We start from the raw sequence: 229,393 nt of genomic DNA on the forward strand, positions 1-229,393 counted from the left end.
AGGAGTTACACCATGAAACGTCTTATTCTCTCGGCCATGGCCGTTTCGATGCTGGCGGCATCGACCCTGCAGGGCTTTGCCGCGCCGGTCGCGGCGATCACCGTGCCGCAGTCGAATGTCACCACGGTTCAGTGGCAGGAGCCGATTCGCAAGGATCGCCGTTATGAAGAGCGGCGGCATGGCGACCGGCGCTATGACAGACGCTACGATCGTCGCACCGTCGAAAAGCGGGTGATTGTTCGCAAGGAAGTGGTGCGCGAGCCGCGCTGGAAGTCGGGCCAGCGCTATCGGGAATGGAAACGCTACCAGGGCATCCGCGACTATCATCGCTATGGCCTGCGTCGCCCGGGCGCCGGCCAGCAGTGGATCCGTGTCGGTGACGAATATCTGCTCGTTGGCATCGCGACCGGTCTGATCGCCGGCGTGCTTGCCGCGCGCTAAGCGGAGAGCTCTTCTCAAACAAAAGGCGGCCAACAGGGGCCGCCTTTTTTATTTGCCGATACCATCTGTGAAAACCGGGCATTGCCAGCGATAGCGATAGCCAGTTCGGGTGGCCGTGCTTATATGATCGCCATGCGCTTTCCCCCAACCTTCCTCGATGAGATACGCGACCGCGTGCCGATCTCCTCGCTGATCGGGCTGCGCGTGCCGTGGGACAGGAAGAAGACGAACGCATCGCGCGGCGACTATTGGGGGTGCTGCCCGTTCCACGGTGAAAAGACCCCGTCCTTTCATTGCGAGGACAAGAAGGGGCGCTATCACTGTTTCGGCTGCGGCGTTTCGGGCGATCATTTCCGCTTTCTGACCGAACTCGACGGCATGAGCTTTCCCGAAGCGGTCGAGCGCGTTGCCGACATGGCCGGCGTGCCGATGCCGGCGCGCGACGAACAGGCTGAGCAGCGTGAAAAACAGCGGGCCAGCCTGACCGATGTCATGGAAATGGCGACTGCCTTCTTCCAGGAGCGACTGCATGGCTCCGAAGGGGCCAAGGCACGTGCCTACTTGCGCGACCGAGGCCTGACGCCCGCGACGCAGCAGTCATTTCGGCTGGGTTTCGCGCCGGACAGCCGCAACGCACTGAAAGAATTCCTGGCCTCGAAAGGTGTCGAGAAGGCGCAGATCGAGGCCTGTGGGCTGGTGGTGTTCGGCGATGACATTCCGGTTTCCTATGATCGGTTCCGCGACCGCATCATGTTTCCGATCCCGGATTCGCGTGGCCGCATCATCGCCTTCGGCGGACGCGCCATGTCGGCAGATGTTTCGGCGAAATACCTCAATTCTCCCGAGACCGAGCTCTTTCACAAGGGTAACGTGCTCTACAATTTTGCGCGTGCCCGCAAGGACGTGGCGCGCGGCGGCACGGTGATTGCCGTCGAAGGCTATATGGATGTGATCGCGTTGGCGCAGGCCGGTTTCGAGAACGCGGTGGCGCCGCTCGGCACGGCGCTCACCGAAAACCAGATGGAATTGCTGTGGCGCATGTCGGGCGAGCCCATCCTGTGTTTCGACGGCGACGGCGCCGGCCTCAAAGCCGCGTGGCGGGCCGCCGACCTGATCCTGCCGTCAATCCAGTCCGGGCGCACCGCACGCTTTGCGCTTCTGCCCGAAGGCAAGGACCCCGACGACCTGGTCAAGGCTGATGGACCGGACGCCTTCCGTGCCGTGCTTACCGAAGCACGGCCGCTGGCGGACCTGATCTGGATGCGTGAGACTGGGGGCAAAGTCTTCGAGACGCCGGAGCGCCGCGCTGAACTCGAAAAGACGCTGCGCGAGATCACCAGCCGCATCCGCGATGAAAGTGTCCGCTATCACTATCAACAGGAGATGCGCGAGCGCGTGCAGAGTTTCTTTGCACCGCAACGTAGCACGCGCCCGTCACGTCCGGGCGAACGAGGGCAAGGTGGCCGGCAGGGCGGGCAGTGGTCACGCGGGGCGGCCGCTGCCGGGCGTAGTGCGATCACCGAGAGCCTTGGCCGCTCGGCGCTGGTGAAGCGTGCTGGCGAGGTGATGTCGGTGCGCGAGGCGACCGTGGTGGTGGCGCTCGTCAACCATCCGGCGCTGATCGACGAGAATTTCGAACATGTGGAGTTCCTCGATCTCGCCAACAGTGACCTGCGCCGGCTGCACGCCGCATTGCTCGATGCGCTGGCGCACGACCAGGCCAGCGACCGCGACACCATCATCGAGGTGATTGACCGAACCGGTTGCCGGGAAGTGTGGGAGCGCGCGGTGGCGCTGATCCGACGCACGCGGCAGTGGCCGGCGCTGGAAAGCGCGGCGATTGACGATGCGCGCGACGCCTTCAACCAGGTGCTGCACTTGCACCGCAGCCAACGCACATTACATAGGGAGCTGAAGCAGGCCGAAGCGGCGCTCGCCAGCGATCCCACCGAAGAGAATTATCGGCATCTGGTCGAGATCCAGGCGCAGTTCCGCGACGTGCAGGCAACAGAGGCATTGATCGAAGGGTTTGGCATATCTTCCGGCCGGGCGGGCAGGGCATAGCCAACCAATCAGGCGCGCCTAATTGATTCGCTTTTTTAAGGCGAATCATGCGAGAGGCGCTTGACCTTCTGGCAGAATGACGGAATCAGGACGATTCGAAACGTTAACCCATGCCCAGCATCGGCGCTAAATGACGATGTATGCACTGGACGGGAAGGGAAGCCCGCCACAGATATCAGGGTTAATCTGGAGTTAAGTGAGAAGCAGGTACTGGCTTGGCAGACGCGTTTGTGAACGAGCGCAACTGATTTGTCAGCAGCGAAGCGGCCCTTTGGATGGCCGCCTGGAGAAGACTTAGAATGGCGACTAAGGAAAAGGAAGAGGTCGAAACCGAACGCGAGGGCACGACTGACGGCCCGTTGCTCGACCTTTCCGACGATGCTGTCAAGAAGATGATCAAGGCCGCGAAGAAGCGCGGCTATGTCACGCTGGACGAGCTGAATGCTGTGCTGCCGTCTGAAGAGACGGACCCGGACCGTATCGAAGACATCAATGCGATGCTCAACGATATGGGCATCAACGTCGTCGAGGACGACGAACAGAGCGACGATGCCGAGGGCGAAAGCGCCGATTCTTCGGAAGACGACGCCAACGAGCTCGCCGAACAGACCGGCACGGCGGTGGCCACCGTCGCCAAGAAGGAGCCGACCGACCGCACTGACGACCCCGTGCGCATGTATCTGCGCGAGATGGGTTCGGTGGAGTTGCTGTCGCGCGAAGGCGAAATCGCCATTGCCAAGCGCATCGAGGCTGGCCGCGAGACCATGATTGCGGGTCTGTGCGAAAGCCCGCTGACCTTCCAGGCCATCATCATCTGGCGCGACGAGCTCAACGAAGCCAAGATCCTGCTGCGCGAGATCATCGACCTCGAAGCCACCTATGCCGGTCCTGAAGGCAAGCAGGCGCCGGTCGTCGAGCGTGTCGATGAAGACGCCAAGCCGAAGGAAGAGCCGAAGGCGGGTCGCCGTCGTGGCGACGACGAGGACGATATCACCAATGTCGGCGGCGATACCCGCGGCCTTGAGGAAGACGAAGAGGACGAGGACGAGGCGAGCCTGTCGCTGGCGGCGATGGAAGCCGAGCTTCGCCCGCAGGTGATGGAGACGCTGGACGTCATCGCCGACACCTACAAGAAGCTGCGCAAGCTCCAGGACCAGCAGGTCGAGAATCGTCTCGCCGCGGCCGGCACGCTTTCGCCAAGCCAGGACCGGCGCCTGAAGGAGCTGAAGGACGAGCTGATCACGGCAGTGAAGTCGCTGTCACTCAACCAGGCCCGTATCGAGGCACTGGTCGAGCAGCTCTACGACATCAACAAGCGCCTGGTGCAGAACGAGGGCAAGCTTCTTCGCCTCGCCGAAAGCTATGGTGTGCGCCGCGAGGAATTCCTCAGGGAATATCAGGGTTCCGAGCTCGATCCGAACTGGATCGGGAACATCGCCAACCTGACGACGCGCGGTTGGAAAGAGTTCACCAAGAACGAGCAGAACGCGATCCAGGACCTGCGTTCCGAGATCCAGAACCTCGCCACCGAGACGGCGATCTCGATCCTGGAATTCCGCAAGATCGTGAACCAGGTGCAGAAGGGCGAGCGCGAAGCGGCAATCGCCAAGAAGGAGATGGTGGAAGCGAATCTTCGCCTCGTCATCTCGATCGCGAAAAAGTACACCAACCGCGGCCTGCAGTTCCTCGACCTCATCCAGGAAGGCAATATCGGCCTGATGAAGGCGGTCGATAAGTTCGAATACCGCCGTGGCTATAAGTTCTCGACCTATGCCACCTGGTGGATCAGGCAGGCGATCACTCGTTCGATCGCCGACCAGGCTCGCACCATCCGTATTCCGGTGCACATGATCGAGACGATCAACAAGATCGTGCGGACCTCGCGCCAGATGCTGCACGAGATCGGCCGCGAACCGACCCCGGAAGAACTGGCCGAGAAGCTCGCCATGCCGCTGGAAAAGGTGCGCAAGGTGCTGAAGATCGCCAAGGAGCCGATTTCGCTCGAGACGCCGGTGGGCGACGAAGAGGATTCGCATCTTGGCGACTTCATCGAGGACAAGGGCGCGATCCTGCCGATCGACGCGGCGATCCAGGCGAACCTGCGCGAGACCACCACGCGGGTGCTTGCTTCGCTCACGCCGCGCGAAGAGCGCGTGCTGCGCATGCGCTTCGGCATCGGCATGAACACCGACCACACGCTGGAAGAAGTCGGCCAGCAGTTCTCGGTGACACGCGAACGTATCCGCCAGATCGAGGCGAAGGCGCTGCGCAAGCTCAAGCATCCGAGCCGCAGCCGCAAGCTGAGAAGCTTCCTCGACAGCTAAGACAACCAAGCCCGGGCATGTCCCGGGCTTTTTCTTTGGAGGCCCCTTGATGCGCAATGTTTTGATGGCAGTTGCCTGCCTTGCGTCCTTGCCGCTTATGGCAATCGAGGATGCGCAAGCCGCCAAGAAGATCGGCATGGCCAATCCGGCTTCGGTTCATTGCGTGAAGATTGGCGGCAAATCCAAGATCCGCACGGATGCCAGCGGCAACCAGACCGGTTATTGCCACTTGCCCAATGGCCGCGTCTGCGAGGAATGGGCGCTGTTTCGTGACAAGAAATGCGTAAGGCCCAAAGATTGACGGTGGCCATCGCAGGCTGATCTGCTCAATCGCCAGGGCCGTCATCCAAGGTCAGATTGTGGTCTGCCCATTGTTGTTCCGGAATCTCCGCGCCGAGCAAGAATTCGAATGCGACGACAGTCTTGAGGTCCGGCGCGACCTCGCAGTTGAATGCGAGCCCGTACCAGTGTTTCTTGCTGCGTATCGCCGCGCCTTTTGCCTCAAGTAGCTGACCTGTCACCTTCGTATCCTTCATTGCGTATGGAACGACCAAGTCGGGCTGGAAACCGGATCGCTGCCGACGCAATTGCGCCAAAGCCTCTATGTTGCAGAGCTGGATGACACGCTCCTGTGGCGCCAGCTGAGGCAAGGCCTTGCGTGCACCACGGCTGCGCGGGTCGGCGAGAACCTGTGCGGAATAGAGTTTTTCGGCCTTGATCAACGGCGGCTGGGTCGTTGTGGGGCGCGGTGCCTGGACGAGCGGCTGCACAGTAGGAGTGCTCGGCAGGGCTTTCGGCGTTGCGGTCGGTTCACTTTGCTGCACAGGTTGAGGTGCCTGCGGCGGTGGCACGAAGTCGACCTTGATGCTTTCGATCGGCGGTAGTCGCAAGGCTTGTGGGATGGGAAGTAGCATCAGGCCGACCAGCAATAACAAATGCAACAGGCAGGATGCCCCGATGCCAAGGGGCAGATCCTTATTGTTGGCCTGCAGCGCAGAAACTGCCGAAGTGGGAGTCAAACCGGCGCCCTTGGCAACTGCAGTTGGCTCGATCGTGACAATTGGAGGGCGCAAGGGTGGGTTTCGTCAAAACGCGAGGACAACGATACCCAACCCAAGGCAACAGTGCGGCAGTTTGGCGATGAATGGAAGGGACGCGTTTGCGGGCGTGAGGCTGTTGATCGGATGCAATCCGATCGGACAAACTGATTCAACAATCTCGGGAATAGATTCGGAAAACCCGGCCAAGTCATTGGCTGGGTTGTTTTTTAGGTTGGTTATTTCGCGCTGGCCGGGAAGGCCGGCAGCTTGGCGATGTCGTCGGCGTCATGCTGGACGACCAGGGTTGCACCGAGCGTGCGGGCCATCGATCGCAGCCGCGCCATCGAGGCAAGACTGTCGGCCCGGTTGGTGTTGAAGGGTGGAACACCATCTGTTTCGAACTGTTTCTCGAAATGGACGACGTCGCCGCTAAGCAGTACGGGCCCTTTCTCGGCGAGCCGGACCAATAATGCGTGGCTGCCGGGCGTATGGCCGGGCGCTGACAGCATGACGACAGTACCGTCGCCGAAGATGTCCATGTCACCCTCGATCGTGTCCACCGCCGCGCCACCGCTGAGCCAGGGGGCGAGCAGGGAGGGTTCGGCGCCGAAGGGTGCCGGATTCGACTTCAGTGCTTCCAGGTCGGCCTTGCCGATCATCAGGCGTGCCTTCGGGAAGTCGGCAGCCTGGCCGACATGGTCGAAATGATAGTGGCTGATGCCGATCCGACCGATGGCTTCAGGTTTGACGGCGATCTCCTTGAGTTGATCCGAAACCGTGCGGTCGAGCGTCGGCGTCAGCACCTGGTCGGAAGCCAGTGGTTTACCGAGCAGGGCGGTGGGAAGGCCGGTGTCCCACAGCATGTAGTTGTTGCCATGACGGACGACGTAGCAACTGTCGGTCAGTGTCTTCTTTTCGCCCGCATAGGCGAAGGTGTCGGAAAAGACGCTGAGATCGTTGACCGCGATGCGGCCGCAATCGAGGCGCCACAATTCAACCTGTGGCGCGGCATTTGCAGTGCCTGCGGTGGCGGCGATTGCCGCTGCGAACATGAAATTTCTGAGCATCGTCGTTCGATCCTGTGTTGACGGTGGATCGAGATTTACAGTTCGGTGTGGTATGGGTGGTGCCGGAGGCGCTTGAATCTTGTGCCCGAAACGCTCATCCGTATTGCATAGGCTATTGCCGGTGGTTAGGCTTTACGCATGAACGACACCAAATCGTCCCGGCTTGCCGAGCGCCTGTTGCTGGCTTTGCGACCGCTCGCACTCGATCCGGCTCGATCGCAAAAACAACCCGGCATGCATCCACATGGGCGGCAACTGTTCAGCTATTGCTGCTTTACGGCCGAGCGACTCGCCCGGATCAGCAACGAAAAGCCGCTTATCGGCATCGTGCTCAGCGGTTCCAAGGAAATCTGGCTGGGCGATGCCGGCCAGCGTTTCGAAGCGGGTGACGTGTTCGTCTTTCCGCATGGCCGGGCCTTCGATGTGGTCAATGTGCCGGCCGAGACGAGCGGCATCTATGAATCGCTGATCGTCGAAATGGATCATGTGCCGGAATCCGTGCGTCGCCTTGGTCGGCCACCGCGAGCCCCTGCTTTGGGGCTGGATCTGCGCGTGCCGCTGACGGAAGACCTGGTTGCTGCGCTTTCCCACGCCGCGCCGGTACTTGCCGCATCGGGCCATGCGGCGATGCTGGCCGAGCACAGGCTGGCCGAAGTGCTGCTGCTGCTCCGTAACGTGCCGGCCGCGGCCTGGCTTTTCGAAGTCTCCCTGCCGGAACGTGTTGCCTTGCTCGTCGCTTCGGCACCCGCGCGGCGCTGGACGGCCGAATTGCTTGGCCAGGCGCTCGGCATGGGTGCCTCGACATTGCGGCGACAGCTTGCGGGCGAAGGTACCTCGCTTCGGGCGGTGCTTTCCGCCACACGCATGCAGCTTGCCCATGATGTCCTTGCCAGGGGCGAGGGCAATGTCACCGCTGCCGTCAGTGCGGCCGGCTATGCTTCGCGCTCGCATTTCGGTCGCCAGTTCCGCGGTCTTTATGGCGCGTCGCCAAGTGTGGTACGTCAGCAAGGTTCAACCGAACAGTCCAGGTGAAGAGACGCCATGTCGCCCGAATTCCTGCTCACAACCTTGATCATCGTCGCCTCGCCGGGCACCGGCGTCGTCTATACGCTTGCCGCCGGGCTCTCGCGCGGTGGCCGGGCCAGCGTACTGGCGGCCTTCGCCTGTACCCTCGGTATCGTGCCGCATCTGGTGGCCGCGCTGACCGGACTGGCGGCGCTGCTGCATGCCAGCGCCATCGCCTTCGAGATCGTGAAATATGCCGGCGTCGCCTACCTGCTCTACATGGCCTGGCAGAGCCTGCGCGAGCATGGTGCGCTGAAGGTCGAGGCGAAACCCGATGCTCGCAGTGTCCGCCAGGTCCTGGTCGACGGCGTGCTCATCAACCTGCTCAATCCGAAGCTGTCCATCTTCTTCGTCGCCTTCTTGCCGCAGTTCATTGCGCCGAACGAACCCAATGTGCTGGCGCGCATGCTGGAGCTGTCGGGCGTGTTCATGGCGGCAACCTTCATCATCTTCGCGATCTATGGCCTGTGCGCTGCTTCGGTGCGCGACCGGATCATCGGCAGCGCGCGCGTGATGACGTGGCTGAGACGCAGCTTCGCCGCTGCCTTTGTGGCCCTTGGCGCAAAGCTGGCCTTGACCACACAGCAATAGAGGCACCGGGACACTGGCCGGCACGCAAAAACAGCTCACCATCGCGACCAGCGGTCCCGGGGTCTATGAGTTCACGGATCAGGCAGCGCGCTTCGTGGACGAGGCCGGGATCGAGACCGGCCTGCTGACGGCTTTCGTGCGGCATACGTCCTGCTCGCTCATCGTCCAGGAAAACGCGGACCCGGATGTGAGGCGCGACCTGGAAGCCTTCTTCCGCAGGTTGGTGCCGCCGGCGGATGATCCGTCGATGGACTATCTCGTTCATCGCTTGGAAGGCGCAGACGACATGCCCGCTCACATCAAGAGCGCGCTGACGATGGTCTCGATCTCGATCCCCGTCATCGGTGGCCGTCTCGGGCTCGGCACATGGCAGGGCATCTACCTCTTCGAACACCGCAACCTCCCGCACCGGCGGGAAGTGCTGCTTCATCTGGCCTGAAAAAGGGAGGTGGTTAGATCAGGATGGCGTTTGGTTGAATCGCCATCCTGATCTAACTCATTGTTGGAGCATGATCTCTTCCGAAACCGGTTCCCACTTTTTGCTTCGCTGACCTTTGGTTCGGGATCATGCTCTAGGCACCTCCATTCAACGTACCGGCTCGCAGAGCACGCCGACGATGCGGCGCACGATCGGCAGGACAATGAGCAAGGTAGGGAAGGCGACCAGCCAGGACAGGCCCCAGGCGACCATCCAGATGCCTGGCATGGATGGCTGGAGGCCGAGGCTCTTCAGCGTCGAGATCAACGAGACGATGAAGGTCATCAGCAGCGAAAGAACAAGCGGGCTGATGACGGCAGCATAACGCGCGGGCAGTTTCCTGCGCGAGGCAATATCGGTTGTCATGAGAGTTTTCCGAAAAAGGTCCGGTTCATGGCAGGGCATCCTTGCGCCTTTTGGGCAGCCCGGCCGAACCGGGGTTGGATGCGTTGCTTGACGTCAGACGCTTACGGAGAGGCGATCGCCTTCACGGCCCATATAGCGGGGGCATGCCTGTGAATCAATACCTCCTTCAATCCACGTGAGATGCATCGTAAGATATATCTTGACTCATCAATCACTCGATCTTAATTAAGATATATCGTAAGACATAACGCATGGAGTTTTAAATGCACAGACATCATTCATTCGGGGAGCGCGCCGAGCGCGCGTTCTGGCACATGGCCGGTCGTTTCGGCGGCGGCCGCGGCGGTCCTGGTCCCTTTGGCCATGGCCGGCGTGGCCATGGCGGCCCGGCCGAGATGCTGAGAGCCGGCCGCATGTTCGGCGACGGCGACCTCAAGCTGATCGTGCTCTCGCTGCTGTCGGACGCACCGCGTCACGGTTACGACATCATCAAGGCACTGGAGGAGCGCTCCTCAGGCATCTACAGCCCGAGCCCCGGCGTGGTCTACCCGACGCTGACTTTCCTGGAAGAGGCTGGTTATGCCGTCTCGTCTACCGAAGGCGCCAAGAAGGTGTTTTCCATCACCGAAGCCGGCGCGGCGCATCTGGAGGAAAACCGCGACATGGTCGAGCGTGCGCTCGAACACCTTGAGCGGGTCAGCGCCAAGATGGCCAAGGCGCGCGAATGGTTCGGCTGGGACGACGATCGTGACCGGCGACATGACCGCGACGAGCGCCGCAATCCGGAACTCAGGCTGCTGCGCCGCCGTCTGCGCGCCGCTCTTGCCGAGATCATCGAAGCACCGGCGGACAAGCAGGCCGAGGCCGCCAGCATCCTGAAGGATACGGCCGAGGCGCTGGAAGCGCTGGTCAAGCGCTAGCGCATCGGCCCGAAAATCGGCATCGATTTTCGGAAAGCACGATGCGTAGACTAAAATGTTAGAGCGTCCTTTGCGCGTCCTATTGGACGCGCGGCGCTCTACGCCGCCAACAGCATTTTCAAAGCGACGGGCAAGCACGGCGGTAACCTCGCCGTGCTTGCCCGTCGCCGTCAGGACCGCTACTGAACGGTGGAACCCGCGCTGGCTGCTTTCCGTTCTGCCGCGCTGTTGAACCGGTGGAGGTCGCCCATGTCTTTTTTGAAACGTCTTTTCGGCGGTGGTGGCAGCAGCGAGCCGGAAGCTCCGGGCAAGGCCGTCAAGGAAATCGAGCACAAGGGCTTCACCATTGCCGCAACGCCCTACAAGGCGGACGGGCAGTACCAGACCTGCGGCGTCATCTCCAAGGAGATCGATGGCGTGGTGAAGGAGCACCGTTTCATTCGCGCCGACCGCTTTGCCGGGCTTGATGATGCCGTCGATATCACGCTGAAAAAGGGCGTTCAGCTCATAGATGAGCAAGGTGAGCGTATTTTCGGCTAATCCCGCCGCCCTGGCTTGGGCCAAAACACAACAGCCGCCGTGGCGACACGGCGGCTGTTGCTTTTGGTCGACCCTGTTAGGCCGCGACAGCAGGGAGAGCTGATCCAGCCACCGATGCGGCAACCGTGTCGACCTGTTTTCCGGCCTTGGCGAGCGCGGCATTCAGCGCATCCTCACCCATGCCGACGCCCTCGACGCGGATGACTTCCACATCGGTCATGCCGTTGAAGGCCAGAACGCTCTTCAGATAGGGCACGGCGAAGTCCATGACCGCGGCAGGGCCTTCGGAATAGATGCCACCGGAGGCCAGGACGATGTAGACCTTCTTGCCGGTGACCAGGCCCTGCGGGCCGTTCGCGCTATAGGAGAAGGTCTTGCCAGAGCGCGAGATGTGATCGACCCACGACTTCAGCGTCGAGGAAATCGAGAAGTTGATGAAGCCGGTGGCAAGCACGATGTGGTCGGCTGCGAACAACTCGTCGACGGCGACATCGGAGACACCCACCAGATCGGTCTGGCGTGGCGTGCGGGCTTCAGCAGGCGTGTAGATGCCGGTGGCATAGTCCGGCTCGATATGCGGCAGCGGGTTCGCGACGAGGTCGCGCTTGGTCAGTGTAGATTCGGGCAGGGCGGCCTGCAGCTTGTCGGCCAGCTCGGTGGCGACACGGGTGGAATGCGATGCCTCGCCGCGTGGGCTCGAGGTCACGAGAAGGATATTGGACATTTCAGCTCTCCGTTGGGTGGTGGCGGACAACCGCCTGATTTCGGAGATAGAAATAGTCCTCGACATCGATCTAAAAAATTGGGAAAATATCTATGGAATATATCCATAGATTGGATGGATCATGCAGGCGAATCCAACCCTCGACCAGTTGCAGGTGTTCCTGGCGGTAGCTGAGACCGGCAGTTTCTCCGGTGCGGCTCGGCATCTCAACCGTGCGCAATCGGTAATCAGCTACACGATCGCCAATCTGGAAGCACAGCTCGAACTCAAGCTCTTCACCCGCGAAGGCACGCGCGAGCCGACGCTCACCGTCGAAGGCAAGGCGATGCTGGCCGATGCACGTCGCATGGTCGGCGTTTTGCAGGATATCCGCGCCCGTGCCGACGGGCTAAAGCGCGGACTGGAGGCGGAGCTGACGATCGCGGTCGACGTGACGACACCGTCGCCGGCGCTGGTCAGGGTGCTCGCCGGCTTCGAAGCGGAATTCCCGTCCGTGGCGTTGAAGCTCAATGTGGGTGCGATCGGCGTAACCTGGGACCAGCTGTTGCGCCGTCAGTGTGATCTCAGCATTGGCGGCATACCGCAGGCGATCAGCGACGAACTGGTCTCCGTGCGGGTCGGAGACACGTCGATGACGCCAGTGGCGGCGCCCGCTCATCCGCTTGCGACCTACAAGGGCAGGGTGCCGCTGTCGGAAGTGCGCCAGCACATCCAGCTCGTCGTCTCGGACGTTTCCAAGATGACGGAGGGCAAGGACTTCGGTGTCTTCGCCTATCGCACCTGGCGCATGACCGACGTGTCGACCAAGCGCGATCTGATCCTGTCGGGTCTCGGATGGGGCGGCTTGCCGACCTGGATGATCCTGGAAGATGTCGGTGCCGGGCGTCTGAAGATTCTCGACCTCGAACCCTATCCGGAACGTGCTTATGACCTGCACGCTTTCTACAGGGTGGACTCTCCGCCGGGACCAGCCGGCAACTGGCTGATCGAACAATTCAAGCAGGAGTTGCCGAAGGTCTGTTCGACGCTGCAGCACATGAGCGAGCGCGAGAAACGCTCAAGAGAGGCTCAGGGTCGGCGTAGTAGTCCGTCGATGACCGCGGCCAGTACAGCCCGATAGTCGCCAGCGGGAGCGCCGGCATCGACCGCGAGCGCAGCACGGTCGAACGCCGCTCCCAACAGGGACGTCAGCGCCTCCAGAGGCAATTTGGGCAAATCGCCGGCCCGCATCGCCGCCGCGAGCCCTTCGCGCAAGGTGCGGTTGCCGTGCCGGCCGTCGATATCGTCCATTTCCGCACGGCCAAGCACCGCTGGCCCATCGAGCAGCAGGAGCCGCGTGCGGCCAGGCAGGCGCATGGCCGCGACATAGGCCTCGCCGCCGGCCAGCAGTGCGTCCCGCGCCGAAAGCGTGCGGGGAGCTGCCTGTTCGATCGCGTTCGCGACCGCTGCCGCCTCAGCCTCAACCACGGCCCGGAACAGGGCCTGCTTGTCGGTGAAGTGGTGGTAGAGCGCGCCGCGCGTGACGCCGGCCGCAGCCACGATCTCCGGCGTACCCGTTTCCGCATAGGATTTTTCGGTGAAAAGCCGGCGTGCCGCTGCGATCAGATCGCCGCGCGTGGCCTCGGTGCGATCCCGATTGGATCGACGTGAGTTCACCTCTTGCATACATGCAGCCTGTATGTTAATTCAACTTACATGCAGACTGTATGTTTATTTCGAGAGGAAGGAAAGCCATGAAAACCACCAGCTATTACCCCGTGCTGATGACCGGCGACGTTGCCGGCACCACGGCCTTCTATGTCGAGCATTTCCGTTTCAAGCCGCTGTTCGAAAGCGACTGGTACGTGCATCTGCAATCCTCCGAGGACAAGCGCGTCAATCTCGGCATCGTGCAGGGCGATCACGAGACCATCCCGGTGGAAGGAAGAGGCCGCGCTTCCGGCCTGCTTATCAATTTCGAAGTGAAGGATGTTGACGCCGTGCACGAGCGGGCGGTGGCGGCCGGATTGCCGATATTGCGGTCGCTGCGTGACGAGGCCTTCGGCCAGCGCCATTTCATCACCCGCGATCCCAATGGTGTGCTGATCGACGTGATCAAGCCGATCCCTCCGAGCGAGGAATTCCTGGCGCAGTTCGCGCCGGAGGCGGTCGCCAAGTAGCCGGGTCTTGGGTGAAGTCACCTGACAGGAATTGTCGGCAGCGAACCGCTGTCGGGTTGGCTCGAGATGGCGCCGGTATCATAGGCGACCTATGCTGGCGCATGAAACGGGCCCTTTCCATGCGTGACATCTGTCTCATCCGAGCTCCCTTCAATCTCGGCCTGCGTCCGCTGAGACCCGGCCATGAACCCGGCACCTGGCGGGCGCCGCAAGCGTTGACGGAGGCTGGGCTGGTCGAAGCGCTGGCGCCGGCGCAGGTCGTCGATATGGAACGGCCCGCGTATAGCATCGAGCCGCAGCCTGATACGAAGCTACGCAACGGTCCGGCGATGCGGAGTTTCAACCTGCAACTGGCTGATATTGTTGCGGATACGATTCGACGAGGGGCGTTTCCGCTCATTGTCGGAGGCGATTGCACGATCCTACTTGGCGCCTTGGCCGGTATGCGGCGCTCGGGACCGTTGTCCCTGGTACATGTCGACGGCCACAGCGACTTTCGCCATCCAGGCAATGACGACGACAAGCTGCCGTTGAGTTCGGCTGCGGGCATGGATCTGGCGGCCGCGACAGGGCGCGGCGAGGCGCTGCTCACGGAATGGCCGGGCGTGGAAGGTCCCTTGCTTCGCGACGATCACGTGATCCAGATCGGCGAGCGCGAGAACCGTGATCCCGACTACGCCTGGCGCGATATCGAGGCGACGGATATCACGCTGGTCGACGTTTTCGCCGCGCGCGAGCTTGGCGCGGCAGGTGTGATTGCCAAGGCCGAGCCAGTGCTGGCGCGCGGCAGTCGCCACTGGCTGCATTTCGATGTCGACGCGCTCGACCAGACGGTGATGCCAGCAGTCGATTCTCCGGGCAGTCCGGGCATCGCTCCGGATGAACTCGTCGCTATCCTGGGCGACCTGGTGGCCAGGCCGGGATGCGTCGGCATGAACATGACGATCTTCGATCCCGACCTGGACCCAACTGGCGAATTGGCGGTGTGGCTGGTGAATTTCCTGCGCAGAGTGTTTGCGGCCCAATAGGCTCGTCGAAGACGCGGTGGCGCTAGCAATTGCCCGGCGCGACGTAACCCATGGCGAGAATGTTGTCGTCTCCCCAGCGCTTCAGCGCCAGGATGATCGGCTCCAGTGACCGCCCACGCTCGGTCAGCGAATATTCAACCCTGGGCGGAACCTCCGCGTAGACCTTGCGGTCGATGAGGCCGCTCGCCTCCAGCTCGCGCAGCTGGTTGGTCAGCATGCGCTGGGTGACGTGCATCTTGCGGCGCAATTCGTTGAAGCGAAGTGTGCCCTGCTGGATGAGATGGTACAGGATCACGCCTTTCCACTTGCCGCCGATGAGTTCCAATGTGCCTTCCACGGGACAGGCTGGCGAACTGCGCAGATCTTGATGACGGATGCGGCCCATGGGATTCCTCAATGGTACCTTTTTCGACACTATATACACTAAAAGTGCATTCTTGCGATAAACGCACATAGAGCACATCTGGCATGTACGCAAAAAAGGAGACATGCCATGCGTGCCATCGGGTATCTGGAACCGCAGCCGATATCGGCGCCTTCATCCCTCGTCGACATCGAGCTGCCGCGCCCAAAGGCTCTTGGCCGGGACATATTGGTCGAGGTCAAGGCCGTTTCAGTCAATCCGGTCGACACCAAGGTCCGCGCCGGCGCGAAGCCGGCCGATGGTCAGCACAGGGTGCTTGGCTGGGATGCCGCTGGCATCGTCGTTGAAACCGGTCCGGACGTGAGCCTGTTCAAGCCCGGCGACGCGGTCTATTACGCCGGAGCGATCAACCGGCCCGGCTCGAATGCCGAATTCCATCTGGTGGACGAGCGGATCGCGGCGCTGAAGCCACATTCCCTGGATTTCGCGGCGGCTGCCGCTTTGCCGCTGACGACAATCACTGCTTATGAGGCGCTGTTCGATCGACTTGAGGTGACCCGGCCGGTTGCTGGTGCAGCCAACGCCATCGTCATCGTCGGGGCCGCTGGTGGTGTCGGTTCGATCGCCATCCAGCTTCTGCGTGCCCTGACCGATCTGACAGTCCTCGCCACCGCCTCGCGGCCTGAAACGGTCGAATGGGTCAAAGCGCGGGGTGCGCACCATGTGATTGACCATCGCAAGTCCATGTCGGATCAGGTGGCCGCGCTTGGCATCGGTACGCCTGCCTTCGTGTTTTCACTGACCCACAGCGGTGCCCACGCGGACGAGATCGCCAAGCTGATCGCGCCTCAGGGCAGGGTGGCCTTGATCGACGACCCGAAATCCTTCGACGTCATGCTGTTCAAATCGAAGGCGTTGTCCCTGCACTGGGAAATGATGTTCGCGCGGCCCGTGCACCAGACCGCGGACATGATCCGCCAGCACGAGCTTCTGACCGAAGTGGCTGGGCTGGTCGATGCCGGCAAGGTCAAGTCCACCATGACCGACACCTATGGAACGATCTCGGCAGCGAATTTGAAGCGCGCGCACGCCCAGATCGAATCCGGCACCACGCTGGGCAAGATCGTACTCGCCGGCTGGTAGCGTCATCCAGCCCTCGCCACCGGCGTCACCGCGACGTGGCTGACGCCGGTGCGGCGCAGGATGGTGCAGACCGTTTCACGGCCGATGCGTTCGGCGTCGAGCATCCTGACCAGATCGTCGACGCCGGTCACCGGCCGTCCATCGATGGCGACGACGATGTCGCCTTCCTTCAATCCAGCCTTTGCCGCAGGGCCGCCGGGCTCAACGCTGCGCAGCCGCACCGCCGTGCTGCTGGTGACCTGGGAAAGCAGTGCTGCACGGCGCGGCAGGTTCGTCGTATCTGCGGAAATACCGATGAAGGCGCGTCGCACACGGCCGAAGCGGATGATCTCGGCGATGACGAAATTGGCGGTGTTGGAAGCGACCGCGAAAGCGATGCCCTGCGCACCGGGGATCATGGCAGTGTTGACGCCGATGACTTCGCCGGCAGACGAGACCAGCGGGCCGCCGGAGTTGCCGGGATTGAGCGCGGCGTCGGTCTGGATGACATCATCGATCAGCCGACCCGTAGTGGCGCACATGGAGCGACCGAGCGCGGAGACGACACCGGTGGTCACCGTCCATTCGAAACCCAGCGGATTGCCGATGGCGATCGCGATCTGCCCGCGCCTGAGCCGTTTGGAATCGCCCAAAGGGGCCACGTTGGCGAAGGAACCGCCAGCACGCACCAGCGCGATGTCGGTGTCTGGGTCGGAACCGAGCACGCGCCCCTCATCGACAGTGCCGTCGGGCATGGCGACGCGCACGGCGCGGGCGTCGCCGACGACGTGGAAATTGGTGATAATCAACCCATCTGGCGAAATGACGAAACCCGAACCATGCCCGCCGCGCCCGCCGATCCGCTCGATGCGGCAGACAGCGGGACCGATACGGTCGACGGCATCAGCGACCGTGGAAGAATAGGCATCGAGCAGAGTGTCGTCCTGGGCAACTGGATCGAGAGCAGGCAGTGCCATGGCAGGCTTCCCATGTGAAAATGCGGATCGATGCCTATATGTGCGGAGCACGAGGTTTCACCGCGACCTGACCAGATGGCCAGCAGCCGGTTTTCCTAGCCGTCAGGCGAGTACCATTGCCGGCCCGAGACGGCGATATCTGGGAAACCAACAATCCCGGAGGTCATCATGAGCGACTTCAATCTTGGCGCCTTTTCGGACGCCGTCGCCGATATCGCGGAAGGCGCGGCGTCTGCTGCCGCCAGTCTCAATGTGCATCACGGCCGTACCGCCTCTGCCTTTCATTGGGGGGCAGGCTACTTCGTCGCTGCCGAGGAGGTCCTCGATGTCGACGATGAACTCGAATTGACGCTCGGCTCCGGCGAAGGCGTGAAGGCGACGCTCGCCGGCCGCGATCCCTCAACCGGCGTTGCACTGTTGAAGACCGAGCAACCCAGCCTGCCGGTTTTGGCGAAGGCCGCTGCCGTGCGACCCGGCAATGTCGCGATTGCCATCGGCAACAGCGGGGGCGCGGCACTTGCCGTGCTCGGAACGGTCGGTGAAGTTGGGCCGGCCTGGCGCTCGATGCGTGGCGGCACCATCGACCGGCGTATCAATCTCGCTGTCGGCGCCGGCGGGCGCTTCGAAGGCGGGCCGGTGCTGGATGCCGGAGGCGGACTGATCGGCATGCTTCTGTTCGGGCCACGCCGCCGTGCTCTGGTCATTCCGTTCGAGACCATCGAGCGTACGGTGGCCGTGCTGAAGGAGAAGGGCCATGTCGTGCGTGGTTATCTGGGCGCAGCCTTGCACCCTGCGCGCGATGGCGACACGACCGGTGCCATGGTGATGGGACTGGACGACAATGGTCCGGCCAAGGCCGCCGGACTGCATGTCGGCGACATCATCGTGGCTTGGAATGGCGAGCCGGTGGAAGGGCCGCGTGGCTTGATGAGAAGGCTGGGGCCTGACAGCGCCGGCACTTCGGTCAAGCTTGGCATCCTGCGCGGCGGCGACCGCAGCGAGGTTGTCGTGACGATCGGCGAAAAGCCGCTGAACTGAGAGGATCGATGGCAGGCAGGCGACTGACAGTGCTGATCGCGCTCGGCGATGCCGGGCGGGCCGAACGGCTGTCGGCATCGCTGGCCGCCAGCGAGGAGTTTGCGCCGGTGCCGGCAGGCAGCGTTTCTGGCGTCGACGTGGCTATAGTCGACAACGCCGCCCTTCAGCTGGCGGTGCCGCTGGTGCTCCTGTCGTCTCGCCCCGTTGCCGCCGTCAATGGCAGCGCGGGGCGTGTCTTTGCCGTTTTGCCACCGAATGCCGAGGACGGGCTGATCGCTGCCGCAGCGCGGCTGGCGGCGGCCGGATATCATGCGGTCCGCGACGAAGAAGCTTTGGAATCGGTCGATTTCGCAGCGGAAGCGGACGATCACCTGAGTGGCGACCATGAGGTTGCCGCGCGGCCGTCGCTGTCGCCGCGCGAAGCGGAGGTGTTGGCCTTGTTGGCCGAAGGCGCGCCCAACAAGGTGATCGCCCGTCGGCTCGACATTTCCGTGCATACCGCCAAATTCCATGTCGCGGCGATCCTGACAAAGCTCGGCGCCGCCAACCGCACGGACGCGATTGCGATCGCCATGCGACAGGGCTTGGTGCTGGTCTAGTCAGGCCTCCCCTGCGTCATCACCGATCGGGATTTTCGTGCCTTGCATCCCTGTTCAGACCGGGCAAGGATCGACCGTTGCTGCAGGGAGGTCGATGGCATGTCGCTCAAGGGAAAGACGCTGTTCATTTCAGGCGGATCGCGCGGCATTGGGCTGGCGATTGCGTTGCGGGCCGCGCGCGATGGCGCCAATGTCACCATTGCGGCCAAGACGGATACGCCGCACCCCAAGCTGCCTGGCACCATTCACACAGCTGTCGAAGAGATCGAAAAGGTCGGCGGCAAGGGGCTTCCGGTGCTGTGCGACATTCGCGAAGAGCCACAGGTCGCTGAAGCCGTCGCCAAAACGGTCGAGCGTTTCGGCGGCATCGATATCTGTGTGAACAATGCCAGTGCCATCCAGCTTACCGGCACGCTGGAAACCGACATGAAACGCTACGATCTGATGCACCAGATCAACACGCGCGGCACCTTCCTCGTTTCCAAAATGTGCATTCCGCACCTTAAGTTAGCGTCAAACCCTCATATTTTGAATCTGGCGCCGCCGCTTGACATGAAAGCCAAGTGGTTCAAGGGCCATGTCGCCTACACGATGGCGAAGTTCGGCATGTCGATGTGCACGCTGGGCATGAGCGCCGAATTCGCCTCGGCAGGTATCGCGGTCAATTCGCTGTGGCCGTTGACGGCGATCGACACGGCAGCAATACGCAATCTTCTCGGTGGCGAGACGGTGGCGGCGATGAGCCGTTCGCCAGAGATCATGGCGGACGCAGCGCATGCCATCCTGACGCGCCCATCGCGCGAGGCGACCGGAAATTTCTACATCGACGAGGAAGTGCTGCGTGCCGAGGGGATCACTGATTTCTCGAAATACGCGCCCGGCGCAAAGGGTGCCCTGGCCGGCGACTTCTTCGTGCCGGACGAAGTGTTCGCTCGCACCGAAACCAAGGTGACCGGGCTGTTCTAGGGCTGATCGGAGAGCGCTGCGATCAGTCGGGCGAAGCGCTCTTGTCGTCTTTTCCGTGGCCCATCAGCCTGTCGATATAGGCCAGCATCAGCGCGGACAGCACGAAGGTGAGGTGGATGATGGTCAGCCACATCAACTGCTCGGTCGAATAGGACGAGGAGTTGAGGAACACCTGCAGCAGATGGATCGACGAGATCGCCACGATGGTCGAGGCGACCTTGACCTTCAGCGAACCGACATCGATCGTGCCCAGCCAGTGCACCTTGCCGTCATGCTCGTCGAAGCGGCTGACGAAGTTTTCGTAGCCCGAGATAATGACCATCACCACCAGCGAGGCGACGAGCGCTGCATCGATGAGGCCGAGGATCTTCAGGATCGTGTCGGTGTCGCCCAGCACCATCACCTTGGTGATGAACTCATAGAGTTTCTTGGCAAACGAGAGCGCATAGATGGCGAGCGCCAGGCCGAGCCCGAGGTAGAAGACCACCAGAAGCCAGCGTGAGGCCAGGATGATGGATTCAATGGCGAGTTCGAGGCGTTTCATAAAATGCGTCCGTGCTTTCAATCGGCGTCGTTTTGAGTGAGCGGCGCGGTCTTGGCAAGACGCGAAATGCTCCAACAAAAGACCCGGTCGGTGGAGTAAGCCGGCCGGGTCTCTTTGACGTCCCGTTCAGGACGGGACGGGGCAGGGAACCCCACTAACATTTGGGACTCCCAATGTGGCGAATCAATGCCCTAGGAGCAGAACCGCCTATTTTGCGTTAGCCATCGGCGCCACCAGTGGGGTGATGCGGCGGATGGCGACGCGCCGGTTCTCGCGCTCCGGCTTGTCGCTCTTCACCTTGAGATAGCGTTCGCCGTAGCCCTGCGTGCTCAGGTTTTCCGGCGGGACGTCGAAGACGCTGCTCAATGCGTTGGCCACCGCCTCGGCGCGGCGGTCGGACAGCGCCAGATTGGCGACATCCGACCCGACGGCGTCGGTGTGACCTTCGATCAGGAAGGTCTCGGCCGGGTTCTTGGCGAGTAGCTTCTGCATGGCTTCCGCGACACCTTGCAACTTTTGCACCTCGCTTTCGGGGATCGTGGCCGAGCCGAACTCGAAGTTCAGCGTGTCGAGATCGATGCGGCGGGCGATATCACGCACGCGCGCCGAGCGCTTGACCTCGTCGATCGAATAGAGACGCTTGACCTTCTCCACCGGTGGCCGCTCTAGGAAGAGATAATAGTCGTCAGGGCTGCGGACATACTCCGATTCCAGGATGTATTCCTCGCGCGGAATGTCGACATAGATCGGCGGCAGCTCGTCGCCCGGATCGCGCCATTCGTTCATGTCTTCATAGTAGCGCTCGTCGACATAGCTCAGCACATATTCTTGCCCGTCCGGCGTGATGCGAGACCGCCTGACGATATCGCCATTGCGATTGCGGATGGTGATGATCTGGTTGCCGTTGTCACGCACGATGGTCTCGCGCGTGCGGCCACGCGGCAGGTCCTCGTAATAGACATCCTGCGCGTCGCGGGTGATGCGCGGACGCTCGTTGCTTTCGACGATCACCTGGTTGTTGAACTGGATGATCGTACGATCGCCGAAGTTCTTGACGATGTCGGCGCCTTCGGGACGTGGACGCCGGCGCACGTCGAAATCGGGCGCACGTTCGAGCCGCGTGCCTTTTTCTTCCGTCACCGGAGCGATTTTCTCCGGTTGGATTGTCACCTGCGCTGCCCTGTCGTCGGCGGGTGGTGGCGCCTTTTCGGCCGGTTGCTGAGCTGGTTGGGCAGGCTGTGCCGCCGGCTGTTCGGCCGGTGCCTGGCCAGGCTGTTGCGGCTGGGCGGTGGTGCCTTCCTGGCCCTTGACCGGACGCTGAGTATCCTTCTGGCTATCGAAGATCGGCGCGGCATTGGGGTTGGCCGGCGCTTCGGTCTGCTGGCCGGCCGGCTTCTGTTCTCCGGCTGCCGGCGTCTGCTCGCCTTCGGTCGGTGCAGGCTGCTGCCCGCCCTGCGCCGGCTCGGTCGGTTCACCGGTTTTCGGCTGTTCGCCGGGCTGCGCCTCATCGGCGGGCTTGGTGGTCGTCTCGCCCTGTCCAGCCGGTTTCTGTTCTCCGGTCGCCGGTTTCTCTCCACTCTGCGCGGGTTCCGCTGGCTTCGACTGCTCGGAGGCAGGCTTCTCATCTGGTTTTGCCTGGGCTGGTTCTTCCGCCGGTTTGGCCGCAGGTTCTTCCTTGGCGGGTTTCTTCCCAGCCGGCTTCTGCTCGGGCTCGGCGGATTTCTGTTCCGGTTCGGCGGGTTTGGCCTCCGGTGCCTTTTCGGCAGGCGCCGACTGCTCGGCTGCAGGTTCAGTCTGCTCCTGCTTGCGCTTCTTGCGCGGCTGCTCCGGCTCGGCAGCCGGCGCTTCCTGTTGGGCAGGTGCGGCCTCGGTGGGTGCCGGCTGCTCCTCGCTCTGCTTACGCTTCTTGCGCGGCTGTTCGGGCTCGGCGGCCGGCGCTTCCTGTTGGGCAGGCGCAGCTTCGGCGGGTGCCGGCTGCTCTTCGCTCTGCTTGCGCTTCTTGCGCGGCTGCTCCGGCTCGGCGGCCGGAGCCTCCTGTTGAGCAGGAGCGGCTTCGGCGGGTGCGGATTGTTCTGCCGGTGCGGGTTCCGCCTGCTCCTCGCTCTGCTTGCGTTTCTTGCGCGGCAATTCAGGCTCGGCAGATGGCTCTGCGGCCTCCGGTTCCTGCTGCGCCTGTATCGTGGTTGGTTCGGGTGCAGGGGCCTGCTCGACTGCTGGCGCGGGTTCTGGCGCCGCCACGGGCTCAGGCGCGGCAACTGGTTCGGGTTGCGGCTCCGGCGCAGCCTGTTCCACCGGCGGCTGGCTGCTTTCGGCTGAGCCGTCACCTTCTGCTTGCGCCAGAACAAGGGGGGATGCGGCGCGTGCCGCTGGGTCGTCCTGGAGCGGCAGGGCGGCGAGTGGTGTCGAGGCCATCAGCAGGCCGAGCGCGGTTCCGGTCAGAATCCGTTGTTGGCGTTTCATGTCGAATCTCCTTTGCGGGGACGCTGCTGGGGCCCGTTTGCGCGGCCGGTTCGGCCGGCAAGAGCCACAGCGGTGAGAATAGGGGTATCGAACGGGCGTTTTGATGGCGCAGGCCAAGCGCGCTTGACGTTGCCGCCGCGGCGCGCCACATGCGCCGGATGGAAAGCGAACCGTTCTGGAAGACCAAGACTCTGGAGGAGATGTCTCCGGCCGAGTGGGAATCGCTGTGCGACGGCTGCGGCAAATGCTGCCTGTCGAAGCTCGAGGACGAGGATACCGGCGAAATCTATTGGACGAGTGTCGCCTGTCGCCTGTTCGACGCCGGCACCTGCCGCTGCCACGACTATGCCAACCGTTTGGCCAAGGTGCCCGACTGTGTCGGTCTCACGCCGCAGAATGTGCGCACCATCAGCTGGCTGCCATCGACTTGCGCCTACCGGCTCGTTGCCGAGGGGCACGATCTCTACTGGTGGCATCGGCTGGTTTCCGGCAGTGCCGAGACGGTGCATGAAGCCGGCATTTCGATGCGGGGGCGCGTACGCGCCAGCGAGACCGATCTCGCCGAACCGGAAGACTATTTCGATTACGTGCTCGATGAGGAGCCCTGAAGTCGGGTCTGTCGACGAATAAGCATGCACGCGGCAATGCCGCCGTTCATTTTCCATACCCGACTATGGCCACCGGTGAAATGAACCTCGCATGAACAGGCGGTTCCCGTTCGGTTCAGCCAAGCCTCGTTATGGTCACATCATCGCTTCGGCGAACAGGGTTCAAGCAGACAACGCTTCCATAAGGAGAAGACCATGTTGACCAAGATCAAGGCTGCCGCACTTTCGGCTTTCGTCGCTTTTGGCGCTCTGGCCGCCGTCCCGGCGACCGCGCAGGCCGAGGGCATCTATCTGAACTTCGGCAATGGCGAGCCGCGCTTCGGCGTCTACGCCGGCGACCGCGATCACCGCGACTGGCGCCGTGACCGCTGGGAGCGTCGCGGCTGCTCGCCGGAACGAGCGTTGAACAAGGCTGAGCGCATGGGGATCTGGCGCGCCCGCATCGTCGATGTGAATCGTCGCGTGATCAAGGTCGTCGGCCGTGAGGACGGTGAGCGCACGATGGTCGTGTTCGGCCGCGAGCGTGGCTGCCCGGTCTATCGCTAAGCGCAATTCCAGGAAAAGTGCGTAGCGGTTTCCCGTCCGGAATTGCGTAAAAACAAAGGCTCTAAGCGCAGCCGCTATTTAAACGGATGCAAAAAAAACCCGGAGGATCGCTCCTCCGGGGTTTTTCTTGTCTGCTTCGGTTGCCCGGTGGGCGCCAGATTATTCTGGCGTCCTGCGTGCGATCACTTCAGTTCGAAGGTGACGTTGACCACGACCTTGTAGGCATTTTCACCGGCCTGCATCGGCACGGACGCGCCGGCGGCGTCAAAAGCCTTGGCATTCATCGGCATGGGCGGCGGGGCATAGTTCTGGTCGGTGATTTCCACAACCTTGCCGACGCTGACGCCTGCCGCTTCGGCAAGCGTCTTGGCCTTGGCGAGGGCATCGGCCACTGCCTTCTTGCGTGCCTCGGTGATGGCGGTGGCCGGGTTCTCATTGGTGAATGAGATGCCGCCGCCCTGGTTCACGCCAAGCGACACGGCCTTGTCGAGAATCTCGCCTGTTTTGGCAATGTCGCGCACACGCACCGACAGCGTATTGGTGACCTGGTAGGCGATCAGTTTCGGCTCCTCACCGCCGTCGGTCTTGTTGGGGTAGTTGTAGCGCGGGTTGATCTGGATGCTCGCCGTTTGCAGATCGCGCTCGGCGATACCGGCCGCTTTCATGGCGGCGATGACGGCAGCCATGGCATCGTTGTTGGCGTTGAGCGCCTCGCGTGCGGTCTTGGCCTCACGCATGACGCTGAGCGACAGAAGGGCGAGATCAGGCGCCACGGTTGCCTCGCCTTCGCCCGACACGATGATGCGCGGCGGCTGCGGGGTCTCGGCCGCGCCGGCGACTGCTGGCATTGCGACGGCGGCGGCAAGGGCTAGGGGTAAAAAGGCTCTGGTCATCGAAAAACTCCGTTGTTCGCCAGTGGCGATGGCCCGATTAAGCATCGAATATGGATTGATTTGGGCGATCTTGGCGAGAGAGCTCGTAAAGCCTTGTGCGTGGACTGGAAAAACACTATCCAGCCCGCGTGGGGCCTGTAGCTCAATGGTTAGAGCCGGCGGCTCATAACCGCTTGGTTGGGGGTTCGAGTCCCTCCGGGCCCACCATCATCATTGTCTATCAATGGTTTATAGGGCAGTTCGCCACCTGTATCGTCGGTTCGGATGGGCATGGCAACGTCATTGGACCGCCCGCCTGATCAGCTCGATTTCAAAGCCGTGCTATTCACCGGCCCCGAGACCCCGGCGGTGATTTCGCAGGTGTTTGAGAAAGGTGCTGAGCACCTTCGAGCGGTTACTGCGATCCCACACGGCCGAGATTGGAAGTTTCTCAGGCAGGTCGCTGAGCGGGCGAACCGCGACCCCGTGCCGTGCCATGTTTCCTATACAGCTGGAATAGATGGCCACGCCCGCACCCACGATCACAAGCCCGAAAATTCCATCGCTGTTTGTCGCTTCCAAAGCGATGTCGGGAAAGAAGCCTCTCGCGCGGCATTTGGCGAAAACCTGCTGTCGGAACACAACCCAACTATCACCTGTCCCGAATACAAACTTCTCGTCTTTGAGCTCCGTCAGCGTCAGTGTCTCGTTTTTCGCGAGCGGATGGTCCGACGCCAGAACCACGACGTATTCGTTCTCGTCGAAAACCAGGCTGTTGGTGGACTGGTGGTCGAATTCTCCGTACATGAAACCGATATCGATCGAGTTTTGAAGAATGGCGACGTGCTGGCGAACGGTTGGCATGAATATGAGATCCAGATGAATATCCGGATGCGCGAGGTTGAAATCCCGCAGGAACTCGGGCAGCTTTCCGTTGATTGCAAAATCTGTGTAGGCGACGCGCAGTTCGCCTTGCAAACCTCGCGCTGCCTTGCGCGTCTTTGCGATAGCCAGGTCGATCTGACCGGCAATGCCGGAAATTTCCGTCAGAAACACTTTCCCTGCCTCTGTTAGTTCAACCCGTCGCGTCGTGCGGGTGAGCAAGGGTGCACCTATCTCGGACTCGAGCTGCTGAACGGTTTTTGAGAGTGCCGGCTGCGCGATGCGCAGCGTGTTGGCAGCTCGCCCAAAATGGAGCTCGTTTCCAAGAACGAGGAAGGCACGCAAGTGTCGCAAATCGAGGGCCATGAGTCCTCCATTGATATCCCAAGATTATCAATAAAGCTCTCATCGATATTTTACAAATAACTCTGCCACTACGATCCTTGTGACGAGGAAAGGAACTGATCGACGGGATTCCGACGGTTCGGATCGTCGGCGTATCGCGTCGTGCTGTTTGAAATTCCTTTGTCACCCATGCGGTGCAGGGGAGATCGAACGGAACGGTGGCACTCACGTACAAGCCGGAAAAAGCCGAAAAGGCACACCGGTGGTCGGCAAGCAGGTGCAGCACCAGCTTCCGGCAGAGGGCCAAAGTTCCATTTCAGACCCAATGTCAGATTCGGGAGGATATCGGCATGACAGCGCAGGCAGACCCGCAGACTTCAACCAAAACGCTGCGAAAGGTAATCAGCGCGGCGGCTATAGGCAATTTCGTGGAATGGTTCGATTTCGCGGTTTATGGCTTTCTCGCAACGATCATCGCGAACCAGTTCTTTCCAAGCTCAAGCGTCAGTCTGGGACTTCTCAAGACGTTCGGTGTCTTCGCCGTGGCGTTCGCGATGCGGCCCCTGGGCGGCATCTTCTTCGGAATTCTCGGCGACAAGGTCGGACGCAAAAGCATCCTGTCGCTGACGATCCTCATGATGGCGGGTGCCACAACCCTGATCGGCTTGCTGCCGACGCATGGCAGCATCGGCGTGATGGCGCCGGTTCTTTTGACCCTCTTGCGTTGCCTCCAGGGCTTCTCGGCCGGCGGGGAATATGCCGGCTCGGTGGCATATGTCATGGAACATTCGCCAAATCATCGCAGGGGTTGGTATGGAAGCTTCGTTCCGGTCTCGACATTTACCGCCTTCGCCTCGGCCGCTCTTCTGGTCTTCGCAATGGAAAACAGTCTTTCCAGCGAGGCGATGGCGTCCTGGGGATGGCGGGTTCCATTCATCGTCGCGGCACCGCTCGGCATCATCGGCCTGTTCTTGCGGTGGCGGATGTCTGAGACGCCCGCGTTCAAGGCCATGGCGGCCGAGGAGAATCTGCATGCACATTCTCCCTTGAGGGAGACATTGCAAAGCCAAGCCGGCACGATCCTGCGTCTTGGAGCCTTCATTTCGCTCACGGCGTTGTCTTTCTACACCTTCACCACCTATTTCGCGACGTATCTCCAGGTGGTGGGAAATCTCACCAGACCTCAAGCGCTCCTGGTATCGACGGTGGCCCTGTTCTTCGCCGCCGCCGCATGCCCGGTCGCCGGTCGGATCTCGGACAGCATCGGGCGGCGGAAGTCGATCGGGCTGATTTGCGGTTGGGTCATCCTGACGGTTTTGCCCGCCTTCGGGCTGGCAAGCTCGGGCTCCGTACTCTACGCCGTCGCCGGCGTGCTGTTGCTCGCAATAGGGGCGCTGTCTTGTGGCGTGGTAACGGCAACCTTGATGTCGGAATCGTTTCCGACCCGCACGCGCTACACCGCCTCGGCTTTCACCTACAACGTATCCTACACAGTCTTCGGAGGCACGGCGCCTTTGATGGCGACGTGGTTGATCGAACGCACCGGAAACAATCTTTCTCCGGCATTCTATCTGATTGCGATCGCAGTACTCGCGATGGCTGGCGGCTTGGCACTGCGCGAAACGTCGCGAGTCTCCCTATTCGGCGAGATGCCTGAAACGGCTGGCGCAAGCCTGATTCAGGCTTCGAAGAAGGGCGTGGCGGTATAGTTCGGCCCCTCTACGAGATGTGCACCAGGCAACAGCGCTGCCCGCAAAAGCCGGCCCTGTGTGCACCGATACATCCAGACGATTCAATAAGGTGAAGCATGCTGCCATCGGTAGATATCGACGTGGACGAAGCGACCGGGATCTGGGAGACCGATGGTCTGCCCATGCTCTACATCCCCCGTCACTTCATGGTGAATGTTCACAAGGAAGTCGAAAGCGCTCTCGGCTTGTCCAGGTATCGCGACGTTCTGTACCAGGCAGGCGCCAAATCAGCCTATTACTGGTGCCGGAAACAGGCTGAAACCTACGACATATCCGGCTTTCCCGTTTTTGAGCACTACCTCGAACGCCTGACCGCGAGAGGCTGGGGACAGTTCAAACTGGAGCGCGTCGCTGAAGATCTCGGGAGTGCCGAAATTACCCTCAAAAACTCGATCTATGCGCTGGAGAGCCCTTCCGGCGCTGACCACGCGACCTGCTACATGTTCGAAGGCTTTTTCGCCGGGGGACTTCAGTACTTATTCGACGGACAAGGTCGCAAACCGTTCGAGGTCGAGTGTCGGGAGGTCCAGTGCGAAGCGATGGGCTTCGACTGCTGCCGGTTTGAAATAACAAGAGTTCAAGGCGCCAATACTTGAACTTTCCGCCGGCGAAAAACCGATCCAATCTGAAAGTGAGAATAGCATGAACAAGTCTGCAAGACAGGTTTACGACGATTCCGTGGTCATTGACGGCCTTATCATCTCCAACTGGAACGGAGACATCTTCAGGGAGATGCGCCAAGCTGGCCTTACGGCAGCAAACTGTACCTGCAGTGTCTGGGAGGGATTCGAGGCGACAGTCCAAAATATAGCGAAATGGAACGGGTGGTTTCGCCAATATGCGGACGAAATCGTCAAGGCACGCTCCACCGAAGATATCGTTCAAGCGAAAAAGGCGGGCAAGACGGCCATCATCCTCGGGATGCAGAACACCACAGCCTTCGAAGACCAGATAGGTTATGTCGAGATACTGAAAAGTCTGGGCGTCGGTATCGCCCAGATGACCTACAACACGCAGAACTGGGTCGGAAGCGGGTGTTATGAAGGCCGGGATAGCGGCCTCTCGGATTTCGGCCGTGAGGTGGTGGCCGAAATGAACCGAGTGGGCATGTTGTGCGACCTCAGCCATGTCGGCCCCAAGACGTCGAGAGACGTTATCGATTCATCGAGCAAGCCGGTTGCCTATTCCCATTGCCTTCCAGCCGGACTGAAGGCCCATCCCCGCAACAAAAGCGACGAGGAGCTTCGTTACATCGTCGAAAAGGGTGGATTCGTCGGCGTCACGATGTTCCCGCCCTTCCTCCCGAAGGGCGCCCAATCCGATATCGGAGACTACGTCGGCGCGATCGACTATGTGATCAATCTTGTAGGGGAAGATTCCGTCGGCATCGGCACGGATTTCACGCAAGGCTACGGCGAAGAATTCTTCGACTGGATCACGCACGACAAGGGGTTTGGACGCAAATTGACCGATTTCGGCGAGGTCAAGAACCCCGACGGGATACGGCGGATCAGCGATTTCCCGAATCTGGCGGATGCCATGTCGCGTGCTGGGTGGACAAATTCGAAAATCGAGAAGGTCATCGGCGCTAACTGGCTCGGCCTTCTCGACCGGGTATGGTCCAGCTGAAATCCAACACGTGGCCGTTTTGATTTGAGGCATGCTCGCGTGGTCAATTGGCCACGCGCCTCGGGTGAGCCGATGCGGGAATGTTCTAGATAGACAGAAACCGCTCGGCCAGTCGGGCCCACATCGCGGCACCGGTGGTTAGGCTGTCGTCATTGAAGTCGTATCTGGAGCTGTGCAGGATCGCCGAGTCGACGCCGTTGCCGAGGCGCAGGAAGCAGCCGGGTTTGTGCTCCAGGAAATAAGCGAAGTCTTCGCTGCCTGGTATCATCGGGCAGATGCCGACCTTGTCCTCACCCACCAGTTCCTCGGCAACCGTGCTCGCGAAGGCGGTTTCCTGTTCCGAGTTGATGACCACCGGGTAGCCACGCTCATAGTCAATGGAAACACTGGCGCCATGCGCCTCGGCGACCGAGGACGCGATGCTGCGGACACGTTGCTCGAGCGTATCACGCACCTCCGGCGAAAAGGAGCGGATGCTGACGGTGATTTCCGCGCTTTCGGGAATCACGTTCGATGCCGTTCCGCCGTGAATGGTCCCGACCGTCACGACGGCTGTCTCAGTAGGATTGACATTGCGCGACACGATCGTCTGCAGCGTCATGACTATATTGGCCGCAACCACAATCGGGTCCACAGTCAGGTGTGGACGGGAAGCGTGGCCGCCGCGCCCGGCGATGGTGAGCGTGGCCGTGTCGGCTGCAGCCATCAATGGCCCCGATCGCATGAGGAAGGTTCCTGCCGGTGCGCCCGGATGATTGTGGAGGCCAAAGATCGCATCGCAAGGGAAACGTTCGAAAAGGCCGTCCGCGATCATGGCTTGGGCGCCGCTGCCCTTGCCTGCCTCTTCGGCCGGCTGAAAGATCAGGTTGATCGTCCCGTTGAAGTGGCGTGTGCGCGCAAGATATTCGGCTGCGCCGAGCAACATGGTGGTGTGGCCATCATGGCCGCAGGCATGCATCTTTCCGTCTGCCGTGCTGGCATAGCCCAAGCCGGTGGCTTCCTGGATCGGCAAGGCATCCATGTCCGCACGTATCGCGATGCTGCGACCGCCGTTGCCTTGCTTCAGGCGCCCCACGACGCCAAGACCGCCGACATTGCGGGTCACCTCGTAGCCCCAGCTTTCGAGCTGCTCGGCGACATAGGAAGCCGTTTCATGCTCTTCGAAGGACAGTTCCGGATGGGCATGGAGATGTCTGCGGGTCTCGATGAGTTCGCGGGCGCGTTCCTCGAGATCCGAGATGCGGACGAACTGATTTGAAGCTGAAGGCATGGAATGTTTTCCTTGGTCGTGCGCGGCGGTCAGATGAAGCGGCTGAGGAAACTTCTGGTCCGCGGATGTTTGGGATTGGCCAGAACCTCGCCGGGAGGTCCCTGTTCGACGACAACGCCGTCATCCATGAAGACGACGCGGTCGGCGGCCTCCTTGGCAAAACCGATCTCGTGCGTGACCACGATCATGGTGAGCCCTTCCTTGGCCAGGTCGCGCATCGTGGCCAGCACTTCACCAACGAGTTCGGGGTCGAGTGCAGAGGTGGGTTCGTCGAAGAGCATCAGGCGCGGGCGGATCGCCAGTGCACGCGCGATCGCTACGCGCTGCTGCTGTCCGCCCGACAATTGCCGGGGATAGGCGCCGAATTTCTCGGAAAGGCCGACGCGCGTGAGAAGCTCGCGGGCATAGCGAGTGGCCTCGTCACGACTTTGCTTGTGCACTCCGATAGGCGCCTCGATCACATTCTCCAACGCCGTCATGTGCGGATAGAGATTGAACTGCTGGAACACCATGCCGATCCTGCTGCGCTGGGTGGCAATTTCGCGGTTGGTGAGCTTGTTGAGCCGGCCATTCTTGAGGCGGAAGCCGATCTGCTCTCCATCCACCTCGACAAAACCCTGATCGATTGTCTCGAGATGATTGATGCAGCGCAGAAAGGTCGACTTGCCCGAGCCGGACGGCCCGAGGATGACCACGACCTCGCCGGCAGCCACGTCCAGGTCGATACCCTTCAGGACTTCAAGCGGACCGAACGCTTTGTGGACGCCGCGAGCGCGAACGAGAACGGTTTCAGGCGCGCTCATCGACGGCTCCTGCGGGCATGGAACTTTCCTTCTTCTTGTCGGGGGTAAGGCCACGGTCGCCGCGGCTGTAATAACGTTCGATGGCACTTTGCCCGATGTTCAGGATCGACGTGATGAGCAGGTACCACAGGACCGCAACAAGCAGCAGCGGGATGATTTCGAACGTGCGGTTGTAGATCGACTGGACGGAATAGAGCAGGTCTGCCATGGCGATCACGCTGACCAGGGAGGTCGCCTTGATCATGCTGATCAGCTGGTTGCCGGTTGGAGGGACGATCGACTTCATCGCCTGTGGGATGATGATGCGCCGCAGCGCACGTGCCTTGGTCATGCCGAAGGCTTGCGCGGTCTCGGCCTGGCCCTTGTCTACCGAAAGCAGGCCGCCGCGGATGATCTCCGCCATATAGGCTGCCTCGTTGAGGGCGAGGCCGACAATGGCGGCGGTCAGCGGCGTTATCAGGTCGTTGGTGTTCCAGCTCGCGATGCCTATCGATATCCGAGGGAACAACGTCGACATGTTGTACCAGAAGATGAGCTGCACCAGCAGCGGCGTTCCGCGGAAGAACCAGATGAACAATCCCGCCAGCGAAGACGCCAGCCTGTCTTGCGACATGCGGGCAATGGCCAGGATCAGCCCAAGCACGACGCCGATGATCATGGCGACAACCGTCAGGCCCAACGTCACCGACAGACCCTGCATGACAGTCGGGTCGAAGAAATACTGTGCGACGACCGGCCAGCCGAAGTTCGGATTGATCGCAACGATATAGGCGAAACCCAGTCCGACGGCCAAGGTGACGGCCCATAGGGCAACGCGGGCGAGGGGGAAGGGCACATGCGCGAGTTTGACGTCGCGCAGCGCATCATCCGACGGGTTGAAACCGGACATAGCCTCTACTGTCCCTGATTGATGCCGGGTGTGCCGATCATGTTGTTCTCAAGACCCCACTTCTTCATGATCTGGGCATAGGTGCCGTTCTTGATCAGGATCGTGAAGGAATCGAGCAGCACTCCGCCCAGAGGCGAGTCCTTTTTGACGACGGCGCCTTGGTAGATGTCCTTGAAGCCGTTCGCCTGACCGACGGCCGCAAGTTCGAGCTGGCCGTTGGCCTGCTGCACGAAATAGGTAAGCGGAGCCTGCGAGGAGAAGAACGCGTCCGAGCGTTTCGACCTCACGGCGAGGATAGAGCTCGGCTGGTCGGTGAAGGATTGGACCTCGACGGCAGAATGTCCGCCGTCGGTGCATTTCTTCGACTGTTCCTTGATGACCTTTTCCGCGGAGCCGCCAGCCATCACCGCGATGCGCTTGCCGCAAGTCGCATCGAGTGAGGTGATGCCAGACGGATTGCCTTTCTCGACGGCGAAGACGACATATTCGCGCGCCCAGTCGACAAAGTCGTTGGCCTTCTGCCGGTCGGGATAGTCACCGACCGGACCCATGGCGAACTGATACCGGCCGGAATTGATGCCGCTGAGCAGAGCGGGAAGGCCTGCAACCGAAGCGTGGTCGATGCTGATGCCGAGCAATTCGCCGATCGCGGTCGAAATGTCCTTGGTCGCTCCGGTGAGTTCGGTACCAGTCACGATTTCATAGGGAGGGAACGAACCGTTGTTGACGGCGATCATCTTGCCCGCGTCGCGAATTTCCTGGGGCAGACGTGCTCGCAACGCTTCGTCCTGAGACTGTTTCTGGATGTCCTGGGACCAGGCGGCGTTCGCAGCGAGGATCACTGTCAGGGCGGCGAGAGCAAAGGCAGGTTTCTTCATGGCATTTCCTCCGTCATTTTGTCCGGTTGCTTCGGGCTTGGTCGCCTAAAACTTGTCTTCGAAGGGAAAAAGGGTCTGGGGTGTCAGGTCAGATTCCAGGATGCCCTGCTCGGACAGTTCTGTGATGAAGTCCTTGATCATCTGGTGGTTGGCTTCCAGTCCGCTGTCGTTCCAGCTGGGCGGCAGGGTGCGTGCCGAGCGCAGCAGCTCCTCGAACATCCAGGGCGTCGTTTCGGCATATTTGCGCCGCTTGGACGTCCAAAGCCGCTGGCTCTCGTCGACAAGGCGCGCCAGTTCGCGGGGAAGCCACGGATGCCTTTGGGCAAGCTGCTGCTTGACCGCGACGATGTGCATGCCCGGTACATACCCAACGGTGTCGAAGTAAGCCTTTTCCGCCGCGGCGAAATCCGGCAGCAACTGGCGAAACCCCGCCCCGTCGTCAAAATAGCCGTCGGGCATGAAGGGGGTGAAAACGGCATCGAGCTGTCCTTCGGCGAGCAGTTCCATCATCGGGCGTTCATCGGGGGTTGCCTCGATACGTCCCGGCCGGCCAAAACCATCCAGACGATCCACGACGGGATGGGAAGACGTCAGGCGCCCGGCGAACCAGTAGGCGTCTTCCACCCCGACCCCTTCGCGCCGAAGTGCCGCACGTGTCCACGTGTTGCCGGAATCGCGCCAACCGGTAACGCCAATGCGCTTGCCGGCGAGATCCGACAGTTTGGCCATGGGGCTGGCTTCGGTGGTGATGATGCACCGATGGCGAAAGCCGCGCATGATGAAACAGGGGACGCCGATAGTGGTCTCTACGCCTTTGGCCATCGCGGATGTGTAGCGACTGAAGGACACTTCCGCCGCATCGTAGATCTCACTCGCTGCAAGGTCGGGTATCAGCGTTCCGACGCGCTCGACCTGGACCTCGAGGCGCTCGGAGGTCACGTCACCCAGGATAAGCGGGGTCAGATAGTCCCAATCCCTGGTGGCGAACTTGACCGGAACGCGCATGAATTTCCTCTTACTGCTAAAATTGACGACAGCTCCGTAAATGTTTAAGTCCGTTTCATCAAATGTTATTATGGCATTAAACATTTAAAGTTGCGGCGATGGCTGATCAATACGATGCTCAATGGTTCGCGGATCGGCTTGGCGATCGAACGTCTCGCGGCATAGCGCTTGAAACCGGAGCGATGATCCGCTCGGGGCTCCTTCCTGTTGGAACGAAGTTGCCGTCGGTGCGCGATCTTGCCTTTCGGCTCGGCATCAGTCCGGCAACGATTTCCATCGCCTGGGCCGATCTCAGGCGCCACAAGATCATCGGCGGGCGAGGCCGGAATGGCGCGTGGGTGATGGGAGATCGTTTTGCTCCTCGCCCAACTCGCCTTGTCAGCACCGGCAACTACGGGCCGGATGTCCTTAATCTCGGCATCGCCTCGCCGGATATCGAATTGCTGCCTCCGCTCGAACAGGCACTGCTGCATGGTGCGAAGGCCAGCCAGTTGAACAGCTATCAGCGGGAACGCATCCTGCCGGAACTCGAGCAGGTCGTCCGGCCGAGCTGGCCATATGATCCGGGTGCCTTCCTCGTCACCAACGGCGGATACAATGCCGTCTACACACTGCTGCATGCGCTGGTGCCGCCTGGTGCACCGGTTGCCATCGAAGATCCGACTGCCTTGCGCTTGCTCGACATTCTCGAGGATCTCAATGTTCCAATCATTCCGGTCCGATGCGATGCCCAGGGACCAATCCCTGAGGCCCTGGCGGAAGCGCTGAAAGCGAAGCCCGTGGCGTTTCTATTCCAGCCAAGGGTCCATTCGGTCACCGGCAGTTCCGTCACCCGGAACCGCCTTGAAGCGCTTGGCGATGTGCTCAAGGGCTCGGATGCGCTGATCATCGAAGACGACGGGGTCGGCGACGTGTCGGAGACCTCCCGGCAATCGCTGGGAAGGCGCTTTCCGGATCGCGTTATTCATGTCCTGTCCTATTCCAAGACGCTTGGGCCGGATCTCAGGCTGGCTGTTCTGTCGAGTTCGGCGAGTATCGTGGAACAGATCCAATCCTATCGCAGCTTCAGCGCAGGCTGGACCAGCCGCATCCTGCAGGCTGCGGCGTCCTGGCTGCTCCAGGATGCGGAAACCGAAAACATTGTTCGCCATGCCCGGGCCACGTACCAGGCGCGCCGGCATGCCCTGGCATCTGCCCTGCTCGCATTGGGAATTGAAGTCAACGAAGGGGAAGGACTTAGCGTCTTTGTACCGGTGGAATCGGAAAGCTTCGCGCTGGTGACGCTTGCCTCGCGTGGCATCGCCGTAAGTGCCGGTTCCAGATTTTCACTGAAATCGCTCAACGCCGTCCGCATTGCCACAAGCGTGCTTCCCCTGGCGGAAGTCGATCGTGTGGCTCACGCAATTTCGGCGGCTGCGGCCAAACCCAGATAGCGCGCCGGTTCGGGTTACGTGGAGCCGATCCGAAATGCGAGCCGCCGCTACGGATTCGGTGAGAGCCATTCGTGGGCATAGTGCTGAACTCATGGACATCCGTTTGATCGCATGTGCGCGCACATAGGACGTCTTCGCGTCTCTCTAACGTCGTGGCGTTCAGCTTCCATCTGTAGCGGAGGTTACCAGCCACAACTCGGGTTTACCTTTGGTTGGCGGGAACGACCCTAAGGGATCACGATTCGCGCCGAGAATTTTGCAATTGCGTGGGATTTGAACCTGTGGCCCCTGTGGTCCAGCCGAAACTCCGTGCAGGTTGACAACATTCGAATTGTTGAAACATGCTGACCGTTTTTGAGAGGGACCATACCATGACTGTTTCGATCAGCCGTCGTGCTTTTGCCGTCGGTGCGGCTGCTGCAGGATTTGCGGTGGCGGGCCTTTTGCCGGCACGGGCGCAGCAAGCCTTTTTCCGTATCGGCACCGGTGGCACTTCAGGCACCTACTACCCTGTGGGCGGACTGATCGCCAATTCGATCTCGGCGACAGGACCGGCGGGGGTCGAAGGCCTGGTCGCTACCGCCACATCCTCCAACGGTTCGGTGGCCAACATCAGCGCCATCCAATCGGGAGCATCCGAATCCGGGTTCACGCAATCCGACGTCGCCTACTGGGCCCATTCGGGCACAGGGCTTTATGAGGGCAAGCCAAAGGTTGAGGATCTACGGCTGATCGCGACGCTGTATCCCGAGACTATCCACCTGGTGGCGCGCGCGGATGCCGGCATCAAAACGGTTGCGGATCTCAAGGGCAAGCGCGTTTCTCTCGATGAACCGGGTTCCGGCACCATCGTCGATGCTCGTCTGGTGCTCGCAGCCTACGGGCTGACGGAAAAGGACGTAAAGCCTGAATACCTTAAGCCCGGCCCGGCCGGCGAGCGGCTGCAGGATGGCGCGCTCGACGCCTATTTCTTCGTCGGTGGCTATCCGACCGGCGCCATTGTCGAACTCGCCAGCACCAACAACATAACGCTGGTGCCGATCTCCGGGGCGGAAGCCGACAAGCTTCTGGCAGAACAGAAGTTCTTCTCTACCGACACCGTGCCGGCCAACACCTACAAGAACGTCGGCGAAACCAAGACTATATCCGTTGCCGCCCAATGGGTGACCAGCGCCAAGCAGCCCGATGACCTTGTCTACAAGATCGTCAAGTCTCTCTACAGCGATGAAACCCAGAAGGCGCTGCAGGCCGGCCATGCAAAGGGCAAGCTCATCACGCTCCAGAACGCGGTTACCAGCGCCGGCATCCCGTTCCATCCGGGAGCGGAGAAATTCTACAAGGAAGTCGGAGCCCTGAAATAACAGGTCTCTGGACCGGCTGACGACAATGGCGGGAGGTTAGCCTTCCGCCTCTTTTGTCTGGAAATTCAGAATATGGAACCGGATATGAGCGACCACGACGGCGACAGGATCAAACTTTCCGGCATGGAGTTCGATGAGGAGAAGGCGCGCGAGCTGGAGGAGAAATTCGATTCCGAGATCCGCTTCCGACCCCTGACTTCCGTCGCCGGCTGGTTCGTCGGCTTCCTTCTGGTGGCGCTATCGCTATTTCACTACTACACCGCCGGCTTCGGCTTGCTGCAGGAGATGCTGCATCGGGGCATCCACCTGTCGATGGTCCTGGGGCTGGTCTTCCTCGTCTTTCCTCTGGTGAAGAAGGGTTATGACCAACCCGCGCAATCCAGCCTGCTGAGGCCACTCGGCATACCGCTTTTCGACTGGCTTCTGGCGATCGCCGCCGTGATCGCGGTCATGCATGTACCGCTGATCCCCCTCGACGACCTCGCTTTCCGCGTCGGCAATCCGACGACGCTTGACGTGGTGCTCGGCCTAATCCTTATCCTGCTGTTGCTGGAGGCGACGCGGCGATCCGTTGGCATTCCGCTGCCCATCATCGCGATCGTCTTCATGGCCTATGCGCTGTTCGGACCGTACATGCCGAGCATCCTGGTGCATCCGGGTGCGTCCGTCTCCCAGCTCGTCGACCACCTTTATCTGACGACGCAGGGCGTCTATGGCATCGCGCTCGGTGTTGTTGCCACCTACGTTTTCCACTTCGTGCTGTTTGGTGTCTTCGCCACCCGCATCGGCCTCGGTCAGCTCTTCCTCGACTGCGCGGCATGGGTTGCCGGCCGCTACGCCGGCGGCCCCGCCAAGGTGTCGATCTTCGGCTCCGCTCTGTTCGGCATGATTTCCGGATCGTCGGTGGCCAACACCGTCACCGTCGGCTCGCTGACCATTCCGGCCATGATCCGTCTTGGCTACAAGAAGCATTTCGCAGCGGCGGTGGAAGCGGCTTCCTCCACCGGCGGGCAGGTCACGCCACCGATCATGGGTGCCGCAGCCTTCCTCATGATCGAATTTCTCGAACTGCCCTACACCACCATCATCCTTGCGGCGATCGTGCCGGCCTTCATGCACTTCTTCGGTGTGTTCATGCAGGTGCATTTCGAGGCCAAGCGCACCGGCTTGCGAGGGCTGCGGCCGGACGAGATGCCCGACGTCGTCGAGGCGCTGAAGCGCGACTGGCCGACGATCATCCCGCTTGTCGTCCTGATCGGGGTCCTGCTTTCGGGCTATACGCCCTATCTCGCGGCTTTCTGGGGCATCACCATGTGCATCGCCGTCGGCTTGCTCAATCCGCGTCGACGCATGTCCATCGCCGATATCGTGGTGTGTCTGCGCGATGGCGCCAAATACGCACTGGCGGTCGGCGCTGCAGCAGCCACCGTCGGCATCGTCGTCGGCATTGTCACTCTGACAGGCGTAGGCTTCAAGCTGTCCTACATCGTCACCGCGACCGCAGGCTACCTGTCACTTCTATTCGGGAGCTTCATTCCCGAGATGATCTTCTCGGCGCAAGGCCTGACCTTGTTGTTCACCTTGATCATGACGGGTGTCGTTTGCATCCTTATGGGCTGCGGTATTCCGACCACGGCGAATTACATCATCATGGTGACCATAGCCGCTCCGGCGCTGGTCATGCTCGGCGTCGAGCCGATCGTCGCCCATTTCTTTGTATTCTATTACGGGCTGCTGGCCGATATCACCCCGCCAGTGGCACTTGCCGCCTACGCGGCTGCAGGCATGGCGGGGTCGGATCCTTTCAAGACCGGCAACACCGCCTTCCGGCTGGGGCTTGGTAAAGCACTGGTGCCTTTCGTGTTCGTCTTTTCGCCGTCCTTGCTTCTGGTGACAAAAGACTTCACCTGGCCGAATTTCTTCCTGGCCTTTTTCGGCTGCATACTGGGTATCACCTGCTTGGGAGCCGCCCTCTCACGCTACCTTTTGGTGCGCACGAAGCCGTGGGAGAATGTGCTGCTGGTGCTTGCCGCGCTTCTTCTGGTGGCGCCCGAACTTTATTCGTCGCTGCTCGGCCTCGCTCTGGTCGCTCCCGTCGTGCTCCGGCACTGGAGCGCATACCGAACCGGGGAGGCGCAGCCCGCCTGACCGCTTTATCGAAAAAAGACATTTGCGAAGCCCTGGGCTGGATGGTCGGCACCTGCCACCGGCATCACGGAAAGCCGTTGCGCGGAATGGAGATCTTTTTTGTTTCAGCGCAAGCCAGTCCATTCACGATCGGTAAACCATCGGAACCGATCTTGCTCGACATGGCTGAACTGATTCCCTTCCCACTCCATTCGCGCGCGGCACTGGTCCGGTCGATCACTGATGATCTGGAAGACGTCCACGGTCCAGCCGCCAACGTGTTCTGGCAGCAACGCATGGCCGGCATCGTCGCCACGCTACGCTCGGATGGTGTCGCCGAAGATGCGATCCGAAGGGAAATCTTCGCGCTTCAGCTCGCTGTTCAGTCCGAGTTGCAGAGACGCGCTTATTCCACGGCCGCGATGTAGTGGCCGAGACGCGCCATCTCGCTGCCGTGTCTCGATCCGGCGAGGCTTAGGCTCAGCCGGCTTTCTTACCGTTCCAGGCAGATAGCCACGCCCTGGCCGCCACCAATGCACAGCGATGCCAGACCTTTGCGGGCTCCACGCCTGGTCATCTCGTGGAGCAGCGTAACGACGATCCTGCAGCCGGAGCCGGCCAGCGGATGGCCGAGTGCGATCGCGCCGCCGCTCATATTGATGACGCTCTCGTTCCAGCCCATCTCGCGATTGACTGCGATGGCTTGCGCGGCGAAGGCTTCATTGATCTCCATCACATCGAGATCGGATGAACGCCAGCCGGCTTTCTCAAGCGCAAGTCGCGAGGCGGCGACCGGGCCCAGACCCATATCCATCGGCTCGACACCGGCCGCAGCGTAGGAAGCGACGCGGGCGAGGGACTTCAGCCCGAGTTCGTTCATCCGAGCTTCCGACATCACCAACACGGCGGCAGAACCGTCATTGAGGCCCGATGAATTGCCGGCCGTGATCGTGCCTTCCGGATCGAAAACAGGCTTCAGTCGGGCCAGTCCCTCGATTGTGGTGGCGGGGTTGGGATGCTCGTCGCGGTCCACGACGACTTCGCCCTGCCTTGTCTTGATCGAGACAGGGATGATCTCGTCGTCGAATCTTCGATGCCGGATGGCTGCGTCCGCTTTCTCCTGCGAGCGCAAGGCGAAACGGTCCTGTTCCTCGCGCGTGATCTGATAGCGCCGCGCCAGCGATTCGACCGTCACACCCATGTGGACCTGATGGAAGGCGTCCCATAGCCCGTCCGTGATCATCGAATCCTTGACTGTCTGGTCCCCCATGTGGACGCCGCCGCGCATGCCTGAAATGAAATGCGGCGCCGACGTCATCGAGTCCTGCCCACCGGCCACAACGCACTCGGCATCGCCGCAACGAATGGCCTGGGCGGCGAGATGGATCGACTTCTGGCCGGCGCCGCAGACCTTGTTCACGGTCATGGCTGGCACGCTGACCGGCAGGCCCGCTCTGAGCGCAGCCTGTCGAGCCGGGTTCTGCCCGGCGCCGCCGATCAGCACCTGACCCATGATCACCTCGCTGACGGCACCGGGATCGAGTCGGATTTCGGCAAGCATCCCTTGCAGCAATTGTCCGCCGAGCTCGGCTGCCGACAACCCTGAGAAGGCGCCATTGAGCTTGCCGATCGGGGTGCGTTTGGCCGCGACGATATAGGTTCCGTCTCTCATAACTCCTCCCCAAAACAGGCATCGCATCCTGATCCGTTGATGCTTGACATTCTGGTTATAACCAATAATCTAGATGCAATCAGCAGGCAAGATGGCGGCGTCAGTCGGCCTGCGCTCCGGGAGGAAAAATCATGTCGTCTGTGCTTTGGGCGCCGGCTTCGGCCGCGTTCGAAACGTCGAATCTTGCGCGCTTCGCGCGCCTGAACGGTTTCGATCCACATGACTACGACACGCTGCATCGCTGGTCGGTGGCAGACCCCGGTTCATTCTGGCGCGGCGTGTGGGATTTCACGGAAGTCGTCGGCGATCCCGGCCGGCGTTCCTTTGAACGCAGCGACACAGCGCCGATGACGGGCAGCTCCTTCTTTCCCGACGCGTCTGTGAACCTTGCTGAAAACCTGTTGCGAGGCGCTGCGGATTCGACCGCGGTCGTGGAAACCGACGAGAGCGATCATTTCCGCACCATCGCGCGTTCCGAGCTGTGCCGGCTTGTCGCCAGGACCGCCTCGGGCCTGCGCGCGGCTGGCATCGGCAAGGGAGACTGTGTCGGCGGCATCCTTCCCAATCGGGTCGAAGCGCTGGTGGCATTGCTCGCCACGCTCTCGATCGGAGCGATCTGGTCGTCCTGCTCACCGGATTTCGGGGCTTCTGCGATCGTCGATCGGCTGGGGCAGATCGGCGCGAAGGTGCTTTTCGTGGCACCCCGCTATCGGTATGCCGGCAAGGAACATGACATCGCCGAAAGGCTGATCGAGATCGCCGCCGCAATGCCGACGGTTCGCGCTCTCGTGCTGACCGGGGCGGGGCATCTAACTCCGAAAAACGGGGTGGAAACCGTCAATTTCGAGGATTTCGGCAGCGAGGCTGCCCTGTCCTTCGAGCGTGTGCCGTTCAACCATCCCGCCTACGTGCTCTACACCTCGGGTACCACAGGAGTGCCAAAGGCCATCGTCCATAGCGGTGGCGGCGTGCTGCTTCAGCACCTGAAGGAACACGTGCTGCACGGCGACGCGCGGCCGGGTGACGTCATGAGCTGGTACACCAACACGGCATGGATGATGTACCACTGGCTGATCTCTGGGCTCGCCTGTGGCGCAGCGGTGCTGCTCTACGACGGCGCCCCCATCCTCAAGACTGCCGGCGGACTTGATCCAAGTCCGCTGTGGAAGATGGCCGAGAAAGCCGGTGTCACCCATTTCGGCACCAGCCCGAAATACCTGTCGACGCTTGCGGGCGAAAACTATTCACCGGCGCGACGGCACGATCTCCCCTCGTTGCGATGGCTGCTTTCGGCAGGCGCGCCGGTGTCGCCCAACCAGTTCGACTGGGTCTACGACCATGTGAAGAGCGATATGATCTTTGCCTCCATCTCGGGTGGTACCGAAATCATAGGCTGCTTCATGCTTGGTTCGCCGATCCACGCCGTACGGCGGGGCGAACTCACCGCCAAGGGCCTCGGTCTCGCCGTTGGCGTGATGGACGAACGCAATGCTCCCCTGATCGGCAGACAGGGCGATCTGGTCTGCACGGAGCCGTTCCCCTCGATGCCGCTGACGTTCTGGGGAGAAGGGGGCAGGGAACGCTATCACGCCACCTATTTCGCAGCCCGTCCTGAAATCTGGACGCATGGCGACGTGGCCGAGATGACGGTGCATGGGTCGGCCGTCATTCACGGTCGTTCAGACACCACCCTGAAACCCGGCGGGGTGCGTATCGGCATCGCGGAGATTTACGCCGCCTGCGAGACCTTCGCCGAGATCGAGGACTGCCTGGTTTTCGGTGTGTCGGTCGAGGGCGACGAGGAGATCGTGCTCTGCGTGAAGCTGGGCGATGGCGTCACCCTGACGCCCGAACTTGCGGTACAGCTTCGCCGTCGTATCCGCGAGGACGCTTCGCCACGCCACGTGCCACATCGCATCCACGCCGTCCAGGCCATTCCCTATACCTTGAACGGAAAAAGGGTAGAGGGGGCGGCGCGCCTGACGGTCGAGGGCAAGCCTGTCAAGAACATGGCTTCGCTTGCCGATCCCGCCTGCCTGGATGAGTACCGCTCGCTCGACCGGAGCAGGGCAGCATGAGACGCAGCAACGGTGTGATCGCCGGGATCGGAGAACTGAAGCCGCAACGTCTCACCAACGGTGTGACGACACTCGAAATGATCGCCGAGGTCTCGCGCCTTGCGGTACTCGACGCGGGATTGGAGCCCGGCCAGATCGACGGGCTGCTGGTTGGACCGCAAGTGGGCGAGACGCCCCAGCATGTTCCGGCAACCATCGCTGAATATCTCGGCCTGATGCCGACCATGGCCAATGTGGTCGATCTCGGCGGGGCTTCCGGCGCTGGCATGGTCTGGCGCGCGGCGGCGGCCATTCAGGCGGGCATGTGCGAAGCCGTGCTGTGCGTGCTTGCCAACAATCGCGAGGCAGTCCCACCCCGATCCCCCAACCGCAATCCGATCCGCGAATTCGATGTGCCGTTCGGAGCCTCGGGCGCCAATATCTCCTATGCGCTGCTGATGCAGGCGCATATGGCCCGCTATAGATCGAGGGCGGAGGACTTCGCGGCGATCGCCGCAGCAGCCAGAGCAAACGCGCAGCTCAACCCCGACGCCATATTCCATGGCAAGCCCGCAGATGTCGAAGAGGTGCTGGCCTCGCCGATAATTGCTTCCCCCTTGCACCTGCTTGAAATCGTCATGCCGGTCGCCGGCGGCGAGGCGGTTGTCGTGGTATCGGCCGAACGTGTCCGCTCGCTTTCAAAACCTCCGGTGCATCTGCTCGGCGCTGGCGAGAAGGTGACGCACCGGGCGGTGAGCCAGGCGCCGTGCCTCACCTCCGGCCCGCTGAAGAGCGCCATGACGCGGGCCTTCGCGCAATCTGGAACGACAGCCGGCGAGATGGACCTGCTGTCGCTTTATGACTGCTATACGATCATGGTCGCCACCACGATCGAGGACGCCGGCCTTTGCGCGTCGGGTCAATTCGGCTCCTGGCTGCGCGATCACGATCTTTCTCATCAAGGCGACAAGCCGCTGAACACCCATGGCGGCCAGTTGGGCTTCGGCCAGCCCGACCTTGCCGGCGGCATGACGCATGTCGTCGAGGCCGTCCGGCAATTGCGTGGCGAGGCCGGCGCCCGTCAAATCAAGGATGCGGGGCTGGCCCTGGTGACGGGCAACGGCGCGACGATGAGCGAGGCGACAGCCCTGGTGCTGGGAGCATCGTGATGGATCTGGACACGCTGAACATCGCAGGCCCGACGATCACCACGCTGACGGCGCCGTTCTGGGATGCGGCTTCCAGGGGACGGCTGTGTATCCAGCACTGCGAGGAGTGCGGCAAGGCGGTCTTTTATCCGCGCCCGATATGCCCGCATTGCTGGAGCCGACGTCTTGTCTGGCGCGATGCGTCCGGCAAGGGTCGATTGAAATCATTCTCACTCGTCTACAAGCCCGGCCATGCCGGATGGGTTCCTGCGGCCCCTTACCTTGTCGGCCTGGTCGAGCTCGCCGAAGGGCCGACGATGCTGAGCTTCATTCTGACCGGTGCTCGCGCACCCGAAGTGGGTGACCCGTTGTTGCTTGCGCCAACGCAAATCGGCGGGCGCGTGCTGCCGGCCTTCAAGATCGATCCGAACCAGAGGAGAAACACAAGATGAGCACCGAAACCAAGGATGGTTGGGCGGGTGTCGTGAAAGGCCGTCCGGCAGTTGGCGCATTAGCAGAGCGCAAACGCCGCACGCGCATGGGCGACATCGAGGCCTTCACCGAGATGACCGGCGATCGCAATCCCCTGCACTACGATCGCGAACTGGCCGAGAGCTCGGTGTTCGGCAAACTCATCGTTCAGGGCGGCGTCACTTCCGGCATCCTGAATGCCCTCGTTGCCGAAGACTTACCGGGGCCTGGAACGGTGTTCCTGGAAGTGGCCTGGAAATTCGTGAAAGCGGTCGGCGTTGATGAAGAGATCACCGGCCGCGTCGAGATCAAGGAGGTGCGCCCCGACAAGCCGATCTGCAAGATCGAGACCAGCGTGCGCAATGAGAAGGGCGAGCTGTGCCTGACCGGCACCGCCACCGTCTTCACCGTTCCGCTGCAACGCCCTTGACATCGGGGGCACAAAGCGAGGCCGCGAACGCCGGGAACCGCTGGCGCGTTCTGACGCTGCTCTGCCTGGCGGTCGTGCTCTCGCTCACGACATGGTTTTCGGCGACGGCGATATTGCCCGAGCTGAAGCAGGAGCTTGCCTTGAGCGCGGGCGCCGAAGCCTGGCTGACCAACGGGGTTCAGATCGGCTTCGTGATCGGAGCGCTGACGGCAAGCCTGGTCAATCTGCCCGATCTGGTGCGACTGAACCGCCTGATGGCAGTTGCTGCGGCTGCAGCGGCAGCGGCCAATGCGATATTGCTGCTCGATCCTGGCCCGACCGGTGTCGTCATCGCGCGCGTCGTCACCGGATTTGCACTTGCCGGGGTCTATCCGCCCGCGTTGAAGCTGGTTGCCACCTGGTTCACGCGCGACAGGGGATTGGCTCTCGGCGCGGTCATAGGTGCGCTGACCATCGGTTCTGCATTTCCGCACCTTTTCCGCGCGGTGCTGACTGCCCTCGACTGGCGTCCGGTGGTCATGATGGCGAGCGTGACGACAGCTGTCGGCGCGCTGCTTTTCCTGCTGTTTGCGAAAGAGGGCCCATATCCTTTCGGCAAGGCGGTGTTCGAGCCTTCGCGGATCGGAGAGGTTTTTCGCGACCGCTCTCTGCTGCTCGCCAATCTCGGTTACCTTGGGCATATGTGGGAACTCTATGCCATGTGGGCGTGGCTGCTCGCCTACACGCGCGCCGCCCTCGATGCGCAAGCCGCGGATGCGGCAACGCTTGCGTCCTTGCTGACGTTCATCGCGATCGCTTGCGGCATTTTTGGATGTCTGTTGGGGGGCTATCTGTCGGATCGCATCGGTCGTACGGCCACGACCGCCGGCATGATGGTCGTTTCGGGCGGCTGTGCCTTGATGATCGGCTTCGTGTTCGCTGGACCTTTGTGGCTTTTCATGCTGCTGGCGGTCATCTGGGGGATCTCGGTGATCGGCGATTCAGCGCAGTTCTCCGCCGCGGTCACCGAGCTCAGCGACAGCCGCTTCGTTGGCACGGCTCTTTCCGTTCAGCTTGGTCTGGGTTTTGCACTCACGGTCGTGGCGATCTGGATCGTTCCGCATTTCGTGGAGTGGATCGGTGGCTGGCGCTGGGCCTTCCTGCTGCTTGTGCCGGGACCCGTCCTGGGTGCCGTTGCCATGCTCGGGTTGCGGAAGTTGCCGGAGAGCGTGAAAATGGCAGGTGGCCTACGTTAGAGCGTTTCCGTTTTTCACGGAAATGTGGAAACGCTCTAACCCTTTGTTTTTACGCAATTCCGGACGGAAAACCGCAGCGCACTTTTCCTGGAATTGCTCTAGAATGGTCCGCCGCGAGTCGCGGCGTCACTTGCTGCCCGAGAAGATTGACGATCGATGGAACAAATGACCAGAACGCGTGGACGGCCCCGTTACGATCAGGAGGACGCCGCAGCCGCGGAAGCCTTCCGTTCCATAGGCTCGAAGGTTCATCTCGATCGAGACGAGGCCGCTCCGCTCTGGGTGCAACTGCGCAACCAGGTCGAAGAGGCGATCAACACCGGCGTGCTCGCCGCCAATTCGCGCATTCCCTCGGAACAGGCGCTTTGCGACTTCTTCGGCGTATCGCGCCCTGTCGTGCGTGCGGCAATCGGGTCCCTGTCCAGCGAGGGGCGTATCATCAAGATGCCGCGCAAGGGCATGTTCGTCGCCGCAGCCCGGGACCATGTCGACTTCATGACCGCCAACCTCGGCGTGTTCGACGATCTGACGGCGAAAGGCCACAAGGTCTCCACCCGCACGATGGAAATCTACCGCTGTCCGCCGAACGAAAAGGAATCGAGCGTCTTTGGCATTCCGGCGAGTGGCAGCGTCGTGCGGATAAGCCGCATCTACATGACGGACGGCGCGCCCATCACCATGACGCGCATCAGCCTGCCGGGCCACAAGGTGCCGGGCCTGGAGGATGTCCTTGGCGAGAACCAGTCGGTTTTCGGAACGATCCGCGAATTGTTCGGGCTGACCGTGAAACGTGCCGACCGCTGGTTGCGCGCGGCATTGCCGACCAAGGAGGAAGCCGAGCAGATGGGCGTGGCGGTGAACACTCCGCTGATTGCCATTGAATCGGTAGCCTATGACGCCGAGGGCGCTGCGCTCGAATACTACGAAGCCTTCTACAACTCCTCCGTCGCCAGGATACACATGGCGGTCGAGCAGCCATCTTCGACGGTGAACGGATTGGATCGAACCTGATCCTTGCTGAATATTTTTCTTTTCTGGTTATAACCAGATTGACGGGGCGTTGAAGCTCATATAACGTCGCCATTGTGGGTCGGGAGGAGCCGGCCCGGAGGATTTTCAGGATCGATGTGTTTGCGGCGTCGCCTTCCGGCGGCGATGGCAGGTGTTTGCCTGCGTGCTGCTTCGATCTGCTGGAGGAGTTTGCATGGACTATCGATCGCAGTTTGACCTGGCGGGCGAGGTGGCTGTCGTCACTGGCGGCGCAAGCGGCATCGGGTTCGAGGCCGCCATGGCGCTTGGCACCTGTGGTGCCCAGGTCGTTCTGCTCGACCTGAATTCTGACGCCCTCGATGTCGCGGTCGAAAAACTGAAATCCGCTGGCGTCGGCCACGTCGATCGCCGCCAGCTCGACGTTACCGACGCCAAGGCTGTCGAAGCGATGGCCGGCGAGCTTGCCGAACGCTTCGGGCACATCGACATCCTGGTCAACAGCGCCGGCATAGCCCGCCTTAACACGGCACTCGACACGCCCGACGAAGAATGGCGCCTGGTGATGGATGTCAATGTCAACGGTGTCTATTGGGCCTCGCGCGCTTTCGGCCGGATCATGGTCGCTCAGGGCAAGGGCTCGATCGTCAATCTCGGCTCCATGTCGGGCCTGATCGTCAACCGCCCGCAGACCGCTCCGTCCTACATGGTCAGCAAGGGTGCCGTGCACATGATGACCAAGGCCTTGGCGGTCGAATGGGCGAAGTCGGGCGTGCGGGTGAATGCGCTGGCTCCCGGCTATGTGGGCACGGATATGACGCTGAAGATGCGCGAGCGGCCAGAGCTCTTCAATGTCTGGCTGGACATGACGCCGATGGGCCGCCTCGGCGAACCGCAGGAGATCGCCTCAGCCGTTCTGTTCCTCGCGTCACCGGCATCCAGCTATGTGACGGGTGCGATCCTTTCGATCGACGGCGGCTACACGGCCTGGTGACGGGCAACAAAAATTGGAAGATCACATGACCGCTACGGAAACCGAGCAGCGCCAGGCCATCATCGACGCCTGCCTCAAGATGAATGCGCTCGGCATAAATCAGGGCACGTCGGGCAATGTCAGCCTGCGCCACGAAGACGGCATGTTGATTTCGCCGACCAGCACGCCCTACGAACAGCTTGCGCCGGAGGATATCGTTTTCATGGCCTGGGACGGGGTGGTCGACGGCCGGCTGCAGCCGTCGAGCGAATGGCGTTTCCACCTCGATATCTTCAAGGCCCGTCCTGAAGTGAACGCGGTCGTCCATGCGCATCCCAACTACTGCACGACGATCGCGATCATGGGAAAGAAGATCCCCGCGATCCACTACATGATCGCGGTGGCAGGCGGCAGCGACATACGCTGTGCCCCTTACGCGACCTTCGGTACCGCCGAGCTTTCGGCCAATGCCGTGCAGGCGCTGCAGGACCGCAAGGCCTGCCTGCTTGAACATCATGGCATGATCGCCACCGGCGCCAGCCTGGACAAGGCGATGTGGCTGGCGGTCGAAGTCGAAGCGTTGGCGCGGCAATACCACGGCTGCCTTCAGATCGGCGAGCCGCCGCTGCTTTCCGAGGAGGAGATCGAGAACGTCATCAAACGCATGGCCACCTATGGCCATCGCGACAAGGCTGACGCCGCGTAAGCGGCTGACAGAATGCCGGCGAATTCGCCGGCAAACCCTTCAGAGAAAATTCTGAAGCGAACAACAAGGGAGGTAATCAGGAATGAGCAAGTCGACAAAGGGAAACGTCAAAGCGCTCGCGCTGGGATTGGCGCTCGCGTGCAGTCTGACCAGCGTGTCGGGCGCGGTGGCGGAGGAACTGTCACTCAAGGGCAAGCGGATCGGCGTTTCGGCGATCGGCACCGATCACTACTGGGATCTGATGGCGTTTCGTGGCATTCAGGATCGCGTCAAGGAACTGGGCGGCGAAGTCATCGCACTCGACGCCGGCCGCAAGGACCAGCAGCAGATCGCCCAACTCCAGACCCTGATCGCCCAGAAGCCTGATGCGATCATCGAGCAGCTCGGCAACCTCGAGGTGCTGAACCCCTGGCTGCAGAAGATCCGCGATGCCGGCATTCCGCTTTTCACGGTCGATACGGCCACGCCGCACGCCATCAACAACACCACCTCCAACAACTATAACATCGGTGCCGAGATCGCGTTGCAGATGGTCGCCGACATGGGGGGCAAGGGCAACGTCCTGGTGTTCAATGGCTTCTACAGCGTGCCGGTGTGCAAGATCCGCTACGACCAGCTCAAATACGTGCTGGCGTCCTTCCCTGAAGTGAAGATCGTCGAGCCCGAACTGCGCGACGTCATTCCGAACACGGTCCAGAGCGCCTATTCCAACATCACCGACATGCTGACCAAGTCCCCTGAAAAGGGCTCGATCGGAGCGGTGTGGGCGTGCTGGGACGTGCCGCAGATCGGCGCGACACAGGCCGTCGAGGCAGCCGGACGCACAGAGGTCAAGACCTACGGCATCGATGGCAGCCCGGAGGTCATCAAGATGGTGATGGATCCGAAGTCGGCAGCCGGCGCGGTGGCCGCCCAGCAGCCCTATGAAATCGGCCAGACTTCCGTCGACAATGTCGCCAAGCACTTGGCCGGTCAGAAGGTTCCGCCCTTCACATTCGTCCCGGCTGTGCTGATCAACAAGGAAAACGCTGCCGAGACGGGCAAGCCTTTCCTCGCGGCTGCTGAAAAGGCAGGCGTGAAGTAAGCTATCAACAAGAGCCATGCCGCTCGTGCGGCATGGCTTTCTCAAGACCGGGATGACGGCCATGCAACCAGCAAAGCAAGAAATTGCTGTGTCCATGACAGGCGTATCGAAGCAGTTCGGCGCGGTACGCGCGCTGGAAGACGCGAACCTCGAGATCACGCGCGGTTCGATACTCGGCCTGGTTGGACAGAACGGCGCGGGAAAGTCGACCATTATCAAGGTGCTCGCCGGCATCGTGAAGCCGGACAGCGGAACTATTGTGATCAACGGCCAGACGGTGGGCACGTTGACACCGGCCTCGGTGGAAAAGCTCGGTGTGCACTTCATCCACCAGGATCGCCTGCTCGTGCCAACGGCCACGGTTGGTGAAGCCGTCTTTCTTGGAAACGAGCTGGGTGTCGGCCCCTTCGTCAGCCGCAGGGCGATGGAGCGCAGGGCAGCGGATCTGTTGAAACGCTTCTTCGACATGGAGCTGCCGGCAGGCACTCTCGTCAAGGATTTGACCACCGCGCAGCAGAAGGTCGTGCAGATCACGCGTGCGCTCGCCCAGAAGGCATCCGTGCTGGTGTTGGACGAGCCGACCGCCGCTTTGGTCAAGCGCGAGGTCGACAGCCTCTTTGCCGTGCTGCGCCGCCTCCGCGACGATGGCATCGCGGTCGTCTTCATCTCGCACTACATGCAGGAGATCGAACAGCTCTGCGACCGCGTGACCGTCATGCGCAACGGTACCGACGTCAGCACGGTCGATCCGCGCGAAACCTCGATCGATAAGATCATCTCCATGATGATCGCCCGCGATGTCGGCGAGATGTTTCCGAAGCGCTCGGTCTCGATCGGCGCTCCCGTTCTCGAAGTCTCGAAGCTGCGGCTCGGCGGCAGTTTCGAGGACATCAGCTTCGATGTGCGCTCAGGCGAGATCGTCGGTCTTACCGGTCTGTTGGGCTCCGGCGCCAAGGAGCTCGTCCAGTGCCTGTTCGGTCTGGAGAAAGCGGATGGCGGTTCCATCATGGTCGAAGGCCGCCAGCTCTCCTTGTCCTCGCCGGTGCATGCGGTGCGTGACGGTATCGCCATGCTGCCGGAAGATCGGCGCGCGCACGGTGTCGCGCTTGGCCTGACGGTGCGCGAGAACATTTCTCTGGCCAGTCTCGACCGCTATTCCCGAGGCGGGTTCGTCAGCCGCGACACCGAAAATCAGGCTGTCGACGGTCTTATCAAGGAGCTCTCAATCAAGACGCCGACCCGCGATGCGCTGGTGCGGGAGCTTTCCGGCGGCAATCAGCAGAAGGTGGCGATCGCCAAATGGCTGAGCTGCCAATCGCGCGTCTATGTCCTGGACGAGCCGACGGTGGCTGTCGATGTCGGCGCGAAGGTGGAAATCTACAACCTGCTCAACCGGCTGGCGGGCGAGGGGGCCGCAGTCCTGATGCTGTCGTCGGATCTTCTCGAGCTGGTCGGCATCTGCGACCGCGTTCTGGTGGTCTATCGCGGTGAGCTTGCCGGCACCTTCTCCGGCCCGGACATGAACAGCGACATGCTTCTGGCAGCGTCGTCCGGCGCTCGTTCCATTGCCGCAGGAGTTGCAGCATGAGTGCGACAACCCTTCATACCGAAATCGGCGCGTCCGATGAAAAGCAGGCGGCTGCGAGGAATGCGAGCCGTCGCCTGGGCACTATCGTCGTGCGCCTCGGGGCCATAGCCGCGTTCGCAGCGATCATGCTGTATTTCGTTGTCTTCGCTCCAGGCTTTACTTCGACATTCAACCTCATCAACGTCGTCGAGCAGTCGGCGATCCTCGGCGTGCTGGCTTACGGCATGACCATGGTCATCATCGGCGGCGGCTCGGACGTGACCGAAGGTGGCATCGATCTTTCGATCGCGGCCAATATGGGATTGTGCGCGGCCGTCTATGCGACGCTCCTTTCAATGGGCTACGGGGATTTCGCGGCTGTTCTTGCCGCAATCGCGGTCGGTATGGCGATCGGCGCTCTGAATGCGCTTGCCGTGGTCGGCCTCGGCATCTTGCCGCTGCTTGCCACGCTTGCGGTTCTGAACGTGGCGGCCGGGATGGAACTCACGCTCACGCAGAACACGGTCGTGGGTGCCACGTCGCCGCTGCTGGCATTCCTGGTTTCGGGCAGCTTCCTCGGCATCTCGGCCCTGGCGTGGGCCCTGGCCCTCGTTTCCACGATCATGATCGCTTTCGTTCACTTCACATCATTCGGCTTGCGTCTCTTCGCCGTCGGTGGGCACCCTGAAGCCGCGCGCGCTGCCGGCATCAATGTTCCGTTCTACATCTCCTTCACCTATGTGCTGAGCGGGTTCTGCGCGGCGGTGGCGAGCATACTCACGGTGTCCCGGCTCTCGGCCAGCACGCCCGGCTCGGGCGAACTTCTGCTGTCGGTGCTGGCGGCAGCCCTGCTTGGTACTGTCTTTTCCCGTCGCTTCGTGCCGACGATCGGCGGCACGCTGCTCAGCGTCCTGTTCATCGGCCTCCTGGCCAACGGCTTCCAGTTGCTCAACGTGTCGAGCTACTGGGTCAACGGCGTGCAGGGTGCGCTGATCCTGCTGGTCGTTGCCGTCACATCCTTTGCCCGCGGATCGGAGGCTTCCCGATGAGCGTTTCCACAAGCGACAATGCCAGGCAGACCCTTCGCGCCTTTCTGGCCAAATACAGCATATTGCTTGCCTTCGGTGCGATCGTGATCTTCTTCGCGACCGCCAGCCCGACTTTTCTGACACCGACGAACCTCTTCAACGTCCTGGTCAACAACGTCGTCATGCTGGCCATCGTGGCGCTGGGGCTGACCATCGTCATCTCCTCGGGCGGCATCGACCTGTCGGTCGGCGTCTCGATCGACATGGCCAGCATGATCTTCGTCATGCTGCTGGCCGCCGGCTACTCCGGTTTCGTCGGTGTCGGCGGCGGATTGGCCGCAGCCCTTGTCGTTGGCGTCTTCAACGCCATCTTGATCACACGGCTCAAGATCAGCCCGTTCCTGGCCACGCTAGGCGTCCTGTTCATCGGGCAAAGCACGCAGCAACTTGCCACCAGCGGAGGCCAGCCGATCTACCTCACCAGCGGCTACGCCGGCGACCAGTTCAACGCGATCGCCCGCACGGCATTGTTCGGTGTTCCCTCACCGGTCATCGTGCTGATCCTGTGCGCCATTGCCGTTTTCCTGCTGCTGCATCGCTCCGTGTTCGGCCGTTACGTTCAGGCCATGGGTGCGCAGCCGGGCGTCGCCTGGTATTCGGGCATCCGGGTGCCGCGCGAACTTTCGCTTGTCTATATTGGCTGCGCCCTTCTTGCAGGCGTCACCGGCATCCTGCTTTCAGCCACCGTCAAGTCCTACGTGCCGCTGTCCGGCAATGCGTTCCTGCTGGATGCGATCGGTGCCACCTTCATCGGCACGACACTGAGCCGCGAGCGCAAGCCTTCCGTGGCCGGCACCCTGCTTGGCGTCCTCCTGCTGGCGGTCGTGAAGAACGGGCTGCTGCTGATCGGCTGGAATTTCTACTGGCAGCAGGTCGGCATCGGGCTGCTGGTCTTCCTGGTCCTTGCCGCGAGCTTCGGACTGCGCCGCGCCTCACACTGATGATTCACTGAATTCGAGAGGGTTCTCGACCATGCCAAAATTCGACGTCAGCTCCATCGGGTTCTACGTGCTCGACATTCTGGGCCGGCCGGTATCGCGCATTCCCGAAGGCGGCCGTGCCGACTACATCGAGGAGATCCGCATGACGGTTGCCGGCACCGCCGGCGCCACCGGCATGGATTGCGCCATCCTCGGCCTCAAGACGCAAGCTGTGACCACCGTAGGCACCGACGACATGGGCGACTGGTTTGTCGCCAAGCTGAAGAAGTACGGACTGGACTGCGGCCTGGTGCGTCGCGACGGTAGTGTTCAGACCTCTTCGACCATCCTGCCCGTACGGCCGAATGGCGAGCGGCCGGCGCTGCATGTGCCTGGAACGGCCGCCGTGTTTAGCGTGGCCGAGGAGGACATCGAGGCAGCACTCGATGCGACCGTTGTCCACGTTGGAGGCACGGGACTGCTGAAAAGCTTCGACGGCGAGCCGACCGTGCGCCTGCTCAAGCGCGCCAAGGAACTTGGGCGGATCACCACCTTCGACCTCATCCAGGCCACACCCGAGACCGTGAAGCTGGTCGAGCCATGCCTGCCCTACATCGACTATTTCGTGCCGAGTATCGATGAGGCCGGCGAGATGGCCCATGACACCGATCCGGCGCGTGTCGCAGCCTTCTTCAAGGCGAAGGGCGTGAAGAACTGCATCCTGACGCTCGGCGCGGGCGGCGTTTATGTTTCTCCCGAACACGGCGAGGCTTTCCATCTGCCTGCATTCGACGTCGAGGTCTTCGACACGACCGGCTGCGGCGATTCTTTCACCGCCGGCATCATTGTCGGCATCATCAAGGGCTGGGACATCAAGCAATCGGCGCGCTTTGCCACAGCCGTCGCGGCCAAGGTCGCCATGGGGCTGGGCTCCGACGGCAAACTCGTTTCGTTCGACGACACGATCGCGGCGATGAATTCGCTGCCGGTCAAGACTTCAAAGGTGGAAGCAGCATGACCATTCTCGCGCAGGCAAAGGGAAAGACGGCGCTCGTTACGGGAGCAAGCCGCGGCATCGGCAGGGCGTTGGCCAAAGGGCTTGCCGATGCAGGATTCGACGTCGCAATCACGGACCTGTCGTCGCAGGCCGCCGAGCTTGACGTCACCAAGGCAGAGGTCGAGGCGGCAGGACGCAAGGCCTATCTCTATACGATGGACGTGAGCAAGAAGGCGGAGATCGAGGAGACGGTCGCATCGCTGCTGAAGGATGCGGGCGGCATCGACGTGCTGATCAACAACGCCGGCATTCTTAAACCCAGCCTGCTCCAGGATCTCGACGAAGCCAGCTGGGACGCGCATTTCGACATCAACGCCAAGGGTGTGCTGATGATGTGCCAGGCCGTGCTGCCGCATATGCGTGCCAAACGCTCCGGGCGGGTCATCAATATCGCCTCTATTGCCGGGCGCCAGGGTGTGCCGACGCAAGGCCACTATGCCGCGACCAAGGCAACCGTGATCACGCTCACGCGCGTTTTGGCGCAAGAGGTCGGCATGGACGGGGTCACCGTCAACGCGATCTGCCCCGGCATCATCCTGACGGAAATGGGCAAGAATAATCTGGGCAGCGAAGCCGCCATCCGGCACTGGGAAGAGGTTGCTGCCCTCAAGCGGCTCGGTGCGCCGGAGGACATAATCGGTCCTGTCCTGTTCTTTGCCTCCGACCTCTCTGCCTTCGTCACCGGTCAGGCGCTCAACGTCGACGGCGGTATCTACTACCACTGAGCGACGGCCGCAGGCCGATCCTCCACACTCCCAGCCTGACAAGCCGGAATCTCGCAGGTTCCGGAAGGAGAATGCATGGCTCGCGAAATGGAATTCTACATCGACGGAAACTGGGTGGCGCCGAGCCGGCCAAAGACTTTTGACGTCATCAATCCGGCGACCGAGTCCATTGTGGCTACGATCGCCATGGGCGCGGCGCAGGACGTGGATCGGGCTGTCGAGGCGGCAAAGCGCGCCTTTCCATCTTATTCACGCACCTCAAGGGAAGAGCGCCTCGGTTATCTTTCCCGTCTGCTTGAGCTGTATGACGAAGGCAGCGACGAGATCGCGGCGCTCATGTCCTTGGAGATGGGGGTCGCGAGCAGCTTTTCGCGCGGTGCGCAGATCGCGTTGGGCAGAGCCCATCTCGCCACTGCGATCGATGTGCTGAAGCGCTTCGTTTTCACCGAGCAACGCGGTGAAACACTGCTGACGCGCGAGCCCATCGGCGTTTGCGGTCTGATCACGCCGTGGAATTGGCCGATGAACCAGCTTGTGGTGAAGGTCGCGCCGGCACTGGCTGCCGGTTGCACCATGGTGGTCAAGCCGAGTGAATATTCGCCACTCTCCTCGCTGCGCTTTGCCGAGATGGTGCATGCAGCGGGCGTTCCAGCGGGAGTCTTCAATCTCGTCAACGGCGACGGCGTCGAGGTGGGGGACGCGATCTCGCGCCATCCCGATGTCGACATGGTGTCCATCACCGGCTCGACCCGCGCCGGCGTTGCCGTTGCGAAGTCGGCGGCCGATACGATCAAGCGTGTCCACCAGGAGCTCGGCGGCAAGTCGGCCAACATCATCTTCGATGACGAGAATTTCGATCGCAACGTGGCCCTTGGCGTGAAGGCCAGCTATCTGAACTGCGGTCAATCATGCAGTGCGCCAACGCGCATGCTGGTGCCGCACGAACTGATGGAACGGGCGGCAAGGATTGCGGCCGAGACCGCGAATGCTGTCTCGGTGGGTTCTCCTGATGCCGAGCAGACCGAACTCGGTCCGGTCGTGAATGCCGCGCAGTACCAACACATACAAAGGCTGATAGAGACAGGCGTTGCCGAGGGTGCGGCACTGACGGCCGGCGGGCCGGGCCGGCCAGAGGGGCTGGAGAGGGGCTATTTCGTGCGGCCGACCGTCTTTTCCCACGTTTCGCCGGGGATGACGGTCGCCCGGGAGGAGATATTCGGGCCGGTGCTATCGATCATCGGTTATGGAGACGAGGACGAGGCGGTGCGCATCGCCAACGATTCCGTCTACGGTCTGGCCGCCTATGTCCAATCGAGCGACCTGGTTCAGGCGAGGCGTGTCGCTGCACAGCTTCGTGTGGGCAACGTCTACATCAACCAGGCTCCCTGGGACCCGGCGGCTCCCTTCGGCGGCTTCAAGCAGTCGGGTAACGGTCGCGAGCATGGCGAGTTTGGCCTTGGCGATTTCCTGGAGCTGAAGGCCATGGCTGGATATGGTGTCGAGGCAGCGGCCTGAATTTGGAGTATGGACTGGTCAGCCAGTAGGGATTTCACTGATTTTCCGCCCGGTGGTTCGCCACGAGGGGTCCACCAGCAGCGGCTAGGCCCTCGACGCCCGTGGCAAGGGTCGCTTGAAGTTAATTCGACTCTCGGATATGAAGGAAAACTTCATTTCTGGAGTTTAAATGAAAATTTCCGCCAAAAACGTCTCCTACGATCCTGCTTCCCAGGCTGACGAGAAGACAGTTTGCCATTTGCTGTCCATGGCTTTCGGCTTCAGCAATGAGCGTGCGCGAGAATATGTCAGCCATGCCGGGGTGCAATCGTTCCGTATGGTTCGAGACTCCGCGGGCTCAGCGCTGGCCTGCGCAGCGCTTTTGAACACATCGCACGCATTCGGCGGCGTGGACATTCCTGCTGCGAACATTGCTCATGTCGCCATTGCTCCCGAAGCAAGGGGCCAGGGCTTTGCTCGCCCGCTCGTGGATGCGCTCTGCGAGGATGCCCGCTCGCAAGGCGCGCTTATGGTGTCGCTGTTCGCATCAGCTCGCCCCGTCTATCGAAAGTCCGGATTTGAGCTTGCGGGGAGTGAGATCCTCTATGAGGCAGACACCGCCGCCATGCCAGCCAGGACTTCCGTCGACTTCTTTCCAATTGCGCTTACCGACGATCGGATCGTGAGGGCCTACAACGACAAGAAGAACAATGAGGCTGGATTGTTGGATCGAGCCGCAGTGCATTGGAAGGAGTTGACGCGGACACCGGCCGATGCGCTCGCGGCGTATGGGGTAGGGGATATGCGTGACGGTCCTCTCCTGGCATACGTGCTTGTCGACGCGTCAGATTCCGAAACCCTCCATGTCCGGGACTGGTATGCGTCGAACGGGGTCATGGCAGAGGCGCTGCTGTGCTTCATTGGCCGTTTCAGATCGGTCTACCCCAAGGCGCGCTGGCACGGCGGCCCACAAGATGACCTCGTCGCCGCCATGCCGGACAAGGGGTGGCGGCTTGTGCACCAGGAGGAGTGGCTGGCCAGAATCCTGGAACCGCAAAAAGCCCTGGAGCACCGGGGCTATCTGCTGCGCGATGCGTCGCTTGGAATACGGATCGAAGATCCAGACGGAGAGAACCTCGAAATCGGCCTCTCGCTTTCCGCCGGGAAGACGACGGCAAGCAATCAGATGTCGGCGGGAATGCCGTCGATAGTGGTCGAACGGTCATTCTTTGCGAGCCTTTTCACAGGATTCAGCTCTGCCACGCAGCTGGCGCGCCGTGGACGTCTATCTGGTTCTCCCGAAGCCGTGTCATTGTGCGATCTCGTCTTCAGCGGTCCCCAACCTTGGGTCGCGGAGCACTTCTGAGAGCGGGATCGGGACCACGATGAAACACGCATTGATTGCCAGTTTGCGCACGGCGATTGGCGGTATGACGCCTGCACTGGCCAAGGTGGCCGAAACGGTCATCGCACAACCGCAGACTACCCTTTACCAGAGCATCACCGAGCTTGCGGAGGTTTCCGGTTCATCGGAGGCGAGTGTGATGCGCTTCTGTCGGGACCAAGGCTTCACGGGGTTTCAGGATTTCAAGCTTGCACTTGCCAAAGAGCTTGCTGGAGACCAACGGGAGAAGGAAGGGCTGGAGCCCACCGACGACATCCAGCGCCTGGTGGAAACGGCCGTTGTCGCGTTGCGCGAAACGGAACAGCTGATCGTGCGCGATGATGTGACCAAGGCAGCCCAGAGACTGCTGGCCGCGCGCGTGATCGATTGTTTTGGTGTCGCGGCTTCGGCCGTCACGGCTCAGTATCTGGCCTACAAGATGTCTCGTGTCGGCATGCTCTCCAGAGCATTGGCCGACGCGCATCTTGCCACCATGGCTGCAGGCACGGCCACTGGCAGTTCAGCCCATGTGATCATCTCGAGCTCCGGTTCAACCGTTGATGCGGTTGGGGTTGCCAGGCTTGCGCGCTCACGCGGTGCATTCGTGCTCGGCATCAGCAACCGTTCCAAGAGCCCGCTGGCCGCAGAATGTGATCTTACCTTGATCGCCTCCTGGCCGGAAACGCCGCTCACAGGCGGCGCATTCCCTTCCAAGATCAGCCAGTTGTTGATCGTCGATGCGCTGCTGGCTGAAATCGTGCGCCAGGATCCCGACAGGCTGACCATGATTCAGCGTACTGCGGAGAGCGTGAGTGATCGATCGTTCTGAGGCCGTCCTGGCGATCGACATTGGCGGTACCAAGATCGCTTTTGGTGAGGTTGTCGGCGACCGGATAGACAATCGTCGACAGGTTCCGACTCCACGCTCCGGTGGAGGCGATGCTCTTGTCGACGCGATTGTCACCGAACTTGCGGGCTTCAAATGCGACGCAATTGCGCTCGCTACCACAGGCATCGTCTCCGACGGCAAGATAACTGCTCTCAATCCGATCACCTTGCCGATCGAGGATAACTATCCGCTCGCAGCTCGCCTGGAGGCGGCCACCGGTCTTGTCCCGCTGGTCGTCAACGATGCACAGGCCGCTGCCTGGGGGGAATACAGCTACGGTGCCGGTCGAGGATGCCGGAACTTCATGTTCATCACCGTGTCCACAGGCGTAGGCGGCGGCGTGGTGCTGGAAGGTCACTTGCAAGTCGGTGCCAACGGCCTTGCCGGGCACATCGGACACACGCGCGTGTTCAGCGGTCGATCTGCATGTGGTTGCGGCCGCAAAGGGTGTCTCGAGACGATAGCGTCCGGTACTGCGATTGCGCTGAACTACAGCAACAAGGTTGGACGAAAGGCTACCGCTCCGGAAGTGTTTGATGCGGCAACGGCAGGCGATGCCGCCGCACAGGCGGTCCTTGAGGATGCCGCGGCAGCGCTTGCTGAAGCTTTTGCGAACACGGTTGCGACGGTTGATCTGGACCTTGTCGCAATTGGCGGCGGAGTGGGGCTCGCAGGAGGATTTGCGGATCGCGTCCGCAGGCATGTCGAGGCGTTTCCCGCTGCCTTCAGGCGGCCAATCGTAACCGCGCAGGCTGGTGCGGATGCGGGCATGATAGGAGTCGCCGACTTATTTATGAAAAAAAACTCCACCATATTTGATTGATTGACAAATAACTTCATCATGCGCTACGCATTGACCATCAGGAAAGCGGTGGCGATGTGGAGTGGAGATTGCCTGATCTTCTGCAAGAGCTGAATGGGACGCTGGTAGTCTCTTGTCAGGCCGATCCCGGTTCGCCTCTGGCCGAACCGGCGCATCTGTCGGCAATAGCTGCGTCGGTCGTGGCAGGTGGAGCAAGCGCCATCCGCACCGAGGGGATTGCGAACATCCGCGCCATCAAGGCTCGGGTTCAAGTTCCGGTTATTGGCCTGGTCAAGGCGCAGCGCACCAACACCGAAGTCTACATCACCCCTTCGCTCGACGATGTTCATCAGATCGCTGACGCGGGGGCAGATATCATTGCGTTTGACGCAACCGACCGGCCCCGCCCGGCCAATGTCGCCGATCTGGTCCGTGCGGTTCACGAGCAGGGCCGGCTCGCCATGGCCGATATCAGCACCGTCGATGAAGCCAGGTTCGCACTGGCCTCCGGCGCTGACGTCGTGAGCACCACCATGGCAGGCTACACGAGCTATTCCCGCGGTGACGCAGGTCCCGACTTCGACCTCATGCGCGCGCTTCAGCAGGCGGGACTCCCCTTTGCGGCAGAGGGACGCGTGTGGACCATCGAGGAAGCGCTGAGGTGTTTTGATCTTGGCGCAAGCTTCATTGTGGTCGGCAGCGCAATCACGCGCCCAACCATGATCACGCAACGTTTCACACAGGGCATCGCCGCACGAGCCGGCGCCGCCCCAGGTCAGAGAAAGGCTTTGTCATGACGCGGCGTGTCGCAATCATCGGTGCTGGGTTCATGGGATCCATGCATGCGTCCATCTTTTCCAGTGCGCCCAACTGCGAACTGGCGGCGATTGTCGATCCAAACCTTGAGCTCGCGAAAGGCGTTGCAGCCCGTTGTGGCGGCGTTGCGATTTACGCAAGCCATGACGAGCTGCTGTCGAAGGAGCGGCTCGACCTCGTGAGCATTTGCACTCCGGACAACCTGCACAAAGCACCTGCCGAGGCCGTGGCGAGTAAGGGGGTAAATCTTTTCATCGAGAAGCCGATCGCTTCGAGCGTCGAGGATGCCAAGGCCATCATCGCGGCCGTCCGCAAATCCGGCGTGAAGCTGGGCGTTGGCTATCTGCTGCGGTTCGATCCGCGTTACGCCCGCGCCAAGGAATTGACCGCAGAGGGCAAGATCGGGGCGCCGATCCATCTCTATGCCCGCCGCAACAGCGCCCGGACAGAAGGGCCGAAGCGATATGCAGGCAAGCTTCCCCTGGCCTTGCACGTGACCGTTCACGACGTTGATCTCGTACTTTGGATGCTTTCGGGCCAAGTACCGGTATCGGTCTATGCCCAGCAGACAGACAGGTTGCTCGGTTCGATCGGAACCCAGGATTCCATCGCGGCCATCGTACGTTTCTCCGATGGGACGGTCGTCAATTTTGAAAGTGCCTGGTCCCTGCCTTCCGGCGCACGGCACATGATCGACGCGCGATTGGAGATGATCGGCACGGAAGGCTCTTTCGAAGTCCAGTGCGGCGATAGCGGCCTCTACTTCGCCGATAACGCGCGTTCCCACGAAATCGACACTCAGCATTGGCCAACGATGGCTGGGCGCGTTGGCGGCGACCTGCGTCAGCAGCTTCTCGCTGTCCTTGAATGGTTGGATGGAGCCGACCGTCCAATCGCATCCGGCGAGGATGCGCTTCGTTCCCTGGAGCTCACGCTCGCGATGATCCAATCCGCAGAGACGGGCGAGGTCGTGCGCCTGGGCTGAATACCCACAACGCAGATAACAATGGGAGGACTAACATGCTGAACAGACGGATTTTCATGACGGCAAGCGCTGCCGCCACAATCTTTGCGTGCCTTTCCGCTCCGGTACTTGCGCAGGACAAACCTTTCGACGGCGTGCAGCTTTCAGTGCTCATGGAGGGGCATCCGACGACGGATGCCATCCAGAAACTGCTTCCGGAATTCAAGACGGTCACCGGTATCGACGTCGCGCTTGAAGTGGTGCCGGAACAGGACATCACGGCCAAGATGCTGCTCGAGCTGTCCTCGAAGTCCGGCCGCTATGATGTCGTCCAAAACAACATCATCTACGTGCCGGGCTTCGTGAAGAATGGCTACATCGTGCCGCTGGACGAGCACTTGACCAAATATCCGCAGTTCTTCGACAAGGCGGATTTCGTGCCCGGCTACTTCAACACCAATGTCGTGGACGGCAAGGTCTACGGTCTGCCGGTCTACGGCGAGAGCACGTTCCTGATGTACCGCAAGGACCTGTTCGAACAGTACGGTCTGGCTGAACCGAAGACGTTCGACGATATCGAGAAAGCTGCGAAAACCATTTCGGAAAAGACGAACAAGGAAATCGCCGGCATCACCATGCGTGGCCGTCAGGGCATCGAAGGGGTCTATGTCTGGGCGGCTTATCTGTGGGGCATGGGCGGCTCGTTCCTGGATGAAAACGGCAAGTCGAACCTGGCGACCCCGGAAGGGACCAAGGCCCTGGATGATTTCGCTCGGGTCCTGAAGAGCTACGGTCCTGTCGGCGTTGCGAACTTCGGCTGGGAGGAAAACAGGCTGCTGTTCCAGCAAGGCAAGGCAGCGATGACCTTGGATGCCACCGTCAACGGCGCGTACAATGAGGACCCGGCGGCTTCGAGCGTTGTCGGAAAGGTGGGCTATGTGCCCGTCCCGGTACAGACGCAATCGCCGAAGGGTGGCTCGTCGTCCCTGGCTGTCCACAGTCTCTACGTGACTGCGGATTCCCAGAATGCGGAAGCGGCTGCACTCTTTGCGGCGTGGGCGACCGCGAAGGAACAGCAGCTCAAGTCGATGGCCAGCGACCCCAACTCAGGCGTGACTTCGCTGACCGCGCTGAATGGCGAGAGTTTCAGCAAGCGCTACGGGGCCTTCAAGGAGGCGATGATTACCGCCATCAACCAGGGTAACCCTCAGTATCTGCCGACGATCGAGCAAGCCAACGAAGTCATCAACAACACCGGGATAGCCGTTTCGAAAGTGATCGCAGGCACGGCGACCGCCGCCGATGCCCTCAAGGAAGCCGATCAGGCAAACAATGCCGCGATCGGGCGCTAAGGCGGACGATCGTGCCCTGCCGCGCCTATCTCCCTGGGCGCGGCAGGGGTTCTGATTTCGGATTGGGTATGATGGCAAAACGAACCGACCCATCGCGATTCTTCTATCAACCGATCGTAGCCGTCCTGAGCCTCACTTCGCTGGTGCTTACCGTCTACGTCGTTTGGTTGTCGCTGAGAGATCTCTCGCTCATGCGTGCGGGGCGCGACACATTTGTCGGCATCGACAACTATATCCGTTTCTTCAACGATCCTCGCGGCCTCTGGGCGCTATGGCGGACGGTGCTTTTCACTGTCCTTGCAACGTCGATCGAAGTGGTGCTGGGGCTGGCGATCGTCATTTTCCTGGACCGGAATTTTGCGCTCAAGCGTCTCGTTCGAACGCTGCTGCTCGTGCCTATCATCATGACCCCGGTGGTTGTCGGTCTGACGTGGCGGTTCATATTCGACCCCGCTTCGGGCATGGCCAACTATCTTCTTTCCCGCCTCGGGTTCGATGCCATGGACTGGTTGGGCAGTCCGCAGGTTGCACTTTATTCCGTGCTCATCGCCGACATCTGGCAGTGGACACCCTTCGTGATCCTGTTGTCGATGGCGGCACTCGATTCAGCACCTTCCGATCCGCTCGATGCAGCACGGGTCGACGGGGCGCGCGAGTGGCAGGTCACCTGGTATGTGCTGTTGCCGATGCTGCGGCGGGCGATCGCCATCGTTGCGTTGATCAGGGCAATCGACAGCATCAAGGCTTTCGATCTTTTCTACATCATGACGAGAGGAGGGCCGGCGCTCTCCACGGAGACGCTGAACTTCTACGGCTATGTGGTCGCCTTCACCAATTTCGAGATTTCGTACTCGCTCACCGTCGCGCTTATCCTGACGATATTCACCAACGTCGCACTGCTTGCGATGTACGGCGTTCTCTTTCCGAGGAAAGGAGAACCCAGATGATCAAACGGTTCTTCTTCTATGTTGGACTTGTCGTCCTGCTCGCCGCGGTTCTCTTCCCGCTCTATTGGGTTGTCGTGACATCGTTCAAACTGCCGCGCGATGCCTTCGCCATTCCGCCGGTTTGGCTGTTTGAGCCGACGCTCGACAACTTCCGCAAAGTCCTCTCCAATCAGACGTTTGTCAGGGCGTTCACCAACAGTTTCGTGGTGTCGATCTCATCGAGCGCAATCGCCGTTGCGATCGGTGCGCTGGCCGCCTACGGCATAACACAGCAGGATGCCGAGAAACGGCGCGGGCAGGAAAAGTTCATCCTCAGCCTCCGCATCGCGCCGGCTCTCGTCTTTGTAATTCCGGTCTACTATTTCGCGGTGCGTCTTGGCGCGTTGAATCAGCACTGGCTGCTCATTGCCGTATACGCCTTCATCAATGTTCCTTTCGCGATCTCCCTGCTGATCACCTTCTTCGACGACATCCCGCGAGAATTGCGCGATGCGGCGCGTGTCGACGGAGCAAGGGAGTTCGCCATTTTCTGGCGCATCTATCTGCCGGCGGCACGAGGCGGCGTGGTGGCCACGTTGATCCTCTGCGTCCTGTTTACCTGGAACGAGTTCTTTGTCGCCCTGACGCTGTCCGGCCGCAGCACGCAGACGCTGCCTGTCAGCATTACCTCGTTCCTGACCTTCCAAGGCATCCAGTGGGGGGCGCTGACTGCGGCCGCCACCCTGATCATGCTGCCGATGCTGGTCTTGGGAATCCTGGTTCAGGGACAAATCGTGCGCGGCATGACACTCGGTAGCGTGAAGGGCTGATAGGAGAAAACATGGCGCAGCTCTCAATCCGCGATGTCCGCAAGTCCTATGGCTCCGTGGCTGTCCTCAACGACATCTCCATCGAAGTGGAAGAGGGGGCTTTCGTCGTCCTGCTCGGGCCTTCCGGTTGCGGCAAGTCCACGCTGCTGCATGCGATAGCCGGACTTCATGAGATCGGAAGCGGTTCGATCGTCATCGGTGGCAGAGATGTCACCGACCTTCCGGCGCGCGAGCGTGATGTCGCAATGGTCTTCCAGTCCTATGCGCTGTATCCGACCATGTCCGTGCGCGAAAACATCGGCTTCCCCTTGAAGATGCGCGGGCTAGACAAGAAAGCGATATCGGAAAGTGTCGACCGTGTTGCTGCAATCCTGCAGATAGAGCCACTCCTGGAGCGGCGGCCGCGGGAACTCTCCGGCGGTCAGCGTCAGCGTGTTGCAATCGGGCGGGCGTTGGTGCGCGATCCCAAATTGTTCCTCTTCGACGAACCGCTTTCCAATCTCGATGCCGCACTTCGCGGCGATCTCCGTGCGGAGATCAAGCGACTGCACCAGCGTATCAAACGGACCATGGTCTATGTCACGCACGATCAGATCGAGGCGATGACGCTCGCCACCAAGATCGTCATTCTCAATCGCGGCGTGGTGCAGCAGATTGGTACGCCTCAGGAAATCTACTTCAATCCAGCCAATCTGTTCGTCGCCCGTTTCATCGGTTCACCACCTATCACTCTGCTCGAAGGTAAGGCAGTCAATCGAAACGGGGAACTGCGTTTCAAGCTTTCCAACTCGGATGTCGAACTTTCCATGCCTCAATCCTTGGGCTCGATTGGACGGAACGACCAGACGGAAACGATCCTGGGGCTGCGTCCCGAGAACATTCAGATCGTGCGGGAGGGGAATGCATCCCTTTCGGCAACCGTCGATCTGGTTGAGCCGACTGGGCCCGAGGACATAGTGACCCTGAATGTACAAGGGGCTCCATCGGTGATCAGGACGGCCGCCGGCATGACGGCCCAGGGCAGCAGTGTTGGCCTGGAGCTGGATCTCGGCAAGGCGCTGCTGTTTGAATTCGGTTCCGGCACAAGATTAAGCTGACGATCCACGCCGTATTGTCCGCGCGACGATTGGTCCCGCGGTAGAAGCTGTTCGAATCCGCCCACGATGTGTCGTGGCGGGCTCCGCAAATGCTCGCCCGTCACACGGCAAGACGTGCGCTTTGGGCTTCAGTTCGCTGAAACGGCGAGCTGGAACTGACGATGCGCAGGCTTTGCGCTGCCGATATTTCGATTTTTGACTGACGATTAGCCGAAACGGCACAAAATAACTTGACATGTTTCCGTTTCGGAAATGAAACTTCCGTCATAAAGCCGACATGGAACATGGAATGACCCAGCGTTATCCCGTCGACGATCTCGACCGTGAGATCATCAAATATCTGACGGAGGACGGTCGACTCTCCGCAGCTGAAATCGCGGGACGCATCGGCGGCACGTCGGAGCGCACGGTCCGAAACCGCATCGCGGCATTGCTGCAGGCCAAGATGATCGTGATCGGCGCCATTCCCGACCCCGTGGCGCTAGGCCGTGATGTCCAGGTCGAACTGATCATAGAAGTCGAACCAGGCCGGTTGGATGAAGTGGCCATCCTGCTCGCCGAGTATGATGAGATTGGTTACCTCGCCGCGACGAGTGGTTCGTCAAATCTCAGCGCTTCGCTTTTCGTTACGGACCACACCGCGCTTCTGGAGTTCATCGATCAGGAACTGGGCAAGCTGCCTGGCGTCAAGCGTGTCGAGAGCTCGGTCGTCCTGCGACTCTACAAGGTCTTCGGTACAAGAACGACCCCGCTCAGCCGCGGGTCGGGTGTTCGTGGCAAGAAGAAGGGATAGCCATGCTGCGCATTGGGGTGGACGTCGGCGGGACAAACACGGATGCAGCGCTGCTGCGCGGCTCCGACGTTCTGGCAACGGTGAAGTCCTCGACCACGGCAGATGTGACCTCGGGGGTCGCAACGGCTATCCGTGCGGTGCTGACTGAGGCAGGCGTGGAGGCAACCGCAGTCAATGCAGTGATGATCGGCACCACGCATTTCCTCAATGCTGTTGTTGAAGGACGCCATCTGGAAAAGGCCGGCGTGCTCAGGCTCTGCGGCGCGGCGACACGCTCGCTTCCGCCCATGATCGACTGGCCAGATACACTGCGTCCGATCGTCGAAGGCGGGGCGGCGATGGTGGGTGGCGGTGTGAATTATGACGGGTCCGAACTCGCCCCGCTCGACGTGAAGGCAATTCGTGCGGCCTGCCGCGATTGGCGAGCCAAACGCGTCCCCGCTATCGCTATTTGCTCGGTGTTCGCGCTGGTCGACCCACGTATGGAAAACGAGGCAGCCGAAATCGTCGCCGAAGAATTGCCCGGCGCCGCAATCAGCCTTTCGCATCGGATTGGCCGTACGGGTCTGCTGTCCCGTGAGAACGCGACGATCCTCAATGCGAGCTTGAACAAGCTCGGCCGCGAAACCGTGGGCGCTTTCCGTTCGGCCTTTGCCGCGCTGGGCCTCAATTGCCCGCTCTATCTCACCCAGAACGACGGAACCCTGATGGCGGCGGAGTTCGCCGAACGCTACCCGGTCTTCACCATCGCTTCCGGCCCGACCAACTCGATGCGAGGGGCGGCTTTCCTTACTGGACTGAGCGACGGCGCGGTGATCGATGTCGGCGGCACGACGACCGATATCGGAATGCTGGTGGCAGGGTTCCCGCGCACCCGCAGCGAAGGTGCGATGATCGGGGGCGTGCCCACCAATTTTCGAGTGCCTGATGTCTATTCCTTCGGTCTCGGCGGAGGAAGCATCGTCCGTCCCGGCCAGCAACCGACGGTCGGTCCGGATTCGGTGGGCTTCCGCCTCCCGCAAAAAGCGCTCTGCTTTGGCGGCGACACGCTGACCGCCACGGATATCGCCGTGGCGGCGGGTCTGGTCGACCTTGGCGATCGCAGCCGCCTCAGCCACGTTACCCCCGATTTCGCCCGCCAGATGCTGGCGCAGATGAAGGCGAGTATCGAGACGGTGCTCGATCGCATGAAACCCAGCGCCGACCCCATTCCCGCTATTCTGGTCGGCGGCGGCTCGGTGTTGGTCGAAGGGCTTCTCGAGGGCACATCGGTTTCGCTGAAACCGGATCATTTCGGCTCGGCCAACGCCATTGGCGCAGCGATCGCGCAGGTCTCGGGCGAAGTTGACAGTGTGGTCTCCCTCGAAGGCACCAGCCGCGAGATCGCCCTTGAGGCTGTCGTGAGCGAGGCGCGGACGCGCGCCGTCGAGGCGGGAGCCGACGCCGATACCGTGACATTGGCTGAGATCGAAGAGACGCCGCTGGCCTATCTACCCGGCAACGCCATTCGCGTCGCCGCGAAAGTGATCGGGGAATTGCGGGCATGAAATACTGGACGCTCACCGAAGCCGATATCGATCGCATCGCCATCGGCTGCGGCATTCTGGGCACGGGTGGAGGCGGGAGCACGTATCACGGTTCACTGCGAGCCAAGGCGTTGCTGCGTGAGGGAAAACGCATCCGCATGGTCCGGCCCGCAGACATGGCTCCGGATGCCCAGATTCTCGGGCTTGGCGGTATCGGCGCCCCGACCGTGGGTGTCGAGAAAATCGCCGAAGGCGGTGAAGGCGTGCGGCTGCTGCATGCGCTCGAGCGACATCTCGGACGCAAGGTCGATGCGCTGCTGGGCGACGAAGTCGGTGGCGGCAACGGCATCGCGCCCATGCTGACAGCCGCGATGGTCGATCTGCCCGTGGTCGATGCCGACGGCATGGGGCGGGCGTTCCCGGAAGTGCAGATGACGACGTTCTTCATCCATGGCCAGGCTGTCCAACCAGCGGGCCTTGCGGATGCGGATGGCAATGTACTGATCGTGACCGAAGCAACCACGCCGAAGATGCTGGAAAAGCTGCTGCGCGCAGGCACCATTGCCATGGGGTGCACGGCTCTGATGACGACGGCGCCGATGTCTGGCGATTTCGTGCGTCGCTTTGGCGTGCCTCACACCACCAGCCAGGCCTGGAGCCTGGGCGATGCCGTTCTCGCAGCGCGGGCGGCCAAGGCAGATCCACTCGAAGCCATTTTGAAGCAATCCGGGGGCGTACGGCTGATGCGTGGCAAGGTCACCGATATCAGCCGTCGTGTGATGGCGGGTTTCACCCGGGGCAAGCTGACCGTGGCCGGACTCGATGCCGATACCGGACGCAGCCTTACCGTGGAGATCCAGAACGAATATCTGATCGCGCGCGAAGGTGAGAAGATCATCACGATGGTGCCGGACCTGATCTGCATCGTCGATTCCGAAACCGGGCGCGCGATCGGCACCGAGGAATTGCGTTACGGCCTGCGCATCGATGTTTTGTCGATGCCGGCGCCCGTGCTGTTGCGCAGCGAGATCGCGCTGGAGTCCGTCGGTCCGCGCGCCTTTGGCTATGATTTCGACTTCGTGCCGATGGGCGTGTCGGCCGATGCACCTGCGGTGCCGCACTACAAAGAAGACGCTTGATCGTCCGTGTCAGCCGCCAATCAACGGGAGGAATGAATGAACCGTCGCCACCTTCTCAAGACCGCAGCGCTTGTCGCGCTTGCCACTGCCGCCAGCTCGCACTGGAACCTGAGCATGGCACAAGGCAAGGGCAGCATTTTCACATTGGCCTATCCGACCAGTTTCCCGGATCTCGACCCGGCAACCTCCTTTTCGAACGATGGAGCGGTGCTGGCCAACGTCTATGAGGGGTTGACGCGCTATATCCCGGCGATCGAGGGCGCCGAGGCCAAGATCGAACCTTTGCTGGCGACATCCTGGGACGTCAGCGAAGACGGCAAGACCTGGACCTTCCACTTGCGTGAGGGGGTGAAATTCCACGATGGCAGCCCGCTCACCTCGGAAGCGGTCAAGGGTTCGATCGAACGCACAAAGAAGATAGGTGGTGGCGCGTCCTTCATCTGGGGATCGGTCACCTCGATCCAGACCCCCGATCCGCGGACGGTGGTTTTCATGCTTTCCGATACGCAGCCGCTGGACCTGATCGCGTCTGCCGGTTTCGCGGCCTGGATCTACGCTCCTTCCTCGCACGACAAGGACAATGCCTGGTTCAACAAGGGTAATGATGCGGGCACGGGACCGTTCCGGATTTCCCGCTATGAGCCGGGTCAAAGAGCAGTGCTCGATCGGGCCGAAGGCTATTGGGGCAAAGTCCCTGAAGGTGCCTTCCAGACGATCTCCTTTGAGATCATCGAGGATACGACATTGGCCCAGAACATGATCGAAAGCGGTCAGGCGGACTGGACCGAGACCATTCCTTTTGAAAATCTCAAGGCGATGCAGGCGAACCCCGATCTGCGGGTTGTGGTCAATCCTTCCTTCGAAACGCTGTTTGGCCTCTATAACGTCAAGCGCGCGCCGCTCGACCGCGCCAAGGTTCGCCAGGCCCTGTCTCTGGCGTTTCCGTATGACGACGTCATTTCCGCTGGGACCATGGGGCTCGGCACACGCGCCAAAGGCGTCGTCCCCGCTGGTATCTGGGGCCACGATCCGGATGCGCCTATCCCGCAGACCGATCTGAAGGCTGCCGCCGCGCTTCTGGCGGAAGAGGGGGTCCAGCCAGGGCTGGAATTGGTCATGACCTATTCCACCAGCCAGAACCTCTCGGCGGTTGCCGGAGAACTCTGGAAAGCAAACCTGGAAACGCTAGGCATCACGCTGACGCTGCAGCCAATGGCATGGGAAGCGCAGTGGCAGCTTGGCAAGTCGAACCCCGCCGCGGCGCAGGATATCTTCGTGATGTTCTGGTGGCCGACATTCGTCACGCCCTATGACTATCTCTTCAATCTGTTCCACAGCGAAGAGAAGCCGAACTTCAATCTGGGCTATTATTCCAATCCGGAATTCGACGCGAAGATCGACGAGGCGGCAAAACTGTCGGGTACCGACCGTCCACGCGCCGAGAAGCTGTTCATCGAGGCACAGCGCAAGGTGATCGAGGATGCTGCTGCGGTGTTCATGCTGGATCGTCCCAACGTCCACATCATCCGCTCGGACATCAAGGGCTATGTGGACAATCCTGCCTACGGACACGTGACCTTCGTCAACGAAATGAGCCGGTAGGGCTGCCTGCGGTCGGATGGAGCTCGTACGGTACATCCTGCGTCGCACAATTCTCTCCACCTTTGTCGTGGTGGGAGTGACCTTTCTCGTCTTCATCGTGGCACAGGTGGTTCCCTCGGACCCGGCTGCGCTTTATGCTGGGCCGCGTCCGACAGCCGAACAGATCGAAAAGGCGCGTCAGGAACTCAACCTCGACGCGCCACTCGCCGAGCGCTTTGTCACTTTTGCCAAAGCAATGGCCGCCGGGGATTTCGGTGTTTCCTATAAGTCGCGTCGCCTGATCGCCGATGATTTGAGGACTTATCTGCCGGCCACGCTGGAACTGGCGATCTTCTCGACAGGACTTGCATTGCTGATCGGCATTCCACTCGGCGTTCTTGCGGCAGCGCGGCAAGGCAATTGGCCAGACAGGCTGAGCAGCCTGGGCTCCATTGCTGCGGTGGCGATGCCGACGTTTTTCCTTGCCATGATCCTCCAGCTCATCTTCGCCCAATGGCTCGGCATGCTGCCGTTGTCCGGACGGCTTTCGCGCGAGATCTCGATTGCGGCGCCATTGCCGATGATCACCGGTTTCAATCTGATCGATGCCGTGCTGGCCGGGCGGATCGAGGTCGTCGGAGATGCCTTGAAACACCTGATCCTACCGGCGCTCACGCTGGCATCCTATCCCGCTGGCGTGGCAATGCGGCTGACGCGCTCGGCAATGATCGAAATCCTGGAACGCCGTCATGTCACCGCCGCACGGGCCCTTGGCCTTTCCGAACCGCGCATCCTGTTCGGCCATGCCCTGCCCAACGCCATGGGACCGGCGCTGACGGTGATCGGCCTGTCCTTCGCCTACGCGCTCACCGGCGCGGTTCTGGTCGAGATCATTTTTGCGTGGCCGGGCCTCGGTCGATATGTTTCCGAAGCGATCCTTGCGAAGGACTTCCCCGTCATCGCCGCCGTCACGATGGTGGTGACGATCTGCTATGTCGTGATGAACCTGCTCATCGACGTTGCCCAGGCATTGGTCGATCCGAGGGTCGCACTGTCATGACCCGGCTTGTGCACCGTCTCGGCTGGCCAGGCACGATAGCCCTTGGGGTTGTGCTCGTTTTCGTCCTTCTGGCAGTGCTTGCGCCCTGGATAGCGCCATATCCGGGGCAGGGCGCCGGAGCGCCGAATGTGGCGGCGAAGCTCCTGCCGCCCTCGGCGGACTATTGGCTGGGAACCGATCATCTGGGGCGCGACGTCCTCAGTCGTGTCATCTATGGTGCGCGGGTGTCGATGACGAACGGCATCCTGATCGTGCTGTTTGCGTTGCTCATCGGATTGCCGATCGGTTTGGCGGCCGGCTATTTCGGCGGTTGGATCGATGAAGCCTTGATGCGCGGCACCGATGTCTTTCTCGCCTTTCCGGCATTGCTGCTTGCGGTGCTGATGGCGGCCGCTCTCGGACCGGGATTTCTCAACAGCATCATTGCGGTCGCAGTCACCTGGTGGCCCTGGTACGCCAGACTTGCCCGTGCTGAAGTTCTCGTGCTGCGTGGACAGCCTTATGTCGAGGCGGCACGGCTCGCGGGTGTTTCGCATCCACGCATCATCATCCGGCACATCCTGCCTGCCACGGGGCGGCCTCTGACCGTACAGGCGGCGCTGGATGTGGGACCCGCACTGCTGACGGCCGCGGCTTTGTCTTTCCTTGGGCTTGGCATACTGCCTCCCACAGCCGATTGGGGGCAGATGGTCGACGCGGGCCGGAAGTTTTTTCCTGCGCGCTGGTGGTATTCGGCGATGCCCGGTCTGACGATCTTCATCGTCGCTCTCGCCTTCAGTGTTCTCGGCGATGCCCTGCGTGACCGCAAGGGAGGGGCGAACCGTGCCTCTGCTTGAAGTCCGCAATCTCTCCGTGACCATCCCGACGCCGGAAGGCGATGTTCACGCCGTGCGCGCCATAAATCTCGAGATCGAAAAGGGCGAAATTCACGGCGTGATCGGGGAATCCGGTTGCGGCAAAACCATGACTGGAATGACCTTGCTTGGGCTTGCTCCGAAGGGGGCCCGGATCGTTGCTGACAGTCTGCATTTTGACGGTGAGGATCTGAGCAAGAATGCAGGGCGTTTGCGCGGCCGCAGGATCGGCCTGATCTCGCAAGATCCAGCCGCTGCTCTCAATCCGGTGCTCAGCATCGCGCGGCAGATGGACGATGTGCTGCGGGCGCATCGCAATATGTCGCGCCAGGAGCGTTGGGCCGAAGCGAGCAGCCTGCTGGCCGCGACCGGTTTGCCGGATCCTCAAAGGGTGCTGAAAAGCTATCCTCATCAGCTTTCCGGCGGAATGCAGCAGCGTGTGGTTATCGCCCAGGCATTGGCGACTGGCGCGGATTTTCTGATCGCCGACGAGCCGACGACTGCATTGGACGTCTCGGTTGGGGCTCAGGTTTTGGCGCTGCTGCGGAAACTGGTGTCGGATCGTGGTCTCACCGTTTTGATGATTACGCACGACATGGATGTGATCGCCGAAGCATGCGACCGCGTCACTGTCCTCTATGCCGGACTTTCCGTGGAGACGGGTCCCGTTGGCGAAGTCCTGCAGCAACCCGGTCATCCATACACTCAAGCATTGCTGGCCGCCTTGCCCGATGCTGCGCCACACGGGGCGCGGCTCGCCGCAATCGAAGGCTCCATTCCGCCACCGCGTTCCGGCATTGAAGGTTGTGCCTTCGCGCCCCGTTGCCCGAAAGCCATGCCCGTCTGTGCCATGCAGGTGCCGCCAAAGCGGTTGGCGGAAGCGCATCGATGGCTATGCCATCTGCCGGCGAGTGCGCCATGAGTTCCGCCGCGATCCTCGAGGTGCGCGACCTGGTCATCCGCTATCGGGCGCGTGGTCTCTTCGCCTCTCGCTCACGGCCAGCAGTCAACGGCGCCAGCTTCACGCTGGCTGAACGCGAAACCCTTGGCATTGTCGGGGAAAGCGGTTCAGGAAAAACCAGCCTGCTGCGAGCGATCCTGAGGTTGATACCTGTCGAAAGTGGTTCGGTTCGACTGGAAGGCGAAGATTGGCTTGCGCTGAAGGGCGATACGCTGCGTCGGACGCGGCAGCGCATCGGGGTTGTGGCCCAGAATCCCTATCTGTCGCTCAGCCCGCGACTGACCATTGCCGAAATACTTGCCGAACCCCTGCTCGCACACGGCGAGAAGGCGGGGCCTGCCATGAACAGAAAGATCGCGGGCTTGCTGTCGGATTGCGGTTTGCCGGCCGATTTCATGGGGCGCCGCGCGCGGGAGCTTTCCGGAGGCCAGGCACAGCGTGTCGCGATCGCGCGCGCTCTGGCATTGGAGCCGAAGCTCATGATCCTCGACGAGCCGACCTCGGCGCTGGATGTTTCCGTGCAGGCGCAGATACTGAACCTGTTGGCGGATCTGAAAGAAAGCCGGGGTCTGTCGATGCTCTTCGTGACCCACAATCTGAAGGTCGTTGCGCATCTGTCCGACAGCCTTCTGGTCATGCGGCGCGGCGATATCGTTGAGTTCGGTGCAACGGAGCAGGTCGTCCGCGAGCCCAGGCATGACTATACGAGTGAGCTGCTTTCCTTTGGCCTCATCGGTGCTCGGGAATAGACGACCGCCAAGCTGGGAATACTCCGCTTGCGGAGGTGCTTTCGCAATGCTCGGCCGTCAGTTCGGCTACATGCCACGCTCCGGCACATAGAGGCAAAGCGAACGTCGCGAGCCGGTTTCGCCGCCCGGCTTGCACTCGTGAAAGAACTCGTCGCGGGACCGTCTGATCCGGCGATCGCTGTAAGGGATGAGTTCTCCCGTCGACAGCAGATACCCTTCCTTGGTCTCTTTCACATCGGAGGAAGGGGCCTGATAGCAATCAATCCCTGAACAGCACTCGATATCGTAACTCCAGCCAGAGGGCGCGTTGTGCGCGCTCGCCGGGGTGCCCAGAGACGCTGAGCCGATCAGCGCCAGGAGTGCGCAGCCGACAGCTATACTGTGCCCGCGGTATGACAAATTGTCCGCGGTTGCGAAACGACGCCCTTCTCGGGCCGGGTGTATTCTGCTCATCGCTGACCAGTCTGGCAGCCTCGCTGCCTGTCATCTGCGATCCCCACCACACACCATCGCAATAAAGGATATCCAATAACCCCGAATGGCCGAGCTAAGTTCCACCAACTTGGGTGGGTATCCAGCCACGCTCGGCAAAAGGAACCCTCTCCGCCAGATGGCAGGCGGAAAAACGCAATCTGTGCGGGGTACTAGGTTCGACGAGGCCAGGTTTTCGGTTGTTTACCCGGTCGCGGCAAGACCGTCAGGTTCATTCGCGCCAAAGACATTGGTCAAATAGCTGGCGGTCTTTCGATAATGCGCTTCCAACAGCGCCGTTGCCGTCTCCGCGTCGCGATCAAGCGTCGCTTGAGCAAGGGCGCCATGCTCTGCCTGCACGTCCCGTCCGGAAGGCTGCGTTGCAGCCAGCAGCGTCGGAATTCGATAGCGCTCCGTCGCTGCATAAAGACGCTCGAAGAACTCCAGCGTCCAAGGCGAATTGCAGGCGGCCAGCAAGGCGCGATGGAAAGCATAGTGCCGTGCCTCGAGCGTCCAGATATCGGCGTCCGGACCAGTTCGGCCGACCTGCAGGTTGAGGGCGTAAAGGGCAGATACGATCCCTGCCGCCCAATTGTCGTCGCCGAGCTCAATTGAAGCGCGAAGCGCGTCGCATTCGATCTTGATGCGCACGTTCACCGCATCGTGCAGCTCATCGAGCGACAGCGGTGCCACGCGGAAGCCGCGTAGGGATTCCGCTGTCACCAAGCGCTCCGCGTGCAGGCGGTTCAGTGCTTCCCGAAGGGGTGAAAACCCCATGTCGTAGCGCTCGCTGAGATCGGAGAGGCGCAGCGGCCGCCCTGGGGCCAGTTCGCCGCGAATGATATCGTGACGCAGGGCGTCGTAAGCTTTCTCGGCAAGGGTCATGACAAGATTCCTTTGTCTGGGACACTAGCCCAGGGCTCTGTTTGTCGGCAATTCCAAATATTTTCGAAAATAATTATTGCTTTCGAAAAAGTGATGACCCATGCTGGTAGTCAACCGGATTGCGAACAGGAGGGTTCGATGATGAAATCGCGCGAGAACCATCGGGAGGATGTCGCCGGGCGGGCAAATGTCGAGGATACGCCTGAGCTGCTGGCGTACTACGAGGACCTCGAGCGTTTCAAAGCCGGCGCGCTTTGGACCGTCGCAAACAAGATCGAGCCGTGGGAGCCGAAGTCGCAATCAGTGCCGGTCGTCTGGCGTTACCGGGATCTGCGCGAGCATGTCCTGCGTTCGGTGCAACTGGTGACGCCGGAAAAGGCGGGCCGTCGGGTAATCTATCTGAACAATCCCGGCCGAACCGAATTTGCGGCGGCCGTCGGGTGGCTCTATGCGGGGCTGCAGGTGATGAACCCGGGCGAAGTCGCCAGCGCGCATCGCCATTCGGCTTCCGCGATCCGTTTCATCATGGAAGGTTCCGGCGCCTATACGGTTGTCGATGGTCACAAGATGACACTGGGCGCGAACGATTTCGTGCTGACCCCTAACGGCACCTGGCACGAACATGGCGTCGAGGCTTCCGGTTCACCCTGCATCTGGCAGGACGGGCTGGACATCCCATTCGTCAATGCGATGGAAGCGAATTTCTACGAAGTGCATCCCGATCTGCGTCAGGCGGTCGGATTCGCGGTCGACGACATGACCAAGACCTGGGGCAACCCCGGGCTGAAGCCGACGGGGCAGGGATGGGACAAGGGCTACAGCCCTATGTTCAAGTATGAATGGGCTCCGACCTACGAAGCGCTGACGAAGTATTCGGCCTGTACGGAGGGTTCGCCCTTCGACGGTGTGCTGATGGAGTACATGAATCCGGTGACGCAAGGGCCTGTCATGCAGACCATGGGGGCAAGCATGCAGATGCTGCGCCCGGGAGAGCACACAAAGGCTCACCGCCATACGGGCAGCGGCCTTTATCATGTCGCCAAGGGCAAAGGCCATTCCATCATCAACGGCAAGCGCTACGACTGGCAGGAACACGACATCTTCTGCGTGCCGTCCTGGGTGTGGCACGAGCATGTCAACGGCTCGGAAGGTGACGATGCCTGCCTGTTCTGCCTGTCGGATCTCCCGGTGATGCGGGCGCTCGGCCTCTATCGCGAGCAGGCCTTCGGTGACAATGGCGGCTTCCAGCCGCTTCTCTAAGGAAAAACATAATGAAACTTGTGACCTATCGCGCCTCGGTCGAGGCTGCGGCAAGGCTTGGCGTGATCGTCGACGATCTGGTGGTCGACGTCGCGGCCCTGGCCGCGTCGCAGGGCAAGGCCTTGCCTGCAAGCATGCTGGATCTGATCGATGCCGGTCGGCCTGGCCTGGAGACGCTGCGTGATTGTCTGGCTGCGGCCAATGGCCGGTTCCCGACGGGAACGGCGATGGCGCTGGCCAATGTGAAGCTGCTGGCTCCGATCCCCAGGCCACGCAAGAACATCTTCGGCATCGGGCTGAACTATGTCGAGCATGTCGCTGAAAGCGCAAAGTCGCTCGATACCGCGAAGGACCTGCCCAAGCAGCCCGTGATCTTCTCGAAACCGCCGACGTCGGTCATCGGGCCCGGGGAGGGGATAGAGCATAACGGCAAGATCACCCAGCAACTCGACTGGGAGGTGGAATTGGCAGTGATCGTCGGCACCACGGCCAGGCGCGTCGCCAGGCAGGATGCGCTGCGTCATGTCTTCGGCTATTCCGTGATGATTGACGTTTCGGCTCGCGATAACAGACGGGCGGGACAGTGGATCTTTTCCAAGGGACAGGACAGCTATGCTCCCTTCGGTCCGTGTATCGTCACCGCGGACGAGATGCCGGATCCTCAGACACTCGATCTCTGGCTTACAGTGAACGGCGTGGAGAAGCAGCGCTCGAACACGCGTCATATGCTGTTCAAGGTCGACGACCTGATTGCGGACATATCCTCGGGCATCACCCTGGAGCCGGGAGATATCATTGCCTCAGGCACGCCTGAAGGTGTCGGCGCGGGGCGCAGTCCGCAGGAATGGATGTGGCCCGGAGACATCATCGTCGCCTGCGTGGAAGGCATTGGTTCGCTGCGGCATCCCGTCGTCGACGCAACACCGGAGTAACGCCCATGACCCAGACATTCAAAGCGGCTGTCGTTCAGATGGCTTCCGTGCCGGACAATGCGCGCGCCACCGCTGAAGCGGCGGCTGTGCGCTTGCGTGAAGCGGCGGCGAACGGAGCCAGGCTTGTTGTCTTCCCGGAGGCACTGGTCGGCGGCTATCCCAAGGGAGCAAGCTTCGGCGCACCCGTCGGCATGAGGAAGCCCGAGGGGCGTGCCGCCTTTGCCCACTACCACGCCGGTGCGATCGACCTCGATGGAGAGGAAGTGGCGCTACTGGCTGAAGCTGCGGCGGAAACCGGAGCTTTTGCCGTCATCGGTGTCATCGAGCGCGATGGAGCCACACTCTATTGCACAGTGCTTTATTTCGATGGCGAAAGGGGACTGGTCGGCAAGCATCGCAAGCTGATGCCGACGGCTGGAGAGCGATTGATCTGGGGTTTCGGCGACGGCTCCACCATGCCGGTGTTTCGTACCGATATCGGCACGATCGGCGCCGTGATCTGCTGGGAAAACTACATGCCTGCCTTGCGCATGCACATGTACCACCAGGGCGTGACGCTCTACTGCGCGCCTACGGCGGACGATCGTGATACCTGGCTGCCGAGCATGCAGCATATCGCGCTCGAAGGGCGCACTTTCGTGCTCACCGCCTGCCAATACATCACGCGGGGGGCGTATGGCTCCGACCACGAAAGTGCATTGGGCGACGATCCGGATCTGGTGATGATGCGTGGCGGCTCTGCCATCATCAGTCCGCTCGGCAAGGTTCTCGCAGGTCCCGATTTCACCGGCGAGACGATCCTCTATGCCGATATCGATCCGGGCGAAGTCATGCGTGCGAAATTCGACTTCGATGTCACGGGCCACTATGCGAGACCGGATGTCTTCAGCCTCGTCGTGGATACGCGGGCAAAGCCGGCGGTGCGTGAGGCCTGATGCGTTTCGACCTCGAGGATGTCGGCACGCAAAACGCCTACAAGCTCCTTGCCGCCACCGTCATGCCGAGGCCAATTGCCTGGGTGGTGACGCAGGATGCCGAGGGCCGCGTGAATGCTGCTCCTTACAGCTTTTTCAATGTCATGGGATCGGCGCCGCCCACCATAGCGCTCGGCATCCTCGCCAGCCCGGAACGAGGCTTCAAGGATACCGCCCGCAACATCCTCGATACCGGCGAGTTCGTGGTCAACCTTGTGCCCGAGAGGCTTGTGCGGGCCATGAACATCACCTCGATCGATGCGCCGCCCGGGATCGAGGAACTGAGGCTGGCGGAACTGGAAACCCTGGCTTCCGACAGGGTGCGCCCGCCCCGTATTGCCGAAAGTCCTGTCGCCTTCGAGTGCGTTTCCCTGTCGACGGTCGAAACAGGGCCGACGCAGCTTGTCGTCATTGGCCATGTGCGAACGGTACACATAGCCGATCAGTTCGTGCTCGACCCTGAGCGGGCGCATATCGACACCCCGAAACTCGACCTCGTCGCCCGTTCCTACGGCAGCGATTACGTCCGCAGCCGCGATACCTTCAGCCTGGTCCGCCCGACCTGGCGTGAACATCAGGCCGCCTTCGCGGAGATTCTGTCGGACAAGCCATAATTTTCGAAAATCCTATTGACAAATTGCGCGCGGCGATAAAACTTAACTGACAAGTAAAGAAAATCGCAAAAACAGCGATACATCAATGGGAAGGAAGCGATGCTGCAGGAACGCATCGAAGGGAAGTGGCTTGCCAGCTTCCGCCGGGTTTTCGCGCTCAACGCCATCGGTGCAGGCACCAAGGTGGCCGTGTTGTCGGAGACGCAGTCGCGGCCTGTTCTCATTCATCTTTCGGATCTGGCGCTGCACGATCTCGGCGCGGAATACTGCATGATTCAGATGCCGACGCCGCGTCAGACGGCACCGGTGCCGGTGAAGTCGACCGGCACGTCCTGGGCCATCCAGCAGAACCGCGCCGTCATCGAAGCGCTGAAGCGCGTCGACGTAATCGTCGACTGCACGGTGGAGGGGCTGATCCACGCTCCGGAATGGCCGGAGATCGAGGAAGCCGGCAACACACGCCTGCTGGTGGTCTGCAACGAACATCCGGAGATTCTCGAACGCACGGAGCCGATGGTCGAGCTTGGCCCGAAGGTGGCACTGGGTGTGCAGATGCTGCGCGATGCAAAGGAGATGCGCGTCACTTCCGCCGCCGGTACGGATCTTGTCATCGATCTGCGCGGTGCGCCTTGTGGCGGTACGCCGGGCTTCGGCACCAAGCCAGGTGACGTCGCACACTGGCCGGGCGGCCTGTGCTTGGCCTTTCCGGGCCAGAACAGCGTCAACGGCCGCATCGTCATGGACGTTGGGGACATGAACCTGACGTTCAAGAGCACGCTGACCAGCCGCATCGACTTCACGGTCGAGAACGACTTCGTCACTGCGATCAAGGGCGACGGCATCGATGCCATTCATTTCCGCGAATACATGGAAGCCTGGGAAGACCGCAACGCCTACGGCATGAGCCATGTCGGCTGGGGCATGCATCCGCGCGCACGCTGGGTGTCGGCTGCTATGTATGACAAGCGCGATATGCAGGCCGTCGAGTTTCGCGCGCTGGCAGGATCGTTCCTCTGGTCGACAGGGGCCAACCAATATGCGGGCCGCTACACGCTCGGCCACTTCGATCTGCCGATGCGCAATTGCACGATCACGCTCGACGGAACGGTCGTCGTCAAGGACGGCGTCCTGCAGGGCGAACTGGCGCTTTGACGCCTCTTAGGAAAGACCGAGAATGAGTGAAATTACCGACTATTACGACCTGTCGCGCATCCGGCCGGAGGTCCAGAAAGTTCTCAACCGCGTCAACGAACTCGGTCGCGAGCGTTTCGCCGGCCGTGCCAAAGGCGTGGACGACGATGCTTCCTTCCCGGTCGAGAACTACAGGGATCTCGCCGAAGAAGGCTTTCTCGGCCTTTGCATCCCGCAGGAATTCGGCGGCTGGGGCTTTTCGATGTTCGAATACGCCATGGTCGGCGCCGAAATCGGCAAATATTGCGGTGCCACCGCGCTGACCTTCAACATGCACAATTCGTCGATGGCATGGTCGCGTTTCATGTTCGAGATGCCGAACCTGACGCCTGAGGAGAAAGCGACCTTCGCGCCGTTGCGCGAGCGTCAGTTTCGTCGCGCCATCGCCGAGAAGGCGATCTTCTCGCAGCCGATCTCCGAAGGCGGACAGAACTGGACCTCGAAGCCCAACCAGACGCAGTGCCGCAAGGTGGATGGCGGCTGGATGATCAACGGCTTTAAGAAATTCGCTTCGCTGGCCGGCTATTGCGACTACTACACCATCGTCTGCACCGAAGTGTTCGAAGGTCAGGAGCCGCGGCACGAGGACACCATGCTGTTCGTCGTCCACAAGGACACGCCGGGCCTGTCGGTGAAAGGCGACTGGGACCCGCTCGGCATGCGCGGAACCAACAGCCGTGACCTGATCCTGAAGGACGTTTTCGTCCGCTCCGATGACTTGTTGATGCCGCGCGGCATCTTCAACAAGACGCTCCCCAACTGGCCGCACATGATGATCACGCTCTCGCCCACCTATATGGGCGTCGCGCAGGGCGCCTATGATTTCATGGTGGACTACCTCAAGGGCAAGATACCCGGCCAGCCTCCGGTCGACCGCCGCATGTATGCCACCAAGCGCATCGCCGTCGGCAAGATGTACGCGCGGCTCGCCAACATGCGCGCTCTGTGGTGGCAGGCTTTCAGCGAATCCAAGGGGTTCCCCAACAAGGCCGAAGTGCAGCGAATGTATGCCGCCCAGTACAATGTGATGGAAGGTGCTGCCGAGATGACCTCGATGGCGATCCGCACATGCGGGGGGCAGTCGATGCTGAAGTCGCTGCCGCTGGAGCGCATGTATCGCGACAGCCGCTGCGGCGCGCTGATGCTGCCGTTCACCTCCGAGATCATGGAGGACTATCTCGGCGTGCTCTCCCTCTACGAAATGGATGAGCTCGACCATGCCCCGGGTGACGAGGGCGGCGCCCGTACCTCGCTGTGGCGAGGCGACAGTGGCAGCGGCGCCCGGGCGGTCCGCTAACCACCATGGCGCGCGATCGGGTCCAGGTCATCGGCCGCAGTTCCGCCTCGCCAGAGGCGGTATGGGCCGTTGCCCGCGATTTCTGCGGGCATTGGCATCCGGGGGTCGCAACCATCCGCGCCGAACGGGACGCGCGAGGATCGCTGGTTCGTGCATTTACCGCGCACGGCGAGGACACGCTCTATCGCGAGCGCCTGACCTTTCTCAGCGATAGCGATCGCTCGCTTGCCTATACCCATCTGGAGGGGATTGCCGGCATCGACCGTTATGATGCCCGCTTCACGGTCTCACCGGCCAAGGACGGCGGCAGCAGCATCGAATGGACCGCCGATGTGGAAGCGCCGGATGCAGCGCGCGCCGCTTCAGTCTGCCTAGGGACCAAGCCGATTTTCGAAGCCGGGATCGATGCGCTTTCCAAACAGGCTGAACGTCAGGCCGAAACTCAGGTCGGCGCAGTGTTTCCGTCGGTCGAAGTCGAGGATTTGAGCTTTGGAGAGGCACCGCGCCTGGCGTTGACGGTCACGCCCAGGAAACAGGGACCGCTTTGCCTGTTCCTGCATGGCATCGGTGGCGGACGCGCCAATTGGCTGCCGCAACTGACTGCTGCCGGAAGCATCATGTCGGCGGCTGCGCTTGATCTGCGCGGATATGGCGACAGTACGCTCGGCCCGGACCAATCCACCGTCGATGACTATTGTGCCGACATCCTGCACGTTCGAGAGGCACTGGGTGCGGACAGGCTGGTTCTGGTCGGTCTTTCCTATGGTTCCTGGATCGCCACATCCTTTGCCATGCGTCATCCGGACCTGCTGGCGGGTCTGGTGCTGTCCGGCGGCTGCACTGGCATGTCGGAAGCGGGTGTTGAGGAGCGGGAAGCCTTTCGCGTCAGCCGGCTGGTGCCGATCGATGCCGGCCAAACTCCTGCTGATTTCGCGCCATCGGTCGTGAAGGTGCTGGCCGGTCCGAACGCGTCGGATGTGACCAAGGCGCAGTTGTTGCAGTCCATGGCGGCGATACCGGCCACGACCTATCGCGATGCGCTTATGTGCTTCACGAACCCGCCGGAGCGGTTCGATTTTTCGCGCCTGGACATGCCGGTTCTCATGATGACGGGCGAACATGACAGGCTGGCTTCCCCGACCGAGATCCGTGGGGTTGCGCGCCGCATCCTGGATCAGGCCCCGATGCCTGACGTGCGCTACGAAACCATCATGGATGCCGGGCATGTCTGCAATGTGGAGCAGCCAGAGGTGTATAACCGCGTCCTGCTGGAATTCCTTGGGAAGCTGCCGACATGACCATTCTTCCGCGCCGTCAACAGAACCGGATCATTCGCGAACGGCGTATCCTGGATGCTGCGCTGAAGGTGTTTTCCGAGACCGGCTACTCGGGCGCAACCATGGATGCGGTTGCCATCCAGGCCGGTCTGTCGAAGCCGACGCTATACCAGTATTTCGAATCCAAGGAGGCGCTGTTCTCGGCCATGCTGCTGGGCGAGCGCGACCTGATGCTGGAGTTCTTCCAGCATCCTTCCGGCGACGGCATGGTCGCCGATCTTCTGGGATTCGCATGGGATTATGCCGATACGGTCCTGCGCCCCGATCTGCTGTCGCTTGCCCGCCTCATCATCGGCGAGGTGCATCGCTTCCCCGAGATCGGTCATGCCTACCAGGAGTCAGGTCCCGACCGGCTGTTGCGCGGCATCATGGAATATCTCGAGGGCCGTCGTGCGGACGGCCAGCTGGTTTTCGATGACGCGGAACTGGCGGCCCAGGATCTCTGGGGCCTGATCCTGTCGGCGCCCAGAAACCAGGCCCTCTATATGCCGGACCATCGGCCGAGCCGGGCCGAAATCGAACGCTATGTGAACAACGGCTTGCGCGTTTTCCTGAAGGCCTATTCGACCCGGCCGGCAGAGGACGTTGCCACATTAGAAGCGCTCATAGGCGCCAATTCCCTGCAGCAGGTGGAACATGACAGTTGATGAATATCTGGCCGATCCGACCAGCCGGTTCGCTACGGTTGCGATGGTCGACACAAACGGCCTTTTGCGCGGGCAGATGGTTTCTGCCGGCAGCCTGAAAGGCATCGCCAAAAGCGGCATGGGCATGTCGCCCGTCACGTTGGCGCTCGATCCGACCGACGTGATCCAGGTCGTTCCCGGCGTGACCGACGGAACGTCGGACTTCCATGACGACCCGCTCGTTCTCGATACGACGACGACGCGGCGCTTGCCCTGGTCAAAGCCCGGACACGATCTCCTGGTGCTGTCCAACTATTCGGGCGAGACGGCGCAACTCTGCCCGCGTTCGATCCTCAAGCGGGTTCTCGATCGTGTCGGTGACGCGGGATATGTGCCCCGCTACGGCATGGAGCTGGAATACACGCTGTTCGATGAGACGACGGAGAGCGCGCGCGCCAAGGGCTATCGCAATCTCAAGACCGCGACGCATCACAACAGCCACGATCTCGTGCTCTATCAGGTCGAACAGACGGAATGGTACGAAGCGGTTGCCGCGATGTGCGAGCCGTTGCGCATCGATCTCGCCAAGATGCACGAGGAAATCGGCGGCGGGTTCCTCGAGGCCTGCATCGCGGCGGGCGAGGGGCTGGAGCCGGCAGACCAGCTGGTGCTCCTGAAGAACTTCCTGCGCGCGCTCGCACAGCGGCAAGGCAAATGCGTCACCTATATGCCGCGCTGGACGGAAGCGGCCGACAGTCAGTCGATCCATGTGCATGTCTCGCTGAAGGACCGCCACGGCAAGTCGGTTTTCCACGACCCGTCCCAGAAGAACGCCGTGTCGCAGACGTTCCGTCATTTCCTGGGCGGCCTGCAGACCTATATCGGCGACCTGACTCTTCTGTTCCAGCCGACGGTCAACTCCTATCGCCGGTTTGCACCGGGCACATTCGCTCCACCCGGTCTCAGCTGGGGCTACGAGAACCGCACCACCTGCTTCCGCATCGTGGGGCACGACGCGGGGTCGCTCCGCGTCGAGAACCGTCTGCCGGGCGCCGACACCAATCCATATCTCACGGTTGCCGCAACCGTTGCCGCGGGCGTGGCGGGGATCCTGGAAAAGATCGAACCCGAGGCCGAGACCATCGGCAATGGTTATAGCCAGGAGCCGGCGCGCGATTTCGCACGCTCCATGCCCGAGGCGATCGAAAGGCTGCGAGGCTCCGCCTTTGCCAAGGACTGGTTCGGAGCGCGCTTCGTCGAGGCGTTTTCCTCAACGCGTGAAAGCCAGCACAACGAGTTCCGGCGCAAGATTCCCGATGTGGAGCTGGAACGTTTCTTCGATTTGGGGTGAACTGCATGGATACGGACCTGCGTGCCCATTTCCTGGAAGGCATGAGCCGGGTCGCCTCCGCCGTCACCGTGGTGACGACGGATGGGGATGCAGGGCGGTTCGGTGTCACCGTTTCATCGATGACGTCGGTCTCGGCGGACACGACCCGGCCGTCGCTGCTGGTCAGCATCCATCATCTCAGTCCCGCCGGCGAGGCGATCAGAAAGAACAAGCGGTTCTGCGCCAACGTGCTGAGCGGCAACCAAAGCTTTGTTTCAGACCTGTTTTCGGGCCGTCTCAAACATCTGAACGACGACAGGTTCAGCGCGATCCCCTGGCATGCTGGCACAACCGGGGCACCGATCATCGACGACGCCATCGTCTCGCTGGATTGCGAACTCAAGACCGCCTTGCTCTGGGGCACGCATTTTATCCTCATCGGCGAGGTCGAGCAGATCGAGCTGTCCAGGCAACGCTCGCCGCTGGTCTACGCCAATCGGGGCTATCGCCGCGCCGTTCCGATCGCGCCGGACGATCACCAGTCACACAGCCCCGAAAACCAGCTGCGCGTTGGCTTCTTCATCACGCTTGGGCCGGAGTTCGTGCCATCCCTCGTCGCAGACTTTGCCAGTCAGTCGCCAGCCGTCGATCTCAGCCTGTTGGAGGCAGATCACGATGACCTGCTGGAACAGATGCGTGCCGGCAAGATCGAAGCGGCGATCACTTTCGGGATGGTGGACGAGCCTGAGTTCGACACCGAAGTGATATGCCCTCCGGCACCTCACGTGCTGCTGAACGCGGATCATCCGCTGGCCGCGAAATCAAGCCTGCGGTTGGCCGATGTCGCCGACTTGCCGATGATCCTGCTCGACTATCCATCCGTGCGAAGCGCTGTCGCTGCCTTTTTCGAACGCAACCAGTTGAAGCCGCAGATCCGGCTGCAGTCGCCTTCTTTGGCGATGGTGCGTGGCTTGGTGGCGCAAGGCCTGGGCTACTCGATCGTTCCGCAAGACCCCCAGAACAAGATCGGTCCTGACGGCACGGAGATCCGCGCCGTACCGCTCGATGACGATTTCCCCGAAGGCGCTGTTATCGCGGTTGCAAAGCGCGACGACTGCCGCAGCAGGCTGGCGATGGATTTCATTTCGAAGTGCAGGAAGTCGTTTCGACAAACATCACAATAAGCACCGCAAAACGGTGACAAATGGGAGAGGGAATATGGCTCAGGAAGAGGCTATCGACATCAATAGTGGAGGGAGCAATCAGCTCCGAAAGAATTCGCTGGGACTGATTGCGGTCACCTTCATGGTGATTTCGGCGGCAGCGCCGCTGACCGGCGTCGCTGGAGCGATGCCGCTGGCGTTCATGCTAGGGAACGGCACCGGCGTCCCGGCGACATTCGTCTTCGTGACCCTGGTCATGCTGGCTTTCGCTGCCGGCTATGTCGCCATGTCGCGTCACGTCACCAATGCAGGCGCCTTCTATGCCTATGCGGCGCGTGGCCTGGGCGGTCGCGCCGCCGGCGCGGTGGCTGTCACCGCGCTCGTTGCCTACAATGCGATGCAGTTCGGCCTGATCGGCCTGTTCGGCGGCATCGCCAGCGGCATTTTCGGCCAGTTCGGCCTAATGCTGCCGTGGTGGGGCTGGAGCCTTCTTGCCCTTCTGCTGGTCGGTTTTCTCGGTTACCGGCAGGTGGACCTGTCGGCCAAGGTCCTCGTCTTCGTGGTGGCGCTGGAATATCTGGTGGTGCTGATCGTCGACTTCGCCATTCTCGGCAAGGGTGGGGCGAACGGGCTCTCAATGAATTTCTTCGACCAGAACGCGATCTTCTCGGGTTCGCTGACGGCAGCGATCCTGTTCTGCATGGGTTGCTTCATCGGTTTCGAGGCAACGACGATCTATGCCGAAGAGGCGCGCGATCCGGAAAAGACGATACCGCGGGCAACCTACCTGTCGGTGCTGATGATCGGCATCTTCTTCATCTTCACGACCTGGCTGTTGATTGTCGGCATCGGTGCCGACAAGCTGGTTCCGACGATCCAGGCGCTGCCCGATCCTTCGATCTTCTTCTTCGATCTGGCCGGCCAGTATGCCGGCGGCCCGGTGGCCACGATTGCCGGCATCCTCCTGGTGTCCAGTCTGTTCGCGGCACTTTCGGCCTTCCACAACTACATCGCGCGCTACAGCTATGTGGCAGGTCGTGAAGGCCTGTTGCCAGAGGTGTTCGGCCAGACGCACGACACGCACCAGAGCCCGCATGTCGGTTCGGTGGTACAGACTGCCGGGGCGCTGATCGTGCTGGCGCTGTTTGCCGGACTGGGTCTGGATCCGGTGCTCAACATGTTCACCTGGATCAGCCAGATCGGTACGCTGGGCGTTCTGGCTATGATGACCGTCACCTCGGTCGCGGTGATCGCCTTCTTCCGCCAGTCAGGTCACAAGGGCTCTGCCCTCACGACATTCATCCTGCCGCTGGTGTCCGGCTTGGTGATGGCCGGGCTCTTTGTCTACATTTTCCTGCATTTCGGCGATCTGACCGGAACGACGGGCGGCGCGCTCGGCATCATCCTGCCGTCGTTGATCCCTGCTGCCGCAATCGTGGGGTACATGCTTGCCCTGCGTCTGCAGCGCACCGATCCGGCGCGTTTTGCCCGCATGGGATTCAACCGGGACTGATCATCACTTCACTGCTGGGACGCCACCGGAAATTCCGGTTGGCGTCCTTCAGCGATTGATCGACTGGAACAGCTTGTCGAGGAGTTTTACCAGCGTCTGCTGTTCCCGCTTGGAGAGGTCGACGAACATGTCACGGTTCAGTCTCCAGGCGAAATCCATCACCTCCGTGTAGAGTTTCTCTGCGGTGGTCGTAAGCGCCAGAAGGATCGAACGACGGTCCTCGGTGCTTGTTGTTTTTGTCAACAATTCCCGCTTGATCAATCCGGTCACATAGCGGCTTACCTGAGCCTCATCCTGTTGCGTCGCGTGCGCCACGGCGCGGACGGACGGCTTTTCGAGATAGTGAATTGCCGCCAGTGTTCGCCATTCGCCCAGCGTAAGCCCGTAGTCGCTCATGAGCATCGCGTGAGCCTGCCGATCGTTGACCTTGGTCAGCAAAGCCAGCCGGTACGAGAACATGTCGCGGATGTCGCGGGGATAGACCCATGGCGGCGGTGTGGCCTCCATTTCATCGTCATATCGCTCTAGATTATTGGTTGACATTGTCAGGTAATTATCCTTGATATTATCAAATAAAAACGTGCCACGAAAACTGGCTCCCCGCAAGAAGGGACCATGGAGGAGAACATCATGCCGATACTTTTCGGAAGACGGATCGCCTGCAAGATTGCCGCTGCTCTCATTGCCGGAGCCGCTCTGGCCGCCGGTATGGGCGCGGCTGGTGCGGAAAACGCCAAGCTGAGATTTGCCTATCTGCTCGCCGATTCCGACCTGCCCATCCTTGTCGCGCAAAAGAATGGAGACTTCGCCAAAGCCGGGCTGGATGTCGAACTGACGGAAGTCCAGGGCGGACCTGCCGTGGTTGCCGCAATCGCATCCGGCTCGGCCGACGTCGGCTATGCTTCGCCGGTGCCGCCGATCAACGCCCGCATCAACGGCATCAACGTCAAGATGGTCATGGCCTTGGGCCACGAGGTCGATCCGGACAAGAAATTCTCCTGGCTGATCGCGTCGCAGGCTTCGGGCATTGCAGACCTCGCCGGCCTGAAAGGCAAGAAGGTGGCCGTCAACGCGAACGGTTCGCTTTGCGTGCTGACGCTAAGCGATCACATGGCCAAGGCGGGCCTCAAGATGGAAGATGTCGAACTGGTCGTGTTGCCGTTTCCACAGCAGGAAGCTGCTCTCGAACAGGGCGCGATCGACGCGACATGTACCGTCAATCCGTTCTTTTCATCGATCGCCAAGAACCAGGCCGTCGGCGTCAAGATCCTTGCGGAGGGTGTGCTCGCCGACGAGCGCGAACCGGTGCTGAACGATGTCATTTTCGCGACCGACGACTTCATTGCCAAGAATCCGGATACGTTGAAGACGTTCGGCAAGGTGATCTTCGAAACCCGCCAGAAGCTCCTGGCGGACAGGGGAGCTATGGAGGCTGCGGCAACCGAATTCCTCGGTTTGACGTCCGAGGCCGCCAAGGATTTCAAACTGCCGGTGGTGAAGCCCGAACTGACTATTTCCGAGGCTGAGGTCCAGGTCCTGCTCGATGCCATGAAGCGCGCGGGCATGCTGACCCAGGAGGTTCCTGTAACGGACATGGTCTCCAACATGGCTCCCTGAAGGAGCGGGAACGGCTGCCGAGGGAGGGAACTTTGGACGTGGTGTTGGAAGCTCGGCAGCTGGCGAAAGCTTATGGCGTGGGCAGGGATGCGCTTCAGGTGCTGGGGGGCATCTCGTTCGCCGTGGGCAGAGGTGAGTTCGTCTCGATCGTCGGCCCATCTGGATGCGGCAAGACAACCTTGCTGTTTGCGCTTGCCGGGTTGCAGAAGGCAAGCACCGGCACGGTGACCTTCAATGGACGGCCCGTGACCGCGCCGCCACGCGGCGTGGCCGTGGTCTTCCAGGACTATTCACGTTCGCTTTTCCCCTGGAAGAGCAATCGCGACAATGTGGCCTTCGGCATGGTGCGGGTGGAAGGGCTGTCTTCGGCGCAAAAGCGGGACAAGGCCCAGGAAATGCTGGAAGCTGTCGGTCTTCAAGGCTTTGAAGACAAATATCCCTGGCAGCTGTCGGGAGGCATGCAGCAGCGGGTTGCCATTGCGCGCGGGCTGGCATCGCAAAGCGAACTGCTGCTGCTGGATGAGCCCCTGGCCGCGGTCGACGCGCAGACACGTGCCGACATGCAGGACCTCCTGCTCGATCTCGCAGTGCGTTTCCAGCAAACCTGCTTACTGGTGACGCATGATGTCGAGGAAGCCGTCTATATGGCCGACCGCGTCGTGGTGTTGACGCGGCGCCCGACTGTCGTGGACCACGAGGTCCCTATCAACCTCGGCAAACGACGCGATCAGATCACCACACGTGAGGATCCCAGGTTCCTTGCCGCGCGCCATGACGTCATGATGAGCATACGGTCGTCGCGCACCGCTGCACCGGCCACGGCAGCCTGAATATGGGATCTTTTCGGCTTCTGGAGATTTTGGCCGGGTTCCGCGCCATCATCTCGTTCCTGATCATCATTGTGATCTGGCAGTCCATCGCCTCGCTCGGCCTTGTTCCGGAAAAGTACTTTCCCAGCATCCTCGCAATCGCCGCTGGCTTTCGCGACATGATGATGTCCGGCGAACTTGTTTCGGCCGAATTGCGCACGATTTCCCGCGCCCTGATAGGGGTGGCATCCGCTTCAATGCTGGGGATCGGCCTTGCCGTGCTGGGCGATCTCTTCCCGTCCTTCCGCCGCGGCTTCGCGCCCATCGCCGCACTCGTTCAGCCCATTCCACCCGCAGCCCTGGTGCCCATGGCCGTGTTCATGCTCGGACTGGGTCCCAAACTCTATGCCTTCATCGTCATTCTGGTCACGGTCTGGCCCCCCTATTTCAATGGCGTGGCAGCGCTCGCAAGCGTGTCGGACGTCCAGATCCGTACTGGCCAGATGCTTGGGCTGAGCAGGTGGCAGATCCTGCGGCAAATCAAACTTCCCGCAGCCATGCCCGAGATCTTTGCGGGAATCCGCTATGCCTCCAGCATCAGCCTGATCGCGGTTGTCGTTGCCGAGATGCTTGCCGGTCACGACGGCCTGGGATTCCTGCTCATCCGCAAGGCCTTCGCCATTCGTATCCCTGAAGTCTACGCGCTGATGTTCGTCTGTGCCGTGAACGGCCTGATCATGAACACGATCGTCAACGGATTGCGCTGGAAATTCGCGGGCTGGCAATCGCGCATGACGGGGCAGGCGGCATGAGCATTCTACGCAGTCGCCAAGGCTACAGTGCTCTCGTCCTGCCTGTCGTTCTTCTGCTCGCTTGGCAGGTGTTGGCGTGGCGTGCGTCCACGCCGTTGTTCCCTGGACCCTGGCAGGTGGCCGTTTCCATCTGGCGGCTCTATCCGCAGATCGTGGGGCAGATAGGGTACACCTTGATGCGGGCTGCCGCGGGTTTCTTCGTTGCCGCGATCGTGATGGTTCCCCTGGGCATTCTGCTCGGCCGCCTGAAGGCGGTTGGGTCGGTGCTGGAACCGATCCTGGACATGCTTGCGACATTGCCTCCGCCGGCCGTCGTCCCGATCATGATGCTCTTTGCCGGAACCGGCGATGCCGCGAAAATCGCGGTCATCGCCTATGCCGCCGGCATTCCGCTGATCATGAACACGTATGAGGCGTCCAAGACCCTGCATCCGATGGCTACGCTCGTGGCGCGTTCCCTGCGCCTGCGTCGTCTCGAAACGATGGTGTTCATCGACCTGCCGGCGTCCTTGCCGATGATCGCGACGGGCGTCCGGCTGGCCGTCGCCTCGGCGTTGTTGGTCAGTGTCACGGCCGAAATGCTGCTTGCCACTAACGGCATCGGCGTCTTCCTGCAGCGTCAGCAGGAGAATTTTCAAATCGCCAATGGGCTGGCGGCAATAGCCTTCATTTCCGTGGTCGGCCTGATCGTCAACGACCTGGTCCAGCGACTGGAGCGACGTCTGCTCTTTTGGCACTACCGCTCCACAGAAACACAGAACGACAGGTGACCGATGCGCCGCAATGTTCTTTTCATCATGTGCGACCAGCTGCGCTTCGACTATCTGAGCTGCGCCGGGCACAAAACATTGGCCACGCCAAACATCGACCGTCTCGCCAGCCGGGGCGTGCGTTTCACCAACGCCTATGTGCAGTCGACGGTCTGCGGCCCCTCGCGCATGAGTGCCTATACGGGCCGCTACATGCGTTCGCACGGTTCCACCCAGAACGGTGTTCCGCTGCGCGTGGGGGAGCCTACGCTTGGCGATCACCTGCGCGAGATCGGTGTGCGCTGCGCGCTGATCGGCAAGACACATATGACGGCAGATCATGAAGGGATGGAGCGTCTCGGCATCAGCGCCGATTCCGTCATCGGGGTCCATCTTTCCGAATGCGGGTTCGAGCCCTATGAGCGCGATGACGGGCTTCATCCGTCAAGCAGCTACGATCCCGACCCGGCCTACGACGCCTATCTGCGGGAGCAGGGGTTCGATGCCGAGAACCCATGGGAGCACTGGGCCAACTCGGGCGAAGGCGAGCAAGGCGAGAACCTCAACGGCTGGTTGCTGGTCCATGCGGACAAGGCCGCCCGCATTCCGGAGGAGCATTCGGAGACGCCCTATATGACGCGTCGCGCGATGCGTTTCATCGAGGAGGCGGAGGCCGCAGGGCAGCCGTGGTGCGCGCATCTTTCCTACATCAAGCCGCACTGGCCTTACATCGTGCCGGCACCCTACCACGCCATGTACGACAAGGACGACGTGCAACCCGCTGTCCGCAGCGAAGCCGAACGCGTTGCGCCCAACCCGGTCTACGAGGCGTTCCAGCAGGAGCGCTATTCGCGAAACTTCTCCCGGGACGAGGTCAGGGAGAAGGTGATCCCCTGCTACATGGGGCTGATCAAGCAGATCGACGATCAACTCGGCCAGCTGTTCGCCTTCATGGAGGAACGCGGTCTCTTCGAGAACACGATGATCGTCTTCACGTCGGATCATGGCGATTATCTCGGCGACCATTGGCTCGGCGAGAAGTACATGTTCCACGATGTTTCGGTCAAAGTTCCCATGATCGTCTACGACCCGTCCAGGGAGGCCGACAGCACGCGTGGCACGACGTCGGATGCACTGGTCGAGATGATCGATCTGGCTCCAACCTTCCTCGATCATTTCGGTGGCAAACCGAAATCCCATGTGCTGGAGGGAAGGTCCCTGGCGCCGCTGCTGCATGGGCCAAAGCCGGATAACTGGCGCCGCTACGCGATCAGCGAGTATGACTATGGCGCCGACCTTGCGAGGCTGAAGCTCGACCTTCCTCTCAGCGACTGCCGCCTCTTGATGATCACGGACGGGCGCTACAAGCTGATCCATGGCGAAGGCGTGCCGCCGATGCTGTTCGATCGGGCCAACGATCCTCATGAACTCAGCGACCTGGGACAAAAACCCGAATTCGCGGACATAGTCGCCAATCTGCGGGGAGCCTTGTTCCACTGGCTGGCCACGCCGAAAAACCGCATCACCGTTGAAGACCGATGGCTCACGGGCGATGACGACAAGCTGCGCCATTTCGATCCCGCCATCGTGCCGGGTATCCTGATCGGCTACTGGGATGAAGCTGAACTTGCCTCTGAACACGAGGCTCGAAGCCAATGGCTCAGACGGCAAAGCCATTGAGATATGGCTCGGTCTTGCTGCCAAGGACAAAAATAGTCCCCTGTCGGGAATAATCTGCCCTGTCGCGCGGTCTTCTGCATGGATGATCCGCAAGACAGGAAGGTTATCATGCGCCGCAGCAGTCTTGACCCGATTTGCGTCCGCGTTTTCGGCTTTGCGAATGCCGAGGGCTTTTCCGGCCGAATAGGGGTATCGTCGATCCACTGCATGGTTTCTGCGCGAACGCTGGAAGGCCGCGAGGAATGCGTGTGATATCGCCATGTTGAACGGCGAGGCGCAGGCTCGATTCAGCCAGGTGGTCATGCCCCATCTCGGCGATGCCCTTGCCTTGGCGCGCTGGCTCACCGGCAGCGCAGCCGATGCCGAAGACGTCGTGCAGGAGGCCTGCATGAAGGCCTATGCGGGGATCGGCGGCTATGCCGGCGGAAACGCGCGGGCATGGCTTCTAACCATCGTGCGCAACGCTTCTTACACGTGGCTTGCCCGCAACCGTTCTCGCGAAGTGGTCGCCGTTGGTGATCTGAACGATCTCGACGACATGAGCGCCGGGCATCGGGATCACTCTCCTGACGATGACGGTCCGGAAGCCAATCTGATTGCCAAAGCCGATCTGGCCGCTTTGGAGGGGGCGATCGCGGCGCTACCGGAACCGTTTCGCGAAACGCTCGTGCTGCGTGACATAAACGGCCTGAGCTATCGGGAGATTGCCGACATGCTCGATGTGCCGATCGGCACCGTAATGTCGCGGCTGGCGCGTGCGCGCGGCCAATTGATGTCTGACCTTGGGAGAGCGCGATGACTGCGCACAAAGACGGTTTGCCTGAGGACAAGGTGGAAATGACGATGATGGTCCATGCCCTGGTCGACGGCGAGCTTGACGCGGCCACCGCCTTGGCGGTTGAGCGGCGCATCGCTGCCGACCCTGAACTTGCCGCCGAACATGCGCGCATCGCGGCTTTGCGCGTTGCCGTGAACAGGCTGCCGAAACCGCAGCCGAGCAAGGCATTTCTGGGCCGCATCCAGGCTATCGGAGGTGCCGATGCTCATCAGGCGCCGCAACCATCCGTTCTGCCCTTCCGCACGCCGTCATCACACTCCCGTACCGAACGTTCCTTTCGGGGCTGGTCGGCACGATCCGCAACGTTCGATTGGCGCGCCCTGGCCGCCTCGATCGCCATCACCGCGGTGGTGGCGAGTGGCGCAACACAATGGGCGATGACTGGCGGCTCGGATGATTTTGCTGCCGCTGTTGCAAGTGGCCATCGCCGCAGCCTGCTTGCCGCCAACCCTGTCGACGTCGTCTCGTCGGACCGGCATACGGTCAAACCCTGGCTCGATGGCCGGCTTGGCATGTCGCCACCGGCTCCCGACCTCGCCAAGGACGGATTTGCGCTCGTCGGAGGCCGGGTGGAGGTCGTTGACGGACAACCCATTCCCGCGTTGGTCTACCGCCACAACGAACATCTGATCACGCTTGTCGCCCAGCCCCGGAATGGTGGCGAGGCGAGCAACCCCGTCGACCGTTCGGCGGATGGGTTTTCGATGGTGAGCTGGAGCGACCGAGCCTTCGCCTACTGGGCGATCACGGACATGGAGCGATCGGGGCTCGACGAATTCGTCACCCGTTTCCGGGCCGCAGCTGCGATCTGATCCGACGTTCGCCTGAAGCGGCAAAGCTGAACAATGAGAGAAGAAGATCGCATGGGATTGCTGTGCGAGCAGAGCTTGTGCGCCTCATTTTGCATGATTGCGCGAGCCCCGGCACATAGCTCCTGATATCGATCGACAGTCCAAACAAACAGATTGGAATGCGGGAATAAAATCAGAGCAATCAAGGTCTTGTCAGTAGCGGCGCCAAGACGGCACGCGTCAACCAAAGGCAAGGAATTGAGACATGATCAAGATTGCTCTCACCACGCTCAGCATCGTCATCGCCACCGGCACCGCCTTTGCGGGAAGCGATCACTACGACCCCGGCGCCATGTCGATGGCTGCGGTCGATCACTCGACGACGGCTTCCGTCTCCAAGCCGCGCAAGGATGTCGACACCAGCATCAAGACGGGTGCCTCTGGCAAGGCCAAGATCGACACAATGGATTTCGATCACGATCTCTGGGGCAATTGATTGACCGTCACCTGTTCGAGGAGCGGCTGGAAATCGCGCTCCTCGAACATCCGAACGCGATCACGCCTTCGCGAACCAGCCGAAAGAAAGATCTCACGGTCGGGAATAAATCCGGAAGGCGGCAGGTCTTGTCACCAGGGTGAATGATCATCCGGCCGCTTTCAAATCGTTGCATCAGACAAGAGAGATCACGATGTTCAACATGACACGTCGCATGGTGCTCGGATCCGCAGCTGCCGCTACGGCTTTCGGGATTGCTGGAAAGCTTGAATTCATTGCTCCGGCATCGGCTGCGGCTCCGATAGAGCCGACAGTCGGATTCTATCGCTACAAAGTCGGCTCGGTCGAAGTCACGGCCATCTATGACGGCATCTGGCGCAAGCCGCACGATCCGGCCTTCATCGCCAACGCCTCGGTCGACGACACGAAGGCCGCGCTGGCAAAAGCGGGCCTGCCGACCGATTTCATGCCCATCCCACTCACTGTCGTTGTGCTCAAGATCGGCGACAAGCTGATCATGATGGATGCGGGATCGGGCGTCGGCCAGTGGCAGGCCAATGCTACCCATCTGCCGGCCAACATGGCCGCCGCCGGCATCGACTACAAGGCGATCGATACCATCATGATTTCGCATTTCCACCCGGACCATGTCTGGGGGCTGATGGAAAAGGGTAGCAACGCTCCGGTATTCCCCAACGCTGAACTGACCGTCAATGCCAAGGAATACAAGTGGTGGACGGATCCCGGTCGCGTCGAACAACTGCCCGCGGGTCGTAAGCCCGCCGGAAAGCGCATCGCCGAGAATTTTCCGAAGTGGAAGAACTGGAAACTGGTCGAGGACGGTGCTGAAGTCGCTCCTGGGATACAGCTGATTGCGGCACCCGGACATACGCCCGGCCATTCGGTTTTCCTTGTGGCATCGGGCAACGAGCAGTTCCTTGTCTCCGCCGACACGATGTATGTGCCGGCGCTGCTTGCCCCGCATCCGGAATGGCAAGGCAGCTACGACCAGGACGGCCCGACCGCGATCGCCACCCGTCACAAGCTTATCGACCGGGTCATAGCCGACAAGATCAGGATCAGCGGCTCCCATTTTCCGTTCCCGGGAACCGGTTCCTTCGTCAAGGACGGCAACGCCTATGGCTTCACGCCGACCGTCCAGAGCTGACGGCAAGCAGAAGGAAGAAAGACAATGACAAGGTTTCTTGGAATGCTGGCTGGCATCTGCCTGATGGCAGCCGCGAGCGGGCTGATGCTTCCGCCGGCCTATGCGGTCGACGATATTGAATCGACGGACGCCCCGGACTTGACCGCGGTGAGGGCGAAGATCGACGCGAAGGACTATCAGGGGGCACTCGCGGAACTGCGCGATCTGGCGCAGGACGTGCAACAGCCCGATGTCTACAATCTGCTTGGCTTCACGCTGCGCAAGACAGGCGATTACAGCACCGCGCTCACCTACTACAACAAAGCGCTCGAACTGAAGCCCGACCACAAGGCGGCGCGGGAATATCTCGGCGAACTCTATGTCGAAACAGGCGACATGACAAAGGCCAGGGAGCAGTTGGCCTTGCTGCAAAAGCTCTGCCCGAGCGGCTGCGAGGAGTTGGAAGACCTGCAACAGGCGATCCAGACCAAGGTGACCAAATAAAAGAATGGCGGGCGGACACGAAGGTGCCCGCCCTTCTTGTTCTGGACGGAGCTAGCCATGTCGATGGTAGCAAATACCTGGAAGGTTCATCTGACGGATCTCGTGCTGCTGGCCGGCCGTGTGCTGCTCGCCTTGATCTTCGTGCATGAAGGTTTCGCCCTGGCCTTGAATTTCGCGGGTACGGTGAACGCGATGGCGCGGCTCGGGATCGGTGTCCCACTTGTCGTCGCGACCATCGCGCTGCAGATCGCAGCGGGCCTGTCGGTGGCGTTGGGCCTTCTGACGCGGCTCGGTGCCGTCGCACTCGGCCTGTTCTGCGTCGCCACGGCAGCGCTGTTTCACACGAATTTCGCCAACCACAACGAATTGCTGCATTTCGAAAAGGATCTCGCGATTGCCGGCGGCATGTTCACGCTCGCGATCGCCGGCGCTGGTGGGCTATCCTTGGAAAAATTGGCGGGGCGCGTCCTGAGAAGTTTGCCCATCTGAAGTCCTGTAATGGAGTATGGCCGCCAATGGCGGCCACACGATGTTTACAAGGGAGGGAAGCTTATTCGGCGGCGCCGATGGCCTTCAATCCGGCGGCCGCGCAGTTGGCGTCGATATCGCCCGAAGGAGCGCCACCCACACCGATGCCGCCGACCAGTGCCTTGCCGAACTTGACCGGCAGGCCACCAGCCTGGATCACCATGCGGCTGTCCATATCGCGCATGCCCTCATTGGCCGGCTTGCCGGCGATGAATTCGGCAAGCCCTGCCGTGTCACGGCCGAGTGCTGCCGAAGTGAAGGCCTTGCCCTCAGCGCTTGCGCCGGTGTGTGGGCCGGAATTGTCGCCCTTCAGCAGGACCTTGGTTGCGCCGTCGCGCGCCACGATGGCGACGCTGACATTGTGGCCTTCGGCGACGCAGGCCTTGAGCGCGGCGTCGGCGGCCTTGGTCGCCAGGTCGAGCGGAAGATAAGGGGTCGTCGGCAGTTCCTGCGCGGTTGCGGCAAGCGGGGCGACGACAGTGGCTGCAAGTACGAGAGTGCGGATCATCATGGTCTCCTGTCCAGTTGATGTGGAAAAGATACCGTTCGATCGGTGCAGCCGGTATTCGTAGGGCTTGCGGGCGGCTCCGTAGTTCTACGGAGTTTCACGCCCTTCCAGCCAGAGCCGCGTCATCTCGGCCTGCGATGTCGTGCCGAGCTTGGCGCCGATCGCCGCGCGATGGCTCTCCACGGTACGCGGCGACAGGCCAAGCCCCTCGGCGATCTGCCGGGTGGTGAAGCCCGAGGCGATACGGTCGAGCACCTCGCTCTCTCGCGCGGTCAACGCGGCCAGCAACGTGATCGTTTCCGCCGTTTCGGCGCGCTTGCGCAAGGTGCGTTCCAGAACCTGCTGGCCTTTCTGGATCGCGTCGATCAGATCCTGCTCGTCGATGGGTTTTGACAGGAAATCGACGGCGCCGTTGCGGAAGGCGCGCCGGCAGGCCTCGATGTCGCCATGGCCGGAGATGACGATGGTGGGCCAGTCCACACCTTGTTCCGCCAGTCTTTCCTGCAGCTTCAGCCCTGAAATGACCGGCATGCGGATGTCTAGGATGAGGCAGCCAGGCTCGAGCCGGGCGACCTGTGCCAGAAATGCCTGCGGGTCGGCGAAGCCAGTGACTCTCACATCGACAGTCGAAAGCAGGAGACTGAGCGCGCTGCGCACGGCCTCATCGTCATCGACAAGATAGACAGGACTGCTCATTGCGCTGCCTCCGATTTTTCCCGTCCACGCGGCAGCATCACCCGGAAGGTCGCGCCGGGACCATTGTCGACCAGCACGATTTCGCCGCCAGCACGTTCCACCAAGCGTTGGCTGAGCGAGAGGCCTAATCCGGTGCCGCCTGCGCGGGTTGTGGCGAAGGGCGTGAACAGCTGCGGCTGTATGCTTTCCGAAACGCCGGGACCGTTGTCGCTGACTTCGAAAATGGCTCGAGAGCCGTCGTCCTTCAACCCCATTGTCACGCGTCCAGCACCGTCCTGTTTGCCACCCAGAGCCTCCATTGCGTTGCGCACCAGATTGAATGCGACTTGTTCCATTTCGACCGGGTCTGCGACGACCACAACTGGCCGCTCGGGAAGATGAACATCCAATTGGACGCCGCGCCTTGCCGCTTCCGGTCCAAGCAGCGTCTGTACGTTGGTCAAAGCGCTGCGCAAGTCGAAAGCGGATGCCGGCTCGTGTTGCGGTCGCGACCAGTTGCGGAACCGTTCCAGGATAGCGGAAGCCCGCTTGGCCTGGGTGACGGTATCGTCGAGAACCGGTGCAAGCGCGGTCGGGTCGCCTCTGCTGGCCAGTCGGCGTCCGGCTTGTGCCTGCGCCAGGATGGCGGTGAGCGGTTGCGTCAACTCGTGCGCCATGCCGCTCGCCATTTCGCCAAGTGCATTGACGCGGGAAGCATGGGCAAGGCGTGATTCCAGGGCGCTGAGCCGCGCCTGTTGAACGGCGGCGCGCGCGCGAGCCCGCTGGCGTAATGCGCTCAGGGCGGCGAGGTAGGCAAGGCTGACGGCAAACAGCGTCAGAAGCGTCTGGAGGGGAGGGAGGAGGTCCGTGATTCCAATTTCTACGCCGGTTTCGAGAATGAGAGGCTGGGAGGCGCTGCCGAGCGGCCTCGAAAAACCGATTGCGGTCGGCATGGCGGGCGGCCCGACCACACGCTGCCCATCGGGCAAGGATAGTCGCGTGGTGACGCCAGGCCGCGACCAGAACGGTGTCTCGTCGCTGATCAGCTTGCCAGCGTCGATGCCCAGCATGAGCCCGTAGCGCGCTGCGTCGCTGTTGGGGCTGCGCTTGACCATGATGTAGTGATCGGGACGGCCAGGATGCGGCAGCAGCGCGATATGACCATCAGACGCCAGGGCCGCCTTGCGTACGAGTCCCGCCGCGGCCGGATCGAGCGACATCGTGCCGACGATTTTCGCCTGCGGGTCCAGCGGAACAAGCTGAATCTCGTCGATGCGCGGATAGAAGCGGGCAATGGTCGACGCCACGTCAAGGAACAGATCAAAGCTGCGGCCGTCGGAAGCCACCGCGATGGCCGAAAGCGCCGTCATATGGGCATCGTGCTGATCGGCCCGCTGCGAGGCCAGCCGGTGCAGAACAAAACTCTCCTGGGCAAGTTCGTTGCTGAGCATCCGGTATTGCCAGGCCGCCAATGCGCCGACCGAAACCAGCAGCAGAAGGCACCAGATGAGAATCAGGGTGGCTGGCCTTGCGAGGATGGGGCTTCGACTGCGTGTCATCGGGCCATTGTGGCAGTTTGCGCGCTTTAGCTAAAGGGAACAACCGGTGTCGCCAACCCGAAAGGCTCGGATCACGGTTGCCGCGATTGATTACAATTATTGTCGATTATTTTGTTGAAGAATTGTCGGCAATTTGATTGGATTGCCATGTTGAAAAAAGTGACGGTCGGCGGAGATTCCGTCAGAACCGCTTGGGAGGACAAATGGCACTATTTCGGACGGCACGCCGCATCGCGGCTGCCGCGCTGCTTCTGGGCACTTCCGTTGTCGCGGCGGAAGCCGCGTCGACGCTGGAGACGGTGAAGGCACGCGGCAAACTGATCTGCGGCGTTTCGATGGGGACGACAGGCTTTGCGCTCGCCGATGCGCAGGGCAAGTTTGCGGGTTTCGACGTCGATGTGTGTCGCGCGGTCGCGAGTGCCGTGTTCGGGGATCCGAACAAGGTCGACTTCGTGATGACCAACATCAACACGCGCTTCCAGGTCCTGCAGTCGGGTGAGATCGACATTCTATCGCGCCAGACGACGTTGACCTATTCGCGCGAGGCCTCGCTCGGTATCGATTTCGGCCCGGCGGTGTTTTACGACGGACAGGGCCTGATGGTGGCAAAGAGCCTCGGCATCAACAGCGCCAAGGAACTCGATGGCGCTGCGATCTGCACCTTGCCCGGCACCACGACGGCCCAGAACCTCGCTGACTTCTTCCGCACGACCGGCAAGAAGTTCGAGCTGGTGGTGTTCGAGAACCCGGACGAAAACAACAACGCCTTCTTCTCGGGCCGCTGCGATGCGGTCTCGTCGGACCGCTCCGACCTTGCCTCTATTCGAGCCGGTTCGAAGAGCCCGGGCGACTATGTGATCCTGCCGGAAACCATCTCGAAGGAGCCGCTGGCGCCGGCTGTGCGTCAGAATGATTCCAATTGGCGCGATATCGTCTCCTGGTCGGTCTGGATGATGATGGCTGCGGAGGAAAAGGGCGTCACGCAAGCCAATGTCGACGAGCAGGTCAAAAGCGCGGACCCGGAAATCCAGCGCATGCTGGGTGGGGCGGATGATCTTGGCCCGATGCTCGGCCTCGACAAGAAATGGGGCTACAACATCATCAAGCGGGTCGGCAATTATGCCGAAGTCTTCGACCGCAACCTTGGTGAAAAGACCGCACTCGGCTTGAGCCGCGGCCCGAACACGTTGTGGAACAATGGCGGCCTGCTTTATCCGCCGCCCTTCCGGTAAGCCGATCACCTGATATGGCGCATGTCCGCGGACATGCGCCATACTTCTCAATCCGACCTTAAAGGGAACACGGCGTGTCGCCCATTGTTCTGCTGCGAAACCGGCGTGCCCGTGAACTGGCGTATCAGGTCATCTGCGTTGCGGCGGTCATTGCCGTCGGCTGGTATCTGCTCAGCAATGCGCTCGCCAATCTCGCCAAGCAGGACATAGCGACCGGTTTCGGCTATCTCGGCCGTGAAGCCGGCTTTGTCATCAGCGAGACGCCGATCGCCTACGAGCCCTCGGACAGCTACGCGCGGGCGCTGCTGGTCGGCCTGCTCAACACGGTCAAGGTGGCGCTGCTGGCCATCGTGTTCAGCACCGTCATCGGCACGCTTGTCGGCATTGCGCGCTTGTCCAGCAATCCGCTTCTGTCGCGGCTGATGCTTTTTTACGTCGAAGCGCTACGAAACGTGCCGCTGCTGCTTTACCTGTTCCTCTGGTACTCGGTCATCATCTTCACGCTGCCGCCGGTCAGGCAAGCCATTACGCTGCTGCCTGGCGTCTATGTCTCGAACAGCGGCCTGGTCGTGCCGGCCGTCATCTGGAATTCCGGCTTCTGGGTGGCCGTTGCCGCAGTCGCCATCGGCATTGCCGCCGCCGTCATCTGGTTCAAGGTCGTGCGCCACAGGCGCATCACCACCGGCAAAGCATTACCAGCCTGGCCTGTGGCCCTTGCACTGCTGGTGCTGCCCATCGTCGTGGCCGCACTGCTTTTCGATATCAGCGGCGAAGTCGACTGGCCGATACTCGGCAAGTTTCGCCTGACCGGCGGGGCGCATCTGAAGCCTGAATTCGTCGCTCTGCTTGTCGGCTTGACGCTCAGTGCCTCTGCCAATGTCGCCGAGATCGTGCGCAGCGGCATCCTGGCGATCCGCAAGGGACAGCGCGAGGCGGCGAAGTCTCTCGGTCTCTCGGACGGGCAGGCGATGCGCCTGGTCATCCTGCCGCAGGCGCTCAGGGTGATCGTGCCGCCGCTTACCAATGTCTATGTGACGACGTTCAAGAACAGTTCGCTGGCGATCGCGATCGGTTATCCCGACCTGGTCATGGTCTCCAACACCATCATGAACCAGACCGGGCAAGCGATCGAGCCGATTGCGCTGTTCATGCTGACCTATCTGATCCTCTCGCTCGCCACCTCTGCGGTGATGAACTGGTACAACGGGCATGTCGCGCTCAGGGAACGCCAGTCATGAGCGAACAATCCGCAATGGCAAGCGATAGGGCTCCTCGGCACCGGCAGGGTGGTGGGCTGCATGCCTATTTTGGTACAGTAGGCAATTCGGTCGTCACGCTAATTTGCCTGGCGGTCTTTGCGCTGGCTGCCAAGGCTGTGATCTCCTGGCTGCTGGTCAATGCGGTGTTCACCGGCACGCCGGAAGACTGCAAGGTCGCTTCAGGCGCCTGCTGGCCTTATCTCGCCGACAAGCTGCGCTACATGCTTTTCGGGATCTATCCGTTCGACGAGCAGTGGCGGCCGCTGGCCGCGACGTTGCTGTTCATCGCTGCCATGGCGGTCTCGGGCATCCCACGGCTGTGGGGCCGTCCCTTGATCGCCGGCTGGATCGTACTTTTGCCGCTGCTGTTCGTGCTGATGGCGGGCGGCGTATTCGGCCTGACCACCGTGCCGACGTCGCAATGGGGCGGCCTGCCGCTTTCCTTCATGCTGACCTTTGTCGGGCTCGTCCTGGCCCTCCCGCTCGGTATCCTGCTTGCGCTGGCACGGCTCTCCAATCTGCCGGCCATCCGCATTCTCGCCGTCACCTTCATCGAACTGGTGCGCGGCGTGCCGCTGATCAGCATCCTGTTCATGGCGTCGGTGATGCTGCCTCTGTTCATGCCGGAAGGCGTGACGATCGACAAATTGCTGCGGGCCCAGGTCGCGATCATCCTGTTTGCCGCGGCCTACATCGCCGAGATCGTGCGCGCCGGACTTCAGGCCCTGCCGCGCGGCCAGACCGAGGCCGCCCAGGCGCTCGGGCTCCACTACTGGCAATACACGTTCCTGGTGATCATTCCCCAGGCGCTGAAGACCGTCATTCCACCGCTGGTCTCGCTGTTCATCGGTTTCTTCCAGGACACGACGCTGGTCACCATCGTCGGCCTGCTCGATTTCCTGAACACCGTGCGCACCGCACTGCGCGATCCCAACTGGCAGGGCATCGCGGTGCTGGAAGGCTATCTCTTCGCCGCCGTCGTCTATTTCGTCTTCAGCGCCCTGATGGGTGCTTACAGCCGCTTTCTCGAAAAACGTTTCAGGGTAGGTCATGACTGAGATCACGGTTATCCGCGACGTCGATACCATCGTTGCCTATGACGCGGACAATGACCGGCAGGTCTACCGCCACGGTGGCGACGTCGCCTTCGACGAAACCGGGCTGCTTTGCGTCGGCGGCCGCTTTGAAGGACAGGCGACCACCGAACTCTCCGGCAAAGAGCGTATGGTCATGCCGGGGCTGATCGATATTCATTGCCATTCGCATGACGAGCCCATGGCCAAAAGCATTTTCGAGGATGTCGGCACCGCCGCGCTTTGGGGCCAGGCCATGTACGAATACTCCTCGGTGATCGATGGTGGCGCGGATGCCCGCGCCGCCTGCCTGACCGTCATGCTCGGCGACCTGATGCGTTCGGGCGCGACCACGGTGCTCGACATTGCCGGCATCCATGACGCCTGGCTCGACATCGCGGCGCAAAGCGGTGTGCGTGGTTACCTTGCCCCAGGCTTCCGCCAGGCGAACTGGATGGTCCATGACAGCCACCGCCTCGATTTCGAATGGGATGACCAGGCTGGCCGCGACGCGTTTGCGCGAGCCCTGGATTTCGTCGATCGGGCGAAGGCGCATCCAAGCGGCCGGCTGGATGGCGTCGTTTCGCCGTCGCAGGTCGAGACCTGCCGGCCGGACTTGCTGGCCGATGCCGCCCATGAAGCGCGCAAGCGTGGCATGCGGCTCACCGTCCATGCCGCGCAGACCATGGCCGAGCACGAGGAGCTGGTGCGCCGCACCGGCCTGACTGCCGTGCAGTATCTCGACCAGCTTGGTGTGCTCGGAGCGGACGTCATCATCGGCCACTGCATCTTCACCGACCATCATTCCTGGACGCGGCAGCGCACGCGCGACGATCTCGTTACTTTGGCGGAGCGTAGCACCAGCGTGGCACATTGCCCGGTCACCTTCGCGCGCAGCGGCATGGCGCTGGAGACGCTGGGGGCCTACCGCCGCGCCGGCGTCAATGTCGCCATTGGCACCGACAGCTATCCGTTCAACATGCTGGAAGAGATGCGGCAAGCGCTGATCTGCTCGCGGCTCGGCGGCAGGAGTGTTTTCGATCTCTCGACCGGTGATATCTTCGAGGCGGCGACGCTGGCCGGCGCCCGTGCGCTCGGCCGCTCCGATATCGGCAGGTTGAGCGTCGGCTCCAAGGCGGATCTGGTCGTGGTCGATTTCGATGCGCCGACGATGCGGCCGGTTTACGACCCGTTGCGCAGCCTGCTCCATTGCGCCGCCGAACGTGCGGTGGAGCATGTCTATGTCGACGGGCGATTGACGGTGGACAAGGGCCGGCCGACCGGCATCGACTATGATGGCGCGCTACGCGAAATGCAGGCGTTGCAGGATTGGGCCTGCTCGCGGGCAGGACTTTTCGATCCGCGCGGCCGCAACATCGCGGAGCTGGCGCCCAGATCCCTGCCGGTGATCCAGGGCTGACCTGACGTTCTTCCAGATCGGGGCGTAGGCAGCCCGATCCGTCGTTGTCGGATCGGCAAGATTCTCAGCGTCTAAAGAAATGGCGCTTCACCGGGGGTGAAGCGCCAGGAGTTGAGAGGTACGGTCTCTTGTCGGACCGGATCACTCGCCCATCTGCGTCAGCCAGTGGCGGGGCTTGTTGTCGGCCCGGAAGTCGATGCTCTTGACCTTGCCCTGCATTGCCCAGGCGATCGGCTGCTGATGCAGCGGGATCAGGATCGTGTCATCCTTGGCGATCTTGAGGGCGGCCTCCTCGAGCTGCAGCCGCTTGGCATTGTCCGGCTCCTGAACCGCCTGTTCGACCAGCTTGTCGAGGTCGGGATAGGACCAGCCGCCATAGTTGGAGACGCCAACTTTACCGGTCTTGGTCTCCAGGACCTGGGCGAGCAGGGAGTAGGCGTCAAGCGTCGGCTCGTTTGCCCAGCTCAGGTTGAAGACGTCGGCCTTGCCGTTCGAACGCTTCGGCGACTGGACGGCGCGCGGCGCGATGTCGATCGTCGGGTCGAAGCCGGCGCGCTTCAGCATGTTGGTGACGCCGGCGCAGAAATCCTCCTCGTTGATGCTCTCGTCATTCGTGCACATGTAGGTGAATTTCAGGCCTTCCTTGCCGGCTTCTGCAAGAAGTTTCTTGGCGCGTGCCGGATCGGCAGGGCTGTAAGTGTCGAGCGACTTGGCGTAGCCGGAGATTTCTGGAGCGATCAAAGAGCCAGACGGGCGGGCGAGGCCACGCATCACCTTCTTGTTGATCAGGTCGCGATCGATAGCGGCTTCAACGGCCTGCCGTACTCGCAGATCGTTGAAGGGATTCTCGCGGCCGTCCTCGAGTTTTTCCTTACGGTTGAAGCCGATGAAGACCGTGCGCAGTTCAGTGCGCTTCTTCACGGTGATGCCCGGCGAGGTTTCGAGCCGGGGAAGATCCTGGATTGGAGCGGAGTCGACCAGATCGACTTCACCGGAGAGCAGTGCGGCCACGCGGGTCGCGGGCGAAGCGATCGGCAGGAACTCGATGCGGTCGATATTGTGCTTTTTCTGGTCCCACCACTTGTCGTTGACGACCATCACGGTCTTGCTGTCCGGCGTGCGGCTCTCCAGCTTGAACGGACCGGTGCCGTTGGTGTTGTGGGTGGCATACCCTTCCGTCTTGGTCGCGACGTCGGTCGGCTTTTCGGTGTTGTTGTCCTTCAACCACTTCGCGCTGAACATGAAGATGTTGGTCATGTCGTTGAGGAACAGGGACGTCGGCGCCGAAACCTCGACATCGACCGTGTAATTGTCGACCTTGGTGCTGTTCACATAAAGCGGGATGTTGCCGCGCAGCGGTGACGTCGGGTCGCTGACGCGCTTGAGCGAGGCGATGACGTCGTCCGCAGTGAAGTCGGCACCGTCATGGAACTTCACGCCTTTGCGCAAGGTGAAGCGCCATTTCTTGTTGTCGATCAGTTTCCATTCCGTCGCGAGCGCCGGCTCGATCTTGAAGTCCGCGTCGTAGCGGACCAGCCCTTCATAGATATGGTTCAGGAAGGCCAGGTTGGCGGTCGAAGGTACAGAATCCGGATCCAGCGAATAGATATCGGCGCGGCTGCCCCAGCGTAGCGTTTCCGCATTGGCCGATGCTGTCAGCGCCACCACGGCCACTGCGCCGGCCAGCAAGCTTTTCAAGCAGGACATGTTCACCTCCCAGGTTCCTCACTCGATTTTCACAATCACTACGCTCGACAAGATTGTCAACAATATTGTTGACGTAAATTGCATAAATCGATAGCAAAATACCTGGTACTGGGAGCGCCTCGGAGGAGAAGACGTGAACGGATTGCTGTTGCTTCACGGAACCATTGTCACCGTTGATGCCGATCGGCGTGTGATCGACGATGGTGCTGTTGCTATCTTGGGCGACAGGATTGTCGACATCGGAACCGCGGAGGACCTCGAACCGCGGCACCAGGACAAGAAGATTGTCGATTGCCGCGGCAAACTCATTGTTCCGGGCATCGTCGATGCACATGGCCATGCCGGACACGCATTGATCCGCTCCGTAGCTGCGGACACCTACTCGCTATGGATGCGGATCGTCACGCCGATCTACTACCACTACGCGACCCGCGATTATTGGTACGCGGACGGACTGGTCGGCGGCCTGGAGCGCTTGCGAGCCGGCGTCACAACCGGGGTGAGCATCATTTCGTCGATGCCCCGAAGCGACGATCCGGCCTTCGCGATCAATCATGCCAGGGCCTATTCCGAGATCGGGCTTCGGGACGTGATCTGCGTCGGTCCGGCCGGATTGCCTTGGCCGCATCCCGTCACGCGCTGGGAGAGCGGCAAGCCCGAGGGACGGCGCGTTTCTTTTGAAGAGATGATCGAAGGAACCGAAGCGACCATCGAGGCACTCAATGGCAGCGCCGACGGGCGCATCGACGTGTTCGTCACGCCCTTTACGATCGTACCGTCGCTCGACCCATCGAACCCGACGACGCCGGATCTTGCGGTCAAGTTGACGGACAACGACCGTATGCAGGCGAGACGAGTGCGCGAAACTGCACGCAAATGGGGCGTCCGCATCCATTCAGACGCGTTCGCAGGCCAGATCCGCATGGCCTTCCAGGACAAGGAAAACGCGCTTCTCGGTCCGGATGTGCATCTGCAGCACTGCTGGGGCGTTTCGCACGAAGAAGTCGATATCCTGGCTGCAACCGGAACGCATGTGACGCATGCGCCGCCCGGTCGCGCCGTGCCGCTCCTGGACATGATGTCGAAAGGCGTGCCGGTGGCGATCACTTCGGATGGCGTTTCGCCGAGCCGGCATTTCGACATGTTCCAGATCGCGCGCCTGGCGCAATTCACGCAGCATCTGCTCAACAACAACGACCGCTACCTGCTGCCGCCGGGCAAGATCTTCGAGATGATCACGATCGATGCCGCGAAGGCGCTGGGCAAGGAGCACGAGATCGGCTCGCTGGAGGTCGGCAAGAAGGCGGACATTGCCATCATCAACATGCGCCAGCCGCACCTCGCTCCCAATTGGATGGTGGTTCACCGGCTGATCCATCAGGTTGTCGGAAGCGATGTCGACACGGTGATCGTCGACGGCAAGGTCCTGATGGAAGAGGGGCGTGTCTTGACCGTGGATGTCGAACAAGCCATCGATTTCGGCGAACGCGAAGCTCAGGCCATGGCGGATCGCGCAGGCCTCAAGGCGCATATGCACGATCCGGGCTGGGGACAGATCAGCCGGACGTTCCGCGAACCCATCGCGTTGCCCGATCCCGGCACTTAAACACGGCCTTCGCTCATGCCTAACTTGCCCCTGCTGGCCGATAAAGGTCGCCGGGTGGCGACTCGATCGATTATGGGGAACTTCAGAAGCAATTCCGTTGGAAGCGCTTTAGACGCTGGCGCGTATCGCCATGCCTTCCATGTGCTCGGCGAACTGGCCCTTCGGGCGCGGATAGTCATAGGCACTGACCTTCGAGGTCGCATAACCGGCACCGACCAGGGCCTCGGCGATCTTCAGAGCCGCGGTGACGCCGTCTATCACGGGAACGCCGGTTGCTGCCGTCAGACGCTCGCACAGGCTCGACATGCCCGCGCAGCCAAGGATGATCGCTTCCGCGCGGTCCTCGGCCTTGGCGCGTTCGATCGTCTCTCTCAACAGTCGTTCAGCGGTTTCAGGATCTTCCTCCAGCCCCAGCACCGGCAGGTCGATGGCGTGGACGGCACGGCAGTGATGGCCGGCGCCGTAGGCCTGAACGATGTCCTCGATGATCGGAACCGAGCGGGGCAGGGTGGTGACGACGGAAAAGCGGCGGCTGATGGTCATAGCAACCTGCACGGCAGCCTGGCAGATGCCGATCACGGGGCCTCTCGCGATTTCTCTGGCTGCGTGCAGGCCGGGATCGTCGAAACAGGCAATCACATAGGCGTCGACGCCCTGCGCCTCGCCTTTGCGGATTTCAAAGAGCATGGCGGGCACCGACAGGGCCTCGTCCGCGGAGCCTTCGATGCTCACCGGGGTTCCCACAGGATTGACCGCGGTCACGCGTGTCCCTGCGCTGGCGACCTTCAGTGCACTGTCCAGCGCCTGTCCGGTCATGGAGGCTGTCGAATTGGGATTGATCAGACGAATATGCACTTTACTGGCCCGCGCGTTTGGCTGTGTTGAGGACCTCCGAGATCGCCGGCGCCTTGAGCACGAACTGACGGTCGGAAGTGATGTAGTTGTCGGCGTGCAGCCGGGCGATCGGCTGATATGTCTCCGGGTTCACGTAGCGGCCTGCTTCGTCGAGACACTCGCGCTGCACATGCATGTGGACGACCTGGCCCAGAACCAGCATACGGCGCGGATATTCGATCAGCCGTTCCACCCGGCACTCGAAGGTGCAGGGTGAGTTGGCGACGAGATCGACATCGATCTGCCTGCAGCGGGCTGTGGGAAGCCCGGATATCTCCAGCTCATCGACATCGGTTTCGAACCCCAGCCCGCACACCAGCATCTGTTGCGATAACGCCATATCGACCATGTTGACCGCGAATTCGCCGGTGCGGCGGATGTTGGCGACAGTATCCTTGTCCTCCCCGGACAGGCGGGGCTGTATGCCAAGAACGACGATGGGGGGCTCGTGCGAGAAGACGTTGAAAAAACTCATCGGCGCGGCATTGCTGCGCCCGGATGCCGAACGCGTGGTCACCAGCGCAATCGGCCGCGGGCCGACAAAATTGGTCAGCAGGCGATATCGCCCGTCCGCCTCGATCTGTGTGAAGTCGAATTCCATTCGAGTCTCCCGCCTACACAAAATATTGTAGACAATTTTTGAATGTATTATCTACAAAAAAAGCTCATGGACCAATGCAAATATTGACTTTTTGTCAGCCTTGGCGGATGTCGATCTGACAGCGGGAAAGAGAGTCATGACCGAACAGGCAGGCATTTCGATACAGCAGATCGTCGAAAAGGTGTGGCTCTCGATCGCTGAGCGTCGGCTGCGCCCCGGCGTGCAGCTCAAGGAAGGCCAGATGGCCGCGATTTTCGACGTCAGCCGCGCGCGCATCCGCCAGGCGCTGGCTGCGCTCGAGCGCGAGGGCCTCGTCACGATCATCCCCAATCGCGGCGCCTTCGTGTGCCAGCCAACCGTGGACGAGGCGAGGGATGTCTTCACCATTCGCCGCTCCGTGGAGAGCCGTGTCGTCGCACGCATCGGCGCTTCGGTGACGAAGGCGGATCTGTCGCGCCTGCGCGGCCATGTCGCCCAGGAGCGAACCGCCAACACCAACGACGCAACCACCGACATCATCAAACTGTCCGGCGGCTTCCATCTTCTCCTTGCCGAGATTTCCGGTTCCGATTTCCTGTTCGGCATGATGCGCGACCTGATCTCGCGCACCTCGCTGATCACGGCCGTCTACCGAAACACGGCACGCTTCAACTGCGGACCGGACGAGCACGCCGAGATCGTCGATGCGATCGCCGCCGGTGACCTCAAGAAGGCTTCGGCACTGATGGAACATCATCTGGAGCATGTGGAGTCCGAGCTGGACCTGAGGGAAGTGCGGGATATGTCCCATGATCTGCGCGCCGCGCTGGCCTAGACGGACGACCTCTACGCATCGTCCGCGAGATGGCAGGCCACGCGCGTGCCGTTTGCAAGGGTTCGCACTTCGGGCAATTCCGTCGAACAGCGCGCCGTCGCGATCGGGCATCTTGGATGGAACGGGCAGCCTGACGGCGGCTTGAGCGGGCTTGGAACTTCGCCGCCGGCGACGATGCGGTCCCGATGCGGCTTCTCGATGTTCGGGATCGTCTGCAGCAGCAGTTGCGTGTAGGGGTGACGCGGTCTGGCGAACAGCGCTTCCGTCTCGCCTTCCTCGACAATGCGGCCGAGATACATGACCGCGATACGGTCCGACATGTGCCGCACCACACTCATGTCGTGGCTAATGAAGAGGTAGGTCAGGCCGAACTGATCCTGAAGGCGCCGCATCAGGTTGAGCACCTGCGCCTGCACGGAAACGTCGAGCGCCGAGGTCGGTTCGTCGCAGACCAGGAATTCGGGTTCGCCGGCAAGTGCCCGCGCGATCGAGATGCGCTGGCGCTGGCCTCCCGAAAATTCATGCGGGAATTTCTCGCCGTCGGAAGCAGACAAGCCCACTGTCTTCAACAGCTCCACCACGCGGTCGTCGATTTCGGCCCTTGTCTTGCGCAGCTTCAATTCGCGGATCGGCTCGGCGACGATGTTCTTCACGCGCCAGCGCGGATTGAGCGAAGCATAGGGGTCCTGGAAGATCATCTGTGCCGACAATGGCTTGCCGTCGTGGCCCGGTGCGAAACGCATCTCGCCGCCGTTCGGCCTGTAGAGACCTGTCACCAGGCGGGCGACCGTGGATTTGCCGCAGCCGCTTTCGCCGACAAGACTGAGGCATCCGCCCAAGGGGACGTCGAAGCTGATATCGCTGACGGCTTGCAGGAACTGTCGCGGCTTGCGCTCGACGACGCGGTTGAGCCAAGGCGCCGAGACGTCGAACGTCTTGACCAGCCGGCTGACCGAGAGCGCCGACGTGTCTTGTGAAGTCATCGCGGTCATGCGGTTCCTCCCGCGTTGAGCCAGCATGCACTGGCGCCTGCGCCGGCCGGCAACAGACCCGGCCGCTCCCGCGTGCAACGTGGGCCGGCTTCCTTGCAGCGCGGGTTGAAGGCGCAACCCGGTGGGATGGCGTCGAGGCGCGGCATCGAGCCGTCGATCTGGTTGAGCCGCTCGACACGCGCGCCGAGTGCCGGGATCGAGGCCATCAAGCCGCGCGTATAGGGATGTTTCGGGGCGCGCAGCACCTGGTCGACCGGGCCGATCTCGATGAGGCGGCCGGCATAGAGGACGGCAACGCGATCGGCCGTTTCGGCAATGACGCCCATGTCGTGGGTCACCAGCATCACCGCGGTTCCTTTCTCCTTGCAGAGTTTGCGCAGGAGCGAGGTGATCTGCGCCTGGATCGAAACGTCGAGCGCGGTGGTCGGCTCGTCGGCGATGATCAGCTTGGGCGAAGCGGCGAGCGCCAGTGCAATCACGACGCGCTGGCGCATGCCGCCGGAGAACTGATGCGGGTACTGGTTGAAACGTTCTTCGGGCGAGGGGATGCCGACATCCTTCAGAAGTGAAATCGCTCGCGCCTTGGCCTCGGCCTTGCCCATGCCGAGATGCTGCCGGATCGTTTCGGTCAGTTGCGCGCCGACTGTGAACAGTGGGTTGAGCGAGGTCAGCGGATCCTGGAAGATCGCGCCGATCTCGCGGCCGCGGATCTTCTCCATCTCGCGGTCGCCCAGATTGTCGATGCGGCGATCCGCCAGCCAGACTTCGCCTTCGGCAATGTGCCCAGGACGCTCCAGCAGCCCCTGGATGGCAAGGCCGGTCATCGACTTGCCCGCACCGGATTCGCCGACCACGCCGAGGATTTCGCCGGGGCGGATTGAAAGGCTGACATCCGAGAGAGCCGTGGCGACGCCACGGCGACCGGGGAACTCGACCTTGAGGCCACGAACCTCAAGCACAGCCTGCTGGGCTTCAGCCATTGGCGTCGACCTCGATGGGATAGCTTGGCGGGAAAATGTCCGAAACCGGTGGGTGGCCCCAGCTGCGGTCAGGATATTTCGCGATCAGGCCCTCATATTGCCGTTGGGCGCGCTCACGCGCTGCCTTCATGTCGATGCCAGCGACTTCGCCAAAACGCATGGACAACCGCCCGTCGACGAACACGGCCTGCGTGACCTTGCCCGAACCGCCGGTGACCAGTGTGGTGATCGGATCCACCGACGGTGCCATCACGGCATCGTCGAGGCCGAACACGGCAATGTCGGCACGGGCGCCTGATGTCAGCCGGCCGAGGTCGTCACGGCCGAGCGCCTTTGCGCCCCCCAGCGTCGCTGCGTCGTACAGGTCGGCGGAGCGCACGCGGTCCGATGCCTTGTCGGCAATGCGGCAGGTGATGAGGCTGACCAGCAGGTTCATCAGCATGTCGGCTGGGGTGGTATCGGTTCCCATCGCGATGTTGATGCCGCGATCCCGGCATTTGGAGAACGAGTTCAGGATGCTGCCGCTGCGCGCCGACACCAGCGAGCAATGCACGATCGAGACGCCATGTTCTGCGTAGAGGCCGAGATCTTCCTCGGTGGCGTTGGTGGCATGCGGCGCGATCAGCCGGTTGTTCAGCAGGCCGGCGCGCGCCAGCCAGACGGGAGCGGTGGTGCCGTGCAATCTGCGTACGGTATCGACCTCCATCGATCCCTGCGCCATATGCAGGCGGATCTTACAGCCAAGCTCGGCAGCGGCCGACTGGGTCTGGCGCAGCAGTTCCTCGGTGCAGGTCTCGACGCGGTCGGGGGCCAGCAGGCCGCGCACCAGGTCGCCGTGGCGGCCGTTCTGCCTGCCGATATAGTCGGCGGCATCGCGAAGCCCGGCCAGGCCGCGCTGTTCGTCAAAGACCGGCACCATCTGGCCGGGTCCCTCGAGCACCATGCCGCCGGCGCGGTAGGCGGGGCTGAGATAGACCCTGAGGCCGAGGTCTCCGGCGGCGTCGGCGGCGGCGTCGAACTCGGCGACCGTCTCGCCCCATTCGCGGTAGAACAGCGAGGCGATGGGTGCTGCCGTGGTGATGCCGTTCAGCAGCAATTGCCCGAAGGCGAAGCGCTTCTGGAAAGCCAGTTCCTCCTGGCTGTACATCTCGTAGGGACCTGCCTCGACATAGGAGCGCGGCCACACACGCCCTTTGGCCCAGCCCGGCTGGTTGTCGATGCCGAGGATGGTGGTGTCGAGATCGGAAAGCGCATCGAGGTCGATGAAACCCGGGCTGACCAGCGCATTGCCGAAATCGACCCGCCTTGCGACTTCGCCTGGGAACTTCGTGCCGACGAACACGACTTCGCCGCCATCGATGACGACCTCGCCATTCGGGATCAGCCGGTGGCCGCCATCACGATGGCCAAGCACCCAGGCTGCCGTGATCAGCGTGCGGCCTTCAGGGCGCTTGCCGAGTTCAAGTGTATCCAGGATCTGTCGTGTCATGGCATGTCCACCGTTGGCTGGCCGTTGCGTGCGGTGATACGTCCGCCCTTGACGACGAGGGGGCGGGGCGCCACGTCGACCACGGCATGCGCCAGCGTCTCGCCGGTCAGGAGCGTGAGGTCGGCGTTGCAGCCCTCTGCCAGGCCGTAACCCTCGATGCGCATGACATCGGCGCCGCCCTGCGAGACGATGTGCAGGAGATGCGCGAGGTCATTGTCGGAGCGCAGTCCGTTCTTCATGCCGACCACCTTGGCACGATCGAGCATGTCGGGCTGACCCCACGGGCCCCAGGTGTCGCGGATGCCGTCGCAGCCGGCGCCGACCCGGATACCGGCTTCCTTCAGCCTCATGATCGAAGGCACGGTCGCCGAGGGCGCGCCGGTGGTCAGGATGGCCACGTCGAGCTCGGCGATCTGGTCGATGAGCTGGCCGACACGCAAGTAGTCGTTCATGCCGAGCGCGAAGGCATGGCTGATCGCCACCTTGCCCTGCATGCCGTTGGCGCGGATGCGTTCGAACATCAGCTCCATGGTGAAGGCACCGAGATCGCCGGTCTCGTGCAAATGGATGTCGATCGGCTTCTGATGTTTCACCGCCAGCGCGAAGATAGCGTCGAGCTGGCCCTTGGGGTCACGGTCGATGCCGCAAGGGTCGATGCCGCCCAGCACTTCGCAGCCTTGCGCCAGCGCCTCGTCGAGCAGTTCCACGGTGCCCGGCATCACCATGACGCCCGATTGCGGGAAGGCGACGATCTCGATGTCGATGATGCCTTTCAGCTTCTCGCGTGTTTCCATGATGCCGTCGACGATCGAGAGGCGATGGGTCGGGTCGATGTCGACATGGCTGCGGATGTGGGTTGCGCCGTGCGCGGCGAGACCGATGGCGTGGCGCATCGACTGGCGATGCGGGTCGATGCCGATGGCGACACGGTTCTCGCGCTCGAAGTCGATGCGTTCACGCAGCACGGCGCGCCGGTTGTTCTCGTGCCAGGGCATGCCCCAGGTCGTCTTGTCGAGATGGGTGTGCGCGTCGATCAGGCCGGGGATGGCGATGGCGCCACCGCCGTCCTCGATCGGCATGCCGGCGTCCGGCTCGAAATGACCGATCCCGGCAATGCGTCCGTCGCGGATCAGCAGATCGCTGGCGGTGCCTCCATAAGGCCGAACGTTGCGGAGCAGCAGATTGGTCATGCACTTACCTCAGTTTCGGATTGAGCACGTCGCGCAGCCAGTCTCCCAGCACATTGACCACGACGACGAGCAGGCAGAGCTGGATCACCGGAAACAGGACGATCCACCACGAGCCGGAGAACAGGAACTGGTTGCCGATACGGATCAGCGTGCCGAGCGACGGCTGGCCGGGCGGCATGCCGATGCCAAGGAAGGAGAGCGTGGCTTCGGTCAGGATGGCCATGCCGAAATTCAGCGTCGCGGCGACCAGCACTGGGGTCAGCGTGTTGGGCAGGATGTGGCGCGCCAGAATCCGGCGCGCCGGAACCCTCAGCAACCGGGCCGCCTGCACATATTCCTTGCTGCGTTCGACGATGGTCTGCGCGCGCACCGTGCGTGCGTATTGCACCCAGGATGATAGTGCGATCGCCAGCACCAGAACCGCGGATGCCCCGATTTCGCGCAGGTCCGAGGGCAGGAGCTGACGAACCACTGTTGAGACGAGGATGGCGATCAGGATCGTCGGGATCGACAGGGTGATGTCGCCGATGCGCATCAGAAAGTTCTCGATGAAACCGCCGAAGAAGCCGGCAACCAGGCCGGCGGTCATGCCGATCAGCAGGGAGAGAGCGACGGAAGCGAGACCGATGACCATCGAGATGCGCGTGCCGTAGAGGATGGCCGAGAGCATGTCGCGGCCCTGCGTGTCGGTGCCGAGGAGATAGGGCCATTCGCCGCCTTCCTGCCATACGGGAGGAAGCTCGGCCTTCCACATGTCGAGCTGCGCCGCATCATACGGGTTCTGCGGCGCGAACCATGGCGCGAACACCGCCGTCACGATCAGGATGGCGAAGATCGCTGCGGCAAGCATGGCGGCCTTCGAGTGGGTGAACGACCACCAGATATCGCTGTCAAGCCAACGCCGCAGCGCGGATGAAGGCTTTGCCGGGGCTGCTTTCGAGATGTCGGTCGTCATCTGGCGGCCTCCTCAGTGCGAGGCGCGCAGGCGCGGATCGATCACGGCATAGGTGATGTCGACCAGCGTGTTCAGCGCGACGAAGATGAAGGAGATGATGCACAGATACGCCGCCATCACCGGGATATCGAGGAAGGTGACGGCCTGGATGAACAGCATGCCCATGCCCGGCCATTGGAACACGGTTTCGGTGATCAGCGCGAAGGCGATCAGCGAACCGACATTCATGGCGGTCATCGTCACCACCGGCATCAGGCAATTGCGCAGTGCGTGGCGGAAATAGATGCGCCAGCGCGGGATGCCGCGGGCCCGGGCGAATTTCACATAATCGGAGCGCAGCACTTCCAGCATTTCGGCGCGCACCAGCCGCATGATCAGCGTGATCTGATAAAGGGAGAGCGCGATGGCCGGCAGAATGAGCGCCGCGCGTCCTGACGGCGTCAGCAAGCCGGTCGACCACCACCCGATCTGTACGACTTCACCCCTTCCGAAAGACGGCGACCAGCCGAGCATGACCGAAAAGACCAGGATGAGCAGGATGCCGACCACGAAACTCGGCAGGGAGACGCCGATGATCGACAGGAATTGCAGGGATTCCGTGTACCATCGCCCTCGCTTGATGGCGGTCAAAACGCCCAGGGGCAGGCCGACGAGCAGGGAAATCAGCGTCGCCACCAGCACGAGCTCAAGCGTTGCCGGGAAACGTTCGCCGATCAGTGTCAGCACGTCCTGGCCATTGCGGTAGGAAACGCCGAAATCGCCACGTGCGGCATTGGCGACGAAGCGTACGAATTGCGTTGCGGTGCTGTCGTTGAGGCCGAGCCGCTCTCGGAGCGCGTCGCGATCCTCCTGGGTCATCGTCTCGCCGGCCATCATCTCGACCGGATCGCCGGCGAGACGGAATATCAGGAAGGCGAGCATGGCAACGGCCAGCATGACCATGATCGCGTTGGCGAGGCGGCTTATCGTGAAGACCAGCATGGGGAACCTCGTCGGGTCGACCTTTGCGGGAGATACGGGATGCGCTTCAGAGGCTCATTGCCCAGCAGTATCGGCTTCTTCCCCGATTGCTCGACATGTAGTGGTCGATCATGAAGCATCCTCCCGGTGTCACTGCGACGATCTTGCTGCCGTCGTTTGTGTCCTGCCATCCGATATTCAGGATGCCGGTATGATTGTCAACTATTTTGTCGACAATTTTGTTATCATTGGGCGACACTGTCCGGATTTTCCGAGGCTGGACCGAGCCGGCAACCAGTCAAGGCAGCTAAGCTGAGATAGTCTCAATCGGGGGAAAGAAGCCGAGTGTGGCTGACGCCGCGCGGCTATCGAGCGGATGACTGCCCGGCTGACTTGTGGAGATGATGCGCGTCGCAGGTGGTGTCATGCCGCCATAATCAAGCTGACAGCGGATGCTGGCTGTCCTACTTCGCCTCGCGAAACGCTCCGGGCGGGAGACCGCGCATGGATTTGAACAGCCGGGTGAGATGGCTCTGGTCGGCAAAGCCGGTCTCGAAGGCGATTTCAGCCAGAGACTTGTCGGTGCGCATCAAGGCCGAGGCGGCATGGATACGGCAGTCGCGCAGGTATTGGCCGGGCGTCATGCCTGACACGCGCTTGAAGTCGCGGATCACCTGGAAGCGGGTAACATGCGCGGCGTCGGCCAGACCGCCGAGATCGAAGGCGCGCGCAAGGTCAGCTTCGATGAGGTCGCGGTAAAGTCCAACGCGCCTGGCTGCTTCACTATCGTCGGCCGAAGGATTGCGGCCGTCACGGTCTGCGAAGCGCCTGGTCAATCCACGCAAGGCCATCAGCATCGCCGTTTCCGCCTCCATCGTCCTGCCCGCAACGGCAAGGCGATGTGCACGAACGAAATCGCTGGCAAGGTCTGGGGCATCGAGAATGCCTTGGCGGAACATCGGCAGATGGCCAAGCTCGAGATCTTCCGCGACCTCGCGCATCAGCTCGGCGCGTGGATAGCAGGTGCGGTAAGCCCAGCCGGCATCGCAGCCCTTCTCGCCGTCATGAGGGTCCTCGGGATTGACGACGATGATCGAACCGGCAGGGGCCAGATAGGCCTGGCGGTTGATGCGCAGCTTCTCGGCGCCTGCGACCACGACGCCGAATACATAGCTGTCATGCGTGTGCAGCGCATAAGCGTGATCGCGGTAGCGTGCGGTCAGCAATTCGAGATCGCCGAGCCCGGCATGCCGCGTCAATCGCGCTTCCTCGAGCCCTGTTTGTTCGCTTGCATAGCCCATCAATGGCAGCCTTCCGGAAACCGGCCCTGCGGTCAATCCCGTTCAAGACGGGGTCTGAGCCCCCATTTAGGGTCGCTGCCATCCTGAGAAAAGCGAACCGCGAGATCATCATGCCCACCAACGATAGAGTTGCCGAAATCGCGCCCGAGGTCATTGCCTGGCGCAAGCACATCCATGCCAATCCTGAACTCGGTTTTGCCGAACGTCAGACCGCCGCGTTCGTCGCTGCAAAACTATCCGAGTTCGGTCTCGCCGTGCATGCCGATGTCAGCCAGACCGCGGTCGTCGCTACACTCACCAAGGGAAACAGCAAACGGGCGATCGCGCTGCGCGCCGAACTCGATGCGTTGCCGATCGAGGAGGCGGCCGATGTCGACTACGCGTCGAAGAACCACGGTGTCATGCATGCCTGCGGCCATGACGGCCACACTGCGATCTTGCTGGGCACCGCGAAACTGCTGGCCGAAAGCGGGGATTTCGATGGCACGGTCGTCTTCATCTTCCAGCCGGCCGAAGAGGTGGTCGGCGGCGGCAAGAAGATGATCGAGGACGGGCTGCTGAAGCGCTTCCCGGTCGAGAAGGTGTTTGCCATCCACAATTGGCCGGGCTTTCCCAAAGGCCAGATCGGCGTGTTGAGCGGCCCTCAAATGGCGGCGGTCGACGATTTCGAGATCCGCTTCCACGGTAGCGGCTGCCATGCGGCGATGCCGCATCTGGGCGATGATCCGGTGCTGGCAGCGGCCAGCTTCATCACCGCGGTGCAGCGCGTGGTCAGCCGCAGTATCGATCCGCTTGCGGCTGCCGTTCTTTCGGTCACGCAGATCCATGGCGGGCGTTTCAACAATTTCGTGCCGACGGAAGCCAAGGTCGAGGGCACTTGCCGTTTCTACGATCCGGGCCTGTCGGACCACTGTGCGGCGGAGATCGAGCGGGTCGCGCAGGCCGTTGCGGCCATGCATGGCGTGGTGGCCGATCTGAACTACAAGCGGGGTTATCCGCCGGTGATCAATCCGGCTGACGGCGCCGGGCTGGCGGCTCTTGCCGGACAGGATACGGTCGGAACCGAGCGTGTCAGCACCGATTTCCAGCCCAGCATGGGCTGCGAGGACTTCGCCTTCCTGCTGCGCGGTGTCGGCAACGGTGCCTATGCCTGGATCGGCGCAGGCGATGTCGGCCCCGGCCAGGGGCTGCACGGTGATCGTTTCGTCTTCGACGATGACATCGTGCCGATCGGCATGCGTTATTTTCTGAATGTCGTGTACCGGGCTTTGCCTAGTGGCGGCTAACGACCAGTTGCTAATGACGATTGCCGGTTCGATGCGGCGGCATCATGGCTTCTCGCAGAAGAAGCGCTTTCGTCAGCCCAGTGCTGTGGACAGGGCCCAATAGCTTATTATAGTCGCCTTCCATGAGCCTGTTGCTGGGGAGGAGCGGGTCATGGGCGTTGTGCTGAGGGACATCACGTCCGACGAAATCCGCCTGTATGGCGATATCGTCGCGCGGCTGGAACGTGTCGGTCCAGGTGCCGATGCGCGCGGCGACGTTCTGGCCGACATCATTCGGCTGGCGCGCTCGGATTTCGGCGCTTCCTATGTCTGGAACGACGGCAAGGGGATTTTCGAGCGCTCGCGCGCCTACCGCATGAGTGAGGCCAATCTCAAAGCCTATGATGACTGGTTCCAGTTCCGCGATCCGATGACGCAGCAGCTGCGGGCGCGCAAACGCGCAACGCCGGTGGAACTCGTCATCCCGCACCGAAGGCTCGAGCACACCGAATTCTTCAACGATTTCCTTTCCCGCGACGGCATGCATCACGGCATCAACCTGTTCGTCTTCGACAACGGCAAGGATCTCGGCGACCTGCGCATCTGGCGCGCCAAGGCGCGGCCGGAGTTCGAGGAGCGCGACGTGGTGCTGCTCGACATGCTCGAGCCGTTCCTGCGGCGAGCACTGTTGCGCGCCACGCTGATCGGCGATGATCTCACGCCGCGCGAGCGCGATGTCGCCGTTTTGGTGGCGCGCGGGTGTACCGACCGCGATATCGCCCGTCTGCTCGGCATCGGTTTCGCCACGGTGCGCACGCATCTCTCGCGCGCGATGGAAAAGCGCGGCTGCGCCAACCGCGCGGAACTGGCCGCCACCGTTTCCCGCTTCGACAATTGATTCAGAGCGGAATGCGATCAAGCTGAGTCGGTATTCCGCTCTGTCTTTTTGTTTTGCCGCATGACCTTTGTACGAAAAGTCTGCAACTTTTCGGGATCATGCTCCAGGGCACATCCGCATTTCTGCTGATACACGTGCCTGATTTGCGCCTCTAGCATCCACTTCGCCCGATCGGGTGAGGAGGACTGGATGGCCGAATTGCACGAGCTCGGCGTTGCGGCTGCGGCAAAAGCCGTTCGCGAGGGCGAGGTGACAGCCGAGCATCTCGTCGAGACGTTCATCGATCGCAATACAGCCTATACGTACCTCAACGCCTTCGTGTCGATCGACGCGGAAGCCGCGCTGGGTGTCGCTCGCGCGGTCGACCAGGCGCGTGGCCGTGGTCAGACACTCGGTCCACTCGCCGGCGTGCCGGTCGGTATGAAGGACAATATCGACGTTGCCGGCCAGGAATGCAGCGCCGGCACGCCCGGACTTTCCGGTCATCGCCCAAAGAAGGATGCGCCGGTGGCGGCGGCGCTGCGCGATGCCGGGGCTATTTTTCTCGGCCGAACCGGCATGCATGAGCTGGCCTTCGGTATCACCAACAACAATTCCTTCTCCGGTGCGATCCGAAATCCCTATGACCTCCTGATGATCCCTGGCGGGTCATCGGGCGGTGCCGGTGCCTCCTGTGCGGCACGCCTAACCCCAGGAGGCATCGGCACCGACACCGGTGGATCGGTGCGCGTGCCGGCGGCTCTCTGCGGCATCACTTCGATGCGCCCCACCGCCGGTCGCTGGTCGGCAAGCCGCATCGTACCGATCTCGTCGACACGCGACACGCCAGGACCAATGGCGCGCTGCGTCACCGATCTCGAGCTGATGGACCGCGTGGTCACGGGCAGCAGAGGCGAATTTGTCGAGCGACCGTTGGCTGGACTGAGGCTTGGCGTGCCGCGCGGCTATTTCTGGGAAGATCTCGACCCTGAAACGGAACGGATCTGCCAGGATGCGCTGAATTTGTTGAAGGCCGCCGGCGTATCACTCATCGAAGCCGATATTCCCGATATTGCCGCGCTCAATGCGGCGGCCAGCATCATTGCCTTCTACGAGCCTGGCCGGGACATCGCAGCCTATCTCAAGGAAAGCGGCGCTTCGGCGCATTTCTCCGACATCGTCGAAAAAGCCGCCAGCCCGGATGTGCAAGGAATCATGCGCCTGATCAGCGATCCGGCCAGCATGGTTCCGGAAGCTCATTATCGAGAAGCGATGGATGTTCATCGACCGCGCCTGATCCGGGCCTATCGCGATCATTTCGCTGCCCATGGCATCGACGCTCTGGTCTTCCCGACGACGCCACTGCCCGCTCGCCCGATCGGCGAGGATGTTGACGTCGAACTCAACGGTCGGCGGGTGCCGACCTTTTCAACCTTCATCCGCAACACCGATCCGGGCAGCGTCGCCGGCCTGCCGGGCATCAACCTGCCTGTCGGGCTGACGGGTCAAGGACTGCCGATCGGGCTGGCTCTGGACGGCCTGCCTGGAACCGACCGGGCGCTGCTGTCGATCGCTGCGTCGATGGAGGCGCTGTTTCCAATGCTTCCTGCGCCGGTGCTCAAGGCGGCAATCATCGAACACGCCTAACGACAAGCAACAAGAAGAGGGGAAAACATGCCACCATTCATGATCATCAATCGCCGCACCATGCTGGCCGGCACGGCTGGTGCACTGGCTGCCGGCATCGTCCCGGGCGCTTTGCGCCGTGCCATTGCGGCGGAGGGCGAATTCAAGATCGGATTGCTCATTCCGCTGTCTGGACCTGCGGCATTATTCGGCCCGTCGAACCAGGGCTGCGCAGAACTGGCGGCGGACGAAGTCAATGCCGGCGGCGGCGTCCTTGGCCGCAAGATCAAGCTGATCCCGACCGATGCCGGGGCCGCTCCCGCCGAGGTGGCGAAATCGGTCGTGCGTTTGATGCTGGAAGAAAAGGTCGACCTCGTGATCGGGTCGCATGACAGTGCGGTGCGCCAGGCGGTCGAGGCAACGGTGAAGGGCAAGGTTCCCTACATCTACACGCCGGTCTACGAAGGCGGCGACTGCACGGCCAATGTCTATTGCCTCGGCGAGACGCCACCACAGCAGATCAAACCATCGATCGAATTCATGATGAAGGAAAAAGGCGCCAAGACCTTCTACATGATCGGCAACGACTATGTCTGGGCACGCAATTCCAACGAAGCCGCAAAGTCCTATATCAGCGCCGGCGGCGGCACGATTGCAGGGGAAGAGTACGTCCCGCTCGGTGCGCCGAACCGCTTCGAGGAGATCGTCACGCGCATCAAGGGCGCGAAACCCGATGTTGTTCTGATCACCGTGATCGGCGCCGACAACGTCAATTTCAACCGCGCCTTCGCTTCATTCGGTCTCGACAAGGAGATTGCCCGGTTGGCCTTCCTTCTTGAGGAAAACACGCTGCAGGGCATTGGCATCGAGAGCAGCGGCAATCTCTATTCCTGCATGGCCTACTTCGCCAATGTGGGCTCCGAGGCCAACCAGAAGTTCAAGGCCGCGATGAAGGCGAAATTCGGCGACAAGGTGCCTCAGCTTTCGACGCTGGGTGCAGACGCTTATGCCGGCGTGCATTGCGCCAAAGCGCTTGTCGACAAGGCGGGCTCGACGGAGGCCGGAGCCGTCGCGGCAGCTTCGCAAGGTCTCACCTTCGCCACGGCCGGCGGTACCGCGACGATGACGGGACGCCATGTCGACAAGGACATGTATCTCGCGCTGTGCAAGGGCACCGAATTCGAGGTCGTCAAGACCTTCGAAAAGGTTGCCAGCGGCCAATCCTGTCCGGTGTGAGTTGGTGACAGAATTGGGGGAGGGGCCGTGGATCCGCTGATCGTCACGCAACTGTTGAACATCCTTTTCGGCGTGACGACGCTGGCGATGATCGCGCTGGGGCTGGCGATCACCTTCGGCATGCTCGGCGTGCTGAATCTGGCACATGGCGAATTCGTCATGATGGGCGCGTTCTGTGCTCTGGTTATCGACCGCGCCGGCGTGCCCTTCCTACTGGCGGTACCGCTGGCGCTCGTCGTCTGCGGTGGCGTCGGGCTGGTGGTCGAGATGCTTTTGATCCGTCCACTCTACCGCCGTCCCTTCGATACGCTTGTGGCGACCTGGGGACTGAGCCTGCTCCTGCGCAAATTGGCGGAAGCCGGGTTCGGACTCGGTTTTAACAGCGTCGCCGTTCCGCTTGTCGGCACTACGACATTGTTCGGCACCGACTATCCGACCTATCGGCTGGTGCTGATCGTCATCTGCATCGCGATCATTGGGGCGCTGTTCGCCTGGTATGGAACCAGCCGGGCAGGGCTCAAGATCAGGGCGATGGTCGAAAATCCGGACCTGGCACGTGCACTCGGCATGCCGGTCAAGCGGCTCGCCACAACCACTTTCGTCGTCGGCTCCTGCCTTGCCGGCCTGGCCGGCGTCATGGTGGCGCCGCTGGTGCCGGTGCATCCCTATCTCGGGCTGGACTACGTCATCAAATCATTCTTCGTGCTGGTTGTCGGCGGGCTGGGCAGCGTGCTGGGAGTAGTCGCCGGCACCGGCGTCATCGGTGGCCTGGACAGCGTGATGTCGGCGCTGTTCGGCAGCACGCAGGCCTATTTCACCGTTCTGGTGGTGGCGATCCTGTTCCTCTGGTTGAAGCCGCGCGGGTTGTTCGCGCATGGCTAATCTCGGCACGCTTGTAGCCCTGCTTGTCCTGCCGTTCGCGGTGGGCGACTACTGGACCTATCAGCTCGGCCTCTACTACCTTTACGCGATGGTCGCCGTCGGGCTGGGGCTGTGCTGGGGACAGGCAGGCTTCCTGCCGCTTGGACAGGCCATGTTCTTCGGCATTTCGGCCTATCTCTCAGCGATCCTGCTGAAGGCGATGCCGGGCAGTTACCTGATTTATCTGCTCCTGCCTCTCGCGGCTCTTGCAAGTGGCGTTCTGGCATTGCTGATCGGCTTGATGGTGTTTCGTCGCGATGGCGGCAGCGGGCCGTTCTTCTCGTTGATCACGCTGGCGCTTTCCATGCTGGCATTCCAGATCGCCAGCAACTGGAATTCCGTGACGGGAGGCTTCAACGGTCTCGCCGGTATTCCGAGCCTTCCGGGCATCGACGATTTCCATGCCAATTATTACCTCGCCGCGGTGGCGCTCGTCATCGTGTTGGCGCTCGCATCCTGGCTTTATCGCGCGCCGCTCGGCGTCCTGTGGCGGGCGATTGCCCAGAACGAGCGCCGTGTCGCCTTGTTCGGTTTCAATCCGCATCGCTACAAGGCGATCGCCTTCGCTGTATCCGGCTTTTTTGCCGGCCTTGCCGGCGCGCTGTACGCGCCACAGCAAGGCCTGGTTTCGCCCCAGGTCGTCGGCTTCGCTTTCTCCGCTGAGCTCCTGGTCTGGACGGCGGTCGGCGGGCGCGGCCGGCTTTACGGGCCGGTGCTGGGCACCTTGCTGGTCGGGTCGATGACGGCGGAAATGCGGGACGGCGTTCCCTATTGGGAAGCCATCATGGCCGGCTTCTTCATGCTGGTCGTGCTCGTCTTCCCGCAAGGCGTGATCGGGCTGTTCACGCCGGTGACGGACCGCCTGCGCCGCAGTTTCGACAGAGCTCGCCAAAGGGCGAGGATCGAGGCTCCAGCGCGGGCTGAGGTTGCAGCACAGGAACCTTTGACGATCGAGGCGGCACGGGTCAGCGCCGGCGGCATCAACATCCTGAACGATCTGACTGTCGCGTTTCCGCCGAAGGGCGTGGCCTGTGTCATCGGCCCCAACGGTGCAGGCAAGACCTCTACTTTCAACCTGATCACCGGCGAATTGCCGGCCAGCGCCGGCAGTGTGAAGCTGGGCGCGCTCGACATCACCAATCAGGCACCTTACCGGGTGGCGCGGCTGGGTTTCGCCCGCAAGCTGCAGGCGCCGAGCGTGTTTCCTCAGTTGTCGATCGGCGACAATCTGGCGATTGCGCTATGGAGCGACGCAGCGCGACCGCTCGATCTGCTGAAGCCTTCGCTCCGTCGCTGGTCGAGCCCGATCATCGGCGAATTGGCTGCGCGCTATACCTTTCTGGGCAAAGAAGAGGCACCGGCGAGTGACCTTTCACATGGGGAGCGCCAGATCCTCGAACTCGCCATGGCGCTTGCCGTGCAGCCGCGCATCCTGCTGCTGGATGAGCCGTGCGCCGGCCTTTCGGCCGACGAGACTTCCCGCGCCGTAGACGTCATCCGCTGGGCGGCGGAGCGGCTCGGCAACGCAGTCATCATCATCGAGCATGACATGGCGCTGGTGCGCAGGATCGCTGATCGCGTGATGGTGTTCCACAATGGTGCTTTGCTGGCTGAAGGAAGCGTCGCCGACATCCAAGCCAATCCGGCCGTGCAGGCCGTCTACGTCGGAGGTCAGAAATGACCCCGATCAGCTTCAGCAACGTTTCGGGCGGCTACGGCTCCCTGAACGTCGTGCAGGAACTCAGTGGCGAGGTTGCTGCAGGCCAGGTGCTGTGCGTCGTCGGCCGCAATGGCGTCGGCAAGTCGACACTCCTCAAACTCTTGCTCGGCTATCTGCCGTGCCGGTCAGGGGTGGTGACGATCAGCGGGCGCAGGGCGGGCTCGATGGCGCCGGAAACACGCAGAGGGCTTGGAGTCAGCTACTGTCCGCAGGAACGGCCGGTGTTCGACGATCTGAGCGTGTCGGACAATCTGGCGCTGATGACCAAGGATGGTCGGCTGGATGGCTACCGGTCGTTCTTCGATCTTTTCCCGGTTCTGGAGAGGCGGCTGGCGCAGCGGGCCGGAACGTTGTCGGGAGGCGAGAAGAAGCTGTTATCCTTCACGCGTGGGCTGGCGGAAGACCAGCCGGCCGTCGTGCTCGACGAGCCGACCGAAGGCGTGCAGTGGGAAAATATCCAGCGCATGGCCGACATGATCAACGGCAGGAAAGCGGGCGGCACGGCCTTCATCGTCGTGGAACAGAACCTGTCCTTCGCCGAACTGATCGCCGACCACTACCTGGTCATGGATCACGGCCGGTGCGTGCTCACCGGGCCGCGTGCCGGGATCGGACGCTCCGACATCGTGAAGCACCTCGCGGTCTGAGCACTGCCTACCTGGGTTCGGCTATCCCTCCGTCCCCAAACGCCGGATGTTGGCGACAAGCTCGGTGGCTCGCCTTGTAGCGGTCGCTGTGGCGATGATCATCTGCGGCAGGATCATCCATTCCAGCGTCCAGGCGGCACCCGACCGCTCCTGTTCGTGCACCAGAGCGCCATGCATGCCTGCAAGCTGGGTGGCGTTGAAGCGGGCCAGCGTCACCAGCACCTCGGCCAAGACAGGGTTCTGCTTGTGCGGCATGGCCGAGGAGCCGCCGCCGCCGGCGAGTTCGATCGCGTCCCCTGCCAGCGCCATGAGAGCGATGTCCTGGCCGAATTTACCGAGGCTTCCGGAAATCAGCGACAGGATGGAAGCGAGGTCGGCGATGCGGTCGCGCTGGCTGTGCCATTGTGGCTGATCGGTCAGTCCGAGTTCGCTGGCAAGCGCAGTGCGCACCGCGTTCGCCTTGCCGCCAAGCTTGTCGAGTGTTCCGGCCGCACCGCCAAACTGCAGCGCCAGCCCGTCCTCCATCCATGTGCGCAGCCGCTCCAGATTGCGTTGAGACGGTCCATGCCAGCCCTCGATGCGGTCGCTTGCCTTGATCGGGATTGCAGGTTGCATGCGCGTTGCGGCCATCAGGGCATGCTCACCGTCGCGTTTTTCAAGGTCGCCGAGCGCGCGCAGGAAAACGGCGAGCCGCTGCTCGACGATGGCAAGCACCGGTTTCAGGCGCAGCATCAGGCCGCTATCGATGACGTCCTGGCTGGTGACGCCGAAATGGACATAAGACGCCGTTTTGCCGCCAACTGCTTCGCGCAGCTGCCGTACCAGCTCCGGCACAGCAACGCCGTCCACCGAGACCGCGATGCGCAGACGGTCGATGTCGGGCCCGAAGGCGGAGATGGCGTTAGTGATGGCAGCTACTGCCTCTTTGGGTATCAACCCGGCCTTTGCCTCGGCGGAAGCCAGCGCGGCTTCGAAAGCAAGCATCGCCTTCATTTCCGCTTCGACGGAAAAATAGCCGGCGACCTCTTCGTCGCCCAGAAGGCCGCCAAGGACAGGATGATCGAAAGGGCAAACACTCATCGGGCTCAGATATCCAGGAAGACGGTTTCCCGCTCGCCCTGCAGATGAATGTCAAACCGGTAGCTGTCGTTGCCATCGGCCTGCGCGATCAGCGTTGTCACCCGGTCGCGATGCTCGAGACGCAGAAGTAGTGGATCTTCGGCATTCGCGTGCGCTTCCTCCGGGAAATACATGCGCGTGTGCAGGCCAAAATTGATGCCGCGCGCCACGATCCAGAAGGTGATGTGTGGCGCCATCAACCGCCCGTCCTTGAATGGTACGCGGCCAGGCTTGATGGTGTGGAAGACGAATTCGCCGTCGTCTCCGTCGCACGCGCAACGTCCCCAGCCGGTAAAATCGGGATCGGCCCGCCCGCGCGGTTCGCCTGGGCTGTTGTAGAGGCCGTTTGCATCCGCTTGCCAAATCTCGACCAGGCCATCGCGCAACGATGCGCCACCGCCGTCGACGACGCGGCCACGGATGGTGATCCGCGTGCCCCTGGTGCGATCGTTCACCATCGCTGTACCGAGGTCGGCCGGATAGACACCCGTGATGCCTGAGGCATTCGGTGTCAGTCCGATATGCACATACGGGCCGGCAGTCTGCGAAGCGGTCTCCTTCAGATAGGTGAGATCCTGCGTCATTACGGTCTTGAGCTCGTTGCCGTTTCAGGTGCCATTTCGATCTTCATGGGTTCACGCCCTAGTTGCCGTCCAGGCGGTTTTCAAAGAGCGTCGAGCGTCTGCCGCGCAGGACGATGTCGAACTTGTATGCGCGCGCGTCCATGGGAATGGTATTGGCCATGTCGAGCGGCGCGATCAGCAATTCCACGGCGCGCCGGTCGGGAATGGTACGCACGATCGGGCAACGCCAGATCAGCGGGTCACCCTCGAAATACATCTGTGTGATCAGCCGCTGGCTGAAACCACGGCCGAATACCGAAAAATGGATATGCGCGGGGCGCCAGTCGTTGGGGCCATTCGGCCAGGGGTAGGGGCCGGGCTTCACCGTGCGGAAACGGTAGTTGCCGTTCTCGTCGGTGATGCAGCGGCCGCAGCCGCCGAAATTGGAATCGAGCGCCGCGAGATAGCCTTCCTTCTTGTGGCGATAGCGACCACCGGCATTGGCCTGCCACACTTCGATCAGCGCCCCCGGCACAGCGCGCCCGTTTTCGTCCAGGACACGGCCGTGCACGATGATGCGCTCGCCGATCGCCGATTCGCCTGGCTTGGCGAAATTGTGGATGAGGTCATTGTCCAGTTCGCCGAGGATCGCATGGCCGAAGACCGGGCCGGTGATTTCGGACAGCGTGCCGTCCAGCGCCAGAAGCGCCCGTTGCGGCGAGCGCAGCACCGAGGTCTTGTAGTCCGGCGTGTAGGCCGGCGGGTGCCAGGTGCGGTCGCGCGTAAAGAAGGCGCCGGTGTCGGGCTTGTGGTCCGTCATGGTCAGGCCTCCCTTTCGCCGTCGAGCGCATCGTACACCTGCTTGGCGATGCGGATCGCACGGTTGGCCGCCGGTACGCCGGCATAGATCGCGACATGCAGCATGGCCTCGGTGATGTCCTCGCGCGTTGCCCCGGTGTTGGCGGTGGCGCGCACATGCATGGCCACTTCCTCGTCATGCCCGAGGGCCGCGAGCAGCGCGATGGTGACGATGGAGCGCTCGCGCGCCGTCCAGGTGGGGCGCGCCCACACCGTGCCCCAGGCCGCTTCGGTGATCAGTTCCTGGAAGGGCCGGTCGAAATCGGTGGCGGCAAGTTCCGCCTTGTCGACATGGGCATCACCCAGTACCGCGCGACGGGTTTTTATCCCCTGCCGATAGCGCTCCGACATCGTTTCGCCATCGGCCATGTCAGCTTCCCAAAGATTGCGAGCGGATGAAGGCACTGACCAGCGCGGTGAAGATTTCGGGCTGCTCGACGCAAGGGATGTGGCCCGCACCTTCGATGACTTCATAACGCGCGCCGGGCACGAGATCGGCGAGGGATCGAACGAGTGCCGGCGGCGTCGAGCCATCCTGGTCGCCAACGATGCAGAGGGCAGGTACCGACGCTCCCTGAGCGGTTTCCGTCAAATCGGCACTGGCAAGGGCGTTGCAGGCTGCGACGTAGCCGGCGACCGGCTGGCGGATCAGCATGTTGCGATAGCCGGCGAGTTCGTCGGCGCGTCCGGTATGAAAGGCCGGCGTGAACCACTTTTCCATCACACCGTCGGCAAAAGCGGCGATGCCCTTGGTTTCAGCAATCTCGATGCGCTCTTTCCACGATTGCGCGGTGCCGATCTTGTGGGCGGTGTCGCTCAGGATCATGGCCTGCACGAGATCTGGGCGGGCGGCGTAGAGCTGAAGCGCGATGAGGCCGCCGATCGAAAGCCCGCAGATGACGGCGCGCTTGATGGCGAGATGATCGAGCAGGGCAGCAAGGTCCGCGGCATGGGGGGCGATGCCTGGCCGGGCATCGCCGAGATCCGAAAGGCCGTGACCGCGCTTGTCATAGACCAGCGTCGCGCATTCGCCAGCCAGGCGAGCCACGGTCTCATCCCATATGCGGAAGTCGGTGCCGAGCGAATTGATGAAGACGACGACGGGGCCGTCGGACGGCGCGCCCGTCAGGCGGTGGTGCAGGACGATATCGTTGATCCGTGTCAGTCGCATGCACGCCTCCTCTTCTGTTGTTGCCCTTTCGTTTGGTTAAGTAAAATAATAAATTGCGCCAGTCTGTTAACTCGCAGGTTATGGGCGGTATGATCGATCAGCGCATCAAGTTCCGACATCTGCAGACATTCGTCGAGGTCTCGCGCCAGAAAAGCGTGATGAAGGCGGCCGAAATGCTGCATGTCAGCCAGCCGGCGGTGACCAAGACCATCCGCGAACTGGAGGACGCGCTCGGCGTGCGCGTGCTGGAGCGCGACGGTCGCGGCATCCGCGTCACCCGGCTCGGGGAAGTGTTCCTGCGTCACGCCGGTGCCGCGATCTCGGCACTGCGGCAGGGCGTGGATTCCATCGCCGCGGATCGGTTGGGCCATGGTGAGCCGGTCCGGATCGGAGCGTTGCCGACGGTCTCCACGCGCATCATGCCGCGCGCCATGGCGCTGTTCCTCGGTGAGAACACAAGCAGCCGCGTCAAGATCGTCACCGGCGAGAACGCTGTGCTGCTCGGCCAGTTGCGCATCGGCGATCTCGATATCGTCGTCGGACGCCTGGCGGCGCCCGAGCAGATGACCGGTCTTTCGTTCGAACATCTCTACTCGGAAGAGGTGCGTTTCGTGGTGCGCGCCGGCCATCCGCTCCTGGGCCGCGGTGCCTTCGATTTCGCCGATCTCACCCGTTACGTCGCGCTGATGCCGACACGCACGTCGATCATCCGGCCCTTTGTCGAGCGGCTGCTGATCGCTCATGGCGTGCCGAACTGGCCGACCCAGATCGAAACGGTATCGCATGCCTTTGGCCGCGCGTTCGTGCGTTCGAACGACGCTGTCTGGGTGATCTCCGAAGGCGTGGTGGCTGCCGACATCGAGGATGGCGTTCTGGCCGCGCTACCGATCGACACCAGCGAAACCAAAGGGCCGGTCGGTCTCACCATCCGAGCCGACCAGCAACCGACGCTGGGGCTGGGCCTGCTGATGCAGACGCTGCGCGAGGTGGCCGCGGAGTTGCCGCGATAGAAGCAAGCATGGTGCCGGTCGTTCAAACGACAGGCGTCCAAGTCTATTTTCCTCAAGCAATCTGGTGCATTCCAATGCCCTTGGTGTACGAATTTGCGTGCTCGAACCCTTTGCGGTGTGTGATTTCGTAGTGGAACTGTCTCAGATCTTACCACCGATGACGGCGCCATTCCTGGTCATGGCGTTGCTGGTTGAACTGACCCCAGGGCCCAACATGACCTATCTTGCTCTGGTGTCGGCCGCGGATGGAAGGAAGGCCGGCATAGCCATTCTGTCGGGTATCGCGCTTGGTTTGGCGATCATCGGCTTGGTGGCGGCCCTGGGAGTGGCCGAACTCATCCACGCGTCAAAGGTGCTCTACGAGGTGCTGCGGTGGTCGGGCGTCATTTTCATGCTCTACCTGGCATGGGAAGGATGGACCAAGGGCACGGACATCGTTTCAAACGTGGCGGTCGATCGAGGCCGTTATTTCAAACGGGGCCTGATCACCAATCTGCTCAATCCCAAAGCGGGCGTATTTTACGTTTCCGTTCTGCCAACCTTTATCGACCCGGCGCTCGATCCTGTATGGCAGGCGCTGATGTTGACGGTGATGTATGTGGTCGTTGCGACGCTGGTCCATCTGGTGATTGTCGGGTTGGCTGGTTCGCTTGAACCAGCTCTGAATGATCCGAGCAAGGAAAAGCCCGTCAGGAAGATCTTGTCTCTGCTGCTGGCAGCGGTTGCACTCTGGTTCGCCTGGTCAACCGCGCGCTGAACGCGGCCGCCGCTCAAAAAGCCAATCCAACATAGTTCTCGGCAAGCGCCGTCGCTGCCGCTTGCGAATGTGTCAGATAGTCGAGTTCTGCGTCTTGAATCCGGCGCTCGAAATCGCTGCTGTCGGGAAAGCGGTGGAGCAGGGTGGTCATCCACCATGAAAAGCGTACCGCTTTCCACACCCTGGCCAACGCACGTTCGGAATAGGCGTCGATGCCGGCCGACGATTTTTCGAGGAAGAAGTCGCGCAGGCCGTCGAACAGATAATGCACGTCGCTGGCGGCAAGGTTCAACCCCTTGGCGCCTGTGGGCGGCACGATATGAGCAGCGTCGCCGACGAGGAAGAGGCGGCCGAAGCGCAGTGGCTCCGCCACGAAGGAGCGCAGCGGCGCGATCGATTTCTCGAACGAGGGTCCCGTGGTCACCGCCTCGGCATGATGGCGGGGCAGCCGGTTGCGCAGCTCATCCCAGAAGCGATTGTCGCTCCAGGCTTCCGCCTGTTCGTCGGCGGGCACCTGCACGTAATAGCGCGAGCGTGTCATCGAGCGCATCGAGCAGAGCGCGAAACCGCGTTCATGGCTGGCATAGACCAGCTCGTCGCTGACAGGCGGTACTTCTGCCAGAACGCCCAGCCAGCCGAACGGATAGGCACGTTCGAAGGTTCGCATCGCGCCGGCCGGAAGACAACGACGGCTGACGCCGTGGAAGCCGTCGCAGCCGGCGATGATGTCGCAATCGATCCGTCCGGTAACGCCGTGCTTTGTATAGGTCACGAAAGGTTTGTCGGTATCGAAACCGTGCAAGGTGACGTCTTCAACCTCGTAAAGGGTCGACGTGCCTGCGGCTTCGCGTGCGGCCATCAGGTCGCGTGTCATTTCGGTCTGACCATAGACGGTGACATGTTTGCCGGTGAGACCGGCAAGATCGATGCGATGGTCGCGTCCATCGAAAGCGATGGAAAAGCCGTCATGCACCAGGCCTTCACTCGCCAGGCGGGCGTCGGCACCGGCTTTACCCATGAGATCAACCGTGCCCTGTTCCAGCACGCCGGCGCGCACGCGGCCGAGGATGTAGTCCTTGCCGACACGGTCGAGGATGACGTTGTCGATGCCGGCTCCGGTCAGGAGCTGGCCAAGCAGCAGGCCCGAAGGGCCGGAACCGACAATGACGACCTGTGTTCGCATTCGGTGTCCAGGTTGGTGGCGGGGCAGGGTGGGTGTCCAGACCCTGATCCCGACCAGAAGCGGCACCATCGCCCAACCGGACGGTTCGGTAAAATGATATCTGAGGCCGATCGCATATATGGATCGTTATGAATGGGGCTGATGCTGGGGCGTAAGCCGTCCCCAAAGGGGTGATCGGACCCATCACGGCCCAGAGCAACCGTGTTGCCCGAGTCCGCCATGGGCCGCCTTTGCGATGAGCCCGACCGATTTCGGGGCTATGCGACTCGACGTTTCGAGGCGAAACGTTTCGTTTCGCCAATCACAGCTGCTGCCTGCATTGGTAAATCAATGCTTAACTGATGGCGGCAAAACCAGTGCGAACTGGCGGTGCGTCGGGTGCATATTTTAGCGACACCTGCATATCTTTACCGATCAAGGTCAAAAAAGTATCATTGCAACTGTCCAAACGTGGTGGCGTCGTTACGGCGTGGGGATTAGCGTTTGTTTCGAAGGTCAGAGCTGGAGCACATCCAGCCGATTGGGAAAGGGTCGCGGCGGCTAGATCGTCTTGCGCCCGGAGGAAACAAACATGGGTCCGGACCTGGAAGTCGTCCAGATTCGACAAGGCGAGTCGTTCAAGGCTTGGTCGCACGGCTATCCGTTCCACACGGTGCGCTGGCATTTCCATCCCGAATATGAACTTCATCTCGTGGTCGCCACGGCCGGCCGTTATTTCGTCGGCGATTTCATCGGCGAGTTCGAACCCGGCAATTTGGTGCTGACCGGTCCCAATCTGCCTCACAACTGGGTGAGCGATATCCCCGAGGGATCGACCATTCCGCTGCGCTGCCGCATCCTGCAGTTCAATGAAAGCTTCATCGGCGACACCATGCGTCTGTTGCCGGAACTCGCAGCGCTTGCGCCGGTGCTGGAGCATGCGCGGCGTGGTGTGCTGTTTTCAGCCGAGACCAGCCGGCAGATCGCTCCGGTGATGGAGGAATTGATGAAGGCGCAGGGTGTGCGCCGCATCGAACTGTTCATGGCGGTCGCCGGCCTGCTCAGCCGCGGTCACGGTGCACGCATGCTGGCCAGCCCAAACTACCTGCCCGATCCGTCCGGCTATATGTCGGCCGGCATCAACAAGGCGCTCAACTATCTGCGCGAGAACCTGACCAATCCGTTCACGGAAGCCGATCTGGCGGGCATTGCCGGGCAGTCGACCTCCGCTTTTTCGCGCGCCTTCCGCCGCCATACAGGCATGACGCTGGTGCAGTATGTCAAGCGGCTGCGCATCAATCTCGCCTGCCAGATACTGACCAGCGACGAAGAGGCGCCGATCACCGACATCTGCTTCGAGGTCGGCTTCAACAACCTGTCGAATTTCAATCGCCAGTTCCTGGCCGAAAAGGGCATGACGCCGTCGCGATTCCGACGGCTGACGATCGACCATATCAATGCGGCGAAAGCCGCCTGAATCAACGCGGCGAAAGCCGGCTGAACCAATGCGGCAATAGCCGCCTGTCAACGCGGCTGAGGCCGCCCAGCATGGAGGACCAGGGAGGAACATCATCAGAAGAATCAACAACGTGAGCGGTCGCATACCGCTCGCGAGGGGAAAGCTTTGTCCCGAGGCCGCCTCCGGCGCTGCGGAATGGCATGAAGCCACTATGCAAGCCGGCCGGATAGCCGACGGATTCGCGCTGCCTGGGAGGGCAGCTCTTCAGATCACCCATTGTCATATCGTCCAAGGGAGAAGATGCAATGAAACATTCATGGAAAACGGCGGGCCTCGCGATGCTGGCCCTCTCTCTCGTTGGCGGCTCGGCGCTTGCCCAGAGCGCCGATGGCGCCACCGTGGCTTTCCTGATGCCGGACCAGGCCTCGACCCGCTATGAAGAGCATGACTATCCGGGCTTCAAGGCCGAGATGGAAAAGCTCTGTGCCTCCTGCAAGGTGCTCTATCAGAACGCCGATGCCGATGCGGCACGCCAGCAGCAGCAGTTCAACTCGATGATCTCGCAGGGCGCCAAGGTCATCGTCATCGATCCGGTCGATTCCATCGCCGCCACCTCGCTGGTCAAACAGGCGCAGGCACAGGGCGTGAAGGTTATCGCCTATGACCGGCCGATCCCCGAAGCCAAGGCCGACTTTTATGTATCCTTCGATAATGAGGCCATCGGCAAGTCGATCGCCGACTCGCTGGTCAAGCATCTGAAAGACAAGGGCGTGAAGGCCGGCGAAGGCACCGGTGTGCTGCAGATCAACGGCTCGCCGACGGATGCGGCTGCCGGTTTGATCAAGAAGGGCATCCATGCCGGCCTCGACAACAGCGGCTATCCGATCCTGGCAGAATACGACACGCCGGAATGGGCGCCGCCGAAGGCGCAGCAGTGGGCTGCGGGCCAGATCACGCGCTTCGACAAGAATATCCTCGGCGTGGTCGCCGCCAATGACGGTACCGCCGGCGGCGCGATCGCGGCCTTCAAGGCTGGCGGCTTCGATCCGGTTCCGCCGATCACCGGCAACGATGCCACGCTGGCCGGGTTGCAACTGATCATTGCAGGCGACCAGTACAACACGATCAACAAACCGAGCGAGATCGTCGCGGCGGCCGCGGCCAATGTCACGGTCCAGTTCCTCAAGGGTGAGACGCCAAAGGCTGAAACCACGCTGTTCGACACGCCGTCGCAGCTCTTCGTGCCTGTGGTCGTCACCCAGGAGAACCTGAAGGCGGAGATCATCGACAAGAAGATCGCAACACCCGAACAGCTCTGCACGGGCCGTTATGCCGAAGGCTGCAAGAAGCTCGGCATCACCCAGTAACCAAGTCGTGGTGTGCCGCTCCGCCGTTTCAGGCGGGGCGGCATTGCCCCATCCCGGGCGTGGAAACTCTTGGAAAGGCTTGCATCATGACAGGAACATCACAGGAGCCGGCCTCGGCACGTGAGCTTGTGCTCAGCCTGCGCGGCATCTCCAAGCAATTCGGCGCAGTCTCGGCGCTGACCGACATCGACCTCGACGTCCATGCCGGCGAAGTCGTCGCTCTTGTCGGCGATAACGGCGCAGGCAAATCGACGCTGGTCAAGGTCCTTGCCGGCGTGCATCAGCCGACATCGGGAACCATTACCTTCAAGGGCGAGCCCGTCGTTCTGTCCGATCCGGCGACAGCGCTCAATCTCGGCATCGCCACCGTCTTCCAGGATCTGGCGTTGTGCGAGAACCTCGACGTGGTCGCCAACATCTTTCTCGGCAAGGAACTCAGTCCGCTGCGGCTGGACGAAGTGTCGATGGAGATCAAGGCCTGGAAGCTGCTCAACGAACTCTCGGCGCGCATTCCGAGCGTGCGCGAGCCGATCGCCTCGCTATCCGGCGGTCAACGCCAGACGGTTGCGATCTCGCGCTCGCTGCTGCTCGATCCGAAGCTGATCATGCTCGACGAGCCGACGGCCGCCCTCGGCGTCGCCCAGACGGCGGAGGTGCTTGACCTGATCGAACGCGTCCGCGATCGCGGCCTCGGCGTGATCATGATCAGCCACAACATGGAAGACGTCCGCGCGGTTGCCGACCGCATCGTCGTGCTGAGGCTCGGCAAGAACAACGGCATCTTCCTTCCCGATGCATCCAACCAGGAACTGGTCAGCGCAATCACCGGCGCGGAGAACAACTCGGTTTCCCGCCGCGCAAGCCGCCGTCAGGCACAAAGCGCGCACGCTCAGGAGAGCCAGCCATGACCGACAAAGCCACGCAAAGCGCGCCGCAGGCGCAGCTTATCGACCGCGCCGATGTGCGTGTGAAACATGCCGAAGGCTTAAGTGGTGCCGTCGGCGCTTTTTTCGACCGCGTGCGGTCGGGCGATCTCGGCTCGCTGCCCGTCATTGTCGGGCTCGCTATCATCTGGACGGTTTTCCAGAGCCTCAACCCAGTGTTCCTGTCGGCGAACAATCTGGTCAACCTGCTGTTCGATTGCTCGACGGTTGGCGTCATCGCGCTCGGCATCGTCTGTATCCTGATGCTGGGTGAGATCGATCTGTCCGTCGGTTCCGTCAGCGGCTTCGCTTCGGCACTGGTCGGCGTGCTGTGGGTCAACCAGGGCTGGCCGGTCGGTTTCGCCATCGTCACCGCCATGGCGGCGGGCGCAGTCATCGGCCTGATCTATGCGTTGCTGCTCAACCGGTTCGGCATGCCGAGCTTCGTCTCGACGCTGGCCGGCCTGCTCGCCGTGCTTGGCCTGCAGCTCTACCTGCTGGGTTCGACCGGTTCGATCAACCTGCCATACGAGTCGGCATTGGTGAATTTCGGCCAGCTGATGGTTATGCCCGACTGGGTCTCCTACGGGCTGGCAGCGATTGCCGGGATCGGTGTCTTCTGGACAGGTTATCGCGAGGCCGTGCGGCGGCGTGCAGCGGGCCTTTCGGCGCAGTCGACGGCAAGCCTGGTGGCGCGCGCCGTCGCCATCATTGTCGTGCTGGAAGCCATCGTCTTCTATCTCAACAGCTCACGCGGCATCCCATGGATGTTCGGCCTGTTCGTCGGCCTGGTCGTGGCGATGAACTACGCGCTCAAACGCACCAAATGGGGCCGTTCGATGCATGCTGTCGGCGGCAACCGCGAGGCCGCCCGCCGCGCCGGTATCAATGTGCGCGCCATCTACACCACCGCCTTCATGCTGTGTTCGACGCTGGCGGCCACCGGCGGCATCCTGGCTGCAGCGCGCCTTGCCTCATCCAGCCAGCAGGCCGGCACAGGCGATGTCAACCTCAACGCCATCGCCGCGGCGGTGATTGGTGGAACCAGCCTGTTCGGCGGGCGCGGCAGCGCCTATTCGGCCCTGCTCGGCATCATCGTCATCCAGTCGATCGCCAGCGGGCTGACGCTGCTCGATCTGTCGTCGTCGCTTCGTTACATGATCACAGGCGCCGTTCTGGCGATTGCCGTGATCGTCGACTCGCTGGCGCGCAGATCGCGTGTGTCGCACGGCCGCGCCTGATCCTAGAGCGTTTCCGTTTTCACGGAACCGCGGAAACGCTCTAGTTTTTTGCGCAATTCCGGACGGAAAACCGCGACGCACTTTTCCCGGAATTGCTCAAACTCCCAAGCAAACCTAGCGGAACAAGAGGCTGAAATGGCTCAGGATCTTACCGGAAAAGTAGCGGCGATCACCGGCGCCGCATCGGGCATTGGCCTGGAATGCGCCAGGCATCTGGTGGCCGCAGGCGTGCGGGTCGCGCTTGTCGATCGCGCCGAGGAAGCGCTGAAGCAGGTCAGCGAGGAACTTGGGGCCCAGGCGTTCCCCGTGGTGGTAGACCTCATGAACCCGAAGAGCGTGGCCGGCATGATGCCGCAGATCCTGGAGAAGGCCGGCCAGCTCGACATCTTCCATGCCAATGCCGGTTCTTATGTCGGCGGCGAGGTGGTTGACGGGGATCCCGACGCCTGGGACCGCATGCTGAACCTCAACATCAACGCAGCGTTCCGGTCCATCCACGCGGTGCTGCCGCATATGGTCGAGCGCAAGACCGGAGACATCGTCGTCACCAGCTCGATCGCTGGCCTGGTGCCGGTGGTGTGGGAGCCGATCTACACGGCCTCCAAGCATGCCATCCAGGCCTTTGTCCACACACTGCGCCGCCAGGTGGCCAAGCATGGCCTGCGCGTCGGCGCGGTGGCGCCTGGCCCGGTTGTGACGGCGCTGATCAGCGACTGGCCGCAGCAGAAGCTGGAGGACGAACTGGCTGCCGGTGGATTGATGCAACCTGTGGAGGTGGCCGAAGCGGTGATGTTCATGCTGACCAGGCCGCGCAACATCACCATCCGCGACCTGGTGATCCTGCCGCAGAGCAACGACCTCTGATCCCGACCGCCGCCGCTTGCTCATCGGTGGCGGTCTTTCCTTTCTCTCGTTGTCTCGGGTGCTCGCATGACTTTGGCAAAATATTTTATCGGTATTGACGTCGGCACCGGCAGCGCGCGTGCCGGCGTGTTCGACGAGAGCGGAACCATGCTGGCGTCAGCCAAGCGCGACATCGCGCTGTTTCGCGAAGCGGGCGACATCGTCGAGCAATCGAGCAACGACATTTGGCAAGCGGTCGCGGCGAGTGTGCGCGACGCCCTCGCCAAATCCGGCGTGCCGGCGCCGTCGATTGCCGGTATCGGCTACGACGCTACCTGTTCGCTGGTGGTTCTGGACGAGGGTGGTCAACCGCTTGGCGTCGGGCCGACCGGCGAGGTCGAGCGCAACATCATCGTATGGATGGACCACCGCGCCACCGAGCAGGCTGCGCGCATCAATCGTACCGGCGAGACCGTACTGAATTACGTGGGTGGGGCCATCTCGCCCGAGATGGAAACGCCGAAACTGTTGTGGCTGGCCGAGCACAAGCCCGAGACCTTTGCGAATGCCTGGCAGTTCATGGACCTGACCGATTTCCTGACTTGGAAGTCGACCGGCAGCCTTGCCCGCTCGATCTGCACCGTCACCTGCAAGTGGACCTATCTGGCGCATGAGCAGCGCTGGGACGAGCGCTATTTCCGTGCGGTCGGACTTGGCGCGCTGGCCGACGAGCAGTTCCGCCGCATCGGTACGGAAGTCGTGCCGGCCGGCACGGCACTGGGCAAGGGACTTACAGCCGAGGCCGCACATGACATGGGGCTGTTGGAAGGTACGCCGGTGGCAGCCGGTCTGATCGACGCCCATGCCGGCGGCATCGGCACTGTGGGCGCACGGGGCGCCGCCGGCAGCGTGCTGTCGCGCATGGCCTATGTATTCGGTACCTCGGCCTGCACCATGTCGACCACCGTCGATCCGGCATTCGTCGATGGCGTGTGGGGACCGTATTTCTCGGCCATGGTGCCCGGGCTGTGGCTGAATGAAGGCGGCCAGTCCGCCGCGGGAGCCGCAATCGATCATCTGGTGCGCATGCATCCGGCTTCCGCCGAGGCGGAAGCGCAAGCCAATAGGGATGGGATGAGCCTCAGCCAATGGCTGGCGGCGGAGGCCGGCAAGCGCGGCGGAGCCGCCAGTACGCCTGAACTCACCGGCAGGCTGCATGTCGTGCCGGAATTCCTCGGCAACCGCGCACCATTCGCCGATCCCGAGGCCCTCGGGGTGATCGCCGGCATCGGCATGGACACCAGCCTCGATGGACTGGTTGGCCTCTATCTCGCTGGCATCTGCGGCCTCGGTTACGGGGCGCGCCAGATCGTCGGCGTTCTGTCCGAGAAGGGTGTTGTGACCGACACCATCGTGGTGAGTGGCGGGGCTGGTCAGAGCCCATTGGTACGGCAGCTTCTGGCAGATACGACGGGGCTGGTCGTTGCCGCCTCGACTTCGCCGGAGCCGGTTTTGCTTGGTTCCGCCATCCTGGGCGCCGTCGCGGCAGGCCATTTCCAGGACATGGCGGCCGCCATGTCCGCGATGTCGGAGATCGGCGAAACCTGCCAGCCAAATGCTGCCCATACCGGCTGGCACGCCAAACGGTTCCAGGCGTTCGAACTGCTGCAGAAGGCGGGCAGGGCGGTGCGAGAGTAGTTTGCGCCGAGGGCGCTGCGCTCTGACCATTCTTGGGTCTGTTCCTGTCCCGGCGGATGGACTTTTTCCCGGCCGATGGCGTAAGACGCTGCCGGATTGGAACGCGTCGCGAAGGCTGGACAGCCATCGATCTGCGCCCGCTTGAGGGGATATGGCATGATTGCTGAGAATGGTGTGGCAACGGCTCCAGCCGCGGATGCGCTGCCGCTTTTCTATTCGAAGCCGGAGGCGATGAACCCGGACCGCCACGGTTCGCTCGGCCTCGCCGCGCGGGCCGATTTTTCGTTTACCCGCGCCGCGCATGCACTGCCCGTGGTGACAGGGGAGATGCCGGCCGCCATGCGCTCCTATCCGATCGTCTTTGTCGGGCCGGCTAACCAGCCAGTCGTCATCACCGGCCTCAGGCAAGGTGAGAATCTGTTCGTCGACAAGGACGGCCAGTGGGCAAAGCCGCATTACATTCCTGCTTATGCGCGACGCTATCCCTTCATCCTCGCCGACGATGGTGGGCAGGGCAGTGGACGGCTGGCGCTGTGCGTCGACCGAGCCAGCGACCGGGTGGTCGAGCAGGCGGCGGCGCACGGCGACAAGGTTGCGCCTTTCTTCGCCGGCACCGAGGCGACGGAAGCCACCAAGCAGGCGCTTGCCTTCTGCAACCAATACCAGATGGACTTTGCTGCCACTCGCACGATGGTCGACAAGATCGCCGCGCACGGGCTGTTCGTCGAGCGTCGCAGCACGGTGACGCTGGAGAATGGCGAGGTGCTCAATCTTACCGACTTCAAGGTCATCGATGAGGATGCCTTCAACAAGCTGGGCGACGAGGCTTTCCTCGATTTGAGGAAATCCGGTGCGTTGACGCTGGTCTATTGTCATCTCGCCTCGACCAACAGCTGGAGTTCGGTGATCCACCAGGCGGCATTGCACAAAGTCGGTTGAGGTCTACGGAGGCGACCGTTCGATCCTCAGCGGGGACGCTCTAAGCACTCTTTCGAGAAAAGCGGCCCGGGCCAGCCTTAGGCAAAGCGGGTGGACAAAATCCACATGCTTCGTGTGATCCACAATCTATGAGTGTGGAATAATTCGCGCCTGAGTGGCGGGCGCGATCGGGCTTGATACTGGCTGAGGAAGATTTTCCGCCTGCCGCACGATTGTGAGGCAATCCTCAAACCGCCCAATTTAAGCCATTCTGCATGTTGGGATTTTCGGTCTGACTGCCCTAATTCCGGGCGGCATTGGGCGCGCCCACATTTCCCGCAAACCCTTATGTTAAAACGATTTTTTCGCAGATGGGACGTTTTCACGGTTGACGAAGAGCGGGTTCACTCATAACCATAAATCAAATTGATTTATCTTATCCGCCAGCAAGAGCGGAAGGGTCAATTCCAACCAGGGGAACCGAAACCATGCGTGCCAAAAGTACGAATCCGTCTTCTTTGCGCCGAGCTGTATCGCTCCGGCGTCTGTTCGCCGGCGCCGCTTTCGCAGCACTCTCCACGGCAGCCGGGCTGACCGTTCAAACAACCTCCGCCTCGGCCGAAGCCGTCCTCTCCATGCATATCGAGGAGCAGACCAGCTGGGTGCAGAATTTCAATCCCTTCGATCTCGGCGGCCGCCGCCAGAGCACGATGGATTTCATCTACGAGCCGCTGGTCATCTTCAATGACTATGACGGCGGCAAGCCGATCTGGCGCCTCGCCACGGCCTACAAGTTTTCCGATGATTTGAAATCAATCACCTACACGCTGCGCGACGGCGTCAAATGGTCCGACGGCGAGCCGTTGACCTCGGCGGACATGAAGTTCACGCTGGAAATGATGTTGAAGAACCCGGCGGTCGACACCGTCGGCGTCGGCGAAACCGTCGCTTCCGTCGAGACGCCGTCGCCGACCGAGGTCAAGATCAATCTCAAGGCCGTCGACACGCATTTCCCGGAAACATTGGCCGATTTCCCGATGGTGCCCGAGCACATCTGGAAGGACGTGAAGGATCCGCTTGCCTTCAAGAACGAGAAGCCGGTCGGTTCGGGGCCAATGACCGAGGTCCGCCGCTTCACGCCGCAAGTCTATGAGCAGTGCCGCAACCCGAACTACTGGGACGCCGCCAACCTCAAGGTGGACTGCCTGAAGCTGCCGCAGATTTCCGGCAACGACCAGATGCTGGCGCTGCTGCCTGAAGGCTCGATGGACTGGATCGGATCGTTCATTCCGCAGATCGACAAGACCTACGTCGCGCTCGACCCGAAGAACAACGGCTACTGGCAGCCGCCCGCCGAGACGGTCGCCTTCCAGATGAATTTCAAGACGAAGAACGCGGGCAATGCCGAGGCCTTCGCTGACATCAACTTCCGCCATGCCTTCTCGCTGGCGATGGACCGTACCGCGATGGTCGACATTGCCGGCTTCGGTTATCCGGTGGTGAACCTGCACGCGTCCGGCCTGCCGCCACGTTTCGAATCCTGGCGCAACAAGGCGGCTGAAGGCGATCATGACGTGTGGATGGCCTACGACATCGACAAGGCCAACAAGGTGCTCGACGATGCCGGCTACAAGAAGGGTGCCGACGGCTTCCGCACCACGCCGAAAGGACAGCCGATTGCCTTCTCCATCGCTGTGCCGAATGGCTGGACCGACTGGATCGATGCCGTGCAGATCGGCGTTGAGGGACTGCGCAAGATCGGTGTGAACGCCTCGGTGGCGACGCCGGAATATGAGCAATGGCAAAAGCAGATTCTCGACGGCACGCTGGATGCGGTCATGAATTCCCGCGCCGATGGTCCGACGCCCTTCCGCGGCTACTATCAGTCATTGTCGACGCCATTCGCAGGCCGCATCACATCAGCACCGTCGCGTTATTCCAATCCTGAACTGGACAAGGTCTTCGACGCCTACCGCAAGGCGACGACGGAGGAAGAGCGCCACAAGCTGTTCGACGAGGTACAGTCGATCGTCGCCGAGGAGTTCCCCGTAGTGCCGGTGTTCAACGGGCCGACCTGGTTCCAGTACTCGACCAAGCGCTTCACCGGCTGGGTGACCAAGGACGAGCCGGTGATGAACCCGGAAGACCACGACAACAACCGCCTGCGGCTTGTGCATCTGCTGCGGCTGAAGCCAGTGCAATAACCGGGAGGGATCGGCGACGGGATAGCGGCGATGCGGATACCTCTTCGACGGCTTGGGGTCTATCTGGCCGCTTTCATGTTTGCCATCGTGGTCAACTTCACGCTTCCCCGGCTGATGCCGGGGAGCCCGGTCGACAGCATGATCGCCCAGCTCGGGCCACGGGCAACGCCAGCAGCGATCGAAGCGATCAAAGCCCGCTTCGGCGCTGTCGAGCAGCCAATATGGCTGCAGTTCATCGACTATCTGAAGGGCTTGGCCAGCTTCGATCTCGGCGTGTCGGTCAAATACTATCCGCAGACCGTCACCGAAGTGCTGGCCCGTTCGGCCGGCTGGACCGCTTTCCTGGTGGTTACGGCGGTCATCTTCTCCCTCTGCGTCGGCGTCTCCCTCGGCGCGGTGGCAGCCTGGCGGCGAGGCGGACGCTTCGATGCGTTCGTCTCGCCCTTTTCGGTCGTGCTGATCGCGGTCCCGCCGGTCATCATCGCGCTCGCGACGCTGTTCACCTTCGGCGTGACGCTACGGTGGTTCCCGGTGGGCTACGCTTATGACCCCAGCCTTGACCCAGGCATCAACTTCACCTTCTTCGGATCCGTGTTCTGGCACGCCATCATGCCGGTGCTGACGCTTTCGCCTTATATGATCGGCGAATTCCAGACGACGATGCGCTCCTCGATGATCTCCGTTCTGGGCGAGGACTACGTCACCATGGGGCGCGCCAAGGGTCTCGGCGACCGTGCTGTGATGTTCAGCTATGCGGCGCGCAACGCCATGCTGCCGGTCATGACCAATCTGGCGCTCATGTTGGGCGCCGTGTTCGGCGGTTCGATCGTCACCGAGATCGTCTTCAACTATCCGGGCCTGGGCCTGACCCTGTTCACGGCGAGCGTGGCGCGCGATTATCCGGTGATCCAGGGCCAGCTGCTGCTGATGACGATGGCCACGCTGGGCGCCAATCTGCTGGTCGATATCCTCTATGGCGTGGTCGACCCCAGGGTGCAGGAGGGACGGACATGAGCTCGGGTCTCAGGCTGTTCCTGCGTCAGAAGAAGGCTGTGGCCGGCTTCATCATCATCGCAGCGCTCTGCCTGACGGCTTTGCTGGCACCGGTTCTGGCGCCCGGCGATCCCGCGCAGCGCGTCGGCCGTTCACATCAACCGCCGACCGCCGAACATGTGTTCGGCACGACCAAGATGGGACGTGACGTCTATTCACAGTTCGTCTGGGGGGCGCGGCCGTCACTGGCGGTCGGCTTCGCCACCGGGCTGGCAATCACCGCGCTGGGGACCGCGATCGGTTTGATTGCCGGCTATTTCGGCGGCCGCACCGACGCGGTGCTGGATCTGACCACCAATGCGGTGCTGGTCATTCCAAACATTCCGCTGCTTATCCTGCTCGCGTCATTCGCCGGCACCGTCGGGCCAATGGCGATCATGGCCATCATCGCGCTCACGTCCTGGCCGTGGGGCGCACGCATGACGCGGGCGCAAACCTTGTCGCTGAAAAGTCGCGAGTTCGTCGTCGCTGCGCGCATGGTCGGCGAACCATGGTGGCGTATTGTCTTCGTCGAAATCCTGCCCAATCTTGTGCCGCTGATCGGCATCAACCTGGTCGGTTCGATCATCTATGCGATCGTGGCGCAGACGACATTGGAATATCTCGGTTTCGGTGATCCGTTGAACGTGACCTGGGGCACCATGCTCTACAATGCGCAGAACTCCTCGGCGATCATCGTCGGTGCATGGTGGGATATCGGTGCGCCTGCCATCGGCATTGCGATCGTCGGGCTGGGACTGGCCTTGTTGAACTTCACCTTTGACGAGATCGCCAATCCGCAGCTCCGCTCCGGCCCCGCGCTCAGCCGCTGGCTGCGGCTTAACCGGCTACGCGCCCGTGAACTGAGGGCTGCACGATGAACGTGCCACTGCTCCAGATCCGCAACCTTGACGTTGACTACCTGACGGACGGTGGCGCGTTCCGCGCCGTGAAAAACGTGTCCTTCGACATCGGTCGCGGCGAATTGTTCGGGCTCGCCGGTGAATCCGGCTGCGGCAAGAGCACCATTGCCTATGCAATCACGCGCCTGTCGAAGCCCCCGGCTTGGGTGGCAGGCGGCCAGATATTGCTCGACGATCAGGATCTGTTGAAACTGCCGGAAGCCGCGCTGCAGAAGGTGCGCTGGCGGCGTATCGGCATGGTCTTCCAGAGCGCGATGAATTCGCTCAATCCACTGATGCGGGTGGTGGCGCAGTTCCACGACGTGCTGGCCCGCCATACCGGGGCGACCAAGGCGCAGTCGCGCGCTCGCGCCGAGGAGATGTTCAAGCTGGTCGGCATTCCGACATCAAGGCTGGACGACTATCCCTATCAATTCTCCGGCGGCATGCGGCAGCGTATCGTGATTGCCATCTGCCTTGCCCTGCAGCCGGAGCTGATCATCATGGACGAGCCGACGACGGCGCTCGACGTGGTGGTACAGCGCGAGATCCTGGAGCAGGTCATCGACCTGCAGCGCAGCCATGGCTTCTCGGTTCTGTTCATCACCCACGACCTGCATTTGATGGCGCAGCTTTGCCATCGCGTCGGCGTCATGCTGAAGGGCGAACTGGTCGAGGTCGGCGATGTCCGGCAGGTCAGCCGTGCACCGGCACACGAATATACACGCAGGCTTTGGGGCTCGATCCCGCAGTTGCCGGGTCACGGAGCGGCGGCATGAACGCGCAGCCGAGCCTTACCGTCGATGGTGCCGAGGCACTGGGCGAACCCGTGGTGCGGCTCGACCGCATCCAGCGCAGTTTTGGTGCCGTTCAGGCGTTGCGCGGCATTTCACTGGCGCTGAAGCCCGGCCGAGCGCTTGCGCTGGTCGGCGAGTCCGGCTGCGGCAAGACCACCTGCGCGCGCATCATCGCCCGCATGGACGAACCGACGGCCGGCAAGATGTATTTCCGCGGCCGTGACATCACGCATCCCGGCGAAAAGGCGGCAGAAGTGGCCTACAGGCGCGCGGTGCAGATGGTGTTCCAGGACCCGTTCGCTTCGCTCAATCCTGTCTTTTCGATCCAGCATCACTTGGCGCGACCGCTGAAATTGCACGGGCATGCCAGGAACAAGGCTGAGGAAGTGCAAGGCGTAGCCAATCTGCTTACCTCGGTGGGGCTCGATCCCGCAGTGACGGCCGCCAAGTTTCCGCATGAGCTTTCCGGCGGCCAACGCCAACGCGTCAACATTGCGCGCGCTCTCGCGGTGCGGCCAGACGTGCTGGTGGCAGACGAACCGACCTCGATGCTCGACGTGTCGATCCGGCTGGGCATCCTGGAACTGCTGTCGCGTATCAAGCGCGAAAGACAGCTTGCGCTGCTCTACATCACCCATGACATTGCGACAGCGGCACATGTCGCGGAGGAAGTGATCGTCATGTTCGCCGGCCAGATGGTGGAGTGGGGCGATACCGGGACAGTCATCCGGAACGCCAGGCATCCTTACACCAAGTTGCTGCTCTCAGCAGTACCGGATCCGGACAGGCCTTTCGTGCCGGGCGACAGCACGCGTTTTCTCGGGCATGCGGAAGAAGTTCGCCGTATCAGCCGGCCGGCTTCCGATACCATCGAGCAGGTTGGTCCCAACCATTTCATTCGCGCACTCGGCGCGTGAGGCAGAACAGTATGGACTATCTGGTCAATCTTTCCCTCTTGAAACCGGACCCGGCGCTGGATGAGCGCATGCACAAGGCAGGGGTCACCATCCGCCGGGCCTTGGCGCCGGAGCTCGAACTGGTCACCACATGGGTGCGCAAGACCTTCGGTGCCGGCTGGTCGAGCGAAACGGCCGTTGCCATCATGCGCCAGCCGCCAACCTGCTTTCTCGCGACACGTGATGAAAAGCTGATCGGCTTTTCCTGCCATGAATCGATCGCGCGAGGTTTCTTCGGTCCGACGGGTGTCGACAAGGCGGCGAGAGGGGGCGGCATCGGCCATGCGTTGCTGTTGGCCTCGCTGCTCGATCTGAAAACGATGGGCTACGGCTACGCCATTATCGGTGATGTCGGCCCTTCGGAATTCTACGAGCGCACGGTGGGCGCCACGATGATCCCCAACTCCGAACCCGGCATCTACGCCGGACTGTTGAAGTCGCCACCGTCTCATGAATAATGCGCCGGCTCGCCGATGTGGCGGGCAGGGCATGGCGCCGGGAGCTTCCCCTTTCCCGCAAGGAAAGGTCCGGCCAGGGGACGGAAGCGCGAAGAAGAACCTCCAACGCAACGTTTGCCAGACTGAAAGTTCGACATGACCATCCAGCCGAAATCAGCCCTCCGCCTGCAAACCCACTGGACCCCCGCCGTTGACGACGAAAGCCTCGCCTATTCGCTGACGCTGACAAATCTTTCGGCGAAACCGGTCTCCGGCTTCAAGCTTTGCGTAAACGGTCCCGGCCGCATCGATCCTGAAGCTGTGGTCGAAGGCGGCAGCCTGACCGCGCGGCTCTCCAACCATTCCGAATTGTCACCGCCCGAAGGCTTCGTGCTGGAGCCCGGAGCTTCATGGACGGTGACCGCGCGCGGGCTTTCCTATCCACTTCGCCATTGGACCGATGGCGCCAACACCGCCTATGTCGCCTTTGCCGACGGCACCACCGTGCCAGTGTCAGTCGCCCCGACCCAGGCCAAGGGTGACAATGCGCCGCTGAAGCGGGGCGCCGAGATCTATCCCGTGCCGCATGTGGCGCCGGTGCCTGTCGCCATCGTGCCCTGGCCGAACAGCGTTTCCGTCTCGGGCCGTATCGCCGTGCCGCAAGGCCTCGCGATCGAGGCCAAGGGTAACGAGGCCAAGGCTGCTGCAGCCGCCTTCGCTGAGCTGGTCGAAGGCTTGTTTCCGGTGGAAGGCATCGTGCGACCGGAAGGCGAGGGGGGCTTGCCGGTTTCCCTTGTCCTGGCAGACGATTTTGCGCCAGAGGCCTATTCTATTCGTTTCGCGGCCGACCGCGTGATGGTCTCTGCGGCGACGCGCGCCGGCCTGCTCTATGGGCTGGTCACACTGGGACAGATCCTGCGTGGAGCGCGCCATCATCCCGAGACCTTCCTGTTCCCGCTGGAAGGCGAGATCAAGGACGAACCGTCGCTCGGCTGGCGTGGTACGCATCTCGACGTGGCGCGGCAGTTCTACGGTACAGCTGAAATCAGCCGCTTCCTCAAGATCATGGCCTGGAACAAGCTCAACCGCTTCCACTGGCACCTGTCCGATGACGAAGCCTGGCGCATCGAGATCGACGCATATCCGGAACTTACCCGCATCGGTGCCTGGCGCGGCCATGGCCTGCCGTTGCCGCCGCTGCTGGGTTCGGGGCCGGAGCGAACCGGCGGCTACTACAGCAAGGCTTCTGTGCGCGAAATCGTTGCGCTGGCCGGCCGTCTCGGCATCGAGGTAATTCCGGAGATCGACGTTCCCGGTCACTGCTACGCGATGCTGCAGGCGATCCCGGAGCTGCGCGATCCGGCCGAGCACGGCGTGTACTATTCGGTACAGGGTTTCCCCAACAATTGTCTCAACCCGGCGCGGGAGGAAACCTACACCGTACTCGAAACCATCCTCGATGAGGTGATCGCGCTGTTTCCGTACAAGCGCATCCATATCGGCGCCGACGAAGTGCCGATCGGCGCCTGGTCGGGTTCGCCCGAAGCGCTGGAGAGGCTTGCTGAGATGGTCGGCGCAGAGGTTGCTGCCGCGCATGCCAAGCGCGTCAACGTCATCACCAATCGCCACAATGCAGATGAGATCGACGGCTCGGGTGCCGCCGTGCTGCAGGCCGAGTTTCTGCGACGCGTGCAGGTTTTCCTTGCCTCGCGCGGCTGCATCACCGGTGGCTGGGAAGAGGCAGCGCACGGCGACGTCATCGACAAGGACAAGTGTTTCCTCAACGGCTGGCGTTCAGTGGAAATATCGGCGGCGCTCGCCGGGCGCGGTTACGACATCGTCGTCTGTCCCGGCCAGGTCTACTATCTCGACATGGCCAACAGCCCGGCCTGGTCCGAGCCGGGCGCGGCATGGGCCGGTTGGTCGGAGCCGGAGACGCTTTACGAATTCGATCCGGTCAAGGGCTGGACGAACGAACAGAAGAAGCACTTCCTCGGCGTGCAGTGCTGCATCTGGTCGGAACCGATGACCGATCGCGGCGTGTTCGACCGGCTGGTGTTCCCGCGCATCTCCGCGCTTGCCGAGACCGGCTGGACGAAGCCTGAGCGCAAATCATGGGAGCGTTTCAAGGCGCTCGCCGGGCTGATGCCGATCCTCTACGGCATCACCGCAGCTGCGTGAATGATCCAAGCTTCCGTCTTCCTGGTCGGGAAGATGGAAGCTTGCCTGCCCGGTGCGTTCGTTAGGGTGCCGGGCGAAACACGCCATCCTTGTCGCGTTTCAGTGGGGCGCTCTGTTCCGGCAGCGGGGCACCGGGCGCGTCGTTGACCGAAATACCCTCCGGCCAGTTGGCTGGCGCGATCGCGACGTAGCGTGCATAGCCGCCTGAACCGCCCTGGGGTTTGGCGAAGCCGATCGTCACCAGCGCACCAGCCTCGGGCACCTTGTCGAGATTGGCCACGCCTTCGGCCTGCACGAAATTATTGTGCATCAGCCAATATTCGCCCTCGAGGTTCGGCGTGGTGTCGGTGTCAAGCGGTTCGTGGCCGTGAAACAAGATCTTGCGTTCCAGGTGCAGGAACTTCAGCGCGTCGAGGCTTACTCCCGGAAACGGCGCCTTGGCGAAGCGTTCCGGCTCATTCCACTTCTTGTACCAATCGGAGCGCACGAATACGACCGAACCCTCCGGGATGCGGCCATGTTTCTTTTCCCATTCCTCGATGTCGGCGACCTTGAGGTGATAACCTTCGTCGGTCTTCGTCTTGCCGCTGATGTCGATCACCACAAGCGGCCTTACTGCGAATGTCGGTGGCAGGTCGCTGATGGTGGCGCCCTTTGGATTCCAGTGTGAAGGCGGATCGAGTTGGGTGCCGTACTGGTCGGTGGTCAGGTCATAAGCGCTGGCGACGAAGCCGTGCTTCTCATAGGTGAATTCCTCCCCCTTCCTCACGTAGCCTTCGATGTCGGCACCGGCCACGGCCGGCTTGAATTTGGCCGGGCCGAAGCCGGGCCAAACCGGCTGCACCGGCGCGAAGGCATGAGTGAGATCGATGTATTTCGCTGACTTCAGCGACTGTTCGTAAAATTTCCAGAATGCCGGTTCCTCCGCTGATGCGGCGCTGCTCGCGGCGAGCGCGGCACTCAACACGGCGAGCCGCATAAAGCTCATTGCCTTCATGATCCTCTCCTGTCGATTTGACGAGGCAACGATCCTGCAATCCTGCCGGTACGGCAAGCATCGCGATTGCGCCTTTGCCTGCTGTCGCGCAAAAACGCTGGTGTTGCTGCAGCCTTATGCGGTCGGCTTCAATCGAGGGGCTTCTGCAGCACGTCGAACTGCGGGTTGGTCTCGGAGAAGATCGGCAAAGCGGCAGCGCCGAGGACAGAAGTGTCCTTGCCTGCCGCGCCGATCAGGACGCGGGGCACTGTGCGCGCGCGCGTCGACGAGACCGACAGATGCAACGGCTCCAGCCGGCTGGCCAGCAGCTCGATGACGGCGAGCGGCATGAAGCCGCCCACCACCACCGTTTCCGGATCGAAAGCGAGTTCCAGAACGTCGATGGCCTGCCTCAAGGGTGCGGCCGCCTGATCGGCCCAGGCAAGCAGGCGTTCGTCACCGGCAGCCAGCAACTCGTCCAGTTTTTCTGGCGAAGCGTGGTCCGGATCGGGGATTTCGAGGCAATCGTAAGCGGCACGCAACGAGACATAGCGTTCCAGGCAACCATGCTTGCCACAGAAACAGGCGAGCCCGCCCGGCTTGACGATCATGTGGCCGATCTCGCCGGCATTGTGACGGCTGCCCTTGTAAAGGTGTCCGTCGAGGAACAGGCCAGCGCCCAATCCAGTCCCGATGAAGAGATAGACGAAGGTGGTGAGGTTCTTGGCGACGCCGTAGAGGCGTTCGCCGATGGCAGCGGCAGTGGCGTCGTTTTCGAAGGTTACCGGCAGGCCGGTCAAGCGCTCCAATTCTCCCGCTACCGGAAAATCCTGCCAGCCGGGTAGGGCGGTCGGGCCGACTGAGGTCATGCCTTCGACATCGAAGGGGCCAGGCATCGCCATGCCGACGCCGAGCAGTCGGCTTCGATCAAAGGGGAAGGAACGTGCGAGCTCGTCAGTCATGGCGGCCAGCAGCGGCATCGCCTCTGCTGGCGTCGGCCTGTCAACCTTGCGTTCGATGCGTGAGCGCAGCGTACCGGACAGGTCGGTGACGACGCCGACAGCGGTCTGATGGTCGAGCTGCAGGCCGATCGAATAGCCCCCGTTGGGATCGATCGAATAAGGGACGGCAGGCTGTCCGCGCGCACCTTTCTGTGTCGCCTCCGCACGCAATAGTCCAGTGCGTTCCAACTCATCGACGATGTTGGAAATGGTCTGTGAACTCAAGGCTGTAAGCCGCGCGATCTGGGCGCGCGAGAGCGCGCCATTCGTCCGGATCGCCTCGATGACGACGCGGCGATTGTGCGACTTGGCCTGTTCGAGGTTGGTGCCGGCGACGGGTCTCTTGAGGGTCATGTAAACTCTCTACGCGAGTTCCGTTGATTATGAAGGAAAATATAAGCCAATCAACTTGATTTAATTAATTTCACATGGTCTAGTTTGGGTGGCTGTCGGAGCCGCATAGGCTGGATGGCCAACCAATCGGGAGGAAACAATGAACAGCTTCTTCAAGAGCGCGGCCTGCGGGCTTGCGCTGCTGATCCACCAGTCGCTTCCGGTGTTCGCCGAGGACGTGACGCTGAACGCCATTTTCATGAAGCAGGCCGCCTATAGCGAGGACGACACCAAGGCGATGGCCAAGGCGTTCGAGGAGGCCAATCCGGGCCTCAAGGTCAATCTGGAATTCGTGCCCTACGAGGCACTGCACGACAAGATCGTGGCGGCTCAGGGCGCCGGCTCTTCCGGATATGATGTCGTGTTGTTCGATGTGATCTGGCCGCCGGAATTCGCCACCAAGGGCTTCCTGCAGGATGTCACCGCTCGCGTTCCGAAGGCCGACAGGGACAAGGTCTTCGACGGTGCATGGACCACCGTGGACTATGACGGAAAGATCTGGGGCATGCCCTGGATCCTCGACACCAAATACCTGTTCTACAACGAAGACATGTTGAAGCAGGCGGGTATCTCCGCACCGCCCAAGACCTTCGAGGAACTGGCCGAGCAGGCCAAGATCATCAAGGACAAGGGCATCGCCAAATATCCGATCGTGTGGAGCTGGAGCCAGGCTGAGGCGCTGATCTGCGACTACACGTCGATGGTCGGCGGCGCCAAGGGTTCCTTTATGCAGGACGGCAAACTGTCATTCGATACGGGCGGTTCGGTCGAAGCCGTCAACTACATGAAGAAGACGCTGGACGACGGTGTCACCAACCCGAACTCGCGCGAATATCTGGAAGAGGACGTGCGCAAGGTGTTCTCGGCCGGTGAAGCCGCCTTCGCGATGAACTGGACCTATATGTTCAACATGGCCAACGACCCGAAGGAGAGCAAGGTCGCCGGCAAGGTCGGCATCGTTCCGGCCCCCGGTTTCAAGGGCAAGGCCGAAGCCTCCGCGATCAACGGATCGATGGGACTGGGCATCTCGGCCGGCTCCAAGCATCCAGAGGAAGCATGGAAGTTCATCACCTTTATGACTTCCCAGGAAACGCAGAACAAATACGCCAAGCTCAGCCTGCCAATCTGGAAATCCTCCTATGAGGATCCTGCGGTGACGAAAGGGCAGGAAAAGCTGATCGACGCCGCCAAGGTTTCGCTCGGCGTGATGTTCGCGCGTCCGATGACCCCATCCTATCCGGAACTGTCATCGATCCTGCAGAAGAACATCCAGCAGGTGCTGCTCGGCCAGGCTTCGACGGACGACGCCATGAAGGCGGCGACCAAGGCCGCCGGTCGGCTGCGTTAAGCCAGCGGCGTTCGAGGGAGAGCAAAGCCGTCATGGCCCCAGCCCAACAGGACCGTACGGCTTGGCTGCTGCTGACGCCCATGATCGCCATCATGGTGCTGGTCACGGCCTTTCCTCTCCTCAACACCTTGTGGCTGGCGTTCACCGACGCCAGCCTCACCGGCCAGGGTTATGTCTGGCAATGGGTCGGGTTGGAGAATTTCGCCTACATCCTCGATGACAGCGACTTTCGTGCCGCCGTTGGCCACACCGCCTATTTCACCGTGCTGTCGGTTTCGATTGAAGTGGTGCTCGGCGTGCTGGTGGCGCTGCTGCTCAACCAGGAATTCAAGGGCCGGACACTTGTACGGGCGCTGCTCATCCTGCCCTGGGCGCTGCCCACAATCGTCAACGCGGTGATGTGGCGCCTCATCTACAATCCCGAATATGGCAGTTTGAACGCTCTGCTCACGCAGGTCGGCCTGCTCGATGCCTATCGTTCCTGGCTGGGCGATCCAGCGACGGCGATGAACATGGTCATCCTCGCCGATATCTGGAAAAACTATCCGCTGATCGCGCTGATCGCATTGGCTGGCCTGCAGACTGTGCCGAAGGACCTCTATGAAGCCGCGATCATGGATGGGGCGAATGCCTGGACGCGGTTCTGGAAGATCACGCTGCCGGGCATCATGGGTTCGCTCAGCGTTGCGATGGTGCTGCGCGCCATCGAAGCCTTCAAGGTCTTCGACATCTTCTACGTGATGACGCGTGGCGGGCCTGCCGACTCCACCAAGACGGTGTCCTTCTTCGTCTACCAGGAATCCTTCACCTATCTGCGCGCCGGCAGCGGTGCCGCCTATGCGCTGACCGTAACCGCGATGAGCGCGCTGATGATCGCGATCTATGTCGTCATGCTGGTGCGGCGGGAGAAACGCTCGTGAAACGCAGCCTGACCGCCACCATCCTGGTCTATGCCGCCGTAGTGGTGTTCGTGGCTTCCATCCTGGCACCGGTTGCCTGGTTGTTCATCATGAGCATTTCGAACGCCAACGACCTCACCACTATTCCGCTGCGCTGGATTCCCGAGCAGCCGGATTTCTCGCGTTATGCGCGGCTCTTTTCGCTGGAGGAAGGGTCGGCGGGGCTGGCCTTCCTGTCGGCGCTACGCAATTCGGTGGTCGTGGCGCTGAGTGCAACCGCGATCGCACTCGCCGCCGGCATTCCTGCAGCTTACTCGTTCTCGCGTTTTCCCGGCCGCATGCCTCTGCTCTATGCAGTGATCGTCACCTACATGATGCCGCCCGTTGCGCTGATCCTGCCGCTTTACAAGGTGTTTTCCGCGCTTGGGCTGCTCAACAACGTGACCTCGCTGATCATCGTCTACTGCACCATTCTCCTGCCCTTCGTGACGTGGCTGATGAAATCCGGTTTCGACAGCGTGCCGGTGGAGATCGAACAGGCCGCTTCAATCGACGGCGCGAACCTGTTCCAGATCCTGAGCCGCATAACACTGCCGGTAGCGGCAGCCTCGACAGGTGCCGCCGCGCTGTTTGCGCTGCTGCTGGCGTGGGACGAGTTCTTCTACGCGCTGCTCTACACCAGCGATACCCGCGCCAAGACGTTGCCCGTGGCGATCGCCGACTTCGCGGCCGGCCGCGCTACCGACTACGGACTGATCTCGGCAGTCGGGTTGCTGGCGGCGCTGCCGCCGGTATTGATCGGCTTTTTCCTGCAAAAATCGCTGCTTTCCGGCCTGTCCGCCGGCAGCGTGAAGGGTTGACCATGACGACGGGGCAAACAAGCGGCAACGGGCTCGCATTGCTGGAAGCCGAGATGGCACGGCAGGGCGCCGATGCGATTGCCTCGCTGACATCGAATGAAGCAATTGCGGCTGAGCTGGCCGCCAGCATAGCGCGCACGGGTCGACTGGTCCTGGTCGGCATGGGAGCGTCGCACTACGCCAACCGTATGGCCGAGACAGCCTGGCGACGCCTAAAGGTCGACTGCCGGGCCGAAACGGCCGGCGATGTGTTGCTTCAGGGCCTGCCAGGACAGTCGCATACACTCGTGCTGGTTTCGCAATCCGGCGAGTCCGGGGAGATCCTGCAGTTGCTGGATCTCCTGCCACATAGCGCCGATCTGTTTGGCATGACGCTGGCCCCGCAGAGCACGCTCGGGCGCACCGTGCCGTGTCTTGTTGGCGCTGGTGGCCAGGAGGTTGCCTTCGCGGCAACGCGTAGCCTTACCGTCACGCTTGCCCTGCATGCGGCCGTCCTGGCGGCAACGGGTGGTGAAGCCGGCGGTTTTGCGGATGTCCTTGCCGTCTCGCCGCAACCCGCATTGGACGAAGCCCTCGAGGTGTTGGCACCGAAAAATTCGGTCATCATTGCCGGGCGCGGCGAGTTGCGGGGCCTTGCGGAAGCCAATGGGCTGATGCTGATGGAGCTCGCCCGCATTCCGGCGTTCGGCTTCGAATTCGGCCAGTTCCGCCACGGTCCGCTGGAAGCTCTGATGCCTGATCTTGGCGTGCTTCTGTTGCGTGGCCCGGGTCCGCTCGGTGCTGGTACGGCCACGCTTGCGAAGGCCGCACTCAGCGCCGGAACGATGCCGGTGATCTTCGACTGCAGCGGTGAAGCGCCGGTCGAGGGCGCGGTGACCATCGCATTTTCCTGCAACGAGGGGCTCTCCGCAGTCGCTGCGATGCTGCCTTCCCTGCAAAAGCTCATCATTGCCGTTTCCGGTCGCAAGGTTGCGCGTGTCGGCGAACCGGTGCGCTCGACGAAAATAACCGGAATTGACCATGAAGCATGAACGCTCGCACCGGCCCGATGGGCCATCCATCCATGTTATTGGCGGCGTCATGGTCGATCTGATCATGGGGCCGGTAACACCCTGGCCGCGTCCCGGAACGGAAACCTTCGTCGATCATTCAGAGTTGCGTGCCGGTGGGCCGGCTGGCAACACCGGACTGGCGCTCAAGGCGCTGGGCGTGCCGCATCACATCGTCTGCAATGTCGGCAGCGACATGTTCGGCGCCTGGTTGGTCGAGACCTTCGGCGAGGCTGCTCGCAACTGGCCAAAGGTGGCGGCACCGACGGCTCTGTCGGTCGGTATCGAGCATCCGGGTGGGGAGCGTTCATTTCTCACCACAGCCGGAAATCTTGCCGTGCAGACGCCGGAGAGCATGCTGGCGATGCTGCCGCAGAAGGCAATTGCCGGCGACATTGCGCTGTTGACCGGCTCCTTCCTCTATCTCGATCTGATCGACGCCTTCGAGGAGATGTTGGCAGCTGTCTCGGCGCGGGGGTTTGCCGTGGCGTTGGATACAGGCTGGCCCTCGCATGGCTGGACGGATGAAATCCGGGCGCACACCACGGCCTGTCTCGCGCATTGCGACCACGTGCTGTTGAATGAGATCGAAAGCCTTTCCTTGTCGGGCGAGAAGACCGTGGAGGCTGCTGCCGGCTGGCTTGCGAAACATGCCAAACCCGATGCTATCGTTGTCATCAAATGCGGTGGCGAAGGCGCTTCCGCTTGGCACGACGGCAAAGTCACACGTGTTTCGGCGCCTGCGGTCGCGGTGATCGACACCACCGGTGCAGGGGATACCTTCAACGCGGGTTATCTCGGCGCCTTGCTGGATGGCGCTTCGCTGGAGGATGCGCTGCGTGCCGGCGTGGCGGTGGCTTCCGCGGCAATCGCTTCCTCGCCGCGGCGCTACGTTTCACTCGACGTGGCGCTGCGCTGAAATTCTTCTCACTGTTGACGCCTTGACATGCCGGCCAAGCCCAGACTTGTTGGGCAGGTGATACGGGCCTGCTTGTTGGCCTGGTGCCGACAAGGGAAAGCATGCGCGCGGCCAAGGGGAAGGCAAAGAGCGACAACGGTGCCGAGAAGCCGATGCCTGCGGCGCGCCGGGCTGGCTCCAGCGTGCACGCACATGTCGCCAACGAGATCGGTCTCGCCATCGTGCGCGGCGACTACCCGCCCGGCACGATCCTGCCGAATGAGACGAAGTGGGCGGAAACCTTCAACGTCAGCCGCTCGGCGGTGCGCGAAGCTATCAAGATGCTGATGGCCAAGAGCCTGCTTGCTTCCCGGCCGAAGGTCGGTAGCCGGGTCGAGCCACGCGAGCGCTGGAACCTTCTCGACAGGGATGTGCTGGGTTGGTACGCGACGTCGCCTGATCGTGGCGCCTTTCTGCGCACGGTGCAGGAATTCCGCCACCTGATCGAGCCGGAGGCTACGGCCTTCGCCGCCATGCGGCGCACGGAAGCGCAGATGGAGGAGATTTCGCGGGCTTGCCGCGACATGAAGAACGCCGTGACGCTGGAAGAGCGCACGCGCGCCGACACGCGTTTTCACCTCGCCATTCTGCATGCCGCCGGCAATGACCTGCTGGTGCCGCTCGGCGTCCTGATCGAACAGGCTTTCGATCATTTGTTCGTGCACGTGACGCGCGAAGGCGACGATCTCGATGCAGCCCAGAAACTGCACGAACTGATCGAGAAGAACATCCGTCTGCAGCGCCCGGATGCAGCGCGTGCCGCGGTCCGAAAACTGCTCGCCAACACCGACAAGGTGGTAGGGCGCGAACCTGAATGAGTCAGATGGAAATGACGACGACACAGCGCCCGAACGTGCTTCTGATCTGCGCCGACCAGTGGCGTGGCGATTGCCTGTCAGCGCTTGGCCATCCCAATGTGCACACGCCGAACCTGGATGCGCTCGCTGCGGATGGGGTGCTGTTTCGGAAGCATTTCGGCCAGTGCACACCGTGCGGTCCTTCGCGTGCCAGCCTGCTGACGGGCCTCTATCTCATGAACCATCGCTCTGGCCGCAACGGCACGCCGCTCGATGCACGCCACACCAACATCGCTCTGGAAGCGCGCAAGGCTGGCTACCGGCCAGCCCTGTTCGGCTATACCGATACCAGCGCTGATCCGCGCGATCTCGACGCCAACGATCCGTCGCTCAAGACCTATGAAAGCGTGATGCCGGGGTTCGAGGCGGCGCTGCATCTGCCCGACGAAATGGAAGAATGGATCGCCGATCTTCTCGCCAAAGGCTACGATCTGCCGGGCGGTCGAGCCGATGTCTTCCGGCCGAGAGCCGGCTTCGACAAGCCGGACGACCGTGGTTTCCGTTATATTCCGACGATCTATCCGGCCGAGCATAGCGAAGCTGCGTTCCTGACCGACGCTTTCCTGAAATGGCTTTCGGTGCGGCGTGACAGCCCGTGGTTCGCGCATTTCGTGTTCCTGCGGCCGCACCCGCCGCTGATCGCGCCCGAGCCATACAATGCCATGGTCGATCCTGCAGACGTGACCTTGCCGGCGCGAGCGGCAAGCCTAGCCGAGGAAAAGCGGCAGCATCCGATGCTTGCCTATGAACTGGATCGGGTGAGCGTTCCCGGCGGCTATGACGAGCACAGCCCGTTCGATCCGGTTTCTGCCAATGAGCTGGAAATCCGGCAGATGCGCGCAACCTATTACGGGTTGATCGCCGAAGTCGATCACCATCTCGGCCGCATCATCGAGCATCTGAAACGAACCGGCGAGTATGACCGCACGCTGATCATCGTCACCAGCGACCATGCCGAAATGCTGGGCGAGCATCATGCCTGGGGCAAGGAGGTCTATTTCGACGGTGCCTTCCATCTGCCGCTGGTGATCCGCGATCCCCGCGTCGATGCCGATGCTGCGCGCGGCTCGGCGGTGGATACATTCACAGAAGCTGTCGACATCATGCCGACCGTTCTCGACTGGCTCGGGCTCGAAAAGCCGCGTGCCTGCGATGGCCACTCGCTGTTGCCGCTGCTGCATGGCGAGAAGCCGGCCGACTGGCGAGAAGCGGTCTTCTTCGAACACGACTTCCGTACCGTGGCGACGCAGAAGGCAGAGACCTCGCTTGGCATCACATCCGATCAGTGCAGCTACGCCGTCATACGCGACAACCGCTACAAATACGTGCATTTCGCTGCCCTGCCGCCGCTGCTGTTCGATCTCGTCGAGGACCCGCACGAGACGACCAATCTGGCTGACCGGCCGGAAATGGCATCGACGGTGCTACGCTATGCGCAGAAGATGCTCGACTGGCGATTGACCCATGCCGAGCGCACGCTGACCAATATGATGATCACCCAGAATGGCGTGGTGTCGCGGCCCTGAAGGCATTTCTGGCATTAATTTTTGGTCCAGCTTGGCGCTGCCGGCCCTGGATGTGGTGAAGGATAAGTGCGGGCACTGCCGTAACGGAGCCCGCATCCGACATGAACCAGCATCCCGTCCAGTCGGCGGACGCCACCTCCGTCATCGATGGCCGCGAAGCCTGGTTGAGGCTCGCCGTCTCCATCGTTTTGGGTACGATTGGTGCTGTCGGCATGTGGGCAGTCGTGGTCGTCTTGCCCGCGGTGCAGGCCGAATTCGGTGTCGACCGAGCCGATGCATCCCTGCCTTATACGGCGACAATGATCGGTTTTGCCGCCGGCAATGTGCTGGTCGGGCGCGCAGTCGATCGCATGGGCTATTGGATGCCGGCGCTGCTGTCCTCGGTGACGCTTGCGGCCGGCATGATCCTGGCATCCTTTGCCGGCTCGATCCTGCAGTTCACGCTGGCGCAAGGGATTCTCGTCGGCTTCGGCACAGCTGCGATCTTCGGACCGCTGGTCGCCGATATCTCGCATTGGTTCAATCGGCGGCGCGGGGTTGCCGTCGCTGCAGCTGCTTGCGGCAACTACCTGGCCGGCGCGTTGTGGCCGGTGGTGATGCCGCCGCTGATCGCGGCCGAGGGATGGCGTTTCACCTATCTGGTCATCGGCATCTTCTGCCTCGTCACCATGATCCCGCTGGTGTTGATGATGCGGCAGCCCGCGCCGCGCGAAGCGTTCACCGGTTCGCATTCTTCGACCGCTCGCCGTGTGCAGCCGATCGCGCTGTCTCCGGCTGCTTTGCAGGGGCTCCTCATCGTCGCAGGCTTCGGCTGCTGCATGGCGATGGCGATGCCGCAGGTGCACATCGTCGCCTATTGCATGGACCTCGGTTACGGCGTGGCGCGTGGTGCCGAGATGCTGTCGGTCATGCTCGCCGCCGGCGTGGTCAGCCGGCTGGCATCCGGCTTCGTTGCCGACCGTATCGGCGGCATCAAGACGCTGCTGATCGGCTCGGCACTGCAATGCCTGGCACTGTTCTTCTACATTCCCTTCGACGGGCTGGCTTCGCTCTACATCGTGTCGCTGGTCTTCGGCCTGTCGCAGGGTGGCATCGTGCCCTGCTACGCGATCATCGTGCGCGAATATATGCCGGCTGCCGAGGCGGGCCAGCGCGTCGGCCTGGTGATCATGGCCACCATCATCGGTATGGCTGTGGGCGGCTGGATGTCGGGCTGGATCTACGACCTCACCAGTTCCTATGCCGCGGCTTTCCTCAATGGGATCGCGTGGAACGTGGTGAACCTGGCGGTGATGCTGCTAGTTCTGTGGCGAGTAGGCCGGCCGCAGCCGGCGGCTGTTTAGCCGCCGGATAACGATCTCCGGGAACTTCCTCAGTTTGACTGTGAGGACAGTTCCAGCGGGTAGTCGTCATTGTCGGCGTCGCGCATCGCCGCCAGGCTGCGATTGTCCAGCACGTCGGCAATGGCCTGCCGCACTTCCAGCATCATGTGGCGGACTTCGCAGGTCTCTTCGTTGCAGTCCTCGCAACGCTGGTATTGCGTGCGGCTGGCACAAGGGATCGGCGCCAGCGGGCCATCGAGCACGCGCACGACGTGGCCGATCTTGATCTCGGCGGCGGGACGAGCGAGGCGATAGCCGCCATCCTTGCCCTTGCGGCTCTGCACGAAGCCGGCATTGCGCAATTCGCCGAGGATGGCGTCGAGGAACTTCTTCGGGATGTTGTTGGCAACGGCGATGTCGTTGACGAAGGCCAGTTGCCCGACCGGCATCCGCGACAGATGCACGAGGGCCTTCAGCCCGTATTTGCCTTTTTTGGTGAGCATGCCTGTCACTGCCTGAGCCGCAATCCCATCAGCCGTTTGCCGGCTGTTTGTGCGTAAATCATGGCGAAACGATCAGCCAGGACGCACAAGGAGAGAATAGAGTCCAGTTTGTCGATATACAATGAAAAGAGCGTTGATTTTCCGTCCGTTTTCCAAACGCGATGGGTTTATGCTGCAAAATTGGCACTACTGCCCGATAGAAATGAAAAAGCCGGCTTGCGCCGGCTTATCCAAAATTAAATGTCGCCCAAGATCAGCGGTTGCCGTAGATCTCGTCCAGCAACGCGTCTTCGGCAAAATGGTCCTTCTGAACTTTCTCCCAACCGCCGAATGCGTCCTCGACTGTCACGAGCCGCACCTCGGGGAACTTGTCCTTGAATTCGGCAGCGATCTTTTCGTCACGCACGCGCAGGCCGTTCTCTGCCTCGATCTTCTGGCCTTCCGGCGTGTAGAGGAAATCGAGATAGGTCTTGGCGAGTTCGCGTGTGCCATGCTCGTCGGCAACCTTGTCGACGATGGCGACCGGGAATTCGGCCAGCAGGCTCACGGACGGAACGACCTGCTGGTACTTGTCGGTGCCGTATTCGCGGGCGATGCCCTGCGTTTCAGACTCGAAGGTGATCAGCACGTCGCCGATGCCGCGTTCAGCAAAGGTGGTGGTGGCAGCACGGCCACCGGTATCGAATACCGGCACGTTGGCGAAGATCTTGGAGACGAATTCCTTGACCTGGGCTTCGTCGCCTTTGAACTTCTCCTTGGCGTAAGCTGTCGCGGCCAGATAGGTGTAGCGCGCATTGCCGGAGGTCTTCGGGTTGGGGAAGATCACCTGGACGCCTTCTCGGGCGAGATCATCCCAGTCCTTGATGTTCTTGGGGTTGCCGGCCCTTACCAGGAAGGAGGGCAGGGAATAGAAGGGCGAGGCGTTGTTGGCGAAATCCTTCTGCCAATCCGCCGAGACAAAACCTTGCTTGACCAGGAAGTCGACATCCGGAACCTGGTTGAAGGTCACGACATCCGCGCCAAGACCTTCGACGATCGAGCGTGCCAGCTTTGAAGTTCCCGCATGCGACTGGTCGACGGTGATGCCAGGATGCTTTTCGATGAAAGCCTTGTTGACCTGTGCGAACAGCTCGCGACCGACGTCATAGGACGCGTTGAGCAGCTTCTCTGCGGCAGAGGCGGGCACTGCTGCGAGGACCAAGCCGGCCAGCGCGACACCGGCGAGCAAAAGGCGTTTCATGAAAGGACTCCGTTGGAAAAATATGCTGCGGAAGTCCGTACATTAGAACCTGATACCACAAAGACGAGGAATGCCGGTCTGTAGCCTTGGTCGGAAGTAGAAAAACCATCCCGGATATTGGTATTTCCGGAATGGTTTTTCTGTATTGCCTGAGGAGTGGTTGCGCGAGCTAGTTTTCTCCGCGCTTTACCGGAAACAGCTTCCAACGGCTCGGCCGGAAAGCGATGCGGCTCTTCTGGGTCGCGATATGGTCGACAGGCAGTTCGATCTCGACGCGCTGGCGTTCGCCACCGATCTCCAGCTCGACACGGCGGGTGCCGGCGACACGGCGGCTGGCGGCGACCGTGCCGGCAATGCAGCCGCTGCAGCCGTCGAGCAGCTCGATATCGTGCGGGCGGAAGTAGAGCAGGGCATCGCCGGCAGGATGGTTCGGTGCCGAAAGGCCGATGGGCCGGTCGGCGATCCAGACCTGGCCGTCGGTGATCCTGACCGGCAGCGAGCTCGATTCACCGATGAAGCCGAAGACGAAGGGGGAATTCGGCGTGTCGTAGACCTCGTCGGCGCTACCGATCTGTTCGATCTGGCCCTGGCTCATCACCACGACGCGGTCAGCCAGTTCCAGCGCCTCCTCCTGATCGTGGGTGACGAAGACGGTCGTGTGGCCGGTGGTGTCGTGGATGTCGCGCAGCCAGCGACGCAGTTCGCGCCGGACCTGCGCGTCAAGCGCGCCGAAAGGCTCGTCCAGCAGCAACACTTTCGGCTCGATCGCCATGGCGCGGGCAAGCGCGACACGCTGGCGCTGGCCGCCGGAGAGTTGCGCAGGATAGCGTTTCTCGAGGCCGGAAAGCTGGACCAGATCGAGCAGTTCCGAGGCGCGACGGCGGATTTCCTCGTTCGACGGGCGCGTGGCGCCGTGACGGACCTTGAGGCCGAAGCCGATATTGTCCGCCACCGTCATATGGCGGAACAGCGCGTAGTGCTGAAAGACGAAACCGACATTGCGCTCCTGGATGGTCTTGCTCGATGCATCCTCGTCACCGAAGAAGATCTTGCCGGTGGTCGGCCTCTCCAATCCTGCGATCAATCTGAGCAAGGTGGTCTTGCCGGAGCCGGAGGGACCAAGCAGCGCGATCAGCTCGCCTGAGCGGATGTCGAGCGAGACATCGCGGAGCGCCGGAAACCGGTCGAATTCCTTGCGTACATTGGCAACGCGAACTTCCATTCAAATGTCCCTGTCAATGTCCGCGTGTCGCGGCGAGTTCGGCGCCGTAGCGCATCTCGAGAACGGTTTTCAAGATCAGAGTGACGAGCGCGAGGCCAGCCAGCAGCGAGGCCACGGCGAAAGCACCGACGGCGTTGTATTCGTTATAGAGGATCTCGACATGCAACGGCATGGTGTTGGTCATGCCGCGGATGTGGCCGGAGACCACCGATACCGCGCCGAATTCACCCATGGCGCGGGCATTGCAGAGCAGCACGCCGTAGAGCAGGCCCCATTTGATATTGGGCAAAGTGACGTATCGGAAGACCTGCCAGCCATTGGCGCCGAGCGAAAGCGCGGCTTCCTCGTCTCCGGTTCCCTGTTCCTGCATCAGCGGGATCAACTCGCGCGCGACGAAAGGAAAGGTGACGAAGACAGTGGCAAGCACGATGCCCGGCACGGCGAAGAGGATTTCGATGCCGTACGATTTCAGCCAGGGCCCGAGCACGGCCTGGGCGCCGAACAACAAGACATAGACCAGGCCGGAAATGACCGGCGAGACCGAAAAGGGCAGGTCGATCAAGGTGGTGAGGAAGGCCTTGCCCTTGAACTCGAATTTGGCGATCGCCCAGGCGGCGGCGATGCCGAAGACGACGTTGAGCGGTACGGCGATCACCGCGACAAGCAGCGTAAGGCGGATGGCCGACAGCGTGTCGTGGTCGTTCAGCGATGCGAAATAGGCGCCGACGCCTTTGGCGAAGGCTTCCTTGAAGACGATGATGAGCGGCAAGAGCAGGAAGATGCCGAGGAAGACGAAGGCTATCGTCATCAGCACAGTGCGCGCCGAGCGGCTCTCGGTGACCGCCGCGGACGGGTTGTCGTGCATCGGCTCGTAGGATTTGATTTCCGGATCAGCCATAGCGCTTGCGGCTCCATGCCTGAAGGAGGTTGATGACGAGCAGCATGGCGAAGGATATGGCCAGCATCACAGCGGCAATGGCGGTCGCGGCGGCGTAGTTGAACTCCTCCAGCCGGATGACGATGAGCAGCGGGGCGATCTCCGTCACCTTGGGCAGGTTGCCGGCGATGAAGATGACCGAGCCGTATTCGCCGACGCCGCGTGCGAAGGCGAGCGCAAAACCTGTGATGATGGCCGGCGCGAGCCCTGGGAAAAGCACACGGGTGATGGTCTGGAAGCGGCTGGCGCCGAGCGTGGCGGCTGCTTCCTCGACCTCCTTGTCGATCTCTTCGATGATCGGCTCGACGGTGCGCACCACGAAGGGCAGGCTGACGAAGACAAGCGCGACGATGATGCCGAGCGGCGTATAGGCCACCTTGATGCCGAGCGGCATCAACAGGCTGCCCAGCCAGCCGTTCGGCGCATAGAGCGTGGTGAGCGCGATACCGGCCACGGCGGTCGGCAGTGCGAAAGGGAGGTCGACCATGGCGTCGACCACACGCCGACCGGGAAACTTGTAACGCACCAGCACCCAGGCGACGATCGTGCCGAAAACGACGTTGATTGCGGCCGCGATCAACGCGGTACCGAAGCTGATTTCCAGTGCTTTCAAGGTGCGATCGGCGGTGACGATGCGCCAGAAATCGACCCATCCGAGCGATGCGGAACGCCAGACCAGCCCGGCCAGGGGGATGAGAATGATAAGGGTGAGGTAGACAAGCGAGAAGCCGAGCGTCAGTCCGAAACCCGGAATGACACTCGGCTGCTTGAACCGCCACCCCGCCTGCGCGGGTGTCGTGGTCATGTTGTTGTTAGTCCGTCCCTTCCTGTTCCCTTACCGGTGGGCGCCTCGACAACGTCGTGGCGTCGCCGCAACCCTCACTGCGCCGGCTTGTAGACCTGGTCGAATATACCACCGTCGGCGAAATGATAAGGCTGTGCCTTCTTCCAGCCGCCGAATTGCGGATCATCGATCGTCACAAGCTTGATCTCGGGCAGCTTGGCAAGGTCCTCGGCTGGAACGAGCTCGGGCTTGGCAGGACGGTAATGGTTCTTGGCGATGATCGTCTGGCCCTCTTTCGAATAGAGGTATTTCAGATACGCTTCCGCCACTTTGCGCGTGCCCTTGGCGTCGACATTGGCATCGACGACCGCAACCGGCGGCTCGGCCAGGATCGAGGTCGGCGGGTAGACGACGTCAAACTTGTCGGCGCCGAACTCGTCGAGTGCGAGATAGGCCTCGTTTTCCCATGCCAGAAGCACGTCGCCGAGGTCCTTCTGGGCGAAGGTCACGGTCGAACCGCGGGCACCGGTGTCGAGCACAGGCACGTGCGAAAAGAGGTTCGAGATGAATTCCTTGGTCTTGGTCTCGTCGCCGCCGTTCTGTGCGTTGGCATAGGCCCAGGCAGCGAGATAGTTCCAGCGCGCTCCTCCGGAGGTCTTGGGGTTCGGCGTGATGACCTGGACGCCGTCCTTCACCAGGTCATTCCAGTCCTTGATTCCCTTGGGGTTGCCCTTGCGGACCAGGAAGATGATGGTCGAGGTGTAAGGGGCTGAGTTGTGCTCGAATTTGGTACGCCAGTCGGGATTGATCTTCTTCGAGTTCTCGACGATCGCGTTGATGTCGCTTTCCAGCGCCAGCGTGACGACATCGGCTTCCAGGCCGTCGATGACGGCGCGTGCCTGCTTGCCGGAACCGCCATGCGACTGCTGGACGGTTACCGTCTCGCCACTCTCCTTTTTCCAGTAGGCGGCAAAGGCCTCATCGAACTGCTTGTAGAGCTCGCGAGTGGGGTCATAAGACACGTTGAGGATGGTGGTATCAGCGAACGCGAAGCCGAGTGCACCGAACTGGACAGAACCGGCAATGAGGATGCCGAGCAGTTTCTTGAAATGAGGTTTGGTCATTTCCGCCTCCGTTGAACTGTATTCTACTCTATCGAAATTGTAGAATTTGGGTGCGGCGAAAGTTGCCTTTTTCGGGCCTGCGAAGAAAAGTTCCAGCGATTTGGTGGCCGGGCAAGAAAATTCTACCTCACCCGAACCTATGGGCCGATCACAAATGGAGTCACGGATTGGAATCTGAATGCCGCAGGCCGTCGGGCTCGGCCAGCCTATTCGATGAACACCTTGACGCTGGTGGCGCGGCCGGCGGCATCGATCACGGTCAAAGTCGAATAACCACTGCCGTCCGGTAGCCAGGTCGCGGTACGGCGACGATCGATCCCTGCCAGTGGCTTGCCGTTGGCGAGCCAGCGGAATGGCGCTCGGCCACCCTGAAGTTTCAACACCAGCGGTGTGGCTTCGGACCCCGAGACACCGAGATCGACGCGGGCGCCGTCGGGCGGGAAGACGATACGCGGCGCCGGTTCGGTGGCTGCAATGCCGACCGGAGTATCGGCACCTGTTCCGAAACGGGCGAGGGTGACCGGCAGGTCCTCGCGTCTCGGTCGCAGCACACCGGCAGGTTGGCTGGGCAAGGCGACAGCGGCCAGGCCTGATCGGACAAAACCCTCGAACAGGATGGGTGCTGCCGACACATAGCCTGAGAGGCCGGGCACGGCACTGGCATCGGCGCGGCCGACCCAGACGCCCAGCACATAACGGCCGTCAAAGCCGATCGCCCATGCGTCGCGGTAGCCATAGGATGTACCGGTCTTGTAGGCGATGCCGCGCCGCGGTGCACCTTCGGGCGGTCTCACTCCGGCCAGGATATCGGTGATCTGCCAGTTGGCCTGTTCGTCCAGGATGGTGGTGGCGTTGCCAGCCACAGGCACGGCCTCGGTGCCGTCGCGCAGCGGGTGCACCTTTCCACCATTGGCAAGGCCGGTATAGAGCTGGACCAGATCGCGCAGGCTGGTGCCGACGCCACCGAGACCGATGGCGAGACCCGGCGGCTGGTTGAGCGGCAGAACCGGGGACACGCCGGCCTGACGGAAGCGGGCGGTCAACCGCGCCGGCCCAACCGCGTCCAGGATGCGGATCGCGGGTACGTTCAACGAAAGCTGCAGGGCCTGCCGGATCGAGACGTCGCCCTGATAGCCCATGTCGAAGTTTTTCGGCCTGTAGCCGGAGAAGTCGGCCGGACTGTCCTCGATCATCGTTTCCTGCGCGACCATGCCTTGTTCAAAGGCCAGTCCATAGATGAAAGGCTTCAGCGTCGAACCCGGGGAGCGGACGATACGGGTCATGTCGATCCAGCCGGCACGGCTGGAATCGAAGAATGATGCAGAGCCGACGCTGCCCAAAATGTCGCCCGTGCGGGAATCGGCCAGCACCATGGCGACTGACAGTTTCGGCCCGAGCCGGGCGGCCGCTTCGCGCGCGACGGCTTCCAACCCTTCCTGGACGCTCTTGCGAAGGGTGAGTTTAAGCGGTGCGCCAACTTCCGCCCTGCGCAGCAAGGTGTTGGCGGTGTGCGCCGCGAAGGCAGGCAAGGGCCGTCGCAAGCCCGAGACGTCGTCGAGTGCCGCGCGGCGCGCCTCACGCTCGCCGATCAGTCGGGCCGAGACCACGCGGTTCAGCACCCGATCCCGTGCGGCCTGTGCAATCTTAGGGTTCTTGTCAGGACGGCGGCGCTCCGGCAATTGCGGCAGCGCAACCAGAAGGGCTGCTTCCGAAACCGTGAGACGGCGCGGTTCCTTGCCGAAATAGGCAAGCGAGGCGGCGCGGACGCCTTCGAGATTGCCGCCATAGGGCGCCAGGGTCAGATAGTGTTCCAGGATCTGGCGTTTTGACAGCCGCCGCTCGATCTGCAGCGCACGCAGCATCTGCTTCAGCTTGGAGCCGACGGAACGGCTTTCGCGCGGCTCGATCAGGCGAGCCAACTGCATGGACAGTGTCGAGCCGCCCGAGACGATGCGGCGGTTGCCGGCGAGTTGCATCGCCGCACGTCCCAGTGCAAGAGGGTCGATACCTTCGTGGTCCCAGAAGCGCTTGTCCTCATAGGCGACCAGCATGTCGATGAAGTTCTTGTCGACCTGATCGAGGCCCACCGGCAAACGCCAGTATCCGTCCTTCGTGGCGAAGGCCCGCAGCAACGCACCGTCGCGGTCGAGGACTTCGGCCGATACCGGCAGTGTCTCCGGCAAAGGCGGCGGAAAGGCACGGTCGAGCCCCCACAGCCCACCGGCAGCAATTGCGGCAAGGCCAACCGCAGCGCCGGCGAGGATCGCGAAGCGCCGCAGTCGTTTTCGCGCGGGGTGAGGGGAGACAGCGTCAGTCATGACCGCCTCGCGGCGCCGGCCTTACGGCGCCTTCACCTCCATCATGCCGGTGGCGGTGCGGGCCGAATATTGCGGCCGGTACATGTCCTCCACACTGGCCGCCGGATGCGCATAGACGCCGGGCGTCACCGCCCGAACCACATAGGCCAGGGTCTTGGTGCGGTCGCCGTCCTCCGCGGCCGGGTCGAAGGCCGCGACGAAACGGTCGTTGCGGAATTCGAGATGCGCGGCATTGGTCTGCGCCAGCCAAGAGAAGTTGGAAAGCTGAGCCGAAGAAACGAGACCCGGATTGTCGATCTCGAAGCCGGCCGGCAGCAGGTCGGTGATGAGCACACGCTGCGGCCAGTCGTTCAGCTCCGATACTTTGAGGACGACGACATAACGCTCGTTCTGCTTGGCCTCGCTGACATTCGCCTCATTGCCGTCGAGCGTGTAGTAGGTGCGCTCGATGGTGAAGCCGTCGCCGCCCGCCGGTAGAGGCTGTGCCGGCGCGGCGATGGTGGTGACGACAGCCTGCAGGCCGTTCTTGCCGGCATTGGCTACGGTCAACGGGCTGTCGAGCAGCGTCTCTCCCGTCATTTCGGTCGAATAGGCACCGCTGTGCGGCTGACCGTTGATGGCGAGCTTGATGGTGTCGTTGCCGTTCTTCAGTGCGCGGGCAGCCAGCAGCATCCAGGCATTGTCCTGGGTGCTCGTCCAATGCTGCACGGCACGCTGCCTTTCGACCAGCTTGACCAGTTCTGGCACCACCGACGGTACGGGTTTGGATTCAGCGGCAAGCGCCAGCATTGCGGCGCCGTCTCGCAGCCCTGAGCCGTAGTCGGAACGGTACCAGTCATAGTTGCTGGTGTTCTTGGCCAGCGTAAGCGCTGCCTGGAACGTAGCCTCCGAACGCTGCGCGTCTCCGTAGAGCGCCAGGGCGGCGGCCAGTTGCGCCACCGCCATCGGACTGGAGAAGGCCTCCAGCTTGGTGTCGGCATAATAGCGCAGGTCGCCGACAGACGCCTTCTTGTTGCGGGCCAAAACGTAGAGCGCGTAGGCGATCTGCGAGCCGCGATCCTGGACGTCCTGATCGTAGCCGAGCGAGTTCTGCAGGTTTGCCAGCGCCTGCGAGATCGCCTGGGCGGGTACGTCGTATTTGGCCTCGCGTGCCCTTGTCAGGAAATCGGTGACGTAGGAATCCAGCCACAGGTCGCCCGAACCCGGGCCCCACAGGCCGAAGCTGCCGCCGGAAGCCTGGTAGCTCAGCACCCTGTAGATCGCTTCCTGCACCCGATCGTGCAGGCCTGGATCGTCCGGGATGCCGTAGCCCTTCGACATTTCGCTCATGTAGAGCAAGGGGAGGGCGCGGCTGGTGGTCTGCTCGGCACAACCATAAGGATAGCGGTCGAGCGACAGGATCAATGACGGCACGTCGAGCGCCGCCGACTGTGATACGCCGACGCTGACCGAGGAACCTTGCAACGTGCTTGCCGCCAGGAGTTCGCTGTCCACGCGCAGTGAAGCTCCATTCTTCAGGTCCACCACAAGACGGACCGGGACGGGAAGCTGGGCGGGACGAACGGGAAGGAACAATGTCTGTTCGGCGGAAGGTCCGCCGTCCTTGGTAAGCTTCACCGTGATGGTGGCATCGCTCGGTGAAACGCCGATCAGCGGCACACTCAACGTCTGACGCTTGCCTTCAGCCAAGGTGAGCTTGGCTGGTACAGCTTCATTGCCGATGGTGATGTCGCCGGTTGTTTCAATGGCGAGCGCATAGTCGCCGGCCGGCGCATCCGTATTGGCGAAGTCAAGCCGCATGGTCGCGGCATCGCCGGGTGCCAGGAAGCGCGGCAGGCCGGCGGTGATGACAATCGGATCGCGAACGATCACGTCGCTCACCGCGTGGCCGACGGCTTCCTTGGTCCATGCCACGGCCATGACGCGCGCGGTGCCGTTGAACTGCGGCAGGTCGAAATCGACGGTGGCCTTGCCTTCGGCATCCAGTTTGACGATGCCCGAGAAGAAGGCGACCAGCTTTTCGGTCGGCGGGCTGCCCTGGCTCTGCATGGCATTGCCGTCGCCGCCGGTGCGCAGCTTGCCGGTGGTGCCGAGCGAGCCGTCGATGAGGCGGCCGTAGAGGTCGCGCAACTCCAGCCCCATCATGCGCTGGCCGAAGAACCAGTTCTCCGGGTCCGGCGCCTTGTAGTTGGTGAGGTTGAGAATGCCGACATCGACGGCGGCCACCATGACATAGGCATCGCTCCCGGGCGCTACTCCGGTCACCGAGACAGGCACGGACAGCGTCTGTCGAGGCTCCATCTTGGCAGGTGGGGCAAGTGCCACGCCGAGCTTCCTGGTGCCTGGATCGATCTTCAGCCATTTCACGCCGATGGCACGAGCCGGCATGCGGCTCTGCTCCGCGTCGCCCGGCCTGTACAGGGTGGCCGTGACATAGGCGCCAGCGCCCCAGTCGTCGGTGACCGGGATATCCACGGTGCCGCCATCCTTGGGGATGCTCACATTGAAGGTTTTGAGGAGGCGGTCGGCGCCGACCGTTACCAGCAGTTCGCCGGCATAATGCGGCGACACTTTCAGCTTGGCGGTGTCGCCGACGGCATAGTCGTCCTTGTCGAGGGCGATCTCCAGACCGTCCGGAGTCTCGGTCGAGGTGGCGCTGACATACCAGCCGCCATCGAACTCGTAGGACGAGGCCGGACCCTCGGGATCGGCCGTTTCGACCTCCAGCCGGTAGCGTCCCCAATCGACCGGCAGCGAGACCGTCGCTTCGCCGTCGGTGGCGATATCGACCTTGCCATTGGCAACGGCCTTGGTGAGGTTCACGGCTTCATAAGCCCAGGAGCCGCCGTTACGGTACCATTGATAATTGCGCTCGACCCTGACCAGCGACCATTGCGCGCCGGCAAGGGCCTTTCGGTTGCCGTCGCGATCCACCGCGATCAGGCTGAATTTGGCGGTGCCGCCCTGCGGCACCTCGTCATTGTCGAAATCTGGTCGGATGCCGATCAGATCGCCTTGCGGGCGCACGGCGAGATCGAGCGAACGCTCGACGGCGCGGCCGCCGGTCTCACGCATGCGCACCGTCACCTTGGCGTTCACCAGTTTGGTGGTGGCCGGCAATTGGTCGATCGCGACAGGGAAGGTTGCCTTGCCATCGTCGCCCACCAGCGGCAGATCGGCCAGCGGTGTCACGGTCGGCTGTGCCGCCTGTTCGTCGGCGAGGCCGAAGGCAAAGCCCTTGAAGCGGTCCCAGTCGCGCGTCACCGACAGCGTCGTCTCGCCTTCCAGCGCAAGCCCGGCCGCCGGCGCGCCGTAGAGGAAGCGGCCATCTACGGTGATGTTGGCGGTCTCTCCCTGGGCGATCTCTTTCTTGTCGGCGCTGAGGTCGAACTCGATGCGATCGGGCACGAAATCCTCGACCAGGAACATATGCGTCGCTACCGCCGCCTGCTTGGGATCGGTATGGATCGACACCGTCCAGGTGCCGCGCATGGCATTGGGTTCCAGCGCCAGATCGACGGCATGGCCACCGGCCGAGGTGCCGTCGCTGACTATGCGGCGCGCTTCAACGCCGTCGGGGCGCGTGAAGATGAAGGTCAACGGCAGGTTCTCAACCGCCTTCGAGGCATCGTCGCGGGCGAGCGCCTGCACGTGCACGTCTTCACCGACGCGGTAGATGCCGCGCTCGGTCCATGCATAGACGTCGAGCGCGCCGGGTGCGGCGCGACCGGCCACGCCGCGGTCCGAAAGATCGAAACCGGCCTTGGCCATGTCGAGGAAGACGAAGTCCTGGTCGCCTTGCTTGGCCATCAGCACCGCCGGCACCATGCCACCTTCGCCACGGGTGAGGCCCGGATTGAAGACTGCGCGGCCTTCGCCATCCGTCGTGGCGGTGCCGAGAATCTCGTTGTTGCGGGCAAGCAGGGTGAGCTCCGCACCCTGGATCGGCTTGGCACTGCCCAGCGAGCGGGCGAAGACGTTGAGGCCGTCCTGGCCGGTGTAGGTTGAAAGGCCGATGTCGGAAACCACGAACCATTGCGTGGCGCGCGAATTGTACTCGTCGCTCTTGTCGTCCACCGGCTGCGCCGTGAGGATATAGACGCCGGGCTTGCGCTGCGGCAGCGCCTCGTCGACCGGGAAGGACGTCGTCACTTCCTTGTTGAGGTCGCCGGCGATCTCCATGCGGCCTTCCCAGATCGGCTGGCCCATCTGCTCCTTGATGTTGGAAAGGTCGTAGCCGTCGAGCTGGCGCAGGAACTGGTAGCCAGAGAGAAGCTGCGCCAGCGAGCGGTCGCCGATGCGGAAGAGCTTCATGTCGGCGGCGTTCATGTTGACGGTGACGACCGGAATGCCGCGGCGTACGCCGGACGGCAGCACGAAGCTGTCGCCGGTGAAGCGGGCGGACGGCGCACGGTCCTGCACATAGATCGACAGCGTTACGGGAGCGGCGGTCACTTCGCCGATGGCGGCGGGAATGCCGGCGCGGAAGACGACGTCATAATGCTGGCCGTGTTCGAGCCCTTCGACGCAGATCTGCTTGTCCTTGGCCTCGACGGCCTTGGGAGCTGCGCCGCCGATGGTGACGAACTGCGCATAGTCCACACCGGTCTTGACCAGTTCTTCGGAGAATTGCGCGCAGATGCGTGGGCTGGAAGTGTCGGCATCGACGGTGTGTTCGACGACACGGAAACCCTTGCGCGCTTTCAGGTCTTCATATTCGGAACGGACCGCCGCGGAATTCTCGAGCGCGAGGCTGGCCTCATAGGCCTGCAGCGCCGGGCGATATTGGTCGCGGCGATCGAGCCCGCCAGCGAGCAGCGCCAGCGCTTCGGCGCGGGCACCTGCAGTGCGCGACAGCTTGTAGCCGAGATAGGCGGCCGAGGTGGCGTTGGATTGCAGCGTCGATTGATTGTCGCTGGAGGCTTCCAGCGTCGCCAGGATCTCGCGTGCCAGTTTGGGCCAAAGCGCTGCATCGTCCGGCATGACCGAAGCCGCGGCTTCGTATTTCTGCATGGCGGTGCGATGATCGCCCGAGAGCGCCGACTGCTCGGCTTCCTGCTCCAAGGTGGTCAGGCCATCCGTGGGCTTGGTGTAGCCCGGGCCGGTCAGGAAATTTCGGTATTGCTGCGCCTGATCGGCCATCCAGGCCGGAAAATAGCTGAGTTCCGCAGGGGCGCCGATGTCCGGAGCGGTGTCGATGGTGACGACCTTGCCGCCGACGGCGCCGGCAAAGGGCTTCAGCGTGTTGAAGTCGGACTTGAGGAAGCACCATTTCGCCTTGGTGTTGTAGGTGAAGGCGCGGCAGGCCGAATCGCCAAGGCAGGTCGTCTTGCACTGATCGAGGGTGAGGTTCTGCTCGGATCGCAGGTCGAAGCCGAAATAATCGGAATTATCCGTTGTCACGATGCGCTTTGTGTCCGCCGCCTGGACGGCGCCGAACGAAGCAAGCAGGAAAAAGAAGAAAATCGGCAGAAAACGAGCCGCGCGCAATGCCATCACACCCTCCTGGCACCTGATAGTCCCCGGCATGTTCAAGCTTCGGCAAGGCTTGTCAACGCTCCCAGCGGCGTGCAAACCGCTGGTTGCAGACATCTTTTGCCGGCCTGTCGCCGGGACATCTTATCTAGGGCACAGATCACACAATTTTGCGACTGCACAAAAGGTGTGTATTCCAAGCCCGGTACAATTCGGACAATTGAACTGTGGCCGCATTGTGAGTTTACGAGGACTTCACACGTTCATTCCAATTTTAGCATTTGGGTGCATTGGGAGGACAGAGTCTGGATTCGAGGGCAGGTTGAGTAGATGCCTGTTGTGGTGAGGCGTTGTTTGTTGGAGTGCACGTCCTGGCGTGCGCTTTCGCGCGCCCTGCTTTTGGCCACGCTCAGCGTCTCCGCCATCATGATCGAGGGGCGAAGCGCCTCGGCTTTCGAATTGTTCGGAATCAAGCTCTGGGGTTCCGAAGAGGAAACAGACGAGGCGATCACCGATCCCTTGCGCTACACCGTGACCATCGAAGCTCCGGACGCTGACGACGACCTGAAGGAAAAACTGGAGACTGTCTCCAGCCTGAAGAACGACGAAGAACGCCCGGTGTCCGGTTCGCTCGGTCTGATGACCAAGGCGCGCGGGGATCGCGAGCAACTGGTTGCTGCGCTCTATGAAGATGCCCGCTACGAAGGTGTCGTCGACATCGCCATTGCCGGCAAGTCGCTGGACGACTTGCCGCCCGACGCCGAATTCAAGGGGCAACAACCTGTACCGGTGACGATCACCGTAAGGCCAGGCCAGAAATTCACACTCGGAGACATCCGTTTGAAGGGCGATGCCGCCGGCATGGCGAGTGCGGATTTCGGCCTGATCTCTGGTGGTGACGCGAGTTCCGGTGCAGTGCTGAAAGCCGAAGCGCGGCTCGTCAAGGCGTTGAAGGACGAGGGCAGACCGCTGGCCAAGGTCACCGATCGCGAAGTCGTGGCCGACCATGATGGGGGGCGGCTCGATGTGACGCTGACCGTCGAAGCCGGTCCGGTCGCGGGTATCGGCCAGACGACCGTCGAAGGCACCGAGGCGGTGGATCCCGAATTCACCGAATACATGACGGGCTTGAAGCGCGGCGAGCGCTATTCGCCGAAGCAGATCGAGGACGCTCGCGATCGTCTGCTTGGGCTGGAGGTCTTCAACAGCGTCTCGCTGAAGGAAGGCGACAAGCTCGATGCCGACGGCAATATCCCGATCGATGTCGAGGTCAGCGAACGCAAGCCGCGTTATCTTGGCGTCGGCGGTACCTTCTCCAACACCGAGGGCCTCGGGCTGGAAGGCTATTGGGGCCACCGCAACCTGTTTGGTCGCGCCGAGAAGCTGCGCATCGAAGGGGCGATCAGCGGCATCGGCGCCAACGCCCTCGGCGAGTTGAACTATAATGCCGGCATCATGTTCGAGAAACCGGGTGTGGTCGGGCCAGCCTCGAAGTTCTTCGCCAATCTGAAAACGGTGTACGAGCATCCCGACGCCTATGACCGCTTCTCGACCAAGGGCGGCGTGGGACTGTCCTACGAACTGGACAAGCGGCAGACGGTATCGGCTGAGATTTCGCTCGATTATTCGAAGATCACCGACAGTTTCGGCAAGCATGACTACCTGATCGCCAGCGTGCCGCTGCAATATGTCTTTGACAATCGCGACAACAAGCTGAACCCGAAGAGCGGCTTCAGGTTTTTGGCCTATGCCGAGCCGAGCTACGATCTCCTGAACGGCGCCACCTTCGTGAAATTGCGCGGTGAGGGCAGCGCCTATCAAGCAGTCGACAGCGGGGGCCGCTTCGTGCTCGCCGGTCGCGCTGCCATCGGTTCGATTGTCGGTGCAAGCCTTCAGGACGTTCCGGCCGACCGGCGTTTCTACGCGGGCGGTGGCGGTTCGGTACGTGGTTATGCCTATCAGGGCATCGGTCCGAAGGACATCAACGGCCAACCAATCGGCGGTCTGTCCTATTTCGAGACCTCAGCCGAAATGCGCATCGGCATCACAGATACGATCGGCATCGTACCGTTTGTTGATGCCGGTACGGTTTCCACCGAGCAATTCCCCGATTTCTCCAATATGAAGGTCGGCGCCGGTGTCGGTCTGCGCTACATCACGCCGTTCGGGCCGCTGCGCATCGACGGCGCAGTACCATTGAACCGGGAACCAGGCGACCCTCGCTTCGGCATCTATGCCGGTATCGGCCAGGCGTTCTGACGGTATGGCGAAGTTATTCAAACGCGCATTGCGTATCTTTCTCTATGTGGTGGCGGTTATCGTTGCCGCGGCGCTAGGTGCCTTGATCGTGTTCACCACGACCGAGCGCGGCCGCGACAATCTCGCAGGCCTGATCTCATCGATGGCCTCGTCGCCGGAGAGCAAGGTGACGGTCGCCGGCATCGACGGCATCTGGTCGGGTGCGCTCAGGGTCGATCACGTCGTGCTGGAGGACAGCAAAGGCCCATGGCTTGTGCTGCGTCAGGTGGCGGTGGACTGGTCGCCGCTTGCGCTGCTGACAAAGACATTCAGCGCAGACCGCGTCGCGGTCGGACGCATCGAAGCGGCGCGGCTTCCGGTGTCCGAGGGCGAGCCGAAGCGCGATACCGAAGGTGGTGGTGGCCTGCCGGTGTCCGTTGACATCAAGGCGATCGAGCTGCCCGATATCGCGCTCGGCGAAGCGCTGGCCGGCGCAGGTGTCGCGCAATTGGCTGCCAAAGGGTCCCTCAAGGCCGATGCTTCGCCACTTGCGGTGGCGGCCAAGCTCAATGTCGCGCGCAACGATGGCAAGCAGGGTACTGTCGATGCGACCGTCGATTTCGCACCGGCCGACAACAAACTCGATCTCGACGTGAAGGCATCGGAACCTGCAGGCGGGATCCTCGCCAACCTGCTGCAGTTGCCAGGTGATCCGGCGGTCGACATCACTCTTGCCGGAAAAGGTTCGCTGGCGGACTGGAATGGTGCCGGCAGCTTCAGCGTCGACGGCCAGGTGGTCACGCAACTGACCGGCCGCAATCAGCAGACTGAAAAGGGCAATCGCATCGAGGCAAAGGGCGACGGCGATTTTGCCCGCTTCCTGCCTGAACGGTTCAAGCCGCTACTCGCCGGTCAGACGGATTTTGCCTTCACCGGCACCGCCACCAAGACCGGTGGCGTGGAGATCGAGCAGGCACAGATCAACAGCAATGCCGTGCGCGGCACGGCCGCCGGCCACATCGATCCCAAGGGTGCCACAGACTTTTCGCTCCAGTTCAACTCGGTTGGCCCGACGCTGCCGCTGGCGCTCGGCAGCAAGGAAAGTCCGATCGACATCGAGATGAAATCTGCGTCGCTGCGTGCTTTCGGCGAAGGCAGTGCGCCGATGCTTGATATCGGTGCCTCGCTGGCCAAGGTCACGACAACCGTCACCAAGTTCGAGAACATCGACCTGACGATCCATTCCGACAATTTCGACGTTGCCAACCGTGTCGGGCCGATGACCGGCTCGCTGACCGTCGACAAGATCGGGTTGGACAATCCCACCATTGCTCCGCTGATCGCCGGCAAGATCCGGGCAGATGTCGCCGGCAGCCTGGCCAAGGAAACCATCAATGTCGACAAGGGCTCCATCCGCTCGGATACGCTGGTCGGCGATTTCAACGGCAAGATGGCCCTTGTCGATGGTTCGATCGAACTGAACGTCAAGGCGGATGCCGCTTCGTCGGCATTGCCTGCGGCCGCACGGCCGGTGCTTGGCGAACGTGCCGTGCTGTCGGCGGCGATCCGACGCGATGCCAAAGGCACCGTGACGGCGGATTCCATTGCGCTGGAGTCCGGAGCCGTGTCCGCCAGCGGTAGTGCCAGCCTGCATGAAGGCCAGATCGTTGCCGAACTCAAGGGTGCGCTGGCCGACCTCTCGCTGCTTTCCAAGGAAGCCAAGGGCTCGATCGGCCTTTCGGTCACAGCGAAAGGTGTCATGGTCGCCCCCGATGTTTCGGTATCGCTGAGCGGAGACAAGCTCGAGGTCGCGGGGCGTGAAATCAGCGGATTGAATCTTGCCGCAACCGGCAGGGCTGATGTTGCCAACCCTGCTGCCGACGTCACGCTGTCTGCCACGGTTGCCGGGCAACCACTTCAGGGCAAGGCGGTGCTCAAGACGGACAGTGGCCAGCGCCGTATCGACGGGCTGAAGCTTGCGTTGGGCAACAACGGCATCGCCGGCGATCTCGTTCTCGACGAAGCTTTCCTCCCGGAAGGAACGGTGACGATCGACTTGCCCGACATCGGGCCGCTGGCGGCGTTGGCGCTGGAAAAGGCGGAAGGCGATGTGCGTGGCACCGTCCGTTTCGCCAAGCGCGACGGCGTGCCTGAAGTGGCGCTGCAGGCCAAGGCCGGTGTCAAGCGTGGTGATCTGGTCGCCAGGAACGTGGCAATCGATGCGCTGGTGGCCAACTACGCGGCAGCACCCGCGGTCTCCGGCACCGTCCGCGCGGATGCGGTCACTTCCGGCACGACGACTGTCACCGGTATCGCCATCGACCTGAAGCGTGATGGCGAATGGACCGGCTTTTCCGGCGGAGCCACCGTCAAGGATATCCCAGCCAAGGCAGCCGGACGCGTGAAATCGACCGGCGGCGTGACCACGCTCGAACTGACCTCCGGCCAAGCCGTGATCCGTGGCCTCAAGGCGGTGATCCCCGAACTTTCGACCATTACCGTCGCCAATGGCACGACGACGATCCGGAAGCTGGTGGTCGGTGTCGACAGCGGCCGCGCAACGATCACCGGTACTGCAGGCAAGGCTCTCGACATCGATGTAGCCTTGGCCAATCTGCCCGTTGCCGCCGCCAATTCGTTCTCGCCGGGGCTTGGCGCCGCCGGCACGGTGTCCGGCACGGCCAAGGTCACCGGCGCTGCTTCTGCGCCTTCGGTCACCTACAACATCAAGGCCAGTGGGCTCGGAGTTGCGGCGACACGCGATGCCGGCATCGGCGCAATCAACATTGCATCCGGCGGCACCTTTGCGGCCAACAAACTTACCTTCAATGCCGATATCGGTGGTGGGGCCGGGTTGGCGCTGAAGGGTGGTGGTTCCGTGACCACCGCCGGTACGCCCAATCTATCGGTGGATATTGCCGGCAACGTGCCCTTCGAACTGCTGGCGCGCAAGCTTGCGGAACAGGGACTTTCCCTGACGGGTGGTGCAAATGTCTCGGTACAGGTGCGTGGTCCAGCCACCAAGCCGGTGATCGCCGGTTCGGTTCGCTCGTCCGGGGCACGCATCCTTGATGCCAACACCGGACTTGGCATCAAGGACATCACGCTCGACATCGGCATGGCCAACGGGATCGCGACGATCAACCGGCTTACTGGCACCCTCTCGACTCGCGGTACGCTGTCCGCGGGCGGCACGGTTGGCATCGATGCCGCGAAGGGCTTTCCTGCTGATCTGTCGATCAAGCTGGTCGACGGCCGCTACACCGACGGCCGCATCGTGACGGCGAATCTCGGTGGCGACCTCACCATCAAGGGGCCACTGGCGACGGCGCCGGTGGTCGCGGGAACGATCAATCTCGGCAAGGTCGTCGTCACCGTACCGGAGCGGTTGCCGACCTCGCTGTCGACCCTGAACATCAAGCGCAAGGACGCGCCGGCGGCGGTCAGGGCGCAGGACAAGGCGCTCCGTCCTTCCGGTGGCAGCAGTGGCGGTAGCAGCGGAAGCGGAGGCCTTACACTCGACGTCACCGTCAATGCGCCCAACCAGATCTTCGTGATGGGGCGCGGGCTCGATGCCGAACTCGGCGGCAATCTGCGCCTCGCCGGGCCCGCCTCCGCGCCGCAAGCGGTCGGCAAGTTCACGCTGCAGCGCGGGCGGCTGTCCATTCTTGGCAAGCGCCTGACCTTCACGGAAGGTACACTGACCTTCTCCGGTTCTCTGGTGCCGTATCTCAACATGGTGGCCGAATCGAGCGCCGGCGATGCTACAGTGACGATCACTGTCTCGGGGGAGGCGACCAATCCGAAGTTCTCGTTCTCCTCGGTGCCGGCGCTGCCGGAGGACGAGGTGCTGGCACGGCTGATCTTCGGCCGATCGATGTCCAATCTGTCGCCGCTGCAGATCGCTCAGCTTGCGGAAGCGGCAGCGCAGCTCAGCGGCGTCGGCGGCTCCACTTCACTTTTAGAGAAGCTGCGCGGCAAGCTGGGTGTCGACGATCTCGACGTCACCACCGACGATCAGGGCGGAACGGCTGTGTCGGCCGGCAAATACCTCAACGATCGCACCTATCTGAATATCCAGAAGGGTGAGAAGCCGGGTTCAGGCAAGGCGCGCATCGACTTCAATGTCGGCAAGGGCGTCAAGCTGCGCGGCGAAGCCTCGGATGATGGCGAGGCCAAGGGCGGTATCTTCTACGAAAAGGAATACTAGGCCGCCGCTCTTGGCGTGACGGGGCGGGTGGACCGACGATGCGGTGGAACTGGTGCTGCCACAGCATTGCCAATTGTATCATTACAGAAATGCACGCGGTTTACGCAAAACCGGTGGGCGTCTGTTTTTTGCCCTCGATAGCAAATTTCCGCCAAGATTGTCGCTATTGCGCCAGTTGCTCCCATTTCAAAGTTGCACTCTTGCTGCGAGTTCTCACACTGATCGTTCTTTGACAACGGCGGTCAGGTGCGGAATGTTAAAAGGCGAAAAGCCAATAATGGGAGCTAGTCATGACAATTTATGAAAGCAATGGCGATCGCGTTCCGGATCATATCCTGGCGATGGCCGAAGAGGCCAAGGCCGGTGGCATCGACCGTCGCGAGTTCCTGGCCATGGCGAGCATCTTCGGTGCTTCGACTGCCATGGCGTACGGCCTGTTGGGCATAGCCGCGCCGACGCCTGCCCAGGCTCAGGAGACGCCGAAGAAGGGCGGTGTCCTGAAGGTCGCGATGAACATCAAGGATCCCAAGGATCCGCGCACCGCAGACTGGTCAGAAATCTCCAATGCCGAACGCCAGGCGCTGGAGCCGCTGGTGAAATACACTAAGGAATACACGTTCGAACCGTATCTGCTTGAGAAGTGGGAAATCAACGACGATGCCACGGAGTATACGCTCCATGTGCGTCCGGGCGTTGAGTGGAACAATGGCGACAAGTTCACGGCCGACGACGTGATCTACAATTTGACCCGCTGGGCCGACAAGGCCGCGGAAGGTAACTCGATGCCGGGCCGTCTCGGCAGCCTGGTCGACGAGAAGACCAAGAAACTGCGCGAAGGCTCGGTCGAGAAAGTCGACGACATGACGGTCAAGCTGAAGCTGACCACGCCGGACATCGCCATCATCGCCAACATGACCGACTATCCTGCACTCGTCGTGCACAAGACGTTCGATGAAAAGGGCGCCAACTTCAAGAATTGCCCGATCGGCACCGGTCCGTTCGAGCTCGTCTCCTACGATGTCGGCCAGAAGGTCGTTTACAAGCGCCGCGAAACCGGCAAATGGTGGGGTGGCGAGGCACTGCTCGATGGCGTCGAATTCATCGACTACGGCACCGACCCGGCTGCCACCGTCGCGGCTTTCGAATCGGGCGAGGTGCACACCAACCACGAGACGACTGCCGACTACATCAAGATCATCGCCGATGTCGGTGCGCCAGCCTCGGAAGTGGTGACGGCCGCCACCGTGTGCTCCCGCTTCAACGTCAAGGCGAAGCCCTATGACGACCAGAAGGTGCGTCAGGCGATGTGCCTGGCCGTCGACAACGCGATCGTTTTGCAGCTCGGCTACGGCAATGCCGGCACGGTTGCCGAGAACCACCACGTTGCGCCGATCCATCCGGAATATGTGGAACTGCCCAAGATCAAGCGCGATCCGGCCAAGGCCAAGCAGATGCTGCAGGACGCCGGCGCTCTCGACTTCGAGCATGAGCTGATCAGCAACGACGAGGACTATCACAAGAACACCACCGACGCGATTGCAGCGCAGTTGCGCGAGGCTGGCATCAAGGTGAAGCGCACGGTCCTGCCGAGCTCGACCTTCTGGAACGACTGGACGAAATATCCCTTCTCGGAAACCAACTGGAACATGCGCCCGCTGGGTATCCAGGTGATCGCCATTGCCTATCGCACCGGCGAAGCCTGGAACGAAACGGCCTATGCCAACCCGGATTTCGACAAGAAGGTGAATGAGGCGCTTTCGATCGCGGATGCCGAGAAGCGCAAGGGCGTGATGAAGGATATCGAGCAGACGCTGCAGGATTCCGGCATCATCATTCAGCCCTACTGGCGCAAGCTCTACATCAACATCAAGCCCGAGGTGAAGAACCACTCGATGCACCCCACCTACGAGCACGACTTCGGCAAGGTCTGGCTCGAGCAGGCTTGATTGATTGTTCGACGGGGACGGGAGATACCAATCTTCCGCCCCCGTGGCATCGCCGGCGCGGCGCCCCTTGTCGCGACGGCCTTAAATCACAAAAGATTTTTGACACAGGGTTGATCGCTTCTGACCCCAACCCGGCCGGCAGGGGGACGCAATGCTCTCATTTATAGCCAGACGCATCGGCACGATTCTTTTGACCATGCTGTGCCTGACGCTGGTCGTTTTCTTTCTGGTGAATCTCGAACCGAATCTGAAGAAGCTGGCGATCAGCCAGACCGAGATGCACACGCCGCCAGAACAGTTGGAAAGCTGGTTGGTCAACCATGGCTACCGGCAGAATTTCTTTGTTCGTTATGGGCATTGGCTGGGCGTTCTCAAGATGGAGCCAATGGTCGATCCTGCGACCGGTAAGGCTTCCCAGCGTTTCTCGTTCTGCAACGATCCGGTCGAGCCGGCTTACTCCGGCGTGCTGCAAGGCAATTTCGGCTGCTCGACCAAATTCAAGACCACGGTTGCCGCCAAACTGTTTCCAGCGCTGCGCGCAACAGGCATCCTGATGTTCTGGGTGCTGGTGGTGATGGTACCGGTGTCGCTGCTCATAGGCATCCTGGCCGGCATGCGAGAGGGCTCGCGCACGGACCGTGTATTGTCAGTGGCGTCCATCGCGACAACAGCCACGCCTGAATATGTCTCGGGCGTCATCTTTACCGTGATCTTCGCGTCCTGGCTCGGCTGGCTGAACGGTTCTGCGGCGTCAGCGGCGCAAGGCATCACTTTCTACAATTTCACGCTGCCGGTGATCACGCTTGCGATCTACGGCATTGGCTACATCGCACGCATGACGCGGGCGTCGATGGTCGAGGTGATGACGCAGCAGTACATCCGCACCGCGCGCCTGAAAGGCCTGTCCTTCTCCAGCGTGGTCATGAAGCACGCACTGCGCAACGCACTGATCGCGCCATTCACCGTCATCATGCTGCAGTTTCCGTGGCTGCTGACCGGCGTCGTCATCGTCGAGACGATGTTCCGCTATCAGGGCTTCGGCTACACGCTGGTGGAGGCTGCCGGCAACAATGACATCGACCTTCTGCTTGGCTGCTCGCTGGTCTCGGTGTTCATCGTGCTGATCACCCAGCTGATCTCGGATGTCGGCTATGCATATCTCAATCCGCGCATCCGTGTGCAGTAGGGAGGGCGAGCGATGCAGATCGAATATATCGGTGCCTTCAACATCATCGTCGGCGTGCTTGTGCGGTTCTGGCCGGTATGGCTGGCGCTGGCCATCGTGCTGGGCGCCAGCTTCGCCTACAAGAAACGGCTTGGCCTCTATGGCCAACTCTTCGACAGCAGTGTCGGCATAGCTGGTGTCGTTATCTGCCTGTTCTGGCTGTTCACGGCGATCTTCGCCTCGACTGTCGCTCCTTTCGATCCACTCGCCCAGATCCCGGTGATGAAGGACGCGCTGCCCGGAGCCATCGAGCCTGCCTCCAAGGGCGTGTTCCTGTTCGGTGGCGACAAGCTCGCGCGCGATATCTTCTCGCGCATGGTCTATGGCAGCCAGATCGTGCTGATCATTGCACCTGCTGCTACCGGTTTCGCGCTGATGGTCGGTATCACTCTCGGCCTGCCGGCTGGTTACTATGGTGGCAAGATCGATACCGTGCTGTCGTTCCTGGCCAACCTGGTTTTGGCCTTCCCGGTGATCCTGCTGTTCTACCTGCTCGTCACGCCGGGCATCATGGACACGCCGATCCCCTATGGGATGGCGGGACTGTTCTTCCTGTTCCCGATCATCTTCTTCTGCACGCTATTCTGGACACGTTACAAGAACCGACCTGATCGGCTCTACCTGCTGCTTGGGCTGACGCTGGTGCTCGGCGGCTGGATCTATATCGGCCTGGTATTCGATGCCGATCCACTCAGGATCGTGCACATCGACCCTAACCAGCTCAATATCTTCGTGGCGGTGGTGTTCGCGTCTTCGCCCGGTGTGTTCCGTATCGTTCGTGGCCTCACCATGGACATCAAGACGCGCGACTACGTGGCGGCAGCCCAGACGCGTGGCGAGACGCCCTGGTACATCATGCTATGGGAAATCCTGCCCAATGCGCGCGGACCGCTGATCGTCGATGCATGCCTGCGCATCGGCTACACCACCATCCTGCTCGGTACGTTGGGTTACTTCGGTCTCGGTCTCGCGCCGGAAAGCCCGGACTGGGGAACCGCGATCAAGGACGCCAGCCGCCTGCTGCGCTCCTTCATCCACCCCGCATTGCCGCCGACGATCGCGCTGATGTCGTTCGTGCTGGGATTGAACCTGCTCGCCGACTCGCTGCGTGAACAATCAATGAAAGACTAGTGGAGGGCGACGCCATGAACGAAGCCGTAAAAGCCACGAACACAGCCAATGCCCAGCCGATCATCGAGATCGAGAATCTCTCGATTTCGTTCTTCACCCGTAAGGGGGAGATACCGGCGGTCATGGATTTTTCCTGCACGGTGATGCCGGGAGAAGCCATGGGCATCGTCGGCGAGAGCGGTTGCGGCAAGTCGACCGTGTCGCTCGGCATCATGCGCGACCTGTCCAATGTCGGCAGGATCGTCGGCGGGCGGATCAAGTTCCAGGGCAAGGACATGGGCGAGATGACCGAGGAGGAGCTTCGCTCCATCCGCGGCAACAAGATCGCCATGATCTATCAGGAGCCGATGGCCTCGCTGAACCCGGCCATGAAGATCGGCCAGCAATTGATGGAAGTGCCTCTCATCCACGACAAGGTGTCGAAGGACGAGGCCTACCAGCGCTCGCTTGAGATGGTGCGCGCGGTAAAGCTGCCTGATCCGGAGCGCATGATGCGCTCCTATCCGCACCAGCTTTCCGGCGGCCAGCAGCAGCGCATCGTCATTGCCATGGCGCTTTTGTCGAAGCCGGCGCTGCTTTTGCTCGACGAACCGACCACCGCGCTCGACGTGACGGTGGAAGCCGGCATCGTCGAACTGGTGAAGGGACTCGGCCAGCGGTTCGGCACGTCGATGATCTTCGTGTCGCACAATCTCGGACTGATCCTGGAAACCTGCGACAAGATCACGGTGATGTATTCGGGCGAGGCGGTTGAAACAGGCAAGATCGAGGACGTGTTCGACCGCATGCGGCATCCCTATACGCAGGGACTGTTCCGTTCGATCCCGTTGCCCGGTGCCGACAAGAATGAACGGCCCCTCATCGCCATTCCCGGCCAATTGCCGCTGCCGCACGAGCGTCCGAAGGGCTGCAATTTCGGACCGCGCTGCCACCACTTCGTCGAAGGTGTGTGCAACGCCGCCGAAATCCCGATGATCGATGTCGAAGGCCACGAAGGGCATTTCTCGCGTTGCGTGCGCTTCAACGAGATCGACTGGACGGCACTGCCACCAGGCGCCAAGAAAGCCGCGGAACCGGTCAAGCCCGGCGCCCCCGTGCTCAAGATCGACGATTTGAAGAAATACTATCATGTCGGCGCCGGCGGAGTGTTCGGCGGCGGTGAAGGCCGCACGGTCAAGGCCAACGAGACGATCAGCTTCGAAGCGCGTGAAAGCGAGACCGTCGCCATCGTCGGCGAAAGCGGCTGCGGAAAGTCGACGCTGGCCAAGGTCTTGCTCGGATTGGAGACCGCAAGCTCTGGCAAGGTGACGCTCGGCAACAGCGAAATCCAGTCCACCGGCATCGAGAAGCGTAATGTCGACACGGTTTCCGCCATCCAGATGGTGTTCCAGAATCCATTCGACACGCTGAATCCCAGCCACACGGTTGGCTCCCAGATCATCCGGACACTGGAAAAGTTCAAGGTCGGCAAGACGGTTGCCGATCGCAAGCAGCGCATGCTGGAACTGCTCGACCTCGTGAAGCTGCCGAGGGCCTTTGCCGAGCGCAAGCCACGGCAGCTCTCCGGCGGACAGAAACAGCGCATTGGCGTGGCGCGAGCCTTTGCGGGTTCGGCCAAGGTGGTCGTGGCGGACGAACCGGTATCGGCGCTCGACGTTTCGGTGCAGGCGGCCGTCACCGAACTGTTGATGGATATCCAGCGCAAGAACAAGACGACGATGCTCTTCATCAGCCACGATCTGTCGGTGGTGCGCTATATCGCCGACCGTGTCGTCGTCATGTATCTCGGCCATATCGTGGAGCAGGGCACGACCGATCAGATATTCTCGCCGCCCTATCACCCCTATACGGAAGCGCTGTTGTCGGCGATCCCGATCGCCGACACCTCGGTGGTGAAGAAGCATATCGTGCTGGAGGGCGACATTCCCTCGGCCATGAATCCGCCGACCGGATGCCCGTTCCAGACACGCTGCCGCTACAAACATCTTGTGCCCGATGGCCGCTGCGAGAAGGAAGTGCCGCCGCTGAAGGACCTTGGCGATGGCCACAGGTCGCTGTGCTGGCTCTCCGATGAGGTTCTGGCGACCATGGAACCGGTGATCCGCTTCGACAAGGAGCATGCGGCGCTCGAAGGCGTTCCAGATGATGCGGCAGCGGTGATCGACGCAGATCATGCCTCCGCAACCGGTGCGGGCAAGCGAGTGCGCAAGACCGCCGCTGCCAGCAAGCCCGTCAAGACGGCGAAGAAGACCCAGGCGGTTGAACCCCCGGTGGAAGTGGTTGCTGCAAAAAAAACCGTGACCGGGAAAGCCTCCTCCAAGGCTGCGGCTGAAGCATCGAAAAAGGCCAGCCCAGCAAAGAGCGCCAAGGCGAAGACCGCGGCCGTCAAGGCGGTGAAAACCCCAAGAAACAAGAATGTTGCTTCGGTGCCTGTAGAACCGCCGAAGCCGATCGATCCCGCCGATGTCGGTCGGCCAGCCGGCATAGCGCGACCTGCCGAGCCGGACGATCTCAAGCTGATCGTCGGCATTGGACCGCAGATCGAGATCGCTCTCAACGACTTCGGTGTCTATCGCTTCGCCCAGATCGCCGGCTGGTCCGATACCGAGCGTGAGTGGATCGACAAGCGCCTGATGCTACTGGGACGTTCCGAACGCGATGATTGGGTGAAGCAGGCCCAGGCCTTGGCCGACGGCGGCGAAGAGGAATATGTGCGGGTGTTCGGCAGAAAGCCCAGATAGTTGCTTCCTTCAGAGCGTTCCGTTTTTCATGGAAACGCTCTAACTCTTTGTTTTTACGCAATTCCTGGAATTGCTCTTGCGGATCACCCGGCTTAGCGACAGCTTTGCAATTGGCCGCGGTAGCGGTCGGCCATGGCCGCGGTGTCGCGCGCATAGCGCTGAATGCCACTGTTGCCGCGCCAGTCGCCGCGCTTGTAGCCGCCCCAGCCGAGATAATAGGCGAGGTAGAGATTGTAGGTGTCGTCGCGCGCCACGCCGTAGGTATCGACGGTCTTGGTGTGATACCAGCCGACGAAATCGACGGCATCGGCAAAACTGGTGCGGCTCGCGGTGAAGTTGCCGCTTTCGCGTCGGTACTGGCTCCAGGTGCCGTCGAGGGCCTGGGAATAGCCGTAGGCGCTCGAGACCCGAGTCCACGGAATGAAGCCGAGAAGCTTGGTGCGCGGCGGGCGGGCGTTGCTCTTGAAGCCGGATTCCTTGCGCACCGTCGCCATCAGCACATGCATCGGAATGCCGTATTTCCGTTGCGTGCGCTCAGCCACGGAGCGCCAGTCATTGAACCAGCCATCGCGCTGGTCGAAAACGGCGCACACATCGTTGATGCGGTTCGGCGCTGTCGCACAGGCCCCTAGCACCAGCACGACACCGATCGCTAAAACTCGACTAAAACTGTACGCACGCATGGCGAGAGCATTAGTCGCAAATCATAAAAGGAGTCTTGCGGTACTTCTTAACCTGTTTGGCGGATGCGAGGCAAAGCGCGCCACTGCTATTTTTTCGACAAGATGTGTCGCTTTTATTTTATTGAAAGTGCATTGGTGACGCTGAAGATAAAATCTCGTCCGGAAATGACGTATTCCTGATAGTGAGATGAGCCGAACGGCGCTCTGATGCCGCCATGACCGCACTTCGCGCCAGACGCAGCGCCGGACGCGTCCTTTCCAAAGCCGGGGTCCCGATCCCGCAACTGCCACCGCGCCGAGTGGAAAATCCCTATCCACCGATGGCGCTGCTTTCCGCCGATCAGGTCGAAGCGATCCATCAGGCATCGCTGCATATCCTGGAAAACCTCGGCATCGAGCTGATGAATCGCCGCGCGCTCGCGCTCTTTCAAAGCGCCGGTGCGGATGTCGATCACGATACCATGACGGTGCGCCTTGATCGGGGGCTGATCGCCGAAGCGCTCGAGACGGCGCCTTCGTCCTATACGCTGGCATCGCGCAACCCAGCCCGGCAGCTGACGTTCGGCGGCAATGTCATCAACTTCACGCTGGTCGCCGGGCCTCCCAATGTGCACGATTTCGAACGCGGTCGGCGCGCCGGCAATCTCAATGATTATCGTGAGTTGGTCAGCCTCGCGCAGCACTTCAACTGCATTCACATGCTGGGCAACCAGGTCTGTGCGCCGATCGAATTGCCGGCCAACACGCGCCATCTCGATACCTATTTCGCCAATCTCACGCTGACCGACAAACCTTTCCATGTTTCGGCTATCGGTGGGGGCAGGGCGCGGGACGGCATCACGATGGCGGCGATCGCGCGGGGGCTTTCACTGGATGAGATCACCGCCGACCCCGGCGTGGGCACCGTCATCTCGGTCAATTCACCGCGGCGCTTCGACGAGATGATGGCGGAAGGATTGATGACGATGGCCGAGTTCGGCCAATCCGTCTGCGTAACCCCCTTCACCCTGATGGGCGCGATGAGCCCTGTGACGTTGGCCGGAGCTCTTGCACAGCAGAACGCCGAGGCCTTGTTCGGGATAACGCTCGCGCAACTGGTGCGGCCGGGCTGTCCGGTCGTGTACGGCGCATTCACCTCCAATGTCGACATGCGCTCTGGCGCGCCGGCCTTCGGCACACCGGAAAACACCAAGGCCAACATCGCTTCGGGGCAGTTGGCGCGGCGATACAATCTGCCCTATCGCACCACGCCGGGTTCGGCCTCCAATGCGGCCGATGCACAAGGGGCCTATGAGACGCTGATGGCACTGTGGGGTGCCGTGCTTGGCCACGGCAACCTTGTCTACCATGCGGCGGGCTGGCAGGAGGGCGGGCTGACCGCCTCGTACGAGAAGTTCATCATCGATATCGAGATGATCCAGCACATGATGGAATTCCTGCGTCCCATCGTTGTTGACGATGGTGAGCTGGCGCTGGATGCACTGGCAGGCGTGCCAACCGGTGGGCATTTCTTCGGCGAACCGCACACGCTGGAACGCTATGCCACTGCCTTCTACCAGCCGCCGCTGTCCAATTGGCAAAACTACGAGGCCTGGACCGAAGCCGGCGCTCTCGATGCAACGCAACGCGCAACCAGGCTGTGGAAGAAGGCGCTGACGGAATATGTACAGCCTCCGATGGACGCAGCCCGACGCGAAGCGCTGGAAGCCTATGTGGCGAAGCGCAAGGAAGGGATCGGAGCCGGGGAGCCGTGATGGTCCAGTGCCGGCTTGTGAAATTGAATCAACGGCCTCTTGCCGAGAATCTCAAAGCTCGTCCAACCTATTGAATTATCGGGAAGAACAATGAAGTCGCATGCAAGGGTCGTGGTCATCGGGGGCGGCGTCGTCGGCTGCTCGGTGCTGTTTCATCTCGCGCGCGCCGGCTGGACCGATGTCGTGCTTCTTGAACGCGACGAGCTCACGTCCGGCTCGACCTGGCATGCGGCTGGCGGCATGCACACGATCAATGGCGATCCGAACGTTGCCAAGCTGCAGAAATACACGATCAGTCTCTACAAGGAGATCGAGGAGCTGTCCGGGCAGGCGACCGGCGTGCATCTGACCGGCGGCGTTTTCCTCGCTGCCACCGAGGCACGCATGGATTGGCTGCGCAACATGGTGGCGAAGGGGCGTTATCTCGGCATCGAGCTTGAGGAAATCTCGCCTCGGGAAGCGGCTGAATTGATGCCGCTGATCGATCCCGGTCAGTTCGTCGGCGCCATCCATAACAAGGAGGATGGTCACCTGGATCCTTCCGGCGTCACCCATGCCTATGCCAAAGCGGCGCGCAAGCACGGGGCGGAGATCGAACGTTTCACCAAGGTCGAGGACATCGCGCGCCAGCCGGACGGCATGTGGCGCATCATCACCAACAAGGGCGAGGTGGTGGCCGAGCATGTCGTCAATGCCGGTGGCTTGTGGGCGCGTGAAGTCGGCCGGATGGTCGGGCTGGAACTGCCCGTGCTCGCCATGGAGCACATGTATCTCATCACCGAGGACATGCCCGAGGTCGCAGCCTGGAACAAGAGAACCGGCACCGAGATCATGCATGCGGTCGACTTCGACGGTGAACTCTACCTGCGCCAGGAGCGCGGCGGCATGTTGATGGGCACCTACGAGAAGGCCGGCAAACCCTGGTCGGAACAGGCAACGCCGTGGGATTTCGGTCACGAACTGTTGGAGCCGGACATCGACCGTATCGCGCCGTCGCTGGAGGTCGGCTTCAGGCATTTCCCGGCCTTCCAGCACACGGGCATCAAGCAGATCATCAACGGCCCCTTCACCTTCGCGCCGGATGGCAATCCGCTCGTCGGTCCGGTGCGTGGGCTGCCGGGCTTCTGGGTCGCCTGTGGCGTCATGGCAGGGTTCAGCCAGGGCGGCGGCGTCGGCCTGGCACTGTCGAACTGGATGATGCATGGCGATCCCGGCGCCGACATCTTTGCCATGGATGTCGCGCGCTACGGCGACTGGGCTTCGATGACCTATACCAACGCCAAGGTGCGCGAGAACTATTCGCGTCGTTTCTCCATTCGCTTTCCCAATGAGGAACTGCCGGCAGGGCGCCGGCTGAAGACGACGCCGATCTACGATCAGCTTGCGGCACGTGGCGCCCAGTTCGGCTCCGCCTATGGGCTGGAAGTGCCGCTCTGGTATGCGCCGGAGGGCGTGCGTGATGAATTCTCCTGGCGGCGGTCGACAGACTTCGAGCATGTCTCTGCCGAGGTGAAGACGGCGCGCGAACGTGTTGGTCTTTCCGAGATTTCCTCCTTTGCCAAATACCGGGTAGCCGGCGCTGGAGCCGAGGCATGGCTCGATGGGCTGCTCGCGTGCAAATTGCCTGCGGCAGGTCGCATGACCCTTGCTCCGATGCTGAAGGAAGATGGTAAGCTGATAGGCGATTTTTCGCTCGCCAATCTCGGCCTGGGCCGGGACGGTGACGCGGAATGGTTCATTGCCGGTTCGGGCGTGGCCGAGCAATATCATATGCGCTGGTTCGAGCGTCATCTGCCCGCCGACGGCTCGGTGAAGATAGAGCCTCTTGGGCTGAGCCGTGTCGGGCTGTCGATTGCCGGGCCTCACGCGCGGGAGGTCCTGGCCAAGGTCACCCATGCCGATGTGTCGGCTACAGCCCTCAGATTCATGGACATCAGGCCGCTCGATATCGGCATGGCGCCGTGTCTTGTCGGTCGCGTCAGTTACACTGGCGATCTCGGCTACGAGATCTGGATGGCGCCGGAATATCAGCGCCATGTCTTCGAAACCCTGATGGCGGCCGGCGAGGCGTTCGGGATCGGCCTGTTCGGTTCGCGAGCCCTCAATGCGCTGCGGCTGGAAAAGAACTACGGCTCGTGGGCGCGTGAATACCGGCCGATCTATGGGCCGCTGGAAGCTGGACTTGATCGCTTCGTCGCCTATTCGAAACCCGCGGATTTCATCGGCAAGAAAGCGGCTGTCGCCGAGCGCGCTTCCGGCGGCAAGTTGAGGCTGCGCAGTTTTGTTGTCGATTCCGTGGATGCCGACGTGATCGGCGACGAGCCGATATGGCATGGTGGTGCCGTGCGTGGATGGGTGACTTCCGGCGGCTACGCCCACCATTCCGGTGTGTCCGTGGCGATGGGCTATGTGCCGAAAGAGATCGCGGACGAAAGCGACGGCTTCGAGATCGAGTATCTCGGCCGTCGCCATGCTGCCCGCATGCAGCCCGTGCCGCTGTTCGATGGCAATCAGGAAAGATTGCGCGGGTAGATGCTGTCTGCCAGGAAGAGGCGCGACGCCTCTTCCTGTAGTTGCCGCTCAGCGCGTCGGCGCCAGGAGCGCGAAATAGGCGCCCTGCGGGTCGGTGCATTGCACGATCCATTGGCCGTTGGGCACTTCCATCGGGCCCATGACGACCTTGCCGCCGTTGTCGGTCACGCGCTTGGCGGCGGCGTCGATGTCGGTGACGTTGAAGTAGAACAGCCAGACGGGAACCGGAATCTGTTCCGGTTTGTTCATCATGCCGCCGTTGACCACGCCGTCGACGACAAAGGGCTGGTAGATGCCCATAGGGCCCATGTCGAAGGGCTCGTCCTTCACCCAGCCGAACTGACCGGAATAAAAGTCGAAGGCTTGCTGCCAGTCGGTCGTGTAAAGTTCATGCCAGCCGACATGACCCGGGGTGTTCAGCGGGACCGGTGGCTGGTCGGGACCGTTCGGCTCAAGGAACATGAAAGCCGCACCTTGCGGGTCGGCGACCACGGCGAAACGGCCAACGCCCGGAATATCGTCGACCGGGCGATGCACGGTGCCGCCCGCCTTCTGCAATGCATCCACCGAAGCATCGATATCCTTGGTTGGGAAATAGCCCATCCACGCCGTCGGAACGCCCATCTTGGCGGCTTCTTCCGGTAGCGTCATCAAACCACCGACGCCGCGATCGCCTGCGTTGACGACAATGTAGCGTGGCGATCCGGGCGCCTTGTCGAACGGTTCCGCGCGCCAGCCGACCACAGCGGTATAGAAAGCCTCCGCAGCATCAAGGTCGGTCGTCATCAGCTCATACCAGAAGAAGGATTTCGCAGGACTAGGCATGTCATTCTCCCCTGTTTCGCGGCTATTCACGCCGGTGATTGGACCATGATTTGCTGCCGGCGATTATAAGACGATGACACGGGCGCTATTTCGACAGCGGCCGGTAAATTTCTGCAGTGCAGCAAAGATCCCGGTTAAATCATGACAATAAAAGTCATGTTATTTTCGAGGTTTTTCAGGTGCTTAACTCGAAAATTGACCAATTGATAAAAAAACAAAACGTGCTAGCCTTCCTCAAAACCACAATAATGGGGAACAGGAATGACGACAGGTCATTTCAAGGAAGGCATAGCCGGCGGCCGGCTGTCGGCCGAAGCCTATGCCGACAATTTTTCTGATTTGCATCCGCCACTTGACCATCACGAAGCGCTTGTCGAATCCGATCGCTGCTATTTCTGCTACGACGCGCCCTGCATGCAGGCCTGCCCGACGTCCATCGACATTCCGATGTTCATCCGGCAGATCGCAACCGGCAATGCACTTGGTTCGGCCAAGACCATCTTCGACCAGAATATCCTTGGCGGCATGTGTGCCCGCGTCTGCCCGACCGAGACGCTGTGCGAGGAAGTCTGCGTACGCGAAACCGCCGAGGGCAAACCCGTGCAGATCGGTCGTTTGCAACGTTACGCCACGGATGTGGCGATGGGCGAGGGCAAGCAGTTCTACAACCGCGCCAAGTCGACGGGCAAGAAAGTCGCCGTCGTTGGAGCCGGGCCTGCCGGGCTTGCGGCAGCGCATCGGCTCGCTCGTCATGGCCATGACGTGACCGTGCTCGAGGCCAGGCCGAAATCGGGTGGTCTCAATGAATACGGCATCGCCGCATACAAAAGCGTCGACAATTTCGCCCAGGCCGAAGTCGACTACGTGACGGCGATCGGCGGTATTGCCATCGAGAATGGCAAGGCTCTGGGCCGTGACTATCAGCTTTCCGAGCTGACCAAGAAATACGACGCCGTGTTCCTCGGCATGGGATTGGGTGGCGTCAATGCGCTGCGAGCCGAAGGCGAGGATCAAGACGGCGTTGCCAACGCGGTCGACTTCATCGCCGAATTGCGGCAGGCGAGCGACCTCGGCAGCTTGCCGGTCGGCCGCCGCGTCGTGGTCATCGGCGGCGGCATGACGGCGGTGGACGCCGCCGTGCAGTCGAAGCTGCTCGGCGCGGAGGAGGTGACGATCTGCTATCGCCGCGGCAAAGAGCACATGAACGCCTCGGAGTTCGAACAGGACCTAGCGGCTGCCAACGGCGTCACCATCCGCCATTGGCTGCAGCCGAAAAAGGTCATCGCCGATGGCGGCAAGGCGATCGCCATCGAGCTCGAATACACCGCGATGAAGGGTGACAAGCTTGTCGGCACCGGCGAAACGCTGAGGCTTGCCGCCGATCAGGTGTTCAAGGCGATCGGCCAGTCCTTCGTACCGGCGGCGCTGAATGGCAGCGGTCAGGCCATCGCGCTGGAAAATGGCCGCATCAAAGTCGATGGTGAGGGCCGAACCTCGCTGGCCAAGGTCTGGGCGGGTGGCGACTGTGTTGTCGACAGTCGCGAGGATCTCACCGTCTCGGCCGTAGCCGCGGGGCGCGACGCTGCCGAAAGCATCCATCGGACGCTGATGGGCTGACGATGAACCGGCTGTTCTCCCGCAAGGCGAATTCCTTGGATCTATGGGGAGACGGCGATGAGGTCGAGATGATCGAGGCCATCGAAAGGGCCTATGCGATCAGCTTCGAGAAAGCGGAGGCGGAGCAGCTCGTTACGATGGGACAGCTGTTTGATCTGGTGAAATCGAAGATCGGCGAACAAAGCGCCAAGACGACTACGGACGATGCGCTTTGGACCGGGCTCGTCAAGCATGCCCACGATGCCGGCGCCGATCCGCGCCGCGCGGTCGATCGCAACACAACATTCTTTTCCCGAAACGCGGAGTAAGAAGCCATGGCGGACATCCGCAACAATTTTATCGGCATCAAGTCACCCAATCCGTTCTGGCTGGCGTCCGCGCCACCGACCGACAAGGCCTACAATGTCGAGCGAGCCTTCAAGGCAGGCTGGGGCGGTGTGGTGTGGAAGACATTGGGCGAGGAAGGCCCGCCGGTGGTCAATGTCAACGGGCCGCGTTACGGCGCGATCTGGGGTGCTGACCGCCGGCTGCTTGGCCTGAACAATATCGAGCTGATCACCGACCGCGACCTGCAGACCAACCTGCGCGAGATGAAGCGGGTGAAGAAGAATTGGCCGGATCGCGCGCTGATCGCCTCGATCATGGTTCCATGTGAGGAACAGAGCTGGAAGGCGATCCTTCCGCTGGTGGAAGAAACCGGCGCGGACGGCATCGAGCTCAATTTCGGCTGCCCGCACGGTATGAGCGAGCGCGGCATGGGGGCGGCTGTCGGCCAGGTGCCGGAATACATCGAGATGGTGGTGCGCTGGTGCAAGCAGTACACGCGCATGCCGGTGATTACCAAGCTGACGCCCAATATCACCGACATCCGAAAGCCGGCGCGTGCTGCCAAATCCGGTGGCACCGATGCGGTGTCGCTGATCAACACCATCAATTCGATCACCTCGGTCAACCTCGATAGTTTTTCACCGGAGCCTTCGATCGACGGCAAGGGCAGCCATGGCGGCTATTGCGGCCCGGCGGTGAAGCCGATCGCGCTCAACATGGTGGCCGAGATCGCCCGTGATCCGGAAACGCACGGCCTGCCAATCTCCGGCATCGGCGGCATTACCACCTGGCGTGACGCCGCCGAATTCCTGGCCTTGGGCGCCGGCAACGTGCAGGTGTGCACGGCGGCCATGACCTACGGCTTCAAAATCGTGCAGGAAATGATCGCCGGCCTCGAAAACTGGATGGACGAGAAGGGCCACCGTTCGCTCGACGACGTCATCGGGCGCGCGACACCCAATGTGAGCGACTGGCAGTATCTCAACCTCAACTACATCGCCAAGGCGCATATCGACCAGGATGCCTGCATCAAATGCGGCCGCTGCCACATCGCCTGCGAAGACACTTCGCATCAGGCGATCACTTCGATGGTCGAAGGCGTTCGCCATTTCGAGGTGATGGAAGACGAGTGCGTCGGCTGCAATCTCTGCGTCAATGTCTGCCCGGTTGATGGTTGCATCACCATGGTGCCGCTGGCCGCCGGCACGCTCGACCAGCGCACCGGCAAGACGGTTGAGCCGGTTTACGCGAACTGGACGACGCACCCCAACAATCCGATGGCCAAGGTTGCTGCCGAATAGTCTCTGACAGACAACGAAAAAAGCGGTGCAGCGGTGCATCGCTTTTTTTGCCTTCTTATTGACGATAAGAAATATCCACGATAAAAAATATCCATGATTAAGGAGAGGCAACCATGAAGCTGAGCGAAGGCGTCGAAGCGGCGATCCATTCCGCAGCCATGCTCGCTGCGCTGGAGGATGACGCGACCATGCCTGCCTCGGCGCTGGCAGAAGCGTTTGGCCTGTCCTCCAGCTATCTGTTGAAGCATCTGCAGGCGTTGACGGCCGCCCGTATCCTTGAGTCCGTACCCGGTCCGACCGGCGGATATCGGTTGGCACGTGTGCCGGAGAAGATCTCGCTGCTCGACATCGTGCTGGCCGTGGAAGGCCCGCGTCCGGCGTTTCGGTGTGGCGAGATCCGCCGCAACGGTCCTGCCAGGATCGACGCCTCAGCCTATGTGCAGCCTTGCGGCATCAATGCCGCCATGCTGCGTGCCGAGCGCGCCTACCGCGCTGCACTCGCTGCCGAGAAGCTGTCCGACATCATCAGCGAATTCATGGCCGATGCCGACCCGCGCGTCGTTCAGGCCAGTTGTGCCTTCGCAGCCCATCATGCGCGGCCACAGAAATCCACTTCCCAGAATAACCGGTAACCCAGGAAAGGACCGATCATGCAACCCAGGCTAGACTTCTTCGCCGAGGCGCCGCAGTTGATGAAGTACGTCGTCAGCTTGAACAGGGCAGTGGAGGAAAGCGGGCTCGACAAAGGGCTTCTGCACCTCATCAAGCTGCGTGCTTCGCAGATCAATGGCTGTTCCTATTGCGTGGAAATGCACAGCCGCGAGGCGCGCGACGATGGCGAGAGCGAACAGCGTCTCTACCTTGTTGCCGCCTGGAAAGAATCGCCGCTGTTCACCGAGCGCGAGCGCATGGCTTTCAAATGGGTGGAGACGGTGACCAAGATCGCCAATGCCGGCGTACCGGATGAACTCTACCAGGAAGGACTCCAGCATTTCTCGAAGGAGGAGTTGGTGAAGCTGACCGTCGCGGTCGCCATGATCAACACCTGGAACCGGCTCTGCGTGACGTTCCACGCCGTTCATCCAATGCCGACCGCCAAGGCCGCATGATATCAAAATCGTAGATTGAGCAGGGTGCGTTGGCCGCGCCCTGTTTTCTTTTGGGGATCAAGATGATGCTTGTCGATTTTCATAAAGAGATTCTGTTTGTCGGTCGACTTTTGCTGGGCGGTGCCTTCATTTTCGCAGGGCTGCGCAATATCCAGAACCGGACTTTCGTGGCGCAGCTGATGAGCGGGCGCGGCGTGCCGCAAGCGGCACTAGTGCTTTGGGCCGGCATCGTCGTACAGGCCATTGCCGGGGTGCTGCTGATCGCGGGTGTCTGCACCGCAGCTTCAGCGGCGCTGCTGCTTCTGTTCCTGATCGTGGCGACGCCGATGTTCCACAATTTCTGGGATTACCAGCCGGGGCCGGACCGCGTTGCGAAGATCAACGGCTTCGTCGGCAATGTCGCGCTGGCCGGCGCGATCCTGGCGCTGATCGCGAATTCGCTGCAGGCTTGACCGTTTGTCGAGATACCGCTTCAAGGTTCAGGCGCTGCACACAATGCCGCTTCGAATGCCGGGGGATGGATGGCATGGAAATCTTGATGCTGATCGGACGCTGTATTTTCGGCGGGTTCTTCCTGATCGCGGGCATCCGCAATTTTGCCCATTTCAACGAACGCAGATCCGGTGCCACCAATTACGGGTGGCTGCTGCCGGCGCCCGTAATGGCTGCCGGATTCGCAGTTCAGTTGTTCGGAGGATTGTTGTTGATCCTCGGTTTCTGGGTCGTTCCGGCGGCGCTGGCGCTGATTGTTTTCCTGATGTTGGCGACCGCGCTCTACCACAATCTGTTTCTGTTCCAGGGGAAGGAACGAGACCCGCACCTTTACCTCACTTTGGTCAATATCACGCTTGCCGGCGGTCTCCTGCTGGTCATTGCCGACGCGGGTTGACGCCTACAGCTTGCTTTCTGGCGGCAGGCTCTTGTCCTTCTTGCAGGTGGCCAGCGGCAGGGTCTTGCCACCCACTATGCTTTTCACCGACTTGGTCGCCGGGTCGGCGATGAGTTTCACACAGGCGCAGCCGTAACCGTAGTTGCCATTGGAATTGACATATTGGGTCGGATCGAAATCCGGCAGCTTGTCCATGCCGGCGGCCCCGGCCCCTTCGGCATTGCCTTGCGTGGCGAATACCCACATTGCGTCCTTGTCGACCAGCCACCAGTTGCCCGGCGTCGGGTTGACCAGCCAGCCGCACCGGTTTTCCGCCTGTCCGGCTGCCTTTTTTATGCTGGATGCAGTCGATGCGGATGCACCGGCACAACGCTTGTAGAGCACCGACTTGCCCATGCCGAACCCTTCCGGGTTGTAGAGCATCTGATCCTTGTCGTCGGCATATTCGAAGTTATCGACATTGCCTTCCTGCTTGTAGTGGATCGCGCCGTAACCACGCGGGCTTTCCTTCGGCGTGAAAAAGACAGCCTGGGCTTTCTGCCCTTTGTATTGAAGCGTGCCTGCGGTGAAGGTGACGGTGGTGCCGCTGCATTTGCCGGCCTCGGCCCATACACCTTGAGCGGCAGCCGGAACCTTTGTGCCGGCGGCGAAAGCCGGCGCAGACAAGGAAGAGACAATGGTCAGCCCGGCAACAAGCAGTCTCAAGCGCATCGTTTTCCCCCTATGCGTGATCACTAGTTCTGCATGCGAGCTGATTGGGTTCAAGGCGCGAGGCGCGCTTTCTCAGGCAAGATGCAAGCGGTCGATGACCTGATCCGCTTCTTCGGTGGGGATCTCGCCGATGTCGATGACGATGCCTGTCTCGTCCGCCTGCAGGGGCTCCAGCGTCGCGAGCTGTGAATCGAGCAGGCTCGGTGGCATGAAATGGCCCTTGCGGGCCTTCATGCGTTCCATGAGCAGTTCACGCGAACCGGAAAGATGGGCAAAGGCAACGACACCTTTCTCGCTCTCGCCGCGCAGGATGTCTCGGTACGAACGCTTGAGCGACGAGCAGGTGACGAGCGCAGGACGCCCGGACTGGATGCGCCCGTCGATCCAACGCGATATGGCTTCCAGCCACGGTCTTCGGTCGTTGTCGTCGAGCGGGATGCCGTGGCTCATCTTCTCGACATTGGCCTTCGGGTGCAACTCATCGCCCTCCAGCAGGTCCCAATGCAGTCGTTCCGCCACAAGGCCGGCGATCGTCGACTTGCCGCAGCCCGATACGCCCATGACAATGACGACGAGCGGCTTCACAGGAAAGCTCCGAGGATCAGGACGCCGATGAGGCCGCAGACGGAAATGATGCATTCCATCATCGTCCAGGTCTTCAGCGTCTGGCCGATGTCCATGTTGAGGTAGCCTTTGACCAGCCAGAAGCCGGCATCGTTGAGGTGCGAGAGGAAAAGCGAGCCTGAGCCGATGGCCAGAACCATCAGCGCACCCTGCGCGGGAGGTAGGCCGGCCGCGACTGGGGCCAGAATGCCGGCCGCGGTCACCGTTGCAACCGTCGCCGAGCCGGTGGCAACGCGCACCAGCACCGCGACGAACCAGGCCAGGAACATCACCGGCAAGCCGCTGCCGGTGATGCCATTTGCGATGACCGTGCCGATCCCGGTGTCGACCAGAACCTGCTTGAAGCCGCCGCCTGCGCCAACAACGAGAAGGATGCCGGCGATAGGACCAAGCGAACTTTCGAGACTGTGAGCCACGGCGGCCTTGGGCATCCTGAACATCAAGGCGCCGGCGATCACCGCAATTCCGAGCGCGATCAGCGGCTCGCCCAGGACATGCAGGGCAGATGGAAGCAGGGCTTGTGAGCCCGGCGCAACGACTTCCGATATTGCGCGGGCGAGCATGAGGACGACAGGAAGCAGGATCGCGGTGACTGCCGTGGCGAAGTTCGGTTGCGTGGTCGCGCCTTGCTGGCTGTCGCCCGCTTGCCCGAACAATTCGGGCGTGGGCACATTCACCCAGCGGTCGGCGATGGTGGCGAAGATGGGGCCGCTGATGATGACGGTGGGGATGGCGATGAGAACGCCGAGCGCAAGAGTGAGGCCAAGATTTGCGCCAAGCGTGCTGATGGCGACGAGCGGGCCGGGGTGTGGTGGCACCAGGCCATGCATGGCGGAGAGGCCGGCAAGCGTCGGAATGGCGATCTTGACGATGGATTGGCCGGAACGTTGGCTCACCAGGAGGATCACCGGCATCAGCAGCACAAGCCCGATCTCGAAGAACATCGGCAGGCCAATGATGGCGCCGACCAGCCCCATGGTCCAGGGCAACATTTCGGGTCTGGAGTGCCCCACCAGGGTGTCGACGATACGGTCGGCGCCCCCGGAATCGGCCAGCAGCTTGCCGAACATCGCGCCCAGTCCCATCAGGAGGCCGACACCGGCCATGGTTGTACCGAACCCCTTGGTGAATGAAGCGACGGAGGCGGCAGCACCAAGGTTGGCAGCGAGACCTACACCGAGCGCACCGATCGACAAGGACAGGAAGGGATGGAGCTTCAGCCAACTTATCAGGAGGACGATCGCGGCGATGCCGGCCAGTGCGGCAATGATCAGTTGGGCATCACCAGCGGTGGCTGCTTGTTCCATGCAGTGTCCTCCATGCCCCCGCATGCATTAGTTCGCACGATTGCCGGCAAAATCAACGGTGGGGAGACGATTTCCACTTCACGAGAAGGGGAGCACCAAAGCCGATGATTGCTGTCAGTTTGTGCTGCCCTTCGGCTTCAACCCATCCAGGAAAAGCTGCTCCAGGAATCGGGCGGCATCTTCGAAGCGGCCTTCGCCACCAAGGTCGGGGCCGAGTACAGCGCGCACCTGTACGTCGAAATCGGCATAGTGCTGCGTCGTAGCCCAGATCGAGAAGATCAGATGCCGGGGGTCGGTGCGAACGATCTTGCCGGCACGCATCCAGTCCTTGATGATGGCGACCTTCTCCTCGACGAGACTTTTCAACTCACCTTCCAGCAGGGGCATGATGCGAGGTGCGCCTTGCAGGATCTCGTTGGCAAACAGCCGGCTCTCGCGGGGATAGTCCCGCGCCATCTCCAGCTTGCGACGGATATAGCTGCGCAGTTCCGTCAGCGGATCGCCGACATCGTCGAGTTCGCGCAGCGGTGCCAGCCACGTGTCGAGCAGGCGCTGGATCAGCGTCTCGTGGATTTCCTCCTTGCGGCGGAAATAATAGAGCAGGTTCGGCTTCGACATGCCTGCTGCTTCTGCGATCTGGTCGATCGTCGAGCCGCGGAAACCATGCATGGAGAAGACTTCGAGTGCCGCCTCCAGGATCAGCTCGCGCTTTTCCTGCTGTATACGGGTACGGCGCGGGGCAGGGGCGTTCATGTCGTGGGAAGCCCTTTGCAAGACAAGGCATTCAAGGCATTCTGGACCAATTGTCTGGACCAGTTTTTGCTGAGCTGTGGAGCGCGCTTCGAATGCGGCATTTCCGCTAGTAATCCCTTGACCGTCACCATGGCGGTGCTAACGTTTGTCCATCCGGTCAAAAATTTGCGTAGCATGAAAACGCGCCGAAGACCAAGCGTTGGCCGCACCGAAACGAAGCAGTGAAAGGAAAGCTTGGTCATGTCCAATCGGCTCAAGGTAACGCCGAACGATCTCAGTGCATTCTGGATGCCGTTTACGGCGAACCGGCAGTTCAAGCAGGCGCCCCGTATGTTGGTCAGCGCCAAGGACATGCACTACACGGCCTCCGACGGCCGCAAGATCCTCGATGGCACCGCCGGCCTGTGGTGCGTGAATGCCGGCCACTGCCGCCCGAAGATCACCGAGGCGATCCAGCAGCAGGCGGCGGAGCTCGACTACGCCCCGGCCTTTCAGATGGGCCATCCGATCGTGTTCGAACTGGCCAACCGCCTGGTCGACATCGCCCCGAAGGGCATGGACCACGTCTTCTTCACCAATTCCGGTTCGGAATCGGTCGACACCGCGCTCAAGATGGCGATCGCCTATCACCGCGCCAAGGGCAACGGCTCGCGCTTCCGCCTGATCGGCCGCGAGCGCGGCTATCACGGCGTCAATTTCGGCGGCATTTCGGTTGGCGGCATCGTCAGCAACCGCAAGATGTTCGGCACGCTGCTGACCGGCGTCGATCATATGCCGCATACCCATCTGCCGGAAAAGAACGCCTTCACCAAGGGTGTGCCGGAACATGGCGCGGAGCTCGCCGACGAACTGGAGCGTATCGTCACGCTGCATGATGCCTCGACCATCGCCGCCGTCATCGTCGAGCCGGTCGCCGGCTCCACCGGTGTCATCCTGCCGCCGAAGGGCTATCTGCAGCGCCTGCGCGAGATCTGCACCAAGCACGGCATCCTGCTGATCTTCGATGAGGTCATCACCGGTTTCGGTCGTCTCGGAGCACCGTTCGCCGCTGACTATTTCGGCGTGACGCCCGACATCATCACCACCGCGAAGGGCGTATCCAACGGCGTCGTCCCGATGGGCGCGGTGTTCGTGACCAAGGAAATCCACGACACGTTCATGAACGGCCCCGACCACATGATCGAGTTCTTCCACGGTTATACCTATTCGGGCAATCCGATCGCCTGCGCGGCCGCACTCGGCACGCTGGACACCTACAAGGAAGAGGGTCTGCTGACTCGTGGCGAAGAGCTTGCACCCTATTGGGAAGACGCGTTGCATTCGCTGAAGGGCGAGCCGAATGTCATCGACATCCGCAACATCGGCCTGATCGGCGCCATCGAACTTGCGCCGATTGCCGGCCAGCCGACCAAGCGTGCCTTCTCGGCTTTCGTGAAGGCCTTCGAGCGCGGTGCGCTCATCCGTACCACCGGCGACATCATCGCACTGTCGCCGCCGCTCATCATCACCAAGGGCCAGATCAACGAGCTGATCGACCACGTGCGCGAGGTTTTGAGAGCGATCGACTAAGCGCAAGCCAAACGTTGCGGCCGGCGTCGGGAACCGCCGGCCGCAACGTCGACAGACAATGAGAGGACCATAATGGCCGCACCCGGCGAGAACCTGCGCATCAATCCCGACCGTCTATGGGATTCCCTGATGGAGATGGCCAAGATCGGCCCGGGCGTCGCCGGCGGCAACAATCGCCAGACCTTGACCGATGCGGATGGAGAAGGGCGGCATCTTTTCAAGCGCTGGTGCGATGCGGCGGGTCTTGAAACCGGCATCGACAGGATGGGCACGATGTTCGCCCGTCGCGAAGGCACGGATCCCGAAGCGCTGCCGGTCTATGTCGGCTCCCATCTCGATACGCAGCCGACCGGCGGCAAATATGACGGCGTTCTCGGCGTTCTCGGCGGGCTGGAAGTCATCCGCACACTGAACGACCTCGGCATCAAGACCAGGCATCCGATCGTCGTCACCAACTGGACGAACGAGGAGGGCGCGCGTTTCGCTCCGGCCATGCTGGCGTCCGGCGTCTTTGCCGGTGTGCATACGCTGGACTATGCCTATTCGCGCAAAGATCCCGACGGCAAGATATTCGGCGACGAGCTTAAACGTATCGGCTGGTTGGGCGACGAAGAGGTCGGCGCGCGCAAGATGCACGCCTATTTCGAGTATCACATCGAGCAAGGGCCGATCCTCGAGGCCGAGAACAAGCAGATCGGTGTCGTCACACACGGCCAGGGCCTGTGGTGGCTCGAGTTCACGCTAACCGGCAAGGAAGCGCATACTGGTTCGACGCCGATGAATATGCGCGTCAATGCCGGGCTGGCCATGGCGCGCATATTCGAGATGGTGCAGAAGGTGGCGATGGAGAACCAGCCGGGCGCCGTGGGAGGCGTGGGGCAGGTGACATTCTCGCCCAATTCGCGCAACGTGCTCCCCGGCACCGTCGTTTTCACCGTCGACATCCGTTCGCCCGAACAGGCCAAGCTCGACCGCATGCGCGCTGCGATCGAGGCCGAGGCCCCCAGGATCGCCAAGGAGCTGGGTGTCGGCTGCTCCGTCGAGGCGGTCGGCCATTTCGATCCCGTTACCTTCGATCCGACGCTGGTTGCCCGGGTGCGCGGGGCGGCTGAAAAGCTTGGCTACTCGCACATGAACATCATCTCCGGCGCCGGCCACGACGCTTGCTGGACGGCGAGGGTTGCGCCCTCCACGATGGTCATGTGCCCCTGCGTCGACGGACTTTCGCACAACGAGGCCGAGGACATTTCCAAGGAATGGGCTGCTGCCGGCTGCGACGTGCTGTTCCATGCGGTGGCGGAAACCGCGGAGATCGTCGAATGAGGCGATTTCGAAGGACCCGTCAGGCGCGACCTCTGGGCTAAATCCGACGCAATAGTTCTTCGAAATCGCCTGATTGAGTCACATACCGAACGCAGCTCACCAGAAGCGCGAACGAAACAAGGGAACTGCAATATGACCAGAGTGATCAGGAACGGCACCGTCGTTACGGCCGACCGCACTTGGAAAGCCGACGTGCTGATCCAGCACGGCAAGATCGTCGCGATCGGCCAGAACCTGCATGGCGACCATGAGTTCGATGCTTCCGGCTGCTATGTCATGCCGGGCGGCATCGATCCTCACACCCATCTCGAAATGCCTTTCATGGGCACCTATTCGGCCGACGACTTCGAAAGTGGCACTCGCGCGGCACTTTCAGGCGGCACGACCATGGTGGTCGATTTCTGCCTGCCGGCGCCGCAGCAGTCGCTGCTCGAGGCGCTGCAGATGTGGGACAACAAGACCTCGAAGGCCGCCTGCGACTTCTCCTTTCACATGGCAGTGACTTGGTGGGGCGAACAGGTCTTCAACGAGATGAAGACCGTCGTCGACAAGGGCATCACCTCGTTCAAACACTTCATGGCCTACAAGGGCGCGCTGATGGTGGATGACGACGAGATGTATGCGTCGTTCCAGCGCTGCGCCGAATTGGGAGCGCTGCCGCTGGTGCATGCCGAGAATGGCGATGTGGTTGCGGCGCTTTCGCAGAAGCTGCTGGCCGCCGGCAATAACGGACCGGAGGCACATGCCTATTCACGCCCACCGGAAGTGGAGGGCGAAGCCACCAACCGCGCCATCATGATCGCCGACATGGCCGGTGTGCCGCTTTATGTCGTGCACACGTCCTGCGAGCAGGCGCACGAGGCGATCCGGCGCGCGCGCCAGAAGGGCATGCGCGTCTATGGCGAGCCGCTGATCCAGCACCTCGTGCTCGACGAGACCGAATATTTCAACAAGGATTGGGACCATGCCGCGCGGCGTGTGATGAGCCCACCCTTCCGCAACAAGCTACACCAGGACTCCCTATGGGCCGGCCTTCAGGCTGGCTCGCTGCAGGTGGTTGCGACAGACCACTGCGCCTTCACCAGCAAGCAGAAGCGTTTCGGCGTCGGTGATTTCACCAAGATCCCGAACGGAACTGGTGGCCTGGAAGACCGCATGCCCGTGCTGTGGTCGGCAGGCGTCAACAGCGGCCGGCTGACCATGAACGAATTCGTGGCGGTGACGTCCACCAACATCGCCAAGATCCTCAATATGTATCCGAAGAAGGGAGCGATCGTCGAAGGTGCGGATGCCGACATCGTGGTGTGGGATCCGAAGCGCAAGAAGACGATCTCCTCCAAGGCTCAGCAGTCGGTAATCGACTACAATGTCTTCGAGGGCTACGAGGTGACCGGCCTGCCGCGCTTTGTCTTTTCGCGGGGCGAGCTCACCATTCAGGAGACCGAGGTGAAAACCAAGCCCGGGCATGGCGAATTCGTAGCGCGCGAACCCAACGGGGCCGTCAACCGCGCGCTGTCGACCTGGAAGGAGATCACGTCGCCGCGCAAGGTGGAACGCACCGGCATTCCGGCGACGGGGGTGTGAGTTTGCGGCGGCTTTTCCTCGTCGCAGTCGCCGCAGTTGTTACGACTGTGCCAGCTCTTGCAGCCGGAATCGATCTTGCCAAGCCCTATGGCAACAAATCGGGCTGCATCAACAGGAATGGGCAGCAGGTCTATGCTGAGGATATGCTGCTCGTTACCAAGACCGATCTGGTGACGGCGGCCAGCGCCTGCACTATCAAGGAGAGTAAGGCGAACAGCGATGGCTCACTGCTCCTGAAGACTGAATGCGAGGCCGAAGGCGAAGAGGGCAAGGCGCCGGCGGATTTCACCCTGAAGCCCAGTCCGAAAAACAAAAAGAGGCTCATCGTGACCGACGACAGCGGCTTCGTCATGGGAGAAGTGTCGCAGTGCAAATGACCGCCGTAAAGCCAGCCGTCGTTGCGGCAAGCAAACTCGGCCTTACCTTCCAGACCAATGATGGGCCGGTTCAGGCGCTTTCCGATGTCGACCTCACCATTGGCAAGGGTGAGTTCGTCTCCTTCATCGGGCCATCGGGCTGTGGCAAGACGACGTTCCTGCGCGTCATCGCCGACCTGGAAAAACCTACCTCGGGCTCGATCACCGTCAACGGCATGACCCCTGAACAGGCCCGCGAGAAGCGGGCCTATGGTTATGTGTTCCAGGCAGCAGCGCTGTTCCCATGGCGCACCATCGAACGCAATGTGGCGCTGCCGCTGGAAATCATCGGCCTGCCCAAGGCCGAGCAGGCCAAGCGCATCAAACGCACGATGGAACTGGTCAATCTGGCCGGCTTCGAAAAGAAATATCCGTGGCAACTCTCGGGCGGCATGCAGCAGCGCGCCTCGATTGCCCGCGCGCTTGCCTTTGAGGCCGACCTTCTCTTGATGGACGAACCGTTCGGCGCGCTGGACGAGATCGTGCGCGATCATCTCAATGAACAACTGCTGCGGTTGTGGGCGGCTACCGACAAGACGATCTGTTTCGTCACCCACTCCATCCCGGAAGCCGTTTATCTCTCGACCCGCATCGTGGTGATGTCGCCTCGACCTGGCCGCGTCACCGACGTGATCGAGTCGACACTGCCCCGTGAGCGCCCACTGGATATCCGTGAGACGCCGGAATTCCTGGCCATAGCGGCACGGGTCCGGGATGGCTTGCGGGCCGGTCATTCCTACGAGGATTGATCGGGCATGGACTCTCTTCGTTCAAAGATCATCCCGGTCACCACCATCCTCGCGGTTATCGTCGCCATCTGGTATGTCGGCGCGGTGGCAATGAACGCTCCGTTCCAGCGCGACATGGACAGCCGCAACAATGCCACGCCGAGTACGATGGAGTTCATCGGCAAGACGCTGTCGCAGCCCAAGCCGACGTTGCCGGCACCGCACCAGGTGGCGCGGAACTTCTTCGAGAATACCTTCACACGGAAGGTCACCAGCAACCGCAGCCTCGTCTATCATGCCTGGGTGACGCTCTCCTCGACGCTGCTCGGTTTTGCCTTCGGTACGGCGCTCGGGATCGTGATTGCTGTCGGTATCGTGCATGTGACGACGCTCGACCGTAGCCTGATGCCGTGGATCATTGCCTCGCAGACCATTCCGATCCTGGCCATCGCGCCGATGGTGATCGTGGTTCTGGCCGCTGTCGGTATCACCGGACTGATCCCCAAGGCGCTGATTTCGACCTATCTTTCGTTCTTCCCGGTTGCGGTCGGCATGGTGAAGGGCTTGCGTTCGCCGGAACTCATGCATCTCGACCTCATGCATACCTACAATGCCAGCCGCTCGCAGACTTTCTGGAAGCTGCGCGTGCCGGCATCGGTGCCGTTCCTGTTCGCCTCGATGAAGGTGGCGGTGGCGGCAAGTCTTGTCGGCGCCATCGTCGGCGAGTTGCCGACCGGCGCGGTCGCCGGTATCGGCGCCAAGCTGCTCGCCGGCGCCTATTACAGCCAGACGATCGACATCTGGTCTGCGCTGGTGGCGGGCTCGGTGGTGGCGGCACTTCTGGTCGCACTGGTGGGCCTCGCAGGTCGTCTTGTTGACCGCGCCATGGGTGGGAGGCCGGCATGAAGGCCTTGAAACCATCCTGGCAGGCTGTGCTTGCGATCGTGCTGTGCCTCGTGGCGGCGATATGGGGCGCGATGAGCGTGCCTGAAGTGGCCGCCTGGGCGCAGCCCACCGCCACGATCGACTATCCATACATGGGCACCAAAGGCCTGATGTACGGCATCGCCATCGTTGCAGCGGTGCTCTCCATGTTCGCACTTGCGCCGGCGCTGGAAGCGCTGGTCCTGTTCGCCGGCTCGACCGCCGCCGCACTTCTGCTGCTGCACGGCATCACCGGCTTCGAGGGCACTGCACGGGCGCCGTACTATCTGCTGCTGACTGCAACCTGGCTGCTTGGCTGGCGTTGCGTGGCCGTGCTGTCATCGATGAAGCCGTCCAACCGTTGGATGTCGACCACGTTGAAGCTGGCCGTTCCGGCACTGTTCGGCGTCTGGATACTGGTTCTGTGGGAAGCGACCACGCGTGGTGCCGGTATTCCGTTCATCCTGTTGCCGCCGCCAAGTTCTGTCGGCATGCGTATCGTCAATTCGTTGCCGGTGCTGTGGGCTGATGTGAACCAGACCATCTTCCACTCGGTGCTGATTGGCTATCTACTGGGCTGCGCCAGCGGTTTCATTACGGCAATTCTGGCCGATCGTTTCGTTTTCTTGCGGCGTGGACTGATCCCGATCGGCAACATGGTCTCGGCGCTGCCGATCATCGGCGTGGCACCGATCATGGTCATGTGGTTCGGTTTTGATTGGCACTCGAAGGCGGCCGTCGTCGTCATCATGACTTTCTTCCCGATGCTGGTGAACACTGTGGCCGGGCTTGCAGCCTCGGGGCACATGGAACGCGACCTGATGCGGACCTATGCCTCGAACTACTGGCAGACACTGGCCAAGCTCAGGCTGCCGGCAGCGGCTCCCTTCATTTTCAATGCGTTGAAGATCAACTCTACACTGGCGTTGATCGGCGCCATCGTCGCCGAATTCTTCGGTACGCCGGTGGTCGGCATGGGTTTCAGAATATCGACCGAGGTCGGTAGAATGAATGTCGACATGGTCTGGGCCGAAATCGCGGTTGCAGCGCTCGCGGGTTCGGTTTTCTATGGCGTGGTCGCGCTCATCGAACGGGCTGCCACGTTCTGGCATCCGTCTGTCCGGGGAGGTTAGGCGGAGGGAGACAAGCAGGGTTTGGGTTCAACTTCAGAGGGTAAGAACATGAAAAGAACGATTGTTTCGATGCTGGCGGCCGGCATGTCGCTGATCGCTTTCCAGGCGATGGCCGAAGACAAGGTGACGCTGCAGCTCAAATGGGTCACGCAGGCGCAGTTCGCCGGCTACTATGTCGCCAAGGACAAGGGCTTCTACAAGGAAGAAGGGCTCGACGTCGAAATCAAGCCGGGCGGCCCGGACATTGCGCCGGAGCAGGTGATCGCCGGCGGCGGCGCCGATGTCATCGTCGACTGGATGGGCGGCGCCTTGGCTGCTCGCGAAAAAGGCGTCGGGCTGGTCAATATCGCGCAGCCCTTCAAGAAGGCCGGCATGGAACTGGTTTGCCCGAAAAACGGGCCCATCAAGACCGAAGCCGACTTCAAAGGGCATACGCTCGGCGTCTGGTTCTTCGGCAACGAGTATCCGTTCTACGCCTGGATGAACAAGATCGGCCTCAAGACGGAAGGTGGGCCGGACGGCGTCACGGTGCTCAAGCAGAGCTTCGACGTGCAGCCGCTGATCCAGAAGCAGGCCGATTGCATCTCGGTGATGACCTACAATGAATACGGGCAAGTGCTCGATGCGGGCTATAAGCCGGAAGATCTCATCGTCTTCAACTATACGGCGATGGGCAACGACCTGCTCGAAGACGGGCTCTACACGCTCGAGGACAAGCTGAAGGACGCGGCGTTCGAAGACAAGATGGTGCGCTTCGTGCGGGCTTCGATGAAGGGGTGGAAATACGCCACCGAGAACACCGACGAAGCAGCCGATATCGTCGTGGAGAATGGCGGTCAGGATGAAAACCACCAGAAGTTCATGATGAAGGAAGTGGCGAAGCTGATCGACAATGCCGACGGCAAGCTGATCCCGGAAGCTTATGAGCGCACCGCCAAGGCGCTGCTCGACCAGAAGATCATCACCAAGCAGCCGGAAGGTGCCTACACCACCGCGATCACCGACAAGGCAATCAAGTAGCGGTTGGGCATCTGCAGAGATCAAAGGGGCGGGAAACCGCCCCTTTTTGTTTTCCGCCGGCGCAAAGCGTCAACGACTCCAGGGTTTATCGCTGTTCGCGGATGTCGGTAAGCGTCCTGGCCGGGGTAATGGCCTCGGGATCGAGTTGCACTTCGATGATGGAGGGCTTGCCGCTGGCCCGTGCGCGCTCGAAAGCCGGGGCGAACTCTTCCGTTTTCACGACGGTCTCGCCATGACCGCCATAGGCGCGGGCGAGCGCTGCGAAATCGGGATTCCTGAGATCGGTGCCTTCGACCCGGCCGGGATATTCGCGCTCCTGGTGCATGCGAATGGTGCCGTAGATGCCGTTGTTCACCACCACGGTGATGATCGGCAGGTCGTACTGCACGGCGGTAGCGAATTCCTGCCCATGCATCATGAAGCAGCCATCGCCGGCGAAGCAGACGACTTCGCGTTCGGGAAACACGCTCTTGGCCGAGACCGCCGCCGGCAGGCCGTAGCCCATGGAACCGGAGGTGGGGGCTGCTTGCGTGCCATAACGGCGGAAGCGATGGAAACGGTGCACCCAGGTGGCGTAGTTGCCGGCGCCGTTGGTGAGGATGGCGTCCTCGGGCAGCACGCTTTCGAGATAGTCCATGATCGGACCCATATGCACGGCGCCCGGGCCAGACTTCGGCGTTGTCGACCAGGCGAGATAGGTGTCATGCAGCTTCGCGGTTTCCGCTGCCCAGGCAGATGCAGACTTGGGCCGGCGCTTGGCGAACGCTTCGACGAAAGCGGTTGGAGAGGCATTGATCGCCAGCGTCGGGCGATAGACGCGGCCGAGCTCGTTGGCATCGGCATGCACATGCACCAGCGCCTGGTCAGGGTACGGGCTCTTCAGGATGGTGTAGTCGGAGGAGGGCATTTCGCCCATGCGGCCGCCGATCAGGAGCACGACGTCAGCTTCCTTGATCGCATTGCCGAGCTTGGGGTTGATGCCGATGCCGACATCGCCTGCGTAATTGGGGTGTAGATGATCGAACAGCATCTGGCGGCGGAAGGAACAACCGACCGGCAGCGCCCAGTTTTCGGCAATGGTCTGCATCTGGGCCACCGCGTCCGGATTCCAGCGCGTGCCGCCGAGAATGACAAAGGGCCGCTTGGCGGTGCCGAGCAACATCTCCAGCGCGTCCAGCTCCGCTGCGCCTGGGTAGGTTTGGACTGGCGTAAAGGGCAGGGCCGCTGGCGCTTCGACTTCACTTACCAGCATGTCTTCCGGCAGCGAGACGACCACTGGTCCTGGGCGGCCTGAGGTGGCCACCGCGAAGGCCCGGGTCAGCAATTCCGGGATGCGTTCGGCCCGATCGATCTCGACCACCCATTTTGCGATGTCGCCGAAGAAGCGCTTGTAGTTCACTTCCTGGAAGGCCTCGCGCTCGCGCGCGTGGCCGGCGATCTGACCGATGAACAGGATCATCGGAATGGAATCCTGCATGGCGATGTGCACGCCGGCCGAAGCATTGGTGGCGCCGGGACCGCGTGTGACAAAGCAGATGCCGGGCTTGCCGGTCAGTCTTCCCTGGCAGTCGGCCATCATCGCGGCGCCGCCCTCCTGACGGCAGACGACAGTCTGGATCGAGGAATCGTGGAGCGCGTCGAGCACGGCAAGGTAGCTCTCGCCCGGTACGCAGAAAATGCGATCGACGCCGTTTGCTTCAAGCGCTTCGACGATCAGCTTACCACCGGTCTTCATAGGTCCCGTCACTCCAGTTCGGCAAGGATTTCAGCGGTATGTTCGCCAAGGCGTGGCGAAGGGCGATCATAAACAAGCGGCGTGGCTGGCATCACCATCGGCGCACGCACCGATGGCAACGTGTTGCCGTGCCCGTCGTCGAGATCAAGCCGCATGCCGCGGGCGATCGCCTGCGGATCTTCGAACATCTGGCCGATGTCATTGATGGGGCTTGCCGGTACGCCAGTGGCTTCCAGCTTGGTCAAAAGATCGTCGCGGGTGAATCCGGCAAGTGCGGCCAGCATGTGTTCGTGCAATTTGACGCGGTTGGCGACACGCGCGGCATTGGTGGCGAAATCCGGATCGGGAGGGAGCATGTCGAGCCCCACCACGGCGCAGAATTTGGCGAACTGGCTGTCGTTGCCCACCGCCAGGATGAAATGGCCGTCGGAAACCGGCAGCACTTCATAAGGCGCGATGTTGGGGTGGGCATTGCCCATGCGCTGCGGTGCTGTGCCGGAAACCAGGAAATTGAGGTTCTGGTTGGCGAGTACGGAAATCTGGGAATCGAACAGCGCCATGTCGACATGCTGGCCCTCGCCAGTGGCCTCTGCATGGCGCAATGCAGCCTGGATGGCGATGACCGAATAGAGCCCGGTGAAGATGTCGGTGACGGCAACGCCGACTTTCTGTGGCTCGCCATCAGGAGCACCGGTGATCGACATCAGGCCGGACATGCCCTGAACGATGAAGTCGTAGCCGGCACGTGGCGCATAAGGGCCAGTCTGGCCGAAGCCGGTGATCGAGCAATAGACCAGCTTGGAGTTGATCGCCTTCAGGCTCTCATAATCGAGGCCGTATTTCTTCAGGCCGCCCAGTTTGAAGTTCTCAATCAGAACGTCGGCCTTGGCGACCAGCTTGCGCACGATCTCCGCACCCTGCGGCGTCGAGAAATCGACGGCGATGGAACGCTTGCCGCGGTTGCAGGCGTGGTAGTAGGCAGCGGACAGGTTCTCGCCGTCTTTGCTTTTGACGAAGGGCGGTCCCCATTTGCGGGTGTCGTCGCCTTCGGGGCTCTCCACTTTGATGACGTCTGCGCCGAGATCGGCCAGCATCTGTCCCGCCCATGGGCCGGCAAGGATGCGGGCAAGTTCGACGACGCGTACGTCTTTCAAGGGAGGATTGGCCATGAAACACCGCAGGTTGTTTGGTCGCGCAGGCTCTAGCAACCCAAACGGCTCCTGTCACGGTTCTTGCGATGGACCAGCGCAGCAATCGACAGAACTCAGCGCGAGGCTGTGACCTTGTCCGCCCAGCCGGCGAATTCTTCCATGATGATGTTTCGATTCACCTCGTTCAGGCTTTCGTGCCGCGTTTCTGCGTAAACCTTTGAAACGAGATTCGAAAAACCCATGCGACGCATGCGCCCGGCGAGGTGTTCCACCGCCTTGCCGCCACTGGTGGCTGGATCCTTTTCGCCGCCAGCGAGATTGATGGGTAGGTTCTTGGCTATACCGGTGAAGCGGCTGTCGTCGGCGCCGTTGAAGATGAAGCCAAACAGGTCGCGCCACAGCGACACAGAAGCGTCCCAGCCGCAGAGCGGGTCGGCGATGTATTTGTCGACCTCGGCGGGATCGCGCGACAGCCAGTCGAAAAGGGTGCGGTGTCCGGGCACGGCTTTGCCCCAGGCCTGGAAGGTGAGCCGGGGCAGCATGCGCGAGGGCACGTCCGAACCCAGACGGAACCGTTCCCAGGCAAGGATCGCGAGCGCGGCACGACCGGCGATGCCGGCGGTGAAATTCGCGTTCCAGACGGCAGCGCCTCGAATGCGCGGTGAGTGCTTCTGCAGGAAGTTGAGCGCGATCAGCCCGCCCATTGAATGGCCGAAAGCGATGACCGGCAGACCATCATGTTCGGTTGCAATGAGATCGTGCACCGCGAGCACATCGGCGATCACCTTGTCGCCGCCGCTCGGATCACCGAACTTGCCGAGCGGGGCATCGGGGGCGGTGGTGCGGCCGTGGCCGCGATGGTCATGCGCGTAGGTGTGGTAGCCGCGAGTGGCGAGGAAATCGGCGAAGCCGGCATAGCGGGCGGCATGTTCGGCAAGGCCATGGCTGATCTGGACGACGCCGCGCACCTTGCCTTCGGCCTTACGCGTGTAAAGGTTGATCGATGCGCCGGTGGGCGAGGCGAGGGCGCGCTGGTCGCTGAATGGCATTGTTTTCCTCCCCCTGGCACGGTTGTCCCGCGCTCCCCGAAGTTGTCAGCCTTTTGTTTGCGCTCGTGGCCGTTTAGCGTCAATCGGCCATCATGATGCCGCTGCGGAAAGGGTTGCAGCCCGCGCATCGCAATTCTGACATGTCTGTCGGGCAGATCGCAAAATTCAACGAGAGGGGATTCGTGCATGCGGACTTGGCTTGTTCTTGGGGCAATGCTCGCCGGTGTCGTGACAGCCGGTGAGGCGCGGGCTGAAACGAAACTCAGCGGCACTTTCGTGGCCGACGCTGTCTGTCCGGCAACGCAGGCGATCAAAAGTGGCAAGAACCCAGGCAATGTCAGCACGGACGCCGGGCAGAGCTACGACCTCGTCGCTGGCAACAAGGATCAGCCGACGCACTACATGATCCGCGTGCCGGGTGCCGATCCGGAGCGGCGCTGGGTCAAGGTGAGTTGCGGCCATGTCGCCGGTGCAGCCGCTGCGCCGGCTGCTCCGGCGGAACCGGATGCGCCGCAGAAGAAGGCGGCTGGTGGCAAGCCGGAATATGTCTTCGCACTTTCCTGGCAGCCGGCCTTCTGCGAAACCAAGTCGCGGAAAACCGAATGCCGGGCCATGACCGGGGCGAGTTTTGCTGCAACCAATTTCACGCTGCACGGCCTGTGGCCTCAGCCGAATGGCAATTTCTATTGCGCGGTGAATGCTGCCGATCGCGCCAACGACAAAGGCAACTGGCGGGACCTGCCACCTGTCGATCTCGACGGCGCCACGCGCGAGGAACTCGACAAGGTGATGCCGGGCACGGCCTCGCAGCTCGAACGGCACGAATGGATCAAACATGGCACCTGTTACGGCAAGGACCAGCAGGCCTATTTCGCCGATGCGCTGGCACTGATGCGGCAGGTGAACGGCTCACCGGTTCGGGAACTCTTTGAAAACAACATCGGGAAGGAACTGACGTCGGACCAGATCCGCGACGCCTTCGATAGTGCATTCGGCAAAGGAACCGGTGACCGCGTGCGCGTGTCCTGCTTCAACGATCGCGGCCGGCGCATGATTGGCGAACTGACGCTGGGCCTTGCCGGACCGATCGGGCAGAACAGTTCGCTGAAGGATCTGATGCTGGCCTCGGCACCAACCGACAATGCCGGCTGTCCGAGGGGCGAAGTCGACAAGGTGGGGTTGCAGTAGGTGACAGGCTTGAAGCGTGTCGCTGTTTCAAGCCACCATCGGCAGCAGCCGACGGACTTCATCCAGGAATTCAGGGATGGCGCGCTCGTCGTTCGATAGGTGTCTGAGCAGGTGTTTCTGGAACAGGCCGTCGAAGACGGCATAGAGCGCGGCGCGTGAAACGGCCGGCTCTTTGCCTCCGAGTTCGGCATAGCGTGAGGCGACACGCCAGACCATGTCCTCGAGGCTCTTGTCTATTTCGGTGACGTCCTCGCGGAAGACATCTTCGAACAGGGCCTGTGCGCGCAGATCGTACCACAGCCGGTGCATGCCGGCTTCTTCGCGCAGGGTCTCGGCGAGTTTTAGCAGAAAGCCTTCCAGCAGCGCGTCGCGTGTCGGGGCCGTTGCAGTCACCTGATCGTAGCGGGTGACGCATTTCGCCTTGTAGTGGCGCACACAGCAGGTGATCAGGTCGACCTTGTCGGTGAAGTAATAATGCAGCACGCCATGTGTGAAGTCGGATTTCTGCGCGATCTCGCGCAGGCTGGTGCGTGCATAGCCGAGCTCGGCCAGTGTCTCGAGTGCTGCTTCGGCCAGCTCCAGCCGCCTGGCCGTGAACTTGTCGATACGCAATCTTTCGGCGCCTCGCGGGACGCGCGCCTTTTCCATTACCTGGTCAGCCATCAGCGGCCTTCTTAGCTTCGAGCGCCGAAAAAATACCAGCAGGCATCGCTGAAATAAGTTTGCCTCTACGTCAATAGCCTTTCCTGAACAGGCATCCAGAATCTCCATCGACCGGGGCGGTAGAGGACGCTGCCGACAATGGGGGATCTCCGCAGCTGTGTGCACGCGCCGGGAATTCCCGCTTCCAGCGCGTTGACGGGTGCCTGCCTGCAATCCGTGCGTTGACGGTGTCGAATTTTCATTTCCTACGAAAACCAATGTCCATCGAAATTTGTGATAAAAACGTTTTTATTTTCCTTGAAATCGTTTTTATCGCTTGATAGCCTTTTGAAAAAGGGGAGCGCGATCGTGGCTAAGGCCAAATCTGTATCCGGCCGCACTTTGCCGACAATCAAGACGCTGGCTGCCCATACCGGCTATTCGATCGGCACCATCTCGAAGGCCTTGCGCGGCTCGCCGGTCGTTACCGAGGCAACTCGCGAGGCGGTCCTCGCCGCCGCCCGCGAACTGGGCTATCAGGCGAATGCCCGCGGCATGGCGCTGCGCACGGGCAAGACCTACCAGGCCGCAGTGCTGATGCCGATCACTTCGGCCGCCGGTTACGAGTGGGATGGCGTCGAATACACGCAGATCCTCAGTGGCATCTCGCAGGCGCTGGACGGTAGCGACTACCAGCTTTCCGTCTACGGCTACCGCAACTTCGACGATGCCTGCGCCGTCGCGCGCCGCATTGCCGACCAGCGGCTCGCCGATGGAATGATCTTCTCCGGCGTGCTGGCGAGCGATCCGCGCATCGCCATGCTGGTCGAGGCCGGTTTTCCCTTCGTATCGCTTGGCCGCTGCCGGCAGTCGCTCGTCTATGCCCATGTCGACGTCGACAATGAATGGGCGGCCTATGCCGCAACCGCGCGGCTGATCGCCGGTGGTCATCGGCGCATTGCGCTCATAAACGCCGAGCCGCGCCTGTCCTACGCGCTGGACAGGATCGACGGTTTCAGTCGAGCCTTCAAGGAAGCCGGGCACGAGCCCTCGCTGGATCTCGTGAATGGCGGGGATCTCACTGCGCGTTTCGGCCGCGACACGACACTGAAGCTCTTCAAGCAGCCGTCAATGCCAACAGCGTTGGTGTGCGTGAACGAAGCCACCACCTTGGGCGTGCTTTCTGCTCTGAACAGCCTGGGCCTTCGTGTCGGAGAGAATGTCGACGTCATCGCCTATGACGATATCAACGTCAGCGCCTACTTCAGCCCACCCATCACCACCCTCTACCAGCCGATCGAGCTGCTCGGTCGTCGGCTCGGCGAATTCCTGCTGCTGCGCATGGTGGACGAAGGTGCGGCGAAACTCGCCGAGGTCTTCCGGCCCGAACTGATCGGCCGGCAGCCCGACAATCTGGGCGGCCGCATCGGCCGCACCTGATCCAAAGCTCAAAAAACGGGAGGAAAGAGCATGAAGAAAGTTTTGACTGGCCTCGTCCTGGCGCTGCTGGCGTCCGGCGCGGCACACGCGGCCGATCTCGGCGGCAAATTGCTGAAGGTGGGATCCGACACCACCTCCCCACCGATGGAGAGCGTCGATACGGCGACAGGCCAGATCGTCGGCTTCGATGTCGACGTCGTCAATGCCATCTGCGCGAAGATCAACTGCAAGGCGGAGTTCGTCACCACCGGCTGGGACGGTATTTTCGCCGCGCTCGACCAGGGTAATTTCGATCTCGTCGCTTCGGGTGTCTCCATAACCGACGAGCGCAAGAAGGCGATGGATTTCTCCGAGCCTTACATCGTCAACAGCCAGGCAATCCTGATGCGCGTCGAAGATGAAGGGCTGATCGCAGAAGACTTCAAGACCAAGGGCAAGAAGCTCTCCGCACAGGCCAACACCACCGACGCTCAGGTGGCAGAGGGTATCGCCGGCAAGGACAATGTCACGGCCTATGACAGCTTCGCGGCCTCCCTCATCGCGCTCAAGAACAAGGATGTTGACGGCGTGGTCATCAACGGCGCCAACGCCGCCGCCTATGAGAAGGAGTTCGCCGGAGAACTGGTGGTGCCAATCCGCAACCTGCAGTCCGATCCGCTTGGCCTCGTCTTCCGCAAGGGTGACGAGAACATCGCTGCCTTCAACGAGGGCATCGCTGCGATCAAGTCAGACGGCACCCTGGATGCGCTGATCGCCAAGTATTGGGGCACCAAGTAGCGGCTTTGCTACGCGCTCCGGCGTGACGCCGCGCCGGAGCCTTTTCTGAAGGAGGGCGGATAGAGATGCGCTACCTTATGCGCCTGCGGCCCAGCAATCTGATCATCGCAGCCGCCCTGCCGTTCATCGTCTACCTGTTCGCGAACTCTGCGGACTATCAGCGCTCACTGCGTGCCATTGTCGGTGTCGAGCACGGCTCCTCGGTCTTCGTTCCCGGTTTCATGCTCCTGGTGGTGGCCTTCGCTGCAGGTGTCGGAAGCGTTCTGTTTTCACGCAGGTCGGTGCCAAGGCCGCGTCTTGCCATGGCTTGCGCCGCGTTGAACCTGCTGGCAGCCGCCGCTGCCGTCTTCACTGGCGTCGTCCGTCCCTACGTGGCTTCCGTCGTTGCCAACGCGGTTGATCCTTTCACCTCGAAATTGGTGGTTCAGGGCGTGACACCGCGCCGGCTCACCGATGCCGCCGATGCGGTGGTGCAAGGCTACGCGTCGGTGCTTTTCTGGACCTATCTGGCGGTCACCGTCGCCGCACTCGCGCTTTTCTTTTTCAGCGGGCAGGCGGCCCGTGCGACGAAAGTCGGCCGGGTGACCCTGCTTGCGGTCAACAGCATCGGTCTCGTCGTCATTCTTTTCCTGGCGCCGATGGCTTTCGCCGCCGGCGTAGCCACGACCATTCGCGCCGCGGTCGCCGCCTACATACTGGCCGCGCTGCTCGGCCTCGTCTGGGTCGGCCTGCTCAAGCTCGACTACAGCCGGCGCGCGAATTTCATCTTCGTTGCGCTGACCGCGCTGCTCGCCTGCGCGGCAACGTGGTTCCTGCTCCAGCCGCGCGAGGATTATGTGCTGGTCGGAAAGCTGGACGGCAAGGTTGCCATCGTCTCGGGTACGCCGTCGGGCACGATCGGCGCCGTCCGCTACGGCCAGTTTCCCGATGCACCGGGAGACGAGGTGCCGCTACGCACCTTCAAGGGGCCTGCGGAGGCCATAATCGCGCTTGAAAAGAAGGCCGATGTCAGTGCCGCGCTGCTGCCGCTCGCCGCCGCACCAGCCGATCTGCCGGTGCTGTGGCGCACCGGCGCCTTAAGGGACTCCGACAAAGCCTCCGGCATCACCCTCGCGGTGCTCGCCATCATCACCGGCCTGCTCACCTTTGGCGGCCATATTCATCGCCGCCACCCGCTTTCGGTCGGTTCGGAGTTCATCGTGGACACGATCCGCGGCATACCCATGCTGGTCATCGTGCTCTATGTCGGCCTGCCGCTCGCCGGCGCGTTGAAGGATGCTACCCAGGGCGTGTTCGATCCGCCCAATCTCGCGCGCGGCATCGCCGCCATGGCGCTCGCCTATTCGGCCTATCTGGCCGAGATCTTCCGCTCAGGCATCAACGCCATCCCGCGCGGTCAGATCGAGGCGGCGCGCAGCCTCGGCCTCAACAACTGGCAGACGGCGCGCCTCGTCATCCTGCCGCAGGCCTTCCGCATCATCATCCCGCCGCTCGGCAATGAACTGATCGCCATCCTCAAGGACACCTCGCTGCTGTCGATCCTGTCCATCCGTGACATCACCCAGCGCATGCGCGAATTCCAGTCGGCGAGCTTCCTGCCGTTCGCGCCCTACAACTCCGCCGCCATCTTCTACATCCTGCTGACATTGGCGGCGGCCAGTCTGGTCAGCACAGTCGAGAGAAAATATGACATCAAGCATCGATAACAGGCGCATCCTGGACGCTCGCGCAGCCTCGCTGGTTCTACCGCAAGGTTTCGTCTTCGGCGCCGCCACGGCCGCCTACCAGATCGAGGGCGCGCCGGCCGCCGACGGCAAGGGCGAGAGCATCTGGGACCGCTTCTGCAAGACGCCCGGCGTCATCATCGATGGCTCCAGCGGCGACGTCGCCTGCGACAGTTACCATCGCTGGAAAGACGATATCGCCGTCCTGAAAGCACTGGGGCTCGGCGCTTATCGCTTCTCCTTCGCCTGGGCGCGACTGCTTCCTGAAGGACGCGGCGCCGTCAACGCCAAGGGCGTGGCCTTTTACGACCGGCTGATCGACGATCTTCTGGCGGCTGGCATCGAGCCTTACGCGACGCTCTACCACTGGGATCTGCCACAGGCATTGCAGGACGAAGGCGGCTGGTACAATCGCGCCACCGCTGACGCTTTGGCCGACTATGCGGCGCTGGCAGCACGCAGCTTCGGCGATCGCGTCAAGAAATGGACGTCACTCAATGAGCCCTGGACCTTCTGCTGGTCCGGCCACGCTTCGGGCGAAGATGCGCCGGGCTTGCGCGACGGCACCAAAGGCGGCGTGACGGCGAGCCATCACGCTTTGCTCGGCCACGGCAAGGCGGTTCCGATCATCCGCGCGGAGGTACCGGACGCCTCCGTCGGCATCGTCTTCGACCTTAACGTAGCGGAACCCGCCAGCGCGGACCCGCGCGATATCGCTGCCGCGCGACGCTTCGATGGCGCGCAGAACCGCTGGTTCCTCGATGCCGTCTTCAAGGGCAGCTACCCTCAGGACATGCTTGAGCTCTATGGCGATCTGCTTCCCGCGATCCATGCCGACGACAATGCCATCATCTCGGCGCCCGTCGACTATCTCGGCGTCAACATCTACCGCCGCTCGGTCATCGCCGAGGGTACGGAACTGGCGCCGCTGAATTATCGGCGCGTCCAGCCGGAGGGCCTCTACTCTGCTGTCGGCTACGAGATCTGGCCCCGCTGCATGTATGACGTGCTGCGCTATGTGAACGACAACTACGCTCCGAAGGAGATCTACATTTCCGAGAACGGCGTTGCCACGCGGCCGGAGACGGTCGGGCAGGACGGTCATGTCTGGGACGAGTTGCGTGCGGCCTATTATGTCGAGCATCTGGAACAGGTTGCGAAAGCGGCAGACGAAGGCGTGCCTGTGCGGGGTTATTTCGCCTGGACGCTGATGGATAACTTCGAATGGGCATACGGCTACACCACCCCGTTTGGCATCACCCATGTCGACTATGAGACGCAGAAACGCACGGTGAAATATTCCGGCGAAATCTATGCCGCGATCGCCCGCCAGGAGGCAGCCGTCAAACCACGGAGCGCCGCAGTTGGCGGGTAAGACCGTCCTTGTCACCGGCGCCGGGCGCGGACTGGGACGTGAATTGGCGCGGCAGTATGCGGCGGGCGGCTGGCAGGTGATCGCCTGCGGCCGCGGCCTTCCTGCGGGCGGTTTTGAGACCGGCATCGAGTTTCTGCCGCTCGACGTTGCCGAACCAGCATCGATTTCCATGCTGGCGGCACAGCTCGCGGGCCGGCCGCTGGACGTGCTCGTCAACAATGCGGGCGTGCGCAGCCGGGGCGCTGGCCTGCATTGCTTGGAGCCGGACGAATTCCTCGACGTGTTGCGCATCAACACGCTCGGTCCGGTTCTGGTGACGCGGGCACTGCGGGCAAATCTGCGCCTCGGTCGCGATCCGGTCGTTGCCAACATCGGCTCGCGTGCCGGTTCGATGGCTGAAGGTCTGCTCGACGACGATGACGACGATTACGCCTATCGATGTTCCAAGGCCGCACTCAACATGGCAACCGTGCAGCTTGCACGGGATCTCCAGCCGGACGGCGTCACGGTGCTGTCGTTGCATCCCGGCTGGGTGAAGACCGACATGGGTGGCGATGATGCCGTATTGCCGGTGGAGGAAAGTACCAGAGCTCTGCGAACGATCATCGCGGCGGCAAAGCCGGAGTGCAGCGGGGCGTTCCTCGCGTTCGACGGCCGTGAGGTCAGATGGTAGCTCCTCGGCTTTGGGGGCGATAGCCGGGACGCAGGGTTCGGCTATGGAAAGCTCATCACCAACAAAAAACGCGACGATCTGTCGGCAGAAGCATGGGTTGTTCGTCCTTGGGGCACAGCCGCAAGGATACGAAAGGAGCCCCGATGATCCCAACCATCACAGCTTTTGCGTTGTCACCCGATCAAGGCCAAGGGCTGGCGCGCGACATGCGCGTTCGCTGGGCACTGGAAGAGGTGGGCCAGCCTTATGACGTTCGCCTTGTTTCATTCAAGGAGATGAAGCAGCCGGAGCATCTTGCAATTCAACCGTTCGGGCAGATTCCGACCTATGAAGAGGGCGACCTCGCGCTGTTCGAGACCGGGGCCATCGTGCTCCATATCGCGCAGCATCATCCCGGCCTGTTGCCGAACGATGCGAATGCGCGGGCGCGCGCGATCACATGGATGTTTGCCGCGCTCAACACGATGGAACTGCCGATCGTCGAGTTCGACGTGGCTCCTTTTGTGGTGGGCGACAAGCCATGGTTCAAGGAATTCCTGCCCATACTTGAAGATCGCGTCAGGGTCCGGCTGAACGAACTCTCAAGGCGGCTTGGTGATGCCGACTGGCTCGACGGTGAATTCAGTGCCGGCGACCTGGTGATGGTGACGGTGCTGCACAGGTTGGACGGATCAGGTTTGGTGAAGGAATTCCCAAACCTTTCCGCCTATGTTGCCCGAGCCAAGGCGCGGCCGGCCTACAAGCGTGCCTTCGATGACCAACTAGCGGTTTTCGTCGCCGCATCGGCCGGTTGAAAGAGCGTTAAGCATCGTCGCGACTACTCGCCTGTCGCCAGTTCGAAACCTTCATGCACCCATCCGGCGAGCCCGCCGCTCATGATCTTGACCGGCCTGTCGAGGTCGGCGAGGCGCAGCGCGCCGCGGGCGGCGCCGTTGCAGTGCGGTCCCGAGCAATAAGTGACGAAGATGGTGTCTTCGCTCCATTGCCGCATCTTCGAGCCGATGATCTTGCGATGCGGCAGGTTGATCGCGCCAGGCACGTGGCCCTTTGCGTAGAGGGCAGGGCTGCGCACATCGAGCAGCACGAAATCCGCGCCCTGGGACAGCGCTTCATGAACATCCCAACAGTCGGTCTCGAACTCGAATTCGGTGGCGAAGTGTTCCCTGGCGCGGTCGCTGGCGGCGGGTCTGGTTGCTGTCACTGCGGTTGGCATGGCGGTCTCCTGTTGTGGTGCCCTTATCCCGCGCCAGGAGACTGTCTTGCAATTGGCGTGAATGCCAATATACGTAAAGATCATGCCAAATCCCTCATCCGCTACCTCGGGTCCTCTTGTCGTTGCGTTGCTTTACGATGGCCTGTGCACGTTCGAGTTCGGGATCATCGCCGAGATTTTCGGCCTTGCGCGGCCGGAGATGGGACCAGACTGGTACCGGTTTGCCAGTTGCCCGGTCGATGATGGTCCGTTGCGGGCCCATGGCGGTTTCACCCTGGTGGCAGACGGCACTCCGGATCTGATCGAGCGGGCCGACATCATCGTAGTGCCGGGCTGGAAAGGGGCCGGCACTTCCGTTCCAGAACAGCTTTGCCAAAGGCTTCGCCAGGCGCATGCGCGTGGTGCGCGCCTGGCGTCAATCTGTTCGGGAGCCTTTGTGCTGGCGGCGACCGGACTTCTGGACGGTGGCTCAGCGACCACCCATTGGCGGTATGCGAGCGAGCTTCGCCGCCGCTACCCGAAAATCGAAGTCGACGATGCGTCGCTGTATCGCGATCATGACCGCATCTTCACCTCTGCCGGCAGCGCGGCCGGAATCGATCTCATGATCGAGATCGTGCGGCGGGACTTCGGCGCGGCTGCGGCGAATTCCGTCGCGCGGCGACTGGTGATGCCCGCGCATCGCGCGGGCGGACAGGCGCAGTTTCTGGAACGTCCCGTGCCGCAACGCAGAAGCACAGAGATCGCTCCGCTTCTCGACAAGCTGCGCACCAATCTGCAGGTGCGTTGGACCGTCGAGGATATGGCTGCCCAATGCTCGATGAGCATGCGAACCTTCCTGCGTCGTTTCACCGAAGCGACGGGAATGTCACCGGGCGAGTGGCTGACCGAAGAACGTGTCGCCTGGGCCAAGCAGCTCCTGTGCCAGCACCGCCTGAACATGGATGACATCGCGGAAACCGTTGGCTTCGGAAGTGCTCATACGCTGCGGCATCATTTTCGCAGGCAGATGGGCATCAGCCCGACCGAATATCGCGCCCGCTTCATTGCAGAGCCGGTGTAAAGGCAAGCTTGCCAGGCTGCGTCGTCGAGACGAGGGCGCTTCTTTGGCGAGGATCGACAATACGCAACCTCCAGTCTCGGCAACGTTCACCAGGCCGCCTCGACACGATGGTCCGGCCCTGGCAGGTTGCCGGCATGGAGAATCTCGGCGCAAAAGAACTGCGGTTGATGCAAGGGCTGGCCCAGCAGGTGACCGCCTTGCGGCCGGAATTACTCAATGCCGATGCGACCACAGGTGAACTGGCCTGGGTCTGGGCCAAGGATTTCGACACTCTCAGCCCGTTCTGGCGGCATCGGCTGTGGTTGGTCGACGGTCGGCTGGCCGCGTGGGGATGGGTTCATCTACCCTATCGAATCCCGCGCGGAGACGGGACGTCCCGCGAGGCTGCGACCGCCAACCTGATCTGGCAGACGCACCCGGATCAACCGCAGTTGCTGCACGAAATCCTGGATTGGTATGACGAAGTTGCCGACAGCGTCGACCGGCTGCTGACGATACAGTCTGCGGACGAACACGCGCAGGCGATTGTCACCAAACACGGCTACGTCTTCGATGCTGAAGCCGGTGCGGACGATGGGTCTTGGGTGCAGTTCAACAGGCGCGAGCTCACCAACCTGCCGGATCCCATACTGCCCAGCGGTTTCCGGTTTCTAACGGCGAGGGAAGTGTCCGGGGCTGACGCCGTCAAGGCGCATCGAGATGCCTGGCAATCGTCCAGTTTCAGCGAGACGGCCTTCGAGCGCGTCCAGCAGACCTGGCCATACCGGGGTGACCTGCATGTGCTTGTCGAAGCGCCTGATGGCACGCTGGCGGCAACCGCGATCATCTGGCTGGATGAGGCAACGCGGACCGCTGAATTCGAACCCGTCGGCACACATTGGGATTTCCGTCGGCGGGGGCTGGGCACCGCGCTGCAACTGCATGGCATGCATCTGGCGAAGGCCGCTGGTGCGAAGCACATGCTGGTCGCCTGTCTTGGCGCTCCGGCGCACGTTGCTGCCCGCAACATGTATTACGGCGTAGGCTTTCGCGCTTTGACCCGCGACCTACCGCAAATCAAGGCTGTGCGGTGACGATCATCCGCTGCAAGTTGCAGGCAGCAATTCAGTCCTTCGGCATAGACCCGAGATCCAATCGTCGATCCAGGGCGAGTTTGTCGAGAAACACCTCGTCGTGACTGACCACCAGGATTGCTCCGTCATAGGCAGTCAACGCCGCCTCCAAAGCCTCTGTCGCATCCAGATCGAGATGATTGGTCGGTTCATCGAGAAGCAGCAGTTGCGGCGGCGCGGCCCCGCCCAACACGCAGGCGAGACCGGCACATAATTTCTGGCCGCCGCTGAGCGCACGAACTTTTTGAAGAGCGTCGTCGGCGCGAAACCTGAAGCGTGCCAAGGCGGCCCGGCATTCGTTCTCGTTGGCATCGGGATTGAGGCGAAGGAAGTTCTCCCGCAGCGATCGGTCAGGATCGAGCAAATCGACGGCTTGATCCAGAAAAGCATGAGGCACGTTGAGATCGATCCTGCCGCTTTGCGGCTTCAACTTGCCGGCGATCAGCGAAAGAAGGGTTGTCTTCCCGCCGCCGTTTGGACCGGTGATGGCTATACGCTCGGGCCCCGTGATGGAGAGTGACAGGTCGCGGATTACCGGGGGCGCCGGGTCATGTCCGCCCGTCACCGCTTCTAGCTTGAGAACCTGCCTGTTTGCGGGAAGGCCTGTCGAAGGGATGTCCATCCGGATCGGCTGCAGGATCTCGATCTGTGCTCTGGCAGACGACACGGCGTCCTGGGCTTTGTCGCGCCGCGTGTCGCGCAAGCGTGCGTTCGCTCCGCCCGAAGCTTCCGATCGTCCTTTTGCGGCGTCGAGCATGATTTTCGGCTGATCCCCGCGTGTGCGAGACTTCAGTCCAGCGCTGTCCTTGCGTGCCTTGCGTTCCTGCGCTTGCTGTGCGCTTCGCTTTGTCTCGGCGAGGTGCCCTTCGGCATCCGTCAATCTGCGATCGGCAGCCTGAAGTTCCTCGGCCTTGCGTGCCTGATAGGCACTGTAATTTCCGCCGTACCGGGTGGCTCCGAGGGTGGTGAGCTCCACAATGGCATCCATCTGCTCAAGCAACTCGCGGTCATGGCTGACCACGATTGCGCCGGCCCGCCAGTCTTTGAGAAGATCTATCACGGCCTGGCGTCCAGCACGGTCGAGATTGTTCGTGGGTTCGTCGAGCAACAGGAAATCCGGTTCCTGGAAGATCAGCGCGGCAAGGCCCGCACGGGTGCGCTGCCCGCCCGACAATGCGGAGAGGGGGGTCTTCGGGCCGACATCCAGGCCGCACCGCAAAAGCGCTGTTTCGATCCTGGTTTGCAAGGTCCAGTCCGCATCGGCCAATTCCTCGGTGCTGGCCTCTCCAGCTTCCGCGCGATCGAGGATCGCCAGCGCGGGCGAAACACCGAACAGGTCACCGATGGTCTGCCCGGAAAGAGGCTGTAGCTCCTGCCGCATCCAGCCCAAGGTGCCGCGAACCTGGATCGTTCCCGTCTGCGAGGGAAGCGCTGCCGTGATCAAGCGCAGCAAAGTGGTCTTGCCGGTGCCGTTGCGTCCGACAAGTCCCGAACGCTCGGGCCCGAAGCTCAGGTTCAGGTTGGTGAAAAGAGGGGTGCCGTCAGGCGTGGACCAGC

The 229,393-nt window shown here is 61.8% G+C and carries 208 protein-coding genes, 1 tRNA gene and 1 pseudogene (1 of these 210 running past the window's edge); 149 read left to right on the forward strand and 61 right to left on the reverse strand.

Annotated elements, in window-relative coordinates; genetic code table 11:
• Positions 1–12 precede the first annotated feature (12 nt).
• The 4 genes from ACFWXH_RS08625 to ACFWXH_RS08640 all read left to right on the forward strand — a co-directional run bounded on the left by ACFWXH_RS08625 (position 13) and on the right by ACFWXH_RS08640 (position 5,130).
• The gene (locus ACFWXH_RS08625) at positions 13–441 is read left to right on the forward strand and encodes an RcnB family protein (RefSeq protein ID WP_379119264.1); all 429 of its coding nucleotides are present in this window, start codon (positions 13–15) and stop codon (positions 439–441) included.
• Positions 442–564: 123 nt separating this feature from the next.
• Complete coding sequence (gene dnaG / locus ACFWXH_RS08630; protein ID WP_379119266.1) at positions 565–2,505, forward strand: DNA primase; 1,941 nt, start codon at positions 565–567, stop codon at positions 2,503–2,505.
• A 299-nt stretch (positions 2,506–2,804) separates the two neighbouring features.
• Positions 2,805–4,829, forward strand: coding sequence for an RNA polymerase sigma factor RpoD (rpoD, locus tag ACFWXH_RS08635; protein ID WP_054310686.1), 2,025 nt, complete (start codon positions 2,805–2,807; stop codon positions 4,827–4,829).
• A gap of 49 nt (positions 4,830–4,878) precedes the next feature.
• A complete protein-coding gene (locus ACFWXH_RS08640; RefSeq protein WP_379119268.1) occupies positions 4,879–5,130 on the forward strand; it encodes a DUF333 domain-containing protein in 252 nt (83 codons plus the stop codon).
• A 25-nt stretch (positions 5,131–5,155) separates the two neighbouring features.
• On the opposite strand, the gene ACFWXH_RS08645 is transcribed toward ACFWXH_RS08640, so the two are convergent.
• Positions 5,156–5,902 (reverse strand): DUF930 domain-containing protein, encoded by a 747-nt coding sequence (locus ACFWXH_RS08645; RefSeq protein WP_379119270.1) that lies wholly within the window; start codon positions 5,900–5,902, stop codon positions 5,156–5,158.
• Between the two features lie 203 nt (positions 5,903–6,105).
• The gene (locus ACFWXH_RS08650; protein ID WP_379119272.1) at positions 6,106–6,936 is read right to left on the reverse strand and encodes an N-acyl homoserine lactonase family protein; all 831 of its coding nucleotides are present in this window, start codon (positions 6,934–6,936) and stop codon (positions 6,106–6,108) included.
• A gap of 138 nt (positions 6,937–7,074) precedes the next feature.
• Between ACFWXH_RS08650 and ACFWXH_RS08655 the strand changes: the two genes are divergently transcribed.
• The 3 genes from ACFWXH_RS08655 to ACFWXH_RS08665 are packed head-to-tail and all read left to right on the forward strand — an operon-like array spanning position 7,075 to position 9,031.
• On the forward strand, positions 7,075–7,968 hold the full coding sequence (locus ACFWXH_RS08655) for a helix-turn-helix domain-containing protein (RefSeq protein ID WP_379119274.1): 894 nt from the start codon (positions 7,075–7,077) through the stop codon (positions 7,966–7,968).
• 9 nt (positions 7,969–7,977) lie between these two features.
• A complete protein-coding gene (locus ACFWXH_RS08660; protein WP_379119276.1) occupies positions 7,978–8,592 on the forward strand; it encodes a LysE family translocator in 615 nt (204 codons plus the stop codon).
• 13 nt (positions 8,593–8,605) lie between these two features.
• A complete protein-coding gene (locus ACFWXH_RS08665; protein WP_379120878.1) occupies positions 8,606–9,031 on the forward strand; it encodes a secondary thiamine-phosphate synthase enzyme YjbQ in 426 nt (141 codons plus the stop codon).
• 147 nt (positions 9,032–9,178) lie between these two features.
• On the opposite strand, the gene ACFWXH_RS08670 is transcribed toward ACFWXH_RS08665, so the two are convergent.
• Positions 9,179–9,436, reverse strand: coding sequence for a DUF2798 domain-containing protein (locus ACFWXH_RS08670; RefSeq protein ID WP_379119278.1), 258 nt, complete (start codon positions 9,434–9,436; stop codon positions 9,179–9,181).
• Between the two features lie 263 nt (positions 9,437–9,699).
• Here ACFWXH_RS08670 and ACFWXH_RS08675 point away from each other — a divergent pair, with 263 nt between their 5' ends.
• Complete coding sequence (locus ACFWXH_RS08675) at positions 9,700–10,356, forward strand: PadR family transcriptional regulator (RefSeq protein ID WP_379119280.1); 657 nt, start codon at positions 9,700–9,702, stop codon at positions 10,354–10,356.
• A gap of 249 nt (positions 10,357–10,605) precedes the next feature.
• On the forward strand, positions 10,606–10,896 hold the full coding sequence (locus ACFWXH_RS08680; protein WP_379119282.1) for an HlyU family transcriptional regulator: 291 nt from the start codon (positions 10,606–10,608) through the stop codon (positions 10,894–10,896).
• Positions 10,897–10,972: 76 nt separating this feature from the next.
• Here the strand turns inward: ACFWXH_RS08680 and ACFWXH_RS08685 are convergent, their stop codons facing one another.
• Positions 10,973–11,620, reverse strand: a complete 648-nt coding sequence (locus ACFWXH_RS08685; protein ID WP_379119284.1) for an FMN-dependent NADH-azoreductase — start codon at positions 11,618–11,620, stop codon at positions 10,973–10,975.
• A 121-nt stretch (positions 11,621–11,741) separates the two neighbouring features.
• On the opposite strand from ACFWXH_RS08685, the gene ACFWXH_RS08690 reads away from it, so the two are divergent.
• Positions 11,742–12,740, forward strand: coding sequence for a LysR family transcriptional regulator (locus ACFWXH_RS08690; RefSeq protein WP_379119286.1), 999 nt, complete (start codon positions 11,742–11,744; stop codon positions 12,738–12,740).
• Here ACFWXH_RS08690 and ACFWXH_RS08695 read toward each other — a convergent pair.
• Positions 12,689–13,285: a helix-turn-helix domain-containing protein gene (locus tag ACFWXH_RS08695; RefSeq protein ID WP_379119288.1), complete on the reverse strand. Its 597-nt coding sequence runs from the start codon at positions 13,283–13,285 to the stop codon at positions 12,689–12,691. The genes ACFWXH_RS08690 and ACFWXH_RS08695 overlap by 52 nt on opposite strands.
• A 68-nt stretch (positions 13,286–13,353) precedes the next feature.
• On the opposite strand from ACFWXH_RS08695, the gene ACFWXH_RS08700 reads away from it, so the two are divergent.
• Positions 13,354–13,779, forward strand: a complete 426-nt coding sequence (locus ACFWXH_RS08700; RefSeq protein WP_379119290.1) for a VOC family protein — start codon at positions 13,354–13,356, stop codon at positions 13,777–13,779.
• Between the two features lie 119 nt (positions 13,780–13,898).
• Positions 13,899–14,807 (forward strand): arginase family protein, encoded by a 909-nt coding sequence (locus ACFWXH_RS08705; protein WP_379119292.1) that lies wholly within the window; start codon positions 13,899–13,901, stop codon positions 14,805–14,807.
• A gap of 22 nt (positions 14,808–14,829) precedes the next feature.
• Here the strand turns inward: ACFWXH_RS08705 and ACFWXH_RS08710 are convergent, their stop codons facing one another.
• On the reverse strand, positions 14,830–15,192 hold the full coding sequence (locus ACFWXH_RS08710) for a winged helix-turn-helix transcriptional regulator (protein ID WP_379119294.1): 363 nt from the start codon (positions 15,190–15,192) through the stop codon (positions 14,830–14,832).
• A 108-nt stretch (positions 15,193–15,300) separates the two neighbouring features.
• Here ACFWXH_RS08710 and ACFWXH_RS08715 point away from each other — a divergent pair, with 108 nt between their 5' ends.
• Positions 15,301–16,314: a zinc-binding alcohol dehydrogenase family protein gene (locus tag ACFWXH_RS08715; RefSeq protein WP_379119295.1), complete on the forward strand. Its 1,014-nt coding sequence runs from the start codon at positions 15,301–15,303 to the stop codon at positions 16,312–16,314.
• 2 nt (positions 16,315–16,316) lie between these two features.
• On the opposite strand, the gene ACFWXH_RS08720 is transcribed toward ACFWXH_RS08715, so the two are convergent.
• The gene (locus tag ACFWXH_RS08720; RefSeq protein ID WP_379119297.1) at positions 16,317–17,270 is read right to left on the reverse strand and encodes a S1C family serine protease; all 954 of its coding nucleotides are present in this window, start codon (positions 17,268–17,270) and stop codon (positions 16,317–16,319) included.
• Positions 17,271–17,438: 168 nt separating this feature from the next.
• Between ACFWXH_RS08720 and ACFWXH_RS08725 the strand changes: the two genes are divergently transcribed.
• The 3 genes from ACFWXH_RS08725 (at position 17,439) to ACFWXH_RS08735 (ending at position 19,873) form a co-directional block, all read left to right on the forward strand.
• Complete coding sequence (locus ACFWXH_RS08725; RefSeq protein WP_379119299.1) at positions 17,439–18,308, forward strand: S1C family serine protease; 870 nt, start codon at positions 17,439–17,441, stop codon at positions 18,306–18,308.
• 8 nt (positions 18,309–18,316) lie between these two features.
• On the forward strand, positions 18,317–18,907 hold the full coding sequence (locus ACFWXH_RS08730; RefSeq protein WP_379119301.1) for a response regulator transcription factor: 591 nt from the start codon (positions 18,317–18,319) through the stop codon (positions 18,905–18,907).
• Positions 18,908–19,006: 99 nt separating this feature from the next.
• Positions 19,007–19,873: an SDR family oxidoreductase gene (locus tag ACFWXH_RS08735; RefSeq protein ID WP_379119303.1), complete on the forward strand. Its 867-nt coding sequence runs from the start codon at positions 19,007–19,009 to the stop codon at positions 19,871–19,873.
• A gap of 22 nt (positions 19,874–19,895) precedes the next feature.
• Here the strand turns inward: ACFWXH_RS08735 and ACFWXH_RS08740 are convergent, their stop codons facing one another.
• Positions 19,896–20,417, reverse strand: a complete 522-nt coding sequence (locus ACFWXH_RS08740; protein WP_379119305.1) for a TIGR00645 family protein — start codon at positions 20,415–20,417, stop codon at positions 19,896–19,898.
• Between the two features lie 207 nt (positions 20,418–20,624).
• A complete protein-coding gene (locus ACFWXH_RS08745) occupies positions 20,625–22,877 on the reverse strand; it encodes an OmpA family protein (RefSeq protein WP_379119307.1) in 2,253 nt (750 codons plus the stop codon).
• Positions 22,878–23,026: 149 nt separating this feature from the next.
• Between ACFWXH_RS08745 and ACFWXH_RS08750 the strand changes: the two genes are divergently transcribed.
• Complete coding sequence (locus ACFWXH_RS08750; protein ID WP_379119309.1) at positions 23,027–23,485, forward strand: YcgN family cysteine cluster protein; 459 nt, start codon at positions 23,027–23,029, stop codon at positions 23,483–23,485.
• A gap of 195 nt (positions 23,486–23,680) precedes the next feature.
• Positions 23,681–24,031 (forward strand): hypothetical protein, encoded by a 351-nt coding sequence (locus ACFWXH_RS08755; protein ID WP_054310666.1) that lies wholly within the window; start codon positions 23,681–23,683, stop codon positions 24,029–24,031.
• Between the two features lie 182 nt (positions 24,032–24,213).
• On the opposite strand, the gene ACFWXH_RS08760 is transcribed toward ACFWXH_RS08755, so the two are convergent.
• Entirely contained in the window at positions 24,214–24,924 is a 711-nt protein-coding gene (locus ACFWXH_RS08760) for an SIMPL domain-containing protein (protein WP_379119311.1), read from the reverse strand.
• A gap of 131 nt (positions 24,925–25,055) precedes the next feature.
• Between ACFWXH_RS08760 and ACFWXH_RS08765 the strand changes: the two genes are divergently transcribed.
• Positions 25,056–25,131, forward strand: a tRNA-Ile gene (locus ACFWXH_RS08765).
• A 114-nt stretch (positions 25,132–25,245) separates the two neighbouring features.
• On the opposite strand, the gene ACFWXH_RS08770 is transcribed toward ACFWXH_RS08765, so the two are convergent.
• A complete protein-coding gene (locus tag ACFWXH_RS08770) occupies positions 25,246–26,151 on the reverse strand; it encodes a LysR family transcriptional regulator (protein WP_379119313.1) in 906 nt (301 codons plus the stop codon).
• A gap of 329 nt (positions 26,152–26,480) precedes the next feature.
• Here ACFWXH_RS08770 and ACFWXH_RS08775 point away from each other — a divergent pair, with 329 nt between their 5' ends.
• The 3 genes from ACFWXH_RS08775 (at position 26,481) to ACFWXH_RS08785 (ending at position 29,510) form a co-directional block, all read left to right on the forward strand.
• A complete protein-coding gene (locus tag ACFWXH_RS08775; RefSeq protein WP_379119315.1) occupies positions 26,481–27,839 on the forward strand; it encodes an MFS transporter in 1,359 nt (452 codons plus the stop codon).
• A 98-nt stretch (positions 27,840–27,937) separates the two neighbouring features.
• On the forward strand, positions 27,938–28,477 hold the full coding sequence (locus ACFWXH_RS08780) for a DUF5943 domain-containing protein (RefSeq protein WP_379119317.1): 540 nt from the start codon (positions 27,938–27,940) through the stop codon (positions 28,475–28,477).
• Between the two features lie 46 nt (positions 28,478–28,523).
• Entirely contained in the window at positions 28,524–29,510 is a 987-nt protein-coding gene (locus tag ACFWXH_RS08785; protein ID WP_379119319.1) for a dipeptidase, read from the forward strand.
• Positions 29,511–29,595: 85 nt separating this feature from the next.
• Here ACFWXH_RS08785 and ACFWXH_RS08790 read toward each other — a convergent pair whose 3' ends face one another.
• From ACFWXH_RS08790 to ACFWXH_RS08810, 5 genes are read right to left on the reverse strand one after another with little or no spacing between them, the layout of a single operon-like run.
• A complete protein-coding gene (locus ACFWXH_RS08790) occupies positions 29,596–30,780 on the reverse strand; it encodes a M20 aminoacylase family protein (protein ID WP_379119321.1) in 1,185 nt (394 codons plus the stop codon).
• Positions 30,781–30,809: 29 nt separating this feature from the next.
• Positions 30,810–31,583 (reverse strand): amino acid ABC transporter ATP-binding protein, encoded by a 774-nt coding sequence (locus tag ACFWXH_RS08795; RefSeq protein WP_379119323.1) that lies wholly within the window; start codon positions 31,581–31,583, stop codon positions 30,810–30,812.
• Positions 31,570–32,472 (reverse strand): amino acid ABC transporter permease, encoded by a 903-nt coding sequence (locus ACFWXH_RS08800; protein WP_379119325.1) that lies wholly within the window; start codon positions 32,470–32,472, stop codon positions 31,570–31,572. Before ACFWXH_RS08800 ends, ACFWXH_RS08795 begins: the two co-directional genes overlap by 14 nt.
• Positions 32,473–32,477: 5 nt before the next feature.
• Positions 32,478–33,350 (reverse strand): ABC transporter substrate-binding protein, encoded by an 873-nt coding sequence (locus ACFWXH_RS08805; RefSeq protein ID WP_379119327.1) that lies wholly within the window; start codon positions 33,348–33,350, stop codon positions 32,478–32,480.
• Positions 33,351–33,395: 45 nt separating this feature from the next.
• Entirely contained in the window at positions 33,396–34,355 is a 960-nt protein-coding gene (locus tag ACFWXH_RS08810; RefSeq protein ID WP_379119329.1) for a nitrate ABC transporter substrate-binding protein, read from the reverse strand.
• Positions 34,356–34,453: 98 nt separating this feature from the next.
• Between ACFWXH_RS08810 and ACFWXH_RS08815 the strand changes: the two genes are divergently transcribed.
• The 4 genes from ACFWXH_RS08815 to ACFWXH_RS08830 all read left to right on the forward strand — a co-directional run bounded on the left by ACFWXH_RS08815 (position 34,454) and on the right by ACFWXH_RS08830 (position 39,704).
• Complete coding sequence (locus tag ACFWXH_RS08815; protein WP_379119331.1) at positions 34,454–35,788, forward strand: PLP-dependent aminotransferase family protein; 1,335 nt, start codon at positions 34,454–34,456, stop codon at positions 35,786–35,788.
• 371 nt (positions 35,789–36,159) lie between these two features.
• Positions 36,160–37,149, forward strand: a complete 990-nt coding sequence (locus ACFWXH_RS08820; protein ID WP_379119333.1) for a TAXI family TRAP transporter solute-binding subunit — start codon at positions 36,160–36,162, stop codon at positions 37,147–37,149.
• Positions 37,150–37,233: 84 nt separating this feature from the next.
• Positions 37,234–39,297: a TRAP transporter permease gene (locus tag ACFWXH_RS08825; protein WP_379119335.1), complete on the forward strand. Its 2,064-nt coding sequence runs from the start codon at positions 37,234–37,236 to the stop codon at positions 39,295–39,297.
• A gap of 41 nt (positions 39,298–39,338) precedes the next feature.
• Entirely contained in the window at positions 39,339–39,704 is a 366-nt protein-coding gene (locus ACFWXH_RS08830; RefSeq protein ID WP_379119337.1) for a DUF6074 family protein, read from the forward strand.
• Between the two features lie 65 nt (positions 39,705–39,769).
• Here ACFWXH_RS08830 and ACFWXH_RS08835 read toward each other — a convergent pair whose 3' ends face one another.
• Positions 39,770–40,948, reverse strand: coding sequence for an acetyl-CoA C-acetyltransferase (locus ACFWXH_RS08835; RefSeq protein WP_379119338.1), 1,179 nt, complete (start codon positions 40,946–40,948; stop codon positions 39,770–39,772).
• Between the two features lie 131 nt (positions 40,949–41,079).
• Between ACFWXH_RS08835 and ACFWXH_RS08840 the strand changes: the two genes are divergently transcribed.
• From ACFWXH_RS08840 to ACFWXH_RS08995, 32 genes are all read left to right on the forward strand, one after another.
• Positions 41,080–43,026: an acetoacetate--CoA ligase gene (locus ACFWXH_RS08840; protein WP_379119340.1), complete on the forward strand. Its 1,947-nt coding sequence runs from the start codon at positions 41,080–41,082 to the stop codon at positions 43,024–43,026.
• Positions 43,023–44,174, forward strand: a complete 1,152-nt coding sequence (locus ACFWXH_RS08845; RefSeq protein WP_379119342.1) for a thiolase family protein — start codon at positions 43,023–43,025, stop codon at positions 44,172–44,174. The genes ACFWXH_RS08840 and ACFWXH_RS08845 overlap by 4 nt, the downstream gene beginning before the upstream one ends.
• Positions 44,174–44,605 carry a Zn-ribbon domain-containing OB-fold protein gene (locus tag ACFWXH_RS08850; protein ID WP_379119344.1) on the forward strand — a complete coding sequence of 144 codons (432 nt, stop codon included), beginning with the start codon at positions 44,174–44,176 and terminating at the stop codon, positions 44,603–44,605. The genes ACFWXH_RS08845 and ACFWXH_RS08850 overlap by 1 nt, the downstream gene beginning before the upstream one ends.
• On the forward strand, positions 44,602–45,054 hold the full coding sequence (locus ACFWXH_RS08855; protein ID WP_379119346.1) for a MaoC family dehydratase: 453 nt from the start codon (positions 44,602–44,604) through the stop codon (positions 45,052–45,054). Before ACFWXH_RS08850 ends, ACFWXH_RS08855 begins: the two co-directional genes overlap by 4 nt.
• The gene (locus ACFWXH_RS08860) at positions 45,051–46,289 is read left to right on the forward strand and encodes a nitrate/nitrite transporter (RefSeq protein WP_379119348.1); all 1,239 of its coding nucleotides are present in this window, start codon (positions 45,051–45,053) and stop codon (positions 46,287–46,289) included. Before ACFWXH_RS08855 ends, ACFWXH_RS08860 begins: the two co-directional genes overlap by 4 nt.
• Positions 46,290–46,454: 165 nt before the next feature.
• On the forward strand, positions 46,455–47,300 hold the full coding sequence (locus ACFWXH_RS08865; RefSeq protein ID WP_379119351.1) for a GntR family transcriptional regulator: 846 nt from the start codon (positions 46,455–46,457) through the stop codon (positions 47,298–47,300).
• Positions 47,301–47,493: 193 nt separating this feature from the next.
• A complete protein-coding gene (locus ACFWXH_RS08870) occupies positions 47,494–48,270 on the forward strand; it encodes an SDR family NAD(P)-dependent oxidoreductase (protein ID WP_379119353.1) in 777 nt (258 codons plus the stop codon).
• A gap of 25 nt (positions 48,271–48,295) precedes the next feature.
• A complete protein-coding gene (locus ACFWXH_RS08875; RefSeq protein ID WP_379119355.1) occupies positions 48,296–48,955 on the forward strand; it encodes an L-fuculose-phosphate aldolase in 660 nt (219 codons plus the stop codon).
• A gap of 82 nt (positions 48,956–49,037) precedes the next feature.
• Positions 49,038–50,039, forward strand: a complete 1,002-nt coding sequence (locus ACFWXH_RS08880) for a sugar ABC transporter substrate-binding protein (RefSeq protein WP_379119358.1) — start codon at positions 49,038–49,040, stop codon at positions 50,037–50,039.
• 94 nt (positions 50,040–50,133) lie between these two features.
• Positions 50,134–51,627: a sugar ABC transporter ATP-binding protein gene (locus tag ACFWXH_RS08885; protein ID WP_379119360.1), complete on the forward strand. Its 1,494-nt coding sequence runs from the start codon at positions 50,134–50,136 to the stop codon at positions 51,625–51,627.
• Positions 51,624–52,655 carry an ABC transporter permease gene (locus ACFWXH_RS08890; protein ID WP_379119362.1) on the forward strand — a complete coding sequence of 344 codons (1,032 nt, stop codon included), beginning with the start codon at positions 51,624–51,626 and terminating at the stop codon, positions 52,653–52,655. Before ACFWXH_RS08885 ends, ACFWXH_RS08890 begins: the two co-directional genes overlap by 4 nt.
• Positions 52,652–53,635, forward strand: coding sequence for an ABC transporter permease (locus ACFWXH_RS08895; protein ID WP_379119364.1), 984 nt, complete (start codon positions 52,652–52,654; stop codon positions 53,633–53,635). Before ACFWXH_RS08890 ends, ACFWXH_RS08895 begins: the two co-directional genes overlap by 4 nt.
• Positions 53,636–53,666: 31 nt before the next feature.
• Positions 53,667–54,632, forward strand: coding sequence for a carbohydrate kinase family protein (locus ACFWXH_RS08900; protein ID WP_379119366.1), 966 nt, complete (start codon positions 53,667–53,669; stop codon positions 54,630–54,632).
• Positions 54,629–55,396, forward strand: coding sequence for an SDR family NAD(P)-dependent oxidoreductase (locus ACFWXH_RS08905; RefSeq protein WP_379119368.1), 768 nt, complete (start codon positions 54,629–54,631; stop codon positions 55,394–55,396). The genes ACFWXH_RS08900 and ACFWXH_RS08905 overlap by 4 nt, the downstream gene beginning before the upstream one ends.
• Positions 55,397–55,471: 75 nt before the next feature.
• The gene (locus ACFWXH_RS08910; protein ID WP_379119370.1) at positions 55,472–56,911 is read left to right on the forward strand and encodes an aldehyde dehydrogenase family protein; all 1,440 of its coding nucleotides are present in this window, start codon (positions 55,472–55,474) and stop codon (positions 56,909–56,911) included.
• 169 nt (positions 56,912–57,080) lie between these two features.
• Positions 57,081–58,256, forward strand: coding sequence for an enhanced intracellular survival protein Eis (eis, locus tag ACFWXH_RS08915; protein ID WP_379119372.1), 1,176 nt, complete (start codon positions 57,081–57,083; stop codon positions 58,254–58,256).
• 43 nt (positions 58,257–58,299) lie between these two features.
• A complete protein-coding gene (locus ACFWXH_RS08920) occupies positions 58,300–59,103 on the forward strand; it encodes a MurR/RpiR family transcriptional regulator (RefSeq protein ID WP_379119374.1) in 804 nt (267 codons plus the stop codon).
• Complete coding sequence (locus tag ACFWXH_RS08925) at positions 59,087–59,986, forward strand: N-acetylmannosamine kinase (protein ID WP_379119376.1); 900 nt, start codon at positions 59,087–59,089, stop codon at positions 59,984–59,986. Before ACFWXH_RS08920 ends, ACFWXH_RS08925 begins: the two co-directional genes overlap by 17 nt.
• Before the next feature lie 68 nt (positions 59,987–60,054).
• Positions 60,055–60,762 carry an N-acetylmannosamine-6-phosphate 2-epimerase gene (locus ACFWXH_RS08930; RefSeq protein ID WP_379119378.1) on the forward strand — a complete coding sequence of 236 codons (708 nt, stop codon included), beginning with the start codon at positions 60,055–60,057 and terminating at the stop codon, positions 60,760–60,762.
• On the forward strand, positions 60,759–61,766 hold the full coding sequence (locus ACFWXH_RS08935) for a Gfo/Idh/MocA family protein (protein WP_379119380.1): 1,008 nt from the start codon (positions 60,759–60,761) through the stop codon (positions 61,764–61,766). The genes ACFWXH_RS08930 and ACFWXH_RS08935 overlap by 4 nt, the downstream gene beginning before the upstream one ends.
• A 35-nt stretch (positions 61,767–61,801) precedes the next feature.
• Positions 61,802–63,097 carry an ABC transporter substrate-binding protein gene (locus ACFWXH_RS08940; protein ID WP_379119382.1) on the forward strand — a complete coding sequence of 432 codons (1,296 nt, stop codon included), beginning with the start codon at positions 61,802–61,804 and terminating at the stop codon, positions 63,095–63,097.
• Between the two features lie 71 nt (positions 63,098–63,168).
• Entirely contained in the window at positions 63,169–64,044 is an 876-nt protein-coding gene (locus tag ACFWXH_RS08945; RefSeq protein ID WP_379119384.1) for a carbohydrate ABC transporter permease, read from the forward strand.
• Positions 64,041–64,853, forward strand: coding sequence for a carbohydrate ABC transporter permease (locus ACFWXH_RS08950; RefSeq protein WP_379119387.1), 813 nt, complete (start codon positions 64,041–64,043; stop codon positions 64,851–64,853). Before ACFWXH_RS08945 ends, ACFWXH_RS08950 begins: the two co-directional genes overlap by 4 nt.
• 11 nt (positions 64,854–64,864) lie before the next feature.
• Positions 64,865–65,950, forward strand: a complete 1,086-nt coding sequence (locus ACFWXH_RS08955; protein WP_379119390.1) for an ABC transporter ATP-binding protein — start codon at positions 64,865–64,867, stop codon at positions 65,948–65,950.
• A 289-nt stretch (positions 65,951–66,239) separates the two neighbouring features.
• Entirely contained in the window at positions 66,240–66,743 is a 504-nt protein-coding gene (locus ACFWXH_RS08960) for an Lrp/AsnC family transcriptional regulator (RefSeq protein ID WP_054308410.1), read from the forward strand.
• Positions 66,744–66,745: 2 nt separating this feature from the next.
• Positions 66,746–68,290: a hydantoinase/oxoprolinase N-terminal domain-containing protein gene (locus ACFWXH_RS08965; protein ID WP_379119393.1), complete on the forward strand. Its 1,545-nt coding sequence runs from the start codon at positions 66,746–66,748 to the stop codon at positions 68,288–68,290.
• Positions 68,287–69,408, forward strand: coding sequence for a DUF917 domain-containing protein (locus ACFWXH_RS08970; protein WP_379119395.1), 1,122 nt, complete (start codon positions 68,287–68,289; stop codon positions 69,406–69,408). The genes ACFWXH_RS08965 and ACFWXH_RS08970 overlap by 4 nt, the downstream gene beginning before the upstream one ends.
• Before the next feature lie 36 nt (positions 69,409–69,444).
• Positions 69,445–71,010 carry an ABC transporter substrate-binding protein gene (locus tag ACFWXH_RS08975; protein WP_379119397.1) on the forward strand — a complete coding sequence of 522 codons (1,566 nt, stop codon included), beginning with the start codon at positions 69,445–69,447 and terminating at the stop codon, positions 71,008–71,010.
• Between the two features lie 16 nt (positions 71,011–71,026).
• Entirely contained in the window at positions 71,027–72,049 is a 1,023-nt protein-coding gene (locus ACFWXH_RS08980; RefSeq protein WP_379119399.1) for an ABC transporter permease, read from the forward strand.
• Positions 72,046–72,885: an ABC transporter permease gene (locus ACFWXH_RS08985; RefSeq protein ID WP_379119401.1), complete on the forward strand. Its 840-nt coding sequence runs from the start codon at positions 72,046–72,048 to the stop codon at positions 72,883–72,885. Before ACFWXH_RS08980 ends, ACFWXH_RS08985 begins: the two co-directional genes overlap by 4 nt.
• Entirely contained in the window at positions 72,872–73,825 is a 954-nt protein-coding gene (locus tag ACFWXH_RS08990) for an ABC transporter ATP-binding protein (RefSeq protein ID WP_379119403.1), read from the forward strand. Before ACFWXH_RS08985 ends, ACFWXH_RS08990 begins: the two co-directional genes overlap by 14 nt.
• Positions 73,792–74,613 carry an ABC transporter ATP-binding protein gene (locus tag ACFWXH_RS08995; RefSeq protein ID WP_379119405.1) on the forward strand — a complete coding sequence of 274 codons (822 nt, stop codon included), beginning with the start codon at positions 73,792–73,794 and terminating at the stop codon, positions 74,611–74,613. Before ACFWXH_RS08990 ends, ACFWXH_RS08995 begins: the two co-directional genes overlap by 34 nt.
• 66 nt (positions 74,614–74,679) lie before the next feature.
• On the opposite strand, the gene ACFWXH_RS09000 is transcribed toward ACFWXH_RS08995, so the two are convergent.
• Both ACFWXH_RS09000 and ACFWXH_RS09005 read right to left on the reverse strand, forming a co-directional pair.
• Positions 74,680–74,847 (reverse strand): hypothetical protein, encoded by a 168-nt coding sequence (locus ACFWXH_RS09000; protein WP_161808029.1) that lies wholly within the window; start codon positions 74,845–74,847, stop codon positions 74,680–74,682.
• A gap of 441 nt (positions 74,848–75,288) precedes the next feature.
• A complete protein-coding gene (locus tag ACFWXH_RS09005) occupies positions 75,289–75,969 on the reverse strand; it encodes an FCD domain-containing protein (RefSeq protein WP_082407172.1) in 681 nt (226 codons plus the stop codon).
• A 138-nt stretch (positions 75,970–76,107) separates the two neighbouring features.
• Between ACFWXH_RS09005 and ACFWXH_RS09010 the strand changes: the two genes are divergently transcribed.
• The 11 genes from ACFWXH_RS09010 to ACFWXH_RS09060 all read left to right on the forward strand — a co-directional run bounded on the left by ACFWXH_RS09010 (position 76,108) and on the right by ACFWXH_RS09060 (position 88,206).
• Positions 76,108–77,229, forward strand: a complete 1,122-nt coding sequence (locus ACFWXH_RS09010) for a cupin domain-containing protein (protein ID WP_379119408.1) — start codon at positions 76,108–76,110, stop codon at positions 77,227–77,229.
• Positions 77,230–77,240: 11 nt separating this feature from the next.
• Positions 77,241–78,161 carry a fumarylacetoacetate hydrolase family protein gene (locus tag ACFWXH_RS09015; RefSeq protein ID WP_379119410.1) on the forward strand — a complete coding sequence of 307 codons (921 nt, stop codon included), beginning with the start codon at positions 77,241–77,243 and terminating at the stop codon, positions 78,159–78,161.
• A 5-nt stretch (positions 78,162–78,166) separates the two neighbouring features.
• On the forward strand, positions 78,167–79,096 hold the full coding sequence (locus ACFWXH_RS09020) for a carbon-nitrogen hydrolase family protein (RefSeq protein ID WP_379119412.1): 930 nt from the start codon (positions 78,167–78,169) through the stop codon (positions 79,094–79,096).
• A complete protein-coding gene (locus tag ACFWXH_RS09025) occupies positions 79,096–79,749 on the forward strand; it encodes a flavin reductase family protein (protein ID WP_379119414.1) in 654 nt (217 codons plus the stop codon). The genes ACFWXH_RS09020 and ACFWXH_RS09025 overlap by 1 nt, the downstream gene beginning before the upstream one ends.
• 99 nt (positions 79,750–79,848) lie before the next feature.
• Positions 79,849–80,901, forward strand: a complete 1,053-nt coding sequence (locus ACFWXH_RS09030; protein WP_379119416.1) for a peptidase M29 — start codon at positions 79,849–79,851, stop codon at positions 80,899–80,901.
• A 22-nt stretch (positions 80,902–80,923) separates the two neighbouring features.
• A complete protein-coding gene (locus ACFWXH_RS09035; RefSeq protein WP_379119418.1) occupies positions 80,924–82,237 on the forward strand; it encodes an acyl-CoA dehydrogenase family protein in 1,314 nt (437 codons plus the stop codon).
• 5 nt (positions 82,238–82,242) lie between these two features.
• Positions 82,243–83,535 carry an alpha/beta fold hydrolase gene (locus ACFWXH_RS09040; protein ID WP_379119420.1) on the forward strand — a complete coding sequence of 431 codons (1,293 nt, stop codon included), beginning with the start codon at positions 82,243–82,245 and terminating at the stop codon, positions 83,533–83,535.
• A complete protein-coding gene (locus ACFWXH_RS09045; protein ID WP_379119422.1) occupies positions 83,532–84,221 on the forward strand; it encodes a TetR/AcrR family transcriptional regulator in 690 nt (229 codons plus the stop codon). The genes ACFWXH_RS09040 and ACFWXH_RS09045 overlap by 4 nt, the downstream gene beginning before the upstream one ends.
• Entirely contained in the window at positions 84,211–85,551 is a 1,341-nt protein-coding gene (locus tag ACFWXH_RS09050) for a glutamine synthetase family protein (protein ID WP_379119424.1), read from the forward strand. Before ACFWXH_RS09045 ends, ACFWXH_RS09050 begins: the two co-directional genes overlap by 11 nt.
• A 5-nt stretch (positions 85,552–85,556) precedes the next feature.
• The gene (locus ACFWXH_RS09055) at positions 85,557–86,714 is read left to right on the forward strand and encodes a LysR substrate-binding domain-containing protein (protein WP_379119426.1); all 1,158 of its coding nucleotides are present in this window, start codon (positions 85,557–85,559) and stop codon (positions 86,712–86,714) included.
• 34 nt (positions 86,715–86,748) lie between these two features.
• Positions 86,749–88,206, forward strand: coding sequence for an APC family permease (locus ACFWXH_RS09060; RefSeq protein ID WP_379119428.1), 1,458 nt, complete (start codon positions 86,749–86,751; stop codon positions 88,204–88,206).
• Positions 88,207–88,254: 48 nt separating this feature from the next.
• On the opposite strand, the gene ACFWXH_RS09065 is transcribed toward ACFWXH_RS09060, so the two are convergent.
• Positions 88,255–88,749 (reverse strand): MarR family winged helix-turn-helix transcriptional regulator, encoded by a 495-nt coding sequence (locus ACFWXH_RS09065; RefSeq protein WP_379119430.1) that lies wholly within the window; start codon positions 88,747–88,749, stop codon positions 88,255–88,257.
• 87 nt (positions 88,750–88,836) lie between these two features.
• Between ACFWXH_RS09065 and ACFWXH_RS09070 the strand changes: the two genes are divergently transcribed.
• From ACFWXH_RS09070 to ACFWXH_RS09120, 11 genes are all read left to right on the forward strand, one after another.
• The gene (locus ACFWXH_RS09070) at positions 88,837–89,823 is read left to right on the forward strand and encodes an ABC transporter substrate-binding protein (protein ID WP_379119432.1); all 987 of its coding nucleotides are present in this window, start codon (positions 88,837–88,839) and stop codon (positions 89,821–89,823) included.
• 41 nt (positions 89,824–89,864) lie between these two features.
• Positions 89,865–90,653 (forward strand): ABC transporter ATP-binding protein, encoded by a 789-nt coding sequence (locus ACFWXH_RS09075; RefSeq protein WP_379120880.1) that lies wholly within the window; start codon positions 89,865–89,867, stop codon positions 90,651–90,653.
• A 2-nt stretch (positions 90,654–90,655) separates the two neighbouring features.
• Positions 90,656–91,444 (forward strand): ABC transporter permease, encoded by a 789-nt coding sequence (locus ACFWXH_RS09080; protein WP_379119434.1) that lies wholly within the window; start codon positions 90,656–90,658, stop codon positions 91,442–91,444.
• Positions 91,441–92,214, forward strand: a complete 774-nt coding sequence (locus ACFWXH_RS09085) for an ABC transporter permease (protein WP_379119436.1) — start codon at positions 91,441–91,443, stop codon at positions 92,212–92,214. The genes ACFWXH_RS09080 and ACFWXH_RS09085 overlap by 4 nt, the downstream gene beginning before the upstream one ends.
• A 3-nt stretch (positions 92,215–92,217) precedes the next feature.
• Positions 92,218–93,873, forward strand: a complete 1,656-nt coding sequence (locus tag ACFWXH_RS09090; RefSeq protein WP_379119438.1) for an alkaline phosphatase family protein — start codon at positions 92,218–92,220, stop codon at positions 93,871–93,873.
• A 259-nt stretch (positions 93,874–94,132) separates the two neighbouring features.
• Positions 94,133–94,672, forward strand: a complete 540-nt coding sequence (locus ACFWXH_RS09095; RefSeq protein WP_379119440.1) for a sigma-70 family RNA polymerase sigma factor — start codon at positions 94,133–94,135, stop codon at positions 94,670–94,672.
• Positions 94,669–95,523: an anti-sigma factor family protein gene (locus ACFWXH_RS09100; protein ID WP_379119442.1), complete on the forward strand. Its 855-nt coding sequence runs from the start codon at positions 94,669–94,671 to the stop codon at positions 95,521–95,523. The genes ACFWXH_RS09095 and ACFWXH_RS09100 overlap by 4 nt, the downstream gene beginning before the upstream one ends.
• Positions 95,524–95,767: 244 nt before the next feature.
• Entirely contained in the window at positions 95,768–95,998 is a 231-nt protein-coding gene (locus tag ACFWXH_RS09105) for a hypothetical protein (RefSeq protein ID WP_379119444.1), read from the forward strand.
• Positions 95,999–96,191: 193 nt separating this feature from the next.
• A complete protein-coding gene (locus ACFWXH_RS09110; protein ID WP_379119446.1) occupies positions 96,192–97,166 on the forward strand; it encodes an MBL fold metallo-hydrolase in 975 nt (324 codons plus the stop codon).
• Between the two features lie 42 nt (positions 97,167–97,208).
• Positions 97,209–97,649: a tetratricopeptide repeat protein gene (locus ACFWXH_RS09115; RefSeq protein WP_379120882.1), complete on the forward strand. Its 441-nt coding sequence runs from the start codon at positions 97,209–97,211 to the stop codon at positions 97,647–97,649.
• A 57-nt stretch (positions 97,650–97,706) separates the two neighbouring features.
• Entirely contained in the window at positions 97,707–98,138 is a 432-nt protein-coding gene (locus ACFWXH_RS09120) for a DoxX family protein (RefSeq protein ID WP_379119448.1), read from the forward strand.
• Positions 98,139–98,199: 61 nt separating this feature from the next.
• On the opposite strand, the gene ACFWXH_RS09125 is transcribed toward ACFWXH_RS09120, so the two are convergent.
• The 3 genes from ACFWXH_RS09125 to ACFWXH_RS09135 form a co-directional block, all read right to left on the reverse strand.
• Complete coding sequence (locus tag ACFWXH_RS09125; RefSeq protein WP_379119450.1) at positions 98,200–98,685, reverse strand: heme-binding protein; 486 nt, start codon at positions 98,683–98,685, stop codon at positions 98,200–98,202.
• An 87-nt stretch (positions 98,686–98,772) separates the two neighbouring features.
• Positions 98,773–99,381, reverse strand: a complete 609-nt coding sequence (locus ACFWXH_RS09130) for a response regulator transcription factor (protein ID WP_379119452.1) — start codon at positions 99,379–99,381, stop codon at positions 98,773–98,775.
• Positions 99,378–100,919, reverse strand: coding sequence for a sensor histidine kinase (locus ACFWXH_RS09135; protein ID WP_379119454.1), 1,542 nt, complete (start codon positions 100,917–100,919; stop codon positions 99,378–99,380). Before ACFWXH_RS09135 ends, ACFWXH_RS09130 begins: the two co-directional genes overlap by 4 nt.
• Before the next feature lie 203 nt (positions 100,920–101,122).
• Between ACFWXH_RS09135 and ACFWXH_RS09140 the strand changes: the two genes are divergently transcribed.
• The 4 genes from ACFWXH_RS09140 to ACFWXH_RS09155 all read left to right on the forward strand — a co-directional run bounded on the left by ACFWXH_RS09140 (position 101,123) and on the right by ACFWXH_RS09155 (position 105,903).
• Positions 101,123–102,151 carry an amino acid ABC transporter substrate-binding protein gene (locus tag ACFWXH_RS09140; protein ID WP_379119456.1) on the forward strand — a complete coding sequence of 343 codons (1,029 nt, stop codon included), beginning with the start codon at positions 101,123–101,125 and terminating at the stop codon, positions 102,149–102,151.
• Between the two features lie 74 nt (positions 102,152–102,225).
• The gene (locus ACFWXH_RS09145) at positions 102,226–103,389 is read left to right on the forward strand and encodes an amino acid ABC transporter permease (protein WP_379119458.1); all 1,164 of its coding nucleotides are present in this window, start codon (positions 102,226–102,228) and stop codon (positions 103,387–103,389) included.
• Positions 103,386–104,468, forward strand: coding sequence for an amino acid ABC transporter permease (locus ACFWXH_RS09150; protein ID WP_379119461.1), 1,083 nt, complete (start codon positions 103,386–103,388; stop codon positions 104,466–104,468). The genes ACFWXH_RS09145 and ACFWXH_RS09150 overlap by 4 nt, the downstream gene beginning before the upstream one ends.
• The gene (locus ACFWXH_RS09155; protein ID WP_379119463.1) at positions 104,461–105,903 is read left to right on the forward strand and encodes an amidohydrolase family protein; all 1,443 of its coding nucleotides are present in this window, start codon (positions 104,461–104,463) and stop codon (positions 105,901–105,903) included. Before ACFWXH_RS09150 ends, ACFWXH_RS09155 begins: the two co-directional genes overlap by 8 nt.
• A 141-nt stretch (positions 105,904–106,044) precedes the next feature.
• Here ACFWXH_RS09155 and ACFWXH_RS09160 read toward each other — a convergent pair whose 3' ends face one another.
• The gene (locus ACFWXH_RS09160; protein ID WP_379119465.1) at positions 106,045–107,610 is read right to left on the reverse strand and encodes an ABC transporter substrate-binding protein; all 1,566 of its coding nucleotides are present in this window, start codon (positions 107,608–107,610) and stop codon (positions 106,045–106,047) included.
• Positions 107,611–107,743: 133 nt separating this feature from the next.
• Between ACFWXH_RS09160 and ACFWXH_RS09165 the strand changes: the two genes are divergently transcribed.
• A complete protein-coding gene (locus ACFWXH_RS09165) occupies positions 107,744–109,216 on the forward strand; it encodes an amidohydrolase family protein (RefSeq protein WP_379119467.1) in 1,473 nt (490 codons plus the stop codon).
• 108 nt (positions 109,217–109,324) lie between these two features.
• On the opposite strand, the gene ACFWXH_RS09170 is transcribed toward ACFWXH_RS09165, so the two are convergent.
• The gene (locus ACFWXH_RS09170; RefSeq protein WP_379119469.1) at positions 109,325–110,071 is read right to left on the reverse strand and encodes an aspartate/glutamate racemase family protein; all 747 of its coding nucleotides are present in this window, start codon (positions 110,069–110,071) and stop codon (positions 109,325–109,327) included.
• Position 110,072: 1 nt separating this feature from the next.
• Positions 110,073–110,711: a flavin reductase family protein gene (locus ACFWXH_RS09175; protein ID WP_379119471.1), complete on the reverse strand. Its 639-nt coding sequence runs from the start codon at positions 110,709–110,711 to the stop codon at positions 110,073–110,075.
• A gap of 136 nt (positions 110,712–110,847) precedes the next feature.
• Here ACFWXH_RS09175 and ACFWXH_RS09180 point away from each other — a divergent pair, with 136 nt between their 5' ends.
• Complete coding sequence (locus tag ACFWXH_RS09180) at positions 110,848–111,525, forward strand: GntR family transcriptional regulator (RefSeq protein WP_054308372.1); 678 nt, start codon at positions 110,848–110,850, stop codon at positions 111,523–111,525.
• 11 nt (positions 111,526–111,536) lie between these two features.
• On the opposite strand, the gene ACFWXH_RS09185 is transcribed toward ACFWXH_RS09180, so the two are convergent.
• The 7 genes from ACFWXH_RS09185 to ACFWXH_RS09215 form a co-directional block, all read right to left on the reverse strand.
• Entirely contained in the window at positions 111,537–112,517 is a 981-nt protein-coding gene (locus tag ACFWXH_RS09185; RefSeq protein WP_379119474.1) for an ABC transporter ATP-binding protein, read from the reverse strand.
• Positions 112,514–113,497, reverse strand: a complete 984-nt coding sequence (locus ACFWXH_RS09190; protein WP_379119476.1) for an ABC transporter ATP-binding protein — start codon at positions 113,495–113,497, stop codon at positions 112,514–112,516. Before ACFWXH_RS09190 ends, ACFWXH_RS09185 begins: the two co-directional genes overlap by 4 nt.
• Positions 113,490–114,986: an amidohydrolase family protein gene (locus ACFWXH_RS09195; protein ID WP_379119478.1), complete on the reverse strand. Its 1,497-nt coding sequence runs from the start codon at positions 114,984–114,986 to the stop codon at positions 113,490–113,492. The genes ACFWXH_RS09190 and ACFWXH_RS09195 overlap by 8 nt, the downstream gene beginning before the upstream one ends.
• On the reverse strand, positions 114,983–116,176 hold the full coding sequence (locus ACFWXH_RS09200; RefSeq protein WP_379119480.1) for an amidohydrolase family protein: 1,194 nt from the start codon (positions 116,174–116,176) through the stop codon (positions 114,983–114,985). Before ACFWXH_RS09200 ends, ACFWXH_RS09195 begins: the two co-directional genes overlap by 4 nt.
• 4 nt (positions 116,177–116,180) lie before the next feature.
• The gene (locus ACFWXH_RS09205; RefSeq protein ID WP_379119482.1) at positions 116,181–117,131 is read right to left on the reverse strand and encodes an ABC transporter permease; all 951 of its coding nucleotides are present in this window, start codon (positions 117,129–117,131) and stop codon (positions 116,181–116,183) included.
• A gap of 12 nt (positions 117,132–117,143) precedes the next feature.
• Positions 117,144–118,112 carry an ABC transporter permease gene (locus ACFWXH_RS09210; protein ID WP_054308367.1) on the reverse strand — a complete coding sequence of 323 codons (969 nt, stop codon included), beginning with the start codon at positions 118,110–118,112 and terminating at the stop codon, positions 117,144–117,146.
• Positions 118,113–118,555: 443 nt separating this feature from the next.
• Entirely contained in the window at positions 118,556–119,350 is a 795-nt protein-coding gene (locus ACFWXH_RS09215; protein WP_379119484.1) for an AraC family transcriptional regulator, read from the reverse strand.
• A gap of 152 nt (positions 119,351–119,502) precedes the next feature.
• On the opposite strand from ACFWXH_RS09215, the gene ACFWXH_RS09220 reads away from it, so the two are divergent.
• From ACFWXH_RS09220 to ACFWXH_RS09250, 7 genes are all read left to right on the forward strand, one after another.
• Positions 119,503–120,678, forward strand: coding sequence for an amidohydrolase (locus tag ACFWXH_RS09220; protein ID WP_379119486.1), 1,176 nt, complete (start codon positions 119,503–119,505; stop codon positions 120,676–120,678).
• A gap of 151 nt (positions 120,679–120,829) precedes the next feature.
• A complete protein-coding gene (locus tag ACFWXH_RS09225; RefSeq protein ID WP_379119488.1) occupies positions 120,830–121,555 on the forward strand; it encodes a LuxR C-terminal-related transcriptional regulator in 726 nt (241 codons plus the stop codon).
• Positions 121,556–121,744: 189 nt separating this feature from the next.
• Entirely contained in the window at positions 121,745–123,181 is a 1,437-nt protein-coding gene (iaaH, locus tag ACFWXH_RS09230; RefSeq protein WP_379119490.1) for an indoleacetamide hydrolase, read from the forward strand.
• Between the two features lie 27 nt (positions 123,182–123,208).
• Positions 123,209–124,396, forward strand: coding sequence for a substrate-binding domain-containing protein (locus tag ACFWXH_RS09235; protein WP_379119492.1), 1,188 nt, complete (start codon positions 123,209–123,211; stop codon positions 124,394–124,396).
• Positions 124,397–124,423: 27 nt separating this feature from the next.
• Positions 124,424–125,278: a branched-chain amino acid ABC transporter permease gene (locus tag ACFWXH_RS09240; protein WP_379119494.1), complete on the forward strand. Its 855-nt coding sequence runs from the start codon at positions 124,424–124,426 to the stop codon at positions 125,276–125,278.
• The gene (locus ACFWXH_RS09245; RefSeq protein ID WP_379119496.1) at positions 125,271–126,998 is read left to right on the forward strand and encodes an ATP-binding cassette domain-containing protein; all 1,728 of its coding nucleotides are present in this window, start codon (positions 125,271–125,273) and stop codon (positions 126,996–126,998) included. Before ACFWXH_RS09240 ends, ACFWXH_RS09245 begins: the two co-directional genes overlap by 8 nt.
• Entirely contained in the window at positions 126,995–127,684 is a 690-nt protein-coding gene (locus tag ACFWXH_RS09250) for an ATP-binding cassette domain-containing protein (RefSeq protein ID WP_379119498.1), read from the forward strand. The genes ACFWXH_RS09245 and ACFWXH_RS09250 overlap by 4 nt, the downstream gene beginning before the upstream one ends.
• A gap of 21 nt (positions 127,685–127,705) precedes the next feature.
• Here ACFWXH_RS09250 and ACFWXH_RS09255 read toward each other — a convergent pair whose 3' ends face one another.
• The 5 genes from ACFWXH_RS09255 to pcaD are packed head-to-tail and all read right to left on the reverse strand — an operon-like array spanning position 127,706 to position 131,395.
• A complete protein-coding gene (locus ACFWXH_RS09255) occupies positions 127,706–128,764 on the reverse strand; it encodes a 3-carboxy-cis,cis-muconate cycloisomerase (RefSeq protein WP_379119500.1) in 1,059 nt (352 codons plus the stop codon).
• A 5-nt stretch (positions 128,765–128,769) separates the two neighbouring features.
• Entirely contained in the window at positions 128,770–129,387 is a 618-nt protein-coding gene (pcaG, locus tag ACFWXH_RS09260; protein WP_379119502.1) for a protocatechuate 3,4-dioxygenase subunit alpha, read from the reverse strand.
• 58 nt (positions 129,388–129,445) lie between these two features.
• Complete coding sequence (gene pcaH, locus ACFWXH_RS09265; protein WP_379119505.1) at positions 129,446–130,186, reverse strand: protocatechuate 3,4-dioxygenase subunit beta; 741 nt, start codon at positions 130,184–130,186, stop codon at positions 129,446–129,448.
• A gap of 2 nt (positions 130,187–130,188) precedes the next feature.
• On the reverse strand, positions 130,189–130,593 hold the full coding sequence (gene pcaC, locus ACFWXH_RS09270; protein WP_379119507.1) for a 4-carboxymuconolactone decarboxylase: 405 nt from the start codon (positions 130,591–130,593) through the stop codon (positions 130,189–130,191).
• A 1-nt stretch (position 130,594) separates the two neighbouring features.
• The gene (gene pcaD / locus ACFWXH_RS09275; protein WP_379119509.1) at positions 130,595–131,395 is read right to left on the reverse strand and encodes a 3-oxoadipate enol-lactonase; all 801 of its coding nucleotides are present in this window, start codon (positions 131,393–131,395) and stop codon (positions 130,595–130,597) included.
• Positions 131,396–131,484: 89 nt separating this feature from the next.
• Between pcaD and pcaQ the strand changes: the two genes are divergently transcribed.
• The gene (gene pcaQ / locus ACFWXH_RS09280) at positions 131,485–132,405 is read left to right on the forward strand and encodes a pca operon transcription factor PcaQ (protein WP_379119511.1); all 921 of its coding nucleotides are present in this window, start codon (positions 131,485–131,487) and stop codon (positions 132,403–132,405) included.
• 97 nt (positions 132,406–132,502) lie between these two features.
• Positions 132,503–133,162, forward strand: a complete 660-nt coding sequence (locus tag ACFWXH_RS09285) for a LysE family translocator (protein WP_379119513.1) — start codon at positions 132,503–132,505, stop codon at positions 133,160–133,162.
• Between the two features lie 13 nt (positions 133,163–133,175).
• Here ACFWXH_RS09285 and pobA read toward each other — a convergent pair whose 3' ends face one another.
• Complete coding sequence (gene pobA / locus ACFWXH_RS09290) at positions 133,176–134,345, reverse strand: 4-hydroxybenzoate 3-monooxygenase (RefSeq protein ID WP_379119515.1); 1,170 nt, start codon at positions 134,343–134,345, stop codon at positions 133,176–133,178.
• Positions 134,346–134,916: 571 nt separating this feature from the next.
• On the opposite strand from pobA, the gene ACFWXH_RS09295 reads away from it, so the two are divergent.
• The 14 genes from ACFWXH_RS09295 (at position 134,917) to ACFWXH_RS09360 (ending at position 151,282) form a co-directional block, all read left to right on the forward strand.
• Complete coding sequence (locus ACFWXH_RS09295; protein ID WP_379119517.1) at positions 134,917–135,801, forward strand: helix-turn-helix domain-containing protein; 885 nt, start codon at positions 134,917–134,919, stop codon at positions 135,799–135,801.
• 287 nt (positions 135,802–136,088) lie between these two features.
• Positions 136,089–137,150 (forward strand): sugar ABC transporter substrate-binding protein, encoded by a 1,062-nt coding sequence (locus tag ACFWXH_RS09300; RefSeq protein ID WP_379119519.1) that lies wholly within the window; start codon positions 136,089–136,091, stop codon positions 137,148–137,150.
• An 86-nt stretch (positions 137,151–137,236) separates the two neighbouring features.
• The gene (locus ACFWXH_RS09305) at positions 137,237–138,058 is read left to right on the forward strand and encodes an ATP-binding cassette domain-containing protein (protein ID WP_054308349.1); all 822 of its coding nucleotides are present in this window, start codon (positions 137,237–137,239) and stop codon (positions 138,056–138,058) included.
• The gene (locus ACFWXH_RS09310) at positions 138,055–139,314 is read left to right on the forward strand and encodes a sugar ABC transporter permease (RefSeq protein ID WP_379119521.1); all 1,260 of its coding nucleotides are present in this window, start codon (positions 138,055–138,057) and stop codon (positions 139,312–139,314) included. Before ACFWXH_RS09305 ends, ACFWXH_RS09310 begins: the two co-directional genes overlap by 4 nt.
• 135 nt (positions 139,315–139,449) lie before the next feature.
• Positions 139,450–140,178 (forward strand): SDR family oxidoreductase, encoded by a 729-nt coding sequence (locus ACFWXH_RS09315; protein ID WP_379119523.1) that lies wholly within the window; start codon positions 139,450–139,452, stop codon positions 140,176–140,178.
• Between the two features lie 72 nt (positions 140,179–140,250).
• Positions 140,251–141,855, forward strand: a complete 1,605-nt coding sequence (locus tag ACFWXH_RS09320) for an FGGY-family carbohydrate kinase (RefSeq protein ID WP_379120884.1) — start codon at positions 140,251–140,253, stop codon at positions 141,853–141,855.
• A 156-nt stretch (positions 141,856–142,011) separates the two neighbouring features.
• The gene (locus ACFWXH_RS09325; protein ID WP_379119525.1) at positions 142,012–142,794 is read left to right on the forward strand and encodes a SapC family protein; all 783 of its coding nucleotides are present in this window, start codon (positions 142,012–142,014) and stop codon (positions 142,792–142,794) included.
• A gap of 614 nt (positions 142,795–143,408) precedes the next feature.
• On the forward strand, positions 143,409–144,977 hold the full coding sequence (locus ACFWXH_RS09330; protein ID WP_379120886.1) for an ABC transporter substrate-binding protein: 1,569 nt from the start codon (positions 143,409–143,411) through the stop codon (positions 144,975–144,977).
• Between the two features lie 30 nt (positions 144,978–145,007).
• Positions 145,008–145,991, forward strand: coding sequence for an ABC transporter permease (locus tag ACFWXH_RS09335; RefSeq protein ID WP_379119527.1), 984 nt, complete (start codon positions 145,008–145,010; stop codon positions 145,989–145,991).
• On the forward strand, positions 145,988–146,890 hold the full coding sequence (locus tag ACFWXH_RS09340; protein WP_379119529.1) for an ABC transporter permease: 903 nt from the start codon (positions 145,988–145,990) through the stop codon (positions 146,888–146,890). The genes ACFWXH_RS09335 and ACFWXH_RS09340 overlap by 4 nt, the downstream gene beginning before the upstream one ends.
• On the forward strand, positions 146,887–147,690 hold the full coding sequence (locus tag ACFWXH_RS09345) for an ABC transporter ATP-binding protein (protein ID WP_054308343.1): 804 nt from the start codon (positions 146,887–146,889) through the stop codon (positions 147,688–147,690). The genes ACFWXH_RS09340 and ACFWXH_RS09345 overlap by 4 nt, the downstream gene beginning before the upstream one ends.
• Positions 147,687–148,625, forward strand: a complete 939-nt coding sequence (locus tag ACFWXH_RS09350) for an ABC transporter ATP-binding protein (protein WP_379119532.1) — start codon at positions 147,687–147,689, stop codon at positions 148,623–148,625. The genes ACFWXH_RS09345 and ACFWXH_RS09350 overlap by 4 nt, the downstream gene beginning before the upstream one ends.
• A gap of 11 nt (positions 148,626–148,636) precedes the next feature.
• On the forward strand, positions 148,637–149,122 hold the full coding sequence (locus ACFWXH_RS09355; RefSeq protein ID WP_379119535.1) for a GNAT family N-acetyltransferase: 486 nt from the start codon (positions 148,637–148,639) through the stop codon (positions 149,120–149,122).
• A gap of 135 nt (positions 149,123–149,257) precedes the next feature.
• On the forward strand, positions 149,258–151,282 hold the full coding sequence (locus ACFWXH_RS09360) for a beta-N-acetylhexosaminidase (RefSeq protein ID WP_379119537.1): 2,025 nt from the start codon (positions 149,258–149,260) through the stop codon (positions 151,280–151,282).
• Between the two features lie 61 nt (positions 151,283–151,343).
• On the opposite strand, the gene ACFWXH_RS09365 is transcribed toward ACFWXH_RS09360, so the two are convergent.
• The gene (locus tag ACFWXH_RS09365; protein ID WP_379119539.1) at positions 151,344–152,279 is read right to left on the reverse strand and encodes a cyclase family protein; all 936 of its coding nucleotides are present in this window, start codon (positions 152,277–152,279) and stop codon (positions 151,344–151,346) included.
• Between the two features lie 128 nt (positions 152,280–152,407).
• Positions 152,408–153,613 (reverse strand): ROK family transcriptional regulator, encoded by a 1,206-nt coding sequence (locus tag ACFWXH_RS09370; protein WP_379119542.1) that lies wholly within the window; start codon positions 153,611–153,613, stop codon positions 152,408–152,410.
• Positions 153,614–153,752: 139 nt separating this feature from the next.
• Between ACFWXH_RS09370 and ACFWXH_RS09375 the strand changes: the two genes are divergently transcribed.
• The 8 genes from ACFWXH_RS09375 (at position 153,753) to ACFWXH_RS09410 (ending at position 162,492) form a co-directional block, all read left to right on the forward strand.
• Positions 153,753–155,000 carry an extracellular solute-binding protein gene (locus ACFWXH_RS09375; protein ID WP_379119544.1) on the forward strand — a complete coding sequence of 416 codons (1,248 nt, stop codon included), beginning with the start codon at positions 153,753–153,755 and terminating at the stop codon, positions 154,998–155,000.
• A 32-nt stretch (positions 155,001–155,032) separates the two neighbouring features.
• The gene (locus ACFWXH_RS09380; protein WP_379119546.1) at positions 155,033–155,920 is read left to right on the forward strand and encodes a carbohydrate ABC transporter permease; all 888 of its coding nucleotides are present in this window, start codon (positions 155,033–155,035) and stop codon (positions 155,918–155,920) included.
• Positions 155,917–156,759 carry a carbohydrate ABC transporter permease gene (locus ACFWXH_RS09385; RefSeq protein WP_379119548.1) on the forward strand — a complete coding sequence of 281 codons (843 nt, stop codon included), beginning with the start codon at positions 155,917–155,919 and terminating at the stop codon, positions 156,757–156,759. The genes ACFWXH_RS09380 and ACFWXH_RS09385 overlap by 4 nt, the downstream gene beginning before the upstream one ends.
• 2 nt (positions 156,760–156,761) lie before the next feature.
• Positions 156,762–157,790 carry an SIS domain-containing protein gene (locus ACFWXH_RS09390; protein ID WP_379119550.1) on the forward strand — a complete coding sequence of 343 codons (1,029 nt, stop codon included), beginning with the start codon at positions 156,762–156,764 and terminating at the stop codon, positions 157,788–157,790.
• A complete protein-coding gene (locus ACFWXH_RS09395) occupies positions 157,780–158,727 on the forward strand; it encodes a carbohydrate kinase family protein (protein ID WP_379119552.1) in 948 nt (315 codons plus the stop codon). The genes ACFWXH_RS09390 and ACFWXH_RS09395 overlap by 11 nt, the downstream gene beginning before the upstream one ends.
• A gap of 101 nt (positions 158,728–158,828) precedes the next feature.
• Positions 158,829–159,584, forward strand: coding sequence for a FadR/GntR family transcriptional regulator (locus ACFWXH_RS09400; protein ID WP_379119554.1), 756 nt, complete (start codon positions 158,829–158,831; stop codon positions 159,582–159,584).
• A gap of 11 nt (positions 159,585–159,595) precedes the next feature.
• Positions 159,596–161,149 carry an alkaline phosphatase family protein gene (locus tag ACFWXH_RS09405; protein WP_379119556.1) on the forward strand — a complete coding sequence of 518 codons (1,554 nt, stop codon included), beginning with the start codon at positions 159,596–159,598 and terminating at the stop codon, positions 161,147–161,149.
• A gap of 101 nt (positions 161,150–161,250) precedes the next feature.
• Positions 161,251–162,492, forward strand: a complete 1,242-nt coding sequence (locus ACFWXH_RS09410; protein ID WP_379119558.1) for an MFS transporter — start codon at positions 161,251–161,253, stop codon at positions 162,490–162,492.
• A gap of 29 nt (positions 162,493–162,521) precedes the next feature.
• Here ACFWXH_RS09410 and ACFWXH_RS09415 read toward each other — a convergent pair whose 3' ends face one another.
• The 8 genes from ACFWXH_RS09415 to ACFWXH_RS09450 form a co-directional block, all read right to left on the reverse strand.
• Positions 162,522–162,974, reverse strand: coding sequence for an Rrf2 family transcriptional regulator (locus tag ACFWXH_RS09415; protein ID WP_054308330.1), 453 nt, complete (start codon positions 162,972–162,974; stop codon positions 162,522–162,524).
• 253 nt (positions 162,975–163,227) lie between these two features.
• A complete protein-coding gene (locus tag ACFWXH_RS09420) occupies positions 163,228–164,214 on the reverse strand; it encodes a sulfate ABC transporter substrate-binding protein (RefSeq protein ID WP_379119560.1) in 987 nt (328 codons plus the stop codon).
• A gap of 169 nt (positions 164,215–164,383) precedes the next feature.
• Positions 164,384–165,436 (reverse strand): sulfate/molybdate ABC transporter ATP-binding protein, encoded by a 1,053-nt coding sequence (locus ACFWXH_RS09425; protein WP_379119562.1) that lies wholly within the window; start codon positions 165,434–165,436, stop codon positions 164,384–164,386.
• A gap of 13 nt (positions 165,437–165,449) precedes the next feature.
• Positions 165,450–166,334: a sulfate ABC transporter permease subunit CysW gene (cysW, locus tag ACFWXH_RS09430; RefSeq protein WP_379119564.1), complete on the reverse strand. Its 885-nt coding sequence runs from the start codon at positions 166,332–166,334 to the stop codon at positions 165,450–165,452.
• Complete coding sequence (gene cysT, locus ACFWXH_RS09435; RefSeq protein WP_054308326.1) at positions 166,327–167,178, reverse strand: sulfate ABC transporter permease subunit CysT; 852 nt, start codon at positions 167,176–167,178, stop codon at positions 166,327–166,329. Before cysT ends, cysW begins: the two co-directional genes overlap by 8 nt.
• A 74-nt stretch (positions 167,179–167,252) precedes the next feature.
• Positions 167,253–168,281 (reverse strand): sulfate ABC transporter substrate-binding protein, encoded by a 1,029-nt coding sequence (locus ACFWXH_RS09440; protein ID WP_379119566.1) that lies wholly within the window; start codon positions 168,279–168,281, stop codon positions 167,253–167,255.
• 206 nt (positions 168,282–168,487) lie between these two features.
• On the reverse strand, positions 168,488–170,599 hold the full coding sequence (gene pbpC / locus ACFWXH_RS09445; RefSeq protein ID WP_379119568.1) for a penicillin-binding protein 1C: 2,112 nt from the start codon (positions 170,597–170,599) through the stop codon (positions 168,488–168,490).
• A 21-nt stretch (positions 170,600–170,620) separates the two neighbouring features.
• Positions 170,621–176,095, reverse strand: a complete 5,475-nt coding sequence (locus ACFWXH_RS09450; RefSeq protein ID WP_379119570.1) for an alpha-2-macroglobulin family protein — start codon at positions 176,093–176,095, stop codon at positions 170,621–170,623.
• Positions 176,096–176,500: 405 nt separating this feature from the next.
• Here ACFWXH_RS09450 and ACFWXH_RS09455 point away from each other — a divergent pair, with 405 nt between their 5' ends.
• The 6 genes and pseudogenes from ACFWXH_RS09455 to ACFWXH_RS09480 form a co-directional block, all read left to right on the forward strand.
• Positions 176,501–178,333, forward strand: a complete 1,833-nt coding sequence (locus ACFWXH_RS09455) for an autotransporter assembly complex family protein (RefSeq protein WP_379120888.1) — start codon at positions 176,501–176,503, stop codon at positions 178,331–178,333.
• Between the two features lie 4 nt (positions 178,334–178,337).
• Positions 178,338–182,522: a translocation/assembly module TamB domain-containing protein gene (locus ACFWXH_RS09460; protein ID WP_379119572.1), complete on the forward strand. Its 4,185-nt coding sequence runs from the start codon at positions 178,338–178,340 to the stop codon at positions 182,520–182,522.
• A 290-nt stretch (positions 182,523–182,812) separates the two neighbouring features.
• The gene (locus ACFWXH_RS09465) at positions 182,813–184,468 is read left to right on the forward strand and encodes an ABC transporter substrate-binding protein (RefSeq protein WP_379119574.1); all 1,656 of its coding nucleotides are present in this window, start codon (positions 182,813–182,815) and stop codon (positions 184,466–184,468) included.
• A 151-nt stretch (positions 184,469–184,619) separates the two neighbouring features.
• Positions 184,620–185,654, forward strand: a complete 1,035-nt coding sequence (locus tag ACFWXH_RS09470) for an ABC transporter permease (protein WP_379119576.1) — start codon at positions 184,620–184,622, stop codon at positions 185,652–185,654.
• Positions 185,655–185,666: 12 nt separating this feature from the next.
• Positions 185,667–186,824 (forward strand): ABC transporter permease, encoded by a 1,158-nt coding sequence (locus ACFWXH_RS09475; RefSeq protein ID WP_379119578.1) that lies wholly within the window; start codon positions 185,667–185,669, stop codon positions 186,822–186,824.
• 14 nt (positions 186,825–186,838) lie between these two features.
• Positions 186,839–188,974 (forward strand): annotated as a pseudogene (locus ACFWXH_RS09480) (dipeptide ABC transporter ATP-binding protein); the annotation flags it as partial.
• A 683-nt stretch (positions 188,975–189,657) separates the two neighbouring features.
• On the opposite strand, the gene ACFWXH_RS09485 reads toward ACFWXH_RS09480, so the two are convergent.
• The gene (locus tag ACFWXH_RS09485) at positions 189,658–190,248 is read right to left on the reverse strand and encodes a hypothetical protein (RefSeq protein WP_379119580.1); all 591 of its coding nucleotides are present in this window, start codon (positions 190,246–190,248) and stop codon (positions 189,658–189,660) included.
• A gap of 215 nt (positions 190,249–190,463) precedes the next feature.
• Here ACFWXH_RS09485 and ACFWXH_RS09490 point away from each other — a divergent pair, with 215 nt between their 5' ends.
• Together ACFWXH_RS09490 and ACFWXH_RS09495 are read left to right on the forward strand one after the other, a co-directional pair.
• Positions 190,464–192,002, forward strand: a complete 1,539-nt coding sequence (locus ACFWXH_RS09490; protein ID WP_379119582.1) for a trimethylamine methyltransferase family protein — start codon at positions 190,464–190,466, stop codon at positions 192,000–192,002.
• Positions 192,003–192,092: 90 nt separating this feature from the next.
• Complete coding sequence (locus tag ACFWXH_RS09495; RefSeq protein WP_379119584.1) at positions 192,093–194,534, forward strand: FAD-dependent oxidoreductase; 2,442 nt, start codon at positions 192,093–192,095, stop codon at positions 194,532–194,534.
• A 48-nt stretch (positions 194,535–194,582) separates the two neighbouring features.
• Here the strand turns inward: ACFWXH_RS09495 and ACFWXH_RS09500 are convergent, their stop codons facing one another.
• On the reverse strand, positions 194,583–195,359 hold the full coding sequence (locus ACFWXH_RS09500; protein ID WP_379119586.1) for a VOC family protein: 777 nt from the start codon (positions 195,357–195,359) through the stop codon (positions 194,583–194,585).
• 261 nt (positions 195,360–195,620) lie between these two features.
• Here ACFWXH_RS09500 and ACFWXH_RS09505 point away from each other — a divergent pair, with 261 nt between their 5' ends.
• The 7 genes from ACFWXH_RS09505 to ACFWXH_RS09535 all read left to right on the forward strand — a co-directional run bounded on the left by ACFWXH_RS09505 (position 195,621) and on the right by ACFWXH_RS09535 (position 200,602).
• Entirely contained in the window at positions 195,621–196,976 is a 1,356-nt protein-coding gene (locus ACFWXH_RS09505; protein WP_379119588.1) for an NAD(P)-dependent oxidoreductase, read from the forward strand.
• Between the two features lie 2 nt (positions 196,977–196,978).
• Complete coding sequence (locus tag ACFWXH_RS09510) at positions 196,979–197,284, forward strand: hypothetical protein (protein WP_379119590.1); 306 nt, start codon at positions 196,979–196,981, stop codon at positions 197,282–197,284.
• A gap of 6 nt (positions 197,285–197,290) precedes the next feature.
• Positions 197,291–198,604: an NAD-dependent dihydropyrimidine dehydrogenase subunit PreA gene (gene preA / locus ACFWXH_RS09515; RefSeq protein WP_379119592.1), complete on the forward strand. Its 1,314-nt coding sequence runs from the start codon at positions 197,291–197,293 to the stop codon at positions 198,602–198,604.
• A gap of 113 nt (positions 198,605–198,717) precedes the next feature.
• A complete protein-coding gene (locus ACFWXH_RS09520; RefSeq protein ID WP_379119594.1) occupies positions 198,718–199,236 on the forward strand; it encodes an RrF2 family transcriptional regulator in 519 nt (172 codons plus the stop codon).
• Between the two features lie 18 nt (positions 199,237–199,254).
• Positions 199,255–199,713, forward strand: coding sequence for a carboxymuconolactone decarboxylase family protein (locus tag ACFWXH_RS09525; protein ID WP_379119596.1), 459 nt, complete (start codon positions 199,255–199,257; stop codon positions 199,711–199,713).
• Positions 199,714–199,778: 65 nt separating this feature from the next.
• Positions 199,779–200,165, forward strand: a complete 387-nt coding sequence (locus tag ACFWXH_RS09530) for a DoxX family protein (RefSeq protein ID WP_379120890.1) — start codon at positions 199,779–199,781, stop codon at positions 200,163–200,165.
• A gap of 74 nt (positions 200,166–200,239) precedes the next feature.
• Entirely contained in the window at positions 200,240–200,602 is a 363-nt protein-coding gene (locus ACFWXH_RS09535) for a DoxX family membrane protein (protein WP_379119598.1), read from the forward strand.
• 3 nt (positions 200,603–200,605) lie between these two features.
• On the opposite strand, the gene ACFWXH_RS09540 is transcribed toward ACFWXH_RS09535, so the two are convergent.
• The 4 genes from ACFWXH_RS09540 to ACFWXH_RS09555 form a co-directional block, all read right to left on the reverse strand.
• A complete protein-coding gene (locus ACFWXH_RS09540) occupies positions 200,606–201,313 on the reverse strand; it encodes a DUF4087 domain-containing protein (RefSeq protein ID WP_379119600.1) in 708 nt (235 codons plus the stop codon).
• Between the two features lie 72 nt (positions 201,314–201,385).
• Positions 201,386–201,898 (reverse strand): gluconokinase, encoded by a 513-nt coding sequence (locus tag ACFWXH_RS09545; protein WP_379119602.1) that lies wholly within the window; start codon positions 201,896–201,898, stop codon positions 201,386–201,388.
• Positions 201,895–203,244 carry a GntP family permease gene (locus ACFWXH_RS09550; protein WP_379119604.1) on the reverse strand — a complete coding sequence of 450 codons (1,350 nt, stop codon included), beginning with the start codon at positions 203,242–203,244 and terminating at the stop codon, positions 201,895–201,897. The genes ACFWXH_RS09545 and ACFWXH_RS09550 overlap by 4 nt, the downstream gene beginning before the upstream one ends.
• A gap of 114 nt (positions 203,245–203,358) precedes the next feature.
• Positions 203,359–203,997, reverse strand: coding sequence for a TetR family transcriptional regulator C-terminal domain-containing protein (locus tag ACFWXH_RS09555; RefSeq protein WP_379119606.1), 639 nt, complete (start codon positions 203,995–203,997; stop codon positions 203,359–203,361).
• Positions 203,998–204,237: 240 nt separating this feature from the next.
• Between ACFWXH_RS09555 and ACFWXH_RS09560 the strand changes: the two genes are divergently transcribed.
• The 8 genes from ACFWXH_RS09560 to ACFWXH_RS09595 all read left to right on the forward strand — a co-directional run bounded on the left by ACFWXH_RS09560 (position 204,238) and on the right by ACFWXH_RS09595 (position 212,694).
• Complete coding sequence (locus tag ACFWXH_RS09560; RefSeq protein ID WP_054308306.1) at positions 204,238–205,566, forward strand: aspartate aminotransferase family protein; 1,329 nt, start codon at positions 204,238–204,240, stop codon at positions 205,564–205,566.
• Positions 205,567–205,638: 72 nt separating this feature from the next.
• Positions 205,639–206,889, forward strand: coding sequence for a Zn-dependent hydrolase (locus ACFWXH_RS09565; protein ID WP_379119608.1), 1,251 nt, complete (start codon positions 205,639–205,641; stop codon positions 206,887–206,889).
• A 132-nt stretch (positions 206,890–207,021) separates the two neighbouring features.
• Complete coding sequence (gene hydA / locus ACFWXH_RS09570) at positions 207,022–208,473, forward strand: dihydropyrimidinase (RefSeq protein WP_054308304.1); 1,452 nt, start codon at positions 207,022–207,024, stop codon at positions 208,471–208,473.
• Positions 208,470–208,850, forward strand: coding sequence for a hypothetical protein (locus ACFWXH_RS09575; RefSeq protein ID WP_379119611.1), 381 nt, complete (start codon positions 208,470–208,472; stop codon positions 208,848–208,850). Before hydA ends, ACFWXH_RS09575 begins: the two co-directional genes overlap by 4 nt.
• Positions 208,847–209,638, forward strand: a complete 792-nt coding sequence (locus ACFWXH_RS09580; RefSeq protein WP_054308303.1) for an ABC transporter ATP-binding protein — start codon at positions 208,847–208,849, stop codon at positions 209,636–209,638. Before ACFWXH_RS09575 ends, ACFWXH_RS09580 begins: the two co-directional genes overlap by 4 nt.
• Positions 209,639–209,644: 6 nt before the next feature.
• Positions 209,645–210,523: an ABC transporter permease gene (locus tag ACFWXH_RS09585; RefSeq protein WP_379119613.1), complete on the forward strand. Its 879-nt coding sequence runs from the start codon at positions 209,645–209,647 to the stop codon at positions 210,521–210,523.
• Positions 210,520–211,674, forward strand: a complete 1,155-nt coding sequence (locus ACFWXH_RS09590; RefSeq protein WP_379119615.1) for an ABC transporter permease — start codon at positions 210,520–210,522, stop codon at positions 211,672–211,674. The genes ACFWXH_RS09585 and ACFWXH_RS09590 overlap by 4 nt, the downstream gene beginning before the upstream one ends.
• Positions 211,675–211,722: 48 nt before the next feature.
• On the forward strand, positions 211,723–212,694 hold the full coding sequence (locus ACFWXH_RS09595; RefSeq protein ID WP_054308300.1) for an ABC transporter substrate-binding protein: 972 nt from the start codon (positions 211,723–211,725) through the stop codon (positions 212,692–212,694).
• Between the two features lie 85 nt (positions 212,695–212,779).
• On the opposite strand, the gene ACFWXH_RS09600 is transcribed toward ACFWXH_RS09595, so the two are convergent.
• From ACFWXH_RS09600 to ACFWXH_RS09610, 3 genes are all read right to left on the reverse strand, one after another.
• The gene (locus ACFWXH_RS09600) at positions 212,780–214,429 is read right to left on the reverse strand and encodes a thiamine pyrophosphate-binding protein (protein ID WP_379119617.1); all 1,650 of its coding nucleotides are present in this window, start codon (positions 214,427–214,429) and stop codon (positions 212,780–212,782) included.
• An 8-nt stretch (positions 214,430–214,437) separates the two neighbouring features.
• Positions 214,438–215,598, reverse strand: coding sequence for a CaiB/BaiF CoA transferase family protein (locus ACFWXH_RS09605; RefSeq protein WP_379119619.1), 1,161 nt, complete (start codon positions 215,596–215,598; stop codon positions 214,438–214,440).
• Positions 215,599–215,693: 95 nt separating this feature from the next.
• Entirely contained in the window at positions 215,694–216,629 is a 936-nt protein-coding gene (locus ACFWXH_RS09610) for an alpha/beta fold hydrolase (RefSeq protein WP_379119621.1), read from the reverse strand.
• Between the two features lie 186 nt (positions 216,630–216,815).
• Between ACFWXH_RS09610 and ACFWXH_RS09615 the strand changes: the two genes are divergently transcribed.
• The gene (locus tag ACFWXH_RS09615) at positions 216,816–217,817 is read left to right on the forward strand and encodes a ribonuclease (RefSeq protein WP_379119623.1); all 1,002 of its coding nucleotides are present in this window, start codon (positions 216,816–216,818) and stop codon (positions 217,815–217,817) included.
• Positions 217,818–217,844: 27 nt separating this feature from the next.
• Here ACFWXH_RS09615 and ACFWXH_RS09620 read toward each other — a convergent pair whose 3' ends face one another.
• Positions 217,845–218,480 carry a TetR/AcrR family transcriptional regulator gene (locus ACFWXH_RS09620; protein WP_379119625.1) on the reverse strand — a complete coding sequence of 212 codons (636 nt, stop codon included), beginning with the start codon at positions 218,478–218,480 and terminating at the stop codon, positions 217,845–217,847.
• 348 nt (positions 218,481–218,828) lie between these two features.
• Between ACFWXH_RS09620 and ACFWXH_RS09625 the strand changes: the two genes are divergently transcribed.
• The 6 genes from ACFWXH_RS09625 (at position 218,829) to ACFWXH_RS09650 (ending at position 225,242) form a co-directional block, all read left to right on the forward strand.
• Positions 218,829–219,899 (forward strand): LacI family DNA-binding transcriptional regulator, encoded by a 1,071-nt coding sequence (locus ACFWXH_RS09625; protein ID WP_379119627.1) that lies wholly within the window; start codon positions 218,829–218,831, stop codon positions 219,897–219,899.
• A gap of 30 nt (positions 219,900–219,929) precedes the next feature.
• The gene (locus tag ACFWXH_RS09630; RefSeq protein ID WP_379119629.1) at positions 219,930–220,676 is read left to right on the forward strand and encodes a transporter substrate-binding domain-containing protein; all 747 of its coding nucleotides are present in this window, start codon (positions 219,930–219,932) and stop codon (positions 220,674–220,676) included.
• A 65-nt stretch (positions 220,677–220,741) separates the two neighbouring features.
• Positions 220,742–222,382 carry an amino acid ABC transporter permease gene (locus tag ACFWXH_RS09635; RefSeq protein WP_379119631.1) on the forward strand — a complete coding sequence of 547 codons (1,641 nt, stop codon included), beginning with the start codon at positions 220,742–220,744 and terminating at the stop codon, positions 222,380–222,382.
• Positions 222,363–223,775, forward strand: coding sequence for a GH1 family beta-glucosidase (locus tag ACFWXH_RS09640; protein WP_379119633.1), 1,413 nt, complete (start codon positions 222,363–222,365; stop codon positions 223,773–223,775). Before ACFWXH_RS09635 ends, ACFWXH_RS09640 begins: the two co-directional genes overlap by 20 nt.
• Positions 223,765–224,448 (forward strand): SDR family oxidoreductase, encoded by a 684-nt coding sequence (locus tag ACFWXH_RS09645; protein ID WP_379119635.1) that lies wholly within the window; start codon positions 223,765–223,767, stop codon positions 224,446–224,448. The genes ACFWXH_RS09640 and ACFWXH_RS09645 overlap by 11 nt, the downstream gene beginning before the upstream one ends.
• 143 nt (positions 224,449–224,591) lie before the next feature.
• Positions 224,592–225,242: a glutathione S-transferase family protein gene (locus ACFWXH_RS09650; RefSeq protein WP_379119637.1), complete on the forward strand. Its 651-nt coding sequence runs from the start codon at positions 224,592–224,594 to the stop codon at positions 225,240–225,242.
• Positions 225,243–225,265: 23 nt separating this feature from the next.
• Here ACFWXH_RS09650 and ACFWXH_RS09655 read toward each other — a convergent pair whose 3' ends face one another.
• Positions 225,266–225,661, reverse strand: a complete 396-nt coding sequence (locus ACFWXH_RS09655; RefSeq protein WP_379119639.1) for a rhodanese-like domain-containing protein — start codon at positions 225,659–225,661, stop codon at positions 225,266–225,268.
• A gap of 82 nt (positions 225,662–225,743) precedes the next feature.
• Between ACFWXH_RS09655 and ftrA the strand changes: the two genes are divergently transcribed.
• Both ftrA and ACFWXH_RS09665 read left to right on the forward strand, forming a co-directional pair.
• Positions 225,744–226,724, forward strand: coding sequence for a transcriptional regulator FtrA (gene ftrA / locus ACFWXH_RS09660; RefSeq protein WP_379119641.1), 981 nt, complete (start codon positions 225,744–225,746; stop codon positions 226,722–226,724).
• Between the two features lie 134 nt (positions 226,725–226,858).
• The gene (locus tag ACFWXH_RS09665) at positions 226,859–227,797 is read left to right on the forward strand and encodes a GNAT family N-acetyltransferase (protein WP_379119643.1); all 939 of its coding nucleotides are present in this window, start codon (positions 226,859–226,861) and stop codon (positions 227,795–227,797) included.
• A 31-nt stretch (positions 227,798–227,828) separates the two neighbouring features.
• Here ACFWXH_RS09665 and ACFWXH_RS09670 read toward each other — a convergent pair whose 3' ends face one another.
• Positions 227,829–229,393, reverse strand: partial view of an ABC-F family ATP-binding cassette domain-containing protein gene (locus ACFWXH_RS09670; protein ID WP_379119645.1) — the 3' portion only. The gene runs 31 nt beyond the window's last position; the window shows 1,565 of its 1,596 coding nt (coding positions 32–1,596); its start codon lies off the right edge, out of view; it ends in the stop codon at positions 227,829–227,831.

Source organism: Mesorhizobium sp. NPDC059054 (genome assembly GCF_042739215.1).
Taxonomy (GTDB): Bacteria; Pseudomonadota; Alphaproteobacteria; order Rhizobiales; family Rhizobiaceae; genus Mesorhizobium.

Bases quoted from the DNA above. Each gene is read 5' to 3' on its own strand.
- ACFWXH_RS08625 (WP_379119264.1), top strand. From the start codon at position 13: ATGAAACGTCTTATTCTCTCGGCCATGGCCGTTTCGATGCTGGCGGCA.
- dnaG (WP_379119266.1), top strand. From the start codon at position 565: ATGATCGCCATGCGCTTTCCCCCAACCTTCCTCGATGAGATACGCGAC.
- rpoD (WP_054310686.1), top strand. From the start codon at position 2,805: ATGGCGACTAAGGAAAAGGAAGAGGTCGAAACCGAACGCGAGGGCACG.
- ACFWXH_RS08640 (WP_379119268.1), top strand. From the start codon at position 4,879: ATGCGCAATGTTTTGATGGCAGTTGCCTGCCTTGCGTCCTTGCCGCTT.
- ACFWXH_RS08650 (WP_379119272.1), bottom strand. From the start codon at position 6,936: ATGCTCAGAAATTTCATGTTCGCAGCGGCAATCGCCGCCACCGCAGGC.
- ACFWXH_RS08655 (WP_379119274.1), top strand. From the start codon at position 7,075: ATGAACGACACCAAATCGTCCCGGCTTGCCGAGCGCCTGTTGCTGGCT.
- ACFWXH_RS08660 (WP_379119276.1), top strand. From the start codon at position 7,978: ATGTCGCCCGAATTCCTGCTCACAACCTTGATCATCGTCGCCTCGCCG.
- ACFWXH_RS08670 (WP_379119278.1), bottom strand. From the start codon at position 9,436: ATGACAACCGATATTGCCTCGCGCAGGAAACTGCCCGCGCGTTATGCT.
- ACFWXH_RS08675 (WP_379119280.1), top strand. From the start codon at position 9,700: ATGCACAGACATCATTCATTCGGGGAGCGCGCCGAGCGCGCGTTCTGG.
- ACFWXH_RS08680 (WP_379119282.1), top strand. From the start codon at position 10,606: ATGTCTTTTTTGAAACGTCTTTTCGGCGGTGGTGGCAGCAGCGAGCCG.
- ACFWXH_RS08685 (WP_379119284.1), bottom strand. From the start codon at position 11,620: ATGTCCAATATCCTTCTCGTGACCTCGAGCCCACGCGGCGAGGCATCG.
- ACFWXH_RS08690 (WP_379119286.1), top strand. From the start codon at position 11,742: ATGCAGGCGAATCCAACCCTCGACCAGTTGCAGGTGTTCCTGGCGGTA.
- ACFWXH_RS08695 (WP_379119288.1), bottom strand. From the start codon at position 13,285: ATGCAAGAGGTGAACTCACGTCGATCCAATCGGGATCGCACCGAGGCC.
- ACFWXH_RS08700 (WP_379119290.1), top strand. From the start codon at position 13,354: ATGAAAACCACCAGCTATTACCCCGTGCTGATGACCGGCGACGTTGCC.
- ACFWXH_RS08705 (WP_379119292.1), top strand. From the start codon at position 13,899: ATGCGTGACATCTGTCTCATCCGAGCTCCCTTCAATCTCGGCCTGCGT.
- ACFWXH_RS08710 (WP_379119294.1), bottom strand. From the start codon at position 15,192: ATGGGCCGCATCCGTCATCAAGATCTGCGCAGTTCGCCAGCCTGTCCC.
- ACFWXH_RS08715 (WP_379119295.1), top strand. From the start codon at position 15,301: ATGCGTGCCATCGGGTATCTGGAACCGCAGCCGATATCGGCGCCTTCA.
- ACFWXH_RS08720 (WP_379119297.1), bottom strand. From the start codon at position 17,270: ATGGCACTGCCTGCTCTCGATCCAGTTGCCCAGGACGACACTCTGCTC.
- ACFWXH_RS08725 (WP_379119299.1), top strand. From the start codon at position 17,439: ATGAGCGACTTCAATCTTGGCGCCTTTTCGGACGCCGTCGCCGATATC.
- ACFWXH_RS08730 (WP_379119301.1), top strand. From the start codon at position 18,317: ATGGCAGGCAGGCGACTGACAGTGCTGATCGCGCTCGGCGATGCCGGG.
- ACFWXH_RS08735 (WP_379119303.1), top strand. From the start codon at position 19,007: ATGTCGCTCAAGGGAAAGACGCTGTTCATTTCAGGCGGATCGCGCGGC.
- ACFWXH_RS08740 (WP_379119305.1), bottom strand. From the start codon at position 20,417: ATGAAACGCCTCGAACTCGCCATTGAATCCATCATCCTGGCCTCACGC.
- ACFWXH_RS08745 (WP_379119307.1), bottom strand. From the start codon at position 22,877: ATGAAACGCCAACAACGGATTCTGACCGGAACCGCGCTCGGCCTGCTG.
- ACFWXH_RS08750 (WP_379119309.1), top strand. From the start codon at position 23,027: ATGCGCCGGATGGAAAGCGAACCGTTCTGGAAGACCAAGACTCTGGAG.
- ACFWXH_RS08755 (WP_054310666.1), top strand. From the start codon at position 23,681: ATGTTGACCAAGATCAAGGCTGCCGCACTTTCGGCTTTCGTCGCTTTT.
- ACFWXH_RS08760 (WP_379119311.1), bottom strand. From the start codon at position 24,924: ATGACCAGAGCCTTTTTACCCCTAGCCCTTGCCGCCGCCGTCGCAATG.
- ACFWXH_RS08770 (WP_379119313.1), bottom strand. From the start codon at position 26,151: ATGGCCCTCGATTTGCGACACTTGCGTGCCTTCCTCGTTCTTGGAAAC.
- ACFWXH_RS08775 (WP_379119315.1), top strand. From the start codon at position 26,481: ATGACAGCGCAGGCAGACCCGCAGACTTCAACCAAAACGCTGCGAAAG.
- ACFWXH_RS08780 (WP_379119317.1), top strand. From the start codon at position 27,938: ATGCTGCCATCGGTAGATATCGACGTGGACGAAGCGACCGGGATCTGG.
- ACFWXH_RS08785 (WP_379119319.1), top strand. From the start codon at position 28,524: ATGAACAAGTCTGCAAGACAGGTTTACGACGATTCCGTGGTCATTGAC.
- ACFWXH_RS08790 (WP_379119321.1), bottom strand. From the start codon at position 30,780: ATGCCTTCAGCTTCAAATCAGTTCGTCCGCATCTCGGATCTCGAGGAA.
- ACFWXH_RS08795 (WP_379119323.1), bottom strand. From the start codon at position 31,583: ATGAGCGCGCCTGAAACCGTTCTCGTTCGCGCTCGCGGCGTCCACAAA.
- ACFWXH_RS08800 (WP_379119325.1), bottom strand. From the start codon at position 32,472: ATGTCCGGTTTCAACCCGTCGGATGATGCGCTGCGCGACGTCAAACTC.
- ACFWXH_RS08805 (WP_379119327.1), bottom strand. From the start codon at position 33,350: ATGAAGAAACCTGCCTTTGCTCTCGCCGCCCTGACAGTGATCCTCGCT.
- ACFWXH_RS08810 (WP_379119329.1), bottom strand. From the start codon at position 34,355: ATGCGCGTTCCGGTCAAGTTCGCCACCAGGGATTGGGACTATCTGACC.
- ACFWXH_RS08815 (WP_379119331.1), top strand. From the start codon at position 34,454: ATGGCTGATCAATACGATGCTCAATGGTTCGCGGATCGGCTTGGCGAT.
- ACFWXH_RS08820 (WP_379119333.1), top strand. From the start codon at position 36,160: ATGACTGTTTCGATCAGCCGTCGTGCTTTTGCCGTCGGTGCGGCTGCT.
- ACFWXH_RS08825 (WP_379119335.1), top strand. From the start codon at position 37,234: ATGAGCGACCACGACGGCGACAGGATCAAACTTTCCGGCATGGAGTTC.
- ACFWXH_RS08830 (WP_379119337.1), top strand. From the start codon at position 39,339: ATGGTCGGCACCTGCCACCGGCATCACGGAAAGCCGTTGCGCGGAATG.
- ACFWXH_RS08835 (WP_379119338.1), bottom strand. From the start codon at position 40,948: ATGAGAGACGGAACCTATATCGTCGCGGCCAAACGCACCCCGATCGGC.
- ACFWXH_RS08840 (WP_379119340.1), top strand. From the start codon at position 41,080: ATGTCGTCTGTGCTTTGGGCGCCGGCTTCGGCCGCGTTCGAAACGTCG.
- ACFWXH_RS08845 (WP_379119342.1), top strand. From the start codon at position 43,023: ATGAGACGCAGCAACGGTGTGATCGCCGGGATCGGAGAACTGAAGCCG.
- ACFWXH_RS08850 (WP_379119344.1), top strand. From the start codon at position 44,174: ATGGATCTGGACACGCTGAACATCGCAGGCCCGACGATCACCACGCTG.
- ACFWXH_RS08855 (WP_379119346.1), top strand. From the start codon at position 44,602: ATGAGCACCGAAACCAAGGATGGTTGGGCGGGTGTCGTGAAAGGCCGT.
- ACFWXH_RS08865 (WP_379119351.1), top strand. From the start codon at position 46,455: ATGACCAGAACGCGTGGACGGCCCCGTTACGATCAGGAGGACGCCGCA.
- ACFWXH_RS08870 (WP_379119353.1), top strand. From the start codon at position 47,494: ATGGACTATCGATCGCAGTTTGACCTGGCGGGCGAGGTGGCTGTCGTC.
- ACFWXH_RS08875 (WP_379119355.1), top strand. From the start codon at position 48,296: ATGACCGCTACGGAAACCGAGCAGCGCCAGGCCATCATCGACGCCTGC.
- ACFWXH_RS08880 (WP_379119358.1), top strand. From the start codon at position 49,038: ATGAGCAAGTCGACAAAGGGAAACGTCAAAGCGCTCGCGCTGGGATTG.
- ACFWXH_RS08885 (WP_379119360.1), top strand. From the start codon at position 50,134: ATGACAGGCGTATCGAAGCAGTTCGGCGCGGTACGCGCGCTGGAAGAC.
- ACFWXH_RS08890 (WP_379119362.1), top strand. From the start codon at position 51,624: ATGAGTGCGACAACCCTTCATACCGAAATCGGCGCGTCCGATGAAAAG.
- ACFWXH_RS08895 (WP_379119364.1), top strand. From the start codon at position 52,652: ATGAGCGTTTCCACAAGCGACAATGCCAGGCAGACCCTTCGCGCCTTT.
- ACFWXH_RS08900 (WP_379119366.1), top strand. From the start codon at position 53,667: ATGCCAAAATTCGACGTCAGCTCCATCGGGTTCTACGTGCTCGACATT.
- ACFWXH_RS08905 (WP_379119368.1), top strand. From the start codon at position 54,629: ATGACCATTCTCGCGCAGGCAAAGGGAAAGACGGCGCTCGTTACGGGA.
- ACFWXH_RS08910 (WP_379119370.1), top strand. From the start codon at position 55,472: ATGGCTCGCGAAATGGAATTCTACATCGACGGAAACTGGGTGGCGCCG.
- eis (WP_379119372.1), top strand. From the start codon at position 57,081: ATGAAAATTTCCGCCAAAAACGTCTCCTACGATCCTGCTTCCCAGGCT.
- ACFWXH_RS08935 (WP_379119380.1), top strand. From the start codon at position 60,759: ATGACGCGGCGTGTCGCAATCATCGGTGCTGGGTTCATGGGATCCATG.
- ACFWXH_RS08940 (WP_379119382.1), top strand. From the start codon at position 61,802: ATGCTGAACAGACGGATTTTCATGACGGCAAGCGCTGCCGCCACAATC.
- ACFWXH_RS08945 (WP_379119384.1), top strand. From the start codon at position 63,169: ATGGCAAAACGAACCGACCCATCGCGATTCTTCTATCAACCGATCGTA.
- ACFWXH_RS08950 (WP_379119387.1), top strand. From the start codon at position 64,041: ATGATCAAACGGTTCTTCTTCTATGTTGGACTTGTCGTCCTGCTCGCC.
- ACFWXH_RS08955 (WP_379119390.1), top strand. From the start codon at position 64,865: ATGGCGCAGCTCTCAATCCGCGATGTCCGCAAGTCCTATGGCTCCGTG.
- ACFWXH_RS08960 (WP_054308410.1), top strand. From the start codon at position 66,240: ATGACCCAGCGTTATCCCGTCGACGATCTCGACCGTGAGATCATCAAA.
- ACFWXH_RS08965 (WP_379119393.1), top strand. From the start codon at position 66,746: ATGCTGCGCATTGGGGTGGACGTCGGCGGGACAAACACGGATGCAGCG.
- ACFWXH_RS08970 (WP_379119395.1), top strand. From the start codon at position 68,287: ATGAAATACTGGACGCTCACCGAAGCCGATATCGATCGCATCGCCATC.
- ACFWXH_RS08975 (WP_379119397.1), top strand. From the start codon at position 69,445: ATGAACCGTCGCCACCTTCTCAAGACCGCAGCGCTTGTCGCGCTTGCC.
- ACFWXH_RS08980 (WP_379119399.1), top strand. From the start codon at position 71,027: ATGGAGCTCGTACGGTACATCCTGCGTCGCACAATTCTCTCCACCTTT.
- ACFWXH_RS08985 (WP_379119401.1), top strand. From the start codon at position 72,046: ATGACCCGGCTTGTGCACCGTCTCGGCTGGCCAGGCACGATAGCCCTT.
- ACFWXH_RS08995 (WP_379119405.1), top strand. From the start codon at position 73,792: ATGGCTATGCCATCTGCCGGCGAGTGCGCCATGAGTTCCGCCGCGATC.
- ACFWXH_RS09005 (WP_082407172.1), bottom strand. From the start codon at position 75,969: ATGACCCTTGCCGAGAAAGCTTACGACGCCCTGCGTCACGATATCATT.
- ACFWXH_RS09010 (WP_379119408.1), top strand. From the start codon at position 76,108: ATGATGAAATCGCGCGAGAACCATCGGGAGGATGTCGCCGGGCGGGCA.
- ACFWXH_RS09015 (WP_379119410.1), top strand. From the start codon at position 77,241: ATGAAACTTGTGACCTATCGCGCCTCGGTCGAGGCTGCGGCAAGGCTT.
- ACFWXH_RS09020 (WP_379119412.1), top strand. From the start codon at position 78,167: ATGACCCAGACATTCAAAGCGGCTGTCGTTCAGATGGCTTCCGTGCCG.
- ACFWXH_RS09025 (WP_379119414.1), top strand. From the start codon at position 79,096: ATGCGTTTCGACCTCGAGGATGTCGGCACGCAAAACGCCTACAAGCTC.
- ACFWXH_RS09030 (WP_379119416.1), top strand. From the start codon at position 79,849: ATGCTGCAGGAACGCATCGAAGGGAAGTGGCTTGCCAGCTTCCGCCGG.
- ACFWXH_RS09035 (WP_379119418.1), top strand. From the start codon at position 80,924: ATGAGTGAAATTACCGACTATTACGACCTGTCGCGCATCCGGCCGGAG.
- ACFWXH_RS09040 (WP_379119420.1), top strand. From the start codon at position 82,243: ATGGCGCGCGATCGGGTCCAGGTCATCGGCCGCAGTTCCGCCTCGCCA.
- ACFWXH_RS09045 (WP_379119422.1), top strand. From the start codon at position 83,532: ATGACCATTCTTCCGCGCCGTCAACAGAACCGGATCATTCGCGAACGG.
- ACFWXH_RS09050 (WP_379119424.1), top strand. From the start codon at position 84,211: ATGACAGTTGATGAATATCTGGCCGATCCGACCAGCCGGTTCGCTACG.
- ACFWXH_RS09055 (WP_379119426.1), top strand. From the start codon at position 85,557: ATGGATACGGACCTGCGTGCCCATTTCCTGGAAGGCATGAGCCGGGTC.
- ACFWXH_RS09060 (WP_379119428.1), top strand. From the start codon at position 86,749: ATGGCTCAGGAAGAGGCTATCGACATCAATAGTGGAGGGAGCAATCAG.
- ACFWXH_RS09065 (WP_379119430.1), bottom strand. From the start codon at position 88,749: ATGTCAACCAATAATCTAGAGCGATATGACGATGAAATGGAGGCCACA.
- ACFWXH_RS09070 (WP_379119432.1), top strand. From the start codon at position 88,837: ATGCCGATACTTTTCGGAAGACGGATCGCCTGCAAGATTGCCGCTGCT.
- ACFWXH_RS09080 (WP_379119434.1), top strand. From the start codon at position 90,656: ATGGGATCTTTTCGGCTTCTGGAGATTTTGGCCGGGTTCCGCGCCATC.
- ACFWXH_RS09085 (WP_379119436.1), top strand. From the start codon at position 91,441: ATGAGCATTCTACGCAGTCGCCAAGGCTACAGTGCTCTCGTCCTGCCT.
- ACFWXH_RS09090 (WP_379119438.1), top strand. From the start codon at position 92,218: ATGCGCCGCAATGTTCTTTTCATCATGTGCGACCAGCTGCGCTTCGAC.
- ACFWXH_RS09095 (WP_379119440.1), top strand. From the start codon at position 94,133: ATGTTGAACGGCGAGGCGCAGGCTCGATTCAGCCAGGTGGTCATGCCC.
- ACFWXH_RS09100 (WP_379119442.1), top strand. From the start codon at position 94,669: ATGACTGCGCACAAAGACGGTTTGCCTGAGGACAAGGTGGAAATGACG.
- ACFWXH_RS09105 (WP_379119444.1), top strand. From the start codon at position 95,768: ATGATCAAGATTGCTCTCACCACGCTCAGCATCGTCATCGCCACCGGC.
- ACFWXH_RS09110 (WP_379119446.1), top strand. From the start codon at position 96,192: ATGTTCAACATGACACGTCGCATGGTGCTCGGATCCGCAGCTGCCGCT.
- ACFWXH_RS09115 (WP_379120882.1), top strand. From the start codon at position 97,209: ATGCTGGCTGGCATCTGCCTGATGGCAGCCGCGAGCGGGCTGATGCTT.
- ACFWXH_RS09120 (WP_379119448.1), top strand. From the start codon at position 97,707: ATGTCGATGGTAGCAAATACCTGGAAGGTTCATCTGACGGATCTCGTG.
- ACFWXH_RS09125 (WP_379119450.1), bottom strand. From the start codon at position 98,685: ATGATCCGCACTCTCGTACTTGCAGCCACTGTCGTCGCCCCGCTTGCC.
- ACFWXH_RS09130 (WP_379119452.1), bottom strand. From the start codon at position 99,381: ATGAGCAGTCCTGTCTATCTTGTCGATGACGATGAGGCCGTGCGCAGC.
- ACFWXH_RS09135 (WP_379119454.1), bottom strand. From the start codon at position 100,919: ATGACACGCAGTCGAAGCCCCATCCTCGCAAGGCCAGCCACCCTGATT.
- ACFWXH_RS09140 (WP_379119456.1), top strand. From the start codon at position 101,123: ATGGCACTATTTCGGACGGCACGCCGCATCGCGGCTGCCGCGCTGCTT.
- ACFWXH_RS09150 (WP_379119461.1), top strand. From the start codon at position 103,386: ATGAGCGAACAATCCGCAATGGCAAGCGATAGGGCTCCTCGGCACCGG.
- ACFWXH_RS09155 (WP_379119463.1), top strand. From the start codon at position 104,461: ATGACTGAGATCACGGTTATCCGCGACGTCGATACCATCGTTGCCTAT.
- ACFWXH_RS09160 (WP_379119465.1), bottom strand. From the start codon at position 107,610: ATGTCCTGCTTGAAAAGCTTGCTGGCCGGCGCAGTGGCCGTGGTGGCG.
- ACFWXH_RS09175 (WP_379119471.1), bottom strand. From the start codon at position 110,711: ATGGAATTCGACTTCACACAGATCGAGGCGGACGGGCGATATCGCCTG.
- ACFWXH_RS09180 (WP_054308372.1), top strand. From the start codon at position 110,848: ATGACCGAACAGGCAGGCATTTCGATACAGCAGATCGTCGAAAAGGTG.
- ACFWXH_RS09185 (WP_379119474.1), bottom strand. From the start codon at position 112,517: ATGACCGCGATGACTTCACAAGACACGTCGGCGCTCTCGGTCAGCCGG.
- ACFWXH_RS09190 (WP_379119476.1), bottom strand. From the start codon at position 113,497: ATGGCTGAAGCCCAGCAGGCTGTGCTTGAGGTTCGTGGCCTCAAGGTC.
- ACFWXH_RS09195 (WP_379119478.1), bottom strand. From the start codon at position 114,986: ATGACACGACAGATCCTGGATACACTTGAACTCGGCAAGCGCCCTGAA.
- ACFWXH_RS09200 (WP_379119480.1), bottom strand. From the start codon at position 116,176: ATGACCAATCTGCTGCTCCGCAACGTTCGGCCTTATGGAGGCACCGCC.
- ACFWXH_RS09205 (WP_379119482.1), bottom strand. From the start codon at position 117,131: ATGACGACCGACATCTCGAAAGCAGCCCCGGCAAAGCCTTCATCCGCG.
- ACFWXH_RS09210 (WP_054308367.1), bottom strand. From the start codon at position 118,112: ATGCTGGTCTTCACGATAAGCCGCCTCGCCAACGCGATCATGGTCATG.
- ACFWXH_RS09220 (WP_379119486.1), top strand. From the start codon at position 119,503: ATGCCCACCAACGATAGAGTTGCCGAAATCGCGCCCGAGGTCATTGCC.
- ACFWXH_RS09225 (WP_379119488.1), top strand. From the start codon at position 120,830: ATGGGCGTTGTGCTGAGGGACATCACGTCCGACGAAATCCGCCTGTAT.
- iaaH (WP_379119490.1), top strand. From the start codon at position 121,745: ATGGCCGAATTGCACGAGCTCGGCGTTGCGGCTGCGGCAAAAGCCGTT.
- ACFWXH_RS09235 (WP_379119492.1), top strand. From the start codon at position 123,209: ATGCCACCATTCATGATCATCAATCGCCGCACCATGCTGGCCGGCACG.
- ACFWXH_RS09245 (WP_379119496.1), top strand. From the start codon at position 125,271: ATGGCTAATCTCGGCACGCTTGTAGCCCTGCTTGTCCTGCCGTTCGCG.
- ACFWXH_RS09250 (WP_379119498.1), top strand. From the start codon at position 126,995: ATGACCCCGATCAGCTTCAGCAACGTTTCGGGCGGCTACGGCTCCCTG.
- ACFWXH_RS09255 (WP_379119500.1), bottom strand. From the start codon at position 128,764: ATGAGTGTTTGCCCTTTCGATCATCCTGTCCTTGGCGGCCTTCTGGGC.
- pcaG (WP_379119502.1), bottom strand. From the start codon at position 129,387: ATGACGCAGGATCTCACCTATCTGAAGGAGACCGCTTCGCAGACTGCC.
- pcaH (WP_379119505.1), bottom strand. From the start codon at position 130,186: ATGACGGACCACAAGCCCGACACCGGCGCCTTCTTTACGCGCGACCGC.
- pcaC (WP_379119507.1), bottom strand. From the start codon at position 130,593: ATGGCCGATGGCGAAACGATGTCGGAGCGCTATCGGCAGGGGATAAAA.
- pcaD (WP_379119509.1), bottom strand. From the start codon at position 131,395: ATGCGACTGACACGGATCAACGATATCGTCCTGCACCACCGCCTGACG.
- pcaQ (WP_379119511.1), top strand. From the start codon at position 131,485: ATGATCGATCAGCGCATCAAGTTCCGACATCTGCAGACATTCGTCGAG.
- pobA (WP_379119515.1), bottom strand. From the start codon at position 134,345: ATGCGAACACAGGTCGTCATTGTCGGTTCCGGCCCTTCGGGCCTGCTG.
- ACFWXH_RS09295 (WP_379119517.1), top strand. From the start codon at position 134,917: ATGGGTCCGGACCTGGAAGTCGTCCAGATTCGACAAGGCGAGTCGTTC.
- ACFWXH_RS09300 (WP_379119519.1), top strand. From the start codon at position 136,089: ATGAAACATTCATGGAAAACGGCGGGCCTCGCGATGCTGGCCCTCTCT.
- ACFWXH_RS09305 (WP_054308349.1), top strand. From the start codon at position 137,237: ATGACAGGAACATCACAGGAGCCGGCCTCGGCACGTGAGCTTGTGCTC.
- ACFWXH_RS09310 (WP_379119521.1), top strand. From the start codon at position 138,055: ATGACCGACAAAGCCACGCAAAGCGCGCCGCAGGCGCAGCTTATCGAC.
- ACFWXH_RS09315 (WP_379119523.1), top strand. From the start codon at position 139,450: ATGGCTCAGGATCTTACCGGAAAAGTAGCGGCGATCACCGGCGCCGCA.
- ACFWXH_RS09325 (WP_379119525.1), top strand. From the start codon at position 142,012: ATGATTGCTGAGAATGGTGTGGCAACGGCTCCAGCCGCGGATGCGCTG.
- ACFWXH_RS09330 (WP_379120886.1), top strand. From the start codon at position 143,409: ATGCATATCGAGGAGCAGACCAGCTGGGTGCAGAATTTCAATCCCTTC.
- ACFWXH_RS09335 (WP_379119527.1), top strand. From the start codon at position 145,008: ATGCGGATACCTCTTCGACGGCTTGGGGTCTATCTGGCCGCTTTCATG.
- ACFWXH_RS09340 (WP_379119529.1), top strand. From the start codon at position 145,988: ATGAGCTCGGGTCTCAGGCTGTTCCTGCGTCAGAAGAAGGCTGTGGCC.
- ACFWXH_RS09345 (WP_054308343.1), top strand. From the start codon at position 146,887: ATGAACGTGCCACTGCTCCAGATCCGCAACCTTGACGTTGACTACCTG.
- ACFWXH_RS09350 (WP_379119532.1), top strand. From the start codon at position 147,687: ATGAACGCGCAGCCGAGCCTTACCGTCGATGGTGCCGAGGCACTGGGC.
- ACFWXH_RS09355 (WP_379119535.1), top strand. From the start codon at position 148,637: ATGGACTATCTGGTCAATCTTTCCCTCTTGAAACCGGACCCGGCGCTG.
- ACFWXH_RS09360 (WP_379119537.1), top strand. From the start codon at position 149,258: ATGACCATCCAGCCGAAATCAGCCCTCCGCCTGCAAACCCACTGGACC.
- ACFWXH_RS09365 (WP_379119539.1), bottom strand. From the start codon at position 152,279: ATGAAGGCAATGAGCTTTATGCGGCTCGCCGTGTTGAGTGCCGCGCTC.
- ACFWXH_RS09370 (WP_379119542.1), bottom strand. From the start codon at position 153,613: ATGACCCTCAAGAGACCCGTCGCCGGCACCAACCTCGAACAGGCCAAG.
- ACFWXH_RS09375 (WP_379119544.1), top strand. From the start codon at position 153,753: ATGAACAGCTTCTTCAAGAGCGCGGCCTGCGGGCTTGCGCTGCTGATC.
- ACFWXH_RS09380 (WP_379119546.1), top strand. From the start codon at position 155,033: ATGGCCCCAGCCCAACAGGACCGTACGGCTTGGCTGCTGCTGACGCCC.
- ACFWXH_RS09390 (WP_379119550.1), top strand. From the start codon at position 156,762: ATGACGACGGGGCAAACAAGCGGCAACGGGCTCGCATTGCTGGAAGCC.
- ACFWXH_RS09395 (WP_379119552.1), top strand. From the start codon at position 157,780: ATGAAGCATGAACGCTCGCACCGGCCCGATGGGCCATCCATCCATGTT.
- ACFWXH_RS09400 (WP_379119554.1), top strand. From the start codon at position 158,829: ATGCGCGCGGCCAAGGGGAAGGCAAAGAGCGACAACGGTGCCGAGAAG.
- ACFWXH_RS09405 (WP_379119556.1), top strand. From the start codon at position 159,596: ATGACGACGACACAGCGCCCGAACGTGCTTCTGATCTGCGCCGACCAG.
- ACFWXH_RS09410 (WP_379119558.1), top strand. From the start codon at position 161,251: ATGAACCAGCATCCCGTCCAGTCGGCGGACGCCACCTCCGTCATCGAT.
- ACFWXH_RS09415 (WP_054308330.1), bottom strand. From the start codon at position 162,974: ATGCTCACCAAAAAAGGCAAATACGGGCTGAAGGCCCTCGTGCATCTG.
- ACFWXH_RS09420 (WP_379119560.1), bottom strand. From the start codon at position 164,214: ATGAAACGCCTTTTGCTCGCCGGTGTCGCGCTGGCCGGCTTGGTCCTC.
- ACFWXH_RS09425 (WP_379119562.1), bottom strand. From the start codon at position 165,436: ATGGAAGTTCGCGTTGCCAATGTACGCAAGGAATTCGACCGGTTTCCG.
- cysW (WP_379119564.1), bottom strand. From the start codon at position 166,334: ATGGCTGATCCGGAAATCAAATCCTACGAGCCGATGCACGACAACCCG.
- cysT (WP_054308326.1), bottom strand. From the start codon at position 167,178: ATGACCACGACACCCGCGCAGGCGGGGTGGCGGTTCAAGCAGCCGAGT.
- ACFWXH_RS09440 (WP_379119566.1), bottom strand. From the start codon at position 168,281: ATGACCAAACCTCATTTCAAGAAACTGCTCGGCATCCTCATTGCCGGT.
- pbpC (WP_379119568.1), bottom strand. From the start codon at position 170,599: ATGACTGACGCTGTCTCCCCTCACCCCGCGCGAAAACGACTGCGGCGC.
- ACFWXH_RS09450 (WP_379119570.1), bottom strand. From the start codon at position 176,095: ATGGCATTGCGCGCGGCTCGTTTTCTGCCGATTTTCTTCTTTTTCCTG.
- ACFWXH_RS09455 (WP_379120888.1), top strand. From the start codon at position 176,501: ATGATCGAGGGGCGAAGCGCCTCGGCTTTCGAATTGTTCGGAATCAAG.
- ACFWXH_RS09460 (WP_379119572.1), top strand. From the start codon at position 178,338: ATGGCGAAGTTATTCAAACGCGCATTGCGTATCTTTCTCTATGTGGTG.
- ACFWXH_RS09465 (WP_379119574.1), top strand. From the start codon at position 182,813: ATGACAATTTATGAAAGCAATGGCGATCGCGTTCCGGATCATATCCTG.
- ACFWXH_RS09470 (WP_379119576.1), top strand. From the start codon at position 184,620: ATGCTCTCATTTATAGCCAGACGCATCGGCACGATTCTTTTGACCATG.
- ACFWXH_RS09475 (WP_379119578.1), top strand. From the start codon at position 185,667: ATGCAGATCGAATATATCGGTGCCTTCAACATCATCGTCGGCGTGCTT.
- ACFWXH_RS09485 (WP_379119580.1), bottom strand. From the start codon at position 190,248: ATGCGTGCGTACAGTTTTAGTCGAGTTTTAGCGATCGGTGTCGTGCTG.
- ACFWXH_RS09490 (WP_379119582.1), top strand. From the start codon at position 190,464: ATGACCGCACTTCGCGCCAGACGCAGCGCCGGACGCGTCCTTTCCAAA.
- ACFWXH_RS09495 (WP_379119584.1), top strand. From the start codon at position 192,093: ATGAAGTCGCATGCAAGGGTCGTGGTCATCGGGGGCGGCGTCGTCGGC.
- ACFWXH_RS09500 (WP_379119586.1), bottom strand. From the start codon at position 195,359: ATGCCTAGTCCTGCGAAATCCTTCTTCTGGTATGAGCTGATGACGACC.
- ACFWXH_RS09505 (WP_379119588.1), top strand. From the start codon at position 195,621: ATGACGACAGGTCATTTCAAGGAAGGCATAGCCGGCGGCCGGCTGTCG.
- ACFWXH_RS09510 (WP_379119590.1), top strand. From the start codon at position 196,979: ATGAACCGGCTGTTCTCCCGCAAGGCGAATTCCTTGGATCTATGGGGA.
- preA (WP_379119592.1), top strand. From the start codon at position 197,291: ATGGCGGACATCCGCAACAATTTTATCGGCATCAAGTCACCCAATCCG.
- ACFWXH_RS09520 (WP_379119594.1), top strand. From the start codon at position 198,718: ATGAAGCTGAGCGAAGGCGTCGAAGCGGCGATCCATTCCGCAGCCATG.
- ACFWXH_RS09525 (WP_379119596.1), top strand. From the start codon at position 199,255: ATGCAACCCAGGCTAGACTTCTTCGCCGAGGCGCCGCAGTTGATGAAG.
- ACFWXH_RS09530 (WP_379120890.1), top strand. From the start codon at position 199,779: ATGCTTGTCGATTTTCATAAAGAGATTCTGTTTGTCGGTCGACTTTTG.
- ACFWXH_RS09535 (WP_379119598.1), top strand. From the start codon at position 200,240: ATGGAAATCTTGATGCTGATCGGACGCTGTATTTTCGGCGGGTTCTTC.
- ACFWXH_RS09540 (WP_379119600.1), bottom strand. From the start codon at position 201,313: ATGCGCTTGAGACTGCTTGTTGCCGGGCTGACCATTGTCTCTTCCTTG.
- ACFWXH_RS09550 (WP_379119604.1), bottom strand. From the start codon at position 203,244: ATGGAACAAGCAGCCACCGCTGGTGATGCCCAACTGATCATTGCCGCA.
- ACFWXH_RS09555 (WP_379119606.1), bottom strand. From the start codon at position 203,997: ATGAACGCCCCTGCCCCGCGCCGTACCCGTATACAGCAGGAAAAGCGC.
- ACFWXH_RS09560 (WP_054308306.1), top strand. From the start codon at position 204,238: ATGTCCAATCGGCTCAAGGTAACGCCGAACGATCTCAGTGCATTCTGG.
- ACFWXH_RS09565 (WP_379119608.1), top strand. From the start codon at position 205,639: ATGGCCGCACCCGGCGAGAACCTGCGCATCAATCCCGACCGTCTATGG.
- hydA (WP_054308304.1), top strand. From the start codon at position 207,022: ATGACCAGAGTGATCAGGAACGGCACCGTCGTTACGGCCGACCGCACT.
- ACFWXH_RS09580 (WP_054308303.1), top strand. From the start codon at position 208,847: ATGACCGCCGTAAAGCCAGCCGTCGTTGCGGCAAGCAAACTCGGCCTT.
- ACFWXH_RS09585 (WP_379119613.1), top strand. From the start codon at position 209,645: ATGGACTCTCTTCGTTCAAAGATCATCCCGGTCACCACCATCCTCGCG.
- ACFWXH_RS09590 (WP_379119615.1), top strand. From the start codon at position 210,520: ATGAAGGCCTTGAAACCATCCTGGCAGGCTGTGCTTGCGATCGTGCTG.
- ACFWXH_RS09595 (WP_054308300.1), top strand. From the start codon at position 211,723: ATGAAAAGAACGATTGTTTCGATGCTGGCGGCCGGCATGTCGCTGATC.
- ACFWXH_RS09600 (WP_379119617.1), bottom strand. From the start codon at position 214,429: ATGAAGACCGGTGGTAAGCTGATCGTCGAAGCGCTTGAAGCAAACGGC.
- ACFWXH_RS09605 (WP_379119619.1), bottom strand. From the start codon at position 215,598: ATGGCCAATCCTCCCTTGAAAGACGTACGCGTCGTCGAACTTGCCCGC.
- ACFWXH_RS09610 (WP_379119621.1), bottom strand. From the start codon at position 216,629: ATGCCATTCAGCGACCAGCGCGCCCTCGCCTCGCCCACCGGCGCATCG.
- ACFWXH_RS09615 (WP_379119623.1), top strand. From the start codon at position 216,816: ATGCGGACTTGGCTTGTTCTTGGGGCAATGCTCGCCGGTGTCGTGACA.
- ACFWXH_RS09620 (WP_379119625.1), bottom strand. From the start codon at position 218,480: ATGGCTGACCAGGTAATGGAAAAGGCGCGCGTCCCGCGAGGCGCCGAA.
- ACFWXH_RS09630 (WP_379119629.1), top strand. From the start codon at position 219,930: ATGAAGAAAGTTTTGACTGGCCTCGTCCTGGCGCTGCTGGCGTCCGGC.
- ACFWXH_RS09635 (WP_379119631.1), top strand. From the start codon at position 220,742: ATGCGCTACCTTATGCGCCTGCGGCCCAGCAATCTGATCATCGCAGCC.
- ACFWXH_RS09640 (WP_379119633.1), top strand. From the start codon at position 222,363: ATGACATCAAGCATCGATAACAGGCGCATCCTGGACGCTCGCGCAGCC.
- ACFWXH_RS09650 (WP_379119637.1), top strand. From the start codon at position 224,592: ATGATCCCAACCATCACAGCTTTTGCGTTGTCACCCGATCAAGGCCAA.
- ACFWXH_RS09655 (WP_379119639.1), bottom strand. From the start codon at position 225,661: ATGCCAACCGCAGTGACAGCAACCAGACCCGCCGCCAGCGACCGCGCC.
- ftrA (WP_379119641.1), top strand. From the start codon at position 225,744: ATGCCAAATCCCTCATCCGCTACCTCGGGTCCTCTTGTCGTTGCGTTG.
- ACFWXH_RS09665 (WP_379119643.1), top strand. From the start codon at position 226,859: ATGGAGAATCTCGGCGCAAAAGAACTGCGGTTGATGCAAGGGCTGGCC.